At 51.1% G+C, this 230,686-nt stretch carries 204 protein-coding genes, 4 pseudogenes and 2 other annotated features (2 of these 210 only partly in view); of the genes and pseudogenes, 159 read left to right on the top strand and 49 right to left on the bottom strand.

Translation table 11 applies throughout. From position 1 onward, the window contains the following. Both NST44_RS23560 and NST44_RS23555 read left to right on the top strand, forming a co-directional pair. Positions 1–194 carry the end of a glycosyltransferase family 4 protein gene (locus tag NST44_RS23560; RefSeq protein WP_210095279.1) on the top strand. Its footprint begins 1,033 nt before the window's first position, so 194 of the gene's 1,227 nt are visible here — the last part of the coding sequence; the start codon falls outside the window, past its left edge; it ends in the stop codon at positions 192–194. Positions 195–213: 19 nt separating this feature from the next. After that, positions 214–378, top strand: coding sequence for a hypothetical protein (locus NST44_RS23555; RefSeq protein WP_007130390.1), 165 nt, complete (start codon positions 214–216; stop codon positions 376–378). A 93-nt stretch (positions 379–471) separates the two neighbouring features. On the opposite strand, the gene NST44_RS23550 is transcribed toward NST44_RS23555, so the two are convergent. Continuing rightward, on the bottom strand, positions 472–1,098 hold the full coding sequence (locus NST44_RS23550; protein WP_007130389.1) for a DUF1796 family putative cysteine peptidase: 627 nt from the start codon (positions 1,096–1,098) through the stop codon (positions 472–474). A gap of 196 nt (positions 1,099–1,294) precedes the next feature. On the opposite strand from NST44_RS23550, the gene NST44_RS23545 reads away from it, so the two are divergent. Together NST44_RS23545 and NST44_RS23540 are read left to right on the top strand one after the other, a co-directional pair. Then, the gene (locus NST44_RS23545) at positions 1,295–1,630 is read left to right on the top strand and encodes a hypothetical protein (protein ID WP_007130388.1); all 336 of its coding nucleotides are present in this window, start codon (positions 1,295–1,297) and stop codon (positions 1,628–1,630) included. A gap of 12 nt (positions 1,631–1,642) precedes the next feature. After that, positions 1,643–2,710, top strand: a complete 1,068-nt coding sequence (locus NST44_RS23540; protein WP_210095280.1) for a glycosyltransferase family 4 protein — start codon at positions 1,643–1,645, stop codon at positions 2,708–2,710. 371 nt (positions 2,711–3,081) lie between these two features. Here NST44_RS23540 and NST44_RS23535 read toward each other — a convergent pair whose 3' ends face one another. After that, positions 3,082–3,999: an NAD-dependent epimerase/dehydratase family protein gene (locus NST44_RS23535; RefSeq protein WP_210095281.1), complete on the bottom strand. Its 918-nt coding sequence runs from the start codon at positions 3,997–3,999 to the stop codon at positions 3,082–3,084. 190 nt (positions 4,000–4,189) lie between these two features. On the opposite strand from NST44_RS23535, the gene NST44_RS23530 reads away from it, so the two are divergent. The 6 genes from NST44_RS23530 to NST44_RS23505 all read left to right on the top strand — a co-directional run bounded on the left by NST44_RS23530 (position 4,190) and on the right by NST44_RS23505 (position 10,709). After that, the gene (locus tag NST44_RS23530; RefSeq protein ID WP_210095282.1) at positions 4,190–6,106 is read left to right on the top strand and encodes an LTA synthase family protein; all 1,917 of its coding nucleotides are present in this window, start codon (positions 4,190–4,192) and stop codon (positions 6,104–6,106) included. Between the two features lie 413 nt (positions 6,107–6,519). After that, the gene (gene bioB / locus NST44_RS23525) at positions 6,520–7,515 is read left to right on the top strand and encodes a biotin synthase BioB (RefSeq protein WP_210095283.1); all 996 of its coding nucleotides are present in this window, start codon (positions 6,520–6,522) and stop codon (positions 7,513–7,515) included. A gap of 141 nt (positions 7,516–7,656) precedes the next feature. Continuing rightward, positions 7,657–8,046: a rhodanese-like domain-containing protein gene (locus NST44_RS23520; protein WP_007130383.1), complete on the top strand. Its 390-nt coding sequence runs from the start codon at positions 7,657–7,659 to the stop codon at positions 8,044–8,046. A gap of 178 nt (positions 8,047–8,224) precedes the next feature. Continuing rightward, complete coding sequence (locus NST44_RS23515; RefSeq protein ID WP_007130382.1) at positions 8,225–8,563, top strand: antibiotic biosynthesis monooxygenase; 339 nt, start codon at positions 8,225–8,227, stop codon at positions 8,561–8,563. A 171-nt stretch (positions 8,564–8,734) separates the two neighbouring features. Then, positions 8,735–9,985, top strand: a complete 1,251-nt coding sequence (locus NST44_RS23510) for a DHH family phosphoesterase (RefSeq protein WP_028405512.1) — start codon at positions 8,735–8,737, stop codon at positions 9,983–9,985. Between the two features lie 181 nt (positions 9,986–10,166). Further along, a complete protein-coding gene (locus NST44_RS23505; protein WP_210095284.1) occupies positions 10,167–10,709 on the top strand; it encodes a GrpB family protein in 543 nt (180 codons plus the stop codon). A gap of 244 nt (positions 10,710–10,953) precedes the next feature. Here the strand turns inward: NST44_RS23505 and qoxD are convergent, their stop codons facing one another. The 4 genes from qoxD to qoxA all read right to left on the bottom strand — a co-directional run bounded on the left by qoxD (position 10,954) and on the right by qoxA (position 14,845). Further along, entirely contained in the window at positions 10,954–11,241 is a 288-nt protein-coding gene (gene qoxD, locus NST44_RS23500; RefSeq protein WP_028405513.1) for a cytochrome aa3 quinol oxidase subunit IV, read from the bottom strand. A gap of 1 nt (position 11,242) precedes the next feature. Continuing rightward, positions 11,243–11,839 carry a cytochrome aa3 quinol oxidase subunit III gene (qoxC, locus tag NST44_RS23495; protein WP_028405514.1) on the bottom strand — a complete coding sequence of 199 codons (597 nt, stop codon included), beginning with the start codon at positions 11,837–11,839 and terminating at the stop codon, positions 11,243–11,245. Then, a complete protein-coding gene (qoxB, locus tag NST44_RS23490) occupies positions 11,836–13,779 on the bottom strand; it encodes a cytochrome aa3 quinol oxidase subunit I (RefSeq protein ID WP_007130377.1) in 1,944 nt (647 codons plus the stop codon). Before qoxB ends, qoxC begins: the two co-directional genes overlap by 4 nt. 64 nt (positions 13,780–13,843) lie before the next feature. After that, the gene (gene qoxA / locus NST44_RS23485) at positions 13,844–14,845 is read right to left on the bottom strand and encodes a cytochrome aa3 quinol oxidase subunit II (RefSeq protein ID WP_213616913.1); all 1,002 of its coding nucleotides are present in this window, start codon (positions 14,843–14,845) and stop codon (positions 13,844–13,846) included. A 506-nt stretch (positions 14,846–15,351) separates the two neighbouring features. Between qoxA and NST44_RS23480 the strand changes: the two genes are divergently transcribed. The 5 genes from NST44_RS23480 (at position 15,352) to NST44_RS23460 (ending at position 20,677) form a co-directional block, all read left to right on the top strand. Further along, on the top strand, positions 15,352–16,503 hold the full coding sequence (locus NST44_RS23480; protein WP_210095285.1) for a sensor histidine kinase: 1,152 nt from the start codon (positions 15,352–15,354) through the stop codon (positions 16,501–16,503). Further along, a complete protein-coding gene (locus NST44_RS23475) occupies positions 16,500–17,132 on the top strand; it encodes a response regulator (RefSeq protein WP_210095323.1) in 633 nt (210 codons plus the stop codon). Before NST44_RS23480 ends, NST44_RS23475 begins: the two co-directional genes overlap by 4 nt. A 212-nt stretch (positions 17,133–17,344) precedes the next feature. Then, on the top strand, positions 17,345–18,277 hold the full coding sequence (locus NST44_RS23470) for an ABC transporter ATP-binding protein (RefSeq protein WP_210095286.1): 933 nt from the start codon (positions 17,345–17,347) through the stop codon (positions 18,275–18,277). Between the two features lie 16 nt (positions 18,278–18,293). Next, on the top strand, positions 18,294–19,574 hold the full coding sequence (locus NST44_RS23465) for an ABC transporter permease (protein WP_210095287.1): 1,281 nt from the start codon (positions 18,294–18,296) through the stop codon (positions 19,572–19,574). After that, positions 19,574–20,677, top strand: a complete 1,104-nt coding sequence (locus tag NST44_RS23460; protein WP_210095288.1) for an ABC transporter permease — start codon at positions 19,574–19,576, stop codon at positions 20,675–20,677. Before NST44_RS23465 ends, NST44_RS23460 begins: the two co-directional genes overlap by 1 nt. Before the next feature lie 189 nt (positions 20,678–20,866). Here NST44_RS23460 and pdxR (NST44_RS23455) read toward each other — a convergent pair whose 3' ends face one another. Continuing rightward, positions 20,867–22,312 (bottom strand): MocR-like pyridoxine biosynthesis transcription factor PdxR, encoded by a 1,446-nt coding sequence (pdxR, locus tag NST44_RS23455; RefSeq protein WP_210095289.1) that lies wholly within the window; start codon positions 22,310–22,312, stop codon positions 20,867–20,869. A 140-nt stretch (positions 22,313–22,452) separates the two neighbouring features. Between pdxR (NST44_RS23455) and NST44_RS23450 the strand changes: the two genes are divergently transcribed. Then, positions 22,453–23,073, top strand: a complete 621-nt coding sequence (locus tag NST44_RS23450) for a LysE/ArgO family amino acid transporter (protein WP_007130373.1) — start codon at positions 22,453–22,455, stop codon at positions 23,071–23,073. 277 nt (positions 23,074–23,350) lie between these two features. Here NST44_RS23450 and NST44_RS23445 read toward each other — a convergent pair whose 3' ends face one another. Both NST44_RS23445 and NST44_RS23440 read right to left on the bottom strand, forming a co-directional pair. Continuing rightward, positions 23,351–25,240, bottom strand: a complete 1,890-nt coding sequence (locus tag NST44_RS23445; protein ID WP_028405516.1) for an ABC transporter ATP-binding protein — start codon at positions 25,238–25,240, stop codon at positions 23,351–23,353. Next, positions 25,233–26,969: an ABC transporter ATP-binding protein gene (locus NST44_RS23440; protein ID WP_213616907.1), complete on the bottom strand. Its 1,737-nt coding sequence runs from the start codon at positions 26,967–26,969 to the stop codon at positions 25,233–25,235. The genes NST44_RS23445 and NST44_RS23440 overlap by 8 nt, the downstream gene beginning before the upstream one ends. 199 nt (positions 26,970–27,168) lie before the next feature. Here NST44_RS23440 and NST44_RS23435 point away from each other — a divergent pair, with 199 nt between their 5' ends. The 3 genes from NST44_RS23435 (at position 27,169) to NST44_RS23425 (ending at position 29,177) form a co-directional block, all read left to right on the top strand. Continuing rightward, the gene (locus NST44_RS23435) at positions 27,169–28,089 is read left to right on the top strand and encodes a D-Ala-D-Ala carboxypeptidase VanY (RefSeq protein ID WP_007130370.1); all 921 of its coding nucleotides are present in this window, start codon (positions 27,169–27,171) and stop codon (positions 28,087–28,089) included. Beyond that, positions 28,089–28,610, top strand: coding sequence for a VanZ family protein (locus tag NST44_RS23430; RefSeq protein ID WP_213616905.1), 522 nt, complete (start codon positions 28,089–28,091; stop codon positions 28,608–28,610). Before NST44_RS23435 ends, NST44_RS23430 begins: the two co-directional genes overlap by 1 nt. A gap of 159 nt (positions 28,611–28,769) precedes the next feature. Continuing rightward, positions 28,770–29,177, top strand: coding sequence for a hypothetical protein (locus NST44_RS23425; protein ID WP_028405519.1), 408 nt, complete (start codon positions 28,770–28,772; stop codon positions 29,175–29,177). Positions 29,178–29,336: 159 nt separating this feature from the next. On the opposite strand, the gene NST44_RS23420 is transcribed toward NST44_RS23425, so the two are convergent. Beyond that, positions 29,337–30,245 (bottom strand): phosphotransferase, encoded by a 909-nt coding sequence (locus NST44_RS23420; protein ID WP_251535230.1) that lies wholly within the window; start codon positions 30,243–30,245, stop codon positions 29,337–29,339. Positions 30,246–30,475: 230 nt separating this feature from the next. On the opposite strand from NST44_RS23420, the gene NST44_RS23415 reads away from it, so the two are divergent. Next, a complete protein-coding gene (locus NST44_RS23415; protein WP_210095291.1) occupies positions 30,476–31,417 on the top strand; it encodes an aminoglycoside phosphotransferase family protein in 942 nt (313 codons plus the stop codon). A 7-nt stretch (positions 31,418–31,424) separates the two neighbouring features. Here the strand turns inward: NST44_RS23415 and mraY are convergent, their stop codons facing one another. The 3 genes from mraY to NST44_RS23400 form a co-directional block, all read right to left on the bottom strand. Next, positions 31,425–32,375, bottom strand: a complete 951-nt coding sequence (gene mraY, locus NST44_RS23410; protein ID WP_028405522.1) for a phospho-N-acetylmuramoyl-pentapeptide-transferase — start codon at positions 32,373–32,375, stop codon at positions 31,425–31,427. A gap of 338 nt (positions 32,376–32,713) precedes the next feature. After that, positions 32,714–33,583 carry a cation diffusion facilitator family transporter gene (locus NST44_RS23405; RefSeq protein WP_007130364.1) on the bottom strand — a complete coding sequence of 290 codons (870 nt, stop codon included), beginning with the start codon at positions 33,581–33,583 and terminating at the stop codon, positions 32,714–32,716. A 248-nt stretch (positions 33,584–33,831) separates the two neighbouring features. Continuing rightward, entirely contained in the window at positions 33,832–35,784 is a 1,953-nt protein-coding gene (locus tag NST44_RS23400; protein WP_007130363.1) for an elongation factor G, read from the bottom strand. A 301-nt stretch (positions 35,785–36,085) separates the two neighbouring features. On the opposite strand from NST44_RS23400, the gene NST44_RS23395 reads away from it, so the two are divergent. From NST44_RS23395 to NST44_RS23345, 11 genes are all read left to right on the top strand, one after another. Further along, the gene (locus NST44_RS23395; protein WP_007130361.1) at positions 36,086–36,529 is read left to right on the top strand and encodes a GNAT family N-acetyltransferase; all 444 of its coding nucleotides are present in this window, start codon (positions 36,086–36,088) and stop codon (positions 36,527–36,529) included. Positions 36,530–36,760: 231 nt separating this feature from the next. Continuing rightward, complete coding sequence (locus NST44_RS23390; protein ID WP_007130360.1) at positions 36,761–38,566, top strand: cache domain-containing sensor histidine kinase; 1,806 nt, start codon at positions 36,761–36,763, stop codon at positions 38,564–38,566. Next, positions 38,556–39,329, top strand: a complete 774-nt coding sequence (locus NST44_RS23385) for a response regulator transcription factor (RefSeq protein ID WP_007130359.1) — start codon at positions 38,556–38,558, stop codon at positions 39,327–39,329. Before NST44_RS23390 ends, NST44_RS23385 begins: the two co-directional genes overlap by 11 nt. A gap of 209 nt (positions 39,330–39,538) precedes the next feature. Then, positions 39,539–40,456: an ABC transporter permease gene (locus NST44_RS23380; RefSeq protein WP_007130358.1), complete on the top strand. Its 918-nt coding sequence runs from the start codon at positions 39,539–39,541 to the stop codon at positions 40,454–40,456. 51 nt (positions 40,457–40,507) lie between these two features. Further along, positions 40,508–41,383, top strand: a complete 876-nt coding sequence (locus NST44_RS23375; RefSeq protein ID WP_007130357.1) for a carbohydrate ABC transporter permease — start codon at positions 40,508–40,510, stop codon at positions 41,381–41,383. 36 nt (positions 41,384–41,419) lie between these two features. Then, entirely contained in the window at positions 41,420–43,048 is a 1,629-nt protein-coding gene (locus tag NST44_RS23370; protein ID WP_340900741.1) for a hypothetical protein, read from the top strand. Next, positions 43,045–43,932: a DUF6528 family protein gene (locus NST44_RS23365; protein WP_340900740.1), complete on the top strand. Its 888-nt coding sequence runs from the start codon at positions 43,045–43,047 to the stop codon at positions 43,930–43,932. Before NST44_RS23370 ends, NST44_RS23365 begins: the two co-directional genes overlap by 4 nt. Before the next feature lie 32 nt (positions 43,933–43,964). Further along, positions 43,965–44,837 carry a sugar phosphate isomerase/epimerase family protein gene (locus tag NST44_RS23360; protein ID WP_340900739.1) on the top strand — a complete coding sequence of 291 codons (873 nt, stop codon included), beginning with the start codon at positions 43,965–43,967 and terminating at the stop codon, positions 44,835–44,837. 25 nt (positions 44,838–44,862) lie between these two features. Then, complete coding sequence (locus tag NST44_RS23355; RefSeq protein ID WP_340900738.1) at positions 44,863–45,897, top strand: DUF6528 family protein; 1,035 nt, start codon at positions 44,863–44,865, stop codon at positions 45,895–45,897. A gap of 169 nt (positions 45,898–46,066) precedes the next feature. Next, positions 46,067–46,555, top strand: a complete 489-nt coding sequence (gene infC, locus NST44_RS23350; protein WP_028405530.1) for a translation initiation factor IF-3 — start codon at positions 46,067–46,069, stop codon at positions 46,553–46,555. A gap of 65 nt (positions 46,556–46,620) precedes the next feature. Beyond that, positions 46,621–46,887, top strand: a binding site (T-box leader). 74 nt (positions 46,888–46,961) lie between these two features. Beyond that, on the top strand, positions 46,962–48,659 hold the full coding sequence (locus tag NST44_RS23345) for a glutamine--tRNA ligase/YqeY domain fusion protein (protein WP_340900737.1): 1,698 nt from the start codon (positions 46,962–46,964) through the stop codon (positions 48,657–48,659). 74 nt (positions 48,660–48,733) lie between these two features. On the opposite strand, the gene NST44_RS23340 is transcribed toward NST44_RS23345, so the two are convergent. After that, on the bottom strand, positions 48,734–49,591 hold the full coding sequence (locus tag NST44_RS23340; protein ID WP_340900735.1) for a pentapeptide repeat-containing protein: 858 nt from the start codon (positions 49,589–49,591) through the stop codon (positions 48,734–48,736). Positions 49,592–49,790: 199 nt separating this feature from the next. Between NST44_RS23340 and NST44_RS23335 the strand changes: the two genes are divergently transcribed. The 10 genes and pseudogenes from NST44_RS23335 to NST44_RS23290 all read left to right on the top strand — a co-directional run bounded on the left by NST44_RS23335 (position 49,791) and on the right by NST44_RS23290 (position 58,378). Then, positions 49,791–50,216: a DMT family transporter gene (locus NST44_RS23335; RefSeq protein ID WP_007130349.1), complete on the top strand. Its 426-nt coding sequence runs from the start codon at positions 49,791–49,793 to the stop codon at positions 50,214–50,216. Positions 50,217–50,260: 44 nt separating this feature from the next. Continuing rightward, positions 50,261–50,962, top strand: a complete 702-nt coding sequence (locus NST44_RS23330; protein ID WP_007130348.1) for a Crp/Fnr family transcriptional regulator — start codon at positions 50,261–50,263, stop codon at positions 50,960–50,962. Positions 50,963–50,982: 20 nt separating this feature from the next. Continuing rightward, positions 50,983–51,487 (top strand): annotated as a pseudogene (locus tag NST44_RS23325) (DMT family transporter). A 2-nt stretch (positions 51,488–51,489) separates the two neighbouring features. Beyond that, the gene (locus NST44_RS23320) at positions 51,490–51,894 is read left to right on the top strand and encodes an NUDIX hydrolase (protein WP_007130346.1); all 405 of its coding nucleotides are present in this window, start codon (positions 51,490–51,492) and stop codon (positions 51,892–51,894) included. Between the two features lie 258 nt (positions 51,895–52,152). Next, positions 52,153–53,397 carry an MFS transporter gene (locus NST44_RS23315; protein WP_251535212.1) on the top strand — a complete coding sequence of 415 codons (1,245 nt, stop codon included), beginning with the start codon at positions 52,153–52,155 and terminating at the stop codon, positions 53,395–53,397. A gap of 218 nt (positions 53,398–53,615) precedes the next feature. Further along, on the top strand, positions 53,616–54,068 hold the full coding sequence (locus NST44_RS23310) for a DoxX family protein (protein WP_340900730.1): 453 nt from the start codon (positions 53,616–53,618) through the stop codon (positions 54,066–54,068). A gap of 27 nt (positions 54,069–54,095) precedes the next feature. Further along, the gene (locus NST44_RS23305) at positions 54,096–54,722 is read left to right on the top strand and encodes a TetR/AcrR family transcriptional regulator (RefSeq protein WP_007130343.1); all 627 of its coding nucleotides are present in this window, start codon (positions 54,096–54,098) and stop codon (positions 54,720–54,722) included. Further along, complete coding sequence (locus NST44_RS23300) at positions 54,719–55,180, top strand: DUF2269 family protein (protein ID WP_007130342.1); 462 nt, start codon at positions 54,719–54,721, stop codon at positions 55,178–55,180. The genes NST44_RS23305 and NST44_RS23300 overlap by 4 nt, the downstream gene beginning before the upstream one ends. Before the next feature lie 276 nt (positions 55,181–55,456). Further along, on the top strand, positions 55,457–56,671 hold the full coding sequence (locus NST44_RS23295; protein WP_007130341.1) for a Bcr/CflA family efflux MFS transporter: 1,215 nt from the start codon (positions 55,457–55,459) through the stop codon (positions 56,669–56,671). 60 nt (positions 56,672–56,731) lie between these two features. Beyond that, positions 56,732–58,378, top strand: a complete 1,647-nt coding sequence (locus NST44_RS23290) for an alkaline phosphatase family protein (RefSeq protein ID WP_034273384.1) — start codon at positions 56,732–56,734, stop codon at positions 58,376–58,378. 16 nt (positions 58,379–58,394) lie between these two features. Here the strand turns inward: NST44_RS23290 and pdxR (NST44_RS23285) are convergent, their stop codons facing one another. Beyond that, entirely contained in the window at positions 58,395–59,813 is a 1,419-nt protein-coding gene (gene pdxR, locus NST44_RS23285; RefSeq protein ID WP_340900727.1) for a MocR-like pyridoxine biosynthesis transcription factor PdxR, read from the bottom strand. Between the two features lie 120 nt (positions 59,814–59,933). Here pdxR (NST44_RS23285) and NST44_RS23280 point away from each other — a divergent pair, with 120 nt between their 5' ends. Both NST44_RS23280 and NST44_RS23275 read left to right on the top strand, forming a co-directional pair. Beyond that, positions 59,934–60,908, top strand: coding sequence for a DMT family transporter (locus NST44_RS23280; protein ID WP_340900726.1), 975 nt, complete (start codon positions 59,934–59,936; stop codon positions 60,906–60,908). Between the two features lie 201 nt (positions 60,909–61,109). After that, the gene (locus tag NST44_RS23275; RefSeq protein WP_007130337.1) at positions 61,110–61,460 is read left to right on the top strand and encodes a DUF2512 family protein; all 351 of its coding nucleotides are present in this window, start codon (positions 61,110–61,112) and stop codon (positions 61,458–61,460) included. 103 nt (positions 61,461–61,563) lie between these two features. On the opposite strand, the gene NST44_RS23270 is transcribed toward NST44_RS23275, so the two are convergent. Further along, a complete protein-coding gene (locus tag NST44_RS23270; protein WP_007130336.1) occupies positions 61,564–62,070 on the bottom strand; it encodes a DUF3231 family protein in 507 nt (168 codons plus the stop codon). A 183-nt stretch (positions 62,071–62,253) separates the two neighbouring features. On the opposite strand from NST44_RS23270, the gene NST44_RS23265 reads away from it, so the two are divergent. Next, entirely contained in the window at positions 62,254–63,108 is an 855-nt protein-coding gene (locus NST44_RS23265; protein WP_007130335.1) for a manganese catalase family protein, read from the top strand. A 248-nt stretch (positions 63,109–63,356) separates the two neighbouring features. Beyond that, positions 63,357–63,878, top strand: coding sequence for a Crp/Fnr family transcriptional regulator (locus NST44_RS23260; RefSeq protein ID WP_007130333.1), 522 nt, complete (start codon positions 63,357–63,359; stop codon positions 63,876–63,878). Here the strand turns inward: NST44_RS23260 and hmpA are convergent. Further along, complete coding sequence (gene hmpA, locus NST44_RS23255) at positions 63,842–65,050, bottom strand: NO-inducible flavohemoprotein (protein ID WP_340900725.1); 1,209 nt, start codon at positions 65,048–65,050, stop codon at positions 63,842–63,844. The two genes, NST44_RS23260 and hmpA, sit on opposite strands and share 37 nt — an antisense overlap. A 337-nt stretch (positions 65,051–65,387) precedes the next feature. Here hmpA and ric point away from each other — a divergent pair, with 337 nt between their 5' ends. The 11 genes and pseudogenes from ric to NST44_RS23200 all read left to right on the top strand — a co-directional run bounded on the left by ric (position 65,388) and on the right by NST44_RS23200 (position 79,160). Beyond that, on the top strand, positions 65,388–66,086 hold the full coding sequence (gene ric / locus NST44_RS23250) for an iron-sulfur cluster repair di-iron protein (RefSeq protein ID WP_340900724.1): 699 nt from the start codon (positions 65,388–65,390) through the stop codon (positions 66,084–66,086). 271 nt (positions 66,087–66,357) lie between these two features. Continuing rightward, positions 66,358–70,032 carry a nitrate reductase subunit alpha gene (locus NST44_RS23245; protein WP_340900723.1) on the top strand — a complete coding sequence of 1,225 codons (3,675 nt, stop codon included), beginning with the start codon at positions 66,358–66,360 and terminating at the stop codon, positions 70,030–70,032. Next, a pseudogene (gene narH, locus NST44_RS23240) lies at positions 70,022–71,556 on the top strand (nitrate reductase subunit beta). The gene NST44_RS23245 and the pseudogene narH overlap by 11 nt, the downstream one beginning before the upstream one ends. Continuing rightward, a complete protein-coding gene (gene narJ, locus NST44_RS23235; protein WP_340900722.1) occupies positions 71,549–72,118 on the top strand; it encodes a nitrate reductase molybdenum cofactor assembly chaperone in 570 nt (189 codons plus the stop codon). Before narH ends, narJ begins: the two are co-directional and overlap by 8 nt. Then, the gene (gene narI, locus NST44_RS23230) at positions 72,115–72,807 is read left to right on the top strand and encodes a respiratory nitrate reductase subunit gamma (RefSeq protein WP_007130327.1); all 693 of its coding nucleotides are present in this window, start codon (positions 72,115–72,117) and stop codon (positions 72,805–72,807) included. Before narJ ends, narI begins: the two co-directional genes overlap by 4 nt. Before the next feature lie 50 nt (positions 72,808–72,857). Further along, positions 72,858–73,328 carry a GAF domain-containing protein gene (locus NST44_RS23225; protein WP_028405543.1) on the top strand — a complete coding sequence of 157 codons (471 nt, stop codon included), beginning with the start codon at positions 72,858–72,860 and terminating at the stop codon, positions 73,326–73,328. Further along, positions 73,325–74,404 carry a sensor histidine kinase gene (locus tag NST44_RS23220; protein WP_340900719.1) on the top strand — a complete coding sequence of 360 codons (1,080 nt, stop codon included), beginning with the start codon at positions 73,325–73,327 and terminating at the stop codon, positions 74,402–74,404. Before NST44_RS23225 ends, NST44_RS23220 begins: the two co-directional genes overlap by 4 nt. After that, positions 74,401–75,048, top strand: coding sequence for a response regulator transcription factor (locus tag NST44_RS23215; protein WP_007130324.1), 648 nt, complete (start codon positions 74,401–74,403; stop codon positions 75,046–75,048). Before NST44_RS23220 ends, NST44_RS23215 begins: the two co-directional genes overlap by 4 nt. Before the next feature lie 172 nt (positions 75,049–75,220). Further along, positions 75,221–76,744, top strand: a complete 1,524-nt coding sequence (locus tag NST44_RS23210; protein WP_340900714.1) for a nitrate/nitrite transporter — start codon at positions 75,221–75,223, stop codon at positions 76,742–76,744. A gap of 131 nt (positions 76,745–76,875) precedes the next feature. After that, a complete protein-coding gene (locus NST44_RS23205; RefSeq protein WP_340900713.1) occupies positions 76,876–77,598 on the top strand; it encodes a YwiC-like family protein in 723 nt (240 codons plus the stop codon). 242 nt (positions 77,599–77,840) lie between these two features. Further along, positions 77,841–79,160, top strand: coding sequence for an MFS transporter (locus NST44_RS23200; RefSeq protein WP_340900711.1), 1,320 nt, complete (start codon positions 77,841–77,843; stop codon positions 79,158–79,160). A gap of 227 nt (positions 79,161–79,387) precedes the next feature. Here the strand turns inward: NST44_RS23200 and NST44_RS23195 are convergent, their stop codons facing one another. Further along, positions 79,388–80,305, bottom strand: a complete 918-nt coding sequence (locus NST44_RS23195) for an aldo/keto reductase (RefSeq protein ID WP_340900709.1) — start codon at positions 80,303–80,305, stop codon at positions 79,388–79,390. 174 nt (positions 80,306–80,479) lie between these two features. Continuing rightward, positions 80,480–81,742, bottom strand: a complete 1,263-nt coding sequence (locus NST44_RS23190; protein WP_340900708.1) for a cytochrome P450 — start codon at positions 81,740–81,742, stop codon at positions 80,480–80,482. 246 nt (positions 81,743–81,988) lie between these two features. Between NST44_RS23190 and NST44_RS23185 the strand changes: the two genes are divergently transcribed. Beyond that, positions 81,989–82,498: a GyrI-like domain-containing protein gene (locus NST44_RS23185; protein WP_213616855.1), complete on the top strand. Its 510-nt coding sequence runs from the start codon at positions 81,989–81,991 to the stop codon at positions 82,496–82,498. Between the two features lie 187 nt (positions 82,499–82,685). Here the strand turns inward: NST44_RS23185 and NST44_RS23180 are convergent, their stop codons facing one another. Then, a complete protein-coding gene (locus NST44_RS23180; protein ID WP_340900704.1) occupies positions 82,686–83,306 on the bottom strand; it encodes a flavin reductase family protein in 621 nt (206 codons plus the stop codon). Positions 83,307–83,405: 99 nt separating this feature from the next. On the opposite strand from NST44_RS23180, the gene NST44_RS23175 reads away from it, so the two are divergent. Beyond that, positions 83,406–84,107, top strand: coding sequence for an ArsR/SmtB family transcription factor (locus NST44_RS23175; RefSeq protein ID WP_340900703.1), 702 nt, complete (start codon positions 83,406–83,408; stop codon positions 84,105–84,107). Between the two features lie 113 nt (positions 84,108–84,220). On the opposite strand, the gene NST44_RS23170 is transcribed toward NST44_RS23175, so the two are convergent. Next, entirely contained in the window at positions 84,221–84,763 is a 543-nt protein-coding gene (locus tag NST44_RS23170; RefSeq protein ID WP_007130315.1) for an NADPH-dependent FMN reductase, read from the bottom strand. A 267-nt stretch (positions 84,764–85,030) separates the two neighbouring features. Here NST44_RS23170 and NST44_RS23165 point away from each other — a divergent pair, with 267 nt between their 5' ends. Next, a complete protein-coding gene (locus tag NST44_RS23165) occupies positions 85,031–86,203 on the top strand; it encodes a GNAT family N-acetyltransferase (RefSeq protein ID WP_007130314.1) in 1,173 nt (390 codons plus the stop codon). 67 nt (positions 86,204–86,270) lie between these two features. On the opposite strand, the gene NST44_RS23160 is transcribed toward NST44_RS23165, so the two are convergent. The 4 genes from NST44_RS23160 to NST44_RS23145 all read right to left on the bottom strand — a co-directional run bounded on the left by NST44_RS23160 (position 86,271) and on the right by NST44_RS23145 (position 89,280). Beyond that, positions 86,271–87,164, bottom strand: a complete 894-nt coding sequence (locus tag NST44_RS23160) for an IS3 family transposase (protein ID WP_138919311.1) — start codon at positions 87,162–87,164, stop codon at positions 86,271–86,273. After that, positions 87,101–87,445, bottom strand: coding sequence for a transposase (locus NST44_RS23155; RefSeq protein ID WP_007128026.1), 345 nt, complete (start codon positions 87,443–87,445; stop codon positions 87,101–87,103). The genes NST44_RS23160 and NST44_RS23155 overlap by 64 nt, the downstream gene beginning before the upstream one ends. A 98-nt stretch (positions 87,446–87,543) precedes the next feature. Continuing rightward, a complete protein-coding gene (locus NST44_RS23150; RefSeq protein ID WP_340900700.1) occupies positions 87,544–88,251 on the bottom strand; it encodes a DUF421 domain-containing protein in 708 nt (235 codons plus the stop codon). A gap of 210 nt (positions 88,252–88,461) precedes the next feature. Beyond that, the gene (locus NST44_RS23145) at positions 88,462–89,280 is read right to left on the bottom strand and encodes a TerC family protein (protein WP_007130312.1); all 819 of its coding nucleotides are present in this window, start codon (positions 89,278–89,280) and stop codon (positions 88,462–88,464) included. A 517-nt stretch (positions 89,281–89,797) separates the two neighbouring features. Here NST44_RS23145 and NST44_RS23140 point away from each other — a divergent pair. Both NST44_RS23140 and NST44_RS23135 read left to right on the top strand, forming a co-directional pair. Beyond that, complete coding sequence (locus tag NST44_RS23140) at positions 89,798–91,534, top strand: ABC transporter ATP-binding protein (protein WP_340900698.1); 1,737 nt, start codon at positions 89,798–89,800, stop codon at positions 91,532–91,534. Positions 91,535–91,887: 353 nt separating this feature from the next. Next, positions 91,888–92,448, top strand: a complete 561-nt coding sequence (locus tag NST44_RS23135) for a pyridoxamine 5'-phosphate oxidase family protein (RefSeq protein WP_007130310.1) — start codon at positions 91,888–91,890, stop codon at positions 92,446–92,448. 18 nt (positions 92,449–92,466) lie between these two features. Here the strand turns inward: NST44_RS23135 and NST44_RS23130 are convergent, their stop codons facing one another. Both NST44_RS23130 and NST44_RS23125 read right to left on the bottom strand, forming a co-directional pair. Next, positions 92,467–93,828: a TolB family protein gene (locus tag NST44_RS23130; protein WP_340900696.1), complete on the bottom strand. Its 1,362-nt coding sequence runs from the start codon at positions 93,826–93,828 to the stop codon at positions 92,467–92,469. Between the two features lie 43 nt (positions 93,829–93,871). Continuing rightward, the gene (locus NST44_RS23125) at positions 93,872–94,126 is read right to left on the bottom strand and encodes a DinB family protein (RefSeq protein WP_213613848.1); all 255 of its coding nucleotides are present in this window, start codon (positions 94,124–94,126) and stop codon (positions 93,872–93,874) included. A gap of 178 nt (positions 94,127–94,304) precedes the next feature. Here NST44_RS23125 and NST44_RS23120 point away from each other — a divergent pair, with 178 nt between their 5' ends. The 9 genes from NST44_RS23120 to NST44_RS23080 all read left to right on the top strand — a co-directional run bounded on the left by NST44_RS23120 (position 94,305) and on the right by NST44_RS23080 (position 103,099). After that, positions 94,305–95,669, top strand: a complete 1,365-nt coding sequence (locus NST44_RS23120) for a helix-turn-helix domain-containing protein (RefSeq protein ID WP_340900695.1) — start codon at positions 94,305–94,307, stop codon at positions 95,667–95,669. A gap of 108 nt (positions 95,670–95,777) precedes the next feature. Continuing rightward, complete coding sequence (locus tag NST44_RS23115) at positions 95,778–96,188, top strand: VOC family protein (RefSeq protein ID WP_050954036.1); 411 nt, start codon at positions 95,778–95,780, stop codon at positions 96,186–96,188. 223 nt (positions 96,189–96,411) lie between these two features. Then, positions 96,412–96,852 (top strand): DUF4652 domain-containing protein, encoded by a 441-nt coding sequence (locus NST44_RS23110; RefSeq protein WP_040738708.1) that lies wholly within the window; start codon positions 96,412–96,414, stop codon positions 96,850–96,852. A gap of 243 nt (positions 96,853–97,095) precedes the next feature. After that, positions 97,096–99,204, top strand: coding sequence for a BglG family transcription antiterminator (locus NST44_RS23105; protein ID WP_007130304.1), 2,109 nt, complete (start codon positions 97,096–97,098; stop codon positions 99,202–99,204). Between the two features lie 22 nt (positions 99,205–99,226). Beyond that, on the top strand, positions 99,227–99,658 hold the full coding sequence (locus NST44_RS23100) for a PTS sugar transporter subunit IIA (protein WP_007130303.1): 432 nt from the start codon (positions 99,227–99,229) through the stop codon (positions 99,656–99,658). 48 nt (positions 99,659–99,706) lie between these two features. After that, positions 99,707–99,970, top strand: a complete 264-nt coding sequence (locus NST44_RS23095) for a PTS sugar transporter subunit IIB (protein WP_007130302.1) — start codon at positions 99,707–99,709, stop codon at positions 99,968–99,970. A gap of 22 nt (positions 99,971–99,992) precedes the next feature. Then, positions 99,993–101,291, top strand: coding sequence for a PTS ascorbate transporter subunit IIC (locus NST44_RS23090; RefSeq protein ID WP_007130301.1), 1,299 nt, complete (start codon positions 99,993–99,995; stop codon positions 101,289–101,291). Positions 101,292–101,349: 58 nt separating this feature from the next. Then, positions 101,350–102,342 carry a phosphotriesterase family protein gene (locus NST44_RS23085; RefSeq protein WP_340900693.1) on the top strand — a complete coding sequence of 331 codons (993 nt, stop codon included), beginning with the start codon at positions 101,350–101,352 and terminating at the stop codon, positions 102,340–102,342. A 10-nt stretch (positions 102,343–102,352) separates the two neighbouring features. Continuing rightward, positions 102,353–103,099, top strand: coding sequence for a creatininase family protein (locus NST44_RS23080; protein WP_007130299.1), 747 nt, complete (start codon positions 102,353–102,355; stop codon positions 103,097–103,099). 99 nt (positions 103,100–103,198) lie between these two features. Here NST44_RS23080 and mscL read toward each other — a convergent pair whose 3' ends face one another. Together mscL and NST44_RS23070 are read right to left on the bottom strand one after the other, a co-directional pair. Continuing rightward, on the bottom strand, positions 103,199–103,597 hold the full coding sequence (mscL, locus tag NST44_RS23075) for a large conductance mechanosensitive channel protein MscL (protein ID WP_007130298.1): 399 nt from the start codon (positions 103,595–103,597) through the stop codon (positions 103,199–103,201). 377 nt (positions 103,598–103,974) lie between these two features. Continuing rightward, the gene (locus NST44_RS23070) at positions 103,975–105,768 is read right to left on the bottom strand and encodes a hypothetical protein (RefSeq protein WP_340900690.1); all 1,794 of its coding nucleotides are present in this window, start codon (positions 105,766–105,768) and stop codon (positions 103,975–103,977) included. A gap of 824 nt (positions 105,769–106,592) precedes the next feature. On the opposite strand from NST44_RS23070, the gene NST44_RS23065 reads away from it, so the two are divergent. Next, positions 106,593–109,319, top strand: a complete 2,727-nt coding sequence (locus NST44_RS23065) for an FIMAH domain-containing protein (protein WP_251535180.1) — start codon at positions 106,593–106,595, stop codon at positions 109,317–109,319. Positions 109,320–109,691: 372 nt separating this feature from the next. Next, positions 109,692–110,369, top strand: a complete 678-nt coding sequence (locus NST44_RS23060; RefSeq protein ID WP_251535178.1) for a serine/threonine protein kinase — start codon at positions 109,692–109,694, stop codon at positions 110,367–110,369. A 146-nt stretch (positions 110,370–110,515) separates the two neighbouring features. Here the strand turns inward: NST44_RS23060 and glsA are convergent, their stop codons facing one another. Further along, the gene (glsA, locus tag NST44_RS23055; protein ID WP_213613865.1) at positions 110,516–111,457 is read right to left on the bottom strand and encodes a glutaminase A; all 942 of its coding nucleotides are present in this window, start codon (positions 111,455–111,457) and stop codon (positions 110,516–110,518) included. Positions 111,458–111,637: 180 nt separating this feature from the next. Between glsA and NST44_RS23050 the strand changes: the two genes are divergently transcribed. The 4 genes from NST44_RS23050 to NST44_RS23035 all read left to right on the top strand — a co-directional run bounded on the left by NST44_RS23050 (position 111,638) and on the right by NST44_RS23035 (position 117,075). Further along, positions 111,638–112,051, top strand: a complete 414-nt coding sequence (locus NST44_RS23050; protein WP_007130292.1) for a YugN-like family protein — start codon at positions 111,638–111,640, stop codon at positions 112,049–112,051. A gap of 405 nt (positions 112,052–112,456) precedes the next feature. After that, on the top strand, positions 112,457–114,850 hold the full coding sequence (locus NST44_RS23045; RefSeq protein ID WP_213613867.1) for a polyprenyl synthetase family protein: 2,394 nt from the start codon (positions 112,457–112,459) through the stop codon (positions 114,848–114,850). A 222-nt stretch (positions 114,851–115,072) separates the two neighbouring features. After that, positions 115,073–115,900 carry a MerR family transcriptional regulator gene (locus tag NST44_RS23040; protein WP_251535176.1) on the top strand — a complete coding sequence of 276 codons (828 nt, stop codon included), beginning with the start codon at positions 115,073–115,075 and terminating at the stop codon, positions 115,898–115,900. After that, a complete protein-coding gene (locus NST44_RS23035; RefSeq protein WP_251535174.1) occupies positions 115,897–117,075 on the top strand; it encodes an MFS transporter in 1,179 nt (392 codons plus the stop codon). Before NST44_RS23040 ends, NST44_RS23035 begins: the two co-directional genes overlap by 4 nt. A gap of 151 nt (positions 117,076–117,226) precedes the next feature. Here the strand turns inward: NST44_RS23035 and NST44_RS23030 are convergent, their stop codons facing one another. Together NST44_RS23030 and NST44_RS23025 are read right to left on the bottom strand one after the other, a co-directional pair. Then, positions 117,227–117,502, bottom strand: a complete 276-nt coding sequence (locus NST44_RS23030) for a hypothetical protein (protein WP_007130288.1) — start codon at positions 117,500–117,502, stop codon at positions 117,227–117,229. 116 nt (positions 117,503–117,618) lie between these two features. Beyond that, complete coding sequence (locus tag NST44_RS23025; protein WP_213613875.1) at positions 117,619–118,485, bottom strand: serine/threonine protein kinase; 867 nt, start codon at positions 118,483–118,485, stop codon at positions 117,619–117,621. A 468-nt stretch (positions 118,486–118,953) separates the two neighbouring features. Between NST44_RS23025 and metE the strand changes: the two genes are divergently transcribed. From metE to NST44_RS22995, 6 genes are all read left to right on the top strand, one after another. Next, a complete protein-coding gene (metE, locus tag NST44_RS23020) occupies positions 118,954–121,242 on the top strand; it encodes a 5-methyltetrahydropteroyltriglutamate--homocysteine S-methyltransferase (protein ID WP_251535171.1) in 2,289 nt (762 codons plus the stop codon). Between the two features lie 76 nt (positions 121,243–121,318). Then, positions 121,319–121,630: a binding site (T-box leader), on the top strand. A 193-nt stretch (positions 121,631–121,823) separates the two neighbouring features. Further along, a complete protein-coding gene (asd, locus tag NST44_RS23015; RefSeq protein ID WP_340900684.1) occupies positions 121,824–122,909 on the top strand; it encodes an aspartate-semialdehyde dehydrogenase in 1,086 nt (361 codons plus the stop codon). A 262-nt stretch (positions 122,910–123,171) separates the two neighbouring features. Then, positions 123,172–123,510, top strand: coding sequence for a bacillithiol system redox-active protein YtxJ (ytxJ, locus tag NST44_RS23010; RefSeq protein ID WP_007130284.1), 339 nt, complete (start codon positions 123,172–123,174; stop codon positions 123,508–123,510). A gap of 26 nt (positions 123,511–123,536) precedes the next feature. After that, complete coding sequence (locus NST44_RS23005) at positions 123,537–123,872, top strand: thioredoxin family protein (protein WP_213613877.1); 336 nt, start codon at positions 123,537–123,539, stop codon at positions 123,870–123,872. Positions 123,873–124,085: 213 nt separating this feature from the next. Beyond that, complete coding sequence (locus NST44_RS23000; RefSeq protein WP_007130282.1) at positions 124,086–124,247, top strand: hypothetical protein; 162 nt, start codon at positions 124,086–124,088, stop codon at positions 124,245–124,247. A gap of 194 nt (positions 124,248–124,441) precedes the next feature. Beyond that, entirely contained in the window at positions 124,442–125,875 is a 1,434-nt protein-coding gene (locus tag NST44_RS22995) for an MFS transporter (protein WP_028404541.1), read from the top strand. 133 nt (positions 125,876–126,008) lie between these two features. Here NST44_RS22995 and NST44_RS22990 read toward each other — a convergent pair whose 3' ends face one another. Beyond that, the gene (locus NST44_RS22990) at positions 126,009–126,878 is read right to left on the bottom strand and encodes a helix-turn-helix transcriptional regulator (RefSeq protein ID WP_007128373.1); all 870 of its coding nucleotides are present in this window, start codon (positions 126,876–126,878) and stop codon (positions 126,009–126,011) included. 203 nt (positions 126,879–127,081) lie between these two features. Between NST44_RS22990 and NST44_RS22985 the strand changes: the two genes are divergently transcribed. From NST44_RS22985 to NST44_RS22970, 4 genes are all read left to right on the top strand, one after another. Beyond that, a complete protein-coding gene (locus NST44_RS22985; RefSeq protein WP_007128372.1) occupies positions 127,082–128,164 on the top strand; it encodes a glycoside hydrolase family 172 protein in 1,083 nt (360 codons plus the stop codon). A 225-nt stretch (positions 128,165–128,389) separates the two neighbouring features. After that, positions 128,390–128,923: a hypothetical protein gene (locus NST44_RS22980; protein WP_210095296.1), complete on the top strand. Its 534-nt coding sequence runs from the start codon at positions 128,390–128,392 to the stop codon at positions 128,921–128,923. Positions 128,924–128,936: 13 nt separating this feature from the next. Further along, the gene (gene map / locus NST44_RS22975) at positions 128,937–129,683 is read left to right on the top strand and encodes a type I methionyl aminopeptidase (RefSeq protein WP_007128370.1); all 747 of its coding nucleotides are present in this window, start codon (positions 128,937–128,939) and stop codon (positions 129,681–129,683) included. Between the two features lie 109 nt (positions 129,684–129,792). Further along, positions 129,793–131,391 carry an amidohydrolase gene (locus NST44_RS22970; RefSeq protein ID WP_210095297.1) on the top strand — a complete coding sequence of 533 codons (1,599 nt, stop codon included), beginning with the start codon at positions 129,793–129,795 and terminating at the stop codon, positions 131,389–131,391. A gap of 170 nt (positions 131,392–131,561) precedes the next feature. Here NST44_RS22970 and NST44_RS22965 read toward each other — a convergent pair whose 3' ends face one another. Further along, positions 131,562–132,509, bottom strand: a complete 948-nt coding sequence (locus NST44_RS22965; protein ID WP_210095298.1) for a ketopantoate reductase family protein — start codon at positions 132,507–132,509, stop codon at positions 131,562–131,564. 277 nt (positions 132,510–132,786) lie between these two features. Between NST44_RS22965 and NST44_RS22960 the strand changes: the two genes are divergently transcribed. The 4 genes from NST44_RS22960 (at position 132,787) to bahA (ending at position 137,725) form a co-directional block, all read left to right on the top strand. Next, the gene (locus NST44_RS22960; protein WP_210095299.1) at positions 132,787–133,359 is read left to right on the top strand and encodes a TetR/AcrR family transcriptional regulator; all 573 of its coding nucleotides are present in this window, start codon (positions 132,787–132,789) and stop codon (positions 133,357–133,359) included. Between the two features lie 134 nt (positions 133,360–133,493). After that, a complete protein-coding gene (locus NST44_RS22955) occupies positions 133,494–134,207 on the top strand; it encodes a response regulator transcription factor (protein ID WP_210095300.1) in 714 nt (237 codons plus the stop codon). Beyond that, positions 134,204–135,370 (top strand): HAMP domain-containing sensor histidine kinase, encoded by a 1,167-nt coding sequence (locus NST44_RS22950; RefSeq protein WP_210095301.1) that lies wholly within the window; start codon positions 134,204–134,206, stop codon positions 135,368–135,370. The genes NST44_RS22955 and NST44_RS22950 overlap by 4 nt, the downstream gene beginning before the upstream one ends. A 96-nt stretch (positions 135,371–135,466) precedes the next feature. Beyond that, entirely contained in the window at positions 135,467–137,725 is a 2,259-nt protein-coding gene (gene bahA, locus NST44_RS22945) for a bacitracin amidohydrolase BahA (RefSeq protein ID WP_340900677.1), read from the top strand. Between the two features lie 130 nt (positions 137,726–137,855). On the opposite strand, the gene tatC is transcribed toward bahA, so the two are convergent. From tatC to NST44_RS22930, 3 genes are read right to left on the bottom strand one after another with little or no spacing between them, the layout of a single operon-like run. Continuing rightward, complete coding sequence (tatC, locus tag NST44_RS22940) at positions 137,856–138,587, bottom strand: twin-arginine translocase subunit TatC (RefSeq protein ID WP_007128363.1); 732 nt, start codon at positions 138,585–138,587, stop codon at positions 137,856–137,858. After that, positions 138,584–138,769: a twin-arginine translocase TatA/TatE family subunit gene (gene tatA / locus NST44_RS22935; RefSeq protein WP_007128362.1), complete on the bottom strand. Its 186-nt coding sequence runs from the start codon at positions 138,767–138,769 to the stop codon at positions 138,584–138,586. Before tatA ends, tatC begins: the two co-directional genes overlap by 4 nt. A 19-nt stretch (positions 138,770–138,788) precedes the next feature. Then, positions 138,789–139,472, bottom strand: coding sequence for a hypothetical protein (locus NST44_RS22930; protein WP_007128361.1), 684 nt, complete (start codon positions 139,470–139,472; stop codon positions 138,789–138,791). A 121-nt stretch (positions 139,473–139,593) separates the two neighbouring features. On the opposite strand from NST44_RS22930, the gene NST44_RS22925 reads away from it, so the two are divergent. The 12 genes and pseudogenes from NST44_RS22925 (at position 139,594) to NST44_RS22870 (ending at position 150,680) form a co-directional block, all read left to right on the top strand. After that, entirely contained in the window at positions 139,594–140,373 is a 780-nt protein-coding gene (locus tag NST44_RS22925; RefSeq protein WP_007128360.1) for a gluconate 2-dehydrogenase subunit 3 family protein, read from the top strand. Between the two features lie 33 nt (positions 140,374–140,406). Then, positions 140,407–142,122, top strand: coding sequence for a GMC family oxidoreductase (locus NST44_RS22920; protein WP_007128359.1), 1,716 nt, complete (start codon positions 140,407–140,409; stop codon positions 142,120–142,122). A 42-nt stretch (positions 142,123–142,164) separates the two neighbouring features. Beyond that, complete coding sequence (locus NST44_RS22915) at positions 142,165–142,575, top strand: c-type cytochrome (RefSeq protein WP_007128358.1); 411 nt, start codon at positions 142,165–142,167, stop codon at positions 142,573–142,575. Positions 142,576–142,749: 174 nt separating this feature from the next. Continuing rightward, the gene (locus NST44_RS22910; protein WP_007128357.1) at positions 142,750–143,532 is read left to right on the top strand and encodes an SDR family NAD(P)-dependent oxidoreductase; all 783 of its coding nucleotides are present in this window, start codon (positions 142,750–142,752) and stop codon (positions 143,530–143,532) included. Between the two features lie 543 nt (positions 143,533–144,075). Then, positions 144,076–145,158, top strand: a complete 1,083-nt coding sequence (locus NST44_RS22905; RefSeq protein WP_007128356.1) for a Gfo/Idh/MocA family protein — start codon at positions 144,076–144,078, stop codon at positions 145,156–145,158. Positions 145,159–145,307: 149 nt separating this feature from the next. Then, positions 145,308–145,697 carry a VOC family protein gene (locus NST44_RS22900; protein ID WP_007128355.1) on the top strand — a complete coding sequence of 130 codons (390 nt, stop codon included), beginning with the start codon at positions 145,308–145,310 and terminating at the stop codon, positions 145,695–145,697. A gap of 125 nt (positions 145,698–145,822) precedes the next feature. Next, positions 145,823–146,347: pseudogene (locus tag NST44_RS22895) on the top strand (DUF3189 family protein). A 145-nt stretch (positions 146,348–146,492) separates the two neighbouring features. Then, positions 146,493–147,482, top strand: a complete 990-nt coding sequence (locus tag NST44_RS22890; protein WP_007128353.1) for a glycosyltransferase family 4 protein — start codon at positions 146,493–146,495, stop codon at positions 147,480–147,482. Further along, positions 147,482–148,054 carry a methyltransferase domain-containing protein gene (locus NST44_RS22885; protein WP_007128352.1) on the top strand — a complete coding sequence of 191 codons (573 nt, stop codon included), beginning with the start codon at positions 147,482–147,484 and terminating at the stop codon, positions 148,052–148,054. The genes NST44_RS22890 and NST44_RS22885 overlap by 1 nt, the downstream gene beginning before the upstream one ends. A gap of 39 nt (positions 148,055–148,093) precedes the next feature. Further along, positions 148,094–149,200, top strand: a complete 1,107-nt coding sequence (locus NST44_RS22880) for a class I SAM-dependent methyltransferase (protein ID WP_007128351.1) — start codon at positions 148,094–148,096, stop codon at positions 149,198–149,200. A 30-nt stretch (positions 149,201–149,230) separates the two neighbouring features. After that, positions 149,231–149,965 (top strand): galactosyltransferase-related protein, encoded by a 735-nt coding sequence (locus tag NST44_RS22875; RefSeq protein WP_340900671.1) that lies wholly within the window; start codon positions 149,231–149,233, stop codon positions 149,963–149,965. Further along, complete coding sequence (locus NST44_RS22870) at positions 149,931–150,680, top strand: glycosyltransferase (protein WP_007128349.1); 750 nt, start codon at positions 149,931–149,933, stop codon at positions 150,678–150,680. Before NST44_RS22875 ends, NST44_RS22870 begins: the two co-directional genes overlap by 35 nt. 107 nt (positions 150,681–150,787) lie before the next feature. Here the strand turns inward: NST44_RS22870 and NST44_RS22865 are convergent, their stop codons facing one another. Then, positions 150,788–153,271 carry a glycosyltransferase gene (locus NST44_RS22865; protein ID WP_167324085.1) on the bottom strand — a complete coding sequence of 828 codons (2,484 nt, stop codon included), beginning with the start codon at positions 153,269–153,271 and terminating at the stop codon, positions 150,788–150,790. A 361-nt stretch (positions 153,272–153,632) separates the two neighbouring features. Between NST44_RS22865 and NST44_RS22860 the strand changes: the two genes are divergently transcribed. Then, a complete protein-coding gene (locus NST44_RS22860; protein ID WP_007128347.1) occupies positions 153,633–154,052 on the top strand; it encodes a hypothetical protein in 420 nt (139 codons plus the stop codon). Positions 154,053–154,079: 27 nt separating this feature from the next. After that, entirely contained in the window at positions 154,080–154,280 is a 201-nt protein-coding gene (locus tag NST44_RS22855; protein ID WP_007128346.1) for a hypothetical protein, read from the top strand. Positions 154,281–154,288: 8 nt separating this feature from the next. Here NST44_RS22855 and NST44_RS22850 read toward each other — a convergent pair whose 3' ends face one another. Then, the gene (locus NST44_RS22850; protein WP_007128345.1) at positions 154,289–155,608 is read right to left on the bottom strand and encodes a glycosyltransferase family 2 protein; all 1,320 of its coding nucleotides are present in this window, start codon (positions 155,606–155,608) and stop codon (positions 154,289–154,291) included. A gap of 498 nt (positions 155,609–156,106) precedes the next feature. Here NST44_RS22850 and NST44_RS22845 point away from each other — a divergent pair, with 498 nt between their 5' ends. The 10 genes from NST44_RS22845 (at position 156,107) to NST44_RS22800 (ending at position 165,511) form a co-directional block, all read left to right on the top strand. After that, entirely contained in the window at positions 156,107–157,396 is a 1,290-nt protein-coding gene (locus NST44_RS22845) for a M20/M25/M40 family metallo-hydrolase (protein WP_007128344.1), read from the top strand. Beyond that, on the top strand, positions 157,393–158,187 hold the full coding sequence (locus tag NST44_RS22840; RefSeq protein WP_007128343.1) for a DUF3100 domain-containing protein: 795 nt from the start codon (positions 157,393–157,395) through the stop codon (positions 158,185–158,187). Before NST44_RS22845 ends, NST44_RS22840 begins: the two co-directional genes overlap by 4 nt. Then, positions 158,187–158,669, top strand: a complete 483-nt coding sequence (locus tag NST44_RS22835; protein WP_083832588.1) for a hypothetical protein — start codon at positions 158,187–158,189, stop codon at positions 158,667–158,669. The genes NST44_RS22840 and NST44_RS22835 overlap by 1 nt, the downstream gene beginning before the upstream one ends. 324 nt (positions 158,670–158,993) lie before the next feature. Beyond that, entirely contained in the window at positions 158,994–159,602 is a 609-nt protein-coding gene (locus NST44_RS22830) for a TetR family transcriptional regulator (protein ID WP_007128340.1), read from the top strand. 19 nt (positions 159,603–159,621) lie between these two features. After that, positions 159,622–160,644 carry a 2,3-butanediol dehydrogenase gene (locus NST44_RS22825; RefSeq protein ID WP_210095312.1) on the top strand — a complete coding sequence of 341 codons (1,023 nt, stop codon included), beginning with the start codon at positions 159,622–159,624 and terminating at the stop codon, positions 160,642–160,644. 193 nt (positions 160,645–160,837) lie between these two features. Then, positions 160,838–161,986, top strand: coding sequence for a type III polyketide synthase (locus NST44_RS22820; protein WP_340900666.1), 1,149 nt, complete (start codon positions 160,838–160,840; stop codon positions 161,984–161,986). Beyond that, positions 161,973–162,686: a methyltransferase domain-containing protein gene (locus NST44_RS22815; protein WP_007128336.1), complete on the top strand. Its 714-nt coding sequence runs from the start codon at positions 161,973–161,975 to the stop codon at positions 162,684–162,686. Before NST44_RS22820 ends, NST44_RS22815 begins: the two co-directional genes overlap by 14 nt. A gap of 83 nt (positions 162,687–162,769) precedes the next feature. After that, on the top strand, positions 162,770–163,921 hold the full coding sequence (locus tag NST44_RS22810) for an NAD(P)/FAD-dependent oxidoreductase (RefSeq protein ID WP_007128335.1): 1,152 nt from the start codon (positions 162,770–162,772) through the stop codon (positions 163,919–163,921). 171 nt (positions 163,922–164,092) lie between these two features. Beyond that, on the top strand, positions 164,093–164,566 hold the full coding sequence (gene tnpA / locus NST44_RS22805; RefSeq protein ID WP_007128375.1) for an IS200/IS605 family transposase: 474 nt from the start codon (positions 164,093–164,095) through the stop codon (positions 164,564–164,566). Between the two features lie 399 nt (positions 164,567–164,965). Then, a complete protein-coding gene (locus NST44_RS22800) occupies positions 164,966–165,511 on the top strand; it encodes a DinB family protein (protein WP_340900663.1) in 546 nt (181 codons plus the stop codon). 75 nt (positions 165,512–165,586) lie between these two features. Here the strand turns inward: NST44_RS22800 and NST44_RS22795 are convergent, their stop codons facing one another. The 3 genes from NST44_RS22795 to NST44_RS22785 all read right to left on the bottom strand — a co-directional run bounded on the left by NST44_RS22795 (position 165,587) and on the right by NST44_RS22785 (position 168,747). Next, positions 165,587–166,243, bottom strand: a complete 657-nt coding sequence (locus NST44_RS22795) for a YitT family protein (RefSeq protein ID WP_007128333.1) — start codon at positions 166,241–166,243, stop codon at positions 165,587–165,589. Between the two features lie 219 nt (positions 166,244–166,462). After that, positions 166,463–167,329, bottom strand: a complete 867-nt coding sequence (locus NST44_RS22790; RefSeq protein WP_007128332.1) for a phosphosulfolactate synthase — start codon at positions 167,327–167,329, stop codon at positions 166,463–166,465. A 110-nt stretch (positions 167,330–167,439) separates the two neighbouring features. Further along, complete coding sequence (locus NST44_RS22785; protein ID WP_007128331.1) at positions 167,440–168,747, bottom strand: MFS transporter; 1,308 nt, start codon at positions 168,745–168,747, stop codon at positions 167,440–167,442. Between the two features lie 308 nt (positions 168,748–169,055). On the opposite strand from NST44_RS22785, the gene NST44_RS22780 reads away from it, so the two are divergent. The 9 genes and pseudogenes from NST44_RS22780 to NST44_RS22740 all read left to right on the top strand — a co-directional run bounded on the left by NST44_RS22780 (position 169,056) and on the right by NST44_RS22740 (position 180,218). After that, positions 169,056–169,769 (top strand): 2-phosphosulfolactate phosphatase, encoded by a 714-nt coding sequence (locus NST44_RS22780; RefSeq protein WP_007128330.1) that lies wholly within the window; start codon positions 169,056–169,058, stop codon positions 169,767–169,769. A gap of 197 nt (positions 169,770–169,966) precedes the next feature. Beyond that, positions 169,967–170,629: a TetR/AcrR family transcriptional regulator gene (locus tag NST44_RS22775; protein WP_213613963.1), complete on the top strand. Its 663-nt coding sequence runs from the start codon at positions 169,967–169,969 to the stop codon at positions 170,627–170,629. 77 nt (positions 170,630–170,706) lie between these two features. Continuing rightward, positions 170,707–171,075 (top strand): DUF4180 domain-containing protein, encoded by a 369-nt coding sequence (locus NST44_RS22770; RefSeq protein ID WP_028404586.1) that lies wholly within the window; start codon positions 170,707–170,709, stop codon positions 171,073–171,075. A gap of 17 nt (positions 171,076–171,092) precedes the next feature. After that, positions 171,093–171,767, top strand: a pseudogene (locus tag NST44_RS22765) (formylglycine-generating enzyme family protein). Positions 171,768–172,006: 239 nt separating this feature from the next. Further along, on the top strand, positions 172,007–172,768 hold the full coding sequence (locus NST44_RS22760; RefSeq protein ID WP_340900660.1) for an SDR family oxidoreductase: 762 nt from the start codon (positions 172,007–172,009) through the stop codon (positions 172,766–172,768). A 415-nt stretch (positions 172,769–173,183) separates the two neighbouring features. Next, positions 173,184–173,753, top strand: a complete 570-nt coding sequence (locus NST44_RS22755; RefSeq protein ID WP_028404589.1) for a TetR/AcrR family transcriptional regulator — start codon at positions 173,184–173,186, stop codon at positions 173,751–173,753. A 139-nt stretch (positions 173,754–173,892) separates the two neighbouring features. Continuing rightward, entirely contained in the window at positions 173,893–176,070 is a 2,178-nt protein-coding gene (locus NST44_RS22750; protein ID WP_340900659.1) for a heavy metal translocating P-type ATPase, read from the top strand. Positions 176,071–176,474: 404 nt separating this feature from the next. Further along, positions 176,475–179,654: a bifunctional cytochrome P450/NADPH--P450 reductase gene (locus NST44_RS22745; protein ID WP_340900658.1), complete on the top strand. Its 3,180-nt coding sequence runs from the start codon at positions 176,475–176,477 to the stop codon at positions 179,652–179,654. Between the two features lie 201 nt (positions 179,655–179,855). After that, a complete protein-coding gene (locus NST44_RS22740; RefSeq protein ID WP_007128322.1) occupies positions 179,856–180,218 on the top strand; it encodes a winged helix-turn-helix transcriptional regulator in 363 nt (120 codons plus the stop codon). An 80-nt stretch (positions 180,219–180,298) separates the two neighbouring features. Here NST44_RS22740 and NST44_RS22735 read toward each other — a convergent pair whose 3' ends face one another. Beyond that, a complete protein-coding gene (locus NST44_RS22735) occupies positions 180,299–180,862 on the bottom strand; it encodes an NAD(P)H-dependent oxidoreductase (RefSeq protein WP_144878415.1) in 564 nt (187 codons plus the stop codon). A 280-nt stretch (positions 180,863–181,142) separates the two neighbouring features. On the opposite strand from NST44_RS22735, the gene NST44_RS22730 reads away from it, so the two are divergent. The 14 genes from NST44_RS22730 (at position 181,143) to NST44_RS22665 (ending at position 199,992) form a co-directional block, all read left to right on the top strand. After that, positions 181,143–181,958, top strand: coding sequence for a ZIP family metal transporter (locus NST44_RS22730; protein ID WP_007128320.1), 816 nt, complete (start codon positions 181,143–181,145; stop codon positions 181,956–181,958). Between the two features lie 106 nt (positions 181,959–182,064). Then, positions 182,065–182,700, top strand: coding sequence for a hypothetical protein (locus NST44_RS22725; protein WP_028404592.1), 636 nt, complete (start codon positions 182,065–182,067; stop codon positions 182,698–182,700). A 335-nt stretch (positions 182,701–183,035) separates the two neighbouring features. Next, positions 183,036–183,944: a DUF4097 family beta strand repeat-containing protein gene (locus NST44_RS22720; protein ID WP_340900653.1), complete on the top strand. Its 909-nt coding sequence runs from the start codon at positions 183,036–183,038 to the stop codon at positions 183,942–183,944. 317 nt (positions 183,945–184,261) lie between these two features. Next, a complete protein-coding gene (locus NST44_RS22715) occupies positions 184,262–187,021 on the top strand; it encodes a M60 family metallopeptidase (protein WP_232239275.1) in 2,760 nt (919 codons plus the stop codon). A gap of 229 nt (positions 187,022–187,250) precedes the next feature. Beyond that, entirely contained in the window at positions 187,251–188,858 is a 1,608-nt protein-coding gene (locus tag NST44_RS22710) for an ABC transporter substrate-binding protein (protein ID WP_340900652.1), read from the top strand. A gap of 112 nt (positions 188,859–188,970) precedes the next feature. Next, positions 188,971–189,918 carry an ABC transporter permease gene (locus tag NST44_RS22705; protein ID WP_007128313.1) on the top strand — a complete coding sequence of 316 codons (948 nt, stop codon included), beginning with the start codon at positions 188,971–188,973 and terminating at the stop codon, positions 189,916–189,918. 14 nt (positions 189,919–189,932) lie between these two features. Beyond that, on the top strand, positions 189,933–190,811 hold the full coding sequence (locus NST44_RS22700) for a carbohydrate ABC transporter permease (protein WP_007128312.1): 879 nt from the start codon (positions 189,933–189,935) through the stop codon (positions 190,809–190,811). Between the two features lie 10 nt (positions 190,812–190,821). Further along, positions 190,822–192,531, top strand: coding sequence for an alpha-L-fucosidase (locus tag NST44_RS22695; RefSeq protein WP_340900651.1), 1,710 nt, complete (start codon positions 190,822–190,824; stop codon positions 192,529–192,531). A gap of 143 nt (positions 192,532–192,674) precedes the next feature. Continuing rightward, positions 192,675–192,887 carry a hypothetical protein gene (locus NST44_RS22690; RefSeq protein WP_340900650.1) on the top strand — a complete coding sequence of 71 codons (213 nt, stop codon included), beginning with the start codon at positions 192,675–192,677 and terminating at the stop codon, positions 192,885–192,887. Further along, positions 192,842–194,980 carry a helix-turn-helix domain-containing protein gene (locus NST44_RS22685; protein WP_340900649.1) on the top strand — a complete coding sequence of 713 codons (2,139 nt, stop codon included), beginning with the start codon at positions 192,842–192,844 and terminating at the stop codon, positions 194,978–194,980. Before NST44_RS22690 ends, NST44_RS22685 begins: the two co-directional genes overlap by 46 nt. A 32-nt stretch (positions 194,981–195,012) precedes the next feature. Continuing rightward, the gene (locus NST44_RS22680; protein WP_340900648.1) at positions 195,013–196,188 is read left to right on the top strand and encodes a glycoside hydrolase family 88 protein; all 1,176 of its coding nucleotides are present in this window, start codon (positions 195,013–195,015) and stop codon (positions 196,186–196,188) included. 282 nt (positions 196,189–196,470) lie between these two features. Further along, positions 196,471–197,109 carry a spore coat protein gene (locus NST44_RS22675; RefSeq protein ID WP_007128308.1) on the top strand — a complete coding sequence of 213 codons (639 nt, stop codon included), beginning with the start codon at positions 196,471–196,473 and terminating at the stop codon, positions 197,107–197,109. A gap of 225 nt (positions 197,110–197,334) precedes the next feature. Then, the gene (locus tag NST44_RS22670) at positions 197,335–199,305 is read left to right on the top strand and encodes a DUF2207 domain-containing protein (RefSeq protein ID WP_340900647.1); all 1,971 of its coding nucleotides are present in this window, start codon (positions 197,335–197,337) and stop codon (positions 199,303–199,305) included. Positions 199,306–199,554: 249 nt separating this feature from the next. Continuing rightward, positions 199,555–199,992: a MarR family winged helix-turn-helix transcriptional regulator gene (locus NST44_RS22665; RefSeq protein WP_007133286.1), complete on the top strand. Its 438-nt coding sequence runs from the start codon at positions 199,555–199,557 to the stop codon at positions 199,990–199,992. 90 nt (positions 199,993–200,082) lie between these two features. Here the strand turns inward: NST44_RS22665 and NST44_RS22660 are convergent, their stop codons facing one another. Both NST44_RS22660 and NST44_RS22655 read right to left on the bottom strand, forming a co-directional pair. Beyond that, entirely contained in the window at positions 200,083–201,111 is a 1,029-nt protein-coding gene (locus NST44_RS22660) for a sensor histidine kinase (RefSeq protein ID WP_340900644.1), read from the bottom strand. Then, complete coding sequence (locus NST44_RS22655; protein ID WP_028404595.1) at positions 201,108–201,779, bottom strand: response regulator transcription factor; 672 nt, start codon at positions 201,777–201,779, stop codon at positions 201,108–201,110. Before NST44_RS22655 ends, NST44_RS22660 begins: the two co-directional genes overlap by 4 nt. Positions 201,780–201,975: 196 nt before the next feature. Here NST44_RS22655 and NST44_RS22650 point away from each other — a divergent pair, with 196 nt between their 5' ends. From NST44_RS22650 to NST44_RS22605, 10 genes are all read left to right on the top strand, one after another. Then, positions 201,976–202,743, top strand: a complete 768-nt coding sequence (locus NST44_RS22650) for an ABC transporter ATP-binding protein (protein ID WP_028404596.1) — start codon at positions 201,976–201,978, stop codon at positions 202,741–202,743. Continuing rightward, on the top strand, positions 202,730–205,924 hold the full coding sequence (locus NST44_RS22645) for an alpha/beta hydrolase (RefSeq protein WP_340900642.1): 3,195 nt from the start codon (positions 202,730–202,732) through the stop codon (positions 205,922–205,924). The genes NST44_RS22650 and NST44_RS22645 overlap by 14 nt, the downstream gene beginning before the upstream one ends. Positions 205,925–206,583: 659 nt before the next feature. Then, positions 206,584–208,908, top strand: coding sequence for a M60 family metallopeptidase (locus NST44_RS22640; protein ID WP_244152768.1), 2,325 nt, complete (start codon positions 206,584–206,586; stop codon positions 208,906–208,908). Positions 208,909–209,281: 373 nt separating this feature from the next. Then, entirely contained in the window at positions 209,282–210,271 is a 990-nt protein-coding gene (locus NST44_RS22635; RefSeq protein ID WP_007131795.1) for a phage baseplate protein, read from the top strand. A gap of 247 nt (positions 210,272–210,518) precedes the next feature. After that, the gene (locus NST44_RS22630) at positions 210,519–210,902 is read left to right on the top strand and encodes a hypothetical protein (protein ID WP_007131796.1); all 384 of its coding nucleotides are present in this window, start codon (positions 210,519–210,521) and stop codon (positions 210,900–210,902) included. A gap of 149 nt (positions 210,903–211,051) precedes the next feature. Next, positions 211,052–212,224, top strand: coding sequence for an N-acetylglucosamine-6-phosphate deacetylase (nagA, locus tag NST44_RS22625; RefSeq protein ID WP_007131797.1), 1,173 nt, complete (start codon positions 211,052–211,054; stop codon positions 212,222–212,224). A gap of 153 nt (positions 212,225–212,377) precedes the next feature. Beyond that, on the top strand, positions 212,378–213,325 hold the full coding sequence (locus NST44_RS22620) for a DUF1835 domain-containing protein (RefSeq protein ID WP_232239409.1): 948 nt from the start codon (positions 212,378–212,380) through the stop codon (positions 213,323–213,325). Between the two features lie 269 nt (positions 213,326–213,594). Then, on the top strand, positions 213,595–214,548 hold the full coding sequence (locus tag NST44_RS22615; RefSeq protein ID WP_007131799.1) for a ring-cleaving dioxygenase: 954 nt from the start codon (positions 213,595–213,597) through the stop codon (positions 214,546–214,548). Continuing rightward, on the top strand, positions 214,548–215,156 hold the full coding sequence (locus NST44_RS22610) for a flavin reductase family protein (RefSeq protein WP_007131800.1): 609 nt from the start codon (positions 214,548–214,550) through the stop codon (positions 215,154–215,156). Before NST44_RS22615 ends, NST44_RS22610 begins: the two co-directional genes overlap by 1 nt. Before the next feature lie 261 nt (positions 215,157–215,417). Then, positions 215,418–216,062 carry an SDR family oxidoreductase gene (locus tag NST44_RS22605; RefSeq protein WP_007131801.1) on the top strand — a complete coding sequence of 215 codons (645 nt, stop codon included), beginning with the start codon at positions 215,418–215,420 and terminating at the stop codon, positions 216,060–216,062. A 107-nt stretch (positions 216,063–216,169) separates the two neighbouring features. On the opposite strand, the gene NST44_RS22600 is transcribed toward NST44_RS22605, so the two are convergent. The 4 genes from NST44_RS22600 to NST44_RS22585 all read right to left on the bottom strand — a co-directional run bounded on the left by NST44_RS22600 (position 216,170) and on the right by NST44_RS22585 (position 219,088). After that, on the bottom strand, positions 216,170–216,964 hold the full coding sequence (locus NST44_RS22600) for a DJ-1/PfpI family protein (RefSeq protein ID WP_007131802.1): 795 nt from the start codon (positions 216,962–216,964) through the stop codon (positions 216,170–216,172). Between the two features lie 140 nt (positions 216,965–217,104). Then, positions 217,105–217,752, bottom strand: a complete 648-nt coding sequence (locus tag NST44_RS22595; protein WP_007131803.1) for a DUF2306 domain-containing protein — start codon at positions 217,750–217,752, stop codon at positions 217,105–217,107. 54 nt (positions 217,753–217,806) lie between these two features. Then, the gene (locus tag NST44_RS22590; RefSeq protein WP_007131804.1) at positions 217,807–218,841 is read right to left on the bottom strand and encodes a DJ-1/PfpI family protein; all 1,035 of its coding nucleotides are present in this window, start codon (positions 218,839–218,841) and stop codon (positions 217,807–217,809) included. A 10-nt stretch (positions 218,842–218,851) separates the two neighbouring features. Continuing rightward, the gene (locus NST44_RS22585; RefSeq protein ID WP_007131805.1) at positions 218,852–219,088 is read right to left on the bottom strand and encodes a hypothetical protein; all 237 of its coding nucleotides are present in this window, start codon (positions 219,086–219,088) and stop codon (positions 218,852–218,854) included. A gap of 185 nt (positions 219,089–219,273) precedes the next feature. Between NST44_RS22585 and NST44_RS22580 the strand changes: the two genes are divergently transcribed. From NST44_RS22580 to NST44_RS22525, 12 genes are all read left to right on the top strand, one after another. Then, the gene (locus NST44_RS22580) at positions 219,274–219,960 is read left to right on the top strand and encodes a response regulator transcription factor (RefSeq protein WP_007131806.1); all 687 of its coding nucleotides are present in this window, start codon (positions 219,274–219,276) and stop codon (positions 219,958–219,960) included. 2 nt (positions 219,961–219,962) lie between these two features. Next, the gene (locus NST44_RS22575; RefSeq protein ID WP_007131807.1) at positions 219,963–221,318 is read left to right on the top strand and encodes a sensor histidine kinase; all 1,356 of its coding nucleotides are present in this window, start codon (positions 219,963–219,965) and stop codon (positions 221,316–221,318) included. A 77-nt stretch (positions 221,319–221,395) separates the two neighbouring features. Beyond that, positions 221,396–222,073: a response regulator transcription factor gene (locus NST44_RS22570; RefSeq protein ID WP_007131808.1), complete on the top strand. Its 678-nt coding sequence runs from the start codon at positions 221,396–221,398 to the stop codon at positions 222,071–222,073. Continuing rightward, positions 222,070–223,893, top strand: coding sequence for a sensor histidine kinase (locus NST44_RS22565; RefSeq protein WP_210094879.1), 1,824 nt, complete (start codon positions 222,070–222,072; stop codon positions 223,891–223,893). Before NST44_RS22570 ends, NST44_RS22565 begins: the two co-directional genes overlap by 4 nt. Before the next feature lie 160 nt (positions 223,894–224,053). Then, positions 224,054–224,758, top strand: coding sequence for an N-acetylmuramoyl-L-alanine amidase family protein (locus NST44_RS22560; protein ID WP_210094880.1), 705 nt, complete (start codon positions 224,054–224,056; stop codon positions 224,756–224,758). Between the two features lie 7 nt (positions 224,759–224,765). Further along, complete coding sequence (locus NST44_RS22555; RefSeq protein ID WP_210094881.1) at positions 224,766–225,449, top strand: GDSL-type esterase/lipase family protein; 684 nt, start codon at positions 224,766–224,768, stop codon at positions 225,447–225,449. Between the two features lie 95 nt (positions 225,450–225,544). Beyond that, positions 225,545–226,951: an MBOAT family O-acyltransferase gene (locus NST44_RS22550; protein ID WP_213613991.1), complete on the top strand. Its 1,407-nt coding sequence runs from the start codon at positions 225,545–225,547 to the stop codon at positions 226,949–226,951. 10 nt (positions 226,952–226,961) lie between these two features. Then, entirely contained in the window at positions 226,962–228,101 is a 1,140-nt protein-coding gene (locus NST44_RS22545) for a DHHW family protein (protein WP_210094882.1), read from the top strand. A gap of 50 nt (positions 228,102–228,151) precedes the next feature. Next, positions 228,152–228,613 carry a DUF4358 domain-containing protein gene (locus NST44_RS22540; protein WP_445670720.1) on the top strand — a complete coding sequence of 154 codons (462 nt, stop codon included), beginning with the start codon at positions 228,152–228,154 and terminating at the stop codon, positions 228,611–228,613. Positions 228,614–228,991: 378 nt separating this feature from the next. After that, entirely contained in the window at positions 228,992–229,768 is a 777-nt protein-coding gene (locus tag NST44_RS22535; protein WP_210094884.1) for a hypothetical protein, read from the top strand. 257 nt (positions 229,769–230,025) lie between these two features. Further along, positions 230,026–230,634: a TetR/AcrR family transcriptional regulator gene (locus NST44_RS22530; RefSeq protein WP_210094885.1), complete on the top strand. Its 609-nt coding sequence runs from the start codon at positions 230,026–230,028 to the stop codon at positions 230,632–230,634. Then, positions 230,618–230,686 carry the 5' end (the start) of an alpha/beta fold hydrolase gene (locus NST44_RS22525; protein ID WP_210094886.1) on the top strand. The gene runs 717 nt beyond the window's last position, so the window shows 69 of its 786 coding nt (coding positions 1–69); the start codon lies at positions 230,618–230,620; its stop codon lies off the right edge, out of view. The genes NST44_RS22530 and NST44_RS22525 overlap by 17 nt, the downstream gene beginning before the upstream one ends.

Raw genomic sequence — 230,686 nt, 5'->3', positions numbered from 1 at the left:
CCGGCTTGATTGCCCCGGTAGGCGATCCGCTGGCAACGGCGCAGTTCTTGTATCTCTTGTTGGAGAAGGATGAGTACCGTAAACAGCTGGGGCAGAATGCGAAAGCCTTTGCGCTGCAGCATTGGTCCATGGATAAGATGATCAGCAGGATGCTGAAAATATACGAGGGCGCAATCTTGCAAAAATCGGGATAGAGAGGAGAAGGTGCACGGCATGAACCAGCAGTCTTTTACGGTAATGAGCGATCTGTACAATCGAATCTTCGTTAATCAGGTGTCAACGCCGGAGCTGCTTGTGGATTACACGGTGTGGAACCGGATTCTTCAGTCGCTGCCTAAGGAATACAAGCTGCCGGACGAACCGGTCAATTACGTCTAGCCATCCGCAAGAGCAATGGAAAGGCAGACCATGTTGATCATGGCCTGCCTTTTATACTGTAAACGAAGCGAGAACGATACATAAGCTTTTTCATTAGACGACGAAAATGTCCCGAAATAAAAAGCTCCACCGATGCCTGTTGCTGATCCATATGTCGACGTTCGGCATCAGGACAGGGCATACATGCTTCAAATTCCAGTCCTGCCATTCCAACTCGACGACCGGAGCATGGTTGACGACAAGCACGTGGAATGGGCCTGTACACAGCTCTTTCAGCACAGCTTCCAATTCTTTGACTTCCTCGTAGTTGGAATCCGTTCGGATAAAGAGAATTCGTCCCCCGCTCTCCACGTATTGTAAAAATCTAGCGATGCGCCGGTCATATTTTGCCTTGATTTCAGGAAAAGCGGCAAAATGAGGGGGGAAGTTGTTATGCGTGTAAAAATCATGGTTCATGTAAAGCTCGTATTCCCGGTCCAATACGTTATACAGCTCATCGCTGGCTTGATTGACGAGAACCAAATTCGGGTAAACGAGCATCCCTTGAAAACGATTGCGGAGCATTCTCGAGATTTGAGGCAGCACGGGAGTTCCCATCCAATCAATGGGACCGGCGAACTTGCGAAGGCCGTGTGCCTTCATTTCCATACCCGGTAAGCAATTTGACCCTAGGCTGAATACTGCCGAGTACACGCCCTTGATATCCTGCAGCGTTGCCATGAGAAGACACAGCTCCTTTCATTTTTTGATATTTTATTCTTTCAATATATTAAATGCGGGCCGGAGGGAAGCGGCTTGGACCGGGTGTACCCTTCCACAGAATTGGTCGAACGTCCTCAATGGATTGGCCCTTCCGCCGATAGGTCGTCATACATACCCTGTTATTAATGATCCTTCAATAGCAGGGGGGAATACGATGTCCATCTTTCGATTAGATGCTGCAGAGTACGGAAGTATTGATGCGCGTTATATCCAGTCGGTCGATCTGACGATTACGAACACGGGCGGGGAGGACTTTGACGTATTGATCCACGGGTATTATCCCCATGGCGTTTATTACGTCGGGCTGGTGCATGCCGCAGCGGGGGCTACCGTATTTGTGCCAGATATCACGAACCAAAATATGACATTCAGCTTGCTGCTGGTAACGAACATCAACTATTCATACTCCACGCAAATTACGGTTCATGCCAAAAATCAGGGCCAGCTTGTGGCTGTATTTTCAAAATCCGATTTTTATACGATTGAATAAGGAGGGCGCGACATGAAGGTGCTGTTCGTATACTATGTACCGAGCGGAGGCGTCGAGACATTGAACAGACAGCGGTGCCGTGCACTCCGCCTCGCAGGGATTGAATCTCATTGCCTGTATTATTCCTGGGGCTCGGGTATGCAAAATCCTGCGGACTTTCCGATATATGTGACCCGGAACGATATCGAGATCAAGCATATTTTGGACTCGTGCGGTTTTAATTGCATCGTTGTGACGACGGATCATGCAAGCTTTCCAAGATTCCGCATGCTGGGTTACCAAGGGAAAATGCTGCTGGAAATCCAAGGCTACGGACCAAGGAGCGTTGCCCAAGCACAGCTGACACAAGCCATTCCTTATGTCAATGCCTATGCGGATGGGCTGCTCAATCCGAACACGCCGCATATTTCCGCGTTATTCCGGGATTTATATCCCAACAAACCGCAATTCAATTTCAATAATTGCTTTGATGGCACCGAATTCACATACAGGCCGTCCGGGATTCATGCCAGCCCGATCATAGCGTGGCTCGGGCGCATCGAGGACAATAAGAACTGGCGCGAATTTCTTCATATTGGACATCAGCTTATGGCTCACGTACCGGATCTGCAATTATGGATGTTCGAGGATAATCAGCTCAGCATTCCATCGGAACGCGAGCAGTTTCATGCACTGATCGCCGAGCTCGGCTTGTCCGACCGGCTTACGATCCGTGCGAATGTCCCGAATGCACAGATGCCGTACTATTACTCCATCATCGGGGACTCCGGCGGCTTTCTGTGCAGCACATCGAAGGTGGAGGGAGCGCCGTACGCGGTGCTGGAGGCGATGAGCTGCCGTTGTCCGGTGCTTACGACGGATTCGGATGGTGTCTCAACCTCGGTGTATCATAATGAAACAGGAAAGTTCTATGTTCTGGGGAACATCCAGCATGCGGTACAGGAGGGGCTTGAGCTGATGAGGAGTCCGGGATTGCGTGAGCACATCCGGACACGGGCGAAGAACCATGTGCACGAGAGTTTTAATCCGCATTTGTATGCGATGAACTTTGCATCCATGCTTCAGGCTATCGGGCTGTGAGGGGCGCGAGCACGGCCTGCTTTGTACGAAGTGTCGTACAGAGCAGGCCGGTTTGCATGGGTTTTGGCCGGAATGGTCCGGAAGAACATGCAAAGTGGGTCAGTTCGGGTGAACAATTACTTGATCTTTACGGAGCTCTGAAGGCGGATCACGTCCCGAAAAGGGACTTGTGCGAGAGAAAAGGAGCTCCAAGGGCGCAGCACGTCCCGAAAAGGGACTTGTGCAGGTGAAAAGGAGCTCCAAGGGACTTGCACCGTGACCAATAGCCCGGCTCATTCCACTTCAGGAATCGAGCCGGGCTATTTTTTAAGTGATTACCGTCAGCTCTACCCGCCCGAAAAGGGGCTGCGGAGAAGGGGCTTCGGGCCTTCCTATGTCGGCTGCACCCAGGAATGGTAGGTTTCCGCAATGCCTTCCTCAAGCCGGTAGCGGGGATACCATTCCAGGATCTCGCGAGCTCGGGAATTGTTCAGGCAGCTATGGACGATGTCACCCGGCTTAGCCGGGTGATATTCAATATGGATCGGTTCGGGATGATTACAGCGAATCAACTCGACCAGGTGATTGATCGGTTGGCTGCTTCCGGTGCTGACGTGCAGAATCTCTTGATCGCCATGATGGATGGCTGCGAGATTGGCTTCCACAACGTCCTTGACAAAAATAAAGTCCCTCGTCTGGCTGCCGTCCCCATATATGTGCAGCGGCAGCTTCTGCAGCAGTCGAGCCCCGAAAACGGCAACGACGCCGCCTTCGCCTTTGGGCGTCTGACCCGGACCATATACGTTGCCGTAGCGCAGAATCGTGTAAGTCAAGCCGAAGAAACGGTGATAGAGCCGCACGTAATGTTCGCCTACCATTTTCGATAACGCATAGAAGGAGATTGGCGATAGCGGGTCGGTTTCATGCAGCTCGGGCTTTTCAAGATCGCCATATACGCCGGCGGTCGAAGCGTACACGAACTTTCGCACACCCGCTTTGCGGCATGCTTCAAGCAGGTTCAGGGTGCCCATGATGTTCGCATCCGCGTCCAGTCTGGGACTCTGAATGGATCGCTGCACATCGGCCTGGGCGGCTAGATGAAAGACGACGTCCGGTTTTAACATCGCGATATATTCCGTAGTATGGAGGCTGTTCACATCGGCCACATGCAGAATCGCCTCACTGTGAAGGCGGCCGGGATCACCGGTTGTCAGATTATCTATAACATGAACCTCGTATCCGCGATTAACGAGTCCGTTCACCAGGTGGTACCCGATAAAACCCGCTCCGCCGGTTACAACCATCTTCATGAATGGTCCCTCCAGCCTTATAGTTTAGGATGCTCTATCCTACGCTGAACGGGGCCCTTCCGCTTGAGACAATTGACCCCACATGGAAAGGATTGGGCGGGGGGAGGCCTTGGAATTAGATCGGATTTTACATTCCTGTTATAATGGAGGCTGCACGTTTAAATTCATTTTACAAAAGAGGGATCGAGTCATGGATCGGAATCATGAGCAAAGGTTAAAAATATATATTTTTATGTTTTTGACGTTATTTTTGAAGCTCATCCTATTAAGGGTATTCTTGTTTAACGGGGTGGCATGGGGAAAGGTGCTTACGGATGCGTTGTCCCTTCTGGCCCTGCTCAGTTTGCTGGAGCTGCTTCTCCCGATAAAAGGCAAGAAAACCGCCTATAGGGTGATCAATCTTGTCTTCTCCTTCATTCTGTTTGCCTCGGCTGTGTATAACGTTCATTTCGGGTCAATCCCGACGTATACAGCCATGGCCGGTTTGGGGCAGGTGAATCAGGTGAGATCCAGCATTATCCCTTTGCTGGAGCCGGCGCATTTTTTATTCTTCCTGGATTTGCTGATCATTCTGCTGGTCATTATTTTTCGGAAAATCCGCTCAAGAACCCATAGAGGACTGCACTTCAGCACGCAGCGCTCTTATATTTCCTCTGCCAGATCAGGAATGAGATGGCGTTTGGCCATGGGAGGCATTCTGGTGCTAGCCCTGGTGCTCTCTACTCTGATCGTAAGGAAGGCATGGGGGATCGAGAATGAAATTGTCCGAGCAGAGAATATGGGCTTCATGAACTATCAGGTATCTGCCGTCGTCCGGCAATCGCAGGAGAACCGCGCACTGGCACAAGGAAATCTGCAAGAGAAAATCGGGGAGATCCGGCAGCTGCAGGCTTCGTATCCCTACGGTGAAGACAAAGGGAAGCAGCCGGAAGGATTTGGTGCCGCAAAAGGCAAAAACCTGATCATCGTACAGATGGAATCGCTGCAGCGATTCCCGATCGGGCAGTCCCTGGACGGTCAGGAAATTACACCGGTTATGAACAAGCTGGCTGAAGAAGGCTTGTATTTTCCGCATATCTTCCAGCAGATCGGCCAAGGAAATACGTCGGATGCCGAGTTCGCCGTCAATACCTCCATCTATCCGACGGGCACGGTTGCGATGTCGACCGGCTTTGGCAGCAAGGAACTGCCAAGTCTTCCGAGACTCCTGGGGCAGCAAGGGTATGTCACCAGCACATTCCACGTAAACGATCTGAAGTTCTGGGATCGGAATAAACTGTATCCTGCCCTGGATTTTCAACATTTTTTTGATAAGCCTTATTATAAAAATGATCATTTTAATGACTTCGGCCCTTCGGATGAAGAGCTGTTTCGCGTCGGGATGGAAAAGCTGCTCGAGAACCGGCAGCAGAATAAGCTGTCATATGCGCATATGATTACGGTCTCGAATCACTCCCCGTATACCGTGAAAGAGGAGTACGCGAAGTTGGCCCTGCCTGCAGAGCTAAGGGGAACCCATCTCGGGAACTACCTGCAATCGGTGAACTACTCCGATTATGCGCTGGGCACTCTGGTGGATCAGCTTAAGCAAAGCGGGATGTGGGACGAGACGGTGCTCGTCGTGTACGGCGATCATTTCGGCATCAATCCGGCCGAAGCCGATGCGAATATGATCTCGCAGACATTGGGCATTCCCTACCATGAACGGATTAGCCGCTTTAACATTCCGCTGATTATTCATGTTCCGGGTATGGACAAGGGGCGCACGATTGAACAAGTGGGAGGGCAGGTTGATATTCTCCCGACCGTAGCAAACCTGCTCGGCATTTCGCTGGCGGACGAAAAGTTTACGGCATTCGGCCATGATCTGCTGAATGTGAAGCGGAATGTGATTGGCATGCGTTACTATCTGCCGACAGGCTCGTTCTTCAATAACGACATTCTGTTCGTTCCGGGAGACGGCTTTGAGGATGGGTCCGCCGTATCCATCAAGACGATGGAGCCTGTTGAGGACCTATCACCCTACCGGCAGGATTATGATTATATATTGCAGTTAATGAAGCTGTCGGACGACTATGTCAAGATGCTTCCGAAGCGGGAACCCTGACTTAAGGGATAGGTAATGACTAAGAGCTGTTTCACGAAGCGGTTAAGCGCTTGTGGAACGGCTCTTTTGTTCGTTCATAAACAACAATATCTCTTAAAAGAACAAGCAGCTTGGGCAGTAGGCAGAGAATAACGGAAAATACATGGGCTCTGTGCAAAGAGTTCAGTAACAGGCAGCACAGAACTGTCAGCACAGTACCGAGCCTCCCTGCATCAGCCGCTTTGCGTCAACCGCTCTGAATAAAGCCGAGTTTGATTGGTATGTAGCAGCCTATCGAAGGCAGATCCGTGTTTAAAGACAACGCATAAGTATTGTTGTCCCCGCTGATCGTGTGGTATGATTACCCATATTGTCAACCTATAATCGAAGTTTTTAGGTTGACGTATATTTGATTGGTAGAGGAGAAGTGAGAGATGACGACTTCCGTTCAGTTGGATTGGCTGAAGCTGGCAGAGCAAATTGTGCAAGGGTATTCTATAAAGCCGGAAGAAGCGCTGGCGATCCTGCAGAGTGACGATGGAGAGCTGCTGACGGTAATGCAAGCCGCTTACCGGATCCGCAGAGAGTATTACGGCAATAAGGTAAAGCTGAATATGATCGTAAACGCCAAATCGGGGATGTGTCCCGAGGATTGCGGCTATTGCTCCCAGTCAATCGTATCCGAAGCCCCGATCGAGAAATACGCATGGCTGACCAAGGAGAAAATTCTGGAGGGGGCCCGGGAATCGATCCGCCGCAAAGCCGGTACCTATTGCATTGTTGCTTCCGGCCGGCGTCCGTCCAACCGGGAAATGGAGCATGTGGTTGAAGCAGTGAAGGAGATCCGGGCGACAACGGATTTGAAGGTTTGCTGCTGTCTGGGCTTTCTAAGCGAGCAGCATGCGGCACAGCTTGCTGAAGCCGGGGTGCACCGGTACAACCACAACCTTAATACGTCCAAAGACAATTATGAGAATATCACAACGACGCATACCTATGATCAACGTGTAGAAACGGTCAAGCAGGCGACTACCTCCGGCATGTCTCCGTGCTCAGGTGCCATTTTCGGAATGGGCGAAAGCCTGGAAGAACGGGTGCAAATAGCATTCGCACTGAAAGAGCTTGATGCCGATTCGATCCCTTGCAATTTCTTGAATGCGATTGACGGCACGCCGATGGAAGGTAGGAAGGAGCTGACTCCGAGGATGTGTCTAAAAATTCTTGCGATGATGCGATTTGTCAATCCGTCGAAGGAGATTCGGGTTGCCGGCGGCCGGGAAGTCAATCTCCGATCCCTGCAGCCGCTCGGATTATATGCAGCCAATTCGATTTTCATCGGTGATTACCTGACAACGTCCGGCCAGGCGCATACAGACGACTGGGGCATGATTGAAGATATGGGTTTTGAAATTGAGGAATGCGCATTATAAACATGGGTTGACAATTGGCAGGGAAGCACATACTATATACCCGTAGGGGTAGAGAGGCGTGGGAGATAACCATCGCTCGATCTATCGGTTCCTTGGCGAGTATCTGCCAGTACGAAATAACAATTACGGGGGAGTGCTTCCATGCTGATTGCATTTGCCTTTTTAATAGCGGCCTTCGTCGTTCTATACCGGCGATATGTGCCAATCGCCGACTTGCAGCTGATGAAGTGCAGCGACCTGCAGCAAGCGAGGAAGGAATGCCCGGATTTGAAGCTGTTGGATGTCCGCGATGTCTCTGAGTTTACGCCGGACCCACATAAAGAAATGATCAATATATCGCTCGGAAGATTGCCTTATGTATGGGAGAAAGAGCTTCGCCCAGGCGATCATGTTGTAATCGTAACACCCAAGCGCTCCGACGGCTTCCGTGCGGCACGGAAACTGAAGAAAGCAGGGTTTCGTACCCTTTCCTATCTGCAGGAAGATTGCAAGGGTTGTCAATCCGTGCGGCGTCCAACGCTAAATTCATGAAGGTCTGGTCAGCAAACTGATTGCTGACCAGACTTTTTTCAATCCGAAACATACGCTTAATTAACCGGCGAGCTTGAACAGCTGTCTCACTGGCGCTGATTTGACAATGATAATCGTTATCATTTAGAATGGAGTTATTATGTAAATCGTATTATTATCAAAGGAGTGCTTTTTGAATATGTTAATTGAAACGAAAACCATCGTCGTAAAAGCCGGCACCTCGCATCTGGTTGTCGAGCGCTTCAGCAAGCCCGGGCCGATTGAAGAAATCGAAGGATTTATCGATCTGAGCGTTCTCGTTAAGAATGCCAAGCGGAGCGATGAGACCGAAGAAGTGATCGTCATGATCCGTTGGGAAGACAAGGAAGCCTGGAAGCGCTGGGAGACCAGTCCCGCTCATATTCAAGGGCACCGCGATTCCCGCGGCAAGCCGCAGCCCGAACATGTCATCAGCTCGAGCCATGCCATGTATGAAGTTAAGGCAACGAAAGGTCCGAGATCTGTTCAACAGGCTTAATTAGATCATAGCTGTATTTGTGAACGAGGAAGCGTATTCGCATACGCTTCTTTTTTTTTGTTGATCACGGTCATCTGATCCGGAGATTAAAACGGAAGATATTAGGGAATCGTATGGTGTGGAGATTGTCCTGATTGATTCTATATACGACCTGCAAGGAGGATGCTGGATATGTACCATCTCTACAGTCACAACGACCTGGATGGCGTTGGCTGCGGCATTATTGCAAAATGTGCGTTCGGCGATGGAGTCGACGTGCGCTACAACACGATCAATGGATTGAACCAGCAGGTTGCAAGATACTTGAACCGCTTCTCCTTAGAAGAGCATCCCTACGACATGTTATTCATAACGGATCTGTCGGTAGCACCCGACATTGAGAAGCAGTTGAATCTGTTCGTAGAGGAAGGCGGACAGGTACAGCTTATTGATCATCATAAAACCGCGCTCCATTTAAACGATTATATGTGGGGCCAGGTGACGGTAACGCACAGGGACGGACGATTGGCATCGGCAACCTCCCTGCTCTACGAGTATCTCATTCAACACGGGCATCTCAGCCAATCCGAATCCCTCGATCAATTCGTGGAGCTTGTGCGGCTGTACGATACCTGGGAATGGGAGGAAGCCGAGAAGCCGGAGGCCAAGCGGCTGAACGATCTGTTCTACATGCTGTCCATCGATGAGTTTGAATCGAAGATGGTCGAGCGTCTGCGCAGTGCGGAAGAGTTTTATTTCGACGAGTTCGAAGAAAAGATTCTGGACATGGAGGAGGACAAGATTGGCCGCTATATTCGGCGCAAGCAGCGGGAGATCATTCAAACCTTCATTGATGAGTACTGCGTCGGCATCGTATATGCAGAGTCCTATCATTCCGAATTGGCCAGTGAGCTGGGGACGATCTACCCGCATCTGGACTATATCGCCATTTTGAATATGGGCGGCCGGAAATTGAGCCTGCGGACGATTCACGACCATGTCGATGTATCCGAAGTGGCAATGCGTTACGGAGGCGGTGGCCACTCCAAGGCATCCGGGTGCACGATCACGGAGGAGGTGTACAGGCTGTTTGCAGCCGAGCCTTTCGAATTGGAGCCGATCCGGCTGGATGCGCACCGGAATCAATTCAATCTCAAAGGCTCCGAATCGGGAGTGCTGTATGAGAGCTGGGGAGAGGACCTTGTTTTCGTATACTGCCGGTCCGGAGAATGGATCGTGGAGTGGAACGGGGAGGAGCTGCCTTTTCGATTCGGTTCCTTCGACGAAGCGGAGCGGCACTTGAAGCGGCAGTATGGCGTCTGGCTCGCCCGGGACGATGCATTCGTCCGGATGCTCAAGGATCAGCTGATGCAGAGGCGCTCCGGCGAACGGTTAGCCCTGTCAACCGATATGGAGGAGGAAAAGCTGCTCGAAGAACTATAATTCTCGTGCTCGATTTTAAGGGAGGCAGTCCTATAAGATCTCTAGATCTTTGGGGGGCCTCCTGTTTTTGTTTGGAAAGACACTCCTTATGGCTGGATATAATTGACAAAGCCATCATCAAATGATACTCTTGGAGGTCCTGTTATATTTAGCGCCCTGATAAGGGAAGGAGGATGAATCAATGTCTAAGTATGTGGTCAAAGTAGTATCTTACAAAACGGAATGGTCTCTGGAATTTGAGAAAGAGAAAGACCGATTGCTTAACGCTCTGGCCCCTCACATCGTCACCATCGAACATGCAGGCAGTACGTCGATACCGAATCAAGATGCCAAGCCAATCATCGATATGTACGCGGCCGTACACCCATTGCTTCAAAAACAAGACTATGCAGCTTTGCTTAGCAATTCAGGCTACCGCTTTATGGAGAACGGCATGACCGGACGCTATTTATTCATAAAAGAACATGCAAGGGTGCGCACGCATCACTTGCATATCCTGCCGAAGGAGGGATTTTACGAAAGAAAGGAATTGCTGTTTCGCGACTACCTCCGGGCTCACCCCGATTTGGTCCTGGAATACGGCGAACTTAAACGCATGTTGGCTGAACGGTATCATGACGATCCGGAAGAATACACGAAGGCAAAAACAGCCTTTATCCAGCGCGTTGTTGATTTAGCGCGAACAGAACGGGGACTTCCCCTTGAAAGCGTATGGGAAACGTAAGGTTAGGGCAATCGTAAGACTAGTACTCTTACATAAGCTACAGGAATCGTAAGATCGGAAATCCTGCAAATGCTATGTCGAAAACGTAAAGACGGAGAAGAGCAGCCCCATGGCTCTCAATATCCACGGGTTTGATCGACAACATAAAAAAACTGTCCCGCCGTAGAAAACCTACGAATGGGACAGTTCCTTGCAGTCTAGATCTATTCTCATATTCATTTGCCGCGCTGCGGCGGACTCCCGTTTAGGAGTACCAGCCCCATACAAAGATGAACAGCGTACCCAGGATGGTCACTAGCGCAACGAAAAGGGCATAGGCGATATTGATGTAGACGGACTTCTTATCCTCGCTTTCTCCGACGTGCATGAAGAGCATAAGCTGAACGGCAGCCTGCAAAACTGCAGTTACCAGCAAAATGGCCATTTTCGATCCTGCCGGAATATCCAGCAGGACGACAAGGGCGACGGCTGAAAGGACGAGGGACGAGATATAACCCGCTACATGCTTAATAGGAAACAGCTGTTTTAACATGTCACATCAGTCCTTTCAGATAAACAAAGCTGAAGATAAAGATCCAGACAACATCAAGGAAATGCCAGTACAGCGAGAAAATGAAGGACTTGTTCGCTGTTGAATGATCCAGCCCGTATTTCTTGAGTTGAATGAGGATCGCGGTCCCCCAGAGCAGACCGAAGGTCACGTGAGCTCCGTGCGTACCCAGAAGGGTGAACAAGCTTGATGCGAAGGCACTGGTAGACAGCGTGACGCCTTCGTGCACATACGTAAAGAATTCGAAAATTTCGATTCCGAGAAAGCCTGCTCCCAGGAGAAGCGTGATGATCATAAAGATCATCATCTGCTTCTTAAGGCCAAGGCGCATCGCGTGAACCGCAAGGCCGATGGTAAAGCTGCTTGTCAGGAGCACGAACGTTTCAAGCAGTACCGGCGTAATTTCAAAGATTTCCGCTCCGCTCGGACCGCTGGCATGGCGGTCTGCGAGGACGAAGTAGACGGTAAACAAGGTAGCAAAGAGCGCAATTTCAGCTCCGAGGAACAGCCAGAATCCAAATATGCGATTACGGTTCTCCTCTGTTCCATATTCCAGCGGCTGAGAGGCATCTATTTTCATACCGTATCACCCCGCAGTTTCTGTTCGGTTTGAACGATCTCTTCAACCGGAATGTAATAACCATGATCACGGTCAAAGGACATGGTAGCCAATATGATCAGCACGGCAATACCGGCGATGATGGACGGAATCCACCAGCTGAATACCAGGAAGAAGCCAAGGAAGAAGAAGGCGATGCCCAGAATAAACGGCTTTCCGGTATTGCTCGGCATATGAATCTTCGTAATTTTCTCATTCGACAGCGGTTCGTTATTCTTCTTCGAGAACCAGAATGCATCGCGGCCTTTAACCTCAGGCGCAACTGCAAAGTTATAGACTGGCACTGGGCTTGGCGTAGACCATTCGAGTGAGCGTGCATCCCATGGGTCACCCGTTTTATCCCGCGGCTGATAACGCGTACTCCAGTAAATGTTGTATACCAGCAGGATAAATCCGATCGCCAGGCCGATCGCACCGACCATCGACAGCATGTTCAGCGGACCGAAGCCGGTCTCGGCCGAATACGTGTACGTCCGGCGCGTCATACCCATCAGTCCCAGGAAGAACAGCGGGAAGAAGGTGACGTTGAACGAAATCGCGATGAACCAGAATGCTGTTTTGCCAAGCTTTTCGTTCAGGCGGAAGCCGAATACTTTCGGGAACCAGTAATGGAAGCCGGCAATGACGGCGAATACGGCACCTGGAATGAGCACATAGTGGAAGTGGGCAACCAGGAACATCGTATTATGATACTGGTAGTCTGCGCTGGCCATAGCCAGCATGACGCCGGTCACGCCGCCAATCGTAAAGATCGGGATGAAGGCGAGTGAATACAGCATCGGTGTTGTAAAGCTGATTCGGCCCTTATGAAGCGTAAAGAGCCAGTTGAATATTTTGACACCCGTCGGAACGGCAATCGCCATCGTGGTAATGGAGAAGAAGCCGTTGACCATTGCGCCTTGACCCATCGTATAAAAGTGGTGGGCCCAGACTAGGAAGGACAGGCCGGAGATGACAACCATACTCGCGACCATTGAGCTGTAGCCGTACAGATTTTTCCGCGAAAACGCCGAGATAATCTCACTGAAAATCCCGAACGCCGGGAGAATAACGATATAGACTTCAGGGTGACCCCATACCCAGAACAGGTTGGCCCACAGCATATCCATACCGCCATTGGCCATCGTGAAGAACTGGGAACCGAAGATACGGTCGAACATCATCAGCAGCAGGGCGATCGTAAGGACCGGGAATGCAAAAATGATGATGACACACGTAATCAGCACGGACCAAGTAAACATCGGCATGCGCATCAGAGTCATGCCTTTCGCACGCATCTTCAGGATGGTTACGATAAAGTTAACCCCCGTCAGCAGTGTACCGATCCCTGAGATCTGAAGCGCCAGGGAATAGTAGTTGTTACCGACTGTCGGACTGAATTCGATACTTGCCAATGGGAAGTATGCGGTCCAGCCGGCATCCGGGGATCCTCCAATCACGAAGGAGATATTGAACAGCATCGCTCCGGCAAAGAACAACCAGAAGCTGATCGCATTCAATTTGGGGAACGCAACGTCGCGCGCGCCGATCTGCAGCGGCACGACAACGTTCATGAGACCGAAAATAAACGGCATCGCCATAAACAGAATCATGATGACGCCATGGGTTGTAAATACCTCGTTATAGTGCTGTCCGTCAAGAAACTTCATATCCGGCGCAGCGGTCTGCGCGCGCATCATGATTGCGTCCACGCCGCCGCGGAACAGCATGATCAGTGCACAGATGATGTACATGACACCGATTTTCTTGTGATCCACGGTGGTCAGCCATTCCCGCCAAAGATATCCCCATTTCTTGTAATAGGTCAATCCGAAGAGGATTGCGAGCGAGACGAGAACAATGCTCACCATGGCACCGTAAATTAACGGTTCACCGGTAACGAAAAATTCGTCCCATTTCATAAAGGCCTAGCTCCTTTCTAGATGTATGAAGTCGATCAGACGCTTCGCATCAAAAGCTTCCAAATTAATGTCCATCATGTTGATGTGTTGAACTTTCTTCAGCCGGGGAAGTTGGCAGCGGCTCATCCGGATTGACGTTGCTCTCCCTGTCGAACTCCGTTTCTTCCGTTGTGGCAGGGTCCGGATGCAGCTCTTTATGTCCCTGGTGCTCTTCATTGCCGTTACTGTCGCCGCCATGATGATGACCTTCAGGCGGAGGACTGAACTCCAAGTGGTTGGTCGAGAAAGTCATTCTTCCGACATGCTCGGTTTTCAGAAGCTTGTTGAATTCGTCCTGTGTCAGCTCAGGAGCCGTATCCTTCACGTCCTTGACCCATTCTTCGTAATCGGCAGGCGACATCGCCAGCGCCTCGAATTCCATGTGGGCGAAGCCTTCGCCGCTGAAGTTTGCGTTCCGGCCCAGCATGGAGCCCGGCTCGTCGGCAACCATGTTCAGCTTAGTGACCATGTCGCTCATCGCGTATTTCTGGCCGTGCAGCTGCGGGATCCAGAAGCTTGTAATCGGGCCGAACGAGTAGAGTCTGAACTCGATCGGTCGGTTGGTCGGGATGTTAACGTAATTGACGGTTTCGATCCCTTCTTCCGGATAGCTGAAGTGCCATTTCCAGTTGGATGAGGAAGCATAAATGACGAGAGGCTTCTGATTCTCGTAGCCTTCTGGCACTTTTTCAACAGCCACCGTTGTCTTAACCGTGACGACAGACAGGATCGCGACGATCACAATCGGGATGGCCGTCCACAGGATTTCCAGCCATTTGTTCCCTTCCTCGTGAGGAGGCTCATATCCCTCGTTGGATTTTCTCGCCCGGTATTTGGTGAGCATGAAGATGTAAAGCACATAAACTACAACCAAAATTCCGATCATCATCAGAATGGAGAATATGATTGTATCGGATAGGGTTCTGGCAGCCGGTCCTTTCGGATTTAATACCGTAAGCGAGCTGCATCCCGATAAGAGCAAGGTAAAAATTACAAACATTGCAAATAACGGCCCTCTTTTGTTCATGATGTACCCCTTTCCTTGAAACGGCTTCGTTCGATTCAATGTTCTTGTCACCTATATACTAGGAAGTTCTGCAATGCTTTGCAAAAGACATAAACAGGTTTTGCTAACATAAAAATCCAGATATTTGTCAATGTGTTTAACGTTATGTGTGCAAATTGTTACAAAACGAGGGGGCTATGAGAGAAATCATTGTAATGGCGCGGTTTTTCGGCAGTTCATACTTTGTTCAAAACTTCACGAGAGTTACCAGTTTCGTCACAAATCCGGGCGTGTTTTTGCTTGATTTAGAGGAAGGATACAACCTAGAGAGCCCTTTATTTATAAGGCCTCAAGCTGGTATGTTGTTAATTTCACAAATGATGAACAGCCGAAGATCATTTCCAATTTGATTGTTAACCGAGCCTAGGGCGTATGATATGATGATGCTGAACTAACAATTGGTAAAATAATGAATGGACTGATCGGTTTCGGCTGCACGGTACCATCGTAGAAAGCGGGGGAAGGCTTTGCGCTCATTTTGGATATGGCTGCTCCTTCTGATCGCCAGCTGGTTGCTTGCGTTATGGCATCTTAGTCTTGGGGATCTCGATGTACTTTCATGGCGGATCGGGAGCAGTGCCGTATTTCTGGCCGCATTTTTTATCGCACCGCTGTTCCGGAACCGTCCTGCCATGTTATTTGTCACATTATTGACGGCCTCTGTCTTTGCTGTCGTTTCGTTATGGCCAGCCAGTGAAGGAAGCCCCAATATATATAGTCTGCTGGTATTCTCCATACTTGCTGGCAAGGCTGCATACAGGGTCTCCCCGGCCCAATCCATCGGAATCGGCATAGTGCTGTTGATCGGCGCGATGTTACCGAAACTGATGGGGTATCCTGGATTACCGCTGCCGTTTCTCCTGTTGTACGCGATACTGCTTGCCCTCGGCCTGGGGATCTTTCGGATGCAAAGGGCAAGATACGAGGAAACACTGGCACGTAATGAAGCCCTGCTAAGCGAGTACCGGAATATGAAACGCCGTCTCGTCACGGATGAGCAGCTGGCGAGACGGGAGGAGAGGGCGCAGGTAGGCAGGGATATCCATGATTCCGTCGGACATAAGTTGACCGCCCTCCTCATGCAGCTTGAGATGCAGCGGCTCCAAGCAGATCATGATACCGCAAACGTGCTGCAAGGGCTGAAAGTGCTGGCAAAAGAAAGTCTCGAGGAGACGAGAAACGCGGTAAAGTCGCTGAAGCAGCAAGAAACCGGGGGCCTTGCAGGGATTATGGGCCTGCTTCGCCGGCTGGAGGCCGAGCGCTTCATGCGGGTTCATCTTACCGCCAGGCACGGTGCACTTACCACCCCGCTTAGCAATTCGCAATCGATTGCAGTGTACCGGGCGGTTCAAGAAGCGATGACCAATGCCATGAAGCATGGCAGCACCCGGGAAGTATCCATCCTGTTTGAAGCGCCGGGCGGCGGAATGTTCAGGTTCGAGGTTTCGAATCCGTACCAAGGCTTCCGGTCGTCGTTCCGCGAGGGATACGGCCTTCAATCGATGCGGGAGCGTTTGGAGAGTGAGGGCGGCTCGCTTGAGGTTGTGCATTACGACAACGTGTTCGTTGTAAGAGGAGAGTTGTTATTGAACCGGGAGACCAAGGAGGGAGTCAACTGATACGGATTTTGTTGGCGGAAGATCAGGCCATGGTTCGGCAAGGATTGAAATTGATGATTGAAAGCAGTGGGAGCATGCGGGTGACCGGGGAAGCAGGTAACGGTAAAGAGGCGGTCGCGCTCTGCGAAAGCCATATTTACGATGTAGCGGTGCTGGACATCCGGATGCCCGAGATGAGCGGTCTGGAGGCTGCCCGAACGATTCGCGCGAGATGGCCGAAGTTGAAGGTACTGATGCTTACTACCTTTAATGACGATCAGTATGCCGTGGAAGCGCTGAAGAGCGGGGCGAGCGGATACATGCTCAAGGATGCTGAGCCTGAAGCACTGATTCGAGCGATTCAAAGCTGCCTCTCAGGCGGGCTTCCGCTGCAGGAAGACGTTGCGGCGAAGGTGATCCCTAAGCTGCTGGAGGAGAGGAAGGAGCTGACGGTCGATACGTCGATTACACCACGGGAGCTGGACATTATGCGTCTGGTGGGGGAGGGCCGCAGCAACCGCGAAATCGCTGGTGAGCTTGGGTTGTCGGTCGGCACCGTGAAGAATCATGTCAGCCAAATCATGGATAAGCTGGACCTACGGGACCGTACCCAGCTGGCGATTTATGCGATTCGTCACAATGTCGTATAGACGGACGAAGAATAGGGGCCTTAATTGAGGATGATAGATACATACGAACGTAACATGACTGAAGTCATGGTTTGATATGAAAGCAGTGACCGGGGGCAGTGAATTCACTGCCTTTTTCCATGTACACTTGAAGCTGTAAGCAAGCTCGAAATATTAGGTATCCGCGGCCATTCGCTGTGCGATATTCCTTTTCATGAAATGGGGGATACAACGTGCTGGAAACGGTAGAGCTTCGTAAAGTTTTTAAAGGCAAGACGGCGGTGGAAGAAGTCAGCCTGTATTTGAAAGAGGGGGAGTCGGTTGGATTGATCGGCCCGAACGGGGCTGGAAAATCAACCACCATCTCCATGATTTCTTCGCTTCTTAAGCCGACGGCTGGAGACGTTCGACTGAACGGCCAAAGCGTCATTAAGCATCCGCAGCAACTTCGCAAGGTGCTGGGGGTTGTTCCGCAGGAAATCGCACTGTACGAGGAGCTCAGTTCATACGAGAACCTGAAGTTTTTCGGAAAGGTTTATGGACTTAAAGGGAAGGAGCTAGAGCTAAAAATTCAGGAGCTGCTCGACATGGTGGGACTTCGTGATCGCCAGAAGGAGCTCATCCGGACCTATTCCGGAGGGATGAAGCGACGGATTAACATTGCGGTGGCGCTTATGCACGATCCGAAAATCGTGATCATGGATGAACCGACAGTGGGCATCGACCCGCAGTCCCGCAATCATATCCTCGATACCGTACGTCACCTGAGCCGTGAAAAGGGAACGACCGTGTTGTATACGAGTCATTACATGGAGGAGGTCGAGCAGCTCTGCAGCCGGATGTATATCATGGATCATGGCCGGATCATCGCTTCGGGAACGAAGGAAGAGCTTCAGCTTATTTTATCCGGTGAGGAAACGCTGCTCCTTCGGCTAGACCGTCAGCATGCGGAGTTTACGGAGGAGCTGCAGACACTTGCGGCCGTCCGGCAGGTGGAGGAAACCGAACTTGGATTGAAGCTGATTGTTACGAAAAACCATCAAATCCTCTCTCGGGTCGTCCAAGCGGCTGAACGTTTTGACGTTCAAATCCTAAACATTCATATTGATTCACCGAGCCTTGAAGATGTGTTCCTTCATCTGACCGGCCGGAATTTGCGGGATTAGAGGGGAGGATCGTCCTTTGGGCATCTATTTTAAAAAGGATATCCTGCTGTTCTGGAGAGACCGTAAAGAAGTGCTGGTCGCATTGCTTTTGCCCATTGCATTGACGCTAATCCTTGGGTTTGCGTTGCCGGGCTGGGTGAATAACTCCAATCCGTCATTGGAAATGAAGGTGGCGCTCGTGAACCAGAACCGCCATACGGAAGGGGTAGCCCGTTTTCACGAGCAGCTGAAGGGAAGCTTGTTGTCTCCAGATGAACAGGATGGGCTTGTAGAGGAGACTGCAATGCTTGATCTTGATCCGGAAGCAATGCTGATGGGAATGTTTCGAAGCGAGGATGTCAGCAGGTATATAGAAGTATTGCAACTGGATCACGAAACAGCGTACACGAAATTGAAAGCGGGGGAAGTAACCGCCGTCATAACGATTCCAGAAACATATACATTGGATTCGTTAAACAAGCTGTTGCTGAACGAAGGGGATGGAGCTGCGCTTCTTCTGACTGCTGAGGAGGACACCACCAAGGTTAGCGTCCTTCAAAATATGCTAAACGGTTTACTAAGCACAGTCAATTATCAAGCGGCCTTGAGCCATGCCGCCGGTAGCGGGTCAGACGGTAGTACGTGGTCCGCTCCCCGAACACCCGTCGGCGGACTCGAACGGATCGAAGGTGTCAGGATGATTACATCTTTTCAATATTTTGCGTTTGCGATCACCATTTTTGTCACGCTGTCCATCTCAATTACAATGGCTTCGAAATCGATCACAGAGAAGAGGGAGAAGGTGTTTACTCGTCTTCTGTACTCCGGGGCACGGCCAATGCAGTTTCAACTCGGAAAGATGGCATCTACTTTTTGCATCGCCTTGCTTCAAATGTTGGTCGTGATCCTGCTCTCGCATGTCTTGTTTCAATTGTTTCCCGGAAGGCCGCTGTCCTTCTGGCTGGGGTTAGGGATATTCATGGTTTTGCTCTGTGCAGTGGTGGCTGCATTCGCCGGTTTGTTTACCGCGATGGTTTTTCGCATGAAGGATGGGGATGTGGCTGTAGGGATTTCATTTATCGCGTTGATCCTCCTTGGCGTTATTGGAGGGAGCATGGTACCGATGTATATTTTACCGGATTGGCTGATGGAAGTTGGCCGGCTGACTCCAAACGGGCTTGCGCTAACCTCCCTGATTCAATGGATTCAGGGTACACCGCTTCAGGAGCTGTGGCTTCCGATGCTGTCTTTAGGCATATATACGGTGATAATCATGGCTGCTGGTTTATGGATGTTTCCTAAAAAGGGGGGGATCTGATGGTTTCCATTCTTTTATCGCATTGGATGAGAGAACGAAGAAATCCCTTTCTGCTGCTTTTGTTCATCGGAATTAGCATCATCGCGACCCTGATGTTCGGCGGGGGCATGACGCAGAAGATGAAAATTGACGTGTTCAGCGAGACCGGGGAGTTGAAGGAGAGTGAGAAGGAATGGCTCCTTCTGTTAAACAAGGGCGATACGTTCAAGTTTAGGGCTCAAGACGAGCAATCTGCGAGAACGAAGGTGAGGGAGGGACGCGCCGATCTGGCCGTCAAGCTGACGGGGGACGATTATCGGATAATCGCCGTAAAGGAAAGTCCCAATGCTCAACTCGCCGAGCAGCATATTCGCACCGTGTTCGAGCGGGAGCTCGAGCTGCGGGCCGTATCGGCCGCTGCAGGGGATGAAAAGGGATTTCGCAGTCGGATAGACACCTACCTGGAAGAACCGCCGTTAACGCTTCAGGTCAAGGGAACAGACGGTGAGGAACTGCTTCGTTACGACATGGGCCTGCAGCTGATGTTTGGGTTCTCTTTGTTCCTCGTGATGCTGACGATCGGATTCAAAGTTAACACGATCACGAAGGACAAAATCACTGGCATATGGAGCAGACTCATCCTGTCACCTGTTCGGAAATCGGAGATTTACTTTGGGCATTTATTATACAGCACAATGATTGGCATCGTGCAAATCACAGTCGTATTTCTGATCTTTCGCTACGCCTTCAACTTCGGTTTGGGCCATCGATACGGATTATTGCTTCTGGTCATTGCCCTGTACTCCATGACCATAGTTGCGATGTGCATCCTGCTGGCGGGGATACTCCGGACACCCGAAAAATTTAACATGCTGTTTCCGTCCATCGTTCCGATTATGCCGCTCGTCAGCGGCGTATATATGCCGCCGGGAACCATTACGAGCCCGATCCTGCTGGGGGTGGCGGAAATCTTTCCGATCACGCACGCGATGGAGGCTTTGACCGGGATTGCGATATACGACAATGGAATCGGGGAGCTGTGGCTGCCGCTGTCCAAGCTTATTCTGATCGCAGTTTTATGTATGGGCATCGGAATCAATCTGATGGAACGGCGTCATGTATGACAACACTTCTCCTAACAAATCATGTTGAGTGAAATATCTCTCAATTGCATGTATCGCCATGTTATGATCACATTATTCAATATCATAGGATCCATGCAGCGGGATAATGGCGATTCGACCTAAAAAAAGGGCAGCCGGAAGGCATCTACTCCGGTTGCCCTTATTTGTTCTGTCAATCGGATGCTCCGGCTATGCCAACCCGCGGATCATGCGGGAAAGACGCTGGAGCCCATCGCGCAGCTCCTCCATGGATGCATAGGCATAGGAAAGCCTGAGGTGCTGCCGGTCGTTCCGGTCGTAGATCATGCCGGGGTTAAGCAGTATGCCCTCCGCCAGGGCATGATCGAACAGGGACCGAATCGAGAGGGCCCGTTTGAAACGGAGCCATATGTAAAATCCGCCCTGAGGGCAGCTCCAATCCGCAAGCTCGCGATAATCCTCCTCCAATAAACGAAGGGTATAATCTCTGCGAAGCTTCAATACTCTGCGAATCCGTGTCAAATGCTCCTCATACAGCCCTTCTGACAGCCACTGCGCTACAGCATGCTGTGACAAGGCGCTCGAGCCGTAATCGGTCTGCATTTTAATGTCCGCCAGACGGTCAATGACCGGTTCCGGTCCGACAATCCAGCCGATGCGAAGGCCGGGACCTAGTGTCTTGGACATGCTTCCCAAGTAGAGCACAAGACCTTGCTGATCCCTTGCTTTTAACGGAAGCGGCGCCGGCTGCTCCAACCAGAGATCACCGTAAACATCATCTTCGATGACAGGAAGCCGTTCCCGGGAGCATAAATTCAGCAGCTCCTGCCGTCTTGCGGATGACATATGCGAGCCGGTCGGATTGTGGAAGGAGGGGATGGTATAAAGCAGTGAAGCGTTATGCTGCCGTTTCAATCGGCTGATCGACTCTGTCCGCAGCCCTTCCTCGTCCATGGGAAGCCCATGCATATGCACGCCTGCCGATTGGAATACATGAATGGAATTTAGATAGGACGGATTTTCAACGAATATGGTGGAGCCGCGGTGCAGCAGGCCTAATGAGATGAGCTGAAGCGCTTGGAGACCGCCGGATACGATCAAAATAGATGCGGGCGATGCGATAATCGCTTTGCTGCGCAAATAACGGCTGACGGCTTCTCGTAACGCCAGGCTGCCTTTCGGCTCGGAATAGCCTAGTGAAAAGGCTGCGGCATGGCTCCGGTTAAGCTTATCCAGCATCTCGCCGGCAGGCAGCAGTTCCGAAGAAAGCTCGCCCGTCCCGAGGCGAACGATGCCGGGATCGGCCTCTGCCTTATTGATGGCCTGAATCATCCGAATATTAGGCTGATAGAAGCCCGAGCTCACATATCGGTTCCAATCAGGCGAAGGTGCGGAAGACAGCAGATTCCAGGTGTTGTTGGCAACGACGGTTCCCCTGCCGGTCATGGCTTCAATCAAGCCGTCGGCAGCAAGCTCGCCCAGCGCATACACCACCGTGCTCCGGTTCACCCCGAACCGCTCGGCCAGCTCCCGCTGCGGTGGAATCCGGGTGCCGACAGGCCACTCCCCGTTCATAATCTTCTCTTTGATACGGTCATAAATTTGCTGATGAAGCGGTATGCCTGCTGACTTGTTCAAGCTCCATTCTTCTGACACAGTTACCCCAGCTTTCCGTATGGTGATTCCACTATTATATCGAATTGGTTGGGTGAAATGCCAACCAATTGGACGGAGACACCAGGGCAACCTTCCCCTACAATGAGGTAAAAATGGAGCTGGAGGCGTAATGAAATAAAATGGCCGGCGTTATTGTTCATGGATTTATATTGGCATTGGGTCTGATTCTGCCCTTGGGGGTGCAAAATGTGTTTGTATTTAATCAGGGGGCGGTCCAACCGCGACTTATTAGGGCGCTGCCTGTGATTATCACCGCAGCGCTGTGTGATACGCTGCTCATTACATTGGCCGTTATGGGAGTATCGGTGGTCGTTCTACAATACGATTGGCTGCGCATGACCATGATCACGCTCGGGATCGGGTTTCTAATCTACATGGGGCAAGCGACATGGAAGAGCAAGCCCCGGAAGCAGGAGGAAGGCAGTCCCCGTTCGTTAACCCCCAAGAAGCAGATTGCCTTCGCGATGTCCGTATCGCTGCTGAATCCGCATGCACTGCTTGATACGGTCGGTGTTATCGGCACCAGCTCTCTTCAGTATGCAGGAGTGCAGAAAGCGGTTTTTGCTGCAGTGTGCATCGGGGTATCCTGGTTGTGGTTTATAGCCCTTGGAATCGCCGGGAAGGCTGTGGGAAGCATGGACACCTCGGGCCGACTGCTTACGGTGATCAACCGGATTTCGGCGGTAATCATGTGGGGGACGGCTGCTTACCTTGCCTTTGGGTTGATTGCGGGTTCTTAAGCTGCAGTAAAGTCACACGGACCCGCAAAACGTGAATGGGGATCGATCACACCTTTGTAGGGAAGTTATAGCGTAACATGTCTCCTGGGGACTTCTAAACGGAGACAGATACTCGAATCGCTTCTGTTCTCCCTGAAGTGACTTAACGGAATGGACTAAGGATATCCGGGCAGGGCCCACATAAGCCAGCTTAATGGAATACGTTCACAAGCTAGGGCTCTTGTACGCTAAGGCGGCGCGAAAAAATCCCCATGCCTATGCATGGGGATGCCTCGCGTTACCCGGGAAGCTTGAATTGGCTGTTGTACAGATCGTAGTAGAAGCCGCGCTTTGCGAGCAGCTGCTCGTGCGATCCGCGCTCCGCAATGCCGCCCTGGTGCATGACGAGAATTTCGTCCGCTTCGCGGATCGTGCTGAGACGGTGCGCAATGACAAAGCTGGTTCGACCCTGCATCAGCGTGCGCATCGCGGACTGGATATGCATCTCGGTCCGCGTATCGATGCTGCTGGTCGCTTCGTCCAGGATCAGAATGACCGGATCGGCGAGCACAGCTCTTGCAATGGTCAGGAGCTGCCGTTGCCCTTGGCTCAGGTTGCTCCCGCCGGATACCAGCATCGTGTCATAGCCCTCCGGCAGCTTCATGATAAAATCATGGGCGTTCGCCAGCTTGGCCGCAACCTCGATCTCTTCATCCGTTGCATCGGTTCGACCGTAGCGGATGTTCTCCCTGATGGAAGCGGAGAAGACATAGGCTTCTTGCAGCACGATGCCCAGCTTGCGGCGGAGGCTGTCTTTATCGAGCAGTCGGATATCCATGCCATCCAGCGTAATGCTGCCCGAATCAATCTCGTAGAAACGGGTGAGCAGGTTGATGATGGTTGTTTTGCCCGCGCCTGTCGGGCCAACCAGTGCGATGGTTTGTCCTGGGCTGGCTGTTAGCGACACATCGTTCAGAACCGTCACATCTTCCTTATAGCTGAAGGATACCCGATCAAATACTACCTCGCCACGTAGGCGGCCGGCGTCCTGCATTGGTTCTTCATTCTCGTACTCGGATTCCGTATCCATGATTTCAAATACGCGCTCGGCTCCTGCGACGGCTGACTGCACGAGGTTGAACTGATTCGCCAGATCGTTCAGCGGACGCTGGAACTGCTTGGAATAATTCAGGAAAGCTACGACGATTCCAACGGTGGTCCAATCCTGGAAGGCCATGTAACCCCCAACCGCAGCGATCAAAGCGAAGCTGACGTTGTTCAGCACGTTCATAACGGGACCGACGGTGCCGGCATAGATCTGTGCCTGGATGCTCGCTTCGGTCAGCTTTTTGTTATACGCGTCAAACTGCTCCCCTGCATGCCGCTCTCTCCGGTAGATCTGGACCACCTTCTGCCCGGAGACGGTCTCTTCAATAAACCCGTTAAGCTCACCCAAATTTGCCTGCTGCTTGGAGAAATACTTGCGGGTACGTCCGGCTACCGTCTTCGTGAACAGCATCACCAGTGGTATGGTTACCATGCTGAGCAGAGTCAGCCATAGGTTTAAGTAAAGCATAATGCCAAGCGAGCCGATGAGAGACAGGATGCTGGCGATCAGCTGCGTTACGCTTTGGTTCAGCGTCCCGGAGACGTTCTCGATATCGTTTGTCGTGCGGCTCATCAGTTCTCCGTGCGTCTTGCTGTCAAAAAAACGAAGAGGGAGGAGCTGCAGCCTAGCAAAAATATCCCGGCGCATGTCCTGAATGGACAATTGGGAAACCTTCACCATCACATGCTGCTGCAGCCAGGCAAAGAGGGCTGTCCCTGCATACACGGACAATAGAACCGCACATAAACCGGCAAGCCCCTTATAATCCCCCGGGATAATGTAGTCATCCACAGCGCTCCCGAGCAAGTATGGAGCGATGAGGGAGAGCACCGTACTGACCAGGGTGAACAGGAATACGGCTGCCATTCCTGCCCTGTAAGGCCGTATATAGCTCCAAATCCGGCGAATGGTGCCGAATGTATTCTTGGGCTTGCTTTTTGCTACGGTCATGCCATGCGTCGGTCTTCCGCCCCGCATGCTAAGATCCGGGGCATGATCCGAACGCTGCGTTCTTTCCTGTTCCGATCCACCCTGTTCCGATCCATCCTGAGCCGATCTTTCCTGATCCGTTCTAGCCATGGGCGGACACCTCCTTGCCGTATTGGGATTGGTAAATATCCCGATACAGCTCGCAGGAAGCGAGAAGCTCGGTGTGCGTGCCTTCCGCCACGATTCTTCCGTCATCCATGACCAGGATTTTGTCCGCGTCGATTACGGACGAGACCCGCTGCGCGATCATAAAGCAAGTCCGGCCTGACATGAGCCGGGACAATTCCTGCTGCAATCTGGATTCGGTGCTCATATCGAGCGCGCTTGTGCTATCATCGAGAATTAAAATGGACGGCCTTACAAGCAAAGCCCGGGCAATCGAAATCCGCTGTTTCTGCCCGCCAGACAGATTGACGCCCCGTTGTCCGAGTACCGTATCGTAACCATCCGGCATGGCGGCGATAAAATCATGCGCTTGGGCTGCTTTTGCCGCAGCAACAACCTCCTCGTCGGATGCATCCGGTTTGCCGTAACGGATGTTATCACGGATCGTGCCGGTAAAGAGAATGGTCTCTTGCAGAACGATGCCGATCCGCTCGCGCAGCGCAGCCAAATCGTATTCCCGCACATCCACGCCGTCGATCCGCACGCTTCCGGCCGATACGTCGTACAGACGAGGAAGCAAGGCAACCAAAGAGCTCTTGCCTGATCCGGTTGCACCCATGATGGCGATTTTCTGTCCGGGCTGTGCCCTGAACTGGATATCTTGCAGAACAGGCTTTCCGCTGTCAGCTCGATAAGCGAATGAAACCTGGTCAAATACCACCTCGCCATGAGGCTCCACCTGTTTAACCGGAGCGGATGGGGAGACAATATCAGGCTGGGTGTTCATTACTTCCTGGATCCGGTCGGCCGAGACCTTGGCGGTAGATATCCTCACCAGCATCATGGCGACGGATGAGACGGCAAACAGCACCTGGGTGACGTAATTGATGAATGCGACAAGGCTGCCGACTTCAAAGCTGCCATCGATGGCATTTTTTCCGCCAAACCATAAGACGGCAACGATGCTGACATTCAAAATCATCGTCAGGATCGGCATATTCAGCGCCACAAGGCGCTGGGTTTTGACGGAAGCATCCGTGAAATCCGCGTTTGCCTCGTGAAATCTCCGCTTCTCGTATCCGGCCCTGACAAAGGCCTTGGATACGCGGATGCCTGCAAAGTTCTCTTTAAGTACCGTATTTACCTTGTCGAGTTTGTTCTGAACCTTGGAAAACAGCGGCAAGGTTGCCCGGATCAGCAGAAACATGACAATGAACAGCAGCGGTACGGCAAGAGCCAGGATGACTGCAAGCTTGGGGCTGATGATTACCGCCATGATCATGCTGCCAATGGCCAGCAGCGGGGAGCGTACGAAAATGCGGAGCAGCATTTGGACCATTGTCTGGAGCTGCACGATATCATTTGTCAGCCGCGTAATCAGCGAACCGGTCGACAGCTCATCCAGGTTACGGAAGGAGAGGGTCTGGACTTTGCGGAACAAATCCCGCCGCAGGTCGGCTCCGAAACGCTGGGAAGCGATCGAGGAATAGACGGTGCATCCGAGACCGCCCAGCAGCCCGACTCCGGCACATCCTAGCATAAGCAAGCCTGTATGCAGGATGCGGGTCGTATCATTCTGCATGACTCCTTCGTCGATAATGCGCGCCATGAAAACCGGCTGAAGGAGATCCATGGCTACCTCCAGCAGCATGAGCAGCGGTGCTAGAACAGCCGCGACCCAGTGGGGGCGCAAGTAACGGAATAATTTGAGCAAGAGTGCGATTCACCTTCTTTTAGTGTATGGGGTATGGTCTAGTTACCAAGTTAAGCCATCCTCTCACGGATTGTCAAAGGGATATATTTTTATCGTGGGCGACCGCTTCTTAAGAAAATCTTTAGGTTTCATCTGCTATTTTCTTAATAGTTGTCACGTAAGCTGAGGGAGTTAATGACGACAGAGGGAGATGCTAAAGTTGAAGAAATGGATCATGCTGTTGATCGTATTCATGCTGGCCGGCTGCGAACCGACCGAGGAACCGCACCCTACGGGGAGTGCCGGGAACGAGGGTTTGGGTCAGGGTTCCGGTGTTCACCCAGCCAAGCAGAAAAAAGATGATAATCAGACGAATCAAAAACCGGATGCCGAGGTGCAGACCGTTCTAGTAGAAGAAGATCAAGTTCGCCGAGGTAATCTGGTCCTGGTAAACAAGGAGTTTAAGCTGGATGCCGGGGCAATACCATCCGATATCGTTAATCTGAACGATACGCCCGAGCTCTTGCAAGGGTATGTGCTGCTGGACAACTCGATCCGGCTGTCACGACAAGTAGCCGAACAATTCAACGGGATGATGGAAGCTGCCGCGGAGGATGGAGTTGTCCATTTCATGCTCAGCAGCGGCTATCGGGACATGGAGGAACAGGCGCAGCTGTATCGTGAAAAAGGGGCTGACTATGCGCTGCCCGCCGGCTACAGCGAGCATAATCTCGGCCTGTCCATGGATATCGGCTCAACCCAGATGCCGATTGACCAATCGCCGGAAGGCAAATGGCTTCAGGAGCATGCCTGGAAGCATGGCTTTATTCTCAGGTATCCGAAGGATAAGACTGAAATTACGGGGATCCAATATGAACCTTGGCATTTTCGGTATGTCGGCTTGCCGCACAGTCTGATCATGGAAGAGAAGCGGTTTACGTTAGAAGAATACTTAATGTTTTTGAAGAAGGAGAAAGCGTACTCAACAACCGTCGAAGGACAGCAGTACGATATTCGCTATGTACCCGTTGCAAACGGCGGCACCGTGATTGAGCTTCCTCAGAATAGCCAATATGAGCTCTCCGGCAGCAATATGGATGGTGTTATCGTCACGGTGAAACGAAGCGGGGGTGACCGATAATGAAGGCATTGCCCAAATGGACGTTAATGCTGCTGTATTGCGGATATTTGTATGTACTGCTCAAGGTTATCCTGTTTAAGTTCGGTGCGGTGGATGCATCGTTTCTGTTGAAACAGCTGGCTCGCGCGATGCAGCACCCCGATATGATACAGAATGGGCTGGAGTCCGCTAATTTCACGCCTTTTCTAACGATTCGACTGAATATCCGGCGGATCTCGGACCCGCATCATATGATTAATTTTCTGGGAAATCTGGTCATTTTTATGCCGAACGGCATATTCCTGGGGCTTCTGACCAAAAGGAAAGCCGTAGGAGCCTTGGTCGCTTCTCTGGCTGTCAGTCTTGCGCTGGAATGCTCGCAGCTGCTCTTCTCCTTAGGGAGCTTTGATGTGGATGATCTGATTCTCAACGGTTTCGGGGGACTTCTCGGTTATTTCGGTTATTGGCTGATACTGCTGCTATGTACCGATCACTCATCCAGCCAAGGCTCCGTGAGAGCTTCCAATCGTCCTGTAACCTAGGGAACATGCAGCTCTGCCATTTACCGTAATCGGAAGATTCACACGATTCTTCGCTCTCAAAGTATACGCATACCCCGCTTATAAAGGCACAAGAAATAAAGCCGGAGCCGGCATAGGATGTAGTAACTACTAGAGTGGGAGCGAGGTGAACAGTGCAGGATGCCTTCAAGACGGAAGAGACGTGCAACATCCAGATCCGAAACGGCCAAGCGATGGGTCGGCCACCCGGTCGTTGTGGTGCTGAAGGACGGCAGCTGTTATGTCGGCGAACTGAATAAGGTGCACGGCAAGGAAGTCACCCTGTCGGGATTCCGGGTTAATGACCAGATGGCGGCCCGAATCGCCAAGAACGGCGAACGTGCTCGAATTTCCGGATTATTCAGCGATTTATTCGGTGCCGGCGCGTTCAGCAGCGGTTCTCCAGCTGCTGCCGGAGCTGCCGCCGAAGCCGAAAACCGAGGTGGCCCGGGACCACTCGGATTCATCGGCGATATCTTGCCTCACATCAAGCTTGGCGTGAATGTAATCCAGTCTATCATGCCTCTCCTCAATATGATGAAGATATAAGATCGTTCCACGGATTCTCCATGTGAAAGAAGCTTGATCGAATCAAGCTTCTTTCTTGTTTGCCTGCATGGTTTGTCGTCCGAGCGTCGACGATAATCGCGCAGCAGTCATCATTACACCTTCGCGCCGGGAGAGGCACGCGGTAAGTAAATGGGCCGTTTACGCGAGCGCACGCAAAATGGTCCGGGTTGCCTCGAGCTTGTTTCGTTCATCCCGGTCGTCGATGGACTGCAGCAAAATGAGCATCGGCATAAATACAGCGAGCATGCGTGCCAGGACATGAGTCTCATCGTCGACCTCACCATACGTTTCAAAGAAGGCGGGCCGGGAAGACGGGGGCAGGAAGCTATAGGCTACGCTTAAGTCGCATGCGGGATGCCCCACATTAACGTCGCCCCAATCGATGATCCCGGATATGATCCCGGTGCCGTCGACCAGCACGTTTTTATAATGCAGATCACCGTGAATCAGGGCTTTCTGCGTGGAAGCCCGGCCGAGCGTGATCGTATGGATAAAGCTTTCAAGCGCGCCGGCCGTTTCGCTTCCGAGATGCGGGCTCAGCTTCGGCAGAAACCCTAGCATGCGTTCTTTGCGTCCTGCGATATCCGATAGATTTCGCTGATCATGCGGCACCCCTTCCGCTTCGGCCGTATCCAGGGGGAACGTGTGAAGAGACTTTAGAAATTGCGCAAGAATCTGCGCGGAACGTGCGCGCTGAGCGTCGCTTAAGCCGGTTGGAAGCACGCCGGGTACATGGGTGTAGCCCAGAAAAGGTGCCGGATACTCCGTGCTTTCCTTGCCAAAATAAAGCGGTTTCGAATAAGGTACGGTTATGTAATCAGATAGCTTCGGCAGAATCCGTGCTTCGGTTTGCAGTAGAGGCACGGCGGCCCGTCTTCTTGGAAACCGGAAAACATAGTCGGACCCAATGCGGTAGACGATATTATCCCAGCCATGGCCCAGCAGCTCAACCGTTTCAGCAGAGAGCTCCGGGAACTGGCGGTCCAGCAAACGCCGGACGAGTCCGGAGGATACATCCCACTCGGGATCCCAAGGATTTGCACACATGGTATTACCCCCTTTGATTGGCTGCAGCTTCAAGGACGGAATGGTTTATCCATAATGGAAATGGCTCATTCATTGTAAGCCCAAATCCGTTCGTCTGCAATGCAGCGTAAGATTCCAAAAGCGATTGAATGTGTAACTGGTACGGAGGGCGGGATTCCGGCATGGAAGACGGATCGACGTATTGGAGCAGGGGAGGTTATACTAATTCATGAAAGGGGGGAAACGTTAGGATGCAACGGATTCAGTCCATTATGAAAAATCACTACGGCATCGAAATAAGTGGTGTCAGGCCGCAGCAAGGCGGCTGGGCCGCATTGGCATTTAAAGTGAGCGATGATCGCCGCGCCTATTTTCTTAAGCAATATGAGAAGAGCCGCGCCTCTACGCCGAAATGGACGGCGGCCATTCGGGAATACATCCCGATCCTGGCGTGGCTTTCGGAGCAGGAATCCTTTCGCGGAAAGGTGCCGGTGCCTGTTCAAACCCTGGACGGCCAGTACCGCTGTGAGGATGAACACGGGATCTATCTGCTGTTTGAGTATATTGAAGGCGAAACGATTGGCGAGAACGAATTGACGGGAGAGCAGGTCAAGCAGCTGTCCGAAATCGTCAGCGAGCTTCACCTGCTGGGAGAGGAAATCCCGTATTCTACGCAAGGCATTCGCGAGAGCTTCGAGGTTCCGTTTCTGCGCAAGCTGGAGGATCGCATGCAAGAAGGCTTGCCGGATGATATGGAAGCAGCAATAGCCCCGGCTCGTTCGCACTTGGTCAAAGGGATGCGTACGGTTCGCACGCTATCAGAGCGTTTAGCAGGCCGCAATCTGCGCATGGCGCTCTGCCATATGGATCTGCACCACTGGAATCTGATGCAGAGCGGGGATGAATTAGTGCTTCTCGACTGGGAAGGAATGAAATTAGCGCCGGTGGAATCGGATCTGATGTTTATGACGGATACGCCGTATTTTGAGCAATTTATGCATATTTATCGTTCCCGGCATAACGGCTACCAGATGGATGAAGATGCGCTGCGGTTTTATCAAATCAGGCGTCGGCTTGAAGATATTTGGGAATTCATGGAGCAGCTGTTGTATGACGAACAGGCCGAAGAAGAACGCAGGAATACGCTGGACAGTCTGCGTAAAGAGCTGCTCGAGTTCGAAGCCGAGATATGAAGATCCCTCACATTACATAACGAGCAATCAGCCAGCTGGTGAACACCATAAACCATGATACAAATCCGAAGATTACAACAATTTTGTTCTCGCTCCAGCCGTATTTCAAGCTGAAATGAAAATGGATGGGTGTCATTCGGAATAATCTCAGCTTCGTGCGCTTGTAATACCAGACTTGCAGAATGACTGAAAGCTGCTCGGCTAAATAAACGAAAAATAGAAGCGGAATTAAAATTTCAACCTTCTCGATAACAGCCAGGAATGAAAGGGAGCCGCCGATGGCAAGCGATCCCGTATCCCCCATGAACGCTCTGGCAGGATAAATGTTGTACAGCAGCAAACCGAGAAGACAGCCGATCATGACAAGCGAGAATGCTTGTACCTCCGGCTTGTCGGATATGAGAAAAAAGAAGAAATAAGTGGGAATGGATACGTTGATCAGCAGCCCGTCCAATCCGTCAGTAAAATTGATCGCATTGGCGGATCCGACGATAAAGAGCAGCATGATAATCACGTACGCGGCAATCGGCAGCTGCAGGGAATATCCGCCCAATAGTTCGATATCGCTTGAGAGCGAGAAATACCGGAATAGTACGAGCAGCAGCCCGCCGGTAAACAGAAATTGAAACACCAGCTTCATCCGCCCGGATATGCCGGAGGGATCCTGAAAGACAGCCTTTTTAAAATCATCCATGAAGCCGATCGAGCTGAACAGAAGAAAGGTCGAGCATAAGAAGATCATGAGCGGATCGGGATGAAATTGCAAAGAGACGATGATTCCGATCAAGAGGATAAGACCGGCCATGAGAGGCGTTCCGCGCTTGGCTTGATGATCGGGAGGAAGCTCCGTGCGGATCGGCTGCATCAGCTTCAATGTGCGCAGCCCCCAGATGAGGAGCGGCGTAAATAAGGTTACTAATAAGAACGCAAGTCCGGATACACCAAGCATACTGCTCATTTCCTATGCACCGCTTTCTTTAGAAAAATTATGCAATATGATTATATTGTATTTCTTGGTGATAGACAATTATGCCAAGCTGAAGGACTAGAAGGCATAAAAGCAGGAATCCAAGCTTCCAACATGCAAACAATTTCGCATCGTTTAGTCGGAGCATGTGTGCGGACAGGTTCGAAGGACGCCTTCGTTATCGCGGAGATGCTGGGGGCTAAGCAGGGGGCGGGTATCCATTCCATGGCTGACAAGGGATGGATGGAAGTGAGTTTGTGATCATGAAAAAGGGACGGCCGTTCGATGACGGCCGTCCCTTTTTACAAGTTCGCTGCTGACTTTCCCTCTCAATTGGGCTCGATATGAACATGAACATCATAGACGCCGTGCGAGAGCTTTAATGCATGCTCCACCTCATCGGCGATATCATGAGCAACCCGAATGTCCATATTGGATTTCACGAGAATGACGACATCGACCACGGCGTTACTGCCGTAATTCCTGGCGCGGATGTTTTTAACGCCTTTAACGCCCTGAACGCGCTGCACCGTTTTTCGGAAGGCGCTGATCTTATCCTCATCGAAACCATCGGTTAAGTGGTGGGAGGCATCGCGAAAAATATCCCATGCCGTCTTGCAGATCAGGAAGCCGACAAGCACGGCCGTCACCGGATCGAGCCAAGGCAAGCCGAGAGCGGCGCCGACAATACCGACAACGGTGCCGATGCTCACCCAAGCATCCGACAGGTTGTCCTTGGCTGCAGCCATGACCGCTTGGCTGTTGATTTTGGCGGCGAGGCGCTTATTGTACCGATAGACAAAGTACATCACAATGGCGCAGAATGCTCCGGTCCACGCAGAGATCAGGTCAGGCGCCTCATGCTTGCCTTCAAATATAGAAGAAACCGCCCCAAAGAGCACCTGTATACCGACCGCCATCATGATGAAGGAGGCCATTAAGGAAGCGACCGTTTCGGCCTTCCAATGTCCGTACGGATGGTCTTGATCCGCTGGCTTCTGCGATAAGCGGAGCCCGATCAGCACCGCAATCGAGGCAACGATGTCTGTTGCATTATTCAATCCGTCCGCCCTTAGGGCTTCGGAGTTCCCGGCATAACCTATTACGAGTTTAATTGCAGATAAGCACAGATAAGCAATTATACTGATAATGGCGCCCTTTTCACCTGTTTTCAAATCTTCGTAACGCTGTTGTTCCACATCTAGCCGACTCCTTCCGCATCCCTCAAACAATACTTGACTATATTATCAAGGCGATGACGGGTGGGTCTAGAGCAACGTTGTTTCCTATCACTTAATAAGTGACGAGAGGCAAAAAGAGTTGCACCGGACTAAGAAAAATAGAGAGGGGAAATCATAGCCGCCGGTTTGCGCGCCTCATAGACAGCAGCTGCTCGAAGCTCGCCACGGACGGCTGAGCAACTCGCGAAGGACGGATTAGGGTCCGGTCACATGATGTTGTTCAAGTAGAGCATATACTCCCCGCGATGAAGCGGGTTTACCTGCTTGCGGCTGTTCTCCGGAATATTGCCGCGAACACGAACGTGGCCCCCGGGCCTGATGGTCAGCAGACCTTCGCCGCTCGTCAAGGCATGAACCTCGGCTTTGAGCTGGTCAGAGGTGCGAACAGGGATCGTTCCGTTGATGTGGACGATGCCGTTCACAAACCGCGGCTCCTCGAAGGTTCCTTCTAATGCACCCAGGGACGATAACACCTTGCTCAAGCTAAATTCCGGTACGATGAATTGAAGCTTGTTCACCGGTTCATAGACATTCGTTCCAGCCTCGTTCAAGGCCTTCATCAGCACGAGCGGCGTCAGACTCCGGAAATCCTTGGCCGTCGAGACGGGACTTGCATAGCCGGTATGAGTTAACGTTACGACAATATCCGTGACGGACCATCCAAAGAGCCCTTCCTGCAGGACCTCGAACACGGTATCTTTGATCGCTTTCTGAAAGGACAGCGGAAGGGAGCCAAGCTCGACCTCCAATCGGTATTGCAATCCCGATCCGTCGATTCCCGGCTCCACCCGGAAACCGACGGTTGCATAGAAGGGGTTCTGAGGCTCTCCCATCCGCTCCACGGCCGCTCCGATAGAAACCGGCTTCTCCAAACAAATCACTTTTGGAGCGGAGAAGACGGCTTCGATGCCGTACTGCTCCCGTATGATTTCAAGCAGGATTTCCTGCTGGACCTTGCCGAATACGTGAATGAAGCTTTCTTGCGTTCTTGAATCGCGCGTATATTGCAGGAAAGGGTCCTCCATGGTGAGGTCGCTCAATGCGAGATGCAGGATAGGAGCATCCTTTGAATCCATAGCGGATACCTTGACCTGGATCGGGGGGCGTTCAAAGCGGAAGGACTTCATCCGATCGGATACAACGCCGATCACGTCGCCTACCTTCACATCCACGCCGCCCAGCACCGCGATGTCCCCGGCATAGACGCCGTCCGTTGGCACGATGGCTCCATGCATCAGGCAAAACAGCTGTTTTACCTTCATATACGTTGTGTGCCCGTCTTTCGAAACGACCGGTATTCGCTCCCGCTTCCGGATGCTTCCGGCGAACAGCCGGAGATAGACAAGACGCTCCCCATTTGCCTGCTTCATGACCTTGAATGCAAGGCCGGATAAAGGATCGGCGCTGTCCTCGACGGGAGTATGAACAGGCAGGAACGACTGTAATGCCTCCAGGAGGGGGTCGATCCCTACGCCCCTGGCTGCGGATCCCGCAAATAGCGGATAAGCTGCAGCATTCTTGGTCTGCTGGCGCAATTCCGCCTGCAATCGAACCGCAGAAACAGGGATGTCATGCGCATAATGCCTCAGCATATCTTCGTTGTTCGAAGCCAGAATCTCGAGCCAGCCAGCTTCATGTGGGTCGGCGGGACGGACCGTGGCCCACGCCGTACCTTCCTCCGATGGGACCGACATCTCGCAAACGTTCCCGCTCAGCCGCTGACGGATCATGCTGCAGACTTTGCGGTAGTCCGCCCCCATCCGGTCGAGCTTGTTTATAAATAAAATGGTCGGGATGCCCTGTTCCTTCAACGTTTGCATCAGTACCCTTGTTTGTGCCTGCACGCCTTCAACGGCAGAAATAACCAGGATAACGCCGTCCAGAACGCTTAACGAATGCTCGACTTCCGATATAAAATCCGCATGACCTGGCGTGTCGATCAAATTGACCTTCAATTCTCCCAGCATAAACGAAACCGCCGCGGATTTGACCGTAATTCCCCGACGGCGCTCAATATCGAGCGAATCGGTCGTTGTATTGCCTTGATCAACCGAGCCGGCTCGGTTGATCACGCCTGTCTTAAAGAGAATCTGTTCGGTTAATGTCGTTTTGCCAGCATCAACATGGGCCAACACCCCGATATTCAATATGTTCTTCATATATAGCAGCCCTCATTATTAAATTCATTGTGATCGTTCCTTTCGATTGCGCATTCTGTTTCAGTTGCCGCATCAATACCGCCTCCATATTCAATAAAGTTACTAATAGTTTATCCACCCAGCCGTACTCTGGCATATGCCGAGAACATTTATAATGAATCATTCTCTTGCTCCTGACGCTTCATCCTCCGATGTTGAGGTTTCCAGGTGAATTATTCAGTTATATCTGATTAATACCGTGAACGGCTTCCCGGTTTGGATTAGGATAGACCCATACACCAGATAAAAAGGAGTCTTGCGTATGATTTCACTTCATGCGATCAATAAAAACAACTGGGAGGATTGCATTCGCCTCAAGCCGAAGGCTGAGCAAGCAAAGTGGATTGCCCCCAACCTTTACTCCATCGCTGAGGCGCAGTTTATGGAGGGATTCCGAACAAGGGCCATTTATCATGATGAGGACATGATCGGCTTTGTCATGTACGGGGTTCATACCTACGATGATAATTATTGGATTTACAGGTTCATGATCGATGAGCATTATCAGGGGCTGCATTATGCGAAGCCGGCCCTGCGGCTAGTGCTCGAAGAGATCCGCAGCGCGCCTGATCAGACGAAGCATGTGATGCTTTGTTATAAGAAAGAGAATGAGCGGGCGGAGAGATTATATCTCCAGACCGGTTTTCGGAAAGCGGGGATCGCACCTTGGGGAGATATGATGGCAAGATATACATTTGCCGGCTAAGGAAACGTTCGTATGAACCCTGAGTCTTCCAATGGATCGATATGAACAACAGGCAATCGTTCCCCTTTCAGATGGCGGTTTCAGCGCATAAGAAGATGAACCTCATGATATATATGGCACCGAATCATCTTGTGCTAGAATACGGAGTTAGAAGAGGGATATGTTCCGTGGTCCGTAGCGGGGGTGACTCCGCTTGCAGAATGATAACTTTCATAGAACGGAGGAGCGTTCGTGATCACTATACTCCGGAAGTATTCCATCCGCGTTCAGCTGCTTACCATCGGTGGGGCGATGCTGCTGTTATTGTTCGGGACTTTTCTATGGAGTTATGACCAAATGCGGGGAATCACCTACAAACGGAACAGCGAATATACCCTGGAGCTGATATCAACGATTCAGAAAAATATCGCGGACAACGCGGACTCCATTAACCGCATTTTGCCTAATATCGCTTATAATGAGACGATTCAGCGATTTTTGATGGAGCGCGAGCGCCTGGCTCAGTTCGAACTGCAGGGAGCAGTTGAAGCACTTCTTGTTAATCTTCAGTCCATGAAACAGGGGATCGATAGAATCGTGCTCCTCTCTACGGTAGGGGGAGGCTTCTATAATTGCGTAAACTGCAAGGATTATATTCCTTTTGACGATATTCCCGACCAGACCAACGCCTATTATTCAGGACTTTATCACTATAAGCTCTCAAGTCCGACGAAGAATGTGGTGTATGTGGGTACGCCTGTGTATGATAAGAAAAACGTTGTGACAATCGGGAAAAAAATCGGTTATGCCGTCATCGTTCTGGAGGCCGATGCGATCGCACCCCAGCTCGGCTCGATGTCGACTCATCTTGCCGGGAAATTTTATGTACTGGACCGTAACGGAATCGTAGTGACAAGTAACGACGCTCCAAGCATCGGCCAATCGGTTGGCGGAATGGCAGAGGATGCTGCTCGTGCGCTTCAAGTCAAGGAGGGCGAGCCCGTTAAGTTTCAGAACGAAGAGGGAGATTTCATCCTGCATGCCAGGCCGGTGCCGGCGATCGGCGGAAGTATCGTAAGCGTGTTCGAAACAGGTGAGCTATTCAGCGGATTGAAGGATATGCTGACCCTTGTTCTTGGCATCTTTTCGTTGTCCATCGTAATCTTATATGCCTTTTACACCGCTATAAGCCGCAACATCCTTAACCCGATCCGCGCTTTCATGAAAATTATCAGCGGCCTGCGATCGCAAGGATTAGATAATCCGAACAAACGTGTATCGCTTGACGGGTATGCGGAGATTAGCATCATGGCCAGGCAGTTCAATACACTGCTCGATGAGATCGACGATCTGGCTGCGAAGCTTGTCGATTCAAAAACATATATTTATGAGCTGAAGCTTCTTAGGAAGCAAGCGGAGCTGCAATTTTTAAAGAATCAGATCAATCCCCATTTTCTTTACAATACGCTCGAAACCATTAAAGGAATCGCATATGTGAAGAACGTCCCCGAGATTCGGGAAATGACGGATTCTCTTGGACTCATCTTCCGCTACAGCATTAAAGGCGGAGACGAAGTACGGCTCAAGGAGGAGCTTGCGATCGTTAATGCCTATATCCGGATTCAACAGATTCGATTCCAGGATCGGTTTGACGTTGTGTATGATGTGGATGAACGAAGCTTGCGGGTTTCGGTCATCAAGATGATTTTGCAACCGCTTGTGGAGAATGCGGTGTTCCATGGAATAGAACCGAGCCTTGAGCGATGCCTCCTAACGGTAGGAAGCCGGATTGAGGGCAGCAGCATGCTGATATGGGTGCAAGACGATGGTGTAGGCATGGAGCCTGCCCAGCTGGATGAAATCCGTGCTCATTTAGAGGACAAGTCTGGCCCGGACCTGACCTCGGATACAAAATTTATCGGCATGTTAAACGTAAACAACCGAATCCGATATACCTATGGGCCGGCGTACGGCATCGTATCGGTCGATAGCGAACCGTCGAACGGAACCAGAGTAGTTATCAAGCTTCCGCATGGAGGAATGACAAATGCAGTATAAGGTTTGGCTTGCAGATGACGAACCCTGGATCTTGGAAAGCTTGAAGCGAATGCTTGACTGGCCGTCCCACGGTTTTGAAATTGTGGGGGAATCCAGCAACGGACTGGATGCTTACCGGCAGATGAAGCACCATCGACCGGATGTTGCGTTCATTGATATCCGGATGCCGGGCATGAACGGAATCGAATTGATCCAGAAGCTGTATGAAGAAGAGACCGGGGTCTGTTGCGTGGTCGCCAGCGGATACGCGGAGTTTGAGTACGCCAGGCAAGCTATGCATTACGGTGCTGGCGGATATATCCTTAAACCATTTCGTAACGAAGAAATATCCGAAGTGCTGCAGGGTTTGAAGAATCGTCTGAAACGCGAAAAGCAGCCCGAAGCCATTCGGCCATCTGACGCGATTACGGATACGGCAGATTCGCGCCCGGGGGACGATACACTGCGCTCGATTGAGCAGTACATTCGCGGGAATTTCCGGGAGCCTCTAACGGTTCAGGATATTTCCAGACAGTTCTTTCTCCATCCGAACTATTTAAGTTCGCTGTTTAAACGGGAATTCGGGGTCAATTTCACGAAGTTTCTAAACGATATCCGAATGGAGCACGCTTGCAGCTTATTGCTCAACAGTCGCTTATCCGTCCGAGAGGTGGCGGAACAGGCCGGGTACAAAGACTATTTCTATTTCGCAAAAATGTTTAAACGGCACACGGGCTTGACGCCGACCGAGTACCGTTCCATAGATGCATCGACAAAACCATAGATTCGGATCAGCCCCGCTGAATGCCTCGGAACACCTAGTGTGTCCGGGGCTTTTTCGTGCGACTGAAGCGGATTTGACACGCAAGGCTTTGAGCGAATGATGTTAGAAAAGTACATAGCATATCTGAGGATCGTACATATGGTTTACCTTCAGCGCACCGTATACTTGGAGCATTAAAAGATAACGCCATGAAAGAGAGGGCAGATGCGATGGAGAAAAGCTTATGGGCGCGGATGGTGGAGCATAAATACATGTACTTGCTCGTGTTTCCGCTGCTAGTGTTCTACATCCTGTTCGAGTATGTCCCGCTGTATGGCCTGCAGCTTGCCTTCAAGGAATTTAATTTCGCCGAGGGCGTATGGGGCAGCGAATGGATTGGACTGGCCAATTTTCAAGAGATCTTTTTATTGGATGACTTTTGGACGGCGTTCCGAAACACGGTCATCATTGCACTTGGCCGGCTAATCTTTGAATTTCCCGTACCGATTGTAGTTGCACTGCTTCTGAATGAAGTCCGAACGGCCAGACTAAAGAAATTTTATCAGGTTGTGTACACGTTTCCGCACTTTTTATCTTGGGTTATCGTTAGCGGAATTCTCGTTAATTTTCTGGGCTCGTTCGGCGTACTGAATCAATTGCTGGACATATTGGGGTTTGAAAAAGTCAGCCTGCTGGTAGACCCCGAATCATTTCGCGGTCTTTTGTTCGGCAGCAGCATTTGGAAGGATATGGGGTGGGGGACGATCATTTATTTGGCGGCCATCGCCGGGATTAATCCGTCACTCTACGAAGCGGCCAGCATCGATGGAGCCAATCGGTTTCACCAGATGCGATATATTACCTGGCCGTCTCTAAAGAGCACGGTTGTGATCCTGTTGATTCTGCAAATCGGCAATACGATGAGTTCCGGTGGGAGCGGGTTTGACCAAATTTTTAATCTGTACAACCCGGCTGTTTATGAAAAAGCGGATATTCTCGATACCTATGTCTACCGAAGGACTTTTTCGGTCGGCGACAGCTATGGGACGTCAACGGCCGTCGGCTTGTTTAAATCCATCATCAATCTTGCGCTGCTGGTAGCGGCAAACCGCGCGGCCAAGAGGTTGGGCCAGGATGGTCTCTACTAAAGCATGCCAAGCTGCGTTGCTGCTTGTATTTCGGGTGAAAGGAGGACGCCAATGAAACCGAAAGCGAATGGAGCCGATTACATGATTCACATCCTGCTTATGCTGATGGCCGTCATGACCATTCTGCCCTTTTACAATGTATTCATCACTTCATTTGCCGATCCGGCGTCGGTCGTTAAGCAGCAGTTCTATTTAATTCCCACCAGCTTTAATCTCAGCTCATACCGTATGCTGCTTGACGGCAGTTATGTCGGGAAAGCGCTGTTGAACTCCCTCATTGTCACGGTGTTCGGAACGTCGGTTAATATGCTGGTGACCACATGCGGAGCTTATGCCTTGTCCAAGAAATCCATGCCCGGCCGCTCCATTATGATGGCAGGCATCGTATTTACGATGCTCTTTTCGGGAGGACTTATTCCATATTATTTGACGATTAAGGGGCTTCAGTTGATCAATCACTATGGAGCCATGATATTCCCTGTAGCAGTCAGCACCTTCTTCTTGATTGTCATGATCAATCACTTTCGCACGATCCCGCCGAGTCTCGAGGAGTCCGCTAAGATCGATGGGGCGAATGATCTGTATATCCTCTTTCGCATCGTCATTCCGATTTCCAAGCCGACGATTGCTGCGATTACCTTGTTTTACGCGGTCGCCAGATGGAACGAATGGTATAATGCGATGCTGTTTATGACTGACACCGATAAGCATCCCATGCAGCTGTTCTTAAGGAACATGCTGGCAGACGTAACCAAGATGGCCAGGGACGATATGGGCGCGGCCATGATGTCGCAGCTCAATCAGGGCTACCCCGACGGGATCAAAATGGCAAGCGTCATTATAACCATGGTGCCGATTATGCTGGTGTATCCATATCTGCAGAAACACTTTTCGGCAGGCGTAACATTGGGTGCTATCAAAGAGTGACACATATTCACGAATATCGATGGGGGAGGTTTTACTATGCAAAGCGTCCGCTGGCAAGGAAAATCCGTTTTGATCGCGATCATGATCCTGGCTCTTGTCATTACAGGTTGCACCGGGAAGGCAGGCAATAGCGAGGCTGGAGAAGGTGGATCCGGGGGAGGGAAGAACGGGAAGAAGCTGGATATATCGGTCTCTTTTTTTAACATCGGGCTCGCCTTTCCGAACCGTGAAACAGACGAATATTTGAAGCAGCTCGAAAGCAAATTTAATGTCCGTTTCGTTGACAAAGTGATCAGCTATTCGGATTACAAGGAAAAATATCAGCTCTGGAGCGCCTCCGGCGAGCTCCCCGATGTGTTCAGTCACGATATCATTAACTCGGAGACGTATTATTCCTGGATTAAACAAGGGATCATTCGCGCACTTCCAGACGATCTCAGTCCCTATCCGAATGTAGCCAAGGTGCTTTCGCTCGACGAAACCAAGTCGCTTCGTGTGGACGGGAAGGCCTATATGATTCCGCGCCTGACGTACCGGGATTATGATACATGGGCGATGGAACGTTCCTTGATCGTCCGCAAGGATTGGATGGAGAAGTTAGGGATTGCGGATCCCGTTACCTACGATGATTATTTGAATATGCTGAAGGCTTTCGCCAAGGATGACCCGGACGGAAATGGCAAGAACGATACGGTTGGTCTTACCTTCCGGTCGGCTGCGATGCTGGCTCCCATTGCCGGAGGCACCTTTCCACACCTGCTGAACAGCTCGTGGGTGAAGGAGAATGGAACGTATATCCCTTACTATGCCTCCGATAAGATGAAGACGGTCGTCAAGCAGATGCGCCAGCTCTTTACGGAAGGCGCGATCGATCCGGATTTTGCCATTATGAAAACAAACGACGGGATTGAAAAATTCGGCCAGGGTAAAGTGGGCGCGATCTCCATGCAGGCTACTCCGAACGGTTTAGCCAAGCTCAATGCGGCATGGAGCAAATATAACAAGGACACAAAGTTTGAGGATATTGCCCACATCATTCCGGTGACATGGCAATCGGATGACGGAAACCGATACCGCTATACGGCCGTTACGTTCTGGTCGGAAAGCTATTTCAGTGCTCGAGTGAACGACGAGAAAATGGACAGAATCCTGCAAATATACGATTATCTGCTCTCTGACGAATTTATCAGAAATAAACAGTACGGAATTGAAGGGAAGGACTATACCATAGAAGGCGAGAAGATCACGATTACGCGAGAGAAGAATGAAGAGGGCGAATTTAAAACGATTGGCAGCTTGTATCCGTCCTTCAACCTGTTTGGTTCGCTCGCGGCTTGGGGACAAGAGCTCGAATTCGTAGAGAGTGAAGTCAACAATATTGCATATGGAGAGAAGCTGTCGAGGATGTCGAGGGAAGGACTGAAGCAGCGAATCGCCGAGCATGTCCCCGTGCCGACCAATTATCAGCTGGAACTGCTGTATACCCCGGCCAAATCGAAGCTGAGCGCCATAAATCCGACGGAGGATTTGACTAGGGTCATGCTATCCAAGGAGGACCCGGTAGCGATGTGGGAGAGCATTGTGGCAGGTTACGAGAACAAAGGCTTGTCACAGGCTATACAGGAAGTAAATGAAGCTGTGCGAGAGCAGGGGCTCGACAAATGAGCGACAGTCAGAGCATGGATTATCCGATTGCCTGCACAGACCAGAAAAGCCATCGAATCCTGGTTTTCGCCCCGACAGCGCCCGATTGGAACATGGACGAATCATTGATATGGTCCTGGTCTCTCTTAGACGTGGACGGATTCAGCGAGCTCCTTCCGGCATGGGGGCTGCCGACTGAAGCCAAGCTTCGGCATGATCCGATTCGCGGTGGGCAGTGCATGATCGTTACGGATTCTTGCGGGCTTGCAGCGATCATTCCTTATCCCGGAGGAAAATCCCTCATATGGGGGGCCTGCGTAGGCGGCAATCCTCACTCGGCCGAGCTGCTTCCTAACGGGAATCTGGCTGTGGCGGCCAGTACAAGCGGTTGGGTCAGGATCTATGCTTCTTCCCAAGGGCTAACAGATCAAGTTTATGCCGAGCTTCCGCTTCCTGGTTCGCATGGTTTGCATTGGGATTCTCGCCGAAATGTATTATGGGCTCTAGGCGATCATGATTTGGTAGCCCTCCGTCTCGAAGGAACAGATGATCAACCGGAGATCGCGGTGGACGATCGGGTTCCCCTGCCAAGCAGGTACGGCCATGATCTCCAGCCCGTGTGGGGAAACGACGATCGCTTGTGGATCACTACGGTTTCGCATGTCTACCAGTACGTCATACCATCCGGTCGGTTTGTGAGTGAATATGCGGATTGCCCGTTTGTGGATTGGCATGATGTGAAGAGCATCGGCAATCAACCTTCTGGCGTAATCGTTTCTGCTGCGCCCAAACCGGGAGGACTTTATGAATGGACGACGGACGAGATCCGCTTACACGGGACATCGAATCGGATCCGCAAAGGGACAGCGATATACAAGGCTAGGATTTGGGCCCCGGGATATTAGCCCGTCTATGATCACAATAAGGAGGCTGGAGCATGACTTCACTAAAGAAGCATCGGTCTGTCCTATCGGATCATCCTTCCAGGTGGCCGCTTGGAACATCGCTCTCGTTAAATGATTGGGCCGATGGTCATGTCGATATTGAAGCTGTTCATCAAGCCGGCATTAAGGTTATCGAGCTGGCTTGGCGAAACGATGCCTTCGATCTGTTCAATCCGGTGAATGAGCGGACCTGCAGATTTTGGATCGAGAATAGTCGAGAGCTTGGAATCAGCATTTGGACGCTGCATCTGCCTTATGGCCCCGCCTTCGATATATCGGCCGTCAGCGAAGCGGCTTCTGTCGAGGCTTCCCGCTTATTATGCCGGTTGATGCAGCTTGCCCATGAATGGGGCATTCCCATGGTTGTACTCCATCCAAGCTGGGAGCCAATTACGGATGAGGAACGTCCGCAACGGCTGGAAGCGTGCAGGAGGGCATTATCGGTGCTGGCAGATGAAGCGGAAGCGCTCGGCATACGGATCGCAGTTGAATGCTTGCCGCGCACGTGCCTCGGGAATTCGGGCCGGGAGATCGCAAGTCTGCTTGCAGCGGATCCTCGGCTCGGCATATGTTGTGATGTCAACCATCTTCTGCTGGAAGCCCCGGAATGCTTCATCAGAGAACAGGGCGAACGCATCTTCACGGTCCATATGTCGGATTGCGACGGTCGAGATGAAAGACACTGGATGCCGGGCATGGGCTCCATTCGGTGGGACGAGGTTTTGCGAGCATTGGTTCTGCACGATTACCAAGGTCCGTTTATGTTCGAGGTCCGCAGACCTGTTCCTTCGGAATTGGCAGCTTGCTGGGAACGATTGATCAAAAGCTATGATCTTGCTTATCCGAAAGCAATCGAACTTCCGTGAACACATGATGAAAGGAAGGGATCAAATGAATAATCGGAAGAAGATGACATCCCGGCTGCGCCATTTGCTGCTCGCTGCTGGTATCTCTCTGGCTGCCCTGACTCTCTTTATTGCCGGGGATAACCTAAGAATGAGCTGGGTGGACGCATCTTCGCCTCTCCAGGAGGATTATGATATCGCTATGAGCGATCAAGCGTCCAAAAAAATATTGGTGATGGACCCTGGCGTCTCTGATTGGAATGATTCCAGGGCCGTTAAATGGTCTTGGGCACCCAGTGCATCCAACGGCTTCGCTGAGTTTACAGCCTATTGGGGATTGCCGACGGAAGCACGGATTAGAAACAGCGCTTTCTTCGGAACCCAGGTTATGCTCGTTACCGACTCAAGGGGATTGGCCGCGATTATTCCATATCCTGCAGGAAATTATAAGCTCTGGGCAGCGAATGTAGGCGGCAATCCCCACTCCGCCGAACTTCTGCCCAACGGCAACATTGCCGTTGCAGCAAGCACTGGAGGCTGGGTACGGATTTATACATCGTCTCAGAGCTGTCATTCAATGACATACGCAGAGTATCGTTTGGAGAGCGCTCACGGCGTATCTTGGGATCCGCATAATGAAATATTATGGAGCCTGGGAAATGGGGCGATCGTTGGGTTGAAGGTAGGGGGAACAGCCGCGAGCCCGACGTTGACCGAGCATGTTCGACTGGATGTTACCCGCTTGAACGGGCATGACATACAACCGGTGTATGGAGACCTTGACCGATTGTGGGTGGCATCGGGTGGGAAGGTATATCAATACGTCAAATCGACCAATTCGCTCGATCTTACGTATGCGGGAGCTGACGAGATCAGCCGGGTGGGCGTAAAGGCTGTCGGTAATCAGTCATCAGGCCAGGTGGTGCAAACGGTCGCGGATGTCGCGAAGAATCCGGTCGGCGGCTGTACGCTTTACACGTGGTGTACGGATTCGGCAGACTTTTTCCTTCCGAGTGCAACGCGTACCAAGACCGGTGCTGCATTCTACAAAGCACGGATACTGAATCCTAACTATCAGTAGTTGAAGATAGCCGGGATCGAGAGCCCATATCCCTTTCAAAAGCTCTTAAGGCGACGAGTGAGGAGATGCTGCTGAGGATCGTCCAAGCGATGTGCTTGGGCGATCTTTTTTTGCCTGGTATGGTATGCTATCCTTACGTATCAGGGATGGATCTGAAGGAGGCAATCGGATGTTGATGATGAACGAGAAAATAAAAGCACGCGAGGTTGAACTGACGGGACTCGACGGTGAGGACCTCGGCATCATGCCACGGGACGAGGCATTAGCCCTGGCGAAAGCGAATAAGGCGGATTTAGTGTGCACTTCGCTGTTCAGCAGCCCTCCGCCATGCAAGCTGGTCAGCCGAGGAATGGCCAAGCAGGAGGCCGCGAAGGAGAAGAAAGGACAGAAGCCGGCCAGCGGTCCGATCAAAGTGAAAGAATTTCGCCTCACCGTACATATCGAGGAGCACGACTATGACACCAAGCTGTCTCAAATGCAGAAGCTGCTTGAATCGGGCAAGGCGGTCCAGCCGATCATCCGCATTCAGGGCAAGGAGGGCGATGCCGCCAGGAAGCTGCTGGAACGGTTGATCCACGATCTGGCCGGGAAGGGAACGAAGGAAACCGGCATCCAAGTGAGCGGCAAACAGGCGACGGTGAAGCTGCTCCCGGTGTAAATGCCACCAGGCGTGCAATTCCATGATTTACTTTTGCGTTCTTTGATGATACTATAATTCAAATTATAAACGCGATGAAGAGAAGAGTAGACGAGTCAGGATTCCCTGCAGAGAGCCCCGGCAAGCTGAAAAGGGGCGGGAAACCCTTCGTTGAACCAAGCCTCTGAGCGGCGCATCGGAACTTGTGGTTTACATAAGCAGATGGTGCGACAGGAGCTCCTGTTATAGAGCTAGGGTATAAGCCGTCAGCCGATGGCCGTACCTGATGAGACCGGTATCGTGAGATATCGGCAAATAGGGGTGGCACCGCGAAATCAAATCTCGTCCCCAAGACATTTGTCTTGGGGGCGGGATTTTTTGTCGTTCCAGAGGAAATGAACATGTTAATTTAGAGGAGGTTGTACCCATGAGCACTGACAAAAGAAACGAAGCTATGAAGTCCGACTTTCTGACGGACATTGTGCGGGAGGACATCGCGAGCGGAGTGTACAGCAGGCCGATCGCGACGCGTTTCCCGCCCGAGCCGAACGGTTATCTTCACATCGGAAGCGCATATGCCATCCAGGTTAACCATTCGATCGCTGACCGGTTTGACGACAGGTTTAATCTGCGCTTCGATGATACGAACCCGCTTAAGGAAGACGTTAAATATGTGGAGGCGATCAAACAGGATATTGAATGGCTTGGATTGAAGCCGGATGTATATTTCGGATCGGATTACTCGCAGCAAATCTACGAGGCCGCAATCAAGCTGATTCGCAAGGGCAAGGCCTATGTCTGCGACCTTAGTCCGGAGCAGATAACTGCTTACCGGGGAACGCTGACCGAGCCGGGGAAGGATAGTCCATACCGAGGCCGGACGGTGGAAGAAAATGAGTCCTTATTCAAGCAGATGAAGAATGGAGAGTTTGCAGCCGCCTCGAAGGTGCTTCGGGCGAAGATCGATATGGCATCGCCTAATCTCAATTTGCGGGATCCCGTACTGTACCGGATTATCCATGCGGAGCATTACCGAACCGGAAATGAATGGTGTATCTACCCGATGTATGACTTTGCCCATCCGATCCAGGATGCCATTGAAGGGATTACGCACTCCTTATGCTCGGCTGAGTTCAAGGATCACCGCCCGCTGTATGAATGGGTACTGAGGGAGCTTGATATTCCGGAGCCTCCCAAGCAGAGGGAATTCGGCCGGCTGAATATTTCGGGAACGGCTACGAGCAAGCGATATTTGAGGGAGCTGGTTGATGGGGGTTATGTCGACGGTTGGGATGACCCAAGACTGCCGACACTGCAAGGGTTGCGCCGTAGGGGCGTGACTCCGGAAGGGCTTCGACGATTTCTCGAAGAGCTTGGCGCGCTAAAAAATCCTAGTACCGTGGACTCGGCGATGCTGGAGCACTTTGTCCGCCAGGATTTGAAGATGCGGTCCCTGAATGCCATGGCTGTGATGCACCCGCTGAAAGTGGTCATCACGAATTTTCCGGCGGACCGGACGGAAATGCTTGTTCTGCGGAACCATGAAGGCGATGAATCCCTGGGAACCAGGAAAGTCCCGTTCACCAGGGAACTGGTGATCGAACGGGAGGATTTCATGGAGGATCCGATCGCAGGGTTTCACCGGCTGTCGCCGGGGCAGGAGGTGCGGCTGAAGGGAGCTTACTTTATCCGCTGCGAGGAAGTCGTAAAGGACCCGTTAACCGGTAAAATAACCGAGCTGCACTGCACCTATGACCCGTTGACACGAAGCGGAAGCGGGTTCAACGCAAGGAAAGTCAAGTCGACGATTCACTGGGTATCCATGAGTTGCGGGATCCATGCAGAATTGCATCTGTATGATCGCCTTCTGAAGGAGACCGCTGTTCTTGCAGAATCCGGCAACGATTGGAAGGAGCTCCTGAACCCGGCATTGTTGATTCGGGTGGAGACGGCTTTTCTTGAGCCGAGCCTAAGCAATGCCTCATTCCATCAAACCTACCAGTTCATCCGACACGGCTACTTCTGTCTCGATAACAAGCACGCCCATTCCGGGCATCTTGTGTTTAACCGCGTTGTGCCGTTGAAGGATTCGTGGAAGAGGCAGAACAGCGACATGTTCAAATGACCATGTATGCGATGCATTAAGCTTTGCGAACGCTAGGAATAGAGTTGCATTCGCTGCATTCCATCGGGAACGAATCAGGCCGGCCAATGTTCAGGATGCGTTAACGAAGGCGGGAGCTTCGTGCTCGCATCCCCGATGGCGGCTTGGACTTGGGCTTGGGTTAGGAAGAGGCATCCGGTCAGATTGGCTCCCCGAATGTCCGCATCCCGGAAATCCGCGCCGATCAGATCGGCTACCCTCAGATCCGCGCCGCGCAGATCAGCTGCGATGAGATAAGCCCCTCTCAGATTGGCATATCGAAGATCTGCGCCCTTAAGCTTGGCGCCGATCAGATCCGCACCCCGGCCGCCGATGTTGTTCCTGACGGGAGGACCGGTGTGCTTACGGCGAGCATTCTCCCGGACAAGCTCGCTTGTCCGAAGCAGGAGCAAATTGACTTCGGCCCGATGAGCTGCCACATCGAGCTTCAGCAGAGCTGGCGGAGGGAGAAGCGTCATCCGCTCGGTCTCCTCCAGCGCTCGTTCGATATCGGCATGAATTTCTTGCGCCGGCTGTTGTTCCAATGCTTCGCTTAAATACCATAACAGCTCGTGGAGCTGCCGCATTATCGGGAATACCTCGAACATTTCCTTGGCGGTCTCAGTTGACTGCCGCCAGTCGCGTCTCTGGTAAGTAAGCTGGGATACCTTCTGTCCTGCGCCAAAGCAATCGAAAACGGTGCAGCCGCGGAAGCCCTTTTGTCTAAGATGATCGTGGATGGCGCAGCGGAAATCGGCTCTCAGATTGCTGCAGGGTGTTCCGGCGTTCTTATTCACCGCAAAATCCGATGATGCCGCGAAGGGCAGCGCCACGCAGCATAAGCCGAAGCAGCTGGAACAGTCCGATTGCAGACTATGCCGCAGCGATTCGGATGAGGTTTGTTTGTTCGTCATGAATGATATGAATCTCCTTCCACATGGGCGATGAACATGAATACATAGATTCTATTTTAGACCATAGAGAGGGTAAAGTCATAGATGCAATCGGAGTTTAATCATTTTCGCCCCATTTAGGACATATGTCCTTTTCCCCAATGCCGGATATACTCTTTAATAATATACAGATCAATTACGACGCGAGGAGTTTATACGCATGAGAGGAATTGTATTTGCTATACTGGGCGGTGCATGCATAACGCTGCAGGGTGTGGCGAACGCAAGGATCAGTCAGGATATGGGAACATGGCCGGCGGCATCCGTAACGCAGCTGACGGGGTTTTTGATGGCTTTGGTAATTTTGTCGTTTGTCCGTGACAGCAAGCAGTATTGGGTTAGGCAGGTGAACCCGCTGTATGTATTAGGAGGCGCTTTGGCGGCACCGATCATATTCAGTGAAGTTACCGCGATCCGGCATATCGGGGTAACCTTGACGATATCGGCGCTGTTGATCGCACAGCTGAGCCTGACGTTCGTGATTGACGCCGGCGGATGGTTCGGCGTGGCCAAGAAGAGGATTACGGCAGCTCAATGCATTGGCATTGCCATGATGATCGCCGGTGTGCTGTTCCTTAAAATGTAGCAGCAAAGGACAGAATCATGAACAGATGGGAAGTGAACTGATCGATGAAAGAAAGTCGCGATCCGGAACGCCTGCGTTCCTTAATTCGCGAGCACCAGATGGAGCATGTGTTCCCGGAAGAACTGGAGCCCCATCTGCTGCTGTGTGAGTACGAACAGGGAGAGAGCATTTGCAAGCAGGGGGAGACCGCTGAATACCTTTATGTGCTTGTTGGAGGGAAAATCAAGGTGTTTACAACGTCACCGGAAGGCAGGGCGCTCATCCTGTCCTTTAAAACGCCGCTGGAGGTGATTGGTGATATTGAGTATATTCAAGGAAATCCATTCATCAACACGGTGCAGGCGGTGATGCCTTCGACCATGGTTGCCGTTCATCATCGTTGGCTGAATAAATACGGTCAGTCCCATCCGCCGCTGCTGCAGTTTCTGTTGCAGATCGTCACCCGCAAATTTTATATTAAGTCCAATTTTATGAGCTTTAATCTGATGCATCCGGTGGAAGTTCGTCTGGCCAGTTATCTGCTTTCGGTCTCGCAAGGCGATTCCGGAGCGTTCGCAACCGATCCTCCAGATGTCTTCCAGCTGTCAGATATTGCGAATCTGCTCGGGACAAGCTACAGGCATCTGAACCGGGTGATTCATAAATTTTGCAAGGACGGCTTGATCGAGCGCCGCCGCGGCATCATCCTGATCAAGAATCGGGAGAAGCTGTTCGAGGTGGCCGGGGGCAATATTTACGAAGAATAAATGACCGCTAAGAACGCCATATGAGGAAAGTGAAGGAGGAGCGGAATGTGGCCGGAGGATTGGTATTGGCGCTTATAGCCGGCGCTCTGGTAAGTCTGCAAAATATATTCAACAACCGGGTTAATGCTGCCACGGGACTATGGTCAACGACAACATTGGTGCTTGGATTGGGCTTTGCTGCATCCTTCATCATAAGCTTGGCAGTTGAGGGTACCGCCACCTTCCAGCTGGACCAGATGAAGCCCTGGTATTGGATCAGCGGGGTCATCGGCGTAGGCGTGGTGATCTGTCTGGTTCAAGCTACGAAAATGCTCGGACCGACGTTCGCCATATCGATTGTCATGACGTCACAGCTCGGGTTCGCCCTCTTGTGGGATTCCATGGGATGGCTCGGTCTTGCTAAGGTTCCTTTTACAATAAACCAGCTGATTGGAGTTGGTTATCATCGGCGGCATTCTGGTGTTTAAATTAGGAGGATCACAAGAGAAGCAAGAAGCTCGAAAAGTTCGCGAAGGAGGAGAGTAAACATGGGATCGATCATTGATAAAGTCGCATGGCTGCATGTGGTTGACGGACGCATCTTATGCGCCCGTTCCAGAGGCAAGGATACGTACTATGTTCCCGGCGGAAAGCGTGAGGCCGGCGAGACGGAGCTCGAAACGCTTGCCAGGGAGATTGAAGAGGAGCTGTCCGTTCGGATACAACCGGAAAGCGCCGTGCACTACGGAACCTTCGAGGCGGAGGCTCATGGTAAAACCGATGGAGCCATCGTGAAGATGTCCTGTTATACGGCAGAGGCGGACGGAGAGCTGTCGCCAGCCTCGGAGATCGAGGAGCTGGCATGGTTGACATATCAAGATAAAGGACGTGTGTCCGAGGTGAGCCGGCTGATCTTCGAGCGGTTATACGAGACCAAGCAGCTGAACGATTAACCAGAGAACGATGATGCATTTAAGTCTAAAAAAGACGCCTCCGCGGAGGCGTCTTTAATCATTAGATTTAGAACGTACGTTCGATTTAAGGAACATTTGAATCAAACGGGGTCTTATTCGATTTTCATATTATTAGTATAAACGAACGCCTAATATAAGTCTATATTTTGCCAGGAAATTATTTTATAGTAGGTGATACCCGGCCGGGAAGTCAGAGCTTAGCCATCGCGTTGTATAGCTAAAGGGAGCCTATTTCTTATGCAAATTCGATTATGGAATACCAATTTAAAAGTTCGCTTATTTGGCGAAGCGCTGTTCAATATGCTCGTGTGGATGTACTTTCCGTTTATCGCGGTTTATTTCGGGAATGCGTTAGGAAATGATATCGCGGGGATGCTGATGACGGTTCCCCCGTTATTCAGCATGGCAGGGAGCTTGATCGGAGGCGCTTTGGCGGACCGGATCGGACGCCGTCCCGTCATGCTGACGGGCGCTGCGCTCCAAACCTTGATGTTCGCCGTATTCGCCTTGTCATCTTCCCATTGGCTCGATTATGCGGCGTTTATTGCCATTGGCTTCGGCGGTGCCATTTATCGGCCGGCCAGCACGGCCATGGTGGCGGACCTGGTTCCGGCACAGGACCGGCGTCAAGTGTTCGCTACGTTCACGACCGCCAATAATATCGGGGCAGTGTTAGGCCCGGCGCTTGGAGCGGTATTCTTCTTCCATTACCGGCAGGAGCTGCTGTGGACCTGCTCGTTCATCCTGCTGCTGTATTTCATCGCTATCTATTTGATCGTTAAAGAATCCATGCCGCCTGGGGAGGGAAGCGCTGGCCGTTCAGCAACGGTTGGCGAAATATGGAGGGAGCAGTGGAAGGGATACGGCGTTATTTTTCGCGACAAGGTGTTTCTGGTGTACATACTAGCAGGGATATTCGCGCTGGTAGCGATTATGCAGCTGGATTTGTATTTAGCCGTCTACGTCACGAACTACGTGCCTGCTCAGGCTTTGTTCTCCTGGGAGGAGGGCAAGCTGATGCTTTCGAGCACCGAGATATTGGGCTGGCTGCTCGGCCTGAACGGTCTCTTGTTTGTGCTGTTTATCCTGCCGGTAACCAAGTGGCTGCGCCATTGGAAGGAGCGCGACGTATTCATTATGTCATCGCTGTTATCCGGATTAGGGACGTTTGCCCTCGGCTTCAGCACCAATCTATGGTTCTTGTTTATCGTTACGATCGTGTTTACATTCGGCGAGATTGTCCGCTCACCGGTCATGCAAAGCTTTATCAGCCATTATGCTCCGGAGCATGCAAGAGGACAATACATGGGCGCTGACAATCTGCAGTATACGATCGGGCGATTTTTGGCGCCGGTCACTGTGTTTTTATCGGCGTGGATTCCGCCAATGGGAATATTCAGCCTGATCCTGCTGTCAGCACTTATTAGTGTCGTTCTATACGTACATTTGTTCAGAATATACCCCGCCTCGTCAGAACAATAGATGGTCCCATGCCGGATAGATTGGGGAATCCTCCGGGCAATCAAACAGATCAAATCAAAGCCGTCAGATTTACAGCTTGCTCATATGTCGTCGCGGCGATCGCATGACATTGTGAGCGGGTTGTAAATTTGGACGGCTCTCATTTATTGTCGTTCGTATTTACAAACCGATGGTCGGTATATATAATAAGGAGCAAAGAGGATGAGGAGTTGGTGGAGATGGCACCATTTATAGGCATGGTCATTTCGTTTCTCGTTTTTCGGTCACTCGGTTTAGCCGGCTGGGAGTACATGAACGACACCGTCATATCGCTTCGCTTTGCAGCAGCGGTGATGCTGCTGATCGCCGCGTCGGCTCACTGGGGCAGAATGCGTCCCGATTTGATTGCGATGGTACCGCCAAGGATCCCGAAGGCGGGGATGATCGTAAGTTTGACAGGCATTTTTGAAATAACGGGTGCCTTTCTGCTGCTCTTCCCGTCGACGACAACGATAGCAGCAACCTTGCTGGCACTGCTGCTGATTGCCATGTTTCCAGCTAACATGCATGCAGCCCGTCATAAGCTCAAGCTAGCGGGCAGGCCGGTTCCACCGATAGGGATCAGAACGGTTATTCAAATCGTGTTTATAGCCGCTATATTAATTGCAGGCTGGCTGCCTTCGCAAGGATAATGCAGTACCTATAAGGAGGAATCGCATATGAAGCAAGAAGAACGCCGAGAGCAAACGCAGCACATCCTGCTGGAAGCAACAGAGGAATTGATTCGGGAGAAGGGCTGCAGTCAAACGACGTTGACGGACATTATGAAGCGCACCGGACTCTCCAAAGGCGCGATCTTTCATTACGTCTCCGGCAAAGATGAGCTGTATATCAATGTATTGAAAGCGAAGCTCGCGGAATCAAACGAACGGTTTATGAATGAAGTAAACAAGCAGGGGAAGAAGAAGCAATTTGAAGGACCCATGAACGCCATCGCGCATGGAATGACGAAGCTGGAAAGCCGCGATGACGTCAGCAACCAGATTTTGATGTATTTGATCGGAAAGAGCGATCAGCCGGGGATTGCCGAAATTGTAGCCGGGTTTTACAGGGAATCGACGGCCACCTCGAGGAAGTGGATCGAGACCGGGCAGGAAGCGGGCGTAATTCCAAAATCCATCGATGCCGAGCGGACGGCTGAGCTGTTCGAATTGCTGTCTTTCGGGCTGCGGGTACGGGGATTGATCGGGGCCAAGAGCGACGTCTTCGGTACGAACGAGTACGAGGATTTTATCATCGGTATTCTCCAGCCCGGAGAAGCCGGGAAGGGGGGCAGGAGCAGATGACGGTATGGCTGTTTCTTCATATAACCGGAAGCGTGCTGTTTGTCGGGAATATCATAACGGCAGCGTTCTGGAAGGTAAGGGCCGATATCGAGGGCAATCCGTCCCACATCCACCGGACGGCGAAGAATGTGATGCTGGCCGACTACGTGTTTACCCTTCCGGGATTATTGCTGCTTATCGTTTCCGGCATCGTAATGGCTGGTCGCTCCGGATTCGGGATTGGCGGAATGAATTGGCTCACCGCATCGCTTTTCTTGTTTGGCGTGACGGGGCTGATTTGGGGAGGCGTATTGATCCCTTTACAGAAAAGCATGATCAGGCATAGCGGGCATTCCGTAGAATGCGGAGCGGTCACGGCAGGGTATAAGAAGGCCTCAAGGTATTGGGCGATATTCGGAACGATCGCAACCCTGCTTCCCCTAGCCATCCTTTATTTTATGGTGTCAAAGCCATTTTGATAGAAGAGATGGTCAACTCGTACTCCGCTAGGATTCCATGTAAGGAAAAGGAAGGAAACTGAATCATAAGAAGAAGGCGAGCGCACGGTAAAACATTACCGTGTGTTTTTTTTATAACGAACACTTAACAAAAAGAACGGAACCCCTTATAATGGTCAAAGTCTTGTCGTCCGGGAACCAACATGCTTGAGCATGCATTTACTTGCTCGGCAAGCTATGGCTTGGCTGTTACATTCATAGTTTAAGCTAAATTCTTCGTAAAGGTGTTTGATACGCATGCTTCATAATCCAACAGGAAGAGAACGCCTCGGCCTAGCATTTCTACTAAGTTTGCTGGGGATATTGGGACCATTCAACATCGATATGTATCTGCCCAGCTTCCCCGATATATCGGCTGACTTGGGAGCGCGAGCCTCACTGGTGCAGCTGAGTTTGACTTCGTGCTTGATTGGTCTGGCTTTGGGACAAATGATCGTGGGTCCAATCAGTGACGCACGCGGACGAAGAATGCCCTTAATCATCTCTTTGGGGCTGTTCGCATTGTCTTCTCTGTTTTGCGCGCTTGCCCCGAATATTACGACACTGATTATCGCTAGATTCTTGCAGGGATTTACTGCTGCTGCCGGCCTTGTCATCTCCCGTGCGGTCGTGCGGGATGTGTTCAGCGGCAGGGAGCTGACCAAGTTCTTTGCGCTGCTGTCGGTCATCAATGCCGTTGCGCCGATGGTCGCCCCAATGTCGGGCGGAGCGATTTTGCTGCTTCCATCCGCCAGCTGGCATTCGATCTTTTATTTTCTAAGCTTATTCGGTCTGTTTATCGTGCTCACCATTACGCTGCGGTTGAAGGAAACCTTGCCGCCCGAGAGACGGATGTCAAGCTCGATTGGCCACTCGATAAAGACCATGGGGGATCTGTTCAAGGATCGTTCCTTCATCGGATACGCCTTGACGGTCGGCTTCATCCACGGCGGGAGCTTTGCTTACGTGTCAGGCACTCCGTTTGTATATCAAGGGATATATGGTGTATCGCCGCAGGTGTTCAGCATTCTGTTCGGCATCAATGGCCTCGCGATCATCTTCGGCAGCTTTCTGATCGGACGTTTCGGCGGCATCATTCCGGAACGGACATTGCTGCGCTTCGGCGTATGGACGGCGGTAAGCGCAACTTCATTGCTGCTTATCATGACGGCGATCCGAGGTCCGCTGGCCCTCATCGTCATCTTAATCTTTATATACATGATCACGATCGGAATCGTCGCAACCAGCACATTTACCTTGGCCATGGAGAAGCAGGGACATCGGGCTGGTAGCGCAAGCGCTGTGCTTGGATTGGTACCGTTATTGCTGGGCTCGGCGGTATCGCCCCTGGTCGGCATTGACGAGACGACAGCCGTGCCGATGGGAGCGGTGTTGTTCGTCACCTCGTGCCTTGGCGCATGGGCGTTTACCAAGCTGACAAGAGCGAACGGGGATGGAGCATCGGCAAGCTAAAAAATCCCTCGAATGACATTTCGTTATCCGTTGCAAAATGTAGGTAAGGCGGGTGACGATATGCGAACAATGGGAATGAAATGGTTTGCTGTGGTTCTCATCCTGGCGGCTGCGGTAGGCTGTGGGAATAAAGAGACGAAAGAGCATGATTTGCTGCATGTGAAGTCCAAGCAGGGGGCCGATAAGAAGAAAGTGATCTTTCTTATGATAGACACTTTGATGGCCCAATCCATCGATGAAGGGATCCGTCAAAAGCAGCTTCCAACCTTTCAGTATCTTATCGAGAATGGACAGTATCATAGGGATATGGTCAGTTCGTTTCCGACGATGTCGGTGACGATTGACAGCTCGATGCTGACCGGAACCTATCCTCATGAACATCGAGTACCCGGGCTTCTTTGGTATTCGGCCGAGGAGAAACGGTTAATCAACTACGGAACCGGTCCGATGGAGATTCTGAGGCAGGGCGTGAATCATGTGCTTGAGGATGCCCTAATCAACCTGAACGGCCGGCACCTCAATCCGAAGATTCCTACGATCTATGAAGAAGCGGCCAGACTCGGGTTGACTTCCGGCTCGATCAACGGTTTGGTGTATCGGGGAAAATCGGAGCATACCCTCTCCATTCCAACGTGGATCGAGGTACCGACCTCACTTCATCGCAACATCAAGGTCAAAGGCCCCGATCTGTTGACCTTGGGTGCCCTCTCCAATCCGCTGAACGGCAAAAAGAATATGCCTGATAGCATTGCCAACCGATTGGGAATGGATAACAAATTTGCGCTGGAAGCCTTGGAATACTTAATCAAGGAGAAGAAGCTGCCGGACTTTTTATACGTGTATTTGCCGGATCTGGATCAGAAGCTTCATAAGAAAGGGCCTTCGGATTTGGAAGGCGTCAAGAAGCTTGACGCTCAGCTTCATTCCATGCTGCAAGCCTTCGGATCGCCCGAACAAGCGCTGGATGAAGCCGTGATCATCATTGCGGGCGACAGCGGCATGACGCAGCTGCTGCCGGCTGATCAGCATTCGGAAATCGACCTTCCGGCCATACTGAACGGGTACCGTATCCTGCGTCCGGGCGAGCGGCCGACGGATGAAACCGATGTGATCCTCGCCGTGAATGAAACGATGGCTTACGTATACAACGCGAATGGGAAGTACTCGCTGCAAGAAATTGCAGGCAAGCTTCTTAAGGACAATCGTATCGACATGGCCGCATGGAAAGATGACGGATGGATTCATGTCACCCGGAGTTCTTCAGGCAAGAAACTGAAATATCGTGCGGATGGTCCGTTCTCGGACACCTATGGGCAGAAGTGGGAGATCGAAGGGGACATGGACGCTTTGAATCTGAAAGCAGGCAAGAATGATGGGGACGGGGGACAATCCATAAGCTATGGTGAATACCCTGATGTTCTGCAAAGACTGGCGAGCGCTCTTCATTCCCACGCCGGGAGCTATATGGTTGTAACCTCGAAACCGGGTTATGAGCTCAAAGACCGAAGCTCTCCGACGCATGAAGGAGGAGGCGGGCACGGATCTATAAGGAAGAAGGAATCGCTTGTGCCGCTCATTATTTGCGGAACAGACCGTGAACCCCGGTACTTGCGTGTGATTGATCTAAAGGCGTTCCTGCTGGATTTGCTGGTGGAGCCATCACAAGGCGAGAAGCAAAGGAAGATCGACGGAGAAACCGCGCGATAGTGCGGTTTTTTCATGGTTATTTAAGGGGGGCAAGCCGAGCGGATGACATATATCCCCGGGCAATCAGAAATTCTTTCAGCACCGCAAGCCCATCTTCGATCTGTTGAGGTTCCAGGTGACCATAGCCGAATAACAGCTTATTGGCGTGAAGTCCTTTGGCAATCGCGTGATATTCAACAGGTGTTATCCGGATCCGGTTGCTCCTGCACATGTCTTTAAAGGACGGATCGAACTGCATATCCTCGAATTCGACCGCAAGATGCAGTCCGGCTGCATCGCCCCATAGCCGCCAACGGTCACCGAATGATGCCTTTAATGCTGTCAGGAGCGCTTGTCTACGTTCACGATACAGCTTGCGCATGCTTCGGATATGCCTGTCAAATTTCCGTGTCCGTAAAAATTCTGCTAATGCCTCTTGCTCGAAGGGAGGGTTCTGCACATCCGTATGCGTGCGCAAATAACGCCATCGCTCCTGAAGGCAATGCGGAAGAATGACATAGCCGATCCGAAGGGCCGGGAACAGTACTTTACTGAACGTTCCGATATAGATCACGCGATCCGGATCCACGGCATAGAGGGGGGAAACCGGGTCTCCTTCATACCTAAATTCACTGTCGTAATCATCCTCAACGATATAGCTGTCATTTTCCCTCGCAAACCGAATCAAAGCCGCACGACGATCGGCAGGCAATATTCCGCCAAGCGGGAATTGATGCGAGGGGGTTACATAGACAGGGCCGCTAATTCTTGGGAGCTTGTCTGTTAATAAGCCAAACTCATCCACCGGAACGCGTTTCACTTGATAGCCTTTATTGATGAACGACTGGAGCATTTCGATGTTCGTCGGATCTTCAACGATAATCGCCTGATCCTGCCGGTACAACAGGTGGGCAATGACACTCAAGGCGTGGGTCGCGCCTGCCGTTATGAAAATATCCAGCGGATCTACCACAAGTCCTTTACTCCGGTACAGCCAGGAGGATATTTCAAAACGCAAGCTTGGCAGTCCCTGGGGGCCCGTATACCCGAGCATATCGTTAGACATCTCGCGGCAAGCCTTGATCGAGATTTGCTGCCACAAATAATTAGGGAACCGCCGGAGCTCCGGTTGGCCAGTACGGAAATCGGCGAGGAGGGGAAGAGGCTGTTCCTCGCGCTGCCGAGCAACCTCCTTTTTCTCCGTATGGACAGCTACGCCTTCCGCGATCCTTGTTGGAGCTCCCTGGCGGCTTACAACGAATCCCTCAGCCAACAGCATATCAAAAGCCTCATTCACCGTATTTCGGGAGATCTTCAGTTCCTCCGCCAACTGACGGGTGGAAGGAAGGGCTTCCCCTGCACGAAGCTTTCCGGCAACAATTTGTTCCTTGATTGCCAGATAAATTTGACGCTTAAGCGGAACCTCGATTTCTCGCCGCAATTCGAATCCCCACATAATTCCTCCAACTGGTTTGTATAAATTCAAGCTGAACTGGTTCTTCAACCAACTCCGATAAGATTGTACCATGTTGAGGATATCAAGCGACTATTGTTTTTTGTGAGGATGTGAACTCGGGTGGAAAGATGGAAAGGGATGTTGTATCTGTTCGGGGCGTTTACGCTGGCAGGTACTTCGGTTATTACGGCCTGGCTGTTGAACGGCAAGCTGGGCGCGTTCACGATTACGGCGATCAGTCTTCTGCTCGTGCTTATGATTCTAGTACCGATGCGATTGCAGGCGCTGGTTCGTACGCTCAGGAGCCGAGCCGGCACAAACTGGCGTCAACTGCTGCTTCAAGCTGTCTTTGGCATGTTTTTGTTCCGCATGTTTATGCTCTTTGGCCTCTCCCATACCAGCGCTGCGGAAGCGGGGATCATTACTGGGGCAACGCCGGCTATTACCGTAGTGCTGGCAAGGCTTGTTCTGAAGGAGCGGGTAAACCGCTTCAGTCTGCTCGGAATCGCTAGCACGGTCAGCGGAATTATTCTGATTCAGGGGCTGTTCTCGCAAGATTATCCCTTTACCGTACAGCACTTAATCGGAAATGTGCTGGTGCTCTGCGCGGCTTCTAGTGAATCGGTATTCAATATCCTGTCGCGTATGAGCTCGACAAAAAATGACGGACGATCACAACAACCGGTGGATCCGGTTGTGCAAACGACGCTGGTATCTGCGATAGCGTTCCTTCTTTGTCTTATACCGGCGGGGTTTGAACACCCGCTTCGGTCCCTTGCAGGGATCGCATGGGAGGAGTGGCTAGCGCTGATCTGGTACGGTCCCTTTGTGACGGCACTTGCCTTTGTGTTTTGGTATGCGGGAATCCGCCGATGCGATGCTTCCACGGCGGCGGCATTTTCTGGAATGATGCCGTTTACCGCCCTGGTGCTGTCCGTGGTCTTGCTGGGTCAGCGGGCAGGAGTGGAGCAATGGGCCGGAGGGCTGCTGGTGGCGGGTGGCATGGTGCTGATCGGCGTGAACCAGAAACGAATAGGAGGTGAACGTAACATTGGCAAATCCGGACTGAATCTAAATACGGCTAAAAGAACTTAACAGTAGCAAACAACGGAGCGGGGAGAGAGGGTTATTTAATCGATAGCTTGTATTTTCCCTGTATCCCCGATTTCAACGATGAAAATAAAACGACAGGGCACGCACACGGTTCCATTAGAGATCATTCTTGCTGTTTGATTGCGCTGAAACGGGTTATAAATGTAACAATTGGATAACCTAACTTCAGAAGGAGTGATAATTATGGAAAAGCTGTTGGTTAAGCTGCTGGTTCACGGCGTCATGATCACGGGCTTGCTGCTCGCTCTTTCAAACGCCACGCTGATTGCGGCCCTGATCACCGCGCTGGGCATAGGCATTGTTGCTTATCTGCTCGGGGATCTTCTAATTCTGCCAAGGACGAATAACATGGTAGCGACCATCGCGGATGCAGGCTTGGTATTCGTCATGCTGTGGATCATTGCCGATGCCGCCAATTGGACGCTAAGCTTCCCGGAGATACTGCTGCTTACGGTTTTGGCAGGAGGCTTTGAGTATTTGTTCCATATGTGGCTCCTGCGGGATCATACCCCGGTTCGAAGACAGCGCGCTTAAGCCTTGTTGGAAGCCGCATTAAACGACCGTCCATCGATCAAAAGGAAGAGACTCAGCTTGGCTTTGATCCTGCTGAGTCTCTTTGCTATTCGTGCGGCTGCTGCTATTCAGGCCTCTTCGCTTGGAGCGGCGGAGGAATAAGCCAGCCCTTCTCCTTGTTCATGCGAAGAATCCGAAGGCCGAGGGCCGCTTTGGTTGTATGGTATTTCGCAAACAAAGCGCCGATATCTTCCCGGATGCTCATTCCCATCACTTTGCTGCAAGAAGCGAGTCCTAGCGCATTCTCGGCAGCGATTTTGGCGGCGATTTCCGGATCGGTGAACCGGGCGCCCATCGGGATTTCCTCGAGCTTGGCAGGAGGCCGTTCAGCCAGCGCCGGAGCCGGCGTAATGCCGTTGTCGGTCAGCAATTCGTCGCATTCCTTCATTTCAAGTCTCGCTTGGTCGAGCAGGTCCTCAAGGATCTTCTTCAGCTCCTTGTCTCCTGCATGATACATATACGCCTCATAGCAAGAGATGGTGCCCTTGGCCATCATGGACGTTTCCCATACGCTGAAGATTTCGCCGTAATGCATAGGCTCATCTTTCGGATTGCCGCTTAAAATACCCAATATGATTCGCTCCTTTATATTTATTGAACATCGTCATTATGTACAGGAACCATGTATTTCATGCTGCAACTTCTTGGGCGTGCACAGCAGGTAATTATTACATAATCCCCAGCGTGCATGAAACTTGTCCTTGGGAATGAAACTGAAGGCATCAATACAATCCAGGAAAGCGGAGGCATCGCCATGTATTTCTACAAAGAAGACTTGATCAATTTGATCGTGCCGGATCAACCCGATCCCGCTGCCGCAAAGGTGCTGCAGGAAACGCTTGGCGGACGGTTCGGCGAGATGCGCACGATGATGCAGTTCTTTTTCCAGAGCAATAACTTCCGGGGACTGGACACCCAGTTTCGGGATTTGATACGAGGCGTGTTTTTAGAGGAAATCAGCCACGTCGAGCTCGTCCAGCATACGATCAACCAGCTGTTGACGGGAGCCGGCGCTGATGGCGCGGGCAATGCCGGAATCGATGAAGCGCCGCTGGATGAGGCGGTCAAGCACGCGAACCCGCATCACTTTATTATGGGAGCTCAAAGCTCGCTGCCGGTCGATGCGGCAGGCAATCCATGGATGGGCAATTATGTGTACGACCATGGCAATCTGGTGGCGAATCTGCTCGATAATCTCGTGCTGGAATCAACGGGAGTATTGCAGAAATCGAGAATCTATGAGATGAGCACGAACAAAACGTTCCGGGAAACGCTGGCCTTCCTGATCGTTCGCGACAACGCCCATCAGAACGCGTTTGCCAAGGCGCTGGAAACGCTTGGCGTCGAGTGGGGCAAGCTGTTCCCTGTACCGAATTACGATATCAATAAGTATCCGGAGTGTAAAAAATATGTGGATATGGGCTTCCATAATGCCCAATTCAATTTTCGGCTGGATAACACGCGAATCGGTGAAATTTTCAGCGGCCAGACGCCAAGCCGAAACGGCGGCAGTCTCCAAGTCATTCCGCCGCCGGAAGGCTTCCCGGTGCCGAACTTGCCTGAGCTCCCTAACGAGCATAGCCCCGGAACACGCGATCTGAATGCCTAACTTCGCGTTTCGCAAACAAAACCGCCTTTTGGTTCAAGGCGGTTTTGTTGCGGGAATGTACCACAGTACCAAGCAGCAGGGGGATCATGGAATTTCTATTAACGGCAAAGCCCGGTTCCTCAGAACGAACTGAGAAACCGGGCGGTTGCCATTACATCATCATCGCCTATAAACAGGGTTTTCTTGATCATATCATGACGCTTACGCTATGATTAGAGACAGTTTCATGATTGAGGAGGTACCTGTTTATGATCCTACATAAAGGAGAAACCTTATTTCGGCAAGGCGAATCAGGCCCGCTGTTTCATGTGAAGAGCGGCATGCTCAAAATCGAGCGTGTACACCAGGACGGAAATGCTTTGCTAGTCAATTTGATTGTCCCCGGGGAAACGATTCCGCATCATTCATTAATTACGCCCAAGCCCTATTTCGGAACGGCGGTTGCATTAGTGACAAGCGAGATTCAAGTTTACCGTCCGGATGAATGGTATGGTTCCTTGGAGCAGGACCCGGTTCGATATCGTTCCATAGCGCTTCAGCTGCAGGATAAGCTGCGAATGATGCAGGAGCGGATTGATCAATTAAGCGAAATCGAGCCCATTGAGCGATTACACAAGCTTCAGCGGTGGTTCGAGCAGTATATCTCACCAGCGCGCCTTACGGATGTCCTGACCCAAGTGGAGATCGGCCAGCTGATCGGGCTGCGACGGGAAACGGTCAACCGGCTGCTCCGTCAGGAAAGGCTTGCAGCAGGACCAAAGAACTCGTAATGGATCCGGTCGGAAGGAATATCCATTGCCAGAAGCGCGTCGTTGATCGTCTTCATGAACGGGATCGGACCGCAGAAATAATAGACTGCCGATGACCCGGGTACGGTATCTTTTAACCATGCCAGGTCGATCAATCCGCTCTTATGGTATCCGCCATCCTCTGCGCCCGGGTTGCTGTAGCACCACCGGTAAGAAATATTCGGATTCATTTCCGCGAGCTCCTCGACATGCTGCTTCATTGCATGGACATTGGCATTTCGTGCTGCGTGGATAAACATCACCTTACGCCCCGGTTGTGCTTCAACAGCGGTGTTCAGCATGCTGATCATCGGAGTGAGCCCAACACCGCCGCTGATGAGGACGAGCGGAGACGAATCCTCCAGGTTCAATGTGAAATCGCCGGCAGGAGCCGAAAGCTCCACGATCCCGTTCTCTTCAACGGACTGATGGAGGTAATTCGATACTTTCCCTTCCGGAGTATCAATGCCTTCGGCCTCCCGTTTTACTGAAATCCGGTAGTATGGCTTGCCAGGCGCATCAGACAAACTGTACTGGCGGTTCAAGGTATAAGTTTCGCCGGGTATTTGTAGCCTGATGCTGACATATTGTCCAGGCTCAAAAGCGGCCAGCGGGCCTCCGTCCGCCGGAACGAGATAGAAGGACGTAATAACTTCGCTCTCCCGTACTTTTCGCTCGACCCGGAACGGTTTGAAGCCGCTCCACCCCCCGACCTGCGTCTCCGATTGCTTATACATCTCATCTTCAACAGAAATGAATGCATCCGCAATGACGCCGTATGCTTCCTCCCACGCCTGCAAAATTTCTTCGGTTGCTGCATCTCCAAGCACCTCTTTAATTGCTCCTAGCAGATGCTCCCCGACAATGGGATAATGCTCCGGTTTGACGCCAAGACTCCGGTGTTTATGCGCGATTTGCTTAACGGCAGGCAGGATAGCCTCCAAATGGTCGATGTGCAGCGCCGCTGCATACACCGTGTTTGCAAGGGCGGTTTGCTGGCGGCCTCGCTGCTGGTTGGCATGGTTGAAAATATTCAACAGCTCCGGATGCGCTTTGAACATATTCCGATAGAAGGTGGAAGTGATGGTAACGCCATGTTGTTCCAGGACAGGAACCGTTGATTTGATGGTTGCGATCGTTTTTTCGCTTAGCATAAAGCTGCGCCTCGCTTTCATAAAGTGGATGATATCATTATAGATAACCCGTTTCGCATGGTATTGTGATTTGAATCACATAAAATCGCAACAATTTGTGACTTTAAAATTTGAACAGGAACATTTACAGGTACATTTTAAAGAAGGCTTGCCGTTTCCTTTAGGGCTCCATGCAGGGTTTGAATGGGTGCTTCTGCTTCGGGGCCTGCCGTTCACAATTTGTCCCCAATCCGTATGACTGCAATCACTGAGGCGGATTAAAGGGCTGTCTATACTTGAGGCGTGAGAAACGGCCAGCAGCTAAGCTATGGCCACAAATGACAGGAGGTTTTTTTCTATGAGCACCATTACGCTTCATACCCATGTCTCGGATATCGTTTCCTCCGTGCCTCAGACGGCTGATTTATTCCGTTCGCTTCGCATCGATTTTTGCTGCGGCGGCCAGATTCCCTTGGAGAATGCGGCCGCACAGCGGCAGCTGGATCCCGAAGCTGTCCTGAATCAGGTCAAGCTGCTGCAGGACAAATTTGAGAAATACCAGGAGAGCCGTCCGGCCTCCCTGGGCGCTCTTGAGCTCATCGAGCACATTCAGCATAAGCATCATGCATTCTTGCGTGATGAATTGCCGGCTCTGACCCCATATGTTACTAAGCTTGCCCGTGTCCACGGAGAACGGCATCCTGAGCTTTTGCGGGTTCAAGAGCTGTTCACGCAGCTCAAGAAGGAACTGCTGGAGCATACGCAGGATGAAGATCAGAATGTCTTCCCGCTTATGGTCCGGGTCATCACCGAATCCGAGACGGATGCCGGAAAGCAATTACTGTCCCTGATAAGCGGGCTTGAGGAGGAGCACTCCAGTGCAGGCAGCATATTGCAGGAGCTTCGAGAGGTCACCAATGATTGGGAGCTGCCGGATGATGCATGCGGCACATACAGACTTGTCTATCAACGCCTTGCGGGTCTTGAGAAAGACACCTATGATCATATCCATTTGGAGAACAACGTTCTGTTCCAAGAAATTCGCACGCTCCTATAGCAATGCCCATCCTGTTATTATAGATACCCATTCAAGAGCCTTTGCCCGCCGGGCAGGGGTTCTTTTTGCATCTGCATCTTCCCAAGATGGGGACCCCAGTGCGTGCCTGAAAAAAAGGCTGCCGCCAGCATGACGAGGGATTTCCCCTGCGAATATAGGAGTTTCCCTAGTAGGATGCCTCCAACGATACCTGCATAATGAATGCATACGAATGGACGATACATGGATTCCCCAACCATGGTCATTCAAGCAGAAGGAGTTGACGCGTCCTATGAAACGCAAATCGGGACTGACATTCTTCAAAAGAGTGGAGAGCTACTCGGACAATTGGTCCGTCCTGGAAGAGAAAAGCCGGGAATGGGAGGATATGTACCGCAAGCGCTGGTCGCACGATAAGGTCGTTCGGACGACCCACGGCGTAAACTGTACCGGCTCCTGCAGCTGGAAGGTGTTCGTGAAGAACGGAATCATTACCTGGGAGAACCAGCAGATCGATTATCCGTCATGCGGTCCGGATATGCCGGAATTTGAGCCGCGAGGCTGTCCGCGTGGAGCCTCATTCTCATGGTATGAGTACAGTCCGCTTCGAATTAAATACCCTTATATCCGAGGTAAGCTTTGGAGGATGTGGAGCAAGGCTTTGGAGTTGCACGAGGATCCGGTTGTGGCTTGGGCCAGCATTGTGGAGGACCCGGATCAAGCCAAGGCTTACAAGCAGGCTCGAGGAAAAGGAGGGCATGTGCGCGTAACTTGGCCGGATGCAACAAAGCTCATCTCCGCACAGCTGATCTATACAATTCGTAAATACGGCCCCGACCGGATTGCCGGATTTACCCCGATTCCGGCGATGTCGATGATCAGTTATGCGTCAGGAGCCCGGTTTATTTCCTTGCTGGGCGGAGAAATGCTCAGCTTTTATGATTGGTATGCGGATCTTCCGCCCGCCTCGCCGCAAATCTGGGGGGAGCAGACCGACGTTCCGGAGTCCAGCGATTGGTACAATGCCGGCTACCTCATCATGTGGGGCTCCAATGTGCCGTTGACCCGGACGCCGGATGCACACTTTATGACCGAGGTGCGTTACAAGGGAACCAAGGTCGTGTCCGTGGCTCCGGATTACGCGGAGAATGTGAAATTCGCCGATAACTGGCTCGCACCGAATCCTGGAACGGACGCAGCTCTTGCCCAGGCAATGACGCATGTTATCTTAAACGAATATTATCGGGAGCGCGCGGAGCCGATGTTCCTGAATTATGCGAAGCAGTATACCGACATGCCGTTCTTGATCATGCTCGATGCGCATGGAGACAGCTTGAAAGCCGGACGTTTCTTGCGGGCAAGCGATCTGGGAGACGCCTCGCCGAATGCCGAGTGGAAGCCGGTTATTCTGGACGCGGAAACGGGTGAAATCATCGTCCCGAACGGCACGATTGGCCAGCGCTGGGAGCAGGGAGAGAAATGGAATTTAATGCTGGAGCGGGAAGACGGGACACGAATCGAACCGGCTCTTTCGATGGAAGGTCATAATGCGGATTGGCATAACATTTGTTTTCCCTATTTCGATTCCAGCGGCAGCGGGATATTCGAACGGATGATTCCTGCAAGGACGGTGCGTTTGGCCGATGGAACAACATGTCTCGCGACGACCGTCTATGACTTGATGCTCAGCCAGTATGGAATCCGGCGGGTCGGGAGCGAGCTCGAGGCGGCAAATTACGAGGATGCAAGCTCGTATTATACGCCGGCATGGCAGGAGGCGATCACTGGTGTAAAAGCCTCGGTCGTCATTCAGATCGCCCGCGAATTCGCCCAGAACGCGCTGGATACCGGCGGCCGGTCCATGATTATCATGGGGGCCGGGATCAACCATTGGTTCAACAGCGACACGATATATCGCTCCATCTTGAATCTGGTGATCCTTACGGCATCCCAGGGAGTGAATGGCGGGGGCTGGGCGCATTATGTAGGCCAGGAGAAATGCCGGCCGATCGAGGGCTGGTCGACTGTCGCCTTCGCCAAAGACTGGCAAGGACCTCCGCGCCAGCAGAATGCGACCTCCTTCTTCTATTTCGCCACCGACCAGTGGAAATATGAGGAGTCGGGGGCGGATGCGCTGAAATCCCCGACCGGCGGGGATATCCGGTACCGCCATCCTGCTGATTATAACGTATTGGCTGCACGGCTCGGGTGGCTGCCTTCCTATCCGCAGTTTAACAAGAGCAGCCTTGCTTTTGCGGAAGAGGCGGAGAGAGAAGGGAAGAGCACAGCTGATGAGATCGTTCGGCATGCGCTTGATCAGCTGGTTAAAGGTGAGACGCGATTTGCGATTGAGGATCCCGATGCTCCGGAAAACTTCCCCCGCTCGCTGTTCGTATGGCGTTCAAATCTGATATCCAGCTCGGCAAAAGGTCAGGAATACTTCATGAAGCACCTGCTGGGCGCCTCCGACAATCTTCTGTCAGAGCCGAATGAAGAAGAAAAGCCGGAGGAAGTGGCGTGGCATGGCGATGTGGAGGGCAAGCTGGATCTGCTTGTTGCGCTTGATTTCCGAATGACAGCCACGCCGATGTACTCGGACGTGGTGCTCCCTGCAGCAACCTGGTATGAGAAGACGGATTTATCCTCAACGGATATGCATCCATTCGTCCATCCGTTTAATCCTGCGGTAGACCCGCTCTGGGAATCGCGTTCGGACTGGGACATTTATCGAACGATCGCCAAAGATTTCTCGGATATGGCCAAGACCCATCTGCCGGGCGTGTACAAGGATCTGGTTGCTACTCCGCTTGCCCATGACAGCAAAGGGGAAATCTCGCAGCCATTCGGTATGGTTAAGGATTGGAAGGCCGGTGAGGCCCAGGCGATACCGGGAATAACGATGCCGAATTTGACGGTGGTCGAACGTGATTATACGCAAATTTACGATAAATTTATCACGCTTGGTCCGAACTTGGCCGCCGGCAAGGTCGGCGCCCACGGCGTGAGCTTCCCGGTGGCTGAGGAATTCGACGAGCTGAAACGAATCAACGGGACGTACCAGGATGGAACGATCAAGGATGGGCTGCCCAAACTGTACACGGCCCGGCACGCAGCGGATGTCATCCTGAATATATCATCAGCCACGAACGGGAGGGTTTCCCAGCGAGCTTGGGAGGCGATGGAGGAAGACACCGGCATCAAGCTGAAGGATATTTCCGCAGACCGGGCAGCAGAGCGAATCACCTTCCAGAGCATAACCGCTCAGCCGCGCGAGGTCATCCCGACCCCGGTGTTCAGCGGTTCCAACAAAATGGGCAGGAGATACTCGCCGTTTACGACGAATATCGAACGTTTGGTTCCATTCCGTACGCTAACAGGAAGACAGCACTATTACATCGACCATGAGCTGTTTCTGCAGTTCGGCGAAGCGCTGCCGGTCTACAAGCCGACGCTTCCGCCGATGGTGATGGGTCCCCGCGACAAGCAGGTCGCCGGCGGGAAGGATGCACTTGTTCTCCGGTATCTAACACCGCACGGGAAGTGGAATATTCACAGCACCTATCAGGATAATCTGCATATGCTGACGCTTTTCCGCGGCGGGCCGACGGTATGGATCAACAATGATGACGCGAATGCTCATGATATTCAGGACAACGATTGGCTCGAGGTATACAACCGTAACGGGGTCGTTACCGCACGGGCGGTTGTCAGCCACCGGATGCCGAAGGGCACGATGTACATGTACCACGCCCAGGATAAGCACATCAATGTGCCGGGCTCGGAGATTACGAAGGACCGCGGCGGCAGTCATAATGCGCCCACGCGGATTCACGTGAAGCCGACCCAGATGGTGGGAGGCTACGCGCAGCTCAGCTATGGCTTCAACTATTACGGACCGATCGGAAATCAGCGGGATGTGTACGTGGCTGTCCGCAAAATGAAAGAGGTGGATTGGCTTGAAAATTAAAGCACAGGTCTCCATGGTCATGAATTTGGATAAATGCATCGGCTGCCACACCTGCAGCGTGACTTGCAAGAGCACCTGGACCAATAGACCGGGCGCTGAATATATGTGGTTCAACAATGTGGAGACGAAGCCCGGCGTCGGTTACCCCTTCCGCTGGGAGGATCAGGAGAAATACAAAGGCGGCTGGACGCTGAACAAAGGCAAGCTGGAGCTCAAATCCGGCAGCAGATGGTCCAAAATCGCGCTCGGCAAAATCTTCTACAATCCCGATATGCCGGAAATGAAGGACTATTATGAGCCTTGGACTTATAACTATGAGCATCTGACCGCATCGGGGGAGAAGAAGCATCAGCCGGTCGCCCGGCCGAAATCGGCCGTGACAGGTGAGACGATGGATTTGGAATGGGGACCGAACTGGGAAGACGATTTGGCTGGTGCCCATGTAACGGGGCCGCGGGATCCGAATATTGAGAAGATCGAAGAAGAAATCAAGTTCAACTTCGAGCAATCGTTCATGGTGTATTTGCCCCGCCTGTGCGAGCACTGCCTGAACCCAAGCTGCGTCGCTTCCTGCCCGTCCGGAGCGATGTACAAGCGCGATGAGGACGGCATCGTGCTGGTGGACCAGGAAGCATGCCGGGGCTGGAGATATTGCATGACAGGCTGTCCGTACAAAAAAGTCTACTTCAACTGGAAAACGAACAAGGCGGAGAAATGCACCTTCTGCTTTCCTAGAATCGAGGCTGGACTGCCGACGGTATGCTCCGAAACGTGCACCGGGCGGATTCGTTATCTGGGCGTGCTGCTCTATGACGCAGACCGAGTTCAGGAAGTCGCGTCTACTCCCGACGAGCAGGATTTATACGAAGCGCAGTGCAGTTTGTTCTTGGATCCGCACGATCCTGAGGTCATCCGGCAGGCGCGGGCGGACGGGATCGCCGAAGAGTGGATCGAGGCGGCGCAGCAATCCCCGGTGTATAAGCTCGCAATCGAATATAAGCTGGCATTCCCGCTTCACCCGGAATATCGGACATTGCCGATGGTATGGTATGTTCCGCCGCTTAGTCCGATTATGAATGTGTTTGAGGGCAAGGATTCCGTAGCGAATCCGGATCTGATCTTTCCGGCGATCGAGGAAATGCGCAGCCCATCCAATATTTAGCGAACCTGCTGACGGCAGGAGATACCGCCGTGGTCAAAGGAGCGCTGCAGCGGATGGCGATGATGCGTTCCTACATGCGGGCCGAATCCTCGGGAGCCGAATACGATGACAGCCGATTGGAGCGGGTAGGGCTTACCACGCAGCAGGTGAAGGAAATGTACCGCTTGCTGGCTATCGCAAAATACGAAGACCGGTTTGTCATCCCAACCTCGCATAAGGAGCAGCATCTGGACGTGTACCGCTCACAGGGATTTGAAGGCTTTGAGTCGGGCTGCGGCGGCTGCGGGCCGGATAATCCTTTCGATAAGAGCGGCAAGGAGTTGTATGAAGAAAACTTCTACGGGGGGATATGGCGTGATTGATCTTGATAAGCTCCAGATGCAGCAACCGTCATTCGGTTTTTTTGCACGGCATCTCACCTATCCGGATAAACTGGACTTTCACCCTTCGCTCCTGGAGGAGGCCTGGGATGCGGGCCACCCGGCTTATGCTTCAATCAAGCGATATTGGGACAGCATGCATGAGTTCAGCTTGGAGCAGATTGAAGAATTGTATGTTCAGACGTTTGACTTTCAAAAAAAGACGACCCTGTACATGACCTATTTCAAGATGGAGGACAGCAGGGAGCGGGGGCAAATGCTTGTCCGGCTAAAGGAGACCTACGAGCTGTTCGGTCTGGAAATAGCCAGCTCCGAGCTCTCGGATTATCTGCCCCTGATGTGTGAATTTCTATATGCCGCCCGGTGGGAAGGGCACAGGAAGGAAGCGACGGAGAGCCTGTCCCTTATGCTGGCGGTCTTGGAGGACGGAACGTATCATCTGTTGAAGGAGCTGGATCGGCTGGACAGCCCGTACTCCGGATTAATACGTGCGCTTCGCGACACGCTCAAAATGTGCACGATTCAGGAGGCGGAGCTCGGATGAACATGATGGATCAGCTCTTGTGGGTCATTGTCCCTTATGTCTGCATCGTGGTCTTTATTGTCGGACATATCTACAGATACCGGACCGATCAGTTTAACTGGACGGCCAAATCCAGCGAGTTTATCGAGAAGAAGCGGCTGAAAGCAGGCAGCCTGATGTTCCATCTGGGCATCATCCCGGTCATCGGGGGACATGTCGCGGGACTCGGCATCCCCCAGTCCTGGATGGAGGCGGTCGGCGTTAATGAGCATTTGTACCATATCGGAGCGGTGTATGTCGGCGGCGCTTTCGGCATGCTGACATTGGCAGGCATGGTTCTGCTGACATCGCGCAGGTTTACGCTGCGAAGCGTTCGGAAGCTCAGCACGGCATCGGATCTGATCGTCAATGTGCTGCTGCTGTTCATCATTATTATGGGGATGTATAGTACGCTGGTTACGAATGCAGTGGAGCCGGATTTCAATTACCGGGAGACGATATCGGTATGGTTCCGCCAATTGTTCGTTCTTCGTCCGGATGCGTCACTAATGACAGAGGTGCCTTTGTCTTTCAAAATCCACATTCTGGCCGGGCTCGGTATTTTCGCTTTATGGCCGTTCACCCGTCTTGTCCATGTCTGGAGCGTTCCGTTGAATTATGTCGGAAGAAGATATATCCTTTATAGAAAGCACCGTAAATATGAATCGTAGACGAGAGAAGGCTTTGCGGCCTTCTTTTCTACATCAGAGGAGTTAGGGCTATGACGGTAATAGAACAGTCTGGCTATGATTATCAGCTGGAAATCGATAGGCTGCGGGATCGGTTTCAATTCGATTTCGTGTCGCTAGCGCTCGTCCAGCCTGCTGAAGACCGGTTTGTGCTGACGTGGCAGTATGCTTCAGGCAATCACAATGAGCGGTTTAAACGGATCGTGCTTCATTCGGGCAAAGGCGTCGCCGGAATTGTGTTCAAGACCGGAAAATCGATGCTCATTCAAAACGTTAACGCCGATATTGGTGCACGCGACTTATTTAATTTTCCGATCATTGCCGCCGAGAAGCTCAAGAGTCTGGGGGCCCTTCCGCTGTGGGTGGAGGCCCGGGTAATGGGCGTTTTGCTGGCCGGGTTCCGGGAGGAGAACCGGATGAATCCGGCGGTTTTTAACGATTTCCGGGAGCAGCTCGGGGTGACGTTTGGAGCTTTTCGGATCAGGGAGGTGTCGCAGACTTGATTACCATGACCGGGGATCGATTGAGCGAAATGCTGGATAAGCTGTACCGGAACGGTACGGAAGCCATCTTCTTTATGGATCAAAAAGGCGGCGTTGTCGGCATGAATCCGGCTGCCGAGCGGATTCTGGAGGTCGATGTCATTGAGCGGATTCAGTCGGGGATTGACGACTCGTTCTGTCAAACCTGCGAGGGATACACGGATGAACAGGAGCTGATGTCCTGCTCCCGTTGCTATTTGAATTATCCTAAGGGAGAGTTCTCTTCCTTTCAAGTATATCTAAGGACAAGGGACGAAGGCGTCGTACCGTTCGCGGCAAGCTATCATACGATCGACGAAGAACAGGGCATCCGCGTACTGATGCTGCTTGATCTTACCAAACAGCAGAAGACGCAGGAAATGCTGCAGCGTAACCATATGCTGAAATACGTGATCAAAGCCCAAGAGGATGAACGCAAGCGGATTTCCCGCGAGCTGCATGACAGCGTCGCGCAGGAGCTCCTCAGCTCCCTGGTGGATTTGCGCGTGCTGAAATACATGAACGTAAGCGATGATGTGCTCAATAAAATCCAGCAGACGGAGCAGTCCTTGACGCGGCTGCTGGACGATATTCGGCATTTATCGGTAGAGCTTCGTCCCGCATCGCTGGACGATCTGGGCCTCGAAGCTGCGTTCAGATCGCACTTTAAATGGATGGAGAAGAATTATGGCCTGCTTGTGCATTTTTCCGCCGAGCTTGCGGCAGCCCGGTACAGCAACGAAATCGAGACCGTCGTTTACCGGGTATGCCAGGAGGCCGTGCTTAATGCGCTAAAGTATTCCGGGCTGGATGAGGTTCATGTGCGGCTGTGGGAGGAGAATGGGGTGCTTCAGCTGACCGTCCGGGATGAGGGCGTCGGCTTTAATATGTTTATTAACGAGGCGCAAGGGACCGGGCTCGGATTGTACGGCATGAGGGAGCGCGCGGAGCTGGTTGGCGGGCAGTTTACGCTGACTTCGTCGGCAGGCGCAGGCACAACGGTGCAGCTCAGTGTACCACTGTCTCAAGATGTAATGCAGGAGGGGGACCGTACATGAAGATTGTCATTGCCGACGACCATGCCGTCGTTCGCAGCGGGTTCTCGATGATTATCAACTATCAGGAGGACATGGAGGTTGTAGCTACGGCAGCGGACGGGCTGGAAGCATACGCGATGGTAGCCAAACACAGGCCCGATGTGCTGCTGATGGACCTGAGCATGCCGCCTGGCGAGAGCGGACTTATCGCTACCGGCAAAATCAGTGCCGATTATCCAGGCACCAAGATTATCGTTCTGACCATGTACGACGATGAGGATTATCTGTTTCATGTGTTGAAGAACGGCGCGTCCGGATATGTTCTCAAGAACGCGCCGGATGATGAGCTGATCTCCGCCATACGGATGGTCTACGCCGGAGGCACGTACATTCATCCGCAGATGGCCACTTCACTGGTGCGGGAATTTATCAAGAAGGACAGCGAAAGTCCCGAGCAGGATCCGCTTAGCAGTCTTTCGCAGCGGGAGCTTGAGATTTTGCCTTTGATTGCCAAGGGTTACGGGAATAAAGAGATCGCGGAGATGCTGTATGTATCCGTGAAGACGGTAGAGGCACACAAAGCGAAAATTATGGAAAAGCTCAATTTAAAGAGCCGGCCCCAGCTGGTTGAATATGCGCTCAAGAAGAAGCTGCTGGATTTCTGATACTGCTACGGACATTAGCCGTCGAAGGAAAACCATCTGCCTATGAATAGGGAAGTTCCTTGTCAAGGATCAGGGAACTTCCCTATTATCTTTGTGAATACATGCACTTACAATGGAATTGGGGATCCATGATACGAAAGCCATTCATTTTTCGAGAGAAAAGGTGATGGGGATGATCAAAAAAATGCAGCTGCCGCTGCAAACGATGAATCTGGTGCTCGGTTTTATGGTATGGGTGATCATATCCGCGCTGCTGCCGTTTATCCGCGAGGATATTCCGGTTCCTGCTGACCGCGTTGCCATCCTGACGGCCATTCCGGTGGTGCTGGGCTCCGTGCTGCGCATTCCGCTCGGCTATTATGCCAATATCGTCGGGGCAAGAGTTGTATTCATCGTCAGCTTTATCGCGCTTTTATTTCCGGTATATCTTATCAGCTCGGCTTCCACGTTTACCCATCTTGTGGTCGGAGGACTGTTCCTCGGCATCGGCGGCGCCGTATTCTCCGTCGGCGTCACCTCGCTTCCCAAATATTATGCCAAAGAAAAGCTTGGGCTGGTGAACGGCATTTACGGCATGGGGAACCTGGGCACCGCCGTAACGACTTTTGCCGCACCGGTGATTGCCACGCAGATCGGCTGGTCGAGAACGGTGCAGCTGTATCTGGTTCTGCTGCTAATCTTTGCGGGGTTGAACGTGTTCTTGGGAGACCGCAAGGAAGTCATGGTTCGGACGCCGATCATGGAACAGATTCGGAGTGTGTACAAGAACGACAAGCTGTGGTATTTCTCGCTCTTTTATTTTATTACCTTCGGTTCATTTGTCGCATTTACCGTCTACCTGCCGAACTTCTTGGTCACGCATTTCGAGCTTGCCAAGGTGGATGCGGGACTCCGCACTGCAGGATTCATTTTGCTTGCAACATTGATGCGGCCGATCGGCGGCTTTCTTGCCGACAAATTCAAACCGCTGTTCCTGCTGATGGGCGTGTTTATCGGACTTACGGGCGCTGCGATCCTGTTGGCATTCTCCCCGTCGATCGGTTTATATACCGTCGGTTGTCTAACGATTGCGGTTGGTGCCGGGCTGGGAAACGGAATCATCTTCAAGCTCGTTCCGCTGTATTTCAACAAGCAGGCCGGGATCGTGAACGGCATCGTGTCCATGATGGGCGGTCTCGGCGGTTTCTTTCCGCCGCTGATGCTGTCGTTCATCCATTCGGTTACGGGTCAGTATGCGATCGGATTCATGGCCTTATCTCAAGTAGCCCTCGCCAGCTTTATCATCGTCGTCTGGATGTACTTTCAGGACAAACTTTCGGTCTCCTCGAAGGTGTTTAACTCGACAGGCCAAGGCATTCTCGTCACGGATCCGAATGGAAGAATCCATGCGGTCAATCCGGCATTCACTGCGCTGACCGGGTATACCGAGGAAGAGGTGGTCGGGAGAAATCCGAGCATCCTGAAATCGGGACGTCAATCTAAGGACTTCTATACCGAGATGTGGACGGAAATTGCAGAACGGGGCAGCTGGCAGGGTGAAATTTGGAACCGCAGAAAGAACGGGGAAGAGTATCTTGAACTGCTTACGATCAATGCCGTAAAGGACGAAACGGGAGATATTATTCATTATGTAGGCACATTCAGCGACATTACGGAACAAGCGGCAGCGGGCCTAGCAACGGCACGGACAACGTAGGGGCAGGAGCGTCATCGCTGCGGCAGTGATTCCTTGATGAAGCGAAAGACTTGGGAAAACTGCAAGTATCTTCAAACATTTGTTGCCTGGGGTCAGGATCGAATTTCAGTTGGAAAGCGCAGGGGAGAAGGATGAACCGAACGAAGATCGTGATACCGCGGGAACACGGAGGATGGGCGATGCTCATCGTCCCCTATATGATCGGAATGACGGCGGCCAAGCCAACCGTTCTGCATGTTCCGCTGTTTTTGGCATGGTTGCTGCTGTATTTCGCTTCGTATCCATTGTTACAATCGCTCAAGAGGAAAAAACAGACCTCAGAGGTGTATTGGGGAATCGGGTACGCTGCAGCCGGAGCGGTGTTTCTCATTCCCGTCATCTGGCATGCCCCGTGGATGCTGTGGTTCGCCCCGGTGCTGCTTGCATTGATCACCGTTAACATATGGCATGTCGTACGGCGCAAGGAGCGTGCGCTTCTGAATGATCTATGCGCGATTCTGCTGTTCTGCACAGGCGGTGCGGCTGCCTATATGCTTGGCGGCGGAACTGCCGGTAAAGAGCTGGCGGTTGTAGCCCTGGTGAATGTGGTCTATTTTGCCGGCACCGTTTTCTTCGTGAAATCCGTCTTCAGAGAACGGAAGAACAAGCGGTATACGGTCTATTCGCGGGCGTATCATGTTGCTGCGCCGGCCGTTCCTCTGATCCTCGGCTTACCCTGGCTCGCTGCCGCGTTTCTGTTTCCGCTTTGCCGAAGCTGGCTGTTTTCCGGAAAAGTCATCAAGCCGATGAAGGTTGGCATTATCGAAATTATAGGTTCCGTGCAATTTTTAGGGATCAGCATGATGGTTCTTTAACCGTAAAGGGGGCAGCTCGCTGTGAACGCCTCCCAGGCAGCCGGCATTTGTCAGGGGTGGCGGGGGAAGGTCGAAGAACACAATTTGATCCCATACAAAGCCAAACAGCCTTGGGTGCATCGACCACCGAAGGCTGTTTTTCGTGCCGGATTCCATCAGGGGACATCTTTTGAAAAAAACAGGGTAGCGAGGAGAGAAATCTATGGTATTCTGAGGAATAGCATACGAAAGGGGAGCGGATCATGCCGAAACTACCGAAACGTTCCGGAAGAGAACAAGCACTTCCAAAGATTCAGAAGTACATAGAGTCTCCCGTTCTTCAAGAACGGCTGTACAAGCGAACGCTTATTATCGTGATCCTGTCGCAAATATTCGGCGGAGCGGGGCTAGCGGCGGGCTTAACCGTCGGAGCGCTGCTTGCCCAGGAAATGCTTAAAACCGCTAGCTTTGCGGGTATTCCAGCCGCACTGATAACGGTAGGCTCCGCGCTAGGTGCTTGGTATGTCGGACGGCTTAGCCAGCGTTTCGGGCGGGGGCCGGGTCTCGCAACAGGGTTCCTTGCCGGCGGGATTGGAGCAATCGGGGTCATTATTGCAGCGTCCTTACAGAACATCATTCTGCTGTTTGCTTCATTGCTGATCTACGGTGTTGGCACAGCCACTAATTTGCAAGCGAGATATGCAGGGACGGATCTGGCTAAGCCTTCACAGCGTGCATCGGCGGTCAGTGTGGCAATGGTATCGACGACATTCGGCGCTGTTGCCGGCCCCAATCTGGTCAATGTGATGGGCCGGGCCGCAGAGTCGATCGGCGTGCCCGCTTTAGCGGGACCGTTTATCCTAGCAGCTGCGGCATTCATACTGGCTGGCCTGGTGCTGCTGGTGTTGCTTCGTCCCGATCCTTACGCTATAGCGCAAGCGATCGCTCAAGCGAACCGTACCAGCGCTGGGCCATCTTCGGATTCAACAACTGGGGACGGGAACAAACGGGGGCTCGTGGTCGGGACAGCCGTGATGATATTGACTCAAGTGGTGATGATCTCCATCATGACCATGACGCCGGTCCACATGAAGCATCACGGTCACGGACTAGGTGCTGTCGGCTTAGTGATCGGCATCCATATCGGGGCCATGTATCTCCCGTCGCTCATTACCGGTTATCTCGTGGATAAAGTGGGACGGCTTGCCATGTCCATCGCATCCGGCATGGTCCTGTTGATCTCCGGGATCTTGGCAGCGTTCGCGCCGGCCGATTCGCTTGTGCTGCTCATCCTTGCCCTCGCCTTGCTTGGCGTAGGCTGGAACCTGGGCTTGATCAGCGGAACGGCGATGATCGTTGACGCTACGCATCCAACTACCCGGGCTAAGACGCAGGGAACGATTGATGTGCTGATTGCCCTTGCCGGCGCTTCGGGCGGCGCGCTGTCCGGCGTGGTCGCAGCCAGCACGAGCTACAGCACGCTGTCCCTGGCCGGAGGCTTGCTATCGCTGGTATTGATCCCAGTCTGCCTGGGATCGATCAAGCTGGGTAAAACGGCAGCGCAATCAAGCAAAAGCGCTTAATCCGGCAACGGGTTTCATAGGAATAAAACAGCCTCCGGTCTGCTTGGTCCGGAGGCTGTTTTTACGCTGACAGAGTTTATGATTTGGCAGTGCTTGCGCTCTGACCGTAATTATGAACTGACAGTGCTAATGTACTGCAGTGCTTATGCTCTGACTGTAATTATGAGCTGTCAGTGCTAATGTTCTACAGTGTTTATGCTCTGACCGTAATTATGTTCTGCTAGCGCTTATGGAAGAATATTGCCTGCCGCGCGGTAGATCGCATACCATTCCTCACGCGTCAGCACGATATCGCTCGCCTTGATGCAGTCCTTTAAGCGATCGATATTCATTGTGCCGATCACGGGCTGCATGCGGGCAGGGTGGCGAAGCAGCCAGGCAATGGCGATGGTTGTATTGCTTACGCCATATTTTTCTGCGATCTCATCGATCTGCCGGTTCAGCTCAGGGAATTTGTCGCTTCCCAAGAATACCCCTTCGAAAAATCCGTATTGGAATGGGGACCATGGCTGAATCGTAATATCATGCAGCCTGCAGAAGTCCAGCACGCTGCCGTCGCGGTTGACGGCGGATTCATTCTCCATATTCACATTGATTCCGCTTGAAATCATGGTGGCATTCGTGATGCTGAGCTGAAGCTGGTTAGCCACGATCGGCTGCTTCACGGCTTTTTTCAGCAGCTGAATCTGCATCGGGTTTTGATTGGATACACCGAAGTGTCTTACTTTGCCCGAGCGCTCAAGCTGATCAAATGCTTCGGCAACCTCTTCCGGCTCAACAAGGGCATCCGGACGGTGCAGGAGCAGCACATCGAGGTATTCGGTGTTCAGTCTTTTCAAAATGCCGTCAACCGAATTCAGAATATGCTCTTTCGAAAAGTCGAACATCCCTTGACGAATCCCGCATTTCGACTGCAGAATGATCTGCTCGCGGACGCTCGCACTCATATGTATAGCTTCGGAGAAGATTTCCTCGCAGGCTCCGCCGCCGTAAATGTCGGCATGGTCGAAAAAGTTGGCCCCTTCCTCAAGCGCCGTTTGAACGAAACGCTCGGCCTCCGCTTTATCCAGCGAATTTATTCGCATACAGCCGACGGCTACGACAGGTACTTCAAGCGAACTGCTTCCAAGTTTAATCGTTTTCAAATCAAGACCCTCCGATTCATTGTAGGTTTAGTTGCTGTGGCAAAAGTCTCTCTTGTTATTGTGACATGTTCAAAGGAGGTTGTACAAGAGTTATTTGTCCTAAACAACTCCGACATCGTGCAGCGCTTCGTACCATGGATACGGATTGGGAGGATTATTCGTCCAGACACTTGATTACGAATTTAAACGCTTCACGTTGCGGATAATGATGCGGTTGTGCGGCATGGACGGCATGTCATGAAAACGGAAGCTGAGGTCCTGCAAAGGCACTTCATACCGAATCCAGTTAGCCAGAACATCCGCGCTTTCCTTCATGATCTCGAGCGTAATCCATTCACCGGCGCAGCGGTGACCGGCATCATGATCTCCACCGCCTTGGGGAATAAAGCTGAACGGGCTTCCGTTCCAATCCTTGAACCGATCGGGATTGAACAGCTCGGGCTGGTCCCATAGCTTTGGATGATGATTCGTTCCGTACAGGTCAAGGATCGTCAGCACACCTTTGTTAAATTCATAACCCTTCCACGTAAAATCCCGGATTGCGCGGGCGGGGACAAAGGGGAAGAACGGATAGAATCTTCGAACCTCTTGAACAAAACGCTGAAGCTTGCCTTCCTCAGAGGACATCAGCTTCTCGCGCTCTTCCGGCTGCTGAATGACAGCAAGTGCTGTAAAGCAGACGTAGACTGCAACGGCTACGATCGGACGCAGGATATTCAGGATTTCGACCGCTGCGACCTTCGGGTCGAGCCTATTATCGGCCAGAACCCGATGCTTGGAAAAAACGGAGAGGGCCGTTCCGTTCGCCGGATGCATTCGGCCTTCGCGCACGTCCAGCACCAAGCCCTCCAGCCACTGCTCTGCCTTCGAGCGGGCCATTCTTCCACGCCGATGCTTGATGCCGATTGCAGCCGCGGACTCAATCATGGCACCGAGCCATTCCGTCTTCTCCTTCACCTCCTCCCCGGAAATGGGGATGCCGGCCCATTCACAGGCAGCACGGCAAAGAAGCTCCTTGGCTTCATCGTAGATAACAATCTGCTCCAGCTCCTCAAAGCGTTTGACAGCGAGCATCCACTGCTTTCGAGTGATCTCGCGCATAGCCAGAAGGCCATCACGGTTCATGATAGACATAAACATCGCTTTCCGGTGCCGGTGCTCCTCACCGTCAAGGGTTTGCACGCCGTTTTCACCGAACAAGGTCTTCAGCACACGCTTCGGTGCCGCGCCATGCCGCTGAAATTTCTCACCGTCGTAAAAAAGCTTGGCCGCCTCTTCGCCTCGCATACAGATGGCGCGTTCGCCTAAGAGCCGTGTTTCAAAAATGTCGGATTGAAAGCCGATGGCCCGGTTGGTCACGTAGAGATAGCCTTCGCGGAGCACGCTCAAGCTGTTGTCTATGCCTTCTTCTTTTGGAATCGGTCTTGATGTTTCCATATGAAACCTCCTGCTGATTTAAATTGGGAAGCGATCATTGCTGGTGAACGAATACTACCTTAATACCCGCCGAGCTGCTGTTTGAATAAATCATGGACTTGATCGCCAGTAACCGATTGCCTGATTCCGCGAGATTTCTCTGTTCAAAAATGTATAAGTTGGATGTCTATTGCAGGAAATGGAGATGGCTTCATCGAAAAATAAAGGATTGGGAGACCATTCTAAATTAGGAGGTTGTTAGGAGAGATGGCGGCTGAAGTCATTAAGGTTTATCAGGAGCATTTGCCGGCGCTGCGGCTGATCGGCAAACGATATACAGATCGGGACCGCGATGCTGTAGGCAGCTTTGGGGAGAAGTGGGGGGAATGGATCGCGAGCAGTTGGTTCGATGAGCTTGTTAACCTTGGTCCCCTGCCGGAGTCGGAAGGGGCTTCTTACGGAATGATGCGAATGGAGGGAGGACAGTTTGAATATTGGATTGGCATGCTGTTTCCCTCTGAGACCGAAGTTCCGGAAGGTTATGCGCATGCCGATATTGCGGAGAGTGACGTAGGCATCTGCTGGCTGCACGGATCTGATGATAGCGGGGAGCTGTACGGCATTGGCCCCCACAATCAATGCATGGACCAATTGGCCGAGCTAGGCTGGAAGCTTAAAGAAAATCCGTGGTTCTTCGAGAAGTATCACCCGCAGCGCTTTGCTTCGCCGGATGACAAGGGAAAGGTTATTTTGGATTATGGGGCGTATATTCGTTAATATCGTATGATAGATACATAACGGGCCTTTTGGACTATAAGGCCTGTCATCGAAGAATATAAACCAGCCCGCATCCTAGTCAGGAGCGGGCTCGCTCATATTTGATTAGAGGATCTCTACAAGTAGAACGCTGCATATAGGATGGGGACCTCGCTTTGGAAGGACGGCCATCGGTAGATCTTTCGATTTAGGTCTCCGCACGAAACGTCTTTCCAAGCCGATCGCCAAGCCCAAAATAGTGCCGAAAATTATAAATGAGCGGACTCCATTGATTTGGATCAATGTGGTTCTCGTCACGTACGATATCTTCGTGGGCGTGCACATGGATTGCTTCCGTTTCAACAATGGCAAATAATGAAGCATTAGCAGGGCTGTGGATGTTGCTGACGCGGGCCTCAATTTGTATCGGACATTCCTGAATACGTGCAGGCGTGACCGACAGGGAGGGGACTGGGGTCAACCCGGCGATTCCATACTTATCTTTTTCGTGCCGGAATCCGTTTCGAAGCTTGAAGTCCGGTACGGGATCTTTACCGGTATACGGAGCAAGCTTCTCAACCTGCTCCCATAGTGAAGGATCCGGTACGTTAATCACGCATTCCGGGCGATTCTTAAGGTTCTCGATCGCTTTTCCCCCAAGCCCGATGCCTAGCACGATGGAGTGTCCTAGCGCCCATGATGAAGACAAAGGTGAAATGTTCATGCTATCGTCCTCATTCAATGTTGTTAGAAGAATAACGGGTGTACCATAGTAGAGGATGCTTGGATGAATGGTCTTGATAAGCGGTTTTTCTGTAGATGTGTGCATGGTTTCTCCTCCTGATTCATTTCGTTCTTCCAGAATCATTGTAGTCCAGGGATGTTTCGATTATCATCGAAATATGGATGACATGAGAGGAGAAATGAAATGAAGGCACAGGCAAACGCTAATCTGGCGATCGTTGCATCGCTTGTTAGCGAGGGGTCGCGTGCGGCCATGCTCATCGCGATGCTCGACGGCCGCTTTCACCCGGCAAGCGAGCTGGCTTATATGGCGGGAATCAAACCGCAAACGGCGAGCTTCCATCTGTCTAAAATGACGGATGCGGGCATCGTCAGCGTTGAACAGCAGGGGAGGCATCGATATTATGGCATCCGGGACCCGGAGGTCGCACGGATGCTGGAGTCCTTATTGTCAATCGCGCCCCCGGTGGAAATCAAATCGCTCAGGCAAGCTGACGAAGACCGGGCGATTCGTTCCGCAAGGACCTGTTACGATCATTTAGCGGGGAAGCTGGGAATCCAGCTGACGACTTCCTTATTGGAGATGGGAGTTCTTGACGAAAACCATAAGCAATTTGAGGTAACCGCTGCAGGGGAAGCCTTCTTTAGGGATTTCCGCTTGGATCTGGACCGGGCGAGAGCAAAGCGCCGTTCCTTCTCGCATAAATGCCTGGATTGGAGCGAAAGACGCCATCATCTGGCGGGATCGCTGGGAAGCGTTTTGCTTGAGAAGATGCTCGAATTGAAATGGATCGAACGTTTGCCAAAAACACGGGCCGTGCGCGTCACGGAGAAGGGGAAGAAGGGCTTCAAGGCAACCTTCGGGATCGATGTTGAGGGCCGTTAATTCCGTTTGAGATGAGCTTCTCTGCAGCTATTTATTTCCTTATGTAAGCCGGAAAAATAAAAAAGGACTGCACGCCATCATCACCATGATGTCGCAGCAGTCCCTTATAACGATTATTGACGCAGGGTTTTCAAAGCACCGCTCCATGCGAGCACTTGGTCCAGCATGCCGTTCACGTTCGTAAGATGAAGGTCGGCCGGCTTAAACACCGTTCCGTTCTCGAAATCCGTGAACAAGGACAGCGCAGCGTGAATGCGAACGTCCGCAACGGACAATTCGCCCAAAATGCCGCGCAGATGCTCGGCAGCGCGCGCACCGCCGACGGAGCCGTAGCTTACGATCCCCGCAGCTTTGTTATTCCAAGCTTCGCGTGCGTAATCGAGGGCGTTTTTCAGCGCGCCTGTAATACTGTGGTTATACTCTTGCACGATGAATACGAATCCGTCGAGGCTGGCAAGCTTTGCATTCCATGCGGCTGCCTGCTCGGACGCATCGGCCTCACCCAACAGCGGAAGCTTGTAGTCAGCGATGTCTACGATCTCATAATTCGCGTCCCCGCGTTGATCGGCGATGCTCTTCACCCATTCGCCTACCTGTGGGCTCAAGCGGCCTTGACGTGTGCTGCCCAAAATAATACCGATGTTCAATTTCGACACTGTAATTCCCTCCTGATTATTGAAATTGTATTTTATCTTTGTTGGTGTCCTGGTTGCATGAGATAATCATAAACTCAGTCGGTTATTAATGTCAAGTAGCTAACAAAAAGTTTGTTAATTATCCTTAAATCAAGAGAGTTTGTGTCTGTAGCTCGTTGCCATGTAAATGCTATAGTAGAGTAATCGGACCCGCTGTCCCTTATGATAAGATCTTTATCTTGTCGATACCCTTGGGAGGCGCATACCAGAAATTGCGAGGTGGATAACATGATGATCAGACAGTTGAAAACGGACGAGTTCGAAGCCAGCACATCATTAGGTGAATATGCATTTCAATACACATTGACACCCGAGGAGAAAGAAGAGCGGAAAAGCCGCTTCAAACCCGAGCAGACCTGGGGAATTTTCGATGGGGCGGACCTGCAGGCGAAGCTGACCATTCTGCCGCTGCGAACATATCTTCATGGCAAGGCTTTTGACATGGGCGGCATCGCAGGAGTTGCGACATGGCCGGAGAACCGCAGGCAGGGCCATGTTTCAAGGCTTCTGAAGCATGCTTTGAACGAAATGAAGAACGCGGGTCAGACGGTCTCCTTCCTGCATCCGTTCTCCATCCCCTTTTATCGCAAATTTGGGTGGGAGCTGTATGCGGAGTATAAGAAATACGTCATCCCTGTACATAAATTTCCGCCTAAGACCGAGTCGCCGGGACGGATCGTTCGCGATGCGGCGGATCTGCCGGCACTTGATTCCGTCTATCGCTCATTTGCAAGCGGGTATAACGGGACGCTGCTTCGGACTGAAGAGTGGTGGAAGCAATCCGTTCTGGATGATGACGGGCACAATGTGATCTATTATTCGGCTGACGGGGAGCCTCAGGGCTATGCATTGTACCAGCTTAAGGACAAGGAGCTGACATGCGATGAGTTTGTCTTTCTGAATGAAGAAGCCCGCAGCGCCCTGTGGACCTTCTTCGCCAATCATGATTCGCGCATTGAGCAAGTAAGCCTCAAGATGGTTCCTGTAGACGACGAGCTGCCATTCCTGCTTCCGGACCCGCGGGTATCGCAAGAGACGGTCCCATATTTCATGGCACGGATCGTCGATCTGAAATCACTTCTGGAGGAGTATCCGTTTATGAGGGATGTGGAGGTTGGAATTACGCTCAAGGTGCAGGATGCCGCCGCTCCTTGGAACGACGGGGTGTGGCGCTTATCCGTCAATATCGATGGCAGGGGAGAGGCAGAATTGCTGGAGACGAAGGAAGGTGCGGAAGCTGACCTGACCCTGGACATTCAGGCGTTAAGCGCTATTCTAACGGGATATAAGAGGGTGCAAACCCTGCACAAAGCCGGCCGCATTCAAGGGGAAACGCAAAAGGCGGCAGAGCTGGATTCGGTTGTTCCTGTTCGGCAGACATTGCTGATGGACTTTTTCTAAGATTCCGTAACAAAAAGCCTGATCCCTGAACTTAACCCTGTCAAGTAGACAGCCTAAAAAAGCAGCCTTAAGCAACCCTAGTTCGGTACTCAACCGGACTAAGGTTGTTTAGTTTTTGTTGAAAACGTTCATGGTTGTAAAAATGGATATATCGTTCAATTGCCTTTACGAGCTCTTCCTCGGTCGAGAAAGTGTCGAGTCGAAGACATTCTGACTTCAGGTGTCCAAAGAAGCTCTCGATACAAGCGTTATCCCAGCAGTTTCCCTTACGCGACATACTCACTTTAATTTTCTTACGCTTCAAAAAAGCATGGTACTCCTTGTGAGTATACTGGAAGCCCTGGTCGCTGTGGAGCAGCAGGTTGGCTACTTTGCGTTTATGTACAGCTGCTTGTACGGTCTCCAGCACAAGCTTTAAATTGTTGTGGCGTCCGATCCGAAAGGCAACCACCTCGTTGTTATACAGGTCAAAAATAACCGACAGGTACAGAAAGCGAGAGCCGATTGGCAGATAGGTCACATCGGTGACCCATTTCGTATTGGGTGCCGTGGCGTTAAAATCCCGATTCAGTACATTGGTTGAGGTAATCCCTGCCTCCCGACGGCCAAAGTATGGCTTCCTTCGCCTAATGCGCGCACGAATCCCCAGTTCTTTCATCAGCCGGTACACACGCTTATGGTTGACGTTCAAGCCAAAGGTTTTCTTTAGCCAGACACGAATCCGTGGGTATCCGTAAATGCCCTTTAGCTGAGTATGGCACTCTAGAATCTTCTCTTTCAGAGCCTGCTCATCGATCTGTTTGGGCGTTGGATTATTCTTTCTGGCTGCCCATTTGTAGTAACTACTTCGAGCGATACCTGCCAGTTCACACAGCAAGGCCACGGGGTAGTTGCTAGTTAGCGCTTCGATGGCTTGGTAGGTTTGACGTCGCTTTGCTCTTGCCCCCTTTGCAGTTCCCATAGCTTTTTTAGCAAGGCATTCTCCGCTCGCAGCCGCAGGACTTCTTCCTCCAAGGTTTTGGCCTTCTTCGGTCTCCCGTTCTTCGAACCCGTCGAGGTGCCTCTTTTTTCCTTGAGACCCTCAATTCCTTCTCGCTCGTAGTGAGCCACCCATCTTCGAACCATCCTATCATCGATGCCCAAGGTCTTGGCTACCGTCTTGTAGCCAAGACCTTCCTCCAGGAACATCGCAACAGCCTTGCGCTTAAATTCGATGTCATATGTCTTTCTTATTTCGCCCATGGAAAAAATCCCCTCCAAAGTAGACTTTAATGCGCTTTTTACACACTGTCTACTTAAAGGGGATAATATCACCCAAGGGATCGGCTTTTTTACGTTTATCACCCGTCACGGCGTCCATTCCGGACTTCATGCTTGGAGTAGATGCGGAGTTCTCCGTCATCGCCGTACTTGGCGTAGGCGATGTCATCCATGCGCTCGAAGCCTTGTTCCCGTGCTTTTCTCTTCACGAGCTCGGGATCGATCCTCCGGCCCAGCATGGATTCCTCCAGGATCTTACCTTTATCGATCACCGTTACGGTGAAGGCGTCAGGCCCGGACGAAACGCCTAGGTCCTTGGCGGAAGGAGGCTCGAATTCAGGCTTCTTCATGACAGACAACGAGCCGTCCGTTTCCAGAATCGCAAATTTAACCTCCTGGAGCGAGAAAATGTTTTGCCGCCGAAGCATGGATAATAGCTGCTTGTATTCAATATCGTATTTGTCGAGCCACTTCTGGTTCAGTCTCCCATTGTCGATGAGCAGAACGGCCCGGCCTTCCGTTAAATAACCGAACTTTACGAAATGCGTCGTTGCCTTCTCGAAGAGGTAGGAAAGCGAGGTCCATAGCGTCAGCGCGAATAACAAGTGCGTAATGTGAACGCCGTCGTCGTACAAGGTGTTGCCTACGATTTCGCTTAATATTAAGGAAGACAGGAAATCAAGCGGCGTTAGCTGACTGAGCGTTTTCCGTCCTGTAATGAACGTGATGACCCATAACCCGAAGAAGCTGATCACCAGTTTCATACTCAAATCTATAAACATGTCCATGGCTAAAGCCTCCTAAGCTTGGGATGAAGGAATCGAATTTGCTAATGTATTAAACGGGAAGCGAGCCCCGTAAACAAGTAGGCTGGCATGGCTTTGCCGCGTAAAGGGGACTGCCTGTATACTGTCATATAAAAACGGCCTGTCAACAACCGGTTCTATTCCGGATGACAGGCCGTTTCATTATTAATTTGCTGTATGGAGCTTGAATGATCAGAAGGAATTTCCCGGCTGCTGCTCTTCCACTTCTTTAACGGCATTCTGGTCACTGCTGACTTCCCGCTTCGAGGAGGTGAACCACCCAATGAGCGCAATCAGGACAAGAACGACATAGAAGATCGCTTTCCAGATCGGATTCTCAGGGAAATGATGATTAATGATTGCAACATCCGGATGCGCCAAGGTAATCACGGCGAGCTTGATACCGACCCAACCGACAATAATAAACGCCGCAACTTCAAGTCCAGGGCGCTGCTGCAGCAGCTTAACGAAATAGGACGCTGCAAAACGCATAATGATCAGGCCGATGAATCCGCCAAGGAAGATAACGATGAATTGTCCTCCATCCAGGCCTCCGATATTCGGGATGCCGCTCGGCGGAAGCGCGACCGCAAGGGCAACCGCTGCGAGAATCGAGTCCACGGCAAAGGCAATGTCGGCTACCTCGACCTTGAATACGGTCATCCAGAAGCCGGATTGTTTCTTCGGTTTCTCCGGCTTCGGTTCCGCGTCCTCGGTTGGCTTCTTGCCTTTAATGAAGTGCTTCAGGGTGTGATTGATCGAAATGTACAGAAGGTAGAGGGCACCGATTGCCTGTACCTGCCATACGTCCACCAAGAACGAGATGACAAACAGCGATCCGAGACGGAACACAAACGCACCGAGCAAGCCGTAAAAGAGCGCCTTTTTGCGCTGAGCTTCAGGCAGATGCTTGACCATGATCGCCAGGACCAGCGCGTTATCCGCCGCCAGCAGTCCTTCGAGCGCAACGAGCACAAGCAGCACCCATCCGTACTCTAATAATAGCTCCATTCCACATCCTCCTAAGACTTATTGACGAGCATAAAAAAAACCTTCACCGCAGGTGAAGGTCTCAAACACACAAAAAGAGACCTTCACCACAGTGTCTGTGTGGTAAAGGTCTCGCTAACAACGAATCGTTGCCAACAAAGCCGGAGAATAATCTCGAACTGACGACTTTGTTGTAGCAGCTACTCCCCTTTAATCACGTTCATGCTTAGCAAACATTTGGATCAGCTAAGCCGTGATATAAAGATATAAAATTCGAAGCGGGAAGTCAAGAAATTTTTTATAGAATATGTCCGAAGCTAAAAGAATCGATCGGTTGAAAGATAGGGACGTTCCCTTGAATCACGGGATTATTCAAATATAAATATTTGTTACATATATGCGTCGGCCAAATTCGGCGTATGATGTTAATAACCATAAACAGGAAGGGTGTTGAAAATGAGAAGAACAGGATACGCCACCATCAAAAAAAGCAGGAGGGGTATGACAATCTAACCCTCCAACGCGGAGGAGATCCTATTTGAATTCCCGAACGAGAAAATTCTTGTCGTATTACAAGCCGTATATCGGGCTGCTCGCGGCTGATTTGGCCTGCGCATTCATCGTATCGGCCATTACGCTCCTGCTGCCGTTATGCGTAAGGTATATTACGATCAATGTCCTGGAGGAACAAAGGCCGGATGCGCTCAGTCAGATCTACTTGATGGGGGTGGTCATGCTGGGTATGGTGATCATCCACACCCTGTGCGATATGTTCATCTCCTATAAAGGGCATATGATGGGCGCTTACATGGAACGGGACATGAGAAGTGAATTGTTTGACCATTTCCAGAAGCTTTCGTTCAGCTTTTACGACGAGCATAAAACCGGGCAGCTGATGACCCGTGCCACCAATGACATCCTTTCACTGACCGAATTGTATCATCACGGTCCGGAGGACCTGGCGATATCCGTGCTGAAATTTACCGGTGCCTTCATCATTTTGATGTATATTGACGTAAAGCTTACATTCATCGTTTTTATGTTCTTTCCGGTGATGGCCGTGTTCGCGTTCTATTTCAATAAGAGAATGAACAAGGCGCTCCGGGTCAGCAAGGACCGGATCGGGGACATCAATGCCCAAGTAGAGGATTCCTTGTCCGGCATCCGGGTCGTGAAGTCGTTTTCGAACGAGCAGGTGGAGAAGGAGAAGTTCGAATACGAGAACCGCCGCTTTGTCGACAGCAGGAGAGAAGGGTATAAGAGCGAGACTTATTTTCATGAAGGCTTGGTCGGGTTTACGCAGCTGATCACCATTGCAGTGATCGTCTTCGGCGGTGCGGCGATCGTGGATGCTTCGCTTGAGCTTGCGGACCTGCTGACCTTTTTCCTGTGCATCGGCATCCTGATTGAACCGATACAGCGGCTGGTAAATTTTGCGAGGTTATACCAGGAGGGCATCACCGGATTCGACCGGTTTATGGAGATTCTGGAGGTCGAGCCGGACATCGTGGACGCCCCTGATGCCATTGAACTGGCCCATGTGCGCGGCAGCGTGGAATTCCGGAATGTAAGCTTTAAGTATAAGGAGGATTACGGCGAGGTCCTTAAACATGTGTCGCTCCACATCAAACCCGGGGAGTATATTGCCCTTGTCGGGCCGTCCGGGGTCGGCAAAACCACCTTCTGCTCCTTGATCCCAAGATTCTATGAAACGAGCGAAGGCAGCATTCTCATTGACGGCATCCCCATCCGCGATGTTACGCTGCGCTCGCTTCGGAGAAGCATTGGCATCGTTCAACAGGATGTATATTTGTTCTCCGGAACGGTTGCAGACAATATTCGGTATGGGAACATGGAGGCAAGCATGGAGGAGATCGTGGAGGCGGCAAAAAGGGCGAATGCCCATGATTTCATCATGGCATTGCCCGGCGGGTATGACACGGATATCGGTCAACGCAGCGTCAAATTGTCGGGCGGACAGAAGCAGCGGCTCAGCATTGCGCGTGTGTTTTTGAAGAATCCGCCGATTATCATTTTCGACGAAGCGACAAGCTCATTGGATAACGAGAGCGAGCGGGCAGTCCAGCAATCGCTGGAACAGCTGAGCGAGAACCGGACAACAATCGTCATTGCCCATCGTCTGTCGACCGTCCGCAACGCGCAGCGGATTATCGTCCTATCCGATGACGGAATTGAGGAGCAGGGAACGCACGAAGAGCTGATCGGGAAGAAAGGGCGATACGCCCATTTATATGAAATGCAGCTGCGCGTTTGAGGATCAGTTAAGGCATGCAAGTCAGGGGCTTGAAAAAAACACCATCGCGGTGCGTTGGCATGCTGTTAACCGGTTGCCGGCGCGATTTTCATGGAAAGCCTGCGAAAGCAGGCTTTCTTCCTGTTCCATCTGACAGGACATTGGATCGCTATTCCTCGGGGGCCAAAATATGGTTTATTTGTCTTCCTTCATCGAGTACAATGTACATAATTTATTCGAAGTACGCTCTATAGCGTAAACATTGCCGCAGCGATAAGGGCTGAACATGCCTGTATACACTGCCGTATTTTATTAGTATGGGTGGCAGGGCGGCTTTGGGCGTGATGCCAATCTATAAGAGGAGGCCTATTGAAATGGGGAAACAATTTCCGTCCATGCTCCCGGAGCATATGGCGTTTATCCGGAAACAGCATCTGTTTTTTGTCGGGACTGCGGCATCGTCGCCTGATGGGCATGTGAATCTGTCGCCGAAGGGGTATGATACCTTTCGCATCCTGTCCGAGAATCAAGTTGCATACCTGGATCTGACCGGGAGCGGGAATGAGACAAGCGCTCATATTGTGGAGAATGGCCGGATTACGGTTATGTTCTGCGCGTTTGAAGGCCCTCCTAACATTTTGCGCCTCTATGGGACCGGAACGGTTCTGCTGCCTGGAGACGAGCGATGGGAAGAGCTGTACAGCCGCTTCGAGCCAATTGCCGGCGCGAGGCAAATTATTGTCGTTGACGTGCACAAGGTACAGACTTCATGCGGTTATGCCGTGCCTTTCATGACTTATGAGAAGGAACGGGACACACTCCAGCGATGGGCGGAGCATAAAGGGGAAGAGGGGCTCGCGAGTTATTGGCAGGAGAAAAACATGCATACCATCGACGGATTGCCAACCCCTCTGGGAAGGAGAATCGGTAAGTAGAACTAGGGAGTTTTTTATTTAACGAATGAACTTGAGCGTCCGGCTGAGCTGAAGGATGTGGCCTCGATCCGCCCATAAAATAAAATAAGGATAAGAGCTGCCTTGAATAACAACCGGCTCCGGATATTTAACGATCAGTGCGGACTGGTTCCCCATTTCGGCGGGCTGATCTGCGGAAGGGAATATATAGCAGGCAGCTTGAGACTGAATGACGGCCGGGATGATCCTCGGATTGCTGCCATAGGGTCTTAAGGGATGAAATGCCTCCGATCTGCACACTTCGTGGATGTCCGCTTCGGACATGATGGCGGATATTTGGAAAAAACCGTCCGGGCCTTCGTATCGCTCATCGGTCACCCGCACCCAATTCATTGGGTAGTAGAATGATACGTTGTACGCTGAATTGCGATATAAGCGGTACGGATGGATAGCCGGTCTTGGCGGTGACCACGCTAAAGCCGTAATTCGTCCTGCATCAACGATTTTAACAGGTGGTAAGGAGGCTGCTGTATCCACGATCCAAATTTGAGATGCAGGCTCTTGTTCGCCGCAGCCCGATAAATAAGCGATGCGACTGCCGTCCGGCGACCAGCTTACCGGCGTTGCGAAGCAGCTTGAGATCGCCAGTGTTCGCTGCTGCCCCCCATTCCGAGCATCGGTCTGGATGTAAGAAATATACTGATTCTGAATCAAATCCGTCGCACTATACGAGATTAGAGAGGAGTCCGGCGACCATGCGGGATAATAGTTTTTGGCCTGCGGACCGCCTTCGAGCTGACGGCGCTCGCCCGTTGCCAGGTTGACAACCGATATCAAGGATATGCTGACTCCCGGCGATGTATAGAGCGCAAACTGCCCGTCAGGGGAAATCCTGACGTCGTGAAGCGGACCTGCGGTATTCTGCGTTAATTGAACCCTGTCTGTGCCAGCTATGTCGGTTCGGAATAGCTGCACGTTTCCCATTTCATCCGGGGCGGCATAGAGGAGCGCTTCCCTGGAAGGAAACCACTGGACATCGGCGGCCCCCTCGTGAACGATCGCAGTGCTGACATGTAAGCGAATGTCGTAGATGACGATCCGGCTGCCCTTTACGTAGGTCAAATACCTGCTGTCCGGCGACCAGCTCAGCAGCGTATAGGGCTCGATCTGATCGATGCGGGCCAGGTTGCCGTCCTGCATATCCAACACAAACACAATACCGTTACGGCCGATGAAGGATACAAAGCGGGTGTCCGGCGACCAGTATGGAATGGAATGCGCTTCGCCCAGATTCTCGGTCAGCCTGAATATGCGGCCGTCTGCAAGCCGGTACATCCAGATGTCGTAAGCCGTGCTCCCAGAAGCTGCCGTAAATAGAATTGCATCTTCCATGTTATTCATCCCTAGGGATCCACCTTTCGTGAACGATGATCCTATAGTGTATTCATTCGTCCGAAATAGGCGAATCGGAAGCCTCGGTTGCGCATTTTATTTCATGCGGATCCATTTTTTCTTTAGTGAGCACCTGGATCCACAGGTATTGATCGAGAAAGATATGGCCTGCATTCCACCGTATATTGTTATTGAAACCCGAAGGGACTAGATCGGCTTCCTCATCCGTAACATCCCTCAGTGCGTCCATAACCGTGCTGCGATAGCTCTCTAACTGTTTGAATAAAATCTCGTGCCGTTTTTTCATCGGTGGGGACCCTTATCTATTCGCAATCATCTTATGCATTTTCAATACCAGCTCCGCATTTCCTTTCCCGAAGAGATTCTAAAAATGAGAAAATTGTTCAGTCGCATCGCAGCTAAGTTTGCTATCATAGTTTCAAAAGATCATGATTATCAACGTTGCAAGCGGGGAGATAAGCAGCATGCATACAAGCGACATTGTCAGGCGAGCCATGGATTATATGGAGGAGTTTCTTGACGAGCCCCTGGATCTGTCCGATATCGCCAAGACGGCTGGGGTCTCGGTAGCCCACCTGTACCGGGTGTTCTACAGCTTGACTGGCCATCCGGTCAAAGAATACATACGCAAACGCAGAACCAGCGAGGCTGCCGGCTTGCTGCGTACAACCGACTTGGGGGCAATGGATATCGCAATCCGATGCGGTTTCGAGACCTATCGAGCTTTCTTGAAGGCATTCAAGCGATACACGGGACTGACACCGACCGAATATCGGGACGCGGAATCCTTCTTCAGCTTCGAACGCCTCCCGCTCGAAGATAGCGGCACCTCCCATGAGAAGCAGGTGTTCGGCCAGCATGCGCATTCGGATATCCGAATTGTCCGGCTGCCGCCTCGAAAAGGAATCGGATACTTGCATGTTTCGGAGCGAGAGGATGGACTGGAAGAAGATGCCCTGAAACGTTTTCGCGCATGCTTGGCCGCAAGGGGACAGGAGCTTTGTGACATGAGTGTATTCGGCTGGAACGTCGATCTTGACGAGGGGAGGCCTTTGTTTGGGTATCAGCTGCTTGCTCCTGATATCCCGTTCGGTCCGGGAGGCATCGTTCATCCGGAGCTAAAGCCCGTTGATCTTCAGGGTGGGGTGTTTGCCAGCTGCAGAGCCCGTGCTTTGTCGGCTGAGCAGATTGTCGAGGACTGGAACAGGCTCTATTCCGGCTGGCTTCCGGGGAGCCGGTTCGAACCAGCCTCGGACCGGCTTTTTGAACAATTTGTGTTCAAGGGAGATCAGATCATGCAGGTGCATCTTTATCTCCCGGTGGTACGCAGCCGGAAGACACAACCCATAGAAATCGTTGAGCTCAAGCCGGTCGACGTCTTGGCGTTTCGGGCCGAAGGGTCCGGGTCGATAATACGTGCCGACCAGGCTGCGATCGAGTGGTTGAAGAGCAGCGGATGGGACGGGGATGACGGCTTCGCAGTGTTTATGAGCTGGCGGAAAGCTACGACAGATGATGAACCATCCGCTTGCGAAGTCTTCATAGCTCTCCCGCAAGGATACAGGCGATCACCAGCGGATAACGGTAGGCTTACCCGGCTTGATGGGGGCTTATACGCATGCTTGGCTTCAGAGGCGGGCGGTACGATGACTGGTGTGCTGGCGGTCTTGAATCGCTGGTTGGAGGCCTCGGCAGACTATAGTCCAGACGCTGGCCGATCTTGGCTCATTCGTTATCTGCCTCAATCGAACGGATCTACGCAGCTCTCTAGTTCTCGCTTCCGATCGTATGCGTTCTGCTGCGTGCCGATAACCCGATCACATGGATAAGGAGAGACGACTATGAATCCGCTGAGGAGAAAAGAACAGGAAATGCCCGAAGGATACCGCCCCTTCAAGGCACCTCGAGTGATGAAATTGCTGAACGGAGGAACTAGTATGAACGGATCTCGGAAAGAAGCGGATGGACTGTCATCCGCCAGCCCGATCATGAATAAAGTAGGGAGCATTTTCGTGCCGGTCCGCGATATCGAACGATCCCGTGCCTGGTACTGCCGCATGCTTGGATTAAATGAAGAGGAATGTTCGATCCTGAACGGTCATTTATGTCCGCTGCCGATGGAGGGGACCGGGATTATCCTGGATACGATGCCAATGTGGAGTGGCGGTCGGGAAGAGGGAGCGCCGCATATCGAGACGCCTGCCTTCATGCTCCTGACGCAAGACTTGCAAGGAGCTTATACGTACATGAAGGAGCTGGGCGCAGAAATCGTAACGGAGATCGAGCACGACCACTGGTTCGTAGTCAAGGATCCGGATGGAAACAAGCTGATGATCTGCAAAGAATAATAAGATTTCGTCCACACAAGAAGATCCCATCAAAGATGAATAAAGCCGGCGGATACCGCCGGCTTATTCGGCATATGCAGAACAGCAATCACATTGCCGACCAGCGGCTTGTTCAGGACGGCGAGAGAATTGCTACATGCCATTGTTTGCACTTTCGATACCGAAACCTCATCTTCTCGTAACCTCTGACGAGCCGTACCCGTTTATAATGTGGTAAATCATATTGGCCAGCGCTTTTCCATCCAAACCGATGGTTTCGCCGGATGGACTCAAATTAGCTTTTATCGCTCCGTTCGAATTCGAATTGTCGGGCGAAATTTGGCTGTACGATCATACCCGGAACAATACGAACAAAATATTGTCATCGGATGACTTTCCTTCTGATCTTTCGCCGAAAAGAGTGTATTGGCTGGATGACGCACATCTGCTGATCTCCACGGGCAATAAATATGGAACCATTCCTTCCACAAGGCAGCTTTTTGTCTATTCGTTGAATAGCGAAAATATGCAGGAGAAATATGCAGTTCAAGAAACGCAGCATATCGCCTCGATTACCCTGCAAGAAGCCTTGATCCAATTAAAGATCGAAACCTATGACAATAATTTTATGGAGATTACGGGTACTCAAAACGTCAATTTCCCAGTTAGTAAATTTCTGGAATAATCCAATATAAATAGCGAAAGGACCTCGCAGGCATTTTATCCCGCAGGTTCTTTTTTTGATGCCGGCCTTAACGCATGTTATGCTGGACTTCCCAAAAGCCGAATTTGGGGATCCGTATAATTTTGCACACGAAACCGTACGAGGTTTGCGCTGTTGTCATGCCTCGCTGCTAACGTATAATTCATTGCAAGCAGGGATACCCGCAATAAGAAAGGAGGGGTCACCATTCTTGATGAACGCAGCATGTCGATCCTGGAGCTTCTGCAGAAAACGGCCGACTACGTTCCGATCCAGGAAATGATGGATACCTTCAACATCTCCAAACGAACGGTTTATTACGATATGGATAAAATCAACGGATGGCTGCGCTTTCAGCAGCTGCCGCCGGTCGCATACGTTCGGGAAACCGGGTACCTGCTGCCTCAGAAAACGCGGTCGGAGCTGCCGAAACGGATGAAAGACGTTCCGGCGACCCACTACTATCTTTCCCGCGAGGAACGCAAGGCATGGCTCGGCCTGCACTTGATCAGCCGCAGCGAGCCGATGTATCTGCATCATATGGAGGAGCTGCTGCAGGTCAGCCGGGGCACCGCCCATTCGGAGCTGAAGGAGCTTCGCAGCGAGTTGAGACGTTTTTGCTTACAGATCGTTTATGAACGCAAACGGGGCTATACCGTGCAGGGGAACGAGAAGGATGTAAGAGCTGCGATATCCTCCTTTTTGAATGATTTGCTTCCCTCCGTCAGCACCGAAGGGATTCGAGTTCGAATCGAGCAGCTGATGACGGAGGAACTGTTCCGCGCATCTGCGATGATGCTGGAAACAGAGCAGTGGTCCGCGGTATATGACATGATCGCATCCGGCGAACGCTTGATCGGTATGGAATTGTCCGATGAGACCATTGCCCATCTGGCGTCCCGGTTAATCCTGTACACGAGCAGATTTCTCCAAGGGCACCCAGTCGAGCTGGATGACGAGGAGAAATCGGCGCTGCTGCAGGTCCCGCAATACCGGGCGGCTCAGGAAATCGCGGGACGCCTGGGGTCATTGGCAGGAGCGGATTTGCCGGAAGATGAGGTGTGTTATATTACGATCCAGCTGCTGACGGGCAAAGTGAACAAGCTCGAGGTCGAACCGGACAGCCAGGAAGCGAGGCGGGTCCGGGAAGCGGTTCGACGGATGATCGAGGCCTTTGAGCATCAGGGCTGCGTTCATTTCCGCAACCGGGCGGAGCTTGAGAAGCCGCTCGTGCTTCATGTGAAGTCATTATATTACCGTGCAAAGTACGGGATCCCGGCAGATAATCCGTTGGCGGAGACGATCATGGTGAAATACCGGGAGATATTCGAGCTGACGAAGCAATCGGCTCAGCCATTGGAAGGGCTGCTGGGCCGTCCGCTGAGCGAGCATGAAATCTCATATCTGACGATGCATTTCGGCGGCTGGATACGCAGTCAAGACATCGTATTGTCGCCCCGGAAGACAGCGGTCATCGTATGCGTTAACGGCATATCCGCTTCCCGGCTGCTCAAGGTTCAGATCGAGCAGCTGCTCCCGTCCGTTGATTTGGTTGCGATCCTGTCGCTGCGGCAATACGAGACGTTTGAACGAAGCGTTGATTTCGTCTTTTCCACAGTCCCGCTTCATGGCAGCAAGGTTCCCGTATTTACCGTTCCGGCGGTTCTGAACGATACCGAGAAGGTTCACTTGCTGAATCAGCTGACCCCTTACATTAAAGGGAACGGCGGACCGCTGCCCGGACCTTCCGCGCAGGCCATCGTCGATCTGGTAGGAAAGCATGTCGAGATTCCCGACAAAGCGCTGCTGCTGGAAGAGATTCAGCGGTATCTGACGGCGGCGAAAAGCATCGCACCCGCAGACTACAAACCAACGCTTGCGGAGCTGCTGCCTGCATCGCGAATACAAATACTCGACAGCGTTTCCGATTGGCGAAGCGCGATTCGTACAGCCGCCGATCCGCTGGTGAAAGAAGGGTGTATCCAGACGCAGTACGTTCAGGCGATGATCGATAACGTCGAGCGGTACGGACCGTACATCGTCACTGCACCAGGAATCGCCATTGCCCATGCGAAGCCGGAGGATGGAGCCTTCCGTCATGCGATGGCGTTGATCAGCATCCGCAGCGGCGTGCCCTTCAGCGATGAATCCAGGCATTTGGTTCACGGACTGTTCGTCATGGTGAGCGCGGACGGCGAGTCGCATCTGAAGGCATTGTCGCAGCTAACGCATCTGCTTAGAGACGACGGCAACCGCATTTTGATGGGACAAGCGGACAGCAAAGAGGATGTGCTGCAGCTCATCCGCAAGTATTCGACGACCTCAGAAGAATGAAGAGACATGAAGGAGGAGCAAGATGCGTTTGTTTGATAAAAGCCTGGTAAATCTCGATATCGAAGTTAAGGATGCGGAGGAGGCCATCCGCGGTGCCGGACAGCTGCTGGTGGACAGCGGCGCGGCGGAGGCATCCTATGTGGAAGCCATGTTGGCGGCCTACCGAGAGAAGGGGCCTTACATCGTGATCGCCCCGCATATTGCGCTTCCCCATGCCAAAGCGGAGAGCGGCGTCCATGAAGCTGCGGTCGCTTTTGCCCGATTGAAGGAGCCGGTCAAGTTCGGCCATGCCGACAATGACCCGGTGGATCTGGTCTTCGCGCTAGGATCATCGTCAAGCTCTGACCATATCAAGCTGCTGCGCACCTTATCCTCGCTCCTGACCGATCCGGCGAATATCGAAGCGATCCGCAGCGCCAAAAGCGCGGAGGAGCTTGAGAATTTATTGAAGTAATCCGTCATGGATATCCGTATCAAACCTAAATTACAGGAGGTAATCGAAATGAAAATCATATGTGTGTGCGGACTAGGACAAGGCACGAGTTTGATTCTGCGAATGAACGTGGAGAATGTGCTGAAAGATCTCGGTGTTCAAGCGGACGTCGAGCATACGGATGTCTCAACGGCTTCAGGGATGTCTGCTGATTTTATCGTGACCAGCAACGAATTGGCGCAAAGTCTGCCGGGCCATTCCGCTACGATTGTCATCGTCAACAATTACTTCGACCTGAACGAAATCAAGGAAAAGCTTCAGGAAGCTCTATAAAAAGTAACGAGGGGGAACGCTCGTGAGTGTTATATCCTGGATTGCAACGAATATTTTCGGGACTCCTGCCGTTCTGCTTGGTTTCATTGTTCTGCTCGGATTATTACTGCAGAAGAAATCGGCAAGCCAGATCGTCAGCGGCACCTTCAAGGCGATTATCGGCTTCTTGATCATCGGCGCAGGATCCGACGTTATTGTGAAAGCACTCAATGTTTTCGAACCGATGTGGAAGGAAGTGTTCGGCCTTAAATCGGAATCGCTAGGGCAGTTTCTGGGCCAGGATTCGTTTAATGCCCAATACGGAAGCGCGATTACGCTGGCGATGCTGGCCGGATTTATGATCAACGTCCTGCTCGCCCGGTTTACCCGGTTCAAGTATATTTACCTGACCGGACATATGATGTTCTGGACCACCACCGTATTTGCGGGCATCGTCGTGCACACGGCAGGCGGGAGCGTCCCGCAATGGAAGCTTGTGCTGTTCCTAGCGGTTATCCTTGGCCTGTACTGGACGTTTCAGCCTGCGCTCACGCAGCCGTTTATGCGAAAAATTACCGGAAACGATAACATCGCGCTTGGGCACAGCTCGGCATCCGTCGCGCTGCTTGCGGCCCTGCTCGGGAAGTGGATCGGCAATAAGGAGAATGATTCGGAGAAGATCAAGGTACCGAAAGGGCTTGAATTCCTAAGGGATTCGAACGTCATCACGGCGCTTAGCATGGGTGTGCTGTTCCTGATTGGCGCGATCATTCTCTCGCTGAAAGGAACGCCTGCTGCACAGGAGCTGATCGCCCAGTCCGGAGAGCAGAACTTTTTGGTCTATTCCATCATGCAATCGTTTACTTTCGCCGGGGGCATCGCGATCGTGCTGCTGGGGGTCCGGATGTTCATCGGCGAGCTGGTGCCGGCTTTTAACGGGATTGCGACGAAGCTCGTGCCTGGCGCGAAACCTGCGCTTGATTCACCGGTGACCTACCCTTATGCCCCGAATGCCGTCGTGCTCGGATTCGTCGGCGCATTCGCCGGTGCGTTAATCTGGCTTGTCGTCCTTGGGAACACGATGTCGTATATCTTTGTTCCGACGATGATCGTCCTGTTCTTCCATGGCGCCACCGCCGGCGTGTTCGGCAATTCGACAGGAGGCGTCCGCGGAGCGCTGCTAGGCGGATTCATCACATCTACCGTCGTGGCATGGGGTCAATTCATCATGGTGCGATTCCTGATCTCGACCACCATCCCGGATACGGCCATGTGGGCCGCCGATTCGGATATGTTTATCCTCGGACCGATCATCCGCTTCTTGTCGGAGCTGTTGTTCTGAATCGGCGTGCCGATCTTCCTGATCGGAATCAATTATGGAGAAGAAAGGGGAACACAACATGAGCTTTATACGAACGCTTGACGCGGATATTCCCAAAGAAGAACTAGGCTTCACCTATTCTCACGAGCATATCGTGTGCCGCCCTGCCTACTGGTCCGAGCGGGGGGAGGATGATCTCCTGCTCGATGACCCGGCTAAATCCAAACAGGATGTCCTTGATTTCAAAAAGCACGGGGGACAGACGATTGTAGACGCCACGGCCGTCGATTACGGACGTGACGTGCCTGCCGTCCACGACATCATGGAACAAACGGGCGTCCGGATCATCGGGACGGCAGGCTTTAACAAGAGCTTCCTCTGGGATGCGTCTATCAAGGAAGAGCTCAAGCCGATCATCGGTAATTACCGTACGTACTATGAATGGATTGAGAGTGCTACCATCAATGAATTGGCTGATTTCGTCATCCGGGAAGTGGAAGAAGGTCTGGAAGGAACGCCGTTTCGCGCCGGTCAGGTGAAATTCGGAACCGGATATAACCGGATAACCCCGCTCGAGGAGAAGACGCTGCGCGCGGTAGCCCGGGCCCATCATGAGACGAAGGCTCCGGTTCATTCCCACACCGAAGTCGGCACGATGGCTTTGGAGCAGATCGAGCTGCTGCGAAGCGAGAACATGGACCTGAGTTACTTAAGCCTCGGTCATATGGATCGTAATCCGGATCCGTATTATCATGAACAGATTGCAAGAACAGGGGCCTACTTGTCGTTCGATGGCATCGGCAAAATCAAATACGCTCCAGAGAGCACCCGGATCGAGCTCATTCTGGAGCTTGTCCGCAAAGGATACGCCGGTCAAATTCTGATCAGCGGGGATACCGCCCGCAAATCGTATTACAAGCACTATGACCACGGTCCCGGATTGGAGTTCATCATTGCCAAATGGGTGCCGCGATTCATCGATGAGGCCGAGCGGGCGGGGTTTGACGGACAGGAGCTGATCCGCCGGTTTTTCGTCGATAATCCGGCAAACTGCTTCGCTTTTAAGCGATAGGGGGATTTGGATGGATTATCAACAGCAGAATGCTTACGACATCGGCGAGCTGATTAAACGCAAGGGCTGCGCGATATTGCCGGTCGGCGCCGTTGAGGCGCATGGACCCCATCTGCCGCTAGGAACGGATAATCTGCTGGCGGAGCGTCTGGCCGAGCGTCTGGCAGAACTTACGGACAGCCTGGCGCTGCCGACGCTGCCTTACGGGCAGGTTTGGAGTCTTCAGCATTTCCCCGGCAGCCTGAGCGTATCCAATGAAGCGCTGATCCGAATCCTCTATGATATCGGCGAGAGTCTGGTACGGCAAGGCTTCCGAATTTTTGTCATGCTGAACGGACACCTCGGGAACATGCCCGCATTAAAAGACGCCGCCCGAATGCTGTACAATGATCACCCTGAATTGAAAGTCTATTATTTCTTCTATCCGGGTACCGGAGAGGCCATATCCAGGATTCGCGAGACGCCGTCCACCCACGCATCGTATTTTCACGCATGCGAGCTTGAGACCTCCTACATGCTCTATCTTGCCGAAGAATATGTCGACATGGACAAGGCGATCCGGGATATACCCCAAATCGGGCTTGAAGCCGATTGCACCCCAACACCATGGGAAACCTTCACCTCTTCGGCTGTTTTGGGCGATGCGACGCTGGCTACGAAAGAGAAGGGAGAGCAAGTGATCGAGGCGTCGCTGGCCGCGATGACCGCCATGATCCTTGGGGCGAAGCAGCGGCTTCAACAGCGCAGGGAAGCTTAATGGAGCTGCTCGGTGCCTTTATGAAGGGGGCGGCTTTAACAGGCTTCATCAAAAAAGGGAGTATGTTTTCGATTAATCGAAAACATACTCCCTTAGCGCTTACGAGCGGCCTGCTTCGTTTTGCTGCTTCAGCAGATCGCGGATTTCGGTTAGCAGCACCTCTTCCTTGGATGGAGCAGGAGGCTCGTCCGGTTTGGCTTCTTCTTTTCGCTTGAAGCGGTTGAGGGTTCGAATGAACATGAAAATCGAGAAAGATACGATCAGAAAGTCCACGACCGTCTGCAGGAATATCCCGTACGTAATCGTTGCGTCTCCAAGGGTTGTCTTCAACCCGGATAAATCAACGCCGCCGATCAGCAAGCCGATCAGCGGCATGATAATGTCGCTAACCAGCGAGGATACGATTTTACCAAAGGCGGCACCGATGATGACCCCGATGGCCAGATCCAATACGTTCCCCTTCAGCGCAAAGGCTTTAAATTCTTTTAACAGATTCATAATTAATCACCTGCTTTCCTTCTTTAGATGAAATAGCGTTCATCCATGCGCTGAAATTCTCTGACCCTAGCATCAGATCTATGTACGGGGAATCGAGATTATCCTTATCTGATATGTGCTTGGTTTCAGAAGTTTTGCGCTGTTCAAACGCCAGCCGTTCGATGATCGGACCTATTTCGAGAGAAGAATGCCCCTTACGAAATGTCCTTCATCATGGTAGCGTCAAGATTTCGGTTCGTCAATCTTTTTTCTTTCAACAACCATAGACACAAATAGACAAGTTCACACCCTTGATGACGATTCTCGCCAAACGGAACAAGGGGCGCCCTCCAGATCCGAGATCATGCGGGACACCCCAAATTATTTACGCAAAACCGTCAAGGCTTAGCGTTCTTCCAGTATTCGTAAGCATGAACCACATTGCCGGCGTAAGCAGGGGAATCCTGCAGCAATTCAGGCAGCTTTGCCAGCTCTTCTTCCATGTAGGCCGCGCCTTCTTCATAGAAGGTGATATGGTTGCCTTCATGGCTTGCTTTCATTTCTACAGAGAGGATGATCGGCTTTCCAAGCTCATTAGCAAATCCGATTTCCTCTTTGGAGACGCTGACGATCCCGTTCGAGCCTGCTGCGGTGTCACGGAAGGCCATCAACGATACATGATCCATCCGGTCGATCATCCATTTGCTGAGGGATATGTCTGAGCCGGGAGCCTTGTGCTTGTCAAGCCAGACGGCCATATCCATGCTGGCTTCAAGGCTGGAGTCCTTCTTCAGCTCGCTTACGAAGGCGTCCAAATTGGACGTCCATTCCGCAATAACCCGGTCCGAATCGGCCCACCAGGCGGGCAGGACATACGGCTCGATATCCAGATGAATGCCATGGAATCGTTCATCGCCGGCAACGGAGCGGTTATATTCTTTTACATAGTTCACCAGTTTCATCATCCGTGGACGGTTCTCCTGCAGCGCCCATATCGGATGGCCGCCCATGGCATGTACTTCAATGCCTGCTGCGGAGGCTTGTTTGACAAAGGAAGAATACGATTCGAACGGCTGTTCCAAATCCAACCTTACATACAGCCAATTCAGTTTCTTCTCCTTGGCAAACGCCAAAATGCCTTGACCGTCTTCAACCACGTCACGCGCTTCCCAAATATAGGTGCCTCTTACCCGGGAATCCCGCTCAATCGGGTCCGCATCCGGAACCGTCCCGCCGCCACCAGGATCAGGGGTTGTAGGAGGGGTCGGATTCGGCGCAGGGTTCTCTCCGTTAGGGGGTGTAGCCCCGTCACCGCCTGTCGGCATGTCCCTCCAGCTGCGGGCATCGTGGACAGCCAGTCCCGCGAATGAGCTGTAAGAGCTCAGATCGGCGGATAATTGTTCCAATGTGCTGGACAGATATTCCCGGCCAAGTCCATGGAATGTCGTGTGGGCTTCGCCGGGCATCTCCTTCGTATTCACCGCCACTACGACCCGCTTTCCGAGCCGATCCGCCAGCTCGAGCTCAGCCTGGGTCAGGGACCGGATTCCATGCTCGGAATCCAACTGGTTCCGGTAAGACATAACGGTGACATGGTCAAAGGATCCCATGAGCCATTCATTGATCGGAGTGCCGTCTTCCAGGGTGTATGAATCAAACCAGAAGGGGATATCGATCCCTAGCTCTAGCCCGCTTCCCGAGATACGGCTAAGAAAAGCGCTTATATTGCTCTTCCAGGATGATATAACCTCTTCCTGACGAATTTCCCATTCGGGCAGCACGTAGGGCTCGATATCAAGATGGAGCCCGTCAAACCGGCCGTTCTCCGGCACGCCTGCGTTATAGTCATTCACCCAATCGGCAAGGCCCAGCATATCCGGCAAATGCTTCTCAAGCGCCCACCCCGGATCGCCCCCCAGCGCGTGGACTGCAATATTAGCCGCATGGGCCTTCTCGACAAAGGTTTGATAAATCTCTGCAGACATTTGACGATTAATTTGCAAATAGATCAGGTTAATGCCTTCCTCATGCGAATAATCAAGGAGCTCTTCACCGCCATCCTTGATCCATTCGGTCTGCCATACCCAGGTAGCTTTCACCTTGGCCTGCTCTGCATATGCCGGTGTCTGCAACCCTACCAGAAGCAGTGCCATTAGAAGGCCGGCAAGCTTCTGGCATGCTCGTACATTCATAGTTTCCCTCCATTCCTCCAAAACTCTTTCTTTGTAAACGGGGTTATTATATCACTGATGATTTGGAAAGGGATGAGCCCTTGTTCTTACAGGACTCTGCCTATCGCACAATCAGGAATATACGTTCGGGTAACATGGAACTAGTCCCTGATTAAAGTGAAATAACGCTGAAAGAGAAAATTGATAAAACTGGAAAATTTGAGGCTAACCGCTCAGGTAAAAAGTTACGGGGCCAGAGTCCGTCCTTAACCATGCGTCATGGTTTCCGCTGTTCGCCGTTAAAAGGTCCTAGAGTCCAACCCGGGGAAGATTAAATCCGAATGTGTTTATGTATTTCTATCCATTTAGCAAATTCCACAAGCCGAATGCCCGCTGTTTGGAATACTGCGCAGGTTCGAAATTGCAACGGGTGCGAAAAATCACAGATGGTGGAAATACGCTCCTTTACGAAAAAAAGAAGGCATTCATATACTAAAGGTGCCTATAGCTGCTTCTAGGTTGGTGATGGAGGAGCTGAACCGATGCAGCCCCAGCAACTCATCTTGGAAGGCGAATGGCGGGACGTCCAATAGATTACCGATCATGACGGTCGTGATGGTGAAGGTCGTGATCACGAAGGGGGGGAAGAGGCGAAATCGAATCCAACGGTTTGACATTGAAATTGGACGCGTTACACGCGGATTACGGCACGAGGAGGGGGATAGCGAGCTTATAAGTTCAATTTTGCTGACGAACGGATGTAAAGCGCTTTCACAAAAGACAAGAAACGGGGGATCTCATTTATGCAAAAAAGGGTCGTTTACGCAAAAAAGAGCTTGGTTTTCATGCTTGCGCTCATGCTGGTTCTCGTATCGCAATGGTGGCTCGCCGCTCCAGCGGATGCACGGGTGGACAAAGCATTCGGCGAACCGGTAACCATCGGTTCCCCGATTGAGAATGTAGCCATTTTTGATGCAGCTTTCGGCAAAGAAGATGGCAGGGATGTCATGTATACGACGGTAACGGGCAAGCCGGCCATTTTCCAGGTTGTTGATCTGGTCAGCAGGGAGGTGCTGCGCAAATACAGACTGGAAGGAACCGAGAGCTCCTGGACTCATGTAACCCTGCCGGACGGTACAGTCTATATTGGCGGTAACGGCAAGCTGTATACGTATTCGCCGGCAACGAAAGAGCTGCGCGATCTGGGCGGGATCGGAGAGAGCGTTGTTTATGGGCTGACATATGACGAGCAGGGCAGGGTCTATTTCGGTTCTTATCCGAATGCCAAGGTAGGCCGCTATGATCCCTCCACCGGCGAGATGAGAGATTACGGCAGCGTGATGCCTGGCCAGAGCTATACCCGGGCCACGGCCTACCATAACGGATACTTGTATGCTGGGATCGGCATTCAGGGAAGCCTTGTGAAAGTGAACGTGGAAACGGGGGAGAAAGAGCCTATTCCGCTGCCGACATACGGCGGTGCGGTGCAGACTGCGCAAGTGTATCAGCTTGATGCTGCCGGCAAGTATATCGTAGCCGGCTTGAGCGGAGGGAATAACGCACTGCTGTTCTATGACACGGAAGCCGGAGCTTGGAGCGACACCTATTTTCTGGACAATAAGGGGATTCGCTTATCGTATGGCGAGCCGGGCAGCAATAAGGTGTATTTCGTACAGAACAACCGATTGATGGAGCTGGATCTCATCTCGATGGAGGCGGTCGACACCGGAATCGAATATACCACCTATCTTCGCAATACCGCTTGGATCGAGATGCCGAATGATCCGGATCTCCCGGGAAAATCGCTTGCGACCGTCATGTGGTCGGGGGCGGTTGCTTATATGAATTTGGAGACGAAGAAGGTCAAGTCGGTTACCTACCCGTTCTCTGGTAATCCGATTCCGATCCAAACGCTGGAGAAAGGGCCCGACGGCAAGCTGTACATGAGCGGCTATCCTGGAGGAAAAGGGGCTTCATATTCCCCGATCACCGGCGAAATCGAGACCTTTTCCTTAGGTCAGGCCGAAGGCATGGCTGCACTTGGTGACAAAATGTACTTCGGTCTCTATCCGGGAGGCCGCATTTGGGAGCTGGACGTCAATCAGCCGATCCAGGATGGGGTGAATCCGAAAGAGATTTATAAAATTCCCCACCAGGACAGGCCGTTCATCATGACGCCTGGCGATGGCAAGCTGTTTATCGGCACAATTCCTGACTACGGCGAACTGGGAGGCTCGCTGACCGTGTATGATCCTTCGCTCGGGCCTGAGCAAGGGTTTACCGTCTATGAAGATGTCGTGCACAACCAATCGATTGTCGGCCTTGCCGTCCGCAACGGGAAGCTGTATGGTTCGACTACCGTGGCCGGCGGGCTTGGCATCGATCCGACGGAGACGGCAGCCAAAATATTTGTGTGGGATATCGCCAGCGGTAAAAAGCTTCAGGAATTCGTTCCTTCGATCCCGGGCGCAACCGTTCAACCAGGGATGATCAGCGGACTCAGCATCGGCCCTGACGGATTGCTGTGGGCAGCGGCGGACGGATTGATCTTTGCCATGGACCCGGAGACGATGGACATCGTGAAGAGCGCGAATATTTATCCGTCCGTATCCAATTATGGAAGATGGCGCCCGGTACACATCCGGTGGGGCGAAGACGGTTATATGTACACCACGCTTGCGGGCAGGATTACCGTGATCGATCCGAACGAGCCGGAAGCGGCGATTACGCTGTCGACAACGCCATTGATGACGCTTGGTGATGACGGGCATATCTATTATTCTGATGATACATTGCTTAAAAAAATCGAAGTGACGAAGGGCAGCGGAGCCGTTCACATTCCGATCGAGATCCCTCTCTTGAACGGAAGCTTTGACCAACCTGCAGAGAACGGCGTGATTCCGGGCTGGAGTTCCTTGTTCAATTTAACGCCGAACGTGTCTTTCGGATTAAGCAATGAGCAGAGCGTAAGCGGCCCGAGCAGCTTGTACATCACGGATGCTTCCGCGACGGAAACGGTGGCCGTTGCATCCGATTCCGTTCCCGTGAAGCCCGGGACGGCGTATACGGCGAGATTCCAGGTTTACCTTAAGGAAGGACGCACCCTTGCATCAATGAACTACTATGATGCCAACCATAAGCAAGTGGGCGGGACCTCGCTTCAAATTACAGCAGGCAGCGGCAAATGGCAGCAGCTTGAGATGAGCGCCGTCGCTCCGGAGAATGCAGCTTACGTAAGATTGGTCTTGTTCTGCTCCCAGCTGTGGACGACGAAGGCGTATTATGATGATGCATCCATATCCTATACGGAGACAGTCACGCCGGATCAGCTGCCGGATTGGCTGGAGTCCCAAATCGACCAAGGGAAGGTTCGACACCCGCTCGCGCAGCAGCTTACAAATGCAATTCGGCAAGCGCATTTCCACTATGGGGAGGGACGCCTCGAACAAGCCGTTCATCAGTTGGAAAATGCGCTGAAGCATCTGGAACGCTCGGGGGAGGAGGACATCCAGGCAAATGCCCGGAATGGGATCCAAAGCGTAATCCGCGCGTTCATCCAGTCCTGGCAATGAAATAGTTATAAGAATTCATTTTATTTGGTCCATGAAGAGAGAGCTGGAAATTAACCCTTTCCATGCTCTCTTTTTTGTGCGAATGGATCGTATGGGTGCTCATTTCAGGCATTTGCCCAGAATTTCGTCTAGCGTTTATACTAAGAAGGTGAGTTGAAGAGTATAATATATGATCTGATACAAGTAATAACCAAGAAGCTGTCCAGGATCGGCAATGGAACGCTAGCCCTTATTCCGATTGTTGCTTGTCAAAGGTCCCGCACGGCATTTACAGTCATAAGTGGACAAGCACAAGTGCGAGCCTGCAAAACGCTGATCCTTTCGAGCGTAAAGATCTATGCAAGTTATGCTGATAGCCAAATGAGGTGGCTTATGAACACGGAAGAATGGAAGCAGGCTGAAAAGGCTTTATCCAGCATGGAGGTCATGAAGCAGGGAACTAACGATCCGGTGACCATTGAAGGCGAATCGAATGACCTGCACTGCATCGGGATCGGCACAGATGCTGCGGTATTTGTCTATGAACCGCTGCCACACTATGCTTACAAGTTGTACGCGGCAGAAGCGCTTCCCAAAAAGGAAGCCGAAATTCGCGTGTACCGCTCTCTGCAAGGAAGCCCTTATTTCCCTACGTTTTACGGTGCGGGAGAGCGTTATGTGGCGATCAGCCGGGAGAGCGGGATGACATTGTATGATTGTCTACTGTACGGCGTGCCGGTACCGAGGCAAGTCATTGATGATGTGGAGGCAGCACGAAGCTTCGTCAGGGAGAAAGGGCTCAATCCCAGAGATATTCATTTGAAAAATGTGCTGCTGCAAAACGGCCGTGGCAAAGTGCTGGATGTTTCAGAGTATATCCAGAGCGGTAACGACAGGCGATGGGAGCATCTTCTGTGGGCGTACGACAATGTGTATCCGCTCATCGAAGGCAAGAAGCTGCCGCTGTGGGTATTGGAGGCGGTGAAGAACGGGTATTATCGGCTCGATCCGTCCAGCGTTAATCTGCAGGAATTCGCCGAGCGGATCAAAAAGCTGTTTTTCAACCGGTAGCTTGCAGAACGGATGTCCATGTCAATTGAAGAAACCGCGTATGCTGCGCGGTTTCTTTCTTATGTAAATGTGAGAGCTCTTACCCCTGGCGGTGTCCATCGAACGGACATGCCCTAATCAGGTGCACAGCTGGTCCCGTTTGGTTGTCAAAACATGCTCCAATCAAGCTCTCTCGATATAACCTCCAGTAAATGCACGCCAGCTTGGCTGTTTCCCTTGTCGTTAAGCGCGGGGCCGAATACGCCAATGCCGTACTGTCCGGGGACAAGCGCTAAGATGCCGCCGGAGACCCCGCTTTTGGCGGGCAGCCCGACCTGAATGGCGAATTCGCCTGACGCATTGTACATTCCGCATGTCGTCATGAAGGTTTTGGCGATCTGAACGTATCGCCTTGGGATCAGCCGGTTTCCCGTGAGCGGATCGAGACCTCCGCAAGCAAGGACCAGCCCCATGCGGGCCAGGTCGGCGCAATCGGCCTGGATGGAGCAATGCCGGAAGTAGACGTCAAGCACAGCCTCGACATTTCCCGAGAGCACCCCGTTTTGTTTGAGAAAATAAGCAATGGACCTGTTCAGATTGCCGGTTTCGGATTCGGAGCGGTACACTGCCTCATCGCAGCTTAGCTGCCGGTTGCCAGCAAGCACCCGCAGGAAATCGAGGATCCGTCCGTATACCTCTTCCGGGCTGCTGCCCCGGATTAGCGATGAAATCGTGATGGCCCCTGCGTTGATCATCGGATTGAACGGAATGCCCGGGCGAACGAGCTCCAGCTTCAGCATGGAGTTGAAGTTGTCGCCGGTCGGCTCCATGCCGACCTTACGGAACACCTCCTCTTCACCGTTATCCATCAATGCAAGTATCAGCGTAAAGACTTTAGAGATGCTCTGCATCGTGAACTTTTTTCCGCAATCTCCTGCAGTCGCGGATTCGCCGCTTGCATGCAGCAGGCTGACACCGAGGGCATTGTGCGGGGATTTGGACAGTTCGGGAATGTAGGACGCAACTCTTCCGCTTGCGGCGAATGGACGGCTCGCTTCCACCCATTCCGCCAGCCGTTCTCGTATCGTTCCGATGTCATAAGATGGCACGGTCCCATCTCCTTTGGCAAATATATAAAGAATTGGTCATAGCATTCGTTGATGGAAGCCGCTTTATCCCTTCATTATGCATTTCATAGTTTTGGTTCGTGGATTTCTTCCGCTTGAAAAGTATAGCAGCAGCTGCCTGAGTCCATCCTTTAATATATAACGGGCAAGGGGGCTAAGCGAATGAGAAACCTGGAATCTAGGCTGGAGAACATCGAAGGCAGATTCGACGAAATCGATAAATACTTTTGCACCCATCAGTTCTCTTTAGCGGGCAACTGGGATTATAAGCACGGGTATTTGGACAAGCGACTGGATCATGAACGAATGGTATGGCTGCGGATCCCGTTTCATGTCACGAGGGGCAGCCTGGACGGGGAATGCGGCGGGTGCAAGGCCACGGTCAAACTCGGACGTCCCTTTGTGTTCCGTCATATCTACAATACAGGGACGGACAAGCATGCGAGGCCGCGATTGATCGGAGCGTTGTTTGATCAGTTTCAGTCGCCGATTGATCCGGATGCCTCTTTGGATGACCAATGGGTTGAACAAGCCAAGCAAGCACTGCAGGAAGTAGAAGCAGGATATCTTCAATAAACGGGAGAACGCAGCGGCAGGACGTTGATCCTGGCTGGTTCCGATTTGAGAGATAAGTAAGCATCATACCTGAACGATAAAGGCTGCTGATCATCGGCAGCCTTTATTGTGTATGCTAAAAGATACAGCAATAGACCCCCCGGATGTTATCACGATCACGGAAAAAACGATAAACGAAAAGGTTTGCTGCTTGAGGTAGAGGGAACGGAACATGCATAGACTGGATATGAAAGACGATTCAAAGCGTTTTAGCTGCGCGGCAGGCTGGCGTATCCCGGATTTTGGACGATCGCTGATCTTCTGATGACGATTTCGTAACCGATGGAGTTCTTTCACGTATAAAGGAATGAATATGTTCGGACGTTTAACGTATCTAATCCAATTAGAAGCTGAGGTAATGCATCAATGAATGTGGAGCTTACAGATTATGCCGACCTGTGGTATCAGCAAGCAGAGCAGAAAGCTGCCCGGTATTTTGAGACCTTGCATGCACAGGTTACGGATCAAACCTATGTGAACGGTCTGGCAGAAGATATCCGATTGTGGAGCAGGAAGCATATCCGCCGTCAACCGTGGCTGTCCTTTATGAGCCGGGGAACGGGCAAACCTGATTCACGGGATTATCATCGATATATGAGATGGCTGAATTATACTGGGAAATTGAAGGACTACCTGGATCGCAGCGTGTCCTATATTTATATGAGAGATCTTGGCAAAGCGCTGGATTGTCCGAAGACCCAGTCCCGGATCAAACAAGTCGTCAATGGTCTTGAACAGTTTCTGATCCGCTCTGCCGGGACCGGCGGGGGGCAGCAGCCGCCGTTCATAAGCTTGGCTGGCCTGTACCGCTGGGCCCAGAAGGAAGGCGTTGAGAGCGCCGTGATCTGGGTGATGAACAAGCTGAAAAACGTTGCGGGCCATATCCCGGAAGACATGAATCCGGAGCATGCCCAGCGCAAGCTCATCAAAATCATCGTCGGCGTCGTGATGCATGCCATCGAAGAGGTGGAAGAGTCCCCCGGCGAAATATTTCCCGCAGAGCGTGCACGCAGGCTGGATCATGCCATCCGACTCGGCTATTCTTACGGATTGACTTACCCGTATATTGACGATCTTCTCGATTCCGGGGTGCTGAATGATCAGGAGAAGGAGCGTTATTCCCGCATGATCCGGAGCGCGCTGCTTACGGGCACGGTACCGTCGCTTGGAACGTGGAGCGGCACCAATATGAACCTGATCCGCTTTATACACGCCGAGCTTCGCGAAGCCTTTGAATACATTAAAGGACATCAACGGCCGGAATTCAGAATGCTGTTCTTCGAGCAATCCTATGTATTCTTTCATTCCCAGCATCTGGACCGCGTGAAGGATTTATCGAATGCCGATTACACCAATGAAGAGCTTTATTTGCCGATTATTTTGAAATCCTCCTCCTCCCGATTGATTGTTCGTTCGGTATTGAGCGCTCCGGAGGACGAGGGCTTCGACCAGCGTACGTTTTATTACGGAATTTATAACCAGCTGGCCGATGACTTCGCGGATATGTTCGACGATATGAGGAATGGAGCGGTAACGCCGTATACTTATTTCTTGAAATACAGGGAGCAGCGTCCCGATTTAATCAACCCGTACGAATTGTACTGGACGGTCATTGCGCATTTGATTCGAAACGTATACCGTTCGGACGCCATGACGCGCGAGGTGATCCTGGATCGTGCCATCAACGGTCTTAAACGATGCAAAGCGCGGCTCGGTTCAGACCAATATAACGAGATTATGAGCGTGCTCGCCTCCGGGCAGCCGGAGCTCCACCGCCTTATTCAGAGGATGGTCCGAAAAGCGGACGATGTGGATTTTCTCGATAAACTGCTTCGGGACCAGATGGTCACGATACTGAAAAATGAAAGACAGCAGCAGGAAGAGTTCTTCGATACGGTTCAGTCGGTCCGCGAGCAGATTAATAATCAGCTCCGCATCGCAGAGCCGGAGAATCTTCCTCCGATGAAGACCTCGCTGATTGAAGCGGCCAACTACAGCCTGGATGGGGACGGAAAGCGGCTGCGGCCCATCCTGACATGGGTGATGGGCGTGAAGGAATACGGGCTTGATGCCTCAGCGATTATCCCTCTTTTAAAATCACTGGAGTATATGCATACCGCATCCTTGATTTTTGATGATTTGCCATCGCAGGACAATGCGTCCACCCGCCGGGGAAGAGCAACCCTGCATGAGGTGTATGACAGCTCAACAGCCGAGTTAACCGGTCTGTACCTGATCCAGAAGGCGACGGAAGAACAAGCGTCCCTGAGCGGTTTCGATCCCAAGGTCGTCCTCCGCTTGATGCGCTATTCTTCGCAGAAAGCCGGGGAGATGTGCATGGGGCAGGCGATGGACCTTCAATCCAAGGGAGCGGCGCTCACGCTTCAGGAGCTGAACCGGATCTGCTTCTACAAAACCGGCATTGCATTCGAGGCTTCGCTGGTCATGCCGGCGATCCTCGCCCGTGTCAACGAGACGGAGATCTCCGCCTTGAAGCGGTATGCCTACCATGCCGGCATCGCATTTCAAATCAAGGATGATCTGCTTGATGCGGAAGGCGATCAGGTTGTCCTCGGGAAGCCGACGCGTCAAGATGTAGAGAACAATACGTCCACTTTTGTGACCATCCTTGGCATAGAGGGCGCCAAACAAGAAATGTGGGAGCATTATTGCCTGGCGATGGAAGCGTTGGATGAACTTCCCCGTCCGATCGCCTTTCTCACGCATCTCCTGAATTATATGGTGAATCGCGAAAATTAAAAGGACCGCCAACGTGCTCAAGGCTAGTGATTCATCCGGCGATGTCGATCAGGTTTGGCGACAACAATATGCGCTGATGCAAATGGAACCGCGAGCTTCGCGGTTTTCATTTTTTTCATGGGTATTGATCTCGAAGCCTTACATCATGATTTTCCCTCTTGACTTTATAGTCGACTCGAAGGTATATACTCAATCCGACATTCATAGGAGGAAGGTGAGATATTGTTTAAAATCAGCGAATTTTCGAGGCTGAGCCGGATCCCGATCCAGACATTGCGCTATTATGATCAGATCGGGTTATTCAAGCCTGCACGGATCGATAGATCGACCGGGTATCGGTACTACGCCGCCGAGCAGCTTCTGGAGATCAACCGCATTGTCATTTTCAAGGAGCTTGGGTTCACGCTGCAGCAAATGGTTCAGCTGCTTCAAGAAGATATATCCGCGGAACAGATCCGCGGTATGCTGAGGTTGAAAGAAAGTGAGATTCAGCAGCTGTTGGAGAACGAAATGTCCAAGCTATCACGTATTAAAAAACGAATGCAGCTCGTGGAACGAGAGGGAAGGATGGAGATGGAGCAGGAGGCCGTCATCAAGCAGGTTGATGCCCTGCAATTGATTTCGTATGCGTCGTTTGGTACTGCCGAAGAAATTCCACAGCTATTTCAACATTTTGAAAGTCTTCTTGAAGGAAGTATACGTTCTGTCCTGACTGGGCCACAGACGGTGCTTTGGAAGGAAAGCAGCCGTCAAGATGATGAATTCGAGCTGGAGGTCGGCTTTGCCGCCAAACCGGGAACCTACAAGCTTCCTGTCGGTCTTGAACAGCGCTTCATGCCTGCTGAGACGATGGCTACGCTTCTGTTCCGCTCCGATTCTTCTTTCTCGGAAACGGCTTGCGCTGACCTTGCCGCCTGGATCGAACATAACGGCTATCTCATCCGGGAGGATCGGCCTGGAAGGGAAATCTATGTGCCCTTATCGGATGAACCGGGCATGTGCCTGGTCGAGGTTCAAATTCCGATCATCGATCCGGGGGCAGCCGAATGAACAATAAATGGGTCGTGTATTTGCTCGCTTTGGCGGTTTTTCTGATTGGGACAGTTGAGTATATTATCAGCGGCATTATTCAAATGGTGGCTTCCGAACTAAGCGTAGCAACCTCTGCCGCCGGATTGCTTGTCACCGTGTTTGCCCTTTCGGCTGCCATTGGCGCCCCTGTCGTCATTGCGGTTACGATCAATGCAGACCGTAAAAGCGTGCTGCTTACCATGCTCGGCATTTTCATTTTAAGCAGCCTTATGGTTTATGCAAGCCATTCATTTGAGATGATGCTGGTTACCCGCATATTCCAAGGGGTTAGCGGAGGGGTGGCCACCGTCGTTGCGATGGCGGTAGCCACCAGGCTTGCCGGAGAGCAGCATCGAGGGAGAGCCATCGGTATCATATTGATGGGATTGAGCGGTTCCCTGGTGCTTGGCGTACCCGTCGGCACGTTCTTGAGCGAATGGCTGGGCTGGAGAGCACTGTTTATCGTAATCGGTCTCTTGAGCTTGGTCCCGCTGTTCGCCGTTTACCGTAAAGTTCCCTCGATGCGGGAAAGGAGTACCGTCACGCTCGGGATGCAGCTGTCGATTTTGAAGGATAGAAAGATTGCCCTAGCACTCATGATAACCCTGTTGTATATCGGCGCTTACTCTACCTTATTTACGTATATCACGCCTTATTTGCAGGCCAACGCCGAGCTTTCGGCAGCAGAGCTCTCCATCATTCTGTTCGCAGCAGGCATTTGCAGTTTTATCGGCTCGAAAATGGGAGGCGCGATGGCGGATACCAAAGGATCGAAGTTCACCATCTATTTGGGACTTTCCCTACAGGCAGCCATGCTGTTTATGCTCTCGATGGTCAACGGGTGGTTGTCGGGTGTCATTGCAATGATCATGCTATGGATGGTGGCGACATGGGCGACATCACCGGCACAGCAGTTATATCTCGTCACTCGGGTGCCCCGGTCCCCGGATATCGCCCTCAGCGTGAACACGTCCTTTATTCAATTTGGATTTGCATTAGGCTCGGGCATTGGTGGAGTGGTGATGAGTCGCGCATCTGTAGAGGTTCTAGGCTGGGCGGGATTCTTCGTCGTATTGTTGGCATTGCTGCTGGCGATCGGGTTGTTTGCGGGTGGCCGGAAAGCCGGTCGAGAGCGGCTGTCAGAGCCAATGTAAAGGGATCGATGACGAAAACAGCGGTTGAAGTCGACTGCCCGGGCGGGTGTATGATAATTCGAAGGGATGCAAGGTGTGGTCCCTCGAGGCTTGGCGGTTAAAAGCATGAAAAAACCCTCAATAATTAAGAGGGTAAGGAGAGCTTTAGGGGTTAGCTGGAGCTGTATTTTCTGCCTTTGTAGTAGCCGTGCCCACGGTGACCATGCTGATGCTTGAAGTCTGAGGAAGAGGCTTTGCGGCGAGAAAATCCGTGGCTGCTGCTATAGCGTTTGCCGTAGTGTTTTCCTGAGCTGCTGTATCGCTTACCAAGGTGTTTTCCTGAACTGCTGTAACGTTTGCCATAGTGCTGTCCCGAGCTGCCGTAACGCTTCCGTCCATGCGTGCTGGATGCGGAGTGAAGGAGCTTATTGACGATTTTTTTAAACATTCTGTTTGGCCTCCTGTCTTGTTCGAGGTCATTCCATCGTGCTAATCGGATATTATCATAGATTAATCCCCGTATTCAACTTTACCCGGCGTTGTGGAGGTTGAAATGAATCATCGTCATTTATCGGTCATGCCGCTTATTGTTGGATCATATGACGAATAAAGCTCACGCAGCTCATTCATGAAATGCGAGGATCCCTGGTATGGTTCCCGGATCCCAAGCAAGCGTTCAATCATCTGGTGCAACTCAGCGGAAAGAATCAATTCTTCCTGCCAGCTTCGCTCACTTTGATCCGGATCGTCATCAACGTCATAAGCAGAGTACAGCATGAACAGCATAAAATGACCGATATCCGCCAAATCCGAGTTTTCTTCGGCGCTCTTGGCCGGTATAGAGATATCCAAACGGGATTTGCGGGTCCATCGTTGTTTTGGCTTTTGCAGCGGCGGGGGTTCTCCGACTCTCCGTGCGAGGCCAAAGTCGATTAACTGCAGCTCTCCGTTCTTAAACAGCACGTTCGGTATCCGAAGATCGAGATGAATGATTCCTTGATCATGAATGTAGGTCACAATCTCCAGAAGCTGCAGCGTAATTCGCAGGCATTCTTGTTCCGTGTACCGGAAGCCTTGGTCAAAGATTAAATCCTCCAGGGTATCCCCCTCGATATAGGACATCACCAGAAAGTCCTTATTCTTGTACGTAAACAAATCTTTGTATGCCGGAATATGAGGATGTGCTAAGGACTTAAGAAGGGCTGCCTCCCGGCGAAGCAGTTTTTTTGCAAAAGGGCCCTTGCTCGGTCTTGCCTGCTTCACAGCTACGAGCTCCTTGCACTCCAAGTCTTCGCATCGGTAGGTTATTCCGTAGCTTCCTTCGCCAAGCAAGCCTTGGACGGTATATCGGTTTCCGAGTATGGAATCCGCTTCTGCCGGGTAATCCCGCCATGCGGCGATGAAGGAAGCTGCATATGAAAAAAGACGCATTCCAGTTCGTATCTCCCTTAGTATCCATGACATGAGGTGATTGATGATCGATGATCGATCGGATCGCTTACCGTATCATTATAACAGGCACAGGCAGCATTTGCCTCAGGTCCAATCGAACATGTGATATTCAAGACGGTGCGAACTAAAACTGAGCCTCGGCCGAACGATTGATTACTGCTAGTATTAGAGGGAAACCGATTCGGACCGATCATGCGGCTTTGGCATCGCATCGTTCCTGTGAGCAAGGATCTTGATGGCCATTTTTCGTTTCTTACCGGTTTCCAAACCCTCCTGACTCATACAAGAAGCCAGGAGGTTTTTTTATGGTGTGGCTATATTTTAAGGCATAAAGGCTTGCTATAGCTTTTGGCTATAACTAGATATAGCTTAAAACGGTTACTGCCCGCCAGGGGATCCGTGATATCTTACATGTAATCAAATATGTGTGTAAGGGGTGTTACGAGAATGGCAATTAGCAGTATTTTGGGATACCCGCGAATTGGCGCGGACAGGGAATGGAAGAAAGCGCTCGAGGCTTTCTGGTCGGGCAAGTCGGATGAGCCGTCATTTCAGAGCAGATTAGAGGAAATCCGGCTAGGGCACTTGCTCAAGCAGCGGGAAAAGGGGATCGACCTCATTCCGGTAAATGATTTCAGTTATTACGATCACATGCTGGATACAGCCGCCATGTTCGGCATCATTCCCAAGCGCTTCCGATATGAAGGAGGCACGGTTCCTCTCTCCGTATATTATGGAGTTGCCCGTGGCACGAAGGATGCCGCAGCCAGTGAAATGACCAAGTGGTTTAACACGAATTATCATTATATTGTGCCGGAGCTCGAAGGGGCGGTTCCTGTCATCACCGAAAATAAGCCGCTGGCCGCTTATCGCGAAGCGAAGGAGAAGCTCGGGATTGAAGGGAAGCCGGTGATCGTCGGGCCGCTGACCTTCTTGAAGCTGTCAAAGGGCTACGCAGAAAGCGAGACGGACGCTTGGCTTGGCCGCCTGCTGCCATTATATTTACATATTCTTCAGGAGCTCGAACAAGAAGGGGTGAAATGGGTACAGCTGGATGAGCCGATATTGGTTACAAAATTGGAGGATGCGGATAACAAGCGATTAAAGACTGCTTATGAGACAATTGCGGCATCCGTACCCGGACTGAATATTATGCTGCAAACCTATTTTGAATCGGTGGAGAATTACCAAGATATCGTGAGCTTGCCGGTTCAAGGCATCGGTCTTGATTTTGTACATGGCTTGAAAGGCAATATCGCTTCCTTGCGAGCCTTCGGTTTCCCGAAGGATAAAATACTCGGTGCCGGGATCATTGACGGCCGTGGAATCTGGAAAGCCCCGCTTCGTGACAAGCTCGGCCTGCTGCAGGAGCTTACGAATGTGGTAGCGCCCGAAAGGCTCATCGTGCAGACCTCATGCAGCTTGCTTCATGTGCCGGTGACCGCAAAGCGCGAGGCCAAGCTCCCGCCGGAGCTGCAAAATGCCCTGGCATTTGCGGACGAGAAGCTGGACGAGCTCAAGCTTCTGACCAGAGCGTTTTCGTCAGGCGTCGAGTCCATTCGAGATGATCTGACTCAATGCGATCATGATCTTGAAGCCTTGAAGCTGTCCGATGCCCGCAATCGGCAGGACGTGCAGCACGCCGTCCTCGAGCTTCGCTCGAAGAAGCCGCAGCGAAAGCAACCGTTTGAGCAGCGGCACATCGCGCAGCAGAAGAAATGGCGGCTGCCGATTCTGCCTACCACGACGATCGGCAGCTTCCCGCAGTCAGCGGAGGTGCGGAAAGCACGGCAGCAGTGGCGCAAAGGCGAATGGTCCGAGGAGCGTTACGAGGCCTTCATTCGAGAGCAGATCGACATATGGATCAAGCTGCAGGAGGAGATCGGACTGGACGTTCTTGTGCACGGCGAATTCGAGCGTACGGATATGGTCGAATTTTTCGGAGAGAAGCTTGCCGGTTTCGCATTCACACAGTTTGGCTGGGTACAGTCATACGGCTCCCGCTGCGTGAAGCCGCCGATCATATTCGGGGATGTTGCGTTTGAACAACCGATGACGGTCAAGGAGACGAAATATGCTCAATCGCAGACGAAACGTCCGGTGAAGGGCATGCTGACCGGACCGATTACGATTATGAACTGGTCTTTCGTCAGAGAGGATATCCCGCGCGAGCATATCGCGTATCAGCTGGCTTATGCGCTCCGTCAAGAGGTTGAGGAGCTCGAACGAGCCGGAATCGGGATGATTCAGGTCGATGAACCGGCTGTTCGCGAAGGACTTCCTTTGAAGGCGGAGGAGCAGGCCGAATACTTGTCCTGGGCGGTAGCGGCGTTCCGCATGACGACATGCACGGTCCAGGAAACCACGCAAATCCACACCCATATGTGTTATTGCGAGTTCCATGACATGATCGATTCGATTGAAGCGATGGACGCGGACGTCATCTCGATCGAAACGTCGCGCAGCCATGGGGAACTCATCCACAGCTTCGAGGAGAACACTTACAAGCTCGGCATCGGCCTGGGGGTATATGATATCCATAGCCCGCGCGTTCCGAAGGTGGAGGAAATGACCAGTATGATCGAGCGCGCCCTGCGCGTGTTGGATCCGAAGCTGTTCTGGATTAATCCGGATTGCGGCCTGAAAACGAGAGGAATCGAGGAAACGGTCGATTCATTGCGCAACATGGTGGAGGCCACCCGGATCGCCCGCGGCAAGTATACTCTTAAGGTGTGAGCGGAGCGTACAGGTTCTTGATAAAATTTTTTAAAAATTGGATTCCCCAGATCCCGATTTATGTATTATAATCTTATTAAATGCGATGAAGAGATGAGTAAATATTGAATTCTTTGTGCAGAGAGCTCCGGCAGCTGAGAAGGAGTAAAGAATTCCTTATTGAATAAAGCCTCTGAGCAGCACATCGGAACCTAGGTTAAAGTGTGAGTTGAAAAAGTCGGTTTGACGACTTTTTGAACAACCTCATAAAGGGGATGGTGTGACAGGCGCTCCTGTTACAGAGCTAGAGTATATGCATGCAGGAAGCATGCCGTACTCGATGAGGCTGGTATGGCGACATGCCGGCAAATCTGGGGTGGTACCACGAGAACTCAATCTCGTCCCTTTAGACTTCGGTCTTGGGGGTGGGATTTTTTTATTTGTGCCGGCAGGATGGATGGAATCCCTGAAGAAACGTGCACCATTTCAGACGGTTTGAATAGTAATCTAGAGAAAAGCTTACTGCATGAACTCCTTCGCTAACGGAAGCTGGTCCGTGCACCCGAATCAAAGATGCCATTACGAAAGGATTTGAAGTACACATGTCACAAAAACTTAAAGTTGGTATTGTTGGCGGAACAGGAATGGTCGGTCAGCGCTTTATCCAGCTGCTGGATGGCCACCCTTGGTTTCAAGTAACGGTCATTGCAGCAAGCAGCAACTCGGCAGGAAAAACGTATGAGGAATCCGTGCAGGGAAGATGGAAGCTGGCCACTCCGATACCGGAGGATGTGAAGCCGATCGTCGTCCAGGATGCTTCGCAGGTGGAGCAGGTTGCCGATCAGGTGGATTTTGTCTTCTGTGCGGTAGATATGAAGAAAAATGAAATCCAGGCGCTCGAAGAAGCATACGCCAAAACGGGAACGCCTGTCATCTCCAACAATTCGGCTCACCGCTGGACGCCGGACGTGCCGATGGTGATCCCGGAAATTAACCCGGAACATATCGAAGTGATCGCGGCGCAGCGCAAACGGCTGGGAACCTCGACAGGCTTCATCGCCGTGAAGCCGAACTGCTCGATTCAGAGCTATGTGCCAGCGCTCCATGCCCTGCTTGATTACAAGCCGACGCAAGTGGTGGCATCAACGTACCAGGCCATTTCCGGTGCGGGCAAGAACTTTACCGACTGGCCGGAAATGCTCGATAACGTCATCCCGTACATCGGCGGCGAGGAAGAGAAGAGCGAGCAGGAGCCGCTGCGGATTTGGGGACGTGTTGACAACGGGGAGATCGTGAAAGCCGCTTCCCCAATCATTACAACCCAATGTATTCGCGTACCCGTTACTGATGGACATTTGGCTACCGTCTTTGCTTCGTTCGAGAATAAGCCGTCGAAGGATGAAATCATCGACCGCTGGCGGCAATATAAGGGCAGACCGCAGGAGCTCCGCCTGCCAAGCGCCCCGGAGCAGTTCATCACCTATTTCGAAGAGGAGAACAGACCGCAGACGAACCTGGATCGCGATATCGAGCGCGGCATGGGCGTTTCGGTCGGAAGACTGCGTGAGGATACCATCTACGATTATAAATTCGTAGGGCTGTCTCATAACACGCTGCGCGGCGCAGCCGGCGGTGCGGTTCTGATCGCGGAGCTGCTGAAGGCAGAAGGCTATATTGAAGCAAAATAAAAACGGCGGATACCAGAGAACCAGGCGGCGCAAGTATGCCCTGGTTCTTTGTGCTCTTGAGCTAAGTTCTTATGGCCATAGCCTGCTTCCAAGAGAGAATGTCTTTTTACGGAAGGATGCGAAGTGCTGCTTCGGGAGCGAAGCGTTTTGCAACTTGATGTGTGGGCCATTTTCCGCTATCATTACTCGTAATGTTAGATTGCATCGTGCAGCGAAGAGAGCGGCATGCGTTTATTTTTATAGCAGAAGGAGAAGAACATATATGAATTGGACAGAAATCACGACCCAGGATGAATGGAAGAACATATTGGAGAAGTCGGCGGAACGCGGACAAGTTATCCTTAAACACAGCACAACATGTCCCGTGAGCGCGAACGCTTTGAAAGAATATGAGCAATATTTGAAAGATACTCCGAACGCCGATGTGGATTATACACTTGTCAAGGTGATCGAATCCAGACCGGTATCGAATCAGATTGCCGAGGATCTGAATGTAAAGCATGAATCCCCGCAAATTATCTACATCAAAGACAAGGCGAAATACTGGACCGCCTCGCATTGGGCCGTGACGACCGAGCATATCAAAGCGGTTCTGGATTAAGGAACCGAAAGCCGATGGAGCTCCCAATGAAAGAGTTGCATGAGCTGAACTCGGTCAGAGCCATTGATGCATTTATCCATGATCATCCGTTAAGCTTTGTGTATGTTTCCCGGCAGGATTGCAGCGTGTGCCATGCCGTCCTGCCGAAGCTGAGATCGCTGTTAGCGGATTATCCGCAAATTCGATTAGGTTTGGTCGATGCGGAAGTCGCCCGAGATATTGCCTCCGAATTTCTGATATTCTCCGTGCCTGCATTGCTCTTGTTTGTGAATGGCAAGGAGTTGATCAGGGAAGGGCGATTCGTGAAATTTGATTCCTTAAGGACACAGCTCGACAGGATTTATGAGGCGTATGCGATCTGAATGATGGAAGTCGATGAGCGGGAAGCTCATCGACTTTTTTTGGGGCTAGGCCAAAGAGTTAGACCAGTTTTTTCACCCCACCGGGCTCTCTGGGGCGTCTGGTTACTTTAATCAGGAATCTTTGAGGCGTTCCATCCTGATCAAGATTGAATTGTTTTACATAAGCGTATCGGATATAATGTCCGTATCTATGGGAGAGAGGAGGCAACAAACGTGAGATCCGTATTCGTATCTGCTTATCTGGATCAATCCGTAAAAAAATCCGGCGATATGACGCTAACGGGATACGTCTGCCCATTTTGCCGCATTGTTTATGGCTTTGAAGAATACGGTGCCCGGAAGCATGTTGCCTTCGTGACGGACAAATCACGCTGATCATGCGTGATTTCCAGCGAGTCAAACGCTTCACGCAGGGGCACCGATGAGTCGGTGCCTCTTTTTTCGTTGGCTGATGTTTGCCAAGAGAGACCATCGATGCATCTCGTCATGAAATGGAGTGAGAAACCGGTGAAGAAGGCAGTGGACGCAGCCTCCTAAAAAAGAATTTTATTTTTTAGGAGGCGTATAGAATGACTCATGATACGAATACAAAAGCTTTGACTTCAACAATAAGACAGGGCGGAGCAAGGCTCTTTATCGCAACATTCGCGCTATCTGTGCTCGTGGCTGCAATAACGGTTGACATGGTGAACCCAGTGCTGCCGATCTTAATCGATCAATTTGAAACTACTAAAGCAGAGGTCAGCTGGGTGGTCAGCGGCGTTGCGCTTATGCTGGCTTTCGGCGTTCCCCTATACGGGCGGATGTCCGATGTTGTGGAGCTGAAAAAACTGTTTCTGATTGCGGTATGTATTTTAGCGCTAGGAAGTTTGATTTGTGCCCTCGCAAGGGATCTTATCGTACTGGTTGCGGGAAGGATGGTCCAGGGAGCGGGGATGTCAGCCATTCCCGTGTTGTCCATTGTCGCCGTTTCGAAGGTGTTCCCGCCGGGCAAGCGCGGCGGGGTTCTAGGCATCATGGCAGGATGCATCGGCGTGGGAACTGCCGGCGGCCCGATCTTCGGCGGCATGATCGGGCAGACATTGGGCTGGCAATCCCTGTTTTGGATTACGCTTGGTCTGTCCCTGCTCATCATGGTCGGTTCGATGTTTGCGCTGCCGAAGCTGAAGCCATTGCCGGAAGGAGCAGGTGGCCGAAGGTTTGACCTGCTCGGCGGCGTGCTGCTGGGGCTTTCCGCAGGTATGCTTCTGCTAGGCGTCACACTTAGAGAGAGCTCCGGGTTCGGTTCCTTAGCGTCATTAAGCACGTTTGCCTGCTCGCTGTTAGCCTTGGCCGGTTTTATCCGGAGAATTACCATCGTAGACAACCCGTTCGTTCCTCCGGCATTGTTTGCAAACCGGTATTACGTCTGTTCCATCCTGGTTTCTGTCTTTTCAATGTTCGCTTATTTTGCAGTGCTCGTGTTCGTGCCGCTCCTAGTCGCAGAATCGAACGGGCTTACGCCGGGGGAAGCGGGGCTGGTCCTGCTGCCGGGAGGGGCAGCAGTTGCGCTCCTGTCCCCTTGGATCGGTCGGATATCGGATCGGGTGGGGACGAAACGACTGATCCTTGCCGGTGTCAGCTTGATGGGCGTCTCCACATTATTCTTGTCAACGTATGCGGCAGGATCTCCTCCAGCGATCGTATCCGTGGGTGTTCTCGGAGCAGGGATCGCATTCGCGCTGACCAATTCTCCGGCTAACAGCGCTGCGGTCAGTTCGTTGTCTAAAGAGGAGGTGGGCGTTGGAATCGGCATATACCAAGGTGCGCTGTATCTTGGTGCAGGAACGGGGGCAGGCATTATCGGGGCGGTGCTCTCTTCTCGCCGTACTGCCGGCGATCCGCTCAATCCCTTCTACACGCTGAGTGCCATACCTTATTCCGACGCATTTCTGGTAACGAGTGCAGCCCTGATCGTTGCACTCATCGCCGGATTGGGATTGCGAAACGACAGCATAAAATAGCCCGCGGCAATAACGGATGGATAGCTGCTGAAAACGGATAATTGCTTCTAATGAAGCTTTAGACCATCATCCTGATCCAAATAGGATGATGGTTTTTTCATGTTTATATCGGTGGCTCATGCTTAAAGCGCGATCAGCTCTTCTTCCTGTAATAGGAAGGGGGAACGTTCTCTAGCTTGCGGAATGCCCGGCTGAAGGCGTAAATGCTTTGAAAACCGAGCATTTCGGCGATATGGGAGAGCGGCAGGTCGGTAAATTGGATCATCTGCTTGGCTTTCTCCAGTCGGACGGTCACATGGTATTGAATCGGGGTCATGCCATAAGCCTGTTTGAACAGGCGGCATAAGTAAAATTTGCTGAGATTGGCGAGTCTGGCGAGCTCGTCCAGCGTAATTTCGTGGTCCGTATGATGGCTGAGATATTGCTTGACGCGGTCAAGCAGCTCCTGCTTCGATTGCAGGTGCGGGTTTCGGTGCCAATGCACCTCGCGCAGCAGCTGAATCCACAGCTGAATGAATAAACCTTTGGCGGCAATGTCGTGGTACGGAAATTTTCGCTCCTGCTCGTGAATGATATCAAACAGGAGCTTCTCAATAATGATCGGCTGATGAAGCCGGATGTGATTGGGCAGCGGCAGATCAAGCAGCGGGGTTAGATCCTCGCGAAAGCTTCTCCGTTCTTCCTGGGTCATCGCCTTCAGAGGTTTGAAGGATACTTTGACTTCAGGGCTGTCGGGCTGATAGAACAAGTCGAAGTGAATATGCGGCTGGCGAAGGCGTTTGCCGTTAAGAAGCCGAATGGAATGCGGCTGCTTCGGCTTGAACAGGAAAAGGTCTCCAGGGATTCCGTGAAACGTTTGTTCCTCCACAGTAACCTCGACCTCGCCTTCCTTGACGTACATCAGCTCGTAATCATAGAGAACACGCTCCGGGATGATGAAAGGCGGTTCCACGATACTATCCCAAGCTACGCGTATGTAGGGTGAAAGCATGTTCATATCCATAATGAAACCTCCTGTGGCCAATATGCATAGGATCCCAAACGGGCAGGCGAAATAATGAGCAATTTTGGTTAAAAAATTGACTTGATCGGATCTGTCATGCAATCGCGGAATATTTTAAACTCGGTACAAAGTCAACTATATCATAAGTTTGCATTGTCGAAATCATTAGCAATAGAACGCTTACAAATGGAGGGTGAACAAGCATGTCAGCATTCAACGGCCTGGATATGGGTCTGGGAAGTTTGCCGCGCTTATCTAAAGCGGTCACACGTTCAATCAGCCCGGAAAACTTCACTGGAGAAAAAGGGAAAGGAGCGATGGCGACGGAAGGAACCGGGGCAGCATGTGCCCGCGATCTGGGCCAAGGCTGGAAGGTATCGCCATCCGTATCCATTCCGGCAGGAACCACCTTTGTGTTGGCCGACATCACCGGTCCGGGAGCGATCCAGCATATGTGGATGACCACGTTTCCAGGCCATTGGCGGAATTTAATTTTACGCTTTTACTGGGATCATGAAGAGGCTCCATCCGTTGAGGTGCCTATTGGCGATTTCTTCTGTAATGGCTGGTGTGAGCGCAGCAATGTGAATTCCATGCCGATCTCCGTAAATCCGGCAGGAGGAATGAACAGTTACTGGCTGATGCCGTTCCGCCGTAACGCGCGATTGACCGTGGAGAATCGGGCGACAGAGGATGTCATCCTGTATTATCAGATTAATTACACGTTGACTGAGGTGCCCGAGGACACCGCCTATTTCCATGCTGCATGGAACCGAAGCAATCCCGTGAAATATAAGGACGTTCATACGATTATCGACGGAATTCAAGGAAGAGGACACTATGTCGGCACTTATTTGGCGTGGCAGGTGAACAATACCGGCTGGTGGGGCGAAGGTGAGGTTAAGTTTTACATGGACGGCGATGGCGAATTTCCGACCATCTGTGGAACCGGAACGGAGGATTATTTCGGCGGGGCCTGGAATTTCGAGCATCCGACCGGCGAATACGGTACCTTCTCGACGCCGTTCTTGGGACTGCCGCAGATCATTAAACCGGATGGCTTGTATCGCAGTCAGCAGCGCTTCGGCATGTACCGCTGGCATATCATGGATCCGATCCGGTTTGAGGAGGATTTGCGGGTGACGGTTCAGGCTCTCGGATGGCGCTCGGGTGGAAGGTATTTGCCGCTGCAGGACGATATTGCGTCCGTTGCGTATTGGTACCAGGCCGAGCCGCATGCGACATTCCGTGCTCTGCCGGATAAAGATCACCTGGAAGTGATCTGACAAGGGCAGCATGATCATGTCACCGTAACCGAGAAATGCTTTGAACAAACACATAGCGTGTAATAGACGGGATGGGGTGCGGCTTACATAGCCGCGCCTTTTGTCTGTGCTCTTTTTAGTGAATCGGGTTAAAATTGTTGAAATTCAGCTATATTAATGGTATAAATGGATTGAATCCATTTATCCATTGAACGGGGAGCATCGATGAAGGAGGAGGCGTCTGGTATGTGTCCGATACTATCCCGAGAGCATTATTTTCTGCAGGTGATCAATGAGCTGAATCAGCATAGCGTGGAGAGCGGAAGCTTGGAGGAGAGACTCCGGGATATGCTGCTGGAATTGGCCGAATCGGTTCGGGACGGAAAGCGGCTCGGCATGGATACGCTCCATCGCTTGAATAAGCTCTTCGAGCAATATCAGGCCATACGGCTGAAGGTGAGCTTAGTTCCAAGGGCGGCTTCACTGTTTGCTGGTGAAACAGACGAGCATACCAGTGATACCGGTGAAGAAGGACAGCAGCTGCTGCTGCACTCGGAGTTCTTGGATGGACCGGATCAGTTGAGACGAAAATACATGGAGTCGATCATCAGCCTGCTTGAGGCTATGGAGAAGAGCACGCTTGCGCTGCAGACCTGTGTACAATGCGATCGCTGGTTCATTCCCTATCGCAGGGCCCAGGTCACTAAGTTTTGCGGCTCGGCTTGCCGCAACCGTTATCATTATGAACGCACTAAAATGGGCAGCCGAAGGCTGATATAGGAGGAAACCGATCATGATCACACTAAAATCGAATAGGGAAATCCAATCCATGCACGAAGCGGGCAAGCTGCTCGCCGCATGCCATCGCGAAGTCGCGAAGTTAATTAAGCCCGGCATCTCAACCTCGGCCATCGACCGTTTTGTTGAAACCTATTTAAAGAAGCACGGGGCTGTTCCGGAACAGATCGGATATAACGGTTACCAGTATGCAACATGCGCGTCGGTAAACGATGAAATCTGCCACGGGTATCCCCGGAAGGAGCCGCTTGCAAACGGGGATATCGTTACGATCGATTTCGTCGTCAATTTGAACGGCAGCTTGGCGGATTCGGCCTGGACTTATGCGGTCGGCGACGTTTCCGAAGAGGCGAAGGGACTGATGGACGTAACCCTCGAATGCCTCTACAAAGGAATTGAGCAAGCTCAGATCGGAAACCGGATCGGTGATATCGGCCATGCGATTCAGACGTATGCCGAAGCTCGGGGATACGGGGTTGTCCGCGAGTTCACCGGTCACGGCATTGGGCCGCGGATCCATGAAGAACCTCAAATCCCTCATTTTGGATCTCCGGGAAAAGGGCTGCGTTTAAAGGAAGGCATGGTCATTACAATCGAGCCGATGATTAATGTGGGGGTATGGGAAAGCAAGATGGATGCAAACGGCTGGACCGCAAGGACGGCGGATGGAAAGCTATCCGCGCAATATGAACATACCATTGCCATCACAAAGGACGGACCGCTCATATTGACGATGCAATAATGCCAGGTGTTGGAAGCAAAGGCTTCGGGTTGATTCCCGGGCCTTTTTTGCGTCTTCGGTAAGTCTATGAATTTGATATAATGAGGAAAAACATTCGGAGGACATATCCATGAAACCAGTCCTATTTATGAATGGAAAAATATGGACGAGGCAGTCCCCCACAGCTGCGGATGCCGTATTTGTGGAGGATGGCGTCATTCGCGCCATTGGCAGCGCGGCCGATCTGCGGCTTCAGCTGGCAGGTAAAGACTATCGCATAGTGGATTGGGAAGGTGCCTGGGTGCTTCCGGGCCTTGTCGATGCCCATATGCATCTAGGCATGCATGGATTGAAGCTTGGCATGCTCGACTTTACGGAAGTGACAAGCAAAGACGAAATGCTGGATATGCTGAGGAAACGTGCTGAGGTAACGCCGCCGGGAGATTGGATTCTGGGGCTGAATTGGAACGAGAACAGCTTCCGGGAAGGCACGGTGCCTCATCGGCTGGAGCTGGATGAAATCTCGACGGTACATCCGATCTTTTTAACGAGGACCTGTTTTCATGCTTATTTGGGCAATTCGGCAGCATTTCGCCAAGCAGGCATTCCCGAAGGGGCTCCGGATCCGGAATCCGGAGCCTTCGGCAGGGATCCGAGCGGACAGATGAATGGATGGATCTATGAAAATGCATCGATTCCTTTTTTTGACGTTCAGCCGCAGCCCGAGGCTGCAGCTTTGAAACACGCACTACATGAAGCTTGCCGGGATGCGCTCCGTCTTGGCCTCACGGCTGCGCACACGGAAGACCTGCGGCTTCTCGGCAGTGCGGACGACATGCTTCGCATCCATCGGGAGCTAAGAGAGATGGGATTGCATTTTCGCACCCATCAGCTCATGTATCATGCGTTTCTGGCAGAAATAGAGGATCTTCAATTGAAGGCTGGCAGCGGAGACGAATGGAATCGCATCGGTGCAATCAAGCTGTTCGTCGATGGAGCCGTCGGCGGAAGAACGGCATTGTTAATGGAACCGTATGACGATGCCCCGCATACCTGCGGGCTCGCAATGCATTCGCCGGAAGAGCTTGCACATATTGTCCGAAGCGCGCGCAAGCTGGGTTATCCGGTGGCCTTCCATGCGATCGGTGACGCTGCTGCCGAACGCATGGCAGAAGTGCTGGAAGCCAACCCGCTTCGGATGGATGCTAAGCTTCCGGACCGTTTCATACATGCCCAGATTGTTCAGCCGCCTACAGTTGAGCGGATAATGAAGCTCCGTCTGGCCGTCGATCTGCAGCCAAGGTTCGTTGCCAGCGACTTCCCTTGGGTGCTTGAACGGGTCGGCTCCAATCGGACAAACTATCTGTATGCATGGAAGAAATGGCTGCGAAGCGGGCTGCCTTGCTCGGGCGGGAGCGATTCGCCGATTGAACCGTTGGATCCGTTTCTTGGCATTCATGCCGCCGTTACAAGACGAAAGCCGGGTGAGCGGCATGAGGGCTACATCCCGGAAGAAAAGCTTAGCGTAACCGAGGCCGTGGAGCTGTTCACCACGGGCAGTGCAGCAGCGGCGGGTGAAGCAGGGGAGAGAGGGAGCATCGAGGTCGGGAAATATGCTGATTTCACCGTCGTTGACCGAATGATACATAATGATATGGATCCGGATGATCTGCTAAAGATCAAGGTGTGTATGACGGTTGTGAATGGCGAAATAGGGTATATGGCCTAGGACATGCCGGTTCGCAGAGCGCTTAGTTTATTAACTAAGGGATGATCCAGGTCGAACTGGGGCAGCTCCGGCTGTCTCTTTGATCCGGATCTGATCGAATGTTTATGAAATCTCTGCTCGCTGGTCGAGCAGAGATTTTTTCTATGAAAAAGCTTCTTAAATTGACGAAGCTACTTATTCGGACTATCAACGGGGGAATACCGTTGAAGCTCGTCCCAAGCGGGTGTGGCCATGTTCGCCCGTTTCTTCAATTGATTGAAGGCATGCTGTAAAGCGGTCGTCTCGTTTGCCGATACGGCCTTATCGCTTAACAGGATTCCGCTAATCGGGGTTGACAGCATTATCTTTAACAGGAAGTAAAACAGCTTTCTTTGTTTGCGGGCGAATTGCTTTTGAGCGGCGGGAGTAACCGTATAACCGTTCTTCTCCAACACTTGATGTCCCTCATCTACAGCATCGATCACGAGATGAAGGAGCTTCTTGTCTTTTGCGGCTCTCCGCAGATGGCCGTTATAGGAAGAAGTTATGAAATTCAGGGGCAAGATGAACACAAAATGACTTTTCAGCCATTCATCCATATCTTTCTGATAAGACCACTTAAATTTGGTGTTAACCAAAGCCTGGTCGATTACCGAACGCCAAGACAGGTCCTGGCCTAAACCTCCGATGTTGATTTTGGTTCTTGGGCTGCGGACACTTATGACAAGACCATTCTCTCTCCAGCCAGCGATCGACTGAAAAGCGAATGCAACCTTTTTTGGTACCGGACTATGGGTTTGCAAATACTCCTCCATTGGCCCTGGACTTGCATTGTTGCCCATCAAGACGATATGGCGGCTGTGGTTTGCTGCAAGCGCAGGCAATACCGACTCGAAATCCGGGTATTTCATCACGACAAAAATCAGGTCATAAACATCGTCCGGCTGGAGTTCGCGGATGACCCGTACGTTATGTACCGTGGTCCGAAATTGTAAATAGTGCCGGATGACATTGCCGTTCTTCTCCAACTCATCCGCCCGTCGTCCTCTGGCCAGCATCGTGACCTTGTGTCCTCCGCGCTCCAGCTCGTGGGCTAAATAACTGCCCAGCACGCCTGCGCCGTAAACTAATATTTGCATCGCGGATCCTCCTTTAGCGTCCTCTCCCATCGTCATGTCGGATTGGACGGATGATTGAGTTGAATCATTTGATCCAACCCGTGTTTGCTTATGCGCTTATTTGTTTCAACAAAGTTTTTAAATAATCGTTATGAAATTTAAAAATTAACAGCTTGATTCTATATGGACATCAACCAGGATGTCAAGAAGTTTTTAAATATTACCGATTAAATTTAAAAATTATTCGATTTATGTTAAAATACCTGAAGTGATGAAATTTGGAAGCGGGTGAAGGCGGATGAACAAATTCGAAATCAGAACGCAGCAAAAGAAGGATGCGATCATTCATGCGGCATTAAAGCTTTTTAAAGAAAAAGGCTTCATCCATGTCAGCATTAAAGACATTGCCGAAGAATCCGGCGTTTCATCGGTATCCCTGTATAACTACTTCGGCAGTAAAGAAGGGGTGGTCAAAGAATGTGCAAACGTTCTGATGCAAAACACCATCCGAAGAGCCAAGGAGCTTTTGCAGCAAAATATCGACTTTAAGGACAAGCTATCCCAAGTACTGGAGATCTGTGCCGAACAAGACTACCAGTTGCTTGGCACACCGGGTGCCGTTGAAGATCAGGTGCTGGCAAGCTTATATAGCGAAAACACCAATCAAATTAGAATCGAGCTTATTCAGGAATATATTGAGCTGGGGAAGAAGGAAGGGGCGATTCACGCTTCGGTTTCCGTGGAGACCCTCTTGGAATTATTAAATGCCGTAGGGTCACTCCAAGCTTTATGGGCAAGATCGGGGAATTATAAAAAGAAGATGGCTGAGCTTAATCAGCTTCTCTTGTATGGTTTTGTTGGACGCCGCTAAATGGTTAGATGGAAAGTGCCTTTCCGATTTCGGAGGGTGCTTTTTGTTATTTACCAACTTGTTCTTGAAACTACGCAAAAAAGGAAATTCGCCTCCCAAGGAGAACCATATACTACTTGGAGGAGGATGCATTAATGCCAAAAACCATACTTGTAGTCGATGATGATCCGGATATTATCGATATGCTTAAACTTTATCTGGACGCAGAAGGATATCAGACACTGGAAGCTTACGACGGTAAAGAAGCCTTAGCGCATTTGCGAAGCAAGCACGTGGATCTGGCGCTGTTCGATATCATGATGCCGTTCATCGATGGGTTTCAGCTGCTCCGCATGATGCGGCAGGATTATAAGATCCCGGTCATTCTCATTTCGGCCAAAAATCAGGAGCTTGATAAAATAACCGGTCTGAAGCTGGGGGCAGACGATTATGTGTCCAAACCGTTCAGCCCGCTGGAAGTGATGGCGAGAATACAGGCCCAGTTGAGACGTTCATATGAGTTCAATGAGCTGCCTGAAGCTCCGCGGGTATCCGACACGTGCATCGGGGACCTGCAGCTGGATCACCGGGAATGCACGTTATATATCAAGGGAACGCCGATTTCGCTGAGCGCGATCGAATACAAATTATTGAAGCTGTTCATGGGGGAGCCGGGGCGCGTATTTACGAGGAAGCAAATTTTTGAGTATGCCTGGGACGAGCATTATCTTGCTGACGATAACGCCGTCATGGTCCAAATCAGCAGGCTGCGCGACAAAATCGAGGCTTGTCCGAGGAAGCCCGTCTATATCAAAACCATTCGCGGGCTCGGTTACCGGTTTGCGAAGAAAGATGAGTTACAGCCATGAAATCGCCTAATCGCCTGCAGCGTTCGCTGATCCGTCAGTATATTTTTTTCTTTATAACGATAGCTCTCATTGCCGCGTTTTCACTGTTCGTATTAAATGCGCAAATGGTGAATTACTTTAGGGAGGCTTCCGGACCGATCAAGTCGGTGGAGGCTGAAGTTATGGGCGGTCCAGCTGCCGCGCCTGGAGTGAACAGCGAACAGCATGAGCAAGAGAAAGTGAAAGTATTTTATGGAATGGCTCTGAAAACGCTTCTGCTGTTTCTCGCTTTGTTTGCAATCATCGTATATGCCTTCGGAAGGTGGACGGCATCCCGGGTAACCACTCCGCTTCGGTCGATCGCAGACGGCATCCGGAGCATCGCTCGCGGACATTACCACGAAAGGCTGAATTTTCAAGCGAGCTATGAGCTTGCGCAAATTCAGGATGATTTCAATGAAATGGCAGTGCGGCTCGAACAAATCGAGAAGGAGAAGAGGGAGCTGGAAGAGAGTAAGCAGCGAATGCTGATGGACATTTCCCACGACTTAAAAACACCCATGACCACCCTTCGTGGATATATCGAAGCGATGGAGGTAGGGCTCGTTGATTCTGAAGAGAGAAGGGCGCAAATCCTGAGCATGATCTCCAATAAAGCCAGTCTGATGCTAGAGCTGATCGACGGGATCTTTGAGCTGTCCAAGCTGGATAGCCCGGAGTATCCTTTTGACGTGCAGACCTCGGACATAACGGAATTTACGAGGGCCATCGCGGCCGAGTATTACGAGGTATTCGAGGAGCATAAGTTTTATTTCCATTACGATATTCCCGATCGGGAAATCTGGATCCCATTTAACGCGACCTGGTTATACCGGGCCGTTTCCAATATCCTGTCCAACGCTTTGAAATACAACCCGCCCGGAACAACCGTCGGCTTGAAATTGGCAGCTGCGGGTAACGGGGTGGAAATTCACCTGTCGGACGATGGAGTCGGCATTCCGGAAGACATACAGGGGAAGGTGTTCGATGCATTTGTTCGCGGAGACCTTGCCCGGAAAAGCGATGGCGGTACGGGGCTTGGCCTTGCTATTGCCAAACAGGTCATTGAAAAGCATGGGGGAACGATCACGCTGACCACGAACGGGCAAACGACATTCGTTCTTTTTCTGCCTGAAGAAATGTAAGATTTCTGAAAGAATAGGGAAAGCGGGATGAAAGAGTTGTCCGGTAATCTCTGATGTAGAACCAACTATATAGGGTATACAGGAGGACTGGAGAGTTTGGAGACACAAGAAGAGAAACAAACAGAGAAGGGCCCGATCTTGATTCGAAGATGGATCACTGGCCGGAAACGCATAAAGCCGCTAACGCCCGGTTGGAAGGGAGCGTCACTCGGGCTTGGCGTCATCGCATTGATCCTGGTCCTTATTCAGGCAAGATATCTATTGACGGGGCAAGATTTCGTCCGCTTTTTCACAGGTACATTCCTGTTTGTCTTCGCCGTAGCGCTGATTAGCGGATTGGCTGCATGGCTGCTGCACGGGGTAAAAAAACTGCCAAGTCGTTATATTTGGATATTGCTGTACTCCCTCAGCATGCTTTTATTTTGCTTCATTGGACCGTTGGAAGTATCGGTAGTTTTCATCGTGTTGTTTGCAGTTGTTTTTTCTTTGTTTGGTGCATTGGTTTATAATGTTGCAACCGGAAGATACAAGCAGGCTTCCAAAACCAGGAAAATTGGTGCCGTGGCCTGTTTATCCCTGATCGCATTCGTGATCGGCTCCGGCAGCTTCTGGTTGATTCGTGCGGGGGATGAAGCTGCTCCGGACGTGACCTTGAAACAGCTGAAAACTTCAGCCCGGTATGATGGCACGGCGATGAAAAACCCTGCCGAGCAAGGCGAGTATCCAGTCAAAAGCCTGCTGTACGGAAGTCCGGACAACTATCGAAAAGAGTTCAATCAAAGCGGTTCGCTGACTACCAAGACGGTGGATGCTTCCGAGTTTGTCGATAAATGGTCATCCGTTCGCACGAAGTCGCTTGGATTTGGCCCCGATGCCATGCCGTTAAACGGAAAAGTGTGGTATCCCGAAGGGGAGGGCCCCTTTCCGTTAGTTCTCATCGTCCATGGCAATCACTTGATGAACGATTATTCGGATGCGGGATATGATTACCTGGGCAAACTGCTGGCGAGCAAAGGGTATATATTTGTGTCGGTGGATGAAAATTTCCTGAATTTCTCACCGTATGAGGATCTGTTCCTGCTTAGCCCGCTGCTGAATGAAAATCCGGCAAGAGGTTTGCTGCTGCTGGAGCATTTGAAAACCTGGAAGGGCTGGAACAGCGATCCGAACCATCCCTTTTATCAGAAAGTCGATATGGAACGAATCGCCCTGATCGGACACTCCCGAGGCGGGGAAGCGGTCACTATCGCCGCTGCCTTCAACAGGCTCTCGAGTCATCCGGACCGCGGCCATATCAAGTTTGATTATAACTTTTCGATCCGGTCTTTGGTGTCCATCGCCGGCACGGACGGGCAATATAAGCCTCAAGGCAAACCGCTGCCGCTGAAAGATGTGCATTATTTGGCTCTGCATGGAGCTCATGATATGGATGTCAGCAGCCTGGACGGTGCCAAGCAGTATCATCGGATTCGGTATACGGAGGGCACGGATTACATGAAAGCCCTGGTCTATATTTATGGCGCCAACCACGGCCAGTTTAACGGAGGCTGGGGCAGAGGAGACGTGGCAGGCTTGGGGAACCAACTGTTTAACGTCCGTCAAATCATGCCGCGGGATGAACAGGAAGCGATTGCGAAAGTGTTTATAGCCTCGTTTTTAGATGCCACGCTGAAGGACCAAGGGCAATATCGAGAGGTGTTCAGAGATTTGGGGTACGCCAAGGAATGGCTTCCCGATAATCTGTACGTCGGCAATTATAACGATTCGCAAACGATCCTGCTTGCGGATTATCAAGAAGACATTGATCTCCAGAGCACCACGTTGCCAGGCGGCAGCATAATGGGCGAGAACCTCCAGCAATGGAAGGAGGAGAAGGTGAAGGCCAAAATGGGTGAAGCGGATTACAGCGCAGTCCGTTTAGGTTGGAATTCAAAAGCTTCGGCTGAACCCGCAGCCTATACGGTTACGCTCCCTGAACGAGCGGTGAAGACAGGCGAGGAGAGCTCCATCGTATTCTCGCTGGCGGATGCCCGCCGAAAAGAAGATAACGGCGATCCGAAGGAGCTGATCAATTTTACGATTACGGTAGAAGACAAGAAGGGCCGTCAGGCAAGCCTTCCCCTCAGCCATATATCCAAACTGCCGCCTGTCATTAAGGGCAAACTGCTGAAATGGCCATTATCTAATTTTGGGGAGACCTCGGAACCCGTCTTTCAGAGCTATGATCTCGGGCTAGGCGATTTCAAAAAAATGAATCCGGATTTCAATCCGGAGCAGTTAACCAAGATCCGTCTCCAGTTCAACCTGACCAAGCGCGGAACCATCCTGCTGAATGATGTAGGCATCCGTCCATAAACCTGCAGGGACGCTCTGAATGAAGGCTTGAAGCTTAACGAACCTACAAAATTATAGACACGCTAAAGAGCCGCCGGCATGGCGGCTTTTCTCCGTTGTCATCAATGCACTGCCGCACCCGAGCCACCATTCACTCGCTGATCGGATTGAGCTTTGTCAGCCTTCTTTGATAGACGAGACGGGAGAGTCCCACACTAATCTCATACAAAAGGAACAGCGGGACGATCACGAGAATGTCGGACACGAAATCAGGGGGCGTAATGGTCACGGCGGCAATGGTCAGCAGCAAATAAGCGACTTTTCGCATTTTGGCCAGCCGCAGCGGATTCAGGATACCGAGTGACGTTAAGAACATGATGACGACGGGCATTTCGAATAGAACGCCGAACGGTACGGTCATATTGATCATGAAGCGGAAATACTTCTCCGCCGTGTATGCGGTCATAAAGTTGCCGGACAGCGAATCCAGAAAGGAAAGCACCATCGGATAGATCACAAAATAACCGAAGGAGAGACCCAGGACAAACAGCCCTGCAATCGCCGGAATATAAGCAAGCGTGATGCGGCGTTCAACAGGGCGAAGACCCGGCACGACAAACCGCCATACCTGATAACCTGCGACCGGAGTCGTTACCGCCAATGCGATCACGCCTGCGATCATGAGATACACCCAGATAACATCCGTAGGCCCCAGAACCTGAAGCTGACCCTCGACATCGCGGGTCAGCATCTTGTACAGGGGTTCTACGTACAGGAAAGCGGCACAGAGGGCAACCAAGAAGGTGCCCAATGTAATCATAATCCGCTTGCGAAGTTCCATAAAATGCTCCGTCAGATGCTGCTCCTGCTCCCGATCCGTCATTTCAGCTTGTCTCCTTCTTCCGTATCGTTCGCGGATACGAGCTCGCGCGTCGAGTTTTTAAACTCGCTGAGCGTCCGTCCGAAAGCCCGCCCCAGCTCAGGCAGCTTCGATGGCCCGAAAATAATCAAGGCGATCAACAGGATCAGAATCAATCCGGTTACTCCGATGTTTCCCAGTGGCATAAGATCAACTCCCCTACATTTATTGTTCTTTCGAAGTCATTTGCAGAAGCTTGGTGATATCACCGGCGATGGATGCATCTCGCGGCGAATCATGCAGCTTGGATGCGATCCGGTCGATCAGGCCAGGCGCCTCCGGATGGGTCACGGTGAGAATTTGCACATGCTTATTAAACATATTCCTCACTTCTTCTCTCGCCTGAGACAGATTATCGGTCTGCGAGGTTTCTTTCCCTGTAACGCCTGGATCCGGCTCGCCTTTACCAGACAAACCGTCCATCTGGCTTAATACCCTCCTCTGTATATGGTCATATTGGTTTGAAGACACGGTGGATTCGGCTTGAGCCAGAATGATCGTGTCATTCACGACAAATGCCTTAATGCCTTCAATGCCCAGCCCCGCGAGTCTTGATTGGACGTGGGAGGACACGCCCCCTTCATGCAGGCTGGAGGAGCCGATCAAGCTGTATACGGTCGTGCCCATTTCGCTTGTCGTCTCCCCATTCTCATTGGTTGTACGTGTTTTCATGCCATGGTAGCTCGGGATGAGATCCGGATCCTGCACATGATGCGCTGCATTGGGATGCACATTCTGAGCTTTTTGCGTGTTCTGTTGATTGTCCGTTTGATTTTGACAGGCTGTGAGCGCAAGCAGCAGCGCAGAGCCTAGAATCGGAGCTTTGCAGCGACTCCAGAATGGATTCATAACTATTCGCCTCCATATGGTTTGGTAAATGTAGCATGCCCGGATGGAGAATAATGTATGAATGGAATTTTGCTGGGGACAATAACGGTATCCAAATGAACTAGAGTAGGGGTGCAAAGCCTTGAGCGAACAAGATCAACATTCACAACAAAATGAAAACCGTGAAGCAACCAAAACCAAAGAGTCCCAAAGAATGTCACGACGGAAATTCTTGACGAGATCCGGCTATGCAGTCGGAGGCGTCGTCCTGGGCGGCTTGCTAGGGTATCTGATCCCGAAGGAGAGAGCGAAGCCTGCAACACCGCCGGCACCACAGAAGCAAGAAGCGAACTACAATGAAGCTTTGATGTTCTTCACGCAGGAGCAGTATGCAATTACGCAAGCAGCTGTGGAGCGAATATTCCCGGCGGATGACAACGGCCCGGGAGCCAAGGACCTCGGCGTAGCCTTCTTTATCGACCACCAGCTGGCCGGGGATTGGGGCTTCAATGCCAGAGACTATATGCAGCCGCCATTCTATGTCGGCGAAAAGACGCAAGGCTATCAGGGGCGGATTAACCGACGCGAGATATTCTATATCGGCTTGAGGGAGATCCAGAACTACAGTCAAAAGAAATACAAGAAGGACTTTCCGGCCCTGTCTCCTGAAGAGCAGGATGCCGTATTGACCGCATTTCAGAATGATGAAGTGAACGTAACGACGATATCCGCAAGCGGATTCTTTAACCTGCTGCGCAGCAGTACCCTGGAAGGGGTCTATAGCGATCCTTTATATGGAGGAAACAAGAATATGCAGGGCTGGGCGATGAGGGATTATCCCGGCAACCAGATGACCTACACGAATATCATCGAGAAAGATTTCACCGTCGTGCCGCCACAGAGTCTGAGAGATCACTTGTAATTCAACCACTATACACGTAAGCGAGGTAAACATATGGCCAAAAAATTGCCTAAGACGGATGTTGTCATAATCGGCGTCGGCTGGGCCGGCGGTATTATCGCATCGGAATTGACGAAACAGGGACTGTCTGTTGTCGGATTGGAACGAGGAAAGGAGAGGGTGACGGAGGATTACTATATGGCGCATGACGAGCTGCGTTACGCGCTTCGTTATGATCTGATGCAGGATCTGTCCAAAGAAACGATTACGTTCCGGGGCAATGAGAAAATTCGCGCCCTGCCTATGCGGCAGTATGGATCCTTCCTTCTCGGAGAGGGGGTAGGCGGGGCCGGCGTACACTGGAACGGGCAGACGTACCGGTTCCTTCCCTATGATTTTGAAATCCGCAGCATGACGGAAGAGCGATATGGGAAAGATAAAATACCGCCGGGCATGATGATTCAGGATTGGGGAATAACCTACGACAAGCTTGAGCCGTACTTTGATAAATTCGAGAAAATGGCGGGCATCTCAGGCGAGGTGAACCCGCTCGCGGGTAAGCGTTCGAATGATTACCCGACGCCGCCGATGCTCCATACGCCATCGATGAAGATGTTCGTAGAAGCGGCTAAAAAGCTCAATCTCCACCCGTACACGGTACCTTCCGCGAACCTATCCGAAAGCTACACGAACCCGGACGGCATTTCGCGGGCGGCGTGCCAATATTGCGGATATTGCGAGCGGTTTGGCTGCGAATACGGTGCGAAAGCCGATCCTGTCGTTACCGTGATCCCAGTTGCGAAGAAAACCGGTAAGTTCGAGATCCGGACGCACTCCTACGTAAGAAGGATCTTACATAGCGGAGGCAAAGCGACCGGAGTAATGTACACGGATATGACAACGGGCGAGGATATTGAACAGCCTGCGGATATTGTGGTCTCAACGGGGTATGTATTTAATAACACCCGCCTGATGCTGCTGTCCAAGATTGGCAAGCCGTATGATCCGGCCACCGGTAAGGGAGTCATTGGCAAAAACTACGCCTATCAGGTTATCAAAGGAAATGCGGTCGGCTTTTTCGACGATCAGAAGTTCAACCTGTACGCCGGTGCAGGCAGTCTCGGCGTCTGCGTGGACGATTATAACGGGGATAATTTCGATCACTCCGATCTGAAATTCATCCATGGCGGAAACATCGCCCATACGTTTACGGGCCAGCGTCCTATTCAGAACAACCCGGTGCCGGAGGATTCACCGCGTTGGGGCAAAGAGTTCAAGGCCAATTCCTTGAAATACGCCAACAGCGTGCTTACGATCGGTTCCCAAGGCTCCTCGATGCCGTTTCGGCATCACTACCTCGATTTGGATCCGACCTACAAGGATGCGTTCGGGGATCCGCTCATTCGGATCACCTTCGACTTCGAGGAGCAGGACCGGGAGCTGGCACGTTATCTATCGGACCGCTGCGGGGACATTATGAAGGAGATGGGCACCGACCGCATTTTGAAAATGAAAGAGCTTGGGCCGTACGAAATCACGACTTACCAATCCACGCATAATACCGGCGGCGTCATCATGGGGGCAAGCCCCGACACTTCGGCAGTGAACAACTATATGCAGATGTGGGATATGGAAAACTTGTTTGTCATCGGGGCGTCCGCCTTCCCGCATAACAGCGGCTACAATCCGACAGGCACTGTGGGAGCTTTAGCTTATCGCGCGGCGGAGGGGATTGTCCAATACAGCAAAAAGGGCGGGTTGTTGGTATAACCTGCAGCTTGCACATCACACTTCAAGGAGGTAGTACACACCATGTTCAAAAAAGGTTGGTTCATAGCGGCACTGATCACCGTGCTGGTTCTATCACTGGCAGCCTGCGGCGGTGGAGGGAACAATGCAACAGAACCCGCTCCGGCTGACGGAACCGAACAGGCTCCGGATACGGCGAATGGCGGAAATGCAGGTAACGGCGAGGGAGCGACTGGCGGGGATGTCAGCGCTCAAGCGCAGTCGCTGTATAATGCAAACTGCATGGCTTGCCATGCAACGGATTTGGGCGGAGGCGGCAACTTTCCAAGCCTTCAGAAGATAGGCGCGGAACATTCCGCCGAAGAGATTGCCGGCATCATTTCAAACGGCCGCGGAGGCATGCCGTCGTTCAAGGACAGACTATCGGAAGACGATATTACGGTGCTGTCGCAATGGCTGGCACAGAAGAAATAGAAGGATCAGCATATAGCAGAACAAGCCGGTGTCCGATCAAGGGCATCGGCTTTTCCTTTATTGCCGGAAATCATTATTGCCGAAATTCATATTGCCCGCATGGCTCAAATGATAAAATGATAGGTGAAAGACATTATCTTACATGAATGATGGAATCGAAAGGAGCTCAAAGAGATGGACTTAGGACTTCAAGGCAAAGTTGCTCTCGTAACCGGCGGGAGCAAGGGCATCGGGTTGGAAACGGCTGTCACGTTCGCTGCGGAAGGAGCGATGGTTGCCATTTGCGCCCGGAACGAGGAGCAGCTGGAAGACGCGGCCGCGATCATCAAGGATCGGACAGGAGCGGATGTCCTGATCATCAGCGCCGACGTGACGAAGCCGGCGGACTGTGAGCGGGCGGTAGCGGAAACCGTCAAGCGCTACGGCCGGCTCGACATCGTCATCAATAATGCTGGAACCGCTGCTGCGAAGCCGTTTGAAGGGATCGATGACGAAGCATGGACAGCCGATTTGGATCTGAAGCTGTTCGGAGCGATCCGCATCTCACGGGCGGCGGTACCGTATTTGCGCGCGGCGAGCGGCGGCTCTATTATTAATGTCACGACATCTTCAGCCAAGACCCCGCCTGCCTCATCGATGCCCAGCAGTGTAAGCCGTGCCGCCGGACAAGCCCTGACGAAGGCCATGAGCCGTGATTTGGCGCAGGACGGAATTCGGGTCAACACCGTTTGCATCGGCATGATCCGAAGCGACCAGCTGGAGCAGCGCTGGAAGAGGGAAGAACCGGGTCTCACATGGGAGCAATACGCCCGGGATCCCCGTCACCACATTCCGCTCGGCCGGATCGGCGACACCGATGAAGCGGCGAAAGTCATCGTGTTCCTAGCTTCCGAAGCAGCTTCTTACGTCACAGGAACATCGGTGAATATCGACGGGGGAGCTGGACCGTCGCTATAAAAAGCTTGCATGCAGCCTTCAAGACAATAGCAGTTTGCAGTGGACGCGCTCCCTGCAGGCAACCACAGAACAGCGGGCAATCCGCTGTTTTTTTGTGGTTCGTATCCGAAGAGCTGAGTTGATTGGAAGGGGACTGGAAAATATTTCAACCTGGCCGGTCGAAAGTGAAGAGCGATGCGAGAGGATGATGTATGTGCCATGGCACCTGCGGTAGGCACCTAGAGTGCCTATTTTTTTACTTCCGATGATTGAAGGATGTCGTAATTTTATAGTCGAACATGTCGCATAGTTGGACTAAAAAAAATCGCAAGATGTGGTACCTTATATTTGGATGTCAGGATTCATGGCGCTGCCGCTTACAGAGGACCTGAGGCCGGCCCGTCTCTCATGATCGGCTCAGGCCGACTTGCCGATGGCGGATAACCCTAGCGGTTCAATGTGGCAGAATTACATAGAAGAACGTATACCTGACCCGTCTGCACCTGATGCGTGCGCATTGGATTCATACCGATTACATTTTATGCAAAGAGATGGTGATGATTGATGAGTAAAGTATATCGTATCGGCATTATCGGCTGCGGCGGCATTGCAAACGGAAAGCATCTGCCGAGCCTTAGCAAATTGAAGAACGTGGAGCTCGTTGCGTTCTGCGATATCGTGAAGGAGCGCGCGGAGGAAGCTGCCAAGACGTACGGAACCGCGGATGCCAGCGTGGTTACCGATTATACCGAGCTTCTGAAAGACGAGACCATCGATATTGTCCATGTTCTGACTCCAAACGATTCCCATGCCGACATTTCGATTGCAGCGTTAGAAGCGGGCAAGCATGTCATGTGCGAGAAACCGATGGCCAAGACGGCTGCGGACGCCAAGCGCATGCTTGAAACAGCAAAGCGGACTGGCAAGAAGCTGACGATCGGTTATAATAACCGGTTCCGTGAAGACAGCTTGTATTTGAAGCAAATGTGCGAAGCCGGCGAGCTCGGCCACATCTACTATGCAAAGGCACATGCGGTGCGCAGAAGAGCCGTGCCGACTTGGGGCGTGTTCTTGGACGAGGAGAAGCAAGGCGGGGGTCCGTTGATCGATATCGGTACGCACGCGCTTGACCTGACGCTGTGGATGATGGATAACTACAAGCCGAAGGTTGTGCTTGGCACTACGTATCATGAGTTGTCCAGTAAGGAAAATGCGGCAAATGCATGGGGACCATGGGATCCTAAGAAATTTACGGTTGAAGATTCGGCCTTCGGCATGATCGTCATGGAGAACGGTGCGACCATCATTTTGGAATCGAGCTGGGCGCTCAATACGCTCGAGGTCGATGAAGCGAAGTGCAGCTTAAGCGGCACCGAAGGCGGCGCGGACATGAAGAACGGGCTTCGGATCAACGGGGAACAATTCAGCCGGTTATACACGAAGGAAATCGAGCTGAGCTCCGGTGGCGTCGCTTTCTATGAAGGACGCAAGGAATCGGCGCCTGATATTGAGATGAGAAAATGGATTGAAGCAATCGAAGAGGATAAGGATCCTGTCGTGACGCCGGAGCAAGCGTATGTGGTATCCCGCATTCTTGAAGCGCTGTACGAATCCGCACGCCTTGGTCAGGCGGTATACTTGGATTAAATTTGCATTTTCATATCCATAAAATCTGAGGAAAGCTCTGAATAATCAGAGCTTTCTTTGCATTTATAGCAATCGGGAAGAATTTATGAGTGAGCGATTGAATTAATATTGTGCTTAGATGATGGATATATGGAAAGCGAGGTAACCGTGTGATTTTTGAAATAACGATACAGGTTCGCGTTGCGAATTATCCGGAGGGGCTGGAATGGTACCGAACGTTGATGAACCGGGAGCCTGATTTTATTCCCCATGAAGGATTTGCAGAATGGGAGCTGATTCCCGGGTGCTGGCTTCAGGTAGCGGAAGGCGAACCGGCTCCGGGGAGCGGTCCGATCCGTTTAGGTGTACAACATATCGAACGGGAGCGCCAACGTCTTGCCCAGCATTTAAAGACGGAGAGCTTCACCATCTACACTCGGGATGAAGTTCCTGTTAAATGGGGAACGTTTACCGATCCATGGGGGAATCGAATCGGCTTATTTGAATATCTGAACAAAGATGAAGAGAGAGAACGGATCCGAACGATCGCCAGTAAATGAAATCGTGAAGGTTTCCCGCTGGCCCCGTCCATGAGCTGCAGAATATCGGAACGCCGATACTGGCGAATGAGAACCACCTGTTTGGCAATAATATACTTAATAGCCTAGGCAGGAGGGACGGCGGGATGATCTTCATATAACACGATTACGGCGGGACCCATACGACGTCGCTGGCGGCCGCTTACCATTTGAATAAGCTGCCGACGCACCGGAAGCTTACAAAGGAAGAAATATTGGCCGTTGATTATTTCAATCAGCTCACGGCTTCAGATATGGGCAAGCTTATCTTTCGTGGACTGGATGAGGACGGAAATCCGGTATACACGGTTGGAAAGGGAAATTCCAAAGCCGTCCTCCCGGCAATGGTTCATATGGCTTCCATGCTTCAGGATAAATTCAAGAACGATGAACCGATCATTTTCTCCAATACGTCGCCTACCGTGCCGATGATGATGAGCATTGGAGGATTTCTGTCCCGGGGACTGAAATTGGATGTGATTGGCGTTCCGTATCTGGTTAATGGGGCTCAGCAATGCTGCAGGACGATTTATGAGCTCGTGCTTCACACGAAGGAGACGGCGGCGGCCAGGGCAGCCACGGATTCGGTGATCATTCTCGACAACCAACATTTTAAACGTAAAAGACAGTAACAAAGACCTTGATCCGTCAGGGTCTTTTTTTGATGCCTTTCAAGTGAGAGGTTAACCGATTTGTCCGATGAAATAGACCGATTCATCAATTTTGTCCATCACGTAACTAGGGGATACACCCTCGAATATAATCCAAAAAGGAGGCATGTCGAACGTAAAGGATAAAGGGGGAGTCAGACTGCCAAAAGATCTTCTGCTGTACGATGTAGACTGGTGGATTCTGGGGAAAACAGCCCGGGTTCTGCAGCGTTATCATCCGAATCTCGAGCTGATGTCGTTTGCTGAAGCAGAAAAGCTCGTTGAATCCGTCGGCGCCCAAGAAATCAATCAGCGTTATTGCGTTATCAGCTCGATGTGCTTAGGAATTGCCGCCTGGGCGATCTTCAAGCATATCCGAGTCGATTCTTCCGCTGCCGTTTCTTATTATTATTTCACTCGAAATTATGAAGCCTTTCGGGAATGGATGGATCCGATCATTCCGGACCCTGAATTCCTTCGGTTGGTGCTTTCCCGCATTCCCGTCATCGGTGCCATGAACCGCAGGCTGACGGCTGCTCTTCAGGATTTGGTTCCTCAAGCACGTATCGATTTTATCGGACATTTTGTCGACACGTTGCATTTTACCCCCGCGGAATCCGTCCGTGGTCCAGATCAACCGTTTGTGATCGGGTGGGCCGGCGACAAGGGGAAGAAGTCGAAAAACTATCATTCGCTCGTTGAACCGATTAAGCAGTATTTTGACCGTCATCCGGGAATCCAGCTCGTGGAAACAAGCGGAGCGTATGCCTATGAAGATATGCCGCGCTTTTACCGCTCCATTGATCTTCTTCTGATCACCTCATCGAGTGAAGGCGGCGGGGCGCCGGCGCTGGAGGCTTTTGCCTGCGGCACGCCGGTTCTGTCTACGGACGTCGGATACATTATGGAAGCCGCCGGCTCTGATTTATATCCTCTCATTCTAAAAACCGATCATCCGCTTGATTTCATCCACGCCATTGAGCACTGGATGCATCATAGGGAAGAGCTGAACTTGATCGGTCAACAGTGCCGGAACAACGTAGAGTTGAACTGGAACATCGAATCAGGGGCAAGGCGCTGGTTATCCCATCTGTTTAACCGAACGGAGGTGAAGTGATGGGAACCTCGAATTGGCAAAATATTTCGTATTGCGTGGAGCTTATCCGCAGGGTGGCGCCGTCTAGCGTGCTTGATGTCGGCGTGGGCTTTGGGCGCTGGGGCATGATATGCCGCGAGTTTCTCGATGTATGGCAGGGAAGGGTGTTCCGGGAGCAATGGACGACAACCATCGAAGGGATTGAGGTGTTCGAGCGAAGCATCGACGATTATCACGATTTCTTCTATAACCGGATTTACCGTACGGAAGCCTACGACTTTTTAGTGACTCAGAAGGAGCAGAGAAAGTACGATTTGATTATTCTAGGCGATGTTCTTGAGCATTTTACGAAACGGCGGGGCGATGAGCTTCTGCGATCTTGTCTGGAGATCAGCCGTTATGTCCTGCTTAATATTCCGATCGGGCAGGATTGGCCGCAAGGAAGCGAGTATGGCAATGAATATGAAACCCACCGCAGCGATTGGAATGAAGCGGACTTTCAAAAATATCCGGTCGTGGAAAAAAAGATGTTCAAGGATTACATTGGCCGCGACTTTGCAACGATGCTGCTGCAAGGAAGTCTGCTTCACTGAGCCTAAACCGAGACGAATGGGTGAGAGGAGCAACTTGGAATGGCTGATCAAACCAGCATGAACCCGCATAAGGTGGTATGCTCCGTGCCGATTGAGCTAGTATTTACGGATACCGATGTGAAATCATCAAGTACGGAGCATAGGATTGATCATATTACGGATGCATGGTTCGAGCATCATTTGCTGCATAGCGATATATCCATTATGCGCTTTACGCCTCATCGGGACCTATATTCGTATTTCATGGGGCATCAAAGTTCTCCCGAAGCCTATCTGGAATGGCACGATAAGATCTACACGACCCGAGGGCTGAAAGCTCCGGACAGGGAGGCGGTGCTCCGTCAGAAGCAGATGGAGTTCATTAATATGAGGAATGAACTCCTCAGAAATAGCAGCTTTTTCATGGATCATCCCATACAAGCGCGATATAATCCTGCGGGATATTTCAATATCAAGGACGGTCATCACCGAGCCGCCTTCCTGTACGTCTTCGGCTTTCGCCGGGTATATTTGGAAATGAGCTCATCAGACTATGCACAGTGGCTCAATGAGGATCAGGCCGGAGCGGTCCGCGCTACGATCCAAGACCAGCAGCGACAGCTAATCTATACGCCGATCCTGCATCCGGAGTTTTATTATTGGAGCAGTGAGAGAGACCGTGTATACCCGACCAGACTCGATTATATGATGCGTTATTTGGGAGTGTCTCCTTTGCGCGGAACCCGCGTTGTCGATATCGGCTGTAATATCGGGTATCATGCACGCTGCTTTACCCGCGAGGGGGCTTCCGTGACAGGTATTGAACATGATGCCGATCATTGCCGGATGCTGAAGGCGTTGAACGATTTGGAGCATACGCATTTTCAATGGATTCCGAAGCCTTTCGAAGGTGCCAGCATTGGGAGCTATGATATCGGAATTATGCTGACCGTTTTCTATCATGTCATGAAGAATGAAGAGGTATGCCGAGCGTTTCTTGATAAATTGGATCAATCCGTCGAGCAGCTGCTCTTCTGGGAATCCGGAGACGATCCTCGTAAGGAGAAGAGGCTGATCCTGGAGAATACCGGCTTCACACGATATGAGAAGCTCGCCGACACGTTCGGAACCGGCAAGCTGCGGGAGCTCGGCGTGTTTCAGAAATGATTACCTAACTGAGGCGAAGGGGTGAGCACGATGTTCGAAGGCATTTCTGTGCTGATACCGTATCAGCCGGATGGAGGTCCTCGGGACGAAGCTTTTCGCTACGTAAAGGAGTTCTACAGGCGTCTGCTGCCAGGGGCCGAAGTATGTGTCGGAGACCTGATGGAGCACGAGCGGTTCAGCCGCTCCAAAGCGATCAACAAGGCTGCGGCGTTGGCGAATGGCGACCGGTTCATTATTGCGGACGGGGACTTGATCTATGATCCGGAAATGATGAAAGAGGCTGTGCGTGGGCTGGAGGATCATGAATGGATCATTCCGTTTACCAGCATTACTCGACTGACCCTGAATAACTCCCAAAGAATTCTGCGTGCGGAGATCGGTTGGCCGCTTCAGATAGAGCTTGAAACGCTTCCGTACGATGCCCGTTTGTTTGTCGGGGGCTTAAACCTTGTTACCCGGAACGCCTTCGAGGCTGTCGGGGGGTATGATGAGCGGTTTGTGGGATGGGGCGGGGAGGATGAGGCTTTTGCCTATTCCCTGGATACGATTATCGGAAAGCATATTCGGCTGGAAGGGAATCTGCTGCATTTCTGGCACCCGTTTGTGGGACCTGAGGGAAATCCGAATTATGAGTCCAATTATGCGCTCTATCATCGGTACAAGGCCGCACTTGGCAAACCGGAAGAAATGAGACGGCTGATTCAGGAAAAAAGGAAGGAGTCTGACAGGGATGCGATTGTCATTGATCGTCCCGGTACTGAATGAAGAGACGTTCATACCGCTTTATTTGGAAAGCGCTGCAGCTTACGCGGATGAAATCATTATGGTGGATGGCGGCAGCACGGACCGTTCAGTGCCGCTGATCGAGGAATACAAGCGCCATCTTCCCATTCGCTTGTATCATATGCACCAAACCGGTCTGCCCTATACGGAGGACTGGAATGAATCGAAGGTCCGCAACTTTTTGATCGAACAGGCGACCGGTGATTGGATCATGAATTTGGATATCGATGAAATGGTCGACGACCGTTTCATCGAAGTTCTGCCTGAGCTGATGCGTCGAACCGATGCGGATATTTTTCAGTTTCCATTCGTCAACTTCTGGGGCGATCCCTGGACACTCCGTGTGAACAGTCCGGGGGATGAGCGGTGGTCCAACGATATTACCCGAATGTGGCGAGCGAAGATCGGCATAAAGTATCGCGAGGAGAGGCATCACTGCACGCTTGAAGCAAGCGGGGGCCAGAGCATATGGAGCGTGCCGCGCAGCCGGATCGATGTGAATATTTATCACTACCATTACGCTCTCGGCAAAAAAATCAAGTTCAACGATAATCGGCGCGGAGATGTCAACCTTCTGACCAACGAGGGGGAACCGGACTGGAATTTTGCGCATGACGAATACAGCATCGCAACGTTGCCGTTCACGGGCACTCATCCGGAGGTTATACAGCGGTATCTTCATGCTGATGCACAATAAAGAACGGAATGTCATATTAACGTAATACGAATAAGCCTTCGCATCCCGGAACCGCTGCAATCCGGTCCGGGATGACGAAGGCTTTATTATGCTTGGTGGACTTGAAGTCACGAGCTGGGCTGGGGCTCCTTGGACCCAATCGATCCCCGTGCCAGCTGGGCAGGGCAAAGTTCTTCCAGCACTTCGGCATTCTCGAGCTTTGCAGTCAAATCGCGCAGCTGGTGTGCATGGTAGGAGGGGCCGTCGATAAGTTCACGCCGCGCATGGACATCGGGCTGTTGTTCGGTTTCGCCGCAATAGATTACGCTATCGAAACGGACACGGCTGAACAAATCCAGCCGATTCGTGAAATAAACCTGCGGACCGGCTTTCCGTATGCCAATGACATCTTGTTGATGATATTTCATCAAGTGAACCACGATGATACGTTTCCGATCGGCGGCGAGCTGCTTAACGATCCGCTTCCATCTGGGATCCTGACGACTCCACTCGCGCTCTCCGAGCACCAGTACGCACTCGACGGTAATGTTCGCAAGCCTCGAGGCCACTTCCTCAGAAGATACTGCCCCGGAAAACCGATTTTCCGGCGGTTTAGGCATCTGCCAGACTTTATTCCATTTCCGTTCATAATAGGACTTGTTGTTGCGCCAAAGCTGATCATACTCGCCCGGCTTCAGCTTTTTGATCGTGGCGCTGCCATGGTGATAAACAAAGGCGTCCTCGATGATTGCCAGTTTGTAACCGGCCCGCTTGACCCGCTCGCAATAATCATCGTCCTCAAACATGCCGACCCCATAATTGCTGTCCAAGTCTCCGATTTGTTCGATCACGCTGCGTTTTATGGCTACGCAGAAGAAGCCAAGCAGATCGGTATACCGACTCCCTCCTTCATAAAACTCGTAAAAATCGCGCAGCCAATCCGAATGGGCGCCTTCTACCGGATTGCCGACGAAATGGTCCACGGCCTGATCGTTACCCACATGATTAGACATAGGTCCGGTCATGCCAAGATCCGGGTCAATCGCCAAAGGGTGGATCAACCGCCTGATCCAGCTCCCATCGGGTACGATGGTATCATTGTTCAGCAGAATGATATATTCGCCGCTGGCTTTGCGGCATCCCAGGGAATTCCCTGCGGCAAAGCCGAGATTGGTCGAGGAAAACATGATCCGGAACAGATCGGAATCGAGTTCGGCCAGGCGCTGCCTGGTTTCGTCCGTGGAACCGTTATCGATAACAATGACCTCCATATTGGGATAACGGCCCGGCTTCTGAAGGCTGGTCAGACATTGGCGCGTGTAAGCCCAGTTGTTGTACGTCAAAATGACAACGCTCACTTTCGGGAACAGCCTTGACAAGATCTGCTCATGGAGCTCTATATATCTCATTTCCCATGTATGAGACCGCGCAAATTGCATTCTGGCTTGGACCTCACGGGGGCCCTGCTGCTGCAGGGATCGTTCGATCGCTTGTTCGAAGTCTTCAGGCGTACAGGCGACGAGGGTTAAGCCGGCCGCCACGGTTTCCAGCTCAGGCAGATAAGTGGAAACAACCGGCTTGCCTGCAGCCAAATATTCATAGAGCTTCACCGGATTGGTTGCGCGGGTAAGCTCGTTTTCCAGAAAAGGAATCAAGGCAACATCAAAGCGGTGGAGGTAGGATGGAAGCCGTTCATATGGCTTCTCGCCAAGGAGCATGACGTTCGGGAGGTTCTCAACGACCGATGTGTCGCACCCAAACGTGTGCCCGATCAGGACAAATGTCCAATCCGGCCTTCGTGCTGCCAGTTGGCCAATGAGCCGGATATCAAACCAATCGGAAATCGCTCCATAGTATCCGATGACCGGTCCCCGAATCGACGTGAGCTCCGGTGCGACGGGCATAGGATTGTAAAAATGGGAAGCATCCGCCGCATTGCGCAGAAGCAGGGTGGAAGGATGAAGTTTCTTCATTCGGTCATACAATGCCTGGGATGAGGCCACAACCAAGTCGGCGCTGTGTACTAATTGCTCCTCCTGGCTCAGTATGGCTTTGTCATTGGTAGAGAATCCTTGATGTTCGTCCATGCAGTCATACACGAGCTTGTGATTGCCGATGGCTGTTACGAGCGGTGTCCAGAACGGAAGGTCGACGATCGAAACAAGATGCTCTATCTGAAAGCGAGCCCGGACATAATCGATGGACCAGCTAAGATATCGGATATCCGTCTCATTCATCAGGTCTCTGTACAGATTCAGCTTGCGGGTGGCACAGAGCGTAATGAGCCATATGTTCGGCTCGATCCGTTTAATTCCGACATGCCGTGCCACATCTTCATAAACGGGTTCTTCCATTGGAAGCACTGCGATGTCGGTCGTTATATAAAATACCCTGTGGCCATGAAGGGCGAATTGCTCCGATATTTGCTGAGGCCTTTGCCACCGGAAGTCCCAATCAATTACCGGAAACCGCAGCACGTCATATTCCCCGCGCGCTCCTGCCGGCGGGTTTGAACGTATTTGCACAGCTTCCGATCGATTCTGCTGCTTGCCTTGGGACACGCCAACAGGGCTTAGAGGCAGCGGCTGGGCCGTATGTGGCTTCAGATGCATAGAGGTGCTCGGAAGTGAAAACGGGACATTCAGCCTGCGATTACGAATGGATCTGTTGCGTTTTCCAAGTTTCTTAACCGATAGAGACACTCGTTTTTTTATTGGCTTCCGGGACCTCTTCCGTGGTCTGTTCAACACCATTCTCCTCCCTACGCGATTGTCTATGGTCTTAAATTATGTCTCCATATGGACTTCCGCTTGGGTAGATCACCATTTTTGCACTCGAATGGGTAGGGGGCCCTGGCATTCTTTCTAATAGTGGACAGATCGGTAGGTCATTTGACTATCTTTAGAACGACAGGTATCCACTTGCACCGCGCCGACATATTGTACTCATGACCAAGTGAAGGGGGTAGAGGCCGTGAAATTGCGCAGAACTTTTGTATACCGTTCCGATTGCATTCCAGCCGTCCGGAGCAGAAATTCGTCACTCCGTAAAAGGAAAAAAAGCACCCTTCAAAAGCATTGGGTGCGACTAAAAAAGTTCGTGGTCGCGAGGCTGGCAAGACTGGCGGACCAACTGGGACTTCTCAGACAGCAGGTGGATCGCTTGTCCGTTCAAGTGAGCGCGCTTCAGAGTCGGGTAGACGCTCTGACACCCGCCCAAGGAGGCATCGTATCCTTCTTAAGGGCACGGGTTGGAACTCTCGCAACAATCGAGACGCCTGCCGGGACGTTGTTCGGTACGATTATCCTGGTCGGGGAGGATTTCGTTCAATTGCGGGAGGCAGACGGAAGCATAGTACTCATCCCGCTTCGTAATGTGTTGTCCGTTGTCTGAATACGATAATGGGAGGGGAGTTTATCCATGAACTTCATTGAGGCGTTAAGAAGTTTCATCGGGAGATCCGTTGAACTCGTTCAGCCGGGACAGTTTCTGCAAGGGAGGCTGGCATCGGCCGCCGACGGGATTGTGACGATCGAGATCGCAAGCACCAGCTATATCCCTGCAGCGGAAGTGGTGACGGTATTCAGCAATAACATCACGTTCATCCGCATCCTGCCTTAAGCTGTGATTTAAAGGGAGCGAGGGTCGCCCTTACGTATTTCGTTACGTATTTCGGCCGACATGGACCGGCTCCACGGTTTATAAAGGCGCTCATGCATTCGCGTCATGCTGCCGCTCCGAATTCGCCGGTGATAAAGCGGCAGTGGGAGGTAGCGGATCGTTTCTTCGAGGGCGAGCCGGGCCAACAATTCAATATCCTCGTATAATCTTCCTCCTTGCGGCACCGAAGTGCTCCATCCGTTAAGCTTGATTAACAGACCGACACGGAACATCCGGGGAGCCAGGGCAGGTCCTTCTTCTAGAAGCCATTGACGGGAGAGCGCTTCCGGCGGTTTCTTGACGCCACGGAAGACCAGCTCTCCGCTTCTGCGTTCGGTCCATTCATAATGGTCCGCGTAGATCGCCCCTGAATCCTCCGAGTTTAGGGCCTCTTTTGACAGACGCGCCAAGCACTCCGGCGCCAGCCAGTCGTCGGCGTCCAGCTCCAGCAGCCACTTGCCGCGGGCCCTTTGCAGGGCCGTATTCAGGCAGGCGGCTTTACCAACGTTTCGGTGCTGCCTATAACAGCGAATTCGCGAATCCTCTTGCAGCGTCTTCAAATACGACGGGGTTGCATCGGTCGATCCGTCATCAATGATTAGGAGCTCCCATGCAGGATCATTCTGGGCCATAACGGAACGGACAGCCCAGGGCAGATAATCGGCGTTATTGTAGGTGCAGATCACAACCGATATGACAGGGGAAAATAAAACCTCCGGCCGCTCTTCTACCTGAGTCTGGCTGCGCAGGATGATCGGCATAATCTCTCTGGCTTCCACCTCAGGATTTCTGGCAGGCCGTTCAGGATAGGCTCTAGCGGGAATATAAGCGTCTGTGCTGACCATTTTCCAACGATAAGCATGCCTAATCCGGACATATTGGTCGTAGAGCACCAATGGATCGAAGGGCATGAAATTTCGTCCTGCAAATCCCGGGCACGTGCCAGTCAGCACCGCCGAGGTCCGCCATAGAACCGCGCAATCTTGGATCGTGTCCTGGGTTCGCGTTGTGTACGATCGTCGAGGCTGAATGACGATTCCGCCATCCCCGTCCTGCAGCTCTTGCGACCAGGCTTGAAGCTGTTCCATAAATTCGGGCCGGAGGATATCGCCGCCATGCAGGGTAAGAAAAAACGCTTCGTCATAGCTTTGAAGCGATTGATTCAATCGATCGGCTGTGCCTGTCTCGGGGATCGTGATCACTTCCCAATCAGGCAGTACAGCTTTCAGGGATTTTTCCGTCTGTAGGGTTCCTGAATGACTTCCCCTAGAAATGATAAAAGCGATCATGAAATCTCCTTTTCCTATCGGTGGTTATTGAATCGGTTCTTTCATGCTACGTTAACCATTGTATGCAGCAAATGCCCAAGTGACACGCAACTGAAGAGGGATTTGGGGGGCTGTTTCAATCTCCAACAGCAACCTTGCATGGAGCGCAGGCGAATCATGCATAAGTGCAGAAATCGAGGAGTGAACAACGAATGCGAGGACAAAATAGTAGTTGATGCAAAAAAAAGAAGCATAGCGATGCCCGCCAAAAGGAGTCTAAAACACATTGTATAAAGCTTGACGATATTCATCGTCCATGAATGTGAGGTTTCATAACTGATAGGGATTACAGTATCTTCCATTTAGCGATCAATCGTCGATATATGGAGACTGGCATAACCGGTATCTTATTTCATTACACTATAAAGTTTATAGAAAAATAATATAACGTGATTATTATTGACATAATCAAAGGAATTAAAATAACATTAGGATTATTTCATCATGAAGGAGGCAGCTATGAGTTTTAAGGAGCAGTACGAAGAAATTGCGCAGATCGCCCGGACGATATTCGAACATCCCGAGCTTGGGTACAAAGAATTCAAGACAAGCGGGCTGGTTGAAGAATTCTTGAAGAAAGTAAATCCTGAAGCCGAGCTTCAGACGTTCAGCACGACGGGGCTACGGACCTCGCTCGGAGCCGGGAAACCGCTCAACATCGCCTTCATTGCGGAGTTGGACGCCGTTTATGCACCTTCCCACTGGCGTTCCGATCCGGCGACTGGCGCTGCGCATAATTGCGGACATTACACTCAGGTGGCGATTGCGCTTGCATTGTACAAGCACTACGTGGAGACCAACGCTTATGAAAATCTTGATTATACGCTGACGTTCATTTTCGTTCCCGCGGAAGAGTACCTGGATCTTGCCTACCGGGATGAGCTCCTTAAGAAAGGAACAATTTCGTATTACGGCGGAAAACCCGAAGCGATGAAGCTTGGGGTCTTCGACGATATCGATATCGGGCTGTGCGTGCACGCCATGGGCGGCGAGTTCGACAAGCGTACGATCGAAATCAACTGCGACCTGGCAGGCTTCTTGTACAAGCAGTATACATTTACGGGTAAAGCAACGCATGCCGGGTTTGATCCGTTCTCCGCCAAAAATGCTTACAGTATGTCAACGCTGTTCAATGTGGCGCTCGGGCTTAGCAGGCAGCAAATGAAAGACAGCGAGAAGGTTCGAATGAATCCGATCGTCCTTGATTCGGATATGTCGACGAATGTCGTTCCGAACCGGATTACGGTCGGAAGTGACTTGCGGACTCTTTCGGTGGAGTATATGAAGGAAGCTGCAGAAAAGATGGACGATGCGGCGAGAGGGAGCGCGCTGGCGCTGCAGGGCGAGGTTGAGATCAAGACGCAGATGGGATATCTGCCGTTCGTTCAGGATCGATATTTGTCGGAATTTGTAATGGAAGCATTCCAGCGCAATGATGAAATCGAGGCGATCTGGAACAACAATGCCATCAGCGCAGCGGGTGATATCGGGGATCTGGCTTTTATGATGCCATGCATACAAATCGGTTACAGCGGCTTTACGGGTACGATTCACGGGGATGATTTCAAAGATATTGACCCCGAATATATTTATGAGGTGTTCCCGAGATTTCTGACCCAGGTGCTTGAAGGGATGAACGGCCGAATCGATCGCTCGAAGCTGTACCGGAGATCTTTCGCCGAATACGAGCAGCTGCTAGAGTCCATTGTAAGTGCAAAGCCGATAAACGGAAATGAGGTCAAGGCATGAAGTCGAAACAATCATTCATCTATTTACTCGCATTCGTACTGATCGTCATTGCGGTTTCCGAATTTATCGGGATTCAGGCGGTAAAGGTCGGGTCTGTTAAAATAAGTTTGCTGCCGCTCGTGTTCGCGATATTGATTACAATGATCCTTGGTTTGTCGATCTTCCGCAAAGGGTTCATGAAGAAAATATACAGCGAAGCGAATGTCGCTTTCTCAAGCAAGTACTTGATTTTCATCATGCTGCCGCTTATGGCAAGATACGGCGCGGATGTCGCTCCGAGGATCGAGGAAATTTTAAAGGTCGGCTGGGTGTTCATCATCCAGGAAATCGGAAATCTGGGGACGATTTTGCTCGGACTCCCGATCGCCATTCTGCTCGGCCTGCGAAGAGAAGCGATCGGCTCGACGCTGGGACTCGGGCGTGAAGGCGAGCTGGCCTACATATCCGAAAAGTATACGCTCGACTCCGACGAAGGGCGGGGCGTCCTTTCCTTGTATATTATCGGCACCCTGTTCGGTACGTTGTTCTTCAGCATTATTGCTCCTATTATGCATGCCTCCGGCTTCTCAATCGAAGCGTTGGCGATGGCTTCCGGGGTCGGATCGGCAAGCATGATGACAGGCTCGTCATCAGCTCTGATCGCAACAGCGCCTGATATGGAACAAACCATCAACAGCTATGCAGCAGCGAGCCAGTTGCTTACAAGCTTCCTGGGAACCTACACGATGGTATTCCTGGCGGTGCCGCTGCAGCGGTTCATGTACAAATTGTTAGTCAGAGGTGATAAATGATGAGCACCGGCATGAATAAATATGCTAAATACGCCCTCGTCCTCCTGCTCAGCGTCAGTCTCATCCTATTTACGGAACAGATGAAGTTCATAAAGAGCGGTGAAGGCCATATTACATTCGGGACGATTACCGGTTTGGCCGTTTTGTGGCTGTTTTCCTTTATCGGGGTCATCATCTCAACGTTAATGAAGAAAGTGCCGGTAAAGTTCTTGCAGGAGTTCCCGGTCCTTGGGTGGGTATCCATCGTTTCGCTCATCTGCTGCCTCATATCGGACGTATTCGTTGATGCTATTGCCAATGTCAATTTCCTCTCCATTACGACGCCGATTTTGGCTTTCGCGGGCATCTCCGTTGCCGACCGGCTGGCCGATCTTCGCAAAACGTCATGGCGAGTCGCGATTGTTGCGGTCTTCGTATTTACAGGAACCTATGTAGGGAGTGCTCTGCTGTCGGAGCTCGGTCTTTACTTATCGGGTAAATAACATTCATGGGAATTTTAGATACAACCCGCCTTATCCATCGATAAGGCGGGTTGTTTTTGCTTGCAGCGGATAGCAACATGTCCTTAATTCACTTCCTTCGGTTTATCGCCGATCAAGCCCAGCAAAAACATTTGGGAATATGTGAAGCCTTTATAGATTTTGGTAACGCACGCTTGTAAAAGATGATTTGACAGGCAAAAAAACGAGGAGTAGAATGAATTTGCAGCTGCTTGAACACTTGTTCAAAACGATCGTTCAAAAATTAAAAATGCAACTTATCGAAATAGAGAATCGCAAATACATGAAGACAGGAAATGGAGATCGATGGTAAACGAAGAACAGGAGCAGGCTCAGGAAAAGGACGTCAAAGAGAAAATTTTGGGGGCGGCCAGGAAGCTTTTTGCCGGTAAGGGCTTTGAAGGCACCAGCGTCAGGCAAATCTGCGACGAAGCCGGCGTAGCCTTAGCGCTTGTATCCTACCATTTCGGAGGAAAAGACAAGCTGCTATATGCGCTGTTTGAGCCGCTTAACGAGCACTTTGCCAAGTTGTCCTTCCATTTGGAGGAACCGGTTGAGGCGCTTAAACAGTTTATTCGCGGATTTGTTGCCTACCGTTACGAGAACGAAGAGCTTATTCATATCCTGCAGCAGGAAATGATGATGCAAAGTCCCCGGCTGCGGATGCTATCGAACGCCTATTACCCGTCATGGGAGCATCTACGGGCGATATTGGAGGCAGGCAAGAGGCAGGGGGAGCTTCATTTCGAATCGATTGTACATGCCGTGCATTTTGTGATGGGTGCCGTTATTTTTTCCAGACAGATTCCGTTTCTCGAGCCGGTGTTCAGCGATTTGCCGCCTGTAAAGGACGATGCAGCGCAGGCGGCGGAGCATATCATTCGCCTGGTCTTGCACGGTTTGCATTCAAGATAACATCAAAGGGGATAACACCATGAAAGCAGCAAAAATTTACGGAGCGAAAGACATTCGGGTTGAAGAGACATCTGTTCCGTCTCTTGAAGCAGGCCACGTGCTCATCAAGGTCGATTATGCAGGCATTTGCGGAAGCGATATGCATGAATATATGGCAGGGACCTTTCCGATCCGGACACAGCCGGTGCTTGGACATGAATTCTCCGGCACGGTCGTTGAAATTGGCGAGGGCGTTACGGAAATGCAGCCAGGCGACAAGGTGGCCGTTGAACCGCTGATTGCCTGCGGGCATTGCGCCAATTGCCGAAGAGGCATGGCCAACCTGTGCACGAACAGCAGCGGTTACGGCTATTCGCTGTCGGGCGGCTTCGCGGAATATGCGGTTGTACGAGAGCAAAATGCGTTTAAGCTTCCGGAAGGAATGGACGTAAAGCTTGGCGCGCTTGTCGAGCCTACAGCCGTAGCGGTGCATGCCGTACGGCAAAGCACCCTGCGACTGGGCGATACGGCAGCTATTTTCGGTGCGGGTCCTATCGGGCTGCTGCTTCTTCAAGCGGTAAAGGCGGCGGGAGCAAGCGAAATCATTGTCGTTGAGGTTTCCGATGAACGCCGGGAGAAAGCGCTGGAGCTCGGTGCAACCCATGTTATCCATCCGGTCGAAGCCGATGCGGTTCAACAAATCAAGGAACTGACGGGCGGCGGAGTCGATGTGGCCTTTGATGCAGCCGGCGTTCAGGCCACATTCTTAAGCGGTGTCAGCGCGGTTCGAAAAGGCGGAGAGTTTAAGGTGGTGAGCCTATGGGAACAGCCGGTTACCTTCAGTCCGAACAGCTTTGTAAAAACCGAAGCGAAAATTACCGGGTCATACGCTTATGTCAATTTGTTCCCTGAGGTGATCCGGCTGCTCGCTCGCGGCATCATCGATGGAAATAAGGTCATTACAAGTCTCATCCCGCTTGAAGACATTGTTGGAAAAGGCTTTGAGGCCCTTGCTAGTGACCGAAAGCAATGCAAAATTTTAGTGGATATGCAATTGTCATAAACGAACAGTCCTGTCATGGATCCTATTCTATGGCAGGGCTTTTTTTGGTTTTAAGATAAATTGGTTCGATCTGGATACGATTCAACCTCATTGGGATATCCTAACCCTATCCATATTCGAAATTTGGAATTCAATATGTCCGAAATAGGGTATACCATGAATACATTCCAAGTTTGTACAGGAGGTTGGCGAAGTGAGATCATCGACCGATATTGCGATTCTGGGGATGGGGACAGCACTGCCCGCCCATTCGGTTGCCCAGTCCGATATTGCGGATTTAATAGCCTCATCTTTGCAGGATCGACCGGATTTGGCCCGATTTGCGAAAAAGGTGTTCAAGTCATGCGGCGTAGAGAGACGGTATACCTGTGAACCCAATTACTTGGGGCCGCTTGAGGATTGCCGTTATTTGCCGCTCCGCGAGGAAATGGACGTACCGTCCACGGAGGAGCGAATGCGTACCTATCAGCGAGAGGCGCTTCCGCTTGGATTGGAGGCTGCTGAGCAGGCATTGAACGATGCCGGCATTTCCCGTGAAAAAGTATCACATATGATTACGGTCAGCTGTACGGGGCAATTTCAACCGGGTCTTGATATTATGCTGATTCGGCACTTAGGTCTATCGCCTCGAGTCAATCGGCTGCCATTGATTTTCCAGGGCTGCGCCGCCGGGCTGAAAGCGATTCAGATGGCGCGGGATGTCGTTCAGGGTGACCCGAGTGCCCATGTGCTGATTGTATGCGTGGAGTTATGTACGCTTCATTTTCAGCCGGTGAAGGAGAGGGAGGCGCTGTTTGCCGCTTCGTTCTTCGGGGACGGAGCGTCCGCCTGCGTCATCGGCTGCCCGGAGGCTTGGCATCAGCATGTTCTGAAGCTGGGCTACGGCTACTCGGTACTTCTCCCGGACTCAACGGAGGACATGACATGGGAGGTTGGGGATATTGGCTTCGATCTTTATTTATCTCCCCGAATTCCTAAGCTGCTGGCTGCTCATCTCGAGGAAGAGCTTCGACTCCTGCTCCATGAAGACCAGCTCCCTGAGCTGTGGGCGATCCATCCTGGAGGAAGAGGCATCGTCGATGCGGTACAGGATGTGATGCGTCTAAGCGATGAACAGACACACTACAGCAGAGAGGTTTTAAGGACGGCAGGCAATTTGTCTTCCGTCACCATTATGTTCGTGCTGAACGCCATGCGCATGGATATGAAAAACCGGAATGAAGCCTCTACAGAAGGGATTGCCATGGCATTCGGACCCGGACTGACGGCAGAGCTTATGCGCTTTAGCTACGTTCCAGCATATTCTTCATCCTTAAGTGAGCAGGACCATGTCCTTCTTTAGACCATTGTCCATGCGGGCGCAGGAAGAAGAGCTGATGGATGACTTTTCCCGGGGCGGCGAAGAATTAAGCGAGGCACTCAAGCATTTAAGGCGGCTGAACAAACTGTTTGCTGCGCCGGGACCCACGCTGACCGGGGTGGATCAATTATGGAAGCGCATCGGAAGTCCAGGCAAGCTCAGCATTCTGGATGTAGGGGCAGGCTCAGGCGATATTAACCGGAAGCTGATCCGATGGTCCGAACGAAAGGGGATCCAGTTGACGATTACCCTGGTTGATCTGACGGAGGAAGCATGCGAGGAGGCCAGACGGTTATTCAGCAGGGAACCAAGGGTACGGGTACAGCGTGCGGACGTGAAGGAGCTCCCCGAAGCCACGGCTGATATTGTGACAGGCTCTCAGTTCGTTCATCATTTTGACGGCGAGCAGCTGATCGATATCGTATCCCACATGCTGCGGGCCTCCGTCCACGGAGTCGTGATCAATGATATCCATCGGCATCGGCTGTCCTATGCAGCGGTTTGGTTGGCAACGCGTCTCATTTCCCGCAACCGGTACATTAGGCATGATGGACCGTTGTCAGTGGCCAAGGGCTTTAACGGAAGCGATTGGGAGCAGCTGAAACGGCAATTGGCACACGAGACGATGACTTACGAATGGAGGCCTCTGTTCCGATATTCCGTTGTCATCCCCAAGATATGAGGTGCCAAGCGACTCACGGTAGCAGATCGTAAATCCATCGGTCCAAAATTGTCCCCAAGCATGATGAAAGGTGGTGTGTATCCATGACGGTAGAAACGGACGTCATCGTGATCGGAGCTGGAGTCTCGGGCACCAGCTGTGCGCTGCAGCTCGCCAGGCAGGGCCGCCGCACCCTCCTGCTGGACCGTCAGCATTTCCCGCGTCATAAAACTTGCGGCGAGTTCTTGTCGCCCGAAACGAAGGAGATGCTTGAGTACTTAGGCATCCGGCACGATAAGCTGGCGATCGGAACGAGTATCATGGATCACGCCATGATTATTATGCCTCACGGCGGCGAGATCACAGCTCCGTTACCTGGGCAGGCATACGGCTTTAGCCGTTATGAGCTGGACCGGCTCTTGCAGCAGCATGCCATGCGCGCTGGAGCGGATATTGTCACGGGAACGACCGTGACCCATATTCGGCTGCTGGACGACCAGCGGTACGAAGTAGACGCCAAGCAAGGGGACGAACGCGTTCGGTATGTGGCCAGGGCTGTTATTGGCGCGCACGGGACCAAAAAGCCGCGCGGCGCGGCTTCCGCCGGTGATGAACGGGATGATCCCGTATACGTTGGTTTAAAGTCCCATTATCATGGCGTGACGCTGCATCCTCGGGTTGAGCTGTATTTTTGCGAGGGTGGTTATGTCGGAATATCGCCGATTGAGAGCGGAAGGGTTAATGTAGCTGCGTTGTTGACCTTGAAATCGGTGCAGGGAAGCGGGAAATCGGTGCCGGAAATTCTCCGGTCTGCTTCGCGCTCGAACAAAAGGCTAGCCGATCGGATGGCTGAAGGGGAGCCTGTTCCTGGAACTCAGGTATCGATCGCCCCGCTTCGTTTATCCGACCTGCCCGAGCCATGGTCGCAATACCCGCACATCGGTGATGCCATGATGATGCTTCCGCCGCTTTGCGGGGACGGGATGTCCGTTGCGCTGCGCTCCTCACGCCTATGCGCGGACTGGACCGGCAAGTATTTAGACGGAGACATTCCTTTCGATGAATGGAAATATCAATATTCGCTCGAAGCCAACGCTGCGTTTACGCAGCTCCTTCGAAGAGCGAGGAGAATTCAGAGCCTGGCATTTGCCAGAACCAATCGCTTCTATCCCGCCATCGCCCGAATGATTCCTGGACTGGCGACTTATTTGGTCAAAGCGACCAGGCTGTCCGAAACGGGGATCGGCACAAGGTAAAGCCGCTATCATGCGGCTTTTTTTGATTATGGCTTTAGCCAGTTGAGCTCGCGAAGCGTGCGAAACAAAAAACCACCCGCTATGCGGGTGGAGGGATCGAGGGTTTGACCAACAAGACCATTCCGATAAAATTGAGATGTTCAGGCTCAATAATGAAAGGAATGGTCTTAGATGGCAAACAAGAGCTATAGTTTAGCTCACACGAAGTGGATGTGCAAGTACCACATTGTGTTCACCCCGAAGTATAGACGGAAAGAGATTTATAATCAAGTGAGGAAAGACTTAATCGAAATTTTCAAACGATTATGCAAATACAAGGGAGTGGAGATAATCGAAGGCCACATGATGCCCGATCATGTACATATGTTGGTAGCAATTCCCCCCAAAATCTCAGTATCATCATTTATGGGATACCTGAAGGGGAAAAGCTCACTCATGATATTCGAGAAGCATGCTAGCTTGAAGTATAAATATGGCAATCGAAAATTTTGGGCGGAGGGATACTACGTCAGCACAGTGGGCTTGAATGAAGCCACCGTGGCAAAATATATCCGTGAGCAAGAAGCACACGACCAGGCAATTGATAAACTGAGTGTGAAAGAGTATGAAGACCCATTCAGCAAAAACAGTAGCAAGAAGAAGTAAACCAGTTTAACTGGTAAGTGAAAGTGACAAATTACACTGAGACTGAACAATTTTATTGTCAGGCTAGCGTCTTTAGGCGCAGTTTGGCAACAAGGGGTTATACCCCAAGAGCAAACCACCCGTTTGACGGGTGGTTCTGATTAGCATTTTTTATCATCTAGTCATCCATTCTTCGTTGAGCTTGAGTTCTCCGTAGTTTTGTCGTCCGAGCGTCGACGCAGAGTATCGTGCAGCAGTCATCATTACATTTTATAAAATTATTGAGGCGGATTGCACGACAATCCATTGGACTTTCGTTTAGACCTTCCATTGACATTTAATCAGACGATAACTTAATATGTTTGTAAATATATAGACAGATTAAATTAATGTTTACAATGAAGAGAGGAGGTGACTCGTATGGCTGATGCCCCTCCGTCAAATCCAAACGGCCTGATTCGCAGCACGCTTGATTTCCAGTTCCAAATGGCTTGGCAGCTGCTCGACCTGCATCTAACCGGGCTGGAAGACGAGGAGTTTCATTGGCGACCCGCCTCGAAAGGGCTTCATGTGCATCAAGAATCCGGAATATGGCGGGCGGAATGGCCGGAATCGGAGAATTACGATATCGGACCACCAAGCATAGCTTGGCTGACTTGGCATATTGCGTACTGGTGGTCGATGGTACTGAACCATTCGTTTGGCAGCGGAACTCTGGCCCGGGAAGATATCTTTTCGAGCGGCGGCATACAAGAGACCCGGGATAGGATCAATCAATTGAGAAGCGAATGGAACCGTGAAGTGTCGGCGCTCACGGATGAAGAGTTCCTGTCTTCGGAACGAACGCGGTGGCCGTTTGCGGGGAGACCCTTTCATGAACTGGCGGCATGGCTGAACGTGGAGCTGATGAAAAATGCGGCCGAGATCGGCTATTGCCGCTTCCTGCATGCTGTTAGCGGTAGATAATCGTATCGGCTGATAAGCGCGACTCCATTGCTTGGATCGGCATTTGAAGCCACTCGTCTTCGTTTCAAGCACGTATTATTTTTTACGCCATGCGGGTGCATAGGTTGTCTTCGGGGCGGGAAACTGGTGGATCCAGTTAATGATCCGGGTGGACATCCATTGGCATCCCACGGCTAGTATTATGATTTTCCAATCAATCACATAGGCGGTCAGGGCAAAAATGATGCCGTTCATCCAGAACAACGATGTTCCGGGGTTGATGCCCTTGTATTTATAAATTGCCAGGGCCACAAAACCGATTCCTCCGTTCGAGACCCGCTGCCTGATCAGCATGGCGACGCCGGTTCCGAGAATCACCGAACCGAAGAGAAGATCAATCCATACATTCTTGAACGGCGGATCTACAAACACCTCGAAGAAATTGACGGATACGGAAGTGACTGTTATGACATATACGGTCCCGAAAGCGCTGATGCTGCCTAGATATTGGACGGTGAATACTAGAAAAATCGTATTGGCAAGCCAAAGCCCGAAGCTCATCGGGAGGCCGAATGCATGGTTAAGCAGCACCGCGATCCCCGCGCCTCCTCCGGACGGAATGGCGTGAGGGAACAAGAATACGGCCATGGCGAAGCCCTGTATGATAGCTCCGGCCGTAATGAGAAGAAACCTTATCGCTATTCGACGAGAAAACAAGAGTCTCCAACGATCGGGAAAGAACGGAATGCTCACACTGAAATCTCCTTCATTGGTTGAAGTGACAAGCCTATCCTGATATTGTAGTGTATGCTTGTCACTTGAAGGGGATGCCGGGTTATCGTTAAAAAGCTCATGCCGCTCTAAGCCCCTGTTTGGAATTACCATCATGTCAATCGAACGTATAATAAATGGGCAGTCCGGAATCCTACCCGGGCTGCCCTTATTCGTAACCGCCGTTATTTCGGCTATGTGTTAAATGACATAACAAAACTTATCCGCTTCCTGCGCCCTCAACCCAAATTCAAACGTATCCTGACGAAGCCCGCGGCGCATCGTTTCAAGCGCAAGAACCTCGGAAGGCGGAATATTCCCTAAATGTACATTGGAGCCGAATTTACGCAAAAGCATGGCTTGCTGGTGTTTAAGAGGCGCTTCCCAAATCAGCTTTCTCGTATCCGGAACGAATTTAATGATATCATCGATCAATTCTTCCCGACATTCGCCTTGCTTATCGAAAATGCCGACGCCCATTCCCGTCTCGCGAGCTTCGATCGTGATAAACTCGGCGCCTGCGGACAAATCCGTTTCCATCGTTTTGGCAAGCATTGCTGCGTCTATGAGGGAGCCGGACAGCTTTTTGCCATACTCCGTAAAAACGCGGAATCCCCGTTGTTTGCCTTCCCGGATCAGAGCCGTTCGTTGTTTGCGGGACAGCTCGATGGTACCGTCGGATACTTCGACCGCATTGAATCCGAGGCTGCAAATGGAATTGAAGAATGCAGGGACAATATCCTGCTGCACGGCCGTCTCGAGCAGGGTACCGCCCGGCATAACCATGATCCCATGCTGTTTGGCCAAGCCGATTTTATACAGCAGCATATCCATTTTATACAACGGAGCCGTGCCAAAACCGAATTTGATGCAATCGATATAATCCGAAGAGGTTTCGATCAGATCCGTAAACGCATGACGGCCAAGACCCTTATCAATGACCATCGTTATCCCGCGGCCTGTGCCCCCATAGGCGTCGCGGTCTTTTCTTCCCATGGCGGGATTGCTGCGCTGCCCGCTCGGGTCACTTAACTCCGTGGGCCAAACTGCACGCAGGGAATTGTTCATGTTAAAATCTCCCCAATTCATTTTTGATTTGTCGATATTCCAACTGACACTGGTATCATATGCGCAACCCTAAAGGCAGGTGCCCATCTTTAACCATATTGGAATGCCGATCAGGCAATCTTGCGAGGGGGCCGAATCAAAAAGAACACAAGACCTAATGTCACCAAAGAAAGGGAAGAAACGGTGATAAACACCACATGATCGGATTTGTCCATCATCCACCCGAATAAGGGAGGACCCGCTGCAACGCCCAAAAACCGCAAGCTGTTATACAGCGATGTGATCATCCCCCGTTCGCTCTTTTCGACCGCGCCGGTAATGATTGTGTTCAAGCAGGGGAGAAGCATTCCGGTTCCAATGCTGCTGACCGTCAGCAATGCAATGAATACATAGATGTTCTTCAAAAAGAACAGGGTAGCGGCTAATGAAACCGTCATGGCGATTAAACCGATGTTCATTAACCAGCGCATCAGCAGCCCTTTTTTCTTGATCAGGCTCCCGGTTGTATAGGAAGTGATAACCATCCCCAGCAGCGGGATGGCCAGAATCAACCCCTTCATCACGCCATCGATATTGTAGGGCTTCTCCTCAAGGATGTTGGAGAGATAAAACAGCACGCCGAACAAAATAAACAGCCCCAGCGATCCGGCAAAAAACGCAGTGATGAGCCAGCGGCCTTTCTCCTTGAAGATATCCTTGATCTTACCCAGATATTTCTTGAGCTCCTGCTTTTGGTTACGCTTCGGCTCTTTAATCAAGAAGATCACAGCCAGGAGCGATAAAGCGCAAAAAACGGGAAAAGCGAAAAAGGAGGCATACCAAACAATCAGCATCAGCAGAGAGCCTATAATAGGGCTAAGCACTTTGCCCGAGCCGTTGGATGCTTCGATAAGACCCAGCGCTTTACTCTCGGTCCCGCCATCGTATAAATCGCCGACGAGCGCCATCGCGATCGGTGCCGTTCCCGCCGCTGCGAACCCTTGAATCGCCCTGGCGGAAATAATGACCGCATAAGAATTCCATATCGCGCCGAAACCCGCGAGGATACCGGCTCCTCCGTACAGGATCAAGGCGGGAATGATGATGACCTTGCGGCCGAACCGATCCGACAGATACCCGATCAACGGAATAAACAGGCCTGCCGCCAGCGAGAAAATGGTGATGATCAAGCTGCTCTGGAATTTGCTGATGCCAAGCTCCCTTTGCATCTCAGGAAGTCCCGGGACCAGCATGGAATTGCCGAATACCAGCACGATCGGAATGGTCGCCAGCGCGATGAATTCCCAGACTTGTCCTTTAGAACCGCCTGCCGATTTGGCTTTGGCCTTTGAATCTTCGTCCGTTGTCTCCGGAGAGTCCTCCAGGTCGATATCGCTTTGGAAGCTAATGTTCAGTTTTCGTTTTTTTGTCTTTTCCATGATGTGGCTCCTCGGTGTGGAGAATTAACAGAACATAAGGGTACCCTTTCAGGTTGTGCAGTAAATGTACATATCATCCTAATTATGACCACATTCGGATTATATATTCCGCGGCTGATTCCGAGTTCAAGGCTGCGAGAAGGTGCGGCTGGATCACCTCCTATCTATGGAGTACCTCGTTTCCGTAGCGAAGCGGTACAAATACGGTCAGCGTAATTAGAGCTTGCGGTTAGACAAATCACCTCTTATGCCGGCGAAAATATACTGTTTATTAAACTGCCTAATTCGCAGGGCAAGGGGGATGCAACATGAAAATTCGAATGCTCCAAGGACATAACCAGCCACCCGAGGCTGCTCATATCAATGTTGTCATTGACGTGATCCGCGCGTTTACCGTGGCTCACCATGCATTTCTAAGAGGGGCTCAAGGCATCATTCCAGCAGCGACAGTCGATGAAGCTTTGGAACTAAAGCGCTTAAACCCTGATTTCATATTGGCTGGTGAAATTAAGGGGCTTTTAATCCCGGGATTTGAACTGGATAATTCGCCTGCTCGTTTGCAGGAGTTCGATCTCCAAGGGAAGCTTCTGATTCAGAAGACAACCAACGGAGTGACTGCTGCTTTAAATGCGTTGAATGCCGAGCATGTATTGGTTACTGGATTTTCGAATGCCAGGACTACCGCTGAAATTATTAAGGATCGATGGTTGCGGGATGAAGAGACGACGATTAACATCATTGCCTCCCATCCCTCGGGGGATGATGACCTGGCATGCGCCGAATATATCGCCGATCTTCTCCAACAATCAGACTGCGTAACGCCGGAAGCGACCATCCAGCGGATTCGAGCTTCGGAAGCAGCCAAGAAGTTTTACGACAACGGGCAGCCTGAGTTTTTGGAGGAGGATCTATCGCTATGCACCCAGGAGGTTCCGTCCGATTTCGTGATGAAAGTGAACATTCGAAATGGGATGCCGTTGATTGAAAAGGTGATGGCGGGTTCCATCCATGCACATGTATGATGTAGGTTCCAAATAGCGGGGAAGTCGTTATAACCAGCAAGAATCGAGCGGTTAAATTCTAGGGAAGCCGTCTTTTTTAGGAGTTCCGCTACTCAGCGTTTCGAAGGTTACGCAGCCGAATTTGACGCATAGGGAATATTTGGATATAATCTTTTTATTCTGACCGTGCAGTATAAAAAAACAGGAGAGATATGGATATGCCGAAGATCGGAATGGAACCGAAACGCCGGGCGGATCTCATCAATGCGACGTTAACCTGCATCAGCAGGCATGGAATCGACGGCATGACCCTGGATAAGGTAGCTGAGCATGCAGACTGCTCAAAGGGGGTTGTCACGTATTATTTTAAGAACAAAGAGCATTTGACCATCGAAGCCTTCAAGGCATTCCTTGCCTATTACGGGCTTAAGATTGAATCGGACATCAAAAGCTCCATGACGGCGATGGAGATGATGGAGGTGACAATGAAGCATTTATTGCCTCCCTACCGTGATGATGAGGGACCGAGCATTAACGTATCGCAGCTGGATGGAATTGAAAGGATGCATATTCCTCATATCGATCAAGCCAGGCTGTTTGTTCAATTTTTCTCGAAGGCTGCATTGGACCCGAAATTTCAGGAGGTTGTAGCCGAGAGCTACAGCAGGGATTTCCATGGGATCGCCAAAATCATTGATTTCGGCAATCAGACGGGAGAAATGTCCGTTAAGGGTGCCTACAACGCGGCTTACGGATTGCTGGCGATGGTGATCGGTTTAAGCTTCTTCAGAGTAGCGGACGTACCGCTGATCCATGGGGGAGATAACCGGACGATTGGCGAGGATTATGTACGATCATTTACCGGCCGCAAGGGGGGATAGCAGTTGCAACGCATGCATTTCTCGCATATATAACCATGCGTGCTTGGAAGACCACCATACACTTGGGAGGATGTAAAATGAAGATAACGAAGCTCGAGGCAGGCGGCAGGGACATTGCCCTCGTTACTGGCAGCGGTATATTAATTAGTGACGTTCAGTCCGCATTGGATCTGATGGCAACCGTACAATATGAGACGGGCAGCGATCGGATCGTCATACATAAATCATTGATCAGCGAGCGTTTTTTCGATTTAAGCACACGTTTAGCCGGCGATATCCTGCAAAAGTTCATCAATTATAGAGCGAAGCTTGCCATTGTTGGGGATTTCACCATCTATTCAAGCCGAAGCCTTCGCGATTTCATATACGAAAGCAATAATGGCAGTGATTTTTTCTTTATGCCGACTGAACAACAGGCGATAGAGAAGCTGAGCTCCATTAAGTAGATTGGGGGGATACATGGATGGCGCAGCTTCATCCTCGAGAACAATACCCCATGGTTACGATTCCTGCGGGTCGCGTTAAACTTAGGGACGACCGGATCAAGAAGACGTGGACGGTGGAGCTGGATTCATTGGGCCTTTCACCTGTACCGGTTACGGAAGCATTTTATTCTATGGTCATGATATCGAAAGAGCGAAGATTCCAAGACTCCAACATCCCTGTCGCTAATATTTCTTGGTATGATGCTATACATTTCTGTAATGCGTTGTCTCGGCAATTCGGCCTGAAGGAATGCTACTCCGCAGCCGATGGTGGAGATCAGGTTCATTATGAGCGAAGCGAACGGCTACCGTCTTCCCACTGAGGCGGAATGGCAATATGCATGCCTTGCAGGAACGACTGGCTACAGGTACGGCGAACTCGATGATATCGCTTGGTATCACGGCAACTCGGAGGGAGGGCTCATGCTGTCGGTGTAAAGGAGCCGAATGCTTGGGGGCTGTTCGATATGATCGGCAATGTGTGGGAGTGGTGCTGGGATCAATATAATCCCCTCGTATACGGCTCTTACCGGTTATTTCGGGGAGGGAGCTGGGCCGAAGAGGCCAGGGGATGCGGCGCGACATGCCGCCGTCGCAGTCATCCTGCGTTTAAAATAGACGATCTGGGCTTCCGCGTTGCAAGGTCGATATGAGGCTGGATAAGCCATGATAACTTTTACCTAAGGAAATCCACATAACTTTTATAATAACGGAGCTGCCGGGATGATCGGCAGCTCCGTTTACGTTAAAACGGAGATTATCTAAACAACAGACTGCGGACTCGCCAGGATGACTCGTTCCGTAATCCACAAATCTCTCGTTTGACAAAGACGTCAAAGCTTCTCTATAATTTAAATGAACAACTGTTCAATAAATGCGTGGAGGGATCGTTATGCGGTTGAAGGATAAAGTGGCTGTCGTTACAGGGGCAGCATCGGGAATGGGAAAAGCAATTGCTGAGCTGTATGCACAAGAAGGGGCAAAGGTGATTGTCTCCGATTTAAATAAAGAAGGCGCGGAAGCGGTTGCAGCCGGGATCAAGGCTGCCGGCGGAGAAGCCATCGCCATAAGAACGAATGTTGCAAATTTGGAGGACATCAACGCCATGATCGATACCGCCGTTCAACAGTATGGAACCCTGGATATCCTTGTGAATAATGCTGGGATCATGGATAATATGGCACCGGTAGGGGAAGTGGATGATGAGAAATGGGATCTGATTTTCGATATCAACACGAAAGGTGTCATGCGTGCGATCCGCAAGGCGATTCCAATCTTCCTTGAAAAGGGCAAAGGCGTGATCGTAAACACGGCTTCGACGGGCGGATTCAGCGGTGCGCATGCCGGAGCAGCCTACACCGCTTCGAAGCACGCGGTGATCGGCATTACGAAGAACACCGGATTCATGTATGCGCAGAAGGGAATCCGCTGTAACGCCATTGCGCCCGGGGCAACGATCACCAATATTGGTTCGACGATGAAAAATCTGGACGAGTTCGGTGCTTCCCGCACGAAAGTAACCCAAGGCGTCATTCCGCGTGCCGGTCAACCGGAAGAAATCTCTCAAGTCGCTTTATTCCTGGCATCCGATGAATCCAGCTTTATTAACGGTGCCGTCATCACCGCGGACGGAGGCTGGACAGCCGGCTTCTAATAGATTGAGCGTAATTATAATAACCTGATATCGATCAGAACACGGAAGAGCTTCCCGTTGTAGATTGTTCTACTGCGGGACGCTCTTTTTTTCTTGTGCTGGTGGTTACGATCTTGCAGAGGAGTTTTCGTCCCCCGTCCCTTGCCAGCAGCGATTGGGGAAAACGTACGGAACGGGAAGCGGCTACCGCGTGTCTCTCTCGGCGCGCGTTGTAATGATGACTGCTGCACGATGACCAGCGTCGACGCTCGGACGGCAAAGCCATAGGATAGATGGAAAGACGTTTAGTGTACTTTTTGCAGCGATCGGTATATAATTCTTGTCATTATTCAGTTATTGAACAAATTGTCGGATTAACGTTCATTAACAATACGAGGAGTATACATCTGTGTATGCGTGGAGAGGTGAACAGGCCATGAACGAAAATGATTTAAGGGTCATCAAGACCAAGAAAGCACTGCATCAAGCGTTATTGCGTTTATTACGAACGAACACGTTGGAATCGATCTCAGTGTCCGCGCTTTGCCGTGAAGCGGGCGTCAATCGGGGCACCTTCTATTTGCATTATAAAGACGTAGGGACTTTATTTGACGAGCATCTCCATCATTTGCTTAAAGATTTGGAGGAATCCTATTATGAGCCCTACCGTCATGTAGCTATGCTGGACCCTAGCCATCTTGATCCTTCAACGATCCGCATCTTTCACCATGTGAAGAAATACCAGCCGTTTTATGAAATTGTGTTTGATAAAAAATCTTCGTTGTCTTATTACTACTCGTTGTTTGAGAAAATCAAAGGCTTAATGCTGGAAAGCACATCCGCACCAAATGAGGACTCCATCGACATCCCGCTGGTCATCGCGTATCAGGCCAATGCCATTATGGGCTTGCTGATTCAATGGCATGAGGACGGCTTCACCCGCAGCCCGGAATATATGAACGAGCAGCTCACGAATTTCCTGAAAATGAAGAATAGGCAACATTAGAAGCAGGCCGCGGGACAGCTGGGCTCTGTTCATCTCACATATCCGGTTTCCATCCTGGCCATTCTGATTATTCGGGCAGCCACATAGAATGTATGGACAAGCGAATTCAGAAGTGAGCAAAGGATGGGGAGGAAGCATTGTGAAGCTGGATCAAATCCATGTCAGCGGGATGACTTGCGCGGCTTGCGCAGCGCGGATCGAAAAAGTCCTTCGCAAGATGGACGGCGTACAGTCAGCCCGCGTCAGCCTCGCCTTGTCACGGGCGACGATTCATTATGAACCGAAGCGGGTCGGCATGAACACCATCCTGGAAAGAATCGAAAAGCTTGGCTATGGTGCGTCCGACAAGCTGTCGAATCCGCATACAGGAATCGAAGCGGAATCAGGAGCGTACCGCATCCGCTTCATCATCGCGGCCTGCTTGTCGCTCCCGCTCTTATGGGCGATGGTGGCCCATATCGCCGATTTGCCGATGGGGTGGACGCCGGCTCTGCTGATGGACCCAGTAATTCAGTGGGTGCTAGCCACCCTGCTTCAGTTCGGTGTAGGATATCCATTCTATTATGGCGCCTACCAGGCGATGATCCACCGTACGGCCAATATGGATACCCTTGTGGCGTTAAGCACCTCCGTAGCGTACTTTTACAGTCACTATACGCTGTTCCAATCAAGGCACGACTTGACGCATACGATGCTATATTTTGATACGATCGCAATGGTTATGACTACAGTTCTGCTGGGAAAATGGCTCGAAACGGTAGCGAAAGGCAGAGCGTTAAGGCAGCTGAGCGCGCTGTACGAGCTTCAGGTTAAATCGGTGAGGGTTATTCGCGGTCATGGCGAAGAATGGCTCACCACGGATCAGGTGCACACCGGGGACCGGGTCCGCGTGAATAAGGGGGAATGGATTTCCGTTGACGGCTTCGTGCATTCGGGAACGGCGGATGCCGATGAATCCATGCTGACAGGTGAAAGCGCAGCAGTGGCCAAAAAGGCGGGCGACCGGGTTTATGCCGGAACGCGCTGCCTCATCGGAAGCTTGAACATTGTCGTCGACAAGCAGCATGAGGAGACCCGCTTATCGCAGATGATTGGCCTTATCGAGTCTGCGCAGCAGGGCAAGCCGGAAATTCAACGCGTTGTTGATCGAATTGCTGCCATTTTCGTCCCTATGATGATCGCATTTGCTGCCCTCACCTATGCGGGATGGCAGATATTGTCCCATGGCCATGATGCTTCCGAAACCGCCATGCGTCACGCGCTGTCCGTATTACTGATCGCATGTCCTTGTGCGCTTGGTCTGGCTACGCCGGTATCCATCCTGATTGCCACCGGGTCCTCCGCCCGAAGAGGTATTCTGTTTAAGGAAGGCAGCTCTCTGGAAAGGCTTCGGCAGACCGATGTCATATTGATGGATAAGACAGGCACGTTGACGGAAGGATGGCCCCAGCTCAAGGAGATTCACGCATACCGTGGCGGCGGCGCATACGTGCTTTCCAGGGCGGCAGCGCTGGCCGTTCGATCCGCTCACCCGTTAGCGCAAGCCATCGTAAGAGCCGCGCGGGACAGAGGGACTCTTCTACCGGAAGTCCAGCAGTTCCATGAATGGGCAGGGAAAGGGATGGAAGGCCATGTAGAAGGAAGCCGCGTCCGTGTGGGAAACCGGAAATGGCTGCTGGAGCAAGGAATCCATCCGGATCGCCATGAAGATCTGCCGGGTCATACAAGACTATATATTGCCTTGAACGGGGAGTGCGTCGGTTCGTTTGTTTTGAATGATAAGCTGCGCCAGGATGCCCGGAAGGTCGTACAGGTATTGAAGGAAAAAGCGGATGTGTGGATGGTCACAGGCGATGAAGAGCCCGCTGCAGCAGCGGTGGCTGCAGCGGCGGGGATCCATCAGGTTCGTGCGGAAATGCTTCCCGAAGACAAGCTGGCGTTTATCCAAGAGCTGCAGGGACGCGGCCGGAAGGTAGCCATGATCGGAGACGGCATCAACGATGCGGCCGCCTTAGCTGCGGCAGATGTCGGGTTAGCGATGGGGGGCGGGACGGATGCAGCCAAACAGGCCGGTGATGTGGTTTTGATCGGGAACAGGCTCTCCAGCATCATCGGGGCCTACACTTGGAGTCGACTAACCATGCGGAATGTGCACCAAAATTTGCTGTTTGCCCTGCTGTATAATGCGATTACCGTACCTTTGGCTGCGCTGGGATATTTGGACCCTCGCATCGCATGCATCGGGATGGCGGCGAGCTCGCTCCTTGTAGTCGGGAATGCGCTTAGATTGCAGCATCAAGCCGAAAAGACCGAGTAATATCAACGAAAGCATGCTTCCCTGCACAAAGAGCGTCTGGGGTTAGTTGCCGCTAGTTCAGCGGTTGTTATCCCATCTGGAGGCGTATCCGAAAAAACGCCGATTAGTCCTTAAGATTCAATCAGGGAGTGGTTCCTGGTTGAAAAGTAGCACTGCGAGACCCGGCTAGGGCTGGATAATTATGGACCTCCGGCTGATATGCGAGACCATCATATCATGATAGGGTATTGGCTAGGATAAGACAGCCATGCTATAGGGATACTGCGAAGCTGCTGTCACATCCTCCTTTTTTACCGCGAATTGACCGTATTACGATTTCGGTCAGTTCGTACCGGACCAGGGTGGAACCCGCCGGGAGAAGGGCGAATAACAGATGGAAATTCGGAAGATGGAGGGAAACGAAGATGCTAACAAAAGGGATACCTCAACCTAAAACTTACGGACCGCTTGGCAATTTGCCCCTGCTGGATTCGTCCGCACCGGTTCAGTCGCTAGTGAAAATCGCTTCGGAGCTCGGCCCGATCTTTCAGTTTCAGTATCCGGGCGGTCGCAGGGAACTGTACGTCTCCGGCCATGAATATGTAAGAGATGCTTGTGACGAGAAGCGCTTCGACAAGCGGATATGGGCACCGCTGCAGAATGTACGTGCCTTTGCGGGCGATGGATTGTTCACAAGCGCAACGCATGAACCCAATTGGAAGAAGGCCCATAACATCCTGCTTTCGAGCTTCAGTCAGCGCGCGATGCAGGGCTACCATACGAAAATGCTCGATATTGCCATGCAGTTGATCCAGAAATGGGCCCGTCTCAATCCGGATGAAACGGTGGACGTTCCTGCCGACATGACGCGGCTCACGCTGGATACGATCGGCCTGTGCGGCTTCAATTACCGGTTTAACAGCTTCTACCGGGAAGACAATCATCCGTTTATCGATAGCATGGTGCGTGCGCTTGATGAGGGAATGAACCAGCTTCACCGGCTGGGCATCCAAGACATGTTCATGTTGAAAAAGAAGCGCCAGTTTCAAGACGATATTCAGTTCATGTTCTCTCTTGTGGATGAGCTTATTCGAGAACGCCAGAAGCATGGCGGAGATGAAGGGGACCTGCTGGCCCATATGCTGGAAGGGGTAGATCCTGATACCGGCGAGCGGCTGGATCAAGAGAACATCCGCTACCAGATGATCACGTTTCTGATCGCCGGGCATGAGACGACAAGCGGCTTGCTTTCGTTTGCTATTTACTTTTTGATGAAAAACCCGGATAAGTTGCAAAAGGCGGTCAGCGAAGTGGACCGGGTGCTTAAAGATCCCGTACCGTCCTACAACCAGGTGAGGGAGCTCAAATACGTCCGCATGGTTCTAAACGAGTCGCTGCGTTTGTGGCCGACCGCGCCCGCCTTCTCGTTGTATGCCAAGGAAGATACAACGATCGGCGGCACCTATTCGGTCAAGCAGGGGGACAGCGTGACGGTCCTCATACCGGGACTGCACAGAGACTCCCGCGTCTGGGGAGACGACGTGGAAGCGTTCAGACCGGAGCGCTTCGAAGATCCGAGCAAGGTGCCGCATGATGCGTACAAACCGTTCGGCAACGGACAGCGCGCCTGCATCGGGCAGCAATTTGCGCTGCAGGAGGCAACCTTGGTGCTTGGTTTGGTTCTCAAATATTTTGAACTTATCGATGATCAGTCTTACGAGCTGAAGGTGAAGGAGACGCTTACGCTGAAGCCGGAAGGGTTCCATATTAAAATCCGGAACCGTCAAGACGGAACGGCCCTAATGATTCCGGGAGGAGGCGCAGCCGCTTCTACCGAATCGGAGAAGCGGCAATCCACAAGTCCTGAACCTGTAACCCATGCACATCATACGCCGCTTCTCGCTTTGTACGGATCCAATTTGGGCACGGCCGAGGGAATTGCCAGAGAAGTGGCCGATGCTGCGAAGCATTTAGGATTCGACAGCCAGGTAGGCACGCTGGATGACTTCGCTGGAAGGCTTCCGAAGGAAGGAGCGGTCGTGATTGTATCGGCATCTTACAACGGGCAGCCGCCTTCGAATGCCAAGAGTTTCGTGGAATGGCTGGAGAATGCGGATGAGTCCGAACTCCAGGGTGTGCGGTATGCGGTATTCGGCTGCGGGGATCACAATTGGGCAAGCACGTACCAGCGCATCCCCCGTTTGATCGACGAGCAGCTGGCTATCAAAGGGGCACAGCGATTGCTGCCGCGAGGCGAGAGTGATGCAAGCGGTGATTTTGAACGTGAAGTCGATGCATGGACCGCGGAGCTATGGCCGGATCTGATGCAGGCCCTCGGCCTGCCGGTGATAGCCGTCAATGAGACGAAGCGCAGCTCTTTGTCCGTCCAGTTCGTACCGGGTGCTGCCGCCGTACCGCTGGCCAATACCTACCATGCTGCGTGCGGGCGCATTGTTCACAGCCGGAATCTGCAGCATGAAGACAGCGGACGCATAACACAGCATATCGAAATCTCCCTGCCGGAGGGAACTGAATACCATGAAGGAGACCATCTTGGCGTTCTTCCGGTTAACCCGGCGACGCTGGTTCAGAGAGTCCTCCGAAGATTTAAATTGGACGCGGGGGCGCATCTTATTCTATCGGTTGAAGGAAGAAGCGGCGCTCATTTGCCGACCGGCGTCCCGGTTCGCCTGGACGATCTGCTCTCCCGCAGCGTAGAGCTGCAGGAACCCGCCACGCGTGCGCAAATTCGGGAAATGGCCGAATGTACGGTTTGCCCGCCCCATGCCAAAGAGCTTCTAGAACTGCTTGAGGATCCGACATATCAGGATGAAGTGAGAGCCAAACGGATCAGTATGCTGGACCTTCTGGAGCGGTATGAAGCCTGTGAGCTTCCGTTTGAACGGTTCCTAGAGCTGCTGCCGCCGCTGAAGCCGAGATACTATTCAATATCCAGCTCGCCGCGAGTCAGCCGGAATACGGCCAGCATCACGGTCAGCGTCGTGCGGGACAGCGCCTGGAGCGGCCGCGGCGAATACCGGGGAATTGCATCCAATTATTTGGCGGAATTAGAGGTAGGCGCAGAGGTGTTGATCTTTATACGTTCCCCGGAATCCGGCTTCGAGCTCCCGGAAGACCCGGCAACGCCAATGATTATGATCGGGCCGGGAACCGGCGTTGCTCCGTTCCGGGGATTCATCCAAGCAAGGCAAGCGCTTCGGGATGCCGGGCAGGAGCTGGGTGCTGCGCATCTGTACTTCGGCTGTCGGAATCCGGAGCATGATTACCTTTACCGCGACGAGCTGGAGCAGGCGGAGAGAGCAGGGCTGGTCACCTTGCATTCAGCCTTCTCCAGGGTAGACGGTGTGGAGAAATGCTATGTCCAGCATTTGATGAAGCAGGACGGATCCTTATTGCTGTCACTGCTGGAGGCGGGAGCGAAAATGTACATCTGCGGGGACGGTTCAAGAATGGCGCCGGATGTGGAACAGACGCTGATCCGTTCATACCGGGATCAGCATGGCGTGAGCGAAGAAGAAGCTGCCGTCTGGTTATCCGGGCTGGAATCGTCCGGTCGATATGTAAAAGATGTGTGGGCTGGATGATCCATATGTCAGCATGGACCCGTCCTTGTAAAGCATGACTTAACGATATCCAGGCAGCCATGAGCGAGAATTCGTTCGGACTTGCTGCCTGGATTTTTTGTTGAAACAAGATGAAGCTTTCCCCATTATCGGCTTGTATTTATGATAAGATTTATCATACAAGAAATATTAGGCAAGCAGACTAGAAGGAGAGTGACCCTAGTGCGTGAAACCTGTGTTCCTACCGGCGTAAACCCCCGAGACACCGGCTTTGGGTATACGCTGTCCTTGATCGGCGGTAAATACAAGATGATCATTTTGTATTGGCTGGCCGAAAATAAGGTTATGCGGCATAATGAGCTGAAGCGAAGCATCGGTTCGATATCCTTTAAAACGCTGAGCATAATGTTAAAGGAGCTGGAAGAGGATGGCCTGATCGTTCGCACGGAATATCCGCAAGTTCCGCCAAAGGTGGAATATACGCTATCTGAACGGGGGCATTCCCTCATTCCCGTGCTGTATATGATGTGCGAGTGGGGCGAGAACCATATGCCCACGCCCGAATCTGTACCGCAAGAGGCCTGACATGAGGCCGGACTCAAAAAAAGAAGTATTCCCCAATTCAAGGAATACTTCTTTTTTAATCCTTCACACCGGTACCCCGATTACAGGCTATCGACGAACTTCACATAATCGCGGGCGCTTGCTTCCAATGCGCTTTGAGCAGGGTCCGGCTCCATACCGGGCACGTTCCCGCCGGGTTCATTTTCTTGACCATAAAACGCATAGAATGAACGGTAATCCGCATCGCAGTATCGGAAGGTCGTCTCAAACGGAGTCAGCAGCTGATCAAGCGTATAGCGATACCTTCCTTCTTTTGTATAGTCTTCTTTTCTAATGCCGGCGGATACCGCCAGGGCAACCTTACGCTTCTTTAATTTATCTCCGCCTTTGGAACCATATGCCCACCCGTAGGTGAAGACGTCATCAAGCCATTTTTTGAGAAGCGGCGGGCAATTAAACCAATAGATAGGAAACTGCAGGACAAGATTGCCGTGCGTTTCGATTAGCTGCTGTTCTTGTTCCACATCAATGATGCCGTCCGGATAAACCTTATGCAATTCATGAATCGTGTATTTTTCCGGGTATTTCCGGAGTTCATCGACCCATCGCTTATTTACGACCGACGTTTCCAGATTAGGGTGTGTTGCGATGACTAGCGTTTTCAAAGCGTTGTCCTCCTTGCAAGATGAATTGTCTTGAGTATAAAGCGATAGCCGAAATTATGTAAGTATGCACTTTTAGTTCAGGTACTTACCAAAAGGTAAGTGTTAATGATACGGAATATTTGATATATAATTTTGATGGGCTGTATGGGGAGTAGCCCTCTTGGGTACATATTCTCTAGATGTCTCTAACAAAAGTCGGCATATGCATGCTAGGATTTGATGGGGAAACCCTAACTTTATCATTAGCATAATCACTTACATAAAAAGGAGCTCATCCATAATGGTAGATGTATTTATGAACTTGAATCCCATTCTACAAGCACTGCTCGCTACCTTGTTTACATGGGGAATGACCGCATTAGGGGCGACGCTCGTTTTTGTGACCAAAACCTTGAACCAGCGCTTGTTGGACAGCATGCTGGGGTTTGCCGGCGGCGTGATGATTGCGGCCAGCTACTGGTCTTTATTGGCTCCGGCCATCGAAATGTCGGAAGGCAATCCGATCGGGAACTGGTTTCCGGCAGCCTTCGGATTTTTATTGGGAGGGGTATTCATCTGGGGGATCGATAAGATTTTGCCGCATCTTCATCCCAATGCCCCTATCGGAGGAGCAGAAGGTTACAACCCCAAAATGAGAAAACGAAGCACGCTGCTGGTCCTTGCAATCACCCTTCATAACATTCCGGAGGGGCTGGCGGTTGGGATCGCATTTGGCGCGTTAGCCAACGGGGGGACGGAGGCGTCTCTTGTCGGCGCTATGACTTTGGCGCTTGGGATCGGCATTCAAAACTTCCCGGAGGGCGTTGCGGTATCCATGCCGCTGCGCGGTGACGGAATGTCGCGGAGAAAGAGCTTTTTCTATGGACAGTTCTCCGGCATGGTTGAACCGATCGCTGCGGTCATCGGCGCAGTGGCCGTATCCGTTATTGAGCCGATGCTGCCGTATGCGTTAAGCTTTGCAGCCGGAGCGATGATCTTTGTCGTAGCCGAAGAGGTTATTCCTAGCTCTCAGGAAAAGGGCAACCGAGACTTGGCCTCGATGAGCCTAATGTTCGGTTTCGTTTTGATGATGATTCTGGATGTTGCATTGGGATAATGCTGAAATTTGTCAATTTCCAATATACGGATTAGCAAATATCGGATAAAATAGGAAAGGATCGGACCTGGTTTATGCATGACGAATATTTCTATGGGAGGAAACGATGGAGACAGAGAAGAAAAATGTATTGGATGAAGTAACAAAATCAATGAAGCAGGTGGATGGCTATTTGATCCTGAATCTGCTGAAAAATCCGCTGAACAGCATTCATTTGACGGAAAAACATTTCATCTACGGAATCCTGGGGCTTGCCAGCTCATTGGTAGGATTTCTACTATGGACGTTGCTTACGGGAAAGCGGATAGCATCGCTTTTTTTCGCCATGTTTGGCTTTGGAGGGGGAGGCTTATTTAGTGAACTTCCATCCTCCGTGTATGGTGAAGTATTCGGTAGAATGCTCTTGCTCGGACTGCTCTCGACCGTTGCGCTGCTGGCGGCTGTATGGCTGATCGGCTGGTGGAGAAGCGGGAAGCAGCCTGAGCTGAAGCTGTTTATTACGCGTGTCGGAGCGGCGCATTACATTGGGGCTGTCGGTTTTGTTGTAGCAGGCATTCTGTCCTTCAGCTTTAATATTTCCTTTTTATTGCTGCTCATTACGCTGTTGTCTCTGCTTGCATTAACGCTGCATGCCGCCATGGAAGCGAGCGGAGTCGTGAAGGAGCGCACCGCCGGTTATTTGATTCTATCCGTGTCAGCCTACGTCTTGCTGATGAGCATTCTAACGAAATTGATCCTGTAATTGTTTTGAGGAACTAGCATCTACATAAGCTATAACTTCAGTAAATGTTGTACATAATGAAGCGATTCTTAGATCGAAGAAGGAGCTGTCCCCGGTAAAGATTTTCTGCTGGGGGTCGGTTCTTTTTTTTTCGTAATCTTACGAATTCCCAAAGGTAATCCGTGCTCCTATTCGGCATACCCCCAGGAGGTTTGCGGTACTAGACTTAAGTCGGGGTTTCAATCATTCGCGGGACTAATGTTCATGTTGATTATGCGTGCTATACTGAACAGGAATCGGAAACCTGGAAAGATAGAGAGAATTTGGAATGACGGAAGGAATGAAGGTAAACGAAAATGAAGAGACGTACTGGTGTGTGGATCGTGGTGGCGGGCGTGTTGCTGTTGATTTTTACGTGGAATCCCATGAATATCTTCTCAAATGTTAACTTTGGCCTCTCCTTCTCTACGAAGGAAATTCACGAGGAACAGGCGGTCAGCCCGGAGGAAGTCGAGAAGTTGGATATTCGAACAGGAAGCGGCGATATTGAGGTCGTCCAGGGAAGCTCGGATGAGATCATGATCAGGCTGGATGGGAAAGTGAGCAAGCAGATTGCGGACCAAGTCAAATTGAAGGTGGAGTCGAAGGGCGAAACGCTGAGCGTGGGGATCGACGCACCGGATCATATCGGCATCGGTGTACGGATTATGGATACGGATTTAACGGTGGAACTGCCTGAGAAAATGTGGGCAGGAGCCGACATTGAAGCAGGCAGCGGTGATATAGAGATTGCGGGATTGCAGGGAGAGGATATCTCCATCAAAGTGGGCAGCGGTGATATTCATATCGAGGATATTGATGCGGTCACAATTGGCTTGAAGTCAGGCTCCGGCGATATATCGGCTGAGCGCTATAAGGCTTCCTTGATGAAGTTCGAGGCAGGCAGCGGCAGCGTTGATCTGCAGGAAGGAGAAGCCGAATTGCAAGGCGAGGCCAGCTCTGGCAACATTCAACTGGAAGCGGATGAGCTGCTTCAGGATGCCGACCTGCGGGTGGGCAGCGGCAACGTGACCGTTGATTTGGATCAGGAGCCTTCTTCCCTGACCGTTGATTTTAAAGGGGGCTCCGGCACTGGCGAGGTTAGTTGGGACGGATTCCAATACGAGGAGAAAGACAAGGATAAAGGCGTCCTCAGAGGAACGTTCGGAAGCGGCGATGTGCTGCTGAAGGTACGCACGGGCTCTGGTGATTTCACCCTGGAATAATGGGATTTCGTGATCCGTTCATATTAGTAGTAGTCGAGAAGGCATCCCTATGCGGGATGCCTTCTTTATTGTGTTTGTGAACAAATTCGAATGGTTCCCTGTTAATTTTATGCCATTCAATATTAAAAAAGATCAGTGCCGATCAGAGAAAATACAGTTGGATCTTAAAAATAGACGGTTGGGAGCAGCGGGCGGCCGTTTTATAGTTGGGTTGTATCGAAAAAAGATCCGAAGGTGAGGTGAGAAGGAGGAAGGTTTAGTTTCAACATTGCTTTGATAAATTTGACGAGGCATTGGAAGGCAAAGGTCGATTACCCATGTTGTCCGCAACGTGGAAGAATTATTCCATCGAAACCGATGTACCGATCGATTTGGTCCGATTGGACCAATTCACGCCGGAGCAGTTGGATCCGTCCCGCTACCCCGTAGCTTATGTTGACGGGACGCTGAAGGATAGCGAGGTCGACGCCGTCGAGAATTACGTCGCGCAAGGAGGTCATGTCGTTGTCCCCTTAAAGGGATGGGTGATGGAACAATATCCGCATGTCTTTCTTGGGAATGAATATCAGGGACTTTCAGGCAAGCTCAGTGAGGATTACCCGGTGCAGCGCCTATTGAACCGGATGGGTCTTGGTCTGATGAACAATACGGCATCGACTCGAACGGAAACCCTGCCCAAATTGACACCGGAGCAATCCGCCAATTATCATTCGCAAAAGCTGCTGGAACTGGCCGAAGCAATTGAGGCCGGGACTCTGTCACCGGATCAGGTAAACGTCGGGCGGCCTGGTGCCGGCGCGGATAAGAAGCTGCAGGTCATCGCTTCGGTGACCGGTGGAACCGTCAGCAGCATCACTCCGCAGAGTCCGCTGTATGCCGTGATCGAGCAGGATGCGAGCGATTTGGAATCCAATCTTACGTTTCCGCTCGACCGTTCCAAAGCGCCCTATACGAGCGCATTATTAGCGTTTCAATTGGGACGGATCGGAAATGACCTGACGGCCCCCAAATCCCCTTATGCCGATCAATTCCCCGGAGCCGTTCCAGCAGAGGCCCCTCGTGTGACGGGACAATCCGTCCACGTGAATTTTGATTATTCAACCTTTGACTATTTGCGTCAAGGGACGGTTCCTAAAAATTGGATTAGTACAGGGCTGTACGCGCCGGCCGGAGAATGGGTAACGGTTCGTGTGCCCGAAGGCACTCAGCATCTAGACGTTCAGGTTGGGGCGCACACGGACAATCTGACAAGTAAAACGGAATGGGAACGACCGCCGGTCATAACGCAGCGAAAGACCCTCTCTCCGGGTGAGAATCGGATTCGCAGTCCTTTTGGCGGTCTGATTTACTTGATTCCAACCAAGCCTCAGCCTGGCGTTGCGAAGGATATTGAAATCAGCGGCGGAGTTCGCGCACCGCATTATATCCTTGGCGAGACCTCTAAGGCCGAATGGGAAGATACGATTCGGCATCATCCCGCCCCCTGGTCGGAGCTTCAGGGACGCAGGGTGATCTTGACGCTGCCGTCCGAGTATATCAGGCAGCTAGAAGATCCACAGCAATTAGTGGAGAAGTGGGATGCGATCGTGGACTACACCGAGGAAGTTGCGGGGCTTTCCCCGGATCAACCGCTGCCGCACAAAAGTATAGACCTTCCGTTCCGTTATGTTGCGGATCGACAGATTAGTGCTGGTTACATGCATGCGGGCTATCCGATCATGTTTCACATCGATCCTTCAGCGGGCCACGCCGTGGACATATCTCGAGTTACACAGGGAGGATGGGGCTTCTGGCACGAGACGGGCCATGAATATCAGCAAGGAGCCTGGAACTGGAACGTAACAGGTGAAATCACGGTTAATATTTACTCCCTTTACGTTCAGGAGAAATTCGGCAACAGCAGCAACTTATTGATTCGCAATGCCGATGGAAAGGACTTCTATGATTTAGCGTTTGAATATATGGAAAGCGATCTTCCAGGTAAGTCGTTCGGTGCTTCCGGCCAGCTGGATCTCTTCGGCTATCTCGTGATGTTCCGCCAGCTTTCCTTGGCTTATGGATGGGACTTTTACGCTGACCTTCATAAGGCGTACCGAGAGCTGCCGGCATCGCAGCTGCCTGCGACGAACCAGGAAGAGATCGATACGTTTGTCGTGATGGCATCCATTACGGCAGGAGAGAATCTGACGGAGTTCTTCGATAAGTGGGCGCTGCCGTATTCCAAAGCGGAGGTTAAATCCCGCATCGAGGCGTTGAACTTACCGTCCCCTGCGCAGGAATTGTGGCGCTTGAGGGAGACGCATTCGCTTAAAGACCCACCAGAAATCAAGGTCGAGTCGGAAACCGAATGGAACCGTGACTCGGTGCAGGTCTCCATCGCGATGACTCCTGAAGCTGAAGCTGCAGGCATGCGGAGCCAATTTAAGCTAGGATCCAAAGGCACATGGACGAATTATACGGCTCCCATACTCTTGGAAACAGAGGGAGAGACAACCGTATATGCCCGAATGGCCGCTTTGTCTGGCGTGACAAGTGACGAAACCTCCAAGACAGTGAGGATTGATCGGAGCGGACCGGAAATAAAGGCAAATGTGCCACAGTCCGTATACCAAACCGAGCGTTTAACCATTTCGCCTCAAATCACGGACACATTAAGCGGCGTATCGGACTTTAGCTTGGAGCTGGATGGCAAGGAAGCTTCCGAAACGCTGGTTAGAGAGCCATTAACGCTGACAGCCGGACCGCATATTCTTCGTATAACGGCAGAAGATGCGGCCGGGAATGTCACGGTTCGTGAATATCCGATCGAAGTTGTTGTCGATCAGGAACAGCTCGACGATATCGTGAGAGCAGGGGAAGAAAAGGGCTGGATTGATAATCACGGCATCACGCTAAGCCTATTGGCCAAAATTGCAGATCTCCAGCAGCATCCTCCTGGAAGCGAAGGAGCCGATGAAGCGCTCACTTCGCTGGAGAACGCCATCAAAGCACAACGGGGCAAGCACATCGATTCCGGTTTTGCGGAGCTGCTTCTTGGAGACATGGACTACATCCGAAACCAAGTCTCGGCTTCATAGCAGCTTATAATTTGCAAAGGGCGGCCGTTTCGGCCGCCCTTTATTTCTGTAGTGACCGTCCATCATGAAATAAATCAGTCCAAGATTAAATTTAGACAATGTACTGCTTTAAAAATATACTGCACAATTAGAAAATACGGCGGTGTTCAATCGCCAAAATGTTCTGTAAGGTGGTGCTTAACAAACCAGAAATCCGCACAACAAGCAAATGAAAAGGGAGGCAAAGATAATGAAGGTCAACAGGCTTAAAGTATTCTGGATTGTTTTGCTTGCCGCCACCATGTCCATGACAGCGGCAGGCTGCGGAGGCAGTGCCAAGGAACAACCGGAGGCAACGTTGGACCCGGAATCCCCTCCGGTTCTATCGGAACTGACGTATTGGGTGCAAATCGTTAGCCAGGTGTCCGCTACGATGAAGAGTTACAACGAAATCGAGGCTTATAAGGAATTGGAGAGTTTAACCGGAGTGAAAGTGGACTTTCAGCATCCTCCGCAGGGCCAGCAAGCCACGGAGCAGTTTAACCTCATGATGACCTCGGAAAAGCTTCCGGATGTGATCGAATATTCTTGGGCCGGCTATCCTGGGGGACCGGAGAAGGCGATCAAGGATGGCAAAATCATCAAACTCAATGATTTGATCGACCAGCATGCACCAAACTTTAAGAAGGTGCTTGAGGAGCATCCGGAGTGGAAGAAGGAAATTATGACCGATGACGGCAGCATATACGTGTTCCCGTTCCTGCGTACCGACGACAAGCTTAAGGTATTTCTCGGACCGACGATCCGGCAGGATTGGCTCGATAAGCTGGGGCTTTCGATGCCGACGACGATTGATGAATGGTACAACGTGTTGAAGGCCTTTAAGGAACAAGACCCGAACGGCAATGGCAAAGCGGATGAGATCCCACTATATCTGACGAAGGGAGATGTCGATACAACGACCGCTTTTCTCGGAGCGTGGGGAATTAACGCCGGATTTTATCAAGAGGAAGGACAGGTTAAATACGGCCCGACTGACCCGAGGTTCAAGGAGTTCCTGACACTCATGAACCAGTGGTACAAGGAAGGCTTACTCGATCAAGACTTTGCGACGACCGATGAGAAAATGCTGGAGGCCAAAATTACCGGCGGGCAAATCGGATCAGCGATTCTATACACCGGCAGTGGGATCGGCAAGTATGGAACGCTCATGAAGGATAAAGATCCGAATTTCAGATTGGTGGCAGCGCCCTACCCTGTGATGAACAAAGGCGACAAGCAAATCTGGGGTTACAAGGACTATGCATTTAACGGAATCGGGGCGGCGATCACGACCAGCAACAAAAATCCGATTGAAACCGTAAAGTGGCTGGATTACGGCTACTCCGAGGAAGGGACCCTGTTATTTAACTTCGGAAAAGAGGGCGTCAGCTATACGATGGAAGACGGCAAGCCCAAATTCAAACCCGAAGTATTAAATGATCCTTCCGGACTGCCAGTGATCCAATCCATGTCCAAGCATAACCGAGCAACCTTCAGCGGGCCGTTCATGCTCGATATTCGTTTCGATGAGCAATATACGACCGAGCCTGATCAGCTGGAGTCCAAGATCATCTGGGCTGAGCCGACCATGGAAAAGAAAATGCCGCGCACAACGCCGACTCAAGCCGAGAGCAGCCGCTATGCTTCAATTATGACAGACATTAACACGTACAAGGACGAGATGTACTTGAAATTCGTCATGGGCGCCGAGCCATTGGATCAGTTCGATAAGTATGTGAAAACCATTGAATCCATGGGTCTAGCGGAAGCCCTGGAAATCCAGCAGAACGCCTTGGAGCGTTACGGTAAGCGGTAGGAAGCAATAAGGCAAAAGATTAAAGGCTAACCGCCGTAGAGCGGCGGAAAATATGCAGTTCCCGTCGCTCTTGGTGCGGCACAATAAATAAAAGTTGGAGGGAGGAATCCGATTGTCTGCTGCACGGGAACATCCCTTCGAGTCTCGTAAAGGGAAATGGACAACGATTTCGAAAGATTTAAGACGGAACAAATACGTCTACATACTGGCGCTTCCCGTCATTCTATACTATGCCGTCTTCCACTATGGACCGATGTACGGTCTATTGATGGCTTTCAAAGATTTCAGTATCGCGGACGGCATTTGGGGAAGCGAGTGGATCGGATTTGAGCATTTCCGCAATTTCTTTAACAGCTATTATTTCGAACGCCTTCTGCGCAATACCGTGCTGATCAATGTCTATGAGCTCATCTTCGCGTTTCCGGCACCGATTATCCTTGCCCTGCTGCTGAATGAAATCCGCAGCCGGCTGTTTAAGCGTACAGTTCAAACGATATCGTATTTGCCGCATTTCGTATCCATCGTCGTGGTTACGGGGATCATGTTCGATTTCCTCGCAAGAGATGGCTTGGTTAATCAGATACTGGGCTTTTTCGGCATCGAATCGATTCCGTTCATGAGCGAGGCCGGATGGTTCCGTACGCTATATGTCGGGTCCGGCATTTGGCAAGGCGTAGGCTGGGGTTCGATCATTTATCTTGCCTCCATCGCAACCATTGATCCGACCCTTTACGAGGCAGCCAAGATGGACGGCGCTGGCCGCTGGAAACAGATGCTGCACATAACGCTGCCTGGGATGCTGCCGACGATCATTATTATTTTCATTTTAAATATGGGCTCCATGCTTAGCGTTGGCAGCGAAAAAGTATTGCTGATGTACAGCCCGCTAACTTATGAAACGGCTGACGTGATCTCGACCTTTGTGTATCGGCGAGGGGTTCTGGAGACGGATTACGGTTTTACGACGGCTGTAGGTTTATTTAATTCGGTGGTCAGCTTCATTCTGCTTGTACTCGCGAACTCGATCAGCAAGCGGGTCAGCGAACATAAACTCTGGTAGAGAGGGGGGCGGTTATGGCTAATAAACGAACCGCCGGAGAGACCATATTCGTCTGGTTCAATGCGTTGATTCTAACCGGTCTCTGCTTCGTCACCTTATATCCATTCGTGTACGTTGCCTTTGCTTCGTTCAGCGATCCCGCTTCGTTAGCCCAGCACCGAGGGCTGCTGTTCACGCCGCTTGATATCAACTTCGAAGCCTATAAGGCGGTGTTTAACAATCCGATGATTACGACGGGGTATCGGAACACGCTGATCTACGTTGCGGCGGGAACAGCCATCAATCTGGTGGCCACGGCGATCGGCGCATACGTGTTGTCCCGCAGAAATTTGTACTTTAAAAATCTATTGATGATGTTGATCGTCATTACCATGTTTTTTGGCGGCGGCCTGATCCCGACTTATCTTCTGATCAATAACCTGGGAATGCTGAACACGATCTGGGCGATGCTCATCCCAGGGATGATCGGGACATTTAATATGATCATTATGCGGACTGCCTTTCAGTCCGTACCGATAAGTCTTGAGGAATCAGCGAAAATCGACGGTGCGAACGACCTGATCATTCTATTCCGAATCATTATCCCCCTGTCCATGCCCGTTATCGCCGTAATGATTCTATGGTATGCCGTGGGACACTGGAATTCATATTTCGGGGCGCTCATCTACCTGCGGGACCGGGAGTTATTCCCGCTCCAGCTTGTGCTCCGGGAAATTCTCATAACCAATACGACGGACAACATGATGACGGAAGCCTCCGGGGACCGGATGGCGATCGCGGACACGATTAAATATGCAACGATCATCGTGTCCACATTACCGATACTGCTTCTGTATCCGTTTTTGCAAAAATACTTCGTCAAAGGTGTCTTGATCGGCGCCATTAAGGAATAGGAGGAGAACGATGGCTGATTCATCATTAGATATCGTAGCGGAAAGCAAGAACCGGATGCAGTGGTGGAAGGATGCCAAATTCGGCATGTTCATCCACTGGGGGGTGTATTCGCTGCTCGGCAAAGGAGAGTGGGTGATGTATGCTGACAAAATTCCGGTAAAGGAATATGAGAAGCTTGCCGGGGAATTCAACCCGACACAGTTTGATGCCAAAGCTTGGGTGAAATGCGCCAAAAGGGCCGGCATGAAATATATCGTCATCACGGCCAAGCACCACGATGGCTTCGCCATGTACCACTCGCGGACGGACCCGTTCAATATTGTTGATGCTTCTTCATTCGGCCGGGATCCGTTGAAGGAACTGTCCGAAGCTTGCAGGGAGGAAGGAATCAGGCTCTGCTTCTACTATTCTCATGTGATTGATTGGCATCATCCGCATGCGCTTCACGATACATTTAACAATCTGTGGGACTATGAGCTGGAGAAGAAGGCGTTCTTCAGTTATTGGAACCATAAAGCAAAGGGGCAAGTGCGCGAGCTGCTGACGGAATACGGCCCCGTCGGGCTGCTCTGGTTCGATACATCCGGGGGATTGTCGAAGAAGGAGAGCGAAGCGATGGTAAACATGATTCGTGAGCTTCAGCCCGATTGCCTGATTAACAGCAGAGTGAGCCATTGGCCTGATTTTGGTGATTACCAATCCAAGGGCGATAACGAAATCCCGATGCATGGAGAGGAGACGAGGGAATGGGAGACGCCGATGACCCTAAATCAATCGTGGGGGTACAGCACCAAGGATCAAGTATGGAAATCGACGGATGCTTTGATCCGAAAGTTAGTGCACATCGTGAGTAAGGGAGGAAATTTGCTGCTCAATGTCGGCCCTACGGAAACAGGAATAATTCCGGAACAATCCGCTTTGCGCCTGAAGGAAGTTGGCGAATGGCTTGCTCGAAATGGAGAGGCGGTCTACGGTACGAGCGCAAGCCCGTTCCCTTATGAGCTGGAGTGGGGAGCGGTTACGGTTAAAGAAGATATTCTCTTCCTTCATGTATACAACCGATATTGGCCAGAGGGAGAACTGGCATTGAACGGGGTGAGAAATACGGTTAAACATGCATATCTGCTCACGGACCCGACGACAAGCAGTCTTCCCGTGCACCAGAGCTATCAACCGGAAACGGACCATCACGCGATGCGGATCCGACTGCCCAAGCATCCCCCGGAAGACCATGTTTCGGTTATTGCATTGGAAGTCGAGGGCAAGATCGATGTAGATCGGGGGTTTATCCAACAGGCGAATGGCTCCATTAAGCTGGATCTTGTACTGTCAGAGATAACGACCGGGAGCGAGATGAACGAGGCACGGTGGAGCTTTAAGGCTTCATCTTCCGGCATTTACGAAGTCATGCTTGTTAATTTCAAAAAATCCGGTGCCGTTTGGGAAAAGGAATACGATCATGAGGTCACCGTACGGGCGGCAGGGCAGACGATCTCATGTATTCCCCAAGAGGATAAGGTCGTCAACGACTCCATATCCTGTCAGCATCCGTACACCGAGGTTCATTCATCTGTCGGACGGATCGTAATTGAGGATCCGGGTACGTATGCGTTGACCTTATCAACCAAGCTTGCGAAACCGAAGCCTTTCGGACCGGAAATTTGGCAGGCGGCAGCCGTGAAGCTTCGTTCGGTTCGATTGGTTCCTCTCATTGGATGACCGGACTTATTAAAGGGATTGCTAGTCCGTTTGGCGAAGGATTCAAGAAATAGGTTTCCATACATTTTCTTGGAGGAATGCCCATGATCTCGATACCCGGCTTTATTCCCGGCAAGCGAAAGAGGAGCAGCCGGGGACGCGTCTTGAAAACCATGATCGTTTCGTACATGCTCATCCTGTTATTGCCTATGACCGTGGGGCTTTTTCTATATGGACGGGTGGAAAACGTGATGGAAAACAATGTGGAGCGTTCAAATTCGGCAATGCTGGAGCAGCTGCGGCTTTCAATGGACAGCAAGCTTAAAGAGTTTTGGCCAAACAAATCATGTTTAACCCGAAGCTGGCTCATTTGCTGAATCTTGATAGGCAAGATCCAGCCGGGGCGTATCGCCAGGTAGAATTCGTCCGCGATTACTTGAACCGCTATCAATCTTTTGTAAGCGGATTCGTGAAGGACTATTATGTTCATCTGCAAGCGGGAGACGTCATTCTGAAGCCGGGAATGCGGACGGATGCAAGAACCTTCTACGACAAGTATTATCGGTTTGAGCATATGGAATTTGAAACTTGGAAGCGGACGTTGCTCGGCAGCTACCACAACAAGGCTTTCTTGCCCTCCAATGTGCTGCTGCAGGACCCGAATCAAGCAAATGGCAACCCGGCGGATGTCATCACTTATGCGCAGTCCCTTCCGTTCCATGAAGTTTCCAATATCCGCGGAACGCTTGTGATCATGATCGATGGGCAGCAGCTTCAGGAGATGTTCCGGCAAATCGAGTCCGCGAACGACAGCGAGATTTATATCCTCGACAAGGAACAGGGCGTGATCGCAAGCTCCTCTGGCTCGGAGCTGTCATTACAGGTGACGGAAAAGCTGGCTGGTCCATCGGGATTGTTTAAAACTACATTAAATGGCACGGACAGCATGATAACCTTTACGGAATCCAAGGAAGCCGGCTGGCATTATGTGTCCGTCATGCCGATGGACAGCGTTATGGAACGAGTATCGCAGCTAAAGAGAATGGCGCTCACGGTGTTAGTCGTATCGCTTGTCGCGGGGGCGGCCATTGCTTGTTGGTTTGCATACCGACAATATAGTCCCGTCAAACGGGTGGTTGATGCCATACTTCAAGGAAAGCCGGTTCAGGATAAGCCGGCCGCAAACGAATATGATTTTATTTTGCAAACGATCGAAGGCTCGCTCGTTGAGCAGCGGCATCTGAGAGAGCGATTGTTCAGGCAGACGCCTGTCATCCGTGCCGATTTTCTGTCAAGGCTCATTCGGGGATACATTGATCCGGAACATGCGGGCGATCACGGGGGGCCGTCATTAGCGACGATGGGTATACACTTCGCGTCCGACAAGTTTGCAGTCATCATTGTTCAAGCAGTGAATATTACAAGGCTGTCACCAGAGCCATCCGAGCAAGACTGGACGCAAATTCGGTTTATCATCTCGAATATCGGCACGGATATTGCAAATTCGGGACATCAGGGATTCGCTGTCGATCTGGAACGCGATCGGGTAGCGATCCTGATCAATTTCCATCCGGTTGAAGAGGTGGAAACAGGACTCTTCCTTCATGAGATCGCAGAACGATTGCTTCGGGTCTTGGAGGACCGTTTTCATATTTCCGTGACGATCGCCGTCAGCAGCGTACACACAGGAAACGGAACCATCGGCAGCGCTTATCTGGAAGCAATGGCAGCCCTGGATTACCGGATGTTCAGCGGTAGAAATTCAATCATTCACTTCGGGCATGTACGGGACATTAAGCATCATTATTACTATCCGATCGAATTCGAGACGCAGCTTGTCAACCATGTGAGAAGCGGAGATACGGAAAACGTCGCTAAGCTGCTGGACAATATTTATACGATGAATTTTAATTCATCGGGAATGACCCCTGAGCTGGGAAGATGCTTGTTCTTCAACATTATCAGCACATTTCTGAAAATACTGAATTTGACGAACACGGATCATGAAAGCCTTCTAGGCCCGAGCTTTGATCCCGTAAAACACATATTCGGTTGTTCCACAAGCGATGAAATGCATACCGAGACCAAGCGGTTGTATGAAAAGCTGTCCCGTCTCTTTCATACGGAGCACAGCGATCACAGCATCCAGCTGCAGCAGGATTTGATGGTATTCATCGACCGGAATTTAACTGACTATAATTTAGGACTTGGCATGATTGCCGACCATTTCGGCATGACGCCGCAATATATCTCGAGTTTCTTTAAGAAGATGAATCAATGCAATATCACCGACTATATTACCCGCGCGAGGATTGAGAAAGCGAAGACTTTGATGGAGCAATCGGAACTGACCAATGCGCAGCTGGCCCAACTAGTCGGCTATACAAACGATGTCGTGTTCATCCGGGCATTCAAGAAATTGGAGGGGGTAACACCCGGCAAATATCGGGTGAGTGCAAGCGGGCATTAAACTTGAACGTGAAGAGGAGTGGCAAATTAGACATGGAAGCGATCCAGGAACCATTAAAATACGGCGTGACCACGACTTGGACGCGTCAAAGGACCGAAGCCGCCATTGAATTCGTGCTGCATAAGATCGATGAAAATTTGGACACATTTTCGGACCGTTTTCCGTCCCCTGCAAGCCGTAATCATATCTACGAGCCAATCGGCAACACGGAATGGACCTCGTCCTTCTGGACCGGGATGCTGTGGTTGGCATATGAAGTTACAGGTGATGCGAAGTACCGCTCGCCCGCGGAGCATCAACTCCACAGCTACAAGGAGCGTGTGGAGCAGCGCATCGCAACGGAGACGCATGATCTGGGTTTTTTGTATTCCTTGTCCTGCGTGGCTGCATACAAATTGACCGGGAACGAAGATGCAAGACAGGTTGCCTTGGCCGCCGCAGACCTATTGATGGAGCGGTTTTTCGAGAAAGCCGGCATCATTCAGGCTTGGGGGAAGCTGGACCAACCGTCTCAGCGCGGCAGGATGATCATCGACTGTTGCATGAATTTGCCTTTGCTCTATTGGGCGACTGAAGAAACCGGTAAACCGAAATATCGACGTGCTGCCATAAGCCATGCCCGGCAATCCGCTGCATATTTGATTCGTGAGGATTCCTCAACGTACCATACGTATTATATGGATGTCGAGAGCGGAGAGCCAAGATTTGGGCAAACGTCCCAAGGGTACGCTGATCATTCATGCTGGTCGCGCGGTCAGGCCTGGGCCATTTATGGTTTGCCGCTCAGTTATGCATATACAAGGGAAGAAGCGCTGCTGCATCATGCTGAGCGGGTCACGAAATACTTTTTGAATCGGCTGCCTGAGGATTATGTGTGTTATTGGGATTTGATATTCACCGAAGGCCTGGAAGAAGAGAGGGACAGCTCGGCGGCCGCCATTTCGGTATGCGGAATGCTGGAACTGGCTAAGCACTTGCCGCTCTCGCATCCGGAGCGCCGAACGTACGAGAACGCAGCACTTCGTATCCTGGAGTCTTTATCCGATCGATATACGACGGCTTCGCTCCCTGAATCCAACGGCATTCTCCAGCATGCGGTGTATGGAAAGCCGCTCGGGAACGGAATCGACGAATGCTGCATATGGGGAGATTATTTCTATTTTGAAGCGCTGGTGAGGGTTTTAAAAGATTGGGATATGTACTGGTAAAGGAAAGAACGAGATGCCGAGAAGTACGAACAAATTGCTAATGACCGCCATTTGGCGGCCGTCTTTTTTGTCGCAGGCACAATCAAATCCAATCATCAATTACTTCATGTTGACTTCGCTTGGCTCACGCTGCATTTTCTCTGAATAACTTAAGTCGATTCTTATAACAATAAACCTTGGACTCCATATTTGAACTGCAGATAAGGAGCCATTCCCAAGCCATAATCCGGCTATCAAGTTGATGCATTGGAAATAAGGCTAAAATATGAGGAGGTTATATGCATGCAATTCCAACAGCCGCAAAATCACCAAAATATTGAAACCGGTATGGTTCCTCCGCAATTGAACCATGGCGGGCACGAAATGTTCGACGTCCACGAAGTGTTGGCAGGGGCCATCAATACGATTGATACTTATACGATGCTAAGCGGGCACGTACAAGATCCGGAGCTTCGGGATATTATGCAGCGCCAGAAGCAATTTATGGCTGATGAATACAACATCACCTTGGAGTGCTTTAAATCAGGGCAAGACCCATCCAAACCGACCCAAAGCTATAAAATGAAGCAGGGGAATGACTTTACTTACGGGATGAAGCCATCCCAGCCGAAGAAACCAATGCAGTCGACAGCAGAAATAAACGATGAGTTCATTTCCCAATGCATGCTGAATGCGGTTAAAGCCGGTGCTACCGTAAAAACAAATGCCGCCCTGGAATCCACCAATCCAGTCGTGCGCCGGGTGCTTGCAGATTCGCTGCCAAACTGTATTGAAATGGCTTATGAAATCTCCCTGTATCAGAACAAGCATGGCTACTATCAGGTACCACAGCTTCCGCGGCAGGATATGACGCAAATGCAAAATAGCTACGCTCCTGCTATGGTTCAGCCGCAAACACCTGGCAATATAATGCCTCACTAATGATCCAAGCGCCTTATCTCGAATGGGATAGGGCGCTTTTTTTACGACAACTTTTACCATTGCCGGCTCGATTAAACTCCTTTCACAGCAATCGCGGGAAGTTACTGGGAGCCATCGAAAATGCTTGCCAGATCGCATATCTTTCATTAACATGAAATGAATCTGTCTATACCTTCGAAAGGAGTATGCCATGATTGCCCTTTAAGGAAACAGGAGGATGGCTTAATGAGTAAAGGCTCGAAATCTGTGATGTTGTTGACAACGGTAGTTCTTCTGGCTGTTCTTCTCGTAGGCTGCGGCGGCACCGACAAATTGACGGTCGATCAGGTTAACATCGTGGCCGATCTGCTGCCGGACGGTGACTTGTACGTGGAGGAGCTTTTTACCTATACTGTCAGCGGTGAGTACGATTCGATATCGCGATTTATGGACAATTTCGGGGATGCGAATATCGAGTTCTTCGAGGCATATGTTCCACCCGTCGATCGGGAGCTAGGCAATTTCGGCTATCAAAATTTAGAGCGGTATCCGGTCACCTTAAGATGGAAAAGGGGTTCCTACTTCATCGATGTACAGGCAAAGGATGAAACCAGGCAGGTATATTATCGCTACAGGCTTGATAAGGAGGCAGTGAAATATGACGATCGTGGAGAGCTGGATTGGTCCTTGCTTAAGGATAACGACAAGGAGCATCAGAACGTATCGGTTACGCTGCGTATAAGGCAGCCTGTGCAAGAACCGGTTATCGTCTATGCTTACGACCGCTCCGGTGGGGCTGTTACGGAGACTTCCGAACGAGTATCCCGATACGAAAACAAGCTTCTGCCGAAGGGGGATCATGTGCGGATGAAGGTGTTTGTTCCAGCAGAGGCGCTTCCCGAGTTGGAAACGACGTCGTCTTCTTCCCTACTATCGGAACGGCTGGAGCAAGAGTCGGCGCTTCAACGCCGATTCGTGGAGCGGGATCGTCTGCTTGAAGCCGGTGTTTATGTAAGCCGCTGGATGACTTATGCCGCAATAGCAGGTGTCGTGTTTTATGCACTATCCATTCGCAGGCTCGCAGCATGGTGGGACGGACGGCGAATAACCATGGAAGAGATTGAACATATGGATCCGAGCAGTCTGGTCTACCTCTTCAGGAAAGGTAAGCTTCGGCGCGAAAATGTGCTCGCCAGTGTGTTTGCTCTGCGACGCAAGGGCATGCTCGATATTTCCATGGAGCATTTGGGAACGCGGTTTCAGCAAGATGACAGCGCCCCGAAGGAGGGCCCGCAGTTCAGATTCGCGGGGAATCGTTCCGGCTTGACGAAATCGGAGCGGTATCTTCTGAGCTGGCTGTTCCGTGGGACGGAATTTCTGAAACTGGACAGCATATCCGGGCCCACGAAATCAGAACGTCATCAGAAAAGCTCGATGCACATCTACAAGAATCGCTTGAAAGGCCTGGAGACAGGGTTCAATCGTTGGCGGGAGATCGTGGAACAAGAGAATCGCCAAACGATAAAGTACGGAGTATATAGGCCGAGAAAAATAATCTTCGCCGTGCTTGCTCTCGTGCATGTTACATTGCTGACCTACCTGTATATCGCGGACGTTATATCATGGGGATGGATCGGCGTAATGATTCTTATTTTGGGAGGCGGAGCCGCCCTGGCTTCCATTCGTTGGCGTCAGAAAAAATATATCATAGCCTTCTTGATCGTCTGCTTCTTCATGGGTGCTCAAATCATGTACGACCCGGTCGTTGATACATACTTGGACTTTGTTCTTCTATCGATTCTATTGGTCGGACTTATGCCCGGAGTCGTATTAGATCGCAGATCGGAAGCCTGCCGGAGCGCGGTGAAACGATATCGCAGAATGCTGGCTAGAGGCGGCAGGAGCGAAGATCGCGAGCCTATTCATCTCGAACGGATGATGGAAGCGGCGCTTCTGCTCGGCGTAGGAAGGAGGTTTTTGACACGTATTCGAAAGAAGCAACCGGATTATGTCCGATCTCACGCTTCTCCGCTATTTGATCCCGCTTCGCATGTTGCGCTTGATTTTGCCTTTCAACGGTCATGGAAAGGGTTGGCTGGCAACTCGTCTTCATGGAGCAGCAGTGGCGGAGACGGTGGGGATGGGGACAGCGGTGGCGGATTTTTCGGGGACAGCAATGACAGCGGCAGCGATGGAGGAGATGGCGGCGGCGATTAAACAGCAAGCTGAAGCGAGAACTTTTTAGCGTATTTTCCTTTTATTCGTAAGCAGCAATATTCATCAATCTTGGCAATTTAGGAGCCCCTCGTTAGATCTAACATTGGTCAGAGGGGCTTTTTTTATTGTCTTCTTCGTATCTAAATTTCGATTAGAGGACAATCTCGCGCGTTTTCGGTCGTGGAAAGGCTTGACACCTAGTCATGTGGAATGATAATTTGTATGCACAACTAAAAAGGAGTGTATAAGATGGAACACTTTCATGACCACTTACTCAAGGGATGTCTATACTTCACGGCCAATCAGTTGGCCCGCTCCATGACCAAACTAGCCGAGGATGAATTTCGCATAACTGGCTTGTCTCCGACCTACGCGTTCCTGATGATTGCCGTGAATGAGAAGCAAGGCATTTCTCAGAAGGAGCTTGGAGAGGTTTTGCATATAACACCTTCAACGGTGACCCGTTTTATCGAGAAGCTGCAGGCTAAAGGCCTGGTGTACGCTGAACAAAAGGGCAGAATGTCCTTGATTTACTCCACGGAGAAGGGGAAAGAGCTGCAGCCGGATATCGAGAAAGCTTGGCTTAACCTCTATGATCGGTACTCCAATATCATCGGAGAACAAACCGGAATCGAATTAACAGAACAGCTATTCCAGATAAGCAATCAATTGGAGGGTAAAAAGTAGAGTTAAAAAAAACGCCGCCTGTCTCTTTCAGGAGGCCTTGGCGGCTTTAAAGGTTTATGACGATGCCTTCATTATTGTAACCAAGTAACATTACATCATTTCATGAATGCTTCGCGATTTAGGGAAGATGATGGCAAGCTCTGTATATTGGCCTGGTTCGGATCGCGCAGACAACCGGTGTCCCAGTTTGATGGCCATCTGGCTGGCCAGGTACAATCCCAATCCCGTTGATTTTGCGTCATTTCTACCGGTTAATCCGGTGAAACCTTTATCAAAAATTCTTCCGAGATCTTCCGGAAGGATGCCGATGCCGGTATCCCGGATCAAAAGCCGCTTCTCGCTCGGATTATCCTCGATGGAACAGGTAACGGCACCTCCTTGGTTTGTATATTTCAAGGCGTTGGTGATGATTTGGTCGAGGATGAATCCAAGCCACTTGGCGTCACTGTGAACCGTGTGTTCTTCTTCCCACATGGTGAACCGGAGCCGTTTGGCAACGAACAGCTTGGCGTACTTGCGGACACAGGCTCGCATGATCTGGTTCAGTGAAACCTCGGCAATCAAATAATCCCTCGAAAATGAATCGATCCGAGAATAATAGAGCGCTTGTTCAACATAGTGATCGATTTTGTTCACTTCATCCTCCAGCTTATTCACGAGCTCCTCAGCCGATTTGCCGGCACTGTTTCTCATCAGCAGATGGGCAGCCGTGATGGGAAGCTTTACCTCGTGAATCCAAGACATGATAAAGTCATGATAGTCCTTCCGTTCCCCATGGTACTTTCGAATAGTGTCCAGCTTCGCTTGATGGAGCTTTCTTGCCAACGCTGTGTAGAGCTGTTGCTCATGACTGATCGGCTTTGGTACAGCAGCGACAATATCGTCATCATCGTTTCCGGTCAATTCATCCAGTGCTTGATAATGTGCATAGCGCCGAGCATATCCAACGATCAGATAGGTGGCGGTTAAGATTAAGCACCCGAGCAGCGTGTAAAAAATATCTCCGGCATCATATTTTCCGGATGCACTAACAAACATCATTAAGGTTGCAAACAGCATCTGCGCGACGGCCAATAATATCACATAACGTTTATCTTCTAAATATCGCAGAAAACTCATTTGATCATATACCCTTCACCCTTGATCGTTGTGATAAACCGGCTTTTTCCCAGATCATCCAATTTTTTTCGGATTCGCGTCATATTAACCGTCAAGGTGTTGTCATCCACAAAGCTTTCATCCTCCCACAAACGGCGCATGATGGTTTCTCTGCTGACGATGCTACCTTTACTCTGCATCAACAGATTCAGGATTCGGAACTCGTTCTTCGTCAGCTCCACTGATTGCTCTCCGGATAACAGCCTCCCATCATGAAGGTTCAGGATCACGCCTTCATGTTCGATTACATTCGGGAAAGGATCGATATACGAGTAGGTTCTGCGCAGCAGCGCTTTGATTTTGGAGATCAGCACTTCGTCATAGAACGGCTTCTGTATATAGTCGTCTCCGCCCATATTGATCGCCATCACCATATCCATTGGCGTATTGCGGGAGGAAAGGAAGATAATCGGCACATTGGAGACTTCCCTAATCCGGCTGCACCAATAGAAACCGTCATACACAGGCAGGTTGATGTCTAAGAGCATCAGATGAGGCTGTTCTGCCACATAACGTTCCTGGACCCGATCAAAATCGTTACAAAGCACAGACTCGAATCCCCATTTCTGCAAGGTTTCCCCGAGCATTTCACTGATCGTTGCATCGTCTTCCACGATCATGATCTTCACATATAATCCCTCCGATCCGGCGCGGTTCATGTCATTTCATCTCATTATACCTTTGATAGGGAAAGCAAACATCATCGCTTTGGACAAGGTTACAAAAATGTAAGCCTGCTCAAGAATTTCGTAAGTCAGGAGTAAGGCTGCTCGTTAAAAACGGTGTTATGATACCAGGGAATGATTACCTGGAGGTGGAGAACAGATGAAAGAGCTCGTTAAAATACAGCAATTACAAAAGTCGTACGGCGTCAAAGGAAATGTGATCCCGGTGCTGTACGGCATTGATATGACTGTTAAGGAAGGAGAATTTGTCGGGATAATGGGGCCATCCGGCTCCGGGAAAACGACACTGCTCAATATCGTATCCACGATCGACGAGCCGACCTCTGGAGACATCGTGATCGACGGGGAGAACGTGCTGCAGATGAATGAAGCACAATTATCGGAGTTTCGCCGAACGAAGCTGGGCTTTATTTTTCAAGACTATCATCTCTTAGATACGCTGACCGTCAAGGAAAATATTGTGCTTCCGCTCGCCCTTGCAAGGATGGGCGTCGATGAAACGGAACGCCGGGTGGCAGCGATCGGGGAGCGCTTTGGCATCGGCCATATTATGGACAAATACCCGTATCAAATCTCCGGCGGGCAAAAGCAGAGAACGGCTGCTTCCCGTGCAATCGTGACCGATCCGAGACTGATTTTGGCGGATGAACCGACGGGTGCTTTGGATTCCCGCGCTGCTGCCGACTTGCTCGAGGCGATGAAGGATCTGAACGAGCAGGAATTCGTCACGATCCTGATGGTCACGCATGATGCTTACGCAGCAAGCTATTGCAGCCGCGTGATGTTTATTAAAGACGGCGGCATTTTTGCAGAACTGGTCAAGGGAAGCATGTCCAGAAAGGAAATGTTCAAAAAGATATTGGATGTGCTGAACGTGCTGGGAGGAGATGCCAATGACGCTGTTTGATCTGGCTAAGAAAAACATACGGGGCAATTTCCGCCATTATTTTGTTTATTTCATCTCCATGTTTATAAGTGTCGTCATTTTTTATATTTTCGCTTCCCTGCAGTACAGTACGGAAATCATGAACGCGATCGAGTCGTCCAGCAGCATGAAGTCCACGTTCTTCATTGCTTCGATCGTGTTAATCTTGTTCGTGTCGGTGTTTATCCTGTATTCCAACCAATTCTTCTCCAGAAAACGGAAGAAGGAAGTAGGGCTGTATGCCCTGCTGGGATTGCCCAAACGAACGATCGGCCGTTTGCTATTCTATGAAAATCTTCTGATCGGTTTAATCGTTCTCGCATTGGCAATCGGTGCCGGATCTCTTCTGTCAAAGCTCTTCACCATGATCCTGGCCCGGCTGCTCGGCATCAGCGTGGATATCGGGATGTCGATCTCCTTTCCGGCTGTCATCAGTACGATCATCGTGTTCATGATGATTATTCTGATCACTTCTGTGCAGGCGTATAGGCTGATCTACCGATTCCGGCTGATCGAGCTGTTTCGTGCGGAACAGGAAGGGGAGCGGGAACCGCGGGCTTCCATCCTTTCGGCGTTTGCTGCTATCCTCATCCTGTCGATCAGTTATGGGTTCGGACTTCGCGAGTTTGCGAATAATGAGCAGATCCTGACCAATCTTGGGGTGATGTCGGTCGGGATCATAGCGGGGACGGGACTCTTGTTTTCATCGCTTATTATTTTTGTCCTGCGATTGGCGAAGCGCCGTAAACGTTATTACTATAAGGGGTTGAACTTGGTAGTTACGTCGAATCTCGTCTATCGCATGAAGGGGAACGCCCGCACGTTCGGCATCATATCCATCTTGTCGGCTTTGGCGTTGTGCGCATTCAGCTTTGGCTTGAGTACTTACCATACCTACGAGCATTCCACGCGTTTGATCGCTCCCTTCAGCTATATGTTTGTTAGCCAGGAGGAAGCTTTTAACAAGCAAGTCGACCATCTGATCCGAAGCGATATGGCGCATCCTGTGGCCGAGCAGGTTACGATTCCTGTTATTCATCTGAACGGACATTCTTCGAGCGATGAGATTATATCGAAGAAACAAATGGCATCTAACGATCGGCCCATCAAAGTCACCTCCGTGAGCGGATATAACCGGGCTGCGGAAGCGCTCAGCATTCCCCGACTGGATGTGACGGAGCCCGGCCGGGCGATTGCGATTCGCCCGATGTACACGGAGCATGAGTGGTCGGATTATGACGGAGAGACGATCACCTTGGAGCTGCCCTCACGACCGTTGACTCTGGCATTTACCGATATGACGATCGAACGTATCGTGAACTGGAGCTATCCGGATATAATGGTCGTGGTCGCTGATGAAACCTACCGCGCCATCGAGCGGCAGAGTCCTTCTGTAGACTATATCGGCTACACGGTAGAGGGGCAGAAAACAACGAGGGCTACGTCTAATGCGCTTGCCGCCATGGCCACGCCGGAATCAAAGATGACGTCGTATTATGCCGAATATCGCGTTGGAATCGAGAGCGCTGCGCTAAATGTATTTATCCTTGGCTTTTTGGGACTTGTATTCCTCTTGGCAACGGGGAGCGTCCTTTATTTCAAGCAGTTGACCGAAGCGGCGGGAGATCAGGCCCGCTACGATGTTCTGAGGAGAATCGGTGTGAGCAATAACGAGATTAGCGGTTCGATCTTTAAGCAGAACGCTATGATCTTTATGCTGCCGCTGCTCGTTGGGGTGGTACATTATATTGTCGTATTCAGCTGGCTAAGGAGGCTGTTCGGCGGATTGGGCGGCATCAGTCTTCTGGAGCCCGTCCTGGTCTGTATTAGCGTGTTTATGATGATCTATATGGTCTACTTTGTGCTGACCGTAGGTTCTGTCAGCAAAATTCTCATCGGGGAAACCCCGCGTTGGGTCCGTCTTTCGGTGCTGGTGATCATGTCAGTAGCCATCATACTTGTCGGGATCTTCGTATGGCTGGCCCTGGTCCCGCAGGAAGAAGAAATCGCAAAGGGGCCAAGCGTCCAGCTCCACATTCCTGCACCTATGGGGAAATATCCGGTCGGCGTGACAGAGCTACACTTAATGGATAAGGACAGAATGGACCCTTGGGTTAACGAAGGACCGAGGGAGCTTATGATCAGCATCTGGTACCCTGCCGAGGAAGAAAGCGGACAAAAGGCCATGTATATGCGGGAAGGTGCAGCAAAACATTATGACCAAGCGGAACTTCCATCCATCGGTCTTACCCCTGGCACGGTCAATCTGGCCGATATCGATACCCACGCATGGCTGGAGGCGCCTGCGGCCGATAATGAGGGAGGTTGGCCGGTGATCATCTTCTCCCCGGGCGGCTCCATCCCGCGAAGCTTTGGCACGATCCTGGTGCAGGAAATGGCTAGCCGAGGATATGTCGTCATTACGTTGGATCATACCCATGAAGCATCAGTCGTCGAATTTGCCGACGGTCGGGTCGTAACGGAGGCGCTGCCGGCTTTCAGTGCTGAAACGGTGCTTAAGATGATCGATGTCCGTGTTGATGATGTGCGATTTGTACTGGATCAATTGATCGAAATGAGGGCAGGCAGCAATCCGGATGCAGGTAAGAAGTTGCTGCCTCAAGGTTTGGCCGCCAGTCTTAATCTTTCCAAGGTAGGCATTTATGGGCACTCTGCCGGGGGAGCGACGGCTGCGCAAACGATGTATGAGGACGAGCGAATCGATGCGGGGATCGATATGGACGGTACGATGGGGCATATGCCCAATCACCCGCTGCCCGTTGCCCAGCACGGCCTGGATCGTCCATTTATGCTGTTGAACTCCGGTTTCAACGACGAGGGAGATGTGGACTCGCATTTGACGGCGGAGGACCGGGCTATGTTCTGGAACCATACAAGCGGTTGGAAAATGGATGTGACCATACCGAACGGGGCCCACTTTACCTTTACCGATTATCAGTCCCTGTTGCCTCAGCTTGCAAGCAAGGTAAGCCTTTCCAGGCTTGCGGTCCAGCAAAGCATTGGAACCGCTGACTCTGAGCAATCGCTTGACGCTCAACGGGAATATGTGGCAGCGTTCTTCGATTATCATTTAAAGGGCATTCCGCAGCCTCTGCTCGCGACTACAGACTCGCCTTACACAGAGGTTAATGTAATCAACTAGCGGTTGGTCATGAAAGCGAAGAAATGATGGACCTTTAGCCACTTAACCAGCCGTATTCCATCCATGCCTCGCTCATATCAGAGCGGGGCTTCAGGCGCTGCGAATAACGCTTGGAAGCAATGGCCGATACGCCTTTCATTTGTAGACTAAACAAGAATAAACAAGTCTGTCCGAAAAAAATACAGTCCGGTCTTAAATATCGGCAGTGGGTCAATTCCCGTAAGTTGTTCTATATTTAGGATGGGCGAAATGACACAGCTACAAGCTAAAAGGAGTTGGACAAAGTAATCGATCGCCTTTTCAAACTAATCATAGGGGAAGGAGTTGAATATTTATTATTTAATCCGAAGTTACCTTTAATCGAAATTTTATATCTTTAGCTGAAAGGAAGTAGAATAACGTACAAGTCCGAACTGGGTCGCACGAAATTTACCAGCTCAAGCAAAATGATCGGAAATTAACCTGAAAATTGAAAAGGAAGATATCATTTGTCAAAAAAGTGGAATTTGAAGATCGCAGCCCTTATCAGCTCTGCATTAGTAATAAGCTCCATATCACCGTTAACCCTAAATGCTGAAAGTCCTGAGGCTTCATCTAACGTAACCGGGTCTCCGTCTGGAGTCACTATGGAACACCTTCATTCGGGTGGTCCGACTTCATTGACGACGGATTTGCCCTCAATAGACGATATTCGCAAAGACTTCAGTCTGTTATATAAGGACTTGGCGGCGATTCCATACTTTGCAGGCGGAGGGGTAGCTGCAATTGGCGGCAATGCGTTCAATGTGAGCGTTCCGGGTAACATCCCGGCAATCGCGGCATCACGATATGGCAAAGGGCGAGTTCTACTGGCTGGGAGCGATCGATATTTTAACCTTTCCGAGCAAGCAGATGAAACTAGCAGCACGCTAGCACGAAATATTTTATTATGGCTAACGGACGAGTCGCATACGAATTCTGGCCGCGGCAACGATATAACGGGACGCTACGCGGATGCTTTACGGGGAACGGGTAAGAAAATCAGCTTGATCACTACTTCTCATTCATTTACGGTATCTCCTGATCTTCCTATCGAGCTCGTGAAAAGCGACAGCTGGGAATCAGCGAATCTGAACCCGCAAAAATATGCGGTTGCTTACGTAGACAGCTCGGTGAAGGATTCCGATCTAGAAGCACTGGATAAGTATATACGTCTTGGTGGCAGCGTGATCGTATCTGAAAACAACAGCGTACTTGAAGGAATTACGCGCGATACGCCTGAGCATATTGTCCTGCAGGTCGGCAATCTGCGAGGGGGACGACTGAGTCGGGATTTCGCCATTCAAAAATTAATGAACCGTGCAGGCCTGACTTTGATGAACCGCGGCACCGACTCAAATGGCAATGAATCCAAGCTGACCCCAGAACAATCATTGAATCATCACTTCATGAACCGCTTTCAGCAAGGAAGAGCAGTTGAAGCAGGAACGATCACTTATGACGACATCGACATTGGTCCAGCCGGAACAACTGAAAGCAAAAAGCGGGAGCTACTGTATACGATTCTAAGTGAAACACTCGAGACATTATCGACTGAATCACAATTATTTGATTGGGCCAGCTTAGAGGCGAGTAAATTGCCTTCGGCCACTTTCCCAATCTCTAAATTTCAAGCTCCGTACACGAACGCACTTCGCGTATTCGAGTTCAGCCATTTTACGTTGAACCCATCCAATAAAAAATCACCGTATGCGGATCAATTTCCAGGTAAAGTCGCTGATGATGCGTTCGTAGTGAATAACCGGGAGGTTGAGGTGGATTTTGACTTTCCCAACATGATGTACACACATGCTCTCCCTTCGAAAAATTGGGTTAGCACAGGACTTTATGCACCTCCTGGAAAAGCCGTAACATTGGAAGTGCCGGAAGGCGCCGAGCATTTGACGGTACAAATCGGTTCACATGATGACGACCTGAGGGGGGCAAGCAAATGGGAACGTGCTCCTCTTGTGGTGAATCATCAAAAGCTGGCACCCGGAAGAAATCAGGTGAACAGTCCATATGGTGGGTTGATATATCTTATTCCACTGAAGTCTAAACCAGGTGTAAAAGTTAAAGTCAGCATTAGCGGTGCGGTTGAAGCCCCCCGCTTCGTGCTTGGAGAAACGACGGCGGAGCAATGGGAAGCGATACGGAATCTGCCACCTAGCGTTCCGTTTGCTGAACTTCAGGGTAAAAGAATCGTGCTAACCGTTCCTTCTGAGCTGATCCGTGACGTATCGAATCCTGAAGAGCTGATGCAGACTTGGGATGAAATATACGATAGCTATGATGAATTGGTCGGACTACACTCGGAGAGGGCTATGCCGCACACCGCTCATAAGATGAACCGCCGATACGTGGCAGATGTTCAAATTTCCTCAGGTGCAATGCATGCGGGTTATCCGATTATGCTTCCGTTCAGCTATGCTCCCAATTTGCTCGATATTGACTATCTCCGATCGAGTGCCTGGGGGTTCTGGCATGAGCTGGGGCATGAATACCAGCAACGGACATGGACTTGGGGCGATGTTGGTGAGGTTACCGTAAATATTTTCTCCCTGTATACACAGGAGAGATACGGAAATCCTTCCGAATTGCTTAAGGTCGGCAGCGATGGCCAGGACTATTACGACCGGGCGATATCATTCGCAAGCAGTGACGATCCAGACAAAAAATACGGGAGTATCGGAAACTACGAAAGACTCGTAATGTTCAAGCAGTTGCAGCTTTCTTACGGCTGGGACCTCTATACCCGGATTTTCGAAGCTTACAGAGAAATGCCGCAAAGTGATATTCAGAATACTGTCGACACGTTTGCATTGGTTGCCTCGAGGGAAGCTGGCGAGGATCTGACACAGTTTTTTAGCCAATGGGCGATCGGTTTAACCGATCAAGGGAAAGATAAAATAAAGGCATTGCAGCTGCCGCAACCGCAGCAAGAAATGTGGCTCCTCAGGGAATAGTGCGCTAATTTTGAACATCATGATGTTTCATCCATAGGTTAGGTCTGAAGCCGCGAAGTTCGCGGCTTTTTAGATTTTTACGGTATAGAAGTTACTAAAAAATGGGGAGAATCGACCAAATAGAAAATATCGTGCCTTCCTATGAAAGCTTTGATAAAATCCCATATATTTGTTAAATTATAGAAGAATAACTTGCAAACATTCCTTTTAAAAAAAGGAGGTGACCATCGCGTCGGGGTTGGATGGTGGCATCACTTGCTATCGATTATGGAAGGAGGAAGATTGCGCAATTCGGTTGTTTTGTGTATTAAAGGCACACCACGGTCGTAGGGACATGTGCAAGGATAAGATTATAACGATGGAGGTAATCCGTATGCTACGAAATCAAACGTGGAACCATTTGAAACGACGGTTAATGACACTCAGTTCTGCACTGCTTGCCATTTTTATATTCAGTATGTCTGCTTTGCCTGCATTTGCGGCAACCCCCGAGAAGACCGTGAACGCCTCCGCAACGCTCGCTTACAATCTCAAAGGACTGCAGCACAATGTGGTGGTGCAGAAAGCTTACATCGCATCTAAATATATTTATGTAACGCAGCGGTCGGGAGGAAATTGCTATCTTTCAAGATTGCTGATCGATGGAAATAACGCTACGTTCGTTGATAAAATGACCATTACCAATACCGGCCATTGCCAGACACTGGATATGTATACGTACAATGGCGAGAACTATTTTTATTTCAGCTCTAAAGCTGATCCATCCACGGACTATTACTGGTCGCTCCAGGTAGCAAGAGTTCAATATTCGCCAGGCTCAACCGTCGATTATACGGATCTTCGCCGGTTTACCTACATGAACTACGCCAATAAGACGGGTGCAAGATTAGGTGATACTTACCGGGTGGATGGCGGCGGAAACAGCACGCATACGGTCTTCCGCGTACAGACGAAGGAAGGCACTGTGACTTGGGCCATTTATGACACGGTAGCATTGAACAAGCTCCTTGACAGCAATGAAATGGTGCGAATGGACAGCGCGGCAGCGGTAAGCGCCTGCGTGACCAGCTTCACCCAATCAGGCAGTGCCATTATTAGACCGAACGGGTCATTCCAAGGGGTGGACATGCTCGGCAGCACCGAAATCTATACCTCAGGCGGAGCGGAGGGGGAAACGCCGCAAATTGCCATGATGTCGAACACGGGGGCGTATAAATCGCTGGTGAAGATTACAAATGTGGGCAACCGCGAAATCGAGGGCGTCCAGACCAAGAACGGCAATGTGTATTTCACGATCGTTACAGATCCGGTAAATAAGAAGGATACCCAGAAAATTTATTACGTTCCTGATAGCATATTTTAATAACCGATATACAGCTATTCCGAAAAAGAGGCATGGAGCAAGTTAACCGGCATCTGAATGGAGATGCGGATCAGGCGCAGCAGGAAGTTCATGATAGGCTGCTGCTGGCGCTCAGCTTAAACTCCCGGATATCGTTCCGGGAGTTTTTTCTTGTCTTTTTAGTTGGGAGGATACCTTTTACAACAGAAGTGCGTATAAAATGGTGTAGTAGGGAACAAATGGTTCCGGTCGTGGTGGGGGGAATGAGATGAGTATTTGGTTGTGGGTCCTTATTGGAGTCGTCGTCTTGTTCATGGTCCTGGTGCTGGTGGTGGGTTGGATCGCATCCAAATTTGATGGGAATATGGGCATCGAGAGCAGGCGTGACGAGCATGGAAACATCATCTTGCTGGACACACCTGCGATGCGTGAATCTGCCGCGCTTGCCTATGACGGAAGTATTGAGATGGAGAAAAGAGGGCACATCAAGTCCAACGGGCAGAGCTGGAACGAGGTGTGGCTGCGAACGATCGCATCGGTACGGAAGAACACGGAGAATCCGGAATGGTATGTCCGTTACATTATTGAGAAGCGGCGCGAAGCTGGACTGCCGGAACTCGAGGGTCTGGACGAGCCGAATGAGCCGAAGTGAAAGCTGAGTGCTTTTGCTGCGTAAGTGCGGAGAGTGAATCACGATAAAGAATGGGATTCGGCGCGCCTATTCCTCGAATTCTCAACAATATACGCTATGTATCTTCTTGGTTAGACGGATGCTGAGCTAATAGCAGGGGAGGGTTTGACATGGAAGCGGTACAAATTATTAATGCTCGAATAGCAACCGATAAGCAAGTCATCGAGAATGGATCAGTGCTTATCGATAAAGGGCGCATTTATGCCATCAAGAGGGAAGCCCCGGAAATCACGGGAGAGACGATTATCATTGATGGGGAGGGGAAGCTGCTCATTCCCGGCATGATCGATGTTCATATTCACGGAGCGAACGGCTATGACATGATGGACGGAACGACAAGAAGCATTCAAGAAGTTTCCAAAACCTCTGCGGCCACCGGCTGCACCTCGTTCCTGGCGACATCCGTAACATCTGATTTGGAAACGCTTCTTCGCATGATCGACAAGGTGAAGCAGGTTGCGGGGCACGAAGAGGGAGCGATGATTGCCGGTATCCATGCGGAGGGCCCATATTTAAACGTGAAGCGAAAAGGAATGCAGAACGAAGCGCATCTGCGGCATCCGGATTTGTCAGAAATGGGACTCATCATCGAGCGAGCCGATTCCTTACTGAAGATGGTTACGATTGCTCCCGAGCTGCCCGGGGGTATGGAGTTGGTTTCTTTCTTACATAAAAAAGGTATCGTTATTGCGATTGCCCACTCGGATGCAACGTATGAGGAAGCCAAAGAGGCATTCCGTCTCGGGGCCAGCCATATTACGCATTGCTTTAATGGAATGCGGCCGATTCATCACCGCGATCCGGGACTTATCGTTGCCGCGATGGAGGAGCAGAAGGTAAGCTTGCAGGCCATTGTAGACAATGTGCATCTTCATCCTGCCATCGTCCGGCTCATGCATCGTGTGAAAGGGCCAGACGGGATCGTGCTCGTTACGGATGCGCTTCAGGCCATGGGGCTCGGGGATGGAGAGTATGTGTTTGGCGGACATCAGGTAACGGTCCGAAACGGGATTGCACAATTAATGGATGGGACATTGGCTTCAAGCACCGTTACGATGAACGAAGCTTTGAAAAATACGGTAACATTGGGGATCCCGCTTCAAGATGCGGTTAGGATGGCAAGCACCACGCCGGCGGATGTGCTCGGGCTGACCAACAAAGGACGCATCGCCGAAGGAGCGGATGCCGATCTGGTATTGCTGGATGACCAGTTTGAAGTCGAATGGACGATGATTGGCGGGAAGATGATTTTTAAAAGGGAAAGTGACGGCAATCATCGATAGAAAAACAGCTGAGGAAAGCTCACACTTGTTGTGACTGACAAAGGAGGGATTCCCATCGATAAGCTCGATGAAAAATTAAAGGCGTTGCATAAAAGAGAACACCTAGCCATACTCCGAAATTTGCTGCATTCTGTGAAACAGGATGATACGGCAGTGAAGGAGCCGTATGATCAAAAGACGTCAGATCGGTTATACGGGCTGCTTGGCAAGCATATCAATGCTGCGTACGAGCAGCATATGGAAATCGAGAGGCTGCAGACGCATGTCCATGTGGTGTTCAGTCTATCGGATGCAGGTTCATTGAAAGTAGCCCTTAGTAAGGTTGGTAAACATCAACAAAGTCGAGTACTGGCATTTAATAACTGGTTTTCGGTCGGCCCGATTGCGGAATTGGACACGTCGGAAGGGCAGCAACGCAGGCAAAGCTGGCTCATGAATCATGTCCAGGATGACTATTTCTTCGACTCGATTAACCGGGATCACCAAATTGCGCAATTGATGAAGGAGTTAAAGGCCATCCCCGAGCATAAAACCGTTGTGATCTGGTGTGCCGATAATGCCCATGATCAAACGGGGCTCCGATTCGCCCTCTACCTGTTGAAAGACAGGAAACAGCCGATACGTATCGTTAATGTGACGAAGGTTTCCCAAGAATTGGGTTTTCACCAGAAGGGAGGAGGAACTCCTTATGCGCAGGCATTGATCGACCGGGATAATTATGTTGAAATCGTTCGGGACTATGCTGAGGGCTTCCCGCTGGACTCGGAAACCAGGAAGCGGTATGAGGGCGAATGGATCGAGTTGGCGGGACAGAACCATTGGCTTCGTTTATGGGAGGCGGGAGAGCTAAGAGGCTGCGAGGAGGACAAGCTGGATCCGCTGATTATCCAGTCGGTCACCGATCTGCAAGGGATGCATGGAGCCGGTGATTATGTGCATGCAGGTGAAGTCATGGCCAGAGTTCTTGAAGTTTCACGGCAGCGAATCAGTATTTCTTTTATTACTTACAGAATCTTAAGGTTAACCAGCGATGGTGTCCTGACGTTCAAGGGAATACCGGGGTTCCCGCATCAATATTCATTACGTCTTTCGAATACATGAAATGTGAAGGAGCAGCCCCATAGGCTGCTTTCTTAGTTGAGTGATCAACGAACAGGTCACAGCAGCCATGTCAATAAATAAAACACGAAGTGTATTGACAGGATACAGATAAGTGCGTAAAATAATCTCAAATACAAATATCTTAAAATAAAGACAAATGAATTGCGACCTGCAACCCAATTGGTTTGAAGCGAAGCCATAATCCATTAACAAAGCCGGTTCGCCAAATTTCGTTGCCGGCACTCAACCAAACAGAGGAGCGATAAATAATGAAAACAACAGGAATCCATCACATTACTGCAATTGTAGGGCATCCGCAAGAGAATGTTGATTTTTATGCCGGTGTATTAGGGCTCCGCTTAGTAAAACAAACGGTCAATTTCGATGATCCGGGCACGTACCATTTTTATTTCGGCAACGAAGGCGGCAAACCCGGCACAATCATTACATTCTTTCCATGGCCGGACGCCTACAAGGGCAAAATCGGCAGCGGACAGGTGGGGGTCACGTCCTATGCGATTCCGAAGGGGGCGATGTCATTCTGGCAGAACCGCCTTCGGAAATATGATGTTTCATTTGCGATGAGTGAACGCTTTGGAGAAACTTATTTGCAGTTTGATGATCCCCATGGCCTTCATCTCGAGCTCGTGGAGCGAGAAGAAGGTGAGCTCAATACCTGGAATTTTGGCGGAGTTACTTCCGATGTAGCGATTAAAGGTTTTGGAGGGGCAACCTTATTTTCTATGAGACCGGAAAGAACCGCCGAACTGTTGGAACACGTCATGGGACTGGAATATGTCGGCCAAGAAGGAGAGCTTGCTCGGTATCGTTCCTCCGCGGATATTGGGAATACGATTGATCTGAGACTTTCACGAGCTGGCTACGGCCAGCTGGGTGTCGGTACGGTTCACCATATTGCATGGCGGGCTAAAGATGATGAGGAACAGCTCCGGTGGCAGCAATATATTGCGGACCAGGGCTATCAGGTAACTCCGGTGCAAGACCGTAACTACTTTAATGCGATTTATTTCAGAGAGCATGGGAGCATTCTCTTTGAAATCGCCACGGATCCTCCTGGATTTGCGCACGACGAATCGCATGAATCGATGGGGAAAGAATTGAAGCTGCCGTCGCAATACGAGCCTCACCGATCTGAAATCGAAAAAGTATTGCTTCCGTTCGAAGTGAGAGAGCTGGAATCCAGTGCGGGAGGCGAGTCTTGATGCTGTCCATCGATCCATCGAATCAGACCGAAAGGGAAAACTATAAGCTGCTGATCGGCAGCATTATCCCGAGACCGATCGCATTGGTTACGACGCTCTCGAACGATGGCGTATTAAACGGCGCTCCTTTCAGTTATTTCAATATCGTATCTTCGGACCCGCCGCTCATCTCGCTGTCCATCCAGCGTTCCGGAGGGATGGAGAAAGACACTGCCCGGAATATAAAGACGCTAGGCGAGTTTGTCGTTCATATTGTGGATGAAGACAATGTACATCAGGTTAATTTAACAACCGCCAAGCTTCCTCCCGATCAGAGTGAAGTCCAATTGGCCGGATTTTCACCCGTTGACAGCGTTAAGATTACCGTTCCGGGGATCATGGAGGCCAAGATCCGCATGGAATGCAGGTTGGAGCAAGCGTTGGCGTTCGACGGGAGTGGTGAGAACGGATGCGATTTTATCATCGGAAGGGTCGTGCAGTTTCATATTCAGGATCATATTTATGAAAATGGAAGAATCGATCCCGTTGGTCTGAGGGCGGTTAGCAGGCTGGCTGGCCACCATTATGCCAAAATCGGAGAAATCTTTGCCATTGAGCGCCCGGAGTAAACAAGAGGCGCTATAAAGAAGTGAAAGAGGCACTCACTTCGAGAAATTGCAAAGGTGTATAAAAAGAATGCATGGAGTCTAGGGACTCCATGCATTCTTGTTTTTATAGAGGCTAACTTCATCCTTATAATCGAACGAGAGTAACGTATTCGCTTCACGCGAGGTTTAAGTGTATCTTATAAGTAAACACTACATATCATTCATGCGAGACTCAAGCGGTTAATAAAGGACCATAAGCAAAGAAAGGAAGGATCGAAAACCATGAAGGTACTAATCATCGGAGCGAATGGCCAAATCGGCCAGCATGTTTTCAGTAAGCTTCAGTCATCGAAGGCACATCACGCCATTGCGATGGTGCGGAAGGAAGAGCAGCGAACGAAGTTCGAAGAACAGGGTGCCCGGACGATCCTTGTCGATCTTGAAGGAAGCATAGAGGATATCGCCCGTGCGGCGAAAGAGGCTGATGCGATTGTATTTACCGCAGGATCCGGCGGTCATACGGGCGCGGATAAAACCATGATGATCGATTTGGACGGAGCCATTAAATCCATGGAAGCCGCCAAGCTAGCCGGCGTACGTCGTTTCGTGATGGTCAGCGCCATCGGTGTGCATCATCGTGAAAAATGGATGGAGAGCGCACCATACTACAGCGCGGCCAAACATTACGCGGATGTTTGGTTAACGCAAAGCGGACTGGATTATACGATTATCCGTCCAGGCCGGCTGACGAACGAAGGGGGTACCGGGAAGGTCGCCGTAGCGGTTGATTTGGATCGCGGCAGCATTCCGCGGGAGGATGTTGCATCTACGATTGTCGCTTCATTGGAAAATCCTCATACCATCGGCAAGGCATTCGACATGGTTAGTGGAGACACGCCAATTGAAGAAGCACTTCGTTCCTTATAGGGGAACGAAGTGCTTTTTAAGCGTAAGCCTCAGCCCAAAGCGTGAATCATACAAGCACGATTGCCGTGCCTGCGTGATTCAATGACGTTTGAAGGCAATGCCGTGTTTTATTTCTTCTCCGGAGCATCGCCGGCATTCGATCCAAAATTCATCGGCGTCGTACCTTCCGCTTTCCACACCGTTCCTCTCCGTTCGTACTCGAATAATCTTTCAATCGCATTCGCGATTTGCGGCCCTAATTCTCGTTCAACTAAATACAGGGCGACGTCTAGCCCGGAAGTCACTCCTCCACCGCTCACCAAGCGAGGCCCATCTTCAACGACTCTTGCCTCGACCGTTTTCGCACCAAGAGTTGCGAGCGCGGGCATGCCGATTGAATTGGTGACGGCATACCGGTCTTTCAGCAAACCATCCATGGCAAGCAGCAGAGAACCGCCACAGACCGTTGCGACCGTCACTTCCTTATTGTTTAATGCTTGTTTCATCAAACGGGTCAAGCCGGTATCCTTGGCTTGCTTAAGAATATTGGGGATCGAATCATCCGAATGTCCTGCAGGCTTACCCGAAGCCCCAGGAACCACAATAATTCCCGAACGTTTTGGGTCTAATGCAGCCTGCGCTTCAAGGGAGGGACCATTCAATCCGCTCGGGACCACTCGCTTGCCTTCGGCAGATACCAATTCCACCGTAACTTTTCCGCCGGTATACATTTCTGCGGCAGCAAACACTTCATAAGGCCCGGTAACGTCAAGCAAATCGAAACCGTCGAATAATACGATTTGAACATGGATATTTTTGTCCGCTGCTAGATCTTGATTTTCTGCAGGATTTGCACTTGCAGTTGGGACGACAAGCGATAGCAGCAGGGTAAACGACATGAGTAAACCAAAGATTTTTTTCATTATAAACCTGCATCCTTTCGTTTTGCCCAAGGCGTCAGCGAATGATATCCGCCAGGCATTGAGTATTTGATTGATTCCTAAAATGAAGGGGTACCCAACCCAGTATCCACAGTGAAATGGAGGGGAAAGCGATACCTCGTTTAGGAGGGGAACGAAACATCCTTCGATTGACCGATGGTTCGGATGAAGATGCTGGGAATCACGAGCAGCAGCGCGATAGAGCCGTAAACGCCAATGGTGTAGCTCGTGGCATAAACGAACCCAAACCCCTGATGAAAGAGGGAAGTTATAAGATGAATCAACAGATTTGTGAAACAAAAGGCGTAGCTTCGGATCATCCAATTCCGGTGGCGGATGATCCGCTTCCTTCGGATTTGAACGAGAGCGGTAATCGTAATTATCAGCCATATGATATTCAAGGCATTGAAGCCCATACTGCTTATTTTTCCGCCGGTGGCGTAGGGTGCCATGTAACCGGAGGTCAACACGACAACAAGCACGGATACGATGTAAACATAACCGTTGATGCGATGGAATCGGCGCTTTTTCTCGAATATCCATTTTGAAAAGTTCACCAGCCCCGACGCCATCGCAATACATGCGAAAGCAACATGCACATACATCACGTTCAGCCAGACCGGCAGATTCAACTCGCGCTTCAGCCCGGTTTTATGGCTTAAGAAGGACGTCGCTTCAGGATCGATCATATAGTTTTTCACCAAGGCGTAGAGAATAAATAGAACGCTGGCACTAGCCAACAATCCGTATAATGTGTTCCGTTTCTTCATATCAACCGCAACCCCCGAGGCTCTAAAATTCGTTACCCATACGCGCATACCTGGCTATGTAACCCGTCTTCCTGATAGTTTGGATGCCGGCAGGATTCCCGCCTTGGCGACGCCAAACATTTGGTCACCATCGACGGAAACTTCGAATTTTAAATTCAACCGCATCGGCTTCGTGATTTGAAGCGACCAGGCAAGCTGACCGTCTCGAAGCACAGGATTCAAAAATTCGACCGTTTCCTCACCTTGGGTAGCCGTGCCTCGGATCCGATCCTCACTCGCAGAAATGGAGAGCTTGACCTGGAGCTTTCCGACGGGCGTGGCAATGGTCGCATCCCAATCGCCGTCAAAGGCAGAGGTCTGTACCGCATCGGTATCCGGCTTGTTGTAGGGGATAGACGTTTGATCTGCGTCGAAGCTCGGTTCGCCGACCTTCGGTTTATTTCCATTGCGAGGTCCCACGCCGGATTCCTTCCAAACGGTTCCCCTCCGTTCAAATTCGAACAGCTGCTCTACCGCGTGGGCCATCCGCGGTCCGAGCTCGCGTTCCAGCAGGTATAGCGCAACGTCAAGCCCGGAAGTCACGCCGCCGCCGGTAACCAGATTGCCGTCATCCACCACGCGAGCGGAGATCGGAACAGCCCCGGTTGCAGCGAGTAAATCCAGGCCCAGATGATTCGTTACCGCCGGTCTGCCTTCCAAGAGCCCGCCCATGGCCAGCACGAGTGAACCGCCGCAAACCGTGGCGACAACGATGTCTTTGTTGCCAAGTGCCTGGCGAATCATCTCCGTTAAATCTGTATTCATCGCCCGGCTCAGAATAGCAGGAACCGTATCCGGGCCATCTCCTTCAACGCTTCCCGAGGCACCGGGAACGACGATGATCCCCGAGCGATTCGGGTCGAGCGTGGCGCTCGCCTCAATCGTCAGCCCGTTGATGCCGCTGGGGACGGAACGCGGCCCTTCGGCTGTGACCAATTCGACGTTTATCGCGTCTTCAGCATACAGGGCTGCTGCACAGAAAACCTCATATGGCGCAATGGCATCCAGAAGGTCAAAGCCATCAAATAACACGATTTGAACATGCAGCATAAGTGATTTCTCATCCTCCTTGTTTTTCTATTCCCAAAAGATCCTTCAGCCTGTAATATTCCTGCTCATCGATCTCACCTTTAGCCATCCGTCTTTTTAGAATGAAAGCAATATCACGATCGTTTAGATCGGAAGGTTTTTGGCGACGGGAAATCGCATAGAATCGAACGGCTGCGAAACAAAAGAGCGTGAGACAAAATAAAGCTCCAAAGGGAAAAAAAGAAAACGTGCCGTTTTCGACACCCATTGGCATGAACCTCCTTTTTTGCATGGCTGGAATGCGTGATGTGCTGCAAGGAGAATCATAACAAAGGAATATCTCGAACGAAGTGCGAAACAGTCACAAAAGTATAAACAAATCATCACAAAATACCGGGTCCCGCCTGTTCCAGCTCATATCATGATAAACTAGGTGGTGAAGGTGGGATAATCATGAGTGGATTACATACGATCCTCGTTGTAGACGATGACCCGAGTATCGTTGATCTATTGAGGGATTTTTTAGAGAATGACAGCTTTCAAGTAATGACCGCATGTGACGCTGACCAAGCGTGGACGATATTTAAACAGTCTCCCATTCACTGTATCGTGCTGGACATCATGATGCCGGGGCAAAATGGGTTTGAGTTATGCCGACGGATTCGGGCAGAGAGCCATGTTCCGATCCTGTTCTTGAGCGCCCGCAGCGATGATGTGGACAAGATCAGGGGCTTCACGCTCGGCGGCGATGATTATATCGTCAAAACAGCTTCACCGGGAGAGATCGTAGCCAGGGTGAAGGCCGTACTGCGGCGTACCGATTCCAGCTGGCAAAAAAATGAAAGAATCTTGGATTATGGCCGCATCAAGATCAACCTCTCCGCGAGGGAAGTTGTCGTGGATGGGAAGCATGTCGTGCTCACGCCGAAGGAGTATGAACTGCTGCGATTATTTGCGGAGCATCCAAGGCATGTCTTCTCCTATGAGCAGCTATTGGCGAAGTTTTGGGACGGGATCGGCGACAGGCATACGATTCGCGTTCATCTCAGTCGGCTGCGGGAGAAAATCGAATCCGACCCGAATCACCCGAAATACCTGCTAAATGTATGGGGAGTAGGGTATCGATTCGAAGGAGGGTAAAGATGAGGAAAATTCGCATTCGTACATTTACTTTGCTTTGCTTCGTCTTCATCCTCGCGCTTCCATGGAACTTCTATGTTGCCGCTCATTTTATGGAGACCAAGACGCTCAGCTTCGAAAAAGGCCGGCTGCAAAATGAGACGCTGCAAACCAATATCTCGGAAGTAACTCGGCGTATTGAATCAGACACAGACAAATGGGCGGATCCCGATTGGCAAAATCAATTGCATGCAGCCCTCCGCCAAGCGAAAATGGATGTGCTGATCCAATCCGCCGCAGATCAGGACATTTATCGGTCCAATCCGGAGCGAAGCGGAACAACATTGTCGACCGAGCGGTTTTCCGTCATCCAAGATGGTCAGTTACGGGGACGCGTTACTCTTTATCTGCCTCAATCCAATCAGGTTCAAGTGATGGCGGCATTTTTCGGGCTGCTGCTTGCCATCTTTATTGTCGGCATGGGGATGAGACGATTCGTACTTACGCCGCTTGAGCGGATGGGACTGGCAGCTAGACAAATTGCTACGGGAGACTGGGATGTTCGATTACCGATGTCCAGGGTTACTGAAATTGCTGAGGTCCGCGACGGATTCGATGTGATGGTGAAGGGACTTGAGCGATCTTACCGGAAACAAGCCGAATTGGAAGAGGAACGCCGATTCGTCATTACGGCCGTAGCGCATGATTTACGGACCCCGTTGTTCGCGCTGCGGGGGTATTTGGATGGTCTGGAGCAAGGGATCGCTCAATCCCCTGAGAAGATGGCCCGGTATGTGGCAGTTTGCAAGGATAAATCGGCGCAATTGGACCGTCTGGTCGAGGATCTGTTCACCTTTACCAAAATGGAGTACGTCGAATCGGAGCTAAACGATAAGAAAGTTGATTTTAAACATATTCTTCAGAACTCGATAGACAGCTTGAGACCGCAGGCGATGCAGAAAGGCATCTCCATCTCGTTTCATGCGGCAGATGCTTGCAGCACCAACGGGGATATGCATTTATTAGAGCGTGCGATGAACAATCTGCTGGACAATGCCGTCAGACACACGCCTGCGGGTGGCATGATTGAGGTCGATTGTTATCGACATGCCGATAAGGTAACATTTACGGTGCGAGACACAGGACCGGGCTTCTCTTCGGAAGAGCTGGAGCGTGTATTCGAACCTCTATATCGCGGAGAAGCTTCCCGAAGTCGTGCAACCGGAGGCAGCGGATTAGGGCTGACGATCTCACAACGAATTATTCGGCAGCATGGAGGAGACCTTGCTGCAAGCAATCATCCGGAAGGAGGAGCGCTGCTCGAAGGATGGATCCCATTGGCGATGGAAAAACATCAAGATCAGGAGATACGAGGATGATTTTTAGAATCCGGCTTCCTTAAATCCCAGCACATCGTTAAGGGTACGTAACTAGAAAACGCTAAAGAGGATGTTATATGTCAAGAACGATACTAATTGTAGAAGATGAGCATATTTTACGTGAAATCATGAAGGATTATTTGCTTGCGGAAGGATATGAGGTGCTTGAGGCCGCGGATGGAAAACTTGGAATCGCCCTATTTCAGGAGCATGAAGTGGATTTGATCATCCTCGACATCATGCTGCCGGAGCTCGACGGCTGGTCCGTATGCAAGCGAATCCGCAAAACCTCGAATGTCCCGATTATTATGTTAACGGCCCGCTCGGACGAAGACGATACGCTCCTCGGCTTCGAGCTCGGCGCTGATGACTATGTCACGAAGCCATACAGTCCGCCTATTTTGCTTGCACGCGCGAAGCGGTTATTGGAACGCAGGTTTGCTCACGATCATGATCAAGACACGCTAACCATCGGCGGTTTTATGGTCCATTTTCCATCCCGCAGCGTATCGATTGACGGCAAGGCCTGCGGCTTGACGCATACCGAATTCGAAATACTGACTTATCTGATGAAGAACAAAGGAATTATTGTTAGCCGGGAACAGCTGATCACCAAGATTTGGGGCTATGATTTCGCCGGGGATGATCGAACGGTCAACAGCCATATCCGCAATTTGCGTTCCAAGCTCGGCGAGCTTGCCAAGCACATCGTGACGGTGGTTCGTTCGGGATACAAATTCGAGGAAGAGCCATGAACAAGAGCATTGTCCTGAAGCTGTTTATGTTGACGGCCGGCTTATCCTTGTTCCTGATCGTCGCTATTTTTGCCCTGCAAACCGTTTTCTTCGAGCGATTTTACGCTTATCAGAAGGTCAAGGATGTCAGAGCGGCGCTGACCGCCTACGAACAAGAGCTGCTGCAAGGCGAGGATGGTCTTGCGCAGACGGCCAAGCGGGAACAAGACTTTTATGAACAACATAACACCTGGATTACGACGCTGGACGAACAAGGAAATCTGAAGGATGCCGATGATTTTTCCATGGAAATCAAACTGGAGCATGACGAGGACGACTTCGCATATTCCGCACGTATGATCCATGTTCCGCTCTACAGTTATATCAATGTGGAGGACTTTTACACCAACAATCCATTTGTAAAACCATGGATCGAGGAAGGGGAACACATTGCCTTGGAAGGCCTCATCATGAATGACCAGCTGATTATTCAGCGAATGGGGAGGGGCCCTTCCTATTTGCGAGACGAAAGCCATCTCGAAAATCCGCAGCTCGTGAATAAAGAGTATGAAGTCGTCAATCGGTATCAAGGTGCCACGGAAGATTACTTTAAAAAATACCCCAGCATCCAGGTAAGCGGAAGAATCACGAAGCTGCGCATACCGGAAGGCGCTGCGGTGTCCCGTTATACGAACCGCTTGCTTCTGCAGCGGGTTCAAACGTTTCAAGCGGATCTGCTGTATGGGGATATTTCGAGGCCGCAGACGGGACAGGTTATCGATTACGAGGAAAACCATGTGAATTACAAGCTATTTATCGAACCGATCCAAGATGCGGACGGGAAACCGGCATATCTGTTTGCGATGACCTCACTCCAGCCGGTGACGGAAGCTACGGACATGATGACCGATTACTACATTTACATTATGGGAGCCGCGGTACTGCTGGTCGTTCTCGTCTCGTTTTATTATTCCCGCAAGATCGCAAGGCCTCTGCTTCGCATCAATCGAACGGCACAGCAAATGGCGGCGCTTGACTTCTCGGAGAAGATCCCGGTTGGGACGAAGGATGAAATCGGCCAGCTGTCACGAAGCATTAACGAGCTGTCCGAACGACTGCACGACCATATCGACCGGCTTGAGCAGGACATCGAGAAGGAGAAGCAGCTTGAGCATACACGGAAGGAATTTATCGCCGGCGTATCGCATGAGCTCAAGACCCCGCTAAGCGTCATACAAAGCTGCATTTCCGTTCTGAAGGACGGGATTGCAAGCCATAAGCGGGAGCATTATTTTGCGGCGATGGAGGACGAGGTGCACCGGATGAATCTTCTCATCGGGGATATGCTGGAGCTGGCAAAATACGAATCCGGAACCTATAAGATGAAGATGGAGTCATTTTATATCGATACCGTCATCGAGCGCATCTGCACAAAATTGGCGGCGGACATTGAAGGCAAGAACCTGCAGCTGCACGCATCGGTTCAACCTGTCGAGGTTGTGGGCAATGAACTGCGCATCGAACAGGTGCTGATTAACTTTCTAACCAATGCCATTCGTTATTCACCCGAGCGGGAGTCCATATTTATAACAACCATGGAGGAGCAGGGAAGCATTAAAATATCCATCGAAAATAAAGGTGCGCATATTCCGGACGAACAGCTGGAGAAGATTTGGGACCGCTTCTATCGCGGGGAGCCGTCCCGCCAGCGCTCAACCGGAGGCACGGGCCTTGGCCTCGCCATTTCCAAAAAGATATTGGAGATGCATGGCATGCCTTATGGCGTTACGAATACGTCGGGCGGGGTTATATTCTACTTTTATTTGAATAAAAAAACATAGGCTTCATGCATCCGAGCGCAGATCTTTAGATCTGTGCTTATTTTTTGTTCAAAAGGCTTTAGCTGATCCTACCTCTATAAAATCTATAAATCATTTTGATTTCATCTGCATTTTATCTTTATCTCACCCTCGTAAACTCTTTTCGTGAGGAGGAGAGAGAATGAGAAAGAGAATACCTATGGTGCTGTTTATCTTGTCTGCCATGCTGTTCGTGCTGCTGTACAACGTTTACTCGGGAGACCGCGGCAAAAGCGATGCCGAGCATCAAATGACGGGCTTCTTAGGCAAGAATGGAACTGCATCGCATCCGCCAGGGATACCATTCAAAGTGGTGATCGATCCCGGGCATGGGGGGAAGGATCATGGTGCGACCGGGGCCAGCGGAGGCTTCGAGAAGGATTTTACGCTGCAGCTGGCGCTCAAGGTTGAGGAGCTGGCGATGCAGGAGCCGCAAATCGAGGTGCATCTCACTCGAGCTGAAGACCAATTTATATCCTCGATTGACCGGGAAAGGCCGAATTTCGCCAATGAACTTGGAGCGGACTTGTTTATTTCGATTCACGGCAATACGTTTGAGGATCCTAGCGTTTCTGGAGTAGAAACCTACTATTATCATAGAAATTCCTATCCTTTGGCTGAAATCATCCAGAAGCATATGGTGCAAGGCAGCGGGTTTCGTGATCGGGGGGTCAAGCAAGAGGATTATTTTGTCGTGAAGGATACGAATATGCCGGCTGTACTAATCGAGACAGGCTATTTAACGAATCCGCAAGAGGAGCAACAGATGCTGACCGATGAGGTTCAGTACCGAATAGCCGGTTCCATTCTGGATGGAATCAAGGAATACCTGCAAATACATGAATGAGGGGAAGATGGACATGCGTACAAAAATCACCTTGACTATTCTAATGGGGAGCATCGTGCTGGCATTAGCCGCATGCGGAAACCAATCAGCGGACCAATCCGCAGTGCAGCCTGAGTCCCAAGCACAGGGACGGGAGGGAGCTGCATCGGGATCCACAGTTAAGGTGTATCAACAGACATTCGAGAACAGTGTGTTTCTGGGGGATTCCATTACGGAGGGACTGTCCTTCCACGATGTACTGGACGAGAAGAATGTTCTCGCAGGCGCCGGGAAAACGGCGGAGTTCGCCCTTGAAGATATCGAAGAGTTGGTCAAGCGAAATCCGAAGCAGGTGTTTATCCAGCTGGGCTCAGACGATATTTTATGGCCGACGGACGATCCGCTGACGTACGCCATGAACAACTATGCCAAGCTGATCGGCATGATCAGGGATAAGCTTCCGGAGGTCCAAATCACGCTGTTAACGGTTACTCCGGTGACAGAGGAGGCAATAAAGAAGGAGCCCCGTTACAACACGATTCCGGATTTCAATCAGGCGCTAAAAAATCTTGCTGGCAATGAGCAAGTCGGCTTCGTTGATCTAGCCCCGATCTTTAAGGATGCGGCTGATATGTATGATTCGGACGGGATTCATTTCAAACCCGAGTTCTATGCAAGGATGCTGGATTTGTTGAAGGAGCACGTGAAATAACATGCGAACCGCTCGTTGGCACGCCAGCAGAACATCGGTTTTGTCCCCAGCGCAGAGGATGTTCTTGCACCGGCATAGGTTGGGGGTGACGGATCTTGGTTTTTAGCAGTCTTATCTTTCTGTTTCTTTTTCTCCCGGTCACCCTGTTGATGTACTATGTGTCGCCGAGCAGGCTGCGCAATGCTGTTTTGCTGGTTGCTAGTTTAATTTTTTATGCTTGGGGAGAGCCCGTGTACATTCTGATAATGGTGTTCTCCACGGTGTTCGATTATTATAACGGACTGCTTATCGACAAGTTCAGGCATCGAAAGCGGATCGCCAGAGCGATATTGATCGGTTCGATGGTCGGGAGCTTAGGAATTCTCGGATTTTTCAAATATGCCGGATTTATCATAGATAACATCAATCAGCTATTCCATTTGCAACTTCAAACAGCTGATCTGCCGCTGCCGCTTGGCATCTCCTTTTATACATTTCAAACGATGTCCTATGTCGTGGACGTTTACCTGGATAAAGTGGCGGTGCAAAGGAATATCATCTCCTTCGGGGCATACGTGACGATGTTCCCGCAGCTTGTAGCGGGTCCCATTGTTAAATACGGCGATATCGCTGGTCAACTGGATGGACGCAGGGTGAGTCTGCATCGTTTCGGCGAAGGGGCGGAGCTGTTTATCCGGGGACTGGCCAAAAAAGTGCTGCTTGCCAACAATATCGGTTTGCTGTGGGCCAGCGTCAAAGCGGAGCCGGTCGCCGAGCTGTCCGTTTTATCCGCATGGCTTGGCATCATTGCATTTACGCTGCAAATCTATTTCGATTTCAGCGGGTATTCCGATATGGCTCGCGGGCTAGGCAGGATGTTCGGATTCGATTTCATGGAGAATTTCCGTTACCCGTATATTTCAAAAAGCGTGACGGAATTTTGGCGCAGATGGCATATCTCGCTTGGTACTTGGTTTCGGGCGTATATCTATATCCCGCTTGGCGGCAACAGGTCAGGGCTGCGGAAGCAGTTGCGGAATTTACTAGTGGTATGGTGTTTAACGGGTTTATGGCATGGCGCCAGCTGGAATTTTATCGTGTGGGGATTGTATTTCGGTTTGTTCGTTGTGCTCGAGAAGCTGTTTCTACTAAAAATACTTGGACGCGTTCCTGTTGTTGCTGCCCATTTGTATACGCTCATGATTGTAATGGTTGGCTGGGTGTTGTTCGAAATGGAAGATTTGGGTGCGGCGGGACATTTCATTCGTGTCCTTTTCGGTTTCGGCGGGGAAGGATTCGTCGATCGTCAGGCACTCTATAGGTTGTCCACCAATGCCGTATTGTTAGTTGTATTGGCCATCTGTGCGACGCCTCTGCCACGTAAAGCTCTATCGTATGTGAAGACAAGATGGAGCACAACCAGCACTGCTGCAGTTCCGGTTATCTACTTGTTGTTCCTTCTGCTGACAACGGCCTATCTGGTCAACGAAACGTACAATCCATTTTTATATTTTCGATTTTGAGGAGGGGGCAATGGACAAGAACGACAAAATCAACGGGACATGCATAGCCCTTCTGCTGCTCTCGTTTATCGGCGTGTTCGGCGCTCTGAATCTCGCAATGGCGGACCGGACCTTCTCGGAATCGGAGAACCGGGTGCTGAAGCAGCTGCCGCCTTTCTCCTTAAAAGCCGTGTTGTCAGGGACCTTTACGTCCGATTTCGAGGCTTACGTTTCCGATCAATTCGTCTTTCGGGATCGATGGATCGGGCTTAAAACGGACGCGGACCGCATCCAGGGGAAAAAGGAAAGCAACGGCGTTTATCTCGGAAAAGACGGCTATCTGATTCAAAAATTTGTTCCTCCGATTGAAGGGGATTTGCAAGAGAAAATGGCTGCCATTCTTGCGTTCGATGAAGCCACACCTGATCTTCGCAAATACGTAATGATCGTTCCCACAGCAGCGACGGTGCTGCAAGACAAGCTTCCAAGGTTTGCGGGAACTGGCGTGGAGGCAGCATATTTAAGCGATGTCCGGCGCTCGCTGCCTCAGGGTATCCATTACGTCGACGTATTGCCTGCATTATATGGCAAGCGGGAGCAGCATGTTTTTTATAAAACGGACCATCACTGGACAACGAAAGGCGCTTATCTGGCTTACCTGGAGCTGTGCAAGCATATGGGGCTGGTCCCGAACGAAGAAAGCGGCTTTGATATTCAGAAGATCACCGACGAATTTTACGGTTCGCTCTATTCGAGAAGCGGTTATCGACATGTGCAGCCTGACAGCATCGAGTTGTTCCTGCGGAGCGATCCGCCAAAGATTAAGGTTACCTATGCCGACGAAGGAGAAACCACGGATTCGCTATATGCGATGGACAATCTGCAGAAAAAGGATAAGTATGAGGTCTTTCTCAACGGCAACCATGGACTTGTCCACATCGCAACAGCTCAAACGAACGAGAAAAAGCTGCTGGTGGTCAAAGACTCGTACGCCAACAGCTTCATTCCTTTTTTAGTCGAGCATTACAGCGAAATCTTCGTGGTGGACTTGCGTTATTATGCTGATGATCTGGCCGCTCTCGTGCAAGAGCATGACATCCGCGACATGCTGATGCTTTATAACGCGAATACATTTCGTGAAGACCCATCTATAAAGAATCTATTGGAGTGAGATATATGATAAATCAATTGAATTGTAGAAGAAGGATATCCCCCCTGATCTTGGCGATTGTCGTTGCGATTTGCGTGCTATCCGGTTGCTCGGGGAAGGATGATAAAATGGCGGCTCAGCTTACGGCCAGCGAAGTAGGCGAGCAGATTATGCAAGCGGTGGACCTTGAGGCGATGCGTGAAGGGGATCAGGAGAAGCTTCAAAAATTGTACAAGCTCGATCTGGACGGCGTGGAGGATTTCATTCTTTACACATCAACATCGAACGTGAAAGCGGATGAATGGGCTGTCATCAAGCTTAAGGACCCGCAAGAAGCGGAAGCTGTCAAAGAGAAAGTGGAAGCGCGCATCAACGAACAGACAGCGAAATTCAGGGACTATCGCCCGGACGAGTATTTTTTAGTTGAAAATCATGTGTTAAAGGTGAAAGGGCCATTTGTTTTCATTGTGGTTTCCAAAGAAGCGGATCGTATGGGGGAAGCGTTTGACGACGCTTTGACCCAGGGGGAGTAAATAATGGCGAAATATTTTCCGTAGCCCTAGAGGATGGAATGGCAGAAGATTGGATAAAAACTATAAGAATAAAGAACTAGTATTTTGCGCTTTAACCTAATTTTAATACTAGTAAAATATAACTATTTTAGAGACATCCACTTAAATGTAATTTTCTCAGGTTAAAACCCAAGCAACGAAATGGGGACTGCTAGAAGCCTGATGATCCCTGGAATCCGAATCAAAGATGTATCGAAAAAGTACTGGAAGACTAGTAACGAATCGTCGTATTTTCCTATTACTTTTGGTTTATTATCTCTCAAAAGGTTGATGTTGGAATGGTTCGATGTTACTATATATCTTGATTGCTTACTAGTTTTAAGGGGGATATGTGTAAACGTGGAGAAGAAAAAGTCGAAGTTTAAACCATTTTTGCTTATTATTGTGGGGGTTATTGTGGTCCTATTCGTAATTGGGACACTGTCCGACGATTCCACATCCAATTCGGATAACAAGACAGCAGCGAGTGGAACGGACGCAAGCAAGTCCAAGGATCATGAAGCAAAATATGCCGAAGCACAGGATTTATTTAAAAATGGAAACTATGTTCAAGCAAATGCGGTCGTGGATGATGCTATTAAAGCTGAGCCAAAAGAAGAGTATACCAAACTGAAAGCGGATATAGAGGCTAAGATCAAAAAGCGGAAAACCGAGCTTGAGGCCAATTTCGAGATTAAAGAAGACAAGGTCGAGAATATTACCTTTATTTCGCCTTCCTCCGGTGTTACCAAGGGTCTCGTATTTTATCCATACATCGGTATAAAGGATTCTAACAAATACATGATCCTGCGAGTTGGGTTTCAAGAGGATGCTTCTAAGGCATTGTTTGTGTTTACCAGTGTGAAGGTACGTGCCGGAGAGCAATTACAGGAGCTTAAGTTTAATCCAATGAACAAATTGAATGATGTTGATCTTTTTGGTTCCGGCATGACCGAGCTAGTAGATATTGACGTAGATAAGAAAATTGAAGATCTAATTAGCAATGTCATTCCAGCAAACGATGAGACCATTGTTCGTTTTGAGGACATTTCCAATAAAGCAACGGACTACACGTTAACCGAGAAGCAGAAGAAAGCGATAGCAGATATCGTCGAATATTACAATTACCTCGATTGATTCAGACATTTCCTAGCACCGCACTTTTAGTTATTATAACTTACTCCAAAGAGCCGAATTCCTTAACAAGAATGCTGGCTCTTTATTTTGTTCTCGGAATATAGCCCTCCCATCTTCTTATATCAGGAAGCGAGGGCTGTTCACGTTGATTCATCAATCGAAAAATAAATGGGATTCACGAATACGACGGCTTGTTGCTAAAAGAAGCACATGCTACAATTGTTAGTAAATGACCATTTACTAATGGGGGGGTTAATATGGGCAGACCACGTGAATTCACCGATGAGAACATCTATTACGGCGTTTATCAGTCGCTATGCAAGAAGGGGTTCGCACAGACTACGCTCACGGATATAGCGAACGAGATCGGTGTATCTCCTGCAGCATTGATCAAACGATTTTCCTCAAAGAAGGGCATCTTCCTCGCTTATAGCAATTTTGTCATTCAATTGACTGAAGCGAAGTTTACTGAAGCGGATCAGAGCGACGCCCCGCCGATCGAAGCGTTAAAATCCGTTTATAAAGAGGCGGTCCGGTTAGGAAATGACCCGGTTTCCCTGGCGCGCCATACCAGTTTTTATCTGGAAAGCACGACCGACCCTGAATTGCTGGAAAGGTCGAAACAGCGCCTGGCTATTATTGATGCTGGAACGAGAAGGCTGCTGAGTAAAGCTGTTCAGGGCAAGTTCCTTCAATCTTGCGATATCGAGCTGGTCAGCACCGTGCTGCAGTCCGCTATCAGCGGTGCGCTCCTGATCTGGATTCGGGATGCCGGGAAGTCGCTAGACGCTCTAATCGACGATTGTTTTCGCGTTGTGATCGGACCGCTACGAATAGGGGGGAAAGAAGATGCCAACGATGACTAGCCACCATGCAGATCTATACTACGAAGTGCACGGGGAGGGTCATCCGGTCATA

Origin of the sequence: Paenibacillus sp. FSL W8-0919 (assembly GCF_038003785.1) — a bacterium.
GTDB lineage: Bacteria > Bacillota > Bacilli > Paenibacillales > Paenibacillaceae > Paenibacillus_AQ > Paenibacillus_AQ lactis.
This window is presented reverse-complemented; position numbering and strand designations above follow the sequence as displayed.

Bases quoted from the DNA above. Each gene is read 5' to 3' on its own strand.
- NST44_RS23555 (WP_007130390.1), top strand. From the start codon at position 214: ATGAACCAGCAGTCTTTTACGGTAATGAGCGATCTGTACAATCGAATC.
- NST44_RS23550 (WP_007130389.1), bottom strand. From the start codon at position 1,098: ATGGCAACGCTGCAGGATATCAAGGGCGTGTACTCGGCAGTATTCAGC.
- NST44_RS23545 (WP_007130388.1), top strand. From the start codon at position 1,295: ATGTCCATCTTTCGATTAGATGCTGCAGAGTACGGAAGTATTGATGCG.
- NST44_RS23540 (WP_210095280.1), top strand. From the start codon at position 1,643: ATGAAGGTGCTGTTCGTATACTATGTACCGAGCGGAGGCGTCGAGACA.
- NST44_RS23535 (WP_210095281.1), bottom strand. From the start codon at position 3,999: ATGAAGATGGTTGTAACCGGCGGAGCGGGTTTTATCGGGTACCACCTG.
- NST44_RS23530 (WP_210095282.1), top strand. From the start codon at position 4,190: ATGGATCGGAATCATGAGCAAAGGTTAAAAATATATATTTTTATGTTT.
- bioB (WP_210095283.1), top strand. From the start codon at position 6,520: ATGACGACTTCCGTTCAGTTGGATTGGCTGAAGCTGGCAGAGCAAATT.
- NST44_RS23520 (WP_007130383.1), top strand. From the start codon at position 7,657: ATGCTGATTGCATTTGCCTTTTTAATAGCGGCCTTCGTCGTTCTATAC.
- NST44_RS23515 (WP_007130382.1), top strand. From the start codon at position 8,225: ATGTTAATTGAAACGAAAACCATCGTCGTAAAAGCCGGCACCTCGCAT.
- NST44_RS23510 (WP_028405512.1), top strand. From the start codon at position 8,735: ATGTACCATCTCTACAGTCACAACGACCTGGATGGCGTTGGCTGCGGC.
- NST44_RS23505 (WP_210095284.1), top strand. From the start codon at position 10,167: ATGTCTAAGTATGTGGTCAAAGTAGTATCTTACAAAACGGAATGGTCT.
- qoxD (WP_028405513.1), bottom strand. From the start codon at position 11,241: ATGTTAAAACAGCTGTTTCCTATTAAGCATGTAGCGGGTTATATCTCG.
- qoxC (WP_028405514.1), bottom strand. From the start codon at position 11,839: ATGAAAATAGATGCCTCTCAGCCGCTGGAATATGGAACAGAGGAGAAC.
- qoxB (WP_007130377.1), bottom strand. From the start codon at position 13,779: ATGAAATGGGACGAATTTTTCGTTACCGGTGAACCGTTAATTTACGGT.
- qoxA (WP_213616913.1), bottom strand. From the start codon at position 14,845: ATGAACAAAAGAGGGCCGTTATTTGCAATGTTTGTAATTTTTACCTTG.
- NST44_RS23460 (WP_210095288.1), top strand. From the start codon at position 19,574: ATGGTTTCCATTCTTTTATCGCATTGGATGAGAGAACGAAGAAATCCC.
- NST44_RS23450 (WP_007130373.1), top strand. From the start codon at position 22,453: ATGGCCGGCGTTATTGTTCATGGATTTATATTGGCATTGGGTCTGATT.
- NST44_RS23445 (WP_028405516.1), bottom strand. From the start codon at position 25,240: ATGGCTAGAACGGATCAGGAAAGATCGGCTCAGGATGGATCGGAACAG.
- NST44_RS23430 (WP_213616905.1), top strand. From the start codon at position 28,089: ATGAAGGCATTGCCCAAATGGACGTTAATGCTGCTGTATTGCGGATAT.
- NST44_RS23425 (WP_028405519.1), top strand. From the start codon at position 28,770: ATGCCTTCAAGACGGAAGAGACGTGCAACATCCAGATCCGAAACGGCC.
- NST44_RS23420 (WP_251535230.1), bottom strand. From the start codon at position 30,245: ATGTGTGCAAATCCTTGGGATCCCGAGTGGGATGTATCCTCCGGACTC.
- NST44_RS23415 (WP_210095291.1), top strand. From the start codon at position 30,476: ATGCAACGGATTCAGTCCATTATGAAAAATCACTACGGCATCGAAATA.
- mraY (WP_028405522.1), bottom strand. From the start codon at position 32,375: ATGAGCAGTATGCTTGGTGTATCCGGACTTGCGTTCTTATTAGTAACC.
- NST44_RS23400 (WP_007130363.1), bottom strand. From the start codon at position 35,784: ATGAAGAACATATTGAATATCGGGGTGTTGGCCCATGTTGATGCTGGC.
- NST44_RS23395 (WP_007130361.1), top strand. From the start codon at position 36,086: ATGATTTCACTTCATGCGATCAATAAAAACAACTGGGAGGATTGCATT.
- NST44_RS23385 (WP_007130359.1), top strand. From the start codon at position 38,556: ATGCAGTATAAGGTTTGGCTTGCAGATGACGAACCCTGGATCTTGGAA.
- NST44_RS23380 (WP_007130358.1), top strand. From the start codon at position 39,539: ATGGAGAAAAGCTTATGGGCGCGGATGGTGGAGCATAAATACATGTAC.
- NST44_RS23375 (WP_007130357.1), top strand. From the start codon at position 40,508: ATGAAACCGAAAGCGAATGGAGCCGATTACATGATTCACATCCTGCTT.
- NST44_RS23370 (WP_340900741.1), top strand. From the start codon at position 41,420: ATGCAAAGCGTCCGCTGGCAAGGAAAATCCGTTTTGATCGCGATCATG.
- NST44_RS23365 (WP_340900740.1), top strand. From the start codon at position 43,045: ATGAGCGACAGTCAGAGCATGGATTATCCGATTGCCTGCACAGACCAG.
- NST44_RS23360 (WP_340900739.1), top strand. From the start codon at position 43,965: ATGACTTCACTAAAGAAGCATCGGTCTGTCCTATCGGATCATCCTTCC.
- NST44_RS23355 (WP_340900738.1), top strand. From the start codon at position 44,863: ATGAATAATCGGAAGAAGATGACATCCCGGCTGCGCCATTTGCTGCTC.
- infC (WP_028405530.1), top strand. From the start codon at position 46,067: ATGTTGATGATGAACGAGAAAATAAAAGCACGCGAGGTTGAACTGACG.
- NST44_RS23345 (WP_340900737.1), top strand. From the start codon at position 46,962: ATGAGCACTGACAAAAGAAACGAAGCTATGAAGTCCGACTTTCTGACG.
- NST44_RS23340 (WP_340900735.1), bottom strand. From the start codon at position 49,591: ATGACGAACAAACAAACCTCATCCGAATCGCTGCGGCATAGTCTGCAA.
- NST44_RS23335 (WP_007130349.1), top strand. From the start codon at position 49,791: ATGAGAGGAATTGTATTTGCTATACTGGGCGGTGCATGCATAACGCTG.
- NST44_RS23330 (WP_007130348.1), top strand. From the start codon at position 50,261: ATGAAAGAAAGTCGCGATCCGGAACGCCTGCGTTCCTTAATTCGCGAG.
- NST44_RS23320 (WP_007130346.1), top strand. From the start codon at position 51,490: ATGGGATCGATCATTGATAAAGTCGCATGGCTGCATGTGGTTGACGGA.
- NST44_RS23315 (WP_251535212.1), top strand. From the start codon at position 52,153: ATGCAAATTCGATTATGGAATACCAATTTAAAAGTTCGCTTATTTGGC.
- NST44_RS23310 (WP_340900730.1), top strand. From the start codon at position 53,616: ATGGCACCATTTATAGGCATGGTCATTTCGTTTCTCGTTTTTCGGTCA.
- NST44_RS23305 (WP_007130343.1), top strand. From the start codon at position 54,096: ATGAAGCAAGAAGAACGCCGAGAGCAAACGCAGCACATCCTGCTGGAA.
- NST44_RS23300 (WP_007130342.1), top strand. From the start codon at position 54,719: ATGACGGTATGGCTGTTTCTTCATATAACCGGAAGCGTGCTGTTTGTC.
- NST44_RS23295 (WP_007130341.1), top strand. From the start codon at position 55,457: ATGCTTCATAATCCAACAGGAAGAGAACGCCTCGGCCTAGCATTTCTA.
- NST44_RS23290 (WP_034273384.1), top strand. From the start codon at position 56,732: ATGCGAACAATGGGAATGAAATGGTTTGCTGTGGTTCTCATCCTGGCG.
- pdxR (WP_340900727.1), bottom strand. From the start codon at position 59,813: ATGTGGGGATTCGAATTGCGGCGAGAAATCGAGGTTCCGCTTAAGCGT.
- NST44_RS23275 (WP_007130337.1), top strand. From the start codon at position 61,110: ATGGAAAAGCTGTTGGTTAAGCTGCTGGTTCACGGCGTCATGATCACG.
- NST44_RS23265 (WP_007130335.1), top strand. From the start codon at position 62,254: ATGTATTTCTACAAAGAAGACTTGATCAATTTGATCGTGCCGGATCAA.
- NST44_RS23260 (WP_007130333.1), top strand. From the start codon at position 63,357: ATGATCCTACATAAAGGAGAAACCTTATTTCGGCAAGGCGAATCAGGC.
- hmpA (WP_340900725.1), bottom strand. From the start codon at position 65,050: ATGCTAAGCGAAAAAACGATCGCAACCATCAAATCAACGGTTCCTGTC.
- ric (WP_340900724.1), top strand. From the start codon at position 65,388: ATGAGCACCATTACGCTTCATACCCATGTCTCGGATATCGTTTCCTCC.
- NST44_RS23245 (WP_340900723.1), top strand. From the start codon at position 66,358: ATGAAACGCAAATCGGGACTGACATTCTTCAAAAGAGTGGAGAGCTAC.
- narI (WP_007130327.1), top strand. From the start codon at position 72,115: ATGAACATGATGGATCAGCTCTTGTGGGTCATTGTCCCTTATGTCTGC.
- NST44_RS23225 (WP_028405543.1), top strand. From the start codon at position 72,858: ATGACGGTAATAGAACAGTCTGGCTATGATTATCAGCTGGAAATCGAT.
- NST44_RS23215 (WP_007130324.1), top strand. From the start codon at position 74,401: ATGAAGATTGTCATTGCCGACGACCATGCCGTCGTTCGCAGCGGGTTC.
- NST44_RS23210 (WP_340900714.1), top strand. From the start codon at position 75,221: ATGATCAAAAAAATGCAGCTGCCGCTGCAAACGATGAATCTGGTGCTC.
- NST44_RS23205 (WP_340900713.1), top strand. From the start codon at position 76,876: ATGAACCGAACGAAGATCGTGATACCGCGGGAACACGGAGGATGGGCG.
- NST44_RS23200 (WP_340900711.1), top strand. From the start codon at position 77,841: ATGCCGAAACTACCGAAACGTTCCGGAAGAGAACAAGCACTTCCAAAG.
- NST44_RS23190 (WP_340900708.1), bottom strand. From the start codon at position 81,742: ATGGAAACATCAAGACCGATTCCAAAAGAAGAAGGCATAGACAACAGC.
- NST44_RS23185 (WP_213616855.1), top strand. From the start codon at position 81,989: ATGGCGGCTGAAGTCATTAAGGTTTATCAGGAGCATTTGCCGGCGCTG.
- NST44_RS23180 (WP_340900704.1), bottom strand. From the start codon at position 83,306: ATGCACACATCTACAGAAAAACCGCTTATCAAGACCATTCATCCAAGC.
- NST44_RS23175 (WP_340900703.1), top strand. From the start codon at position 83,406: ATGAAGGCACAGGCAAACGCTAATCTGGCGATCGTTGCATCGCTTGTT.
- NST44_RS23165 (WP_007130314.1), top strand. From the start codon at position 85,031: ATGATGATCAGACAGTTGAAAACGGACGAGTTCGAAGCCAGCACATCA.
- NST44_RS23160 (WP_138919311.1), bottom strand. From the start codon at position 87,164: ATGGGAACTGCAAAGGGGGCAAGAGCAAAGCGACGTCAAACCTACCAA.
- NST44_RS23155 (WP_007128026.1), bottom strand. From the start codon at position 87,445: ATGGGCGAAATAAGAAAGACATATGACATCGAATTTAAGCGCAAGGCT.
- NST44_RS23150 (WP_340900700.1), bottom strand. From the start codon at position 88,251: ATGGACATGTTTATAGATTTGAGTATGAAACTGGTGATCAGCTTCTTC.
- NST44_RS23145 (WP_007130312.1), bottom strand. From the start codon at position 89,280: ATGGAGCTATTATTAGAGTACGGATGGGTGCTGCTTGTGCTCGTTGCG.
- NST44_RS23135 (WP_007130310.1), top strand. From the start codon at position 91,888: ATGGGGAAACAATTTCCGTCCATGCTCCCGGAGCATATGGCGTTTATC.
- NST44_RS23130 (WP_340900696.1), bottom strand. From the start codon at position 93,828: ATGAATAACATGGAAGATGCAATTCTATTTACGGCAGCTTCTGGGAGC.
- NST44_RS23125 (WP_213613848.1), bottom strand. From the start codon at position 94,126: ATGAAAAAACGGCACGAGATTTTATTCAAACAGTTAGAGAGCTATCGC.
- NST44_RS23120 (WP_340900695.1), top strand. From the start codon at position 94,305: ATGCATACAAGCGACATTGTCAGGCGAGCCATGGATTATATGGAGGAG.
- NST44_RS23115 (WP_050954036.1), top strand. From the start codon at position 95,778: ATGAACGGATCTCGGAAAGAAGCGGATGGACTGTCATCCGCCAGCCCG.
- NST44_RS23105 (WP_007130304.1), top strand. From the start codon at position 97,096: ATGTCGATCCTGGAGCTTCTGCAGAAAACGGCCGACTACGTTCCGATC.
- NST44_RS23100 (WP_007130303.1), top strand. From the start codon at position 99,227: ATGCGTTTGTTTGATAAAAGCCTGGTAAATCTCGATATCGAAGTTAAG.
- NST44_RS23095 (WP_007130302.1), top strand. From the start codon at position 99,707: ATGAAAATCATATGTGTGTGCGGACTAGGACAAGGCACGAGTTTGATT.
- NST44_RS23085 (WP_340900693.1), top strand. From the start codon at position 101,350: ATGAGCTTTATACGAACGCTTGACGCGGATATTCCCAAAGAAGAACTA.
- NST44_RS23080 (WP_007130299.1), top strand. From the start codon at position 102,353: ATGGATTATCAACAGCAGAATGCTTACGACATCGGCGAGCTGATTAAA.
- mscL (WP_007130298.1), bottom strand. From the start codon at position 103,597: ATGAATCTGTTAAAAGAATTTAAAGCCTTTGCGCTGAAGGGGAACGTA.
- NST44_RS23070 (WP_340900690.1), bottom strand. From the start codon at position 105,768: ATGAATGTACGAGCATGCCAGAAGCTTGCCGGCCTTCTAATGGCACTG.
- NST44_RS23065 (WP_251535180.1), top strand. From the start codon at position 106,593: ATGCTTGCGCTCATGCTGGTTCTCGTATCGCAATGGTGGCTCGCCGCT.
- NST44_RS23060 (WP_251535178.1), top strand. From the start codon at position 109,692: ATGAACACGGAAGAATGGAAGCAGGCTGAAAAGGCTTTATCCAGCATG.
- NST44_RS23050 (WP_007130292.1), top strand. From the start codon at position 111,638: ATGAGAAACCTGGAATCTAGGCTGGAGAACATCGAAGGCAGATTCGAC.
- NST44_RS23045 (WP_213613867.1), top strand. From the start codon at position 112,457: ATGAATGTGGAGCTTACAGATTATGCCGACCTGTGGTATCAGCAAGCA.
- NST44_RS23035 (WP_251535174.1), top strand. From the start codon at position 115,897: ATGAACAATAAATGGGTCGTGTATTTGCTCGCTTTGGCGGTTTTTCTG.
- NST44_RS23030 (WP_007130288.1), bottom strand. From the start codon at position 117,502: ATGTTTAAAAAAATCGTCAATAAGCTCCTTCACTCCGCATCCAGCACG.
- NST44_RS23025 (WP_213613875.1), bottom strand. From the start codon at position 118,485: ATGCGTCTTTTTTCATATGCAGCTTCCTTCATCGCCGCATGGCGGGAT.
- metE (WP_251535171.1), top strand. From the start codon at position 118,954: ATGGCAATTAGCAGTATTTTGGGATACCCGCGAATTGGCGCGGACAGG.
- asd (WP_340900684.1), top strand. From the start codon at position 121,824: ATGTCACAAAAACTTAAAGTTGGTATTGTTGGCGGAACAGGAATGGTC.
- ytxJ (WP_007130284.1), top strand. From the start codon at position 123,172: ATGAATTGGACAGAAATCACGACCCAGGATGAATGGAAGAACATATTG.
- NST44_RS23005 (WP_213613877.1), top strand. From the start codon at position 123,537: ATGAAAGAGTTGCATGAGCTGAACTCGGTCAGAGCCATTGATGCATTT.
- NST44_RS22995 (WP_028404541.1), top strand. From the start codon at position 124,442: ATGACTCATGATACGAATACAAAAGCTTTGACTTCAACAATAAGACAG.
- NST44_RS22990 (WP_007128373.1), bottom strand. From the start codon at position 126,878: ATGGATATGAACATGCTTTCACCCTACATACGCGTAGCTTGGGATAGT.
- NST44_RS22985 (WP_007128372.1), top strand. From the start codon at position 127,082: ATGTCAGCATTCAACGGCCTGGATATGGGTCTGGGAAGTTTGCCGCGC.
- NST44_RS22980 (WP_210095296.1), top strand. From the start codon at position 128,390: ATGTGTCCGATACTATCCCGAGAGCATTATTTTCTGCAGGTGATCAAT.
- map (WP_007128370.1), top strand. From the start codon at position 128,937: ATGATCACACTAAAATCGAATAGGGAAATCCAATCCATGCACGAAGCG.
- NST44_RS22970 (WP_210095297.1), top strand. From the start codon at position 129,793: ATGAAACCAGTCCTATTTATGAATGGAAAAATATGGACGAGGCAGTCC.
- NST44_RS22965 (WP_210095298.1), bottom strand. From the start codon at position 132,509: ATGCAAATATTAGTTTACGGCGCAGGCGTGCTGGGCAGTTATTTAGCC.
- NST44_RS22960 (WP_210095299.1), top strand. From the start codon at position 132,787: ATGAACAAATTCGAAATCAGAACGCAGCAAAAGAAGGATGCGATCATT.
- NST44_RS22955 (WP_210095300.1), top strand. From the start codon at position 133,494: ATGCCAAAAACCATACTTGTAGTCGATGATGATCCGGATATTATCGAT.
- NST44_RS22950 (WP_210095301.1), top strand. From the start codon at position 134,204: ATGAAATCGCCTAATCGCCTGCAGCGTTCGCTGATCCGTCAGTATATT.
- tatC (WP_007128363.1), bottom strand. From the start codon at position 138,587: ATGACGGATCGGGAGCAGGAGCAGCATCTGACGGAGCATTTTATGGAA.
- tatA (WP_007128362.1), bottom strand. From the start codon at position 138,769: ATGCCACTGGGAAACATCGGAGTAACCGGATTGATTCTGATCCTGTTG.
- NST44_RS22930 (WP_007128361.1), bottom strand. From the start codon at position 139,472: ATGAATCCATTCTGGAGTCGCTGCAAAGCTCCGATTCTAGGCTCTGCG.
- NST44_RS22920 (WP_007128359.1), top strand. From the start codon at position 140,407: ATGGCCAAAAAATTGCCTAAGACGGATGTTGTCATAATCGGCGTCGGC.
- NST44_RS22915 (WP_007128358.1), top strand. From the start codon at position 142,165: ATGTTCAAAAAAGGTTGGTTCATAGCGGCACTGATCACCGTGCTGGTT.
- NST44_RS22910 (WP_007128357.1), top strand. From the start codon at position 142,750: ATGGACTTAGGACTTCAAGGCAAAGTTGCTCTCGTAACCGGCGGGAGC.
- NST44_RS22905 (WP_007128356.1), top strand. From the start codon at position 144,076: ATGAGTAAAGTATATCGTATCGGCATTATCGGCTGCGGCGGCATTGCA.
- NST44_RS22890 (WP_007128353.1), top strand. From the start codon at position 146,493: ATGTCGAACGTAAAGGATAAAGGGGGAGTCAGACTGCCAAAAGATCTT.
- NST44_RS22885 (WP_007128352.1), top strand. From the start codon at position 147,482: ATGGGAACCTCGAATTGGCAAAATATTTCGTATTGCGTGGAGCTTATC.
- NST44_RS22880 (WP_007128351.1), top strand. From the start codon at position 148,094: ATGGCTGATCAAACCAGCATGAACCCGCATAAGGTGGTATGCTCCGTG.
- NST44_RS22875 (WP_340900671.1), top strand. From the start codon at position 149,231: ATGTTCGAAGGCATTTCTGTGCTGATACCGTATCAGCCGGATGGAGGT.
- NST44_RS22870 (WP_007128349.1), top strand. From the start codon at position 149,931: ATGCGATTGTCATTGATCGTCCCGGTACTGAATGAAGAGACGTTCATA.
- NST44_RS22865 (WP_167324085.1), bottom strand. From the start codon at position 153,271: ATGCATCTGAAGCCACATACGGCCCAGCCGCTGCCTCTAAGCCCTGTT.
- NST44_RS22855 (WP_007128346.1), top strand. From the start codon at position 154,080: ATGAACTTCATTGAGGCGTTAAGAAGTTTCATCGGGAGATCCGTTGAA.
- NST44_RS22850 (WP_007128345.1), bottom strand. From the start codon at position 155,608: ATGATCGCTTTTATCATTTCTAGGGGAAGTCATTCAGGAACCCTACAG.
- NST44_RS22845 (WP_007128344.1), top strand. From the start codon at position 156,107: ATGAGTTTTAAGGAGCAGTACGAAGAAATTGCGCAGATCGCCCGGACG.
- NST44_RS22840 (WP_007128343.1), top strand. From the start codon at position 157,393: ATGAAGTCGAAACAATCATTCATCTATTTACTCGCATTCGTACTGATC.
- NST44_RS22835 (WP_083832588.1), top strand. From the start codon at position 158,187: ATGAGCACCGGCATGAATAAATATGCTAAATACGCCCTCGTCCTCCTG.
- NST44_RS22830 (WP_007128340.1), top strand. From the start codon at position 158,994: ATGGTAAACGAAGAACAGGAGCAGGCTCAGGAAAAGGACGTCAAAGAG.
- NST44_RS22825 (WP_210095312.1), top strand. From the start codon at position 159,622: ATGAAAGCAGCAAAAATTTACGGAGCGAAAGACATTCGGGTTGAAGAG.
- NST44_RS22815 (WP_007128336.1), top strand. From the start codon at position 161,973: ATGTCCTTCTTTAGACCATTGTCCATGCGGGCGCAGGAAGAAGAGCTG.
- NST44_RS22810 (WP_007128335.1), top strand. From the start codon at position 162,770: ATGACGGTAGAAACGGACGTCATCGTGATCGGAGCTGGAGTCTCGGGC.
- tnpA (WP_007128375.1), top strand. From the start codon at position 164,093: ATGGCAAACAAGAGCTATAGTTTAGCTCACACGAAGTGGATGTGCAAG.
- NST44_RS22800 (WP_340900663.1), top strand. From the start codon at position 164,966: ATGGCTGATGCCCCTCCGTCAAATCCAAACGGCCTGATTCGCAGCACG.
- NST44_RS22790 (WP_007128332.1), bottom strand. From the start codon at position 167,329: ATGAACAATTCCCTGCGTGCAGTTTGGCCCACGGAGTTAAGTGACCCG.
- NST44_RS22785 (WP_007128331.1), bottom strand. From the start codon at position 168,747: ATGGAAAAGACAAAAAAACGAAAACTGAACATTAGCTTCCAAAGCGAT.
- NST44_RS22780 (WP_007128330.1), top strand. From the start codon at position 169,056: ATGAAAATTCGAATGCTCCAAGGACATAACCAGCCACCCGAGGCTGCT.
- NST44_RS22775 (WP_213613963.1), top strand. From the start codon at position 169,967: ATGCCGAAGATCGGAATGGAACCGAAACGCCGGGCGGATCTCATCAAT.
- NST44_RS22770 (WP_028404586.1), top strand. From the start codon at position 170,707: ATGAAGATAACGAAGCTCGAGGCAGGCGGCAGGGACATTGCCCTCGTT.
- NST44_RS22760 (WP_340900660.1), top strand. From the start codon at position 172,007: ATGCGGTTGAAGGATAAAGTGGCTGTCGTTACAGGGGCAGCATCGGGA.
- NST44_RS22755 (WP_028404589.1), top strand. From the start codon at position 173,184: ATGAACGAAAATGATTTAAGGGTCATCAAGACCAAGAAAGCACTGCAT.
- NST44_RS22745 (WP_340900658.1), top strand. From the start codon at position 176,475: ATGCTAACAAAAGGGATACCTCAACCTAAAACTTACGGACCGCTTGGC.
- NST44_RS22730 (WP_007128320.1), top strand. From the start codon at position 181,143: ATGGTAGATGTATTTATGAACTTGAATCCCATTCTACAAGCACTGCTC.
- NST44_RS22725 (WP_028404592.1), top strand. From the start codon at position 182,065: ATGGAGACAGAGAAGAAAAATGTATTGGATGAAGTAACAAAATCAATG.
- NST44_RS22720 (WP_340900653.1), top strand. From the start codon at position 183,036: ATGAAGAGACGTACTGGTGTGTGGATCGTGGTGGCGGGCGTGTTGCTG.
- NST44_RS22715 (WP_232239275.1), top strand. From the start codon at position 184,262: ATGTTGTCCGCAACGTGGAAGAATTATTCCATCGAAACCGATGTACCG.
- NST44_RS22710 (WP_340900652.1), top strand. From the start codon at position 187,251: ATGAAGGTCAACAGGCTTAAAGTATTCTGGATTGTTTTGCTTGCCGCC.
- NST44_RS22700 (WP_007128312.1), top strand. From the start codon at position 189,933: ATGGCTAATAAACGAACCGCCGGAGAGACCATATTCGTCTGGTTCAAT.
- NST44_RS22695 (WP_340900651.1), top strand. From the start codon at position 190,822: ATGGCTGATTCATCATTAGATATCGTAGCGGAAAGCAAGAACCGGATG.
- NST44_RS22680 (WP_340900648.1), top strand. From the start codon at position 195,013: ATGGAAGCGATCCAGGAACCATTAAAATACGGCGTGACCACGACTTGG.
- NST44_RS22675 (WP_007128308.1), top strand. From the start codon at position 196,471: ATGCAATTCCAACAGCCGCAAAATCACCAAAATATTGAAACCGGTATG.
- NST44_RS22670 (WP_340900647.1), top strand. From the start codon at position 197,335: ATGAGTAAAGGCTCGAAATCTGTGATGTTGTTGACAACGGTAGTTCTT.
- NST44_RS22665 (WP_007133286.1), top strand. From the start codon at position 199,555: ATGGAACACTTTCATGACCACTTACTCAAGGGATGTCTATACTTCACG.
- NST44_RS22660 (WP_340900644.1), bottom strand. From the start codon at position 201,111: ATGAGTTTTCTGCGATATTTAGAAGATAAACGTTATGTGATATTATTG.
- NST44_RS22650 (WP_028404596.1), top strand. From the start codon at position 201,976: ATGAAAGAGCTCGTTAAAATACAGCAATTACAAAAGTCGTACGGCGTC.
- NST44_RS22645 (WP_340900642.1), top strand. From the start codon at position 202,730: ATGACGCTGTTTGATCTGGCTAAGAAAAACATACGGGGCAATTTCCGC.
- NST44_RS22635 (WP_007131795.1), top strand. From the start codon at position 209,282: ATGCTACGAAATCAAACGTGGAACCATTTGAAACGACGGTTAATGACA.
- NST44_RS22630 (WP_007131796.1), top strand. From the start codon at position 210,519: ATGAGTATTTGGTTGTGGGTCCTTATTGGAGTCGTCGTCTTGTTCATG.
- nagA (WP_007131797.1), top strand. From the start codon at position 211,052: ATGGAAGCGGTACAAATTATTAATGCTCGAATAGCAACCGATAAGCAA.
- NST44_RS22615 (WP_007131799.1), top strand. From the start codon at position 213,595: ATGAAAACAACAGGAATCCATCACATTACTGCAATTGTAGGGCATCCG.
- NST44_RS22610 (WP_007131800.1), top strand. From the start codon at position 214,548: ATGCTGTCCATCGATCCATCGAATCAGACCGAAAGGGAAAACTATAAG.
- NST44_RS22605 (WP_007131801.1), top strand. From the start codon at position 215,418: ATGAAGGTACTAATCATCGGAGCGAATGGCCAAATCGGCCAGCATGTT.
- NST44_RS22600 (WP_007131802.1), bottom strand. From the start codon at position 216,964: ATGAAAAAAATCTTTGGTTTACTCATGTCGTTTACCCTGCTGCTATCG.
- NST44_RS22595 (WP_007131803.1), bottom strand. From the start codon at position 217,752: ATGAAGAAACGGAACACATTATACGGATTGTTGGCTAGTGCCAGCGTT.
- NST44_RS22590 (WP_007131804.1), bottom strand. From the start codon at position 218,841: ATGCTGCATGTTCAAATCGTGTTATTTGATGGCTTTGACCTTCTGGAT.
- NST44_RS22585 (WP_007131805.1), bottom strand. From the start codon at position 219,088: ATGGGTGTCGAAAACGGCACGTTTTCTTTTTTTCCCTTTGGAGCTTTA.
- NST44_RS22580 (WP_007131806.1), top strand. From the start codon at position 219,274: ATGAGTGGATTACATACGATCCTCGTTGTAGACGATGACCCGAGTATC.
- NST44_RS22575 (WP_007131807.1), top strand. From the start codon at position 219,963: ATGAGGAAAATTCGCATTCGTACATTTACTTTGCTTTGCTTCGTCTTC.
- NST44_RS22570 (WP_007131808.1), top strand. From the start codon at position 221,396: ATGTCAAGAACGATACTAATTGTAGAAGATGAGCATATTTTACGTGAA.
- NST44_RS22565 (WP_210094879.1), top strand. From the start codon at position 222,070: ATGAACAAGAGCATTGTCCTGAAGCTGTTTATGTTGACGGCCGGCTTA.
- NST44_RS22560 (WP_210094880.1), top strand. From the start codon at position 224,054: ATGAGAAAGAGAATACCTATGGTGCTGTTTATCTTGTCTGCCATGCTG.
- NST44_RS22555 (WP_210094881.1), top strand. From the start codon at position 224,766: ATGGACATGCGTACAAAAATCACCTTGACTATTCTAATGGGGAGCATC.
- NST44_RS22545 (WP_210094882.1), top strand. From the start codon at position 226,962: ATGGACAAGAACGACAAAATCAACGGGACATGCATAGCCCTTCTGCTG.
- NST44_RS22530 (WP_210094885.1), top strand. From the start codon at position 230,026: ATGGGCAGACCACGTGAATTCACCGATGAGAACATCTATTACGGCGTT.